We start from the raw sequence: 227,424 nt of genomic DNA, 5'->3' as shown, positions 1-227,424 counted from the left end.
AGCTCGGCCTGATAAGCGTGATAGCTGTACGAGATGATGTTGCCGGCCAGCACCAGGCACACGCCGAGGCTGACGAGCAGCACGGTCTCGCGCGCCTGGCTGAACAGCAGCCCGCATACGACGTTGAGCGCGGCCATCCCGACGATCACGGCCTTGCGCTCGAAGCGGTCGGCGATCAGCAACCCGACGAGCGGCCCGATCGGTGCGGCGATCGCGATGATCGACGCGTACATCAGGCTCGTCGTCACCGTGATGCCTTGCTTGACGAGCAGCGTCGGCACCCAGTTCGCGAAGCCGTAATAGCCGACCGTCTGGAACACGTGGAAGATCACCAGCATCGCGACGCGCTTGCGATACGGCGGCACCAGCAGGTCGCGGAACGCGGCCTTCGCGCGCGCCGGCGCGGGTTCGGCGGGCAGCGGCAACGGCTGCCCCGTTTCGCGTTGCACGCGCGCCTCGAGCCGCGCCATCACCGCCTCGGCCTCGTCGATCCGCCCTTGCTGCGCGAGCCAGCGCGGGCTTTCCGGCAGGCGGCGGCGGATGAACCACACGCCGATCGCGGCGACGACGCCGATCAGCACCACGCAGCGCCAGCCGTCGAGCCCGAGCACCGTGCGCGGCACGAGCCCGTACGACAGGAACGCGACCGCCGGCACCGCGCAGAAGCCGACCGCCTGCGAACACGCGGACGCGCGGCCGCGGATGTGCTTCGGCACGAGTTCGGAGATATAGGTGCCGATCGTGACGATCTCGACGCCGATCCCGATTCCTGCGATGAAACGCCACAGGTTCAGCCCGAACGCGGTGTCCTGGAACGCCATCACGATGTTGGCCGCCGTGTACCACAGCAGCGACCACGTGAAAATCGCGCGCCGTCCGAAGCGGTCGGCGAGAAAGCCGCAGCATGCGGTGCCGATGAACAGCCCCGCAGACAGCGCGGCGATGAAGCTCGCAACGCCGCTCGTGCCGAACAGCCCGTGCGTGGTCGCGGTCAGCAGGCCGCTCCTGATCAGCCCCGGCGCGATGTAGCCGGAAAACATCAGGTCGTACACCTCGAAGAACAGCCCGAGGCTGAGCAGCATCACGAGCTGCCAGATCGTGCGCGTCGCCGGCAGCCGGTCGAGGCGTGCGGAAATGCGCGCGGCCGCGAGCCGCGTGTCGATGGGCTTCGCGTGCGCGCCGGCGGGCGCGAGCGCATCGCCGTGCGTGCCGAGCCCGCCGCTGACGGCTGGCTGTGCGGAAAGGATCACCTTGGACGATTCCATCGTCTGTCTCCGGGGTGGCCGGTCTGTCGCCGGTCCTTGGTTGAGCAGGATACTGCGCGGGCGGCTGCCGCGCGCAGGCGCGGCGTCACATGGCTTCACATGGCGTCAGTGGGCGTCAAGCGGCGGCCGCAGGCGCCGGCGCGGACGCGGTCAGCGCCGCGATCTGCGCGTCGCCATAGCCGAGTTCGCGCAGCACCTCGGCCGTGTGCTCGCCGACGCGCGCGATCGGGCGGCGCGGCGGCAAGCGCTGCCCGTCGAGCGAGAACGGCAGCAGCGGCATTGGCGTCTGCGACCCGTCGTCGAGCGTCAGCGGCGCGAGCCCGCCGCTGGCGAGCAGGTGCGGATCGTCGAACAGTTCCTCGGGCTTCGTGATCGACGCGAACGGCACGTGGTGCCGCTCGAACAGCGGCACGAGCGCCGCGCGCGTGCGGGTGCGCAGCGTGTCGCCGAGCGTCGCGAGCAGCCGCGGCCGCGCGACCACGCGGTCGTTGTTGGTGGCGAGCGCGGGGTCGGCCAGCAGGTCGTCGCGGCCGAGGATCGCGCACAGCGCGCGCCATTGCGCATCGCCCGTCGCCGCGACGAACATCTGCTCGCCTTCCGCCAGCTCGAACACATCGTAGACGGCCCACGCGCTGATCCGCTCCGGCATCGGCGCGGCCGGCACGCCGGTCGCCGCATACTGCTGCATGTGCTGCGCGGACAGCAGCACACAGTTCTCGAACAGCGCGCTCTGCACTTCCTTGCCCAGCCCCGTGGCCTGCCGCTCGAACAGCGCGGCGAGCACGCCGATCGCGCCGAACATCCCGCCCATGATGTCGTTGACGGAACTGCCCGCGCGCAGCGGCCGGCCGACCGGGCCCGTCATGTACGCGAGCCCGGCCATCATCTGCACGACTTCGTCGAGCGCGAGCCGGTGCTGGTACGGGCCGTCGAGAAACCCCTTGTGCGACACGTAAACGATGCGCGGATTGCGTTGCCTGAGCGTCGCGTAGTCGAGCCCGAGCGATGCCATGCGGCCCGGCTTGAAGTTCTCGACGAACACGTCCGCGCGATCGACGAGGCGCTGCAGCGCGGCGAGCCCGTCGGCCGTGTCGACGTCGAGCGCGACGCTTTTCTTGTTGCGGTTGAAGGTGCGGAAGAAACCCGCGCCGGTGCCGAGCAGACGGCGCGTGCTGTCGCCGCGCGGCGGTTCGACCTTGATCACGTCGGCGCCGAGGTCGGCGAGGATCATCCCGCAGGTCGGGCCCATCACCATATGCGACAGTTCGACGACGCGGATGCCGGCCAGCGGCAGCGAAGCGGCGGAAGCGGAAATGGAAGCGGTCATGCGGTCACCTGTGAATCAGGTCTGGAATCGGGACTGAGGTCGGCCATGAAATCGGCCATGAAGCCGGGCACGCCGGCGCGCGCGACGTAGCCGTAAAGCGGTTCGCCGGGCAGCGCGTCGGCGAGCACGTCGCGCGACGCGATCAGCCGCGCGAGATCGATGCCGGTCGCATAGCCCATCGCGTGCAGCATGAACACGAGATCCTCGGTGTTCACGTTGCCGGTCGCGCCCGGCGCGTGCGGGCAGCCACCGAGCCCCGCGAGCGACGCGTCGAACGCGCGGATACCGTGCTGGAGCGCGATCACCGTATTCGCGAGCCCGAGCCCGCGCGTGTCGTGGAAATGCAGCGAACGCAGCCGTGCGCCGGCAACCGCGCGCACGCGGGTTATCACGTCGCCGACCTGGCGCGGCGTCGCGTGGCCCGTCGTGTCGCCGAGCGCAACGGCGTCTGCGCCCGCCGCGAGCGCGTGCTGCGCGATGCGCACGACGTCATCGACCGGCACCGCGCCTTGCAGCGTGCAGCCGAACACGGTCGACAGCCCGGCGACCGTCTCCGCGCGGCCGCGCGCGAGCGTGCAGATCGCCGCGAACGTGTCGAGCATCGCATCGGGCGGCTTGCGCACGTTCGCCATGCTGTGCGCGGCGCTGACCGACAGCGGCACCACGACGCAATGCACGCCGCATGCGAGCGCGCGTTCCGCGCCCTTTTCGTTCGGCACCAGCGCGCTGACGCGCAGGTCGGGACAGGTCAGCGCATGCGCGACGACGGCATCGGCATCGGCCATCTGCGGCAGCAGCTTCGGCGGCACGAACGACGCCACTTCCATGTGCCGCACGCCTGCCGCATAGGCGGCATCGATCCAGCGCCGCTTCGCGTCGGTCGCCATCGTGCGGGCGATGCTCTGCAGCCCGTCGCGCATTCCGACTTCGGTGATCGTGACCGGGATCGTGTCCGGTCCGTCGCGTGAATCCATCGTCTTCATCCTGTCGTGTGAGGAACCCGGACGTGAGCGTGCCGCGCCGCGCGCCCGCTGCACAGTCTGGATTGACGATGGACGCCATCGCGATGAGCGATGGCTGCACAGCCGCGCCGCGCGGGATGCAGCGGCGGATTCGGGAAAAACCTGTCAGGGTTAGTCGGGAGTCGCGAGCAGGTGCTCGAGCAGACGGGCGGCGGGCAGCGACAGCGTCGCGCGGTCGCGCATGCAGATCACGAAGCTGCGTTCGGCCCATGCATCGTCGAGCGGAATGGCGGCGAGCGTGCCGGGGCCGCCGCTGCGCCGCTCGAGCGCCTCGCGCGGCAGCACCGCGATGCCGAGCCCCGCCTCGATGAAGCGGTACGCGGCGTCGATCGTCGATACGCAGGTGCGGTAGGTCAGGTCGCGGCCCTTCTCCGCCGCGATACGCTGCATCAGCGCATTGACGGACGCGTTCGACGCGAGGCCGAGCTGGTCGTAGTCGAGCGTTTCGACGAAGCTGACGGACGCGCGCGCCGCGAGCGGATGCGCGGCCGGCACGATCGCGGCGAGATGGTCGCCGCGATAGGACACGGTCTGCAGCGAACCGGTCGGCACGAAGCCGCGGCAGATGCCGAGGTCGCCCTGCCCTTCCTCGACGCCGCGCACGATGTCGACACTCACGCGTTCGTCGAGATCGACGCGCACTTGCGGATGCGTCTGCAGAAAAGCGGCCAGCGCTTCGGGCAGGAACTCGACCATCGACGACACGTTCGCGAGCACACGCACATGACCGCGCGCGCCCGATGCATATTCGCCGAGCTCGGCCTGCAGGCGCTCGTAGCTGCGCATGATCTGCCGCGCATGCAGCAGCATCGCGTCGCCCGCGGCGGTCGTGCGCACGCCGCGCTGGCCGCGCGACAGCAGCGCGACATCGACGAGCGCTTCAAGATCCGCGAGGCGTTTGCTGACCGCCGAAGGCGCGATGAACTCGCGTTCGGCGGCGCGCGCGATCGAGCCTTCCTCGCAGACGGCGATGAACAGGCGCAAGGTGATCTGATCGATTTGCCAGCTCATAGGAAGACCCAGGAAGACTCGGGATGCGCAAACAAGGTCGCCCAGCATACGACAATTCGCGCTACACGACGCATGTCTGCGTGTCGAGCAACGAAGCGGCTGCCGATTGCGCTTGATCAAAATCGCCGCGCATGCGCTTCGTACAGTGTCCTTATTGCCCGCATGAAAGCGACGCCATGGACGAACAGCCGGTATGTGCCGCAGTGCTCGCCGATCGCTATGCGCGTGCGGGCGAGACAACACGCACGGCGGTGTTCCGGCGCGTCGCGCATGCGCTGTCGCTCGCCGAGCCGATGACGTCGCGCGCCCGCGTCGAGCAGCTGTTCTACCGGAACATGCAGCGCGGCGCGATCGGCGCGGGCCGCATCATGGCGAATGCGGGCGCCGGCGCGGAAGGCACGATGGTGAACTGCTTCGTGCATCCGGTCAGGATGCCCGACGACGCATCGGTCGCGGCCGTGCATGCGGCACTCGCGCGCGCGCTCGACGAGGCGCGCGTCACGCTGCTGATGGGCGGCGGCGTCGGCTACGATTTTTCATCGCTACCGCCCGCGGCCGCATACGAACGGCGCGGCCCCGATACCCCCGACGTATGCACGGCGATCGACCGCTTCGATCTGCTGTGCCGCGCATTGCCCTATACGGGGCCGCGGCATGGCGCGCAGATGGCGGTGCTGCGCTGCGACCATCCGGACATCGTCGCATTCGTCGAAGCGAAGCACGGCCGGCGACGCTGGCCGACCTTCAACCTGTCGGTCGGCGTGACCGATGCGTTCATGGCGGCAGTCGCGGACAACCTGCCGTGGATGCTGCGGCATCGCGTGCCGCCATGCGCGCCGGCGTGCACGCAAACGGCGCTGCCGGACGGCAACTGGATCTACGCAAGCTTGCCCGCGCGCGCGCTGTGGCATGCGATCGTCAACGAAGCGCGCGACAGTTCGGAGCCGGGGCTGCTGTTTCTCGACACGATCGGCGCGGCCGATTCGCTGCGCGCGCACGAGCGCATCGATGCGACGAATCCGTGCGGCGAGCAGCCGCTGCCCGCGTACGGCAGCTGCGTGCTCGGGCCGATCGACCTGTCGCGGCTCGTACGCCATCCGTTCGGCATCGATGGCGAGCCGCGTTTCGATTTCGCGACGCTTGCCGACGAAGTGCGCGTGCTGGTGCGCATGCTCGACAACGCGATCGACCTGACCGTGTGGCCGCTTGCCGAGCACGCGCGCGAAGCGCACGAAAAACGGCGCATCGGCATCGGCGTGACGGGGCTCGCCGACGCGCTCGCGATGCTGCGGCTGAGCTACGACAGTGGCGCCGCGCGGATGGTCGCACGCGAGATCGCGCTGACGATGCGCCAGCATGCGTTCTCCGCGTCGGCGGTGCTCGCGTCCGAGCGCGGCGTGTTTCCCGCTTACGATCCCGCCGATTATCTCGACGGCACCGCGCATCGCGCGCCGCTGCCGCTCGTGGTGCGCCAGGCGATCGCCCGTCACGGGCTGCGCAACAGCCATCTGCTGTCGTTCGCGCCGGCGGGCAGCGTGAGCCTCGCGTTCGGCGACAACTGCTCGCACGGCATCGAGCCCGCGATCGACTGGGTGCAGCGCCGCCACGTGCGCACCGGCGACAACCACGTGCATGCGATTCGTGCGGAGAATCACGCGTATCGGCTGTTCCGGCAGCTGCACGGCGAACAGGCGCCACTGCCCGACTATTTCGTGAAAGCGGCCGACGTCGCCCCGGCCGACCACGTGTCGATGCTCGCCGCATTGCAGCCGTGTGTCGACGCGGCGATCTCGAAGACGGTCAACGTCGACCGTCGCTGCTCGCTCGCGCAGGTCGATGCGCTGTTCTTCGCCGCATGGCGCGAACGCCTGAAAGGCATCACGATCTTCCGTCCGGATCCGGCGTTCGCGTCGGTGATCGTCGGCGGCAGCGCGGGGCGCACGGAGTCGCACGCGTGCTGACGGCCGCCGCGCATCGGCGTAAATGCCGCGTATGTATTGCAGATGCGCATTGCAGGTGCGTAGCAAATGCATCGAGGATGCTTCGCGGGCGTCTCGCGGGCATTGATTGACCACGAACCAATTGCAGGCTTTTAAAACCGACGAATGCCGAGTATCCTAAAAAAAGCACTCCCGGTCGGACGGCGGGTCGCGTGCCTTGACACCCGTCCGATCATTGCGGCCCTGTCGTGCCTGTTGCGTCGATCACGCCGATCGCGTTGACGGTGCCGGCGGCGGCAACTTTCGCGCCTCATGGCCGCACAAGCCCATTCCCCACTATTCGTCAGGAGAGCTGGTGAGCCGTCTCGTCGTCGTATCGAATCGCATCGCAGATCCACGCAAGGCCGCTGCAGGCGGGCTCGCTGTTGCCGTGAAGGACAGCCTGCAGGAAACGGGCGGCGTATGGTTCGGCTGGAGCGGAAGGTTACGCGGCGACGGCGACACGCCGGGCCGCAGCGACGACGTGCAGTTGCAGAACGTCGGCGGAATCCAGCTCGCGACGATCGATCTCGATCCGCAGGACTACGACGCCTACTACCTCGGCTACTCGAACAACGTGCTGTGGCCGGTATTCCACTACCGGCTCGATCTCGCGCAATTCGACCGACGTTTCGCGGACGGCTATCGCCGCGTGAACCAGCTGTTTGCGCGCAAGCTGCGCACGCTGCTGCGCCCCGACGACGTCGTGTGGGTGCACGACTACCAGCTGATTCCGCTCGCGGCCGAATTGCGCGCGATGGGCTGCACGAACCCGATCGGCTTCTTCCTGCACATTCCGATGCCGCCGCCGCTGATCATGGCGGCGATCCCCGAGCACGAATGGCTGATGCGCTCGCTGTTCGCGTACGACCTCGTCGGTTTCCAGACCGAATCGGACCTGCTGCACTTCGAGCATTACGTCGAAGCGGAAGCCGGCGCGGCACGCCTCGCCGACGGGCGGCTGCACGCGTTCGGCCGCACGCTGTCAGCGGGCGCGTTCCCGATCGGCATCAACGTCGACGAATTCGCGGCGCTCGCGGAGAATCGCGACGGCATCGACATGTTCGAGCGGATGCGCGACGAGTATTCGCGCCGCCAGCTGCTCGTCGGCGTCGACCGTCTCGACTATACGAAGGGGCTGCCGCAGCGCGTGCAAGCGTTCCGCCAGCTGCTCGAACAGTATCCGGAGAATCGCAACCGCGCGACGCTGATCCAGATCGCCGCGCCGAGCCGCGAGGATCTCGGCGCGTACGACGATCTGCGACGCGAGATGGACAGCCTGTGCGGCGCGATCAACGGCGACTACGGCGAACTCGAATGGATGCCGATGCGCTACATCCACCGCACCGTCGCGCGCCGGCGGCTGCCGGGCCTGTATCGCGCGAGCCGCGTCGCGCTCGTCACGCCGCTGCGCGACGGGATGAATCTCGTCGCGAAGGAATTCCTCGCCGCGCAGGACGGCAGCGATCCGGGCGTGCTCGTGCTGTCGCGCTTCGCGGGCGCGGCCGAGCAGCTGAAGGATGCGTTGCTCGTCAATCCTTACGATACGCAAGGCACCGCGCAGGCGATCCAGCGCGCGCTCGCGATGTCGCTCGACGAGCGGCGCCAGCGCCATGACGCGTTGATGGCGACCGTGCGCAAATACGACGTGCACTGGTGGCGCACGCGCTTTCTCGACGCGCTCGCCAACGCGTCCGAGGCCGCGGCGGCCACGCCACTCTGACGCGCGCAGTCACAGACTCGTCTGCACGTCCTCGAGCACCGCGCCGTTCACGTCGCACACGTCGACCGAGACCGGGATGCCGGTCCGCACGCTTTCGGTGACGACGCACAGCGCATCGAACTGCTCGAGCGCGCGCGACACCTGCGCGAGATCGGCCCACGGTTTGCCGATCATGAGCCGCACCGCCATCGCGCCGACCCGCACGCGCCCGGTCTCGTTCTGGACCATGTCGACGTCGATCTGCGCAGTGACGGGCCGCGCATCGGTGTGATTTTTCTCGAGCGCGAACAACAGGCTCGCGGCGAGACAGTTTGCGACCGACGCGGCCAGCAGGCGGACCGGATTCGGTCCCTGCCCCCGCCCGAGCGGCATCGGCTCGTCGGTCAGCATGACAGGCAGGTCCGTGCCGGGAAACCGGACCTCGAAACGGTAGCAGTCGAGTTGTGCGACTTCGACCGACACACGCTCTTCGCTCATGGCGACTCCGTCGAAAAAGGGGATGGACGCACTGCGGATCCGATCGATTCTCCGCACAGCGACGCGCGCGGCGCAATCGGCATTTCCATGGCTTGAACCGGTGAGCCGCCGTCAGCGGTCGGGTTTGCGCGGCGCGTCGTAGGTCATCAAATCGTGCACGTCGGCGGTGGCGCCGTCGGGCCCGTTCGTTGTGGCGCCCTGCTGCGCTTGCGGGTCGGCGGCCGCGCGGCGCGGCGCTTCGCCGCGCGACGCGATCAGCGCCTGCAGTTCGTCGCGTTCGAGCATTTCGCATTCGAGCAGCCGGCGCGCGATCCGTTCGAGCGCATCGCGGCGCTCGCCGAGCGTCGCGGCCACGCGCGCATGCGCGTCCTCGAGCAGCGCGCGCACCTCGTCGTCGATCAGTTGCGCGGTGTGCTCGCTGCAGCGGCCGTCGCCGGCCTGCCAGCCGGGCATCCCCGCGCGCGGCGCCGCGTCGTCGAAGGTCGCGAGGCCGATGGTCTCGCTCATCCCGTACTGCGTGACCATGTGCCGGGCCATCGCGGTCGCGCGTTCGAGGTCGTTCTGCGCGCCGGTCGACACGTCGCCGAACACGAGCTCTTCGGCGACCCGCCCGCCGAGCAATGCGTCGAGCCGGTCGAGCAGCTCGCTCTTGCGCAGCACGTAGCGATCCTCGGTCGGCACCTGCTGCGTGAAGCCGAGCGCCGCGACGCCGCGCGGAATGATCGATACCTTCTTCACCGGATCGCAATGCGTGCGGCTTTGCGCGACGAGCGCGTGCCCGGCCTCGTGATACGCGATCGTCACCTTCTCCTGTTCGTTCATCACGCGGCTCTTGCGTTCCATGCCGGTCATCGCGCGGTCGATCGCCTCGTCGAAGTCGGTCATCTCGATCGCGGGCTTGCCCTGCTCGGCCGCGTGCAGCGCGGCTTCGTTGACGACGTTCGCGAGATCCGCGCCGACGAACCCAGGCGTGCGTGACGCCAGCTCGGCGAGATCGACGCCGGGCCCGAGTTTCACGTGCTTCACGTGCACGCCGAGTATCTGCTTGCGGCCGGTCAGGTCGGGCCGGTCGATCGCGATGTGGCGGTCGAAGCGGCCGGGGCGCAACAGCGCGGGATCGAGGATCTCGGGCCGGTTGGTCGCGGCCATGATGATCACGCCGGAATTCGCCTGGAACCCGTCCATCTCGACGAGCAGCTGGTTCAGCGTCTGCTCGCGCTCGTCGTTGCCGGACATCATGCCGACGCCGCGTACCTTGCCGAGCGCGTCGAGCTCGTCGACGAACACGATGCACGGCGCCTTCTGCTGCGCCTGCTCGAACAGGTCGCGCACGCGCGCCGCGCCGACGCCGACGAACATCTCGACGAACGCCGAGCCGCTGATCGAGAAGAACGGCACGGCCGCCTCGCCGGCGACCGCGCGCGCGAGCAGCGTCTTGCCGGTGCCCGGCGCGCCGACGATCAGCACGCCCTTCGGGATCTTGCCGCCGAGCCGGCTGTAGCGCTCCGGATTGCGCAGGAACGTGACGAGCTGCTGCAGTTCGGCCTTCGCCTCGTCGATGCCCGCGATGTCGTCGAACGTGATGCCGGTTGCCTGCTGCACGTACACGCGGGCCTGGCTCTTGCCCATCCCGCTGAAGTCCTGCAGCCCGCCGCGCCGCCGCAGCATCATGTTCCAGATGAAGATGAAGCCGATCAGCGGCAGCACCCACGACGCGAGCGCCGACAGCCAGCCCGTGTCCGGGGTGCCGTGATAGCGGATTCCGGCGGCCGTCAGCGTGTCGATCAGGTGGTCGTCGGTCACCCGGTTCGTCGTGAAGCGCCACGGCGCGCCGGCCTCCTTCACGACCGCCGTCTCGGACGCCGGCAGCAGCGTCGCAGCCTGCGGCATCCGCAGCGTGCCGGAGATCGACGTCGGGCTGATCTCGAGATCGTCGACGAGCTTCGCGGTGACGAGCTGATGGAAATCGCTGTACGCGATCGACGTGGACGACGGATGCAGCATCAGCAACTGCACCGCGAACAGCACGAAGAAGCCGATCGCGATCAGCAGCCCCGGATAGTCGAATTTCCTGTCCATGGCATCGGGCCGGGCTTGCGGGCGCGGCGTCGCGCGCTCAGGCTTCCGCGCGCTTCCATTCGGCGCGCAGCATGCCTTCGCCGTCCGGATAGTGCAGCGTCAGCTTGCCGTGGTGCGCGCGCAGCATCGCCTTGCCGAGCCGCCGCAGCATGTGTACGCCGGTCGTGCGCACGGTCATCGACGCGTTGCCGTCGTCGATTTCCATGATCCGCTCGAGCGGATGCGTGCGGGTTTCGTCGTCCGCCTGGTGGTTGAGCAGCGCGAGGATGTCCGCGCGGCAGCGGTCGACGTACGCGCCGCTCAGGATCAGTTCGCCGGCCGGTGCGCGATCTTCGGTGCGCTTGCAGGCCGGACACTGCAGTGCCTTCGCGTCGTCCGGCGCCGCGTGCCAGGTCCAGCGGCCTTCGTCATAGGATGCGCCGCACGTCGTGCAGCGGGTTGCGGTCTTGAGCCGCTTCGGCGCGTGATAACTGTCGTCGGTATGCGCGGGCGGCCGCTGGTCGCGCCGCATTGCCGACTGCATCGGAGTGGGATTCGAGTGGTTCATCGTCGCCTCGTTTCGTCAAATGAATGGGCGCTTGCGCATTCGCGCGGTCATGCGCGGACCCGCGCGTCGCGCGGCCGTTGACACCTGACGGCCGGTTGCGCCGTCACGCGCGTGCACACGGTCCGTAAGTCCAGTCTAGTTCGCGGCCGCGCGTCTCGCAGCGATGCGCGCGCGGCCGATTCATCCGACCTGATCCTTGGATCCCGACCCTCGCCGCGTTATAGTCGTGTTCGTGACATTTATATGACAATAAGGTGCGCGCCGGGATCGCTGGCACCATCGAAGCCGCCCGCGCGAATCGATGCTGAATTGACGAGCAATCGGCAATCGATCCGCATCGAATCGGCCACGCATCTGACGCTCGCCACCCGCCCATCCGAGGAGCCTCGACGTGAACAAGACCCCTGACCGGCCCGATGACCTTCCCGACGATCCCGATCGCCGCCGCGTGCTCGGCGGCATTGCCGCGCTCGGCGCGAGCGTCGCGCTTCCCGGTTGTGAAACCGCGCCGTCGGCCGGCGCGGCACCGCGCTCGGCCGCCGATCTCCGGCTCGACGATGCGCTGCGCGGTCACGTGCGCAACATCGTCGTGATCTATGCGGAAAACCGCAGCTTCGCGAACCTGTACGGTGATTTCCCCGGCGTGCAATACCCGTTGAGCGCAGTGTCGCGCGAGCATGCGCTGCAGCTCGACCGCGACGGCAAGACGCCGCTGCCGGCGCTGCCGAAGATCTGGGGCGGCCTCGTGCCGCAGGCGCAGGAGGTTGGCGGCCGGCGCTACATGATCGGCGAGCACGACATCGCGAAGCTGCCGAATGCGCCGTTCCAGATCCACGACGCACACGGCAAGCCGCTGCCGAACGACGTGATCACGCGCGACCTGTGGCACCGCTTCTATCAGAACCAGATGCAGATCAACGCGGGCCGCAACGACCAGTTCGCCGCGTGGGCCGATTCGGGCGGCCTCGTGATGGGGCACTACCGCAACTCGGCCGATACGCTGCGGCTGTGGCAGCTCGCGCAGCAGTACACGCTGTGCGACAACTTCTTCATGGCGGCCTTCGGCGGCTCGTGGCTCAACCACATGTATCTGATCGGCGCGCAGCCGCCGCTGTATCCGGATGCGCACAAGCACCCGCAAGCCGCGAAGCTGCTGTCGGCGGTCGAAGGCGACGATCCGGCCGGCACGCGGCTGAAGCTCGCGGCCGATTCGCCGGCGTCCGCGCTCGACGGCCCGCCGAAGTTCGAGCGCGACGGCGCGCTCACGCCCGACGGCTACGGGGTCAACACGATGGCGCCGCCGTACCAGCCGAGCTACGTGCGGCCGCCCGAGAACGGCAACCCCGCGTATGCCGACCCGGACGATCATCGCGTGCTGCCGCCGCAGGCGTACGCGACGATCGGCGACCGGCTGTCGGACAAGGGCATCGACTGGGCGTGGTACAGCGGCGCGTGGCAATACGCGCTCGAGCATCGCGACACGGGCACCGTGCCTGACTTCCAGTATCACCATCAGCCGTTCAACTACTTCGTCCGCTACGCGCCGGGCACCGAAGCGCGCCGCCGCCACCTGCGCGACGCGGGGCTCGGCGACGATCCGTCGACCAACCGCCTGCTCGCCGACATCGACGCGGGCCGCCTGCCCGCGGTCACGTTCTACAAGCCGCAGGGTAACCTGAACATGCATGCGGGCTACGCGGATGTCGCATCGGGCGACCGCCACATCGCGACCGTGATCGAGCACATCCGGCGCGGCCCGCAATGGGCGAACACGGTGATCGTGATGACGCACGACGAGAATGGCGGCTGGTGGGATCCGGTCGCGCCGCCGCCGGGTGATCGCTGGGGCCCCGGCTCGAGAATTCCGGCGCTCGTGATCGCGCCGTTCGCGAAAAAGGGTTACGTTGACCACACGCTGTACGACACGAACTCGATCCTGCGCTTCATCAGCCGCGTGCACGGGCTGGCGCCGCTCGACGGCGTGGCCGCGCGCAACCAGGCGTTCGCCGCGCGCGGGCAGACGCCGCCGGGGGATCTGACGAACGCGCTCGACTTCGGTTGACGCGCGGGCGAAACGGCGGTGAGCGGACATCGCGTCCGCCACCACCGCCGACGCTATGCGGCATTCTTCAGCGCATTGCGGTCCGCGCGCGCCGCATGACGCCCTGCCAGGCGCCCGAAGAACGTCGCGTCCGCGAGCGACAACCCCGAGCTGTATCCGGCGCCCCAGCGCGGCAACCCGCACGTCGTGCGGCCGGCCGCGAAGAGGCCCGGCACCGGCGTGCGCATCGCGTCGACCACCTGCCCGGTCGGCAGCGTGTCGAGCCCGCCGAGCGTGAAGTGCGGATAGAACGCGTAGTCGATCCGGCAGTCGAGTGCGACGAACGGTGGCTCGTCGAGCGGCTTCAGCCATTTCGCGGCCTTGTGGAACAGCGGATCGATGCCCTGGGCCGCGTGGCGGTTGTAGACGTCGACGGTCGCGCTCAGCGTGCCGGCCGGCATCTGCAGGTCGCGCTCGACCTCTTCCCAGGTTTCGCCGGCCGCCGCGATACCGATCCGCGCGATCGCGGGCGGCTCCCGATAGGTCGCCTGATCGACGAGCAGGTAGATCCGGTCGTCCGGCTGCTGGAACGCGTGCTGGCCCGTGCGGCCGTGATAGCCGTCCTCGTTGATGAAGCGCTGCCCGCGCGCGTTCACGAAAATCCCTTTGATCAGCGATTCCGGTGCATAGAACGGCAGGCTGACGAACGCCTGGTCCATGTGGATCGCCGCGCCGCCCGCACTCACGCCCAGCAGGATGCCCGCGCCGTCGTCGCCGGGGCTGCCGATCGGCTCGGCCGAGCGCAGCAGTTGCGGCGCATGGCGGCGCACCATGTCGCGGTTCATCGCGAACCCTCCGGCGCACAGGATCACCGCGCGCCGGGCGCGCACGAATGCGGTCTCGCCGTACGCGCGCAGCACGACCCCGCACACGGCGCCCCGATCGTCAACGATCAGCGCGAGCGCGCGCGTGTCGTAGCGCGTCGCGACGGCGAGTGCCTGCACGCGCTCGGCCAGCACCTTCATCAGCATCTGGCCGCCGCCCCAGCCCGGCCATTGCGGCGTGTGGCCGCGCGGGCAAGGCTTCGCGGCCTCGCTGAACGGCCAGGCTTCCTCGCTGCCCGACCAGATCAGGCAGTCGTCGGTTTCCGGCTCGACGATCCGCTCCGCGATGAACGTGTTCTTGTACGTGAGCCCCTGCGCGACGAGCCAGTCGTGATGCGCGAGGCTCTCGTTCGCGTAGACGCGCACCTTCGCTTCGTCCGCGTCGCGGCCGCCCGCGAGCATCAGGTAGCGGTACAGGTCTTCCGTTTCGTCGTGAAAGCCGGCCTGCCGCTGCGCGGGCGTGCCGCCGCTGCCGCCGAGGTAGATCTCGCCGCCCGACAGCGCGCTCGTGCCGCCGTAGCTCGATGCGCGTTCGAGGATCAGCGTGTCGGCGCCGGCGCTCGCGGCTTCGATGGCCGCGCACGCGCCGGCCGCGCCGAAACCGACGATCACGACGTCGTGATCGGCATCCCAGTGGCGTACGTCGCGGGTGTTCAGCGGGCGAGTCAGGGCGTATTCAGATGACATGAGGAATGGGGCAATGTAAAGGGCATCGACGCGTTACATGCCGTGCAGCGCGGCGAACCCGAAGTGCGCGGGATCGATCGGTACGCAGCCGGTCGGCAGGCCGTTCGCGTCGACGGCGCGGCACTGCAGCGTGCCCGCCGCGTACGGCGGCGACGGCACCTCGTCGGCCGCGTAGCGCGCGATCGCGATGGCCGCCAGCGTGCCTGCGGCAAGTGCGCCCAGCTTGCGATTCGTCAGTCTCATGATCGTCTCCTCCAGATGCGCCGCGGGTGCGGTTCCAGGTCCGGCGCGGTCGATGCCGCAGCGGATGACTGCACGGTAGCGACCGGCGTCGCGCCGGCCATCGTCCGTTTCGACTAAGGGCAAACGCGGAGAGGCCGCTATCACCGATGGCGCGCCGCAGCATCGACCCATTCGCCTCAGGGATCGGAGACGCCGGCACGCAGCGCTGGCGCGGGCAATCGCCCGAACGCAAGCCGGCACGCCCGTTGCTGCGCCGCATGATCGCGATGTGCTGCACCACGAGCCCTCGTGTTTTCCCCGACCCGGCCCCTGCTCCTTATGGGTGATGAGCGCCGTCCGTCCGGATGCGAACCTGCGCGTCGCAATGCCGCTGCAGCCGCTGCAGTGGCGCGGCCATCTACTCCGTCCTTTCACGGGAGCCCCGCATGACCGATACGAATCCCCGTCACGCGCTGTACGAACTCGCGTGCCGCTACGCACAGGCTGTCGACCGTCGCGACTGGCGGCAGCTCGCCGCCCTCTTCACCCCCGACGCGCGCCTCGCCGGGCCCGGCTTCGCGTTCGACGATCTCGACGCGATCGTCGCGGGCATGGGCGCGATCGGCCGCTACGAGACGACCCAGCATCAGGTGCACAACCAGCTCGTCACGCTCGATGGCGGCGAGGCGGCGGTCGAGACCTACGGCGTCGCGTGCCACGTGTACGTGCGCGACGGCGTGAAGCGCAAGCTCGACTGGGGGCTGCGCTACCACGACCGCTGCGTGTTCGACGGCAGCGCATGGCGCTTCGCCGCGCGCACGCTGCTCGTCGACTGGGCGCAGGACTTGCCGCTGCAGGGCTGAATGTTCCTCGCGTCGGACGAATCGCGCTTCATCAACGGCGCGGAACTGCGGATCGACAACGCACAACTGATCTCGTCGCTGTGACGCAGCACGAGCGTTTTTCCCCCGGAGGCTTATCCAGATGATTGAAATGACCGGCAAGACCGTGCTGATCACCGGTGGCGGTGCGGGCATCGGCCGCGCGTGCGCGGAAACGTTCGGCGCGGCGGGCGCGCGCGTCGTCGTCGCGGAAATCGACGCCGCCCGCGCGCAGGACGTGCGGCACGCACTCGAGGCGGCGGGCGTCGAGTCGCTCGTCGACATGGTCGACGTGACGCGCCGCGACGAGGTCGACGCGTTCGCGCAAACGATCGACGCGCGCTTCGGCGGCCTCGACGTGCTCGTGAACAACGTCGGCGATTTCCTGCAGATCGCGAAACCGTTCGACGACTACACGGACGCCGACATCGCGCGGCTGTTCGACGTGAACCTGCGGCAGGTGTTCGTCGTCACGCGCGCGATGTTGCCGCTGCTGCGCCGGCGCGGCGCGGGCGGCAGCATCGTCAGCGTGTCGTCGATCGAAGGTTTCCGCGCGATTCCGAACTGCGCGGTGTACGCGTCGTTCAAGGCCGCGCTGACCGGCTTCACGAAAAGCCTCGCGCTCGAGCTCGGGCCCGCGGGCATTCGCGTGAACCAGATCGCGCCCGAAACGACCGAGACGCCGCAGGTGCCGGTGAGCGCGATGGTCGCCGCCGAGCACCGCGAGCACATCCCGCGCTGGATTCCGCTCGGCCGCTTCGGCGCGGCGGGCGACATCGCGGGTGCGGCGCTGTTCCTCGCGAGCCCGCTCGCCGCGTGGGTCACCGGCACGACGCTGCACGTCGACGGTGGCGCGCTCGCGGCGGCCGGCTGGTATCGCGACCCGAACGGCTTCTGGACCAACCTGCCGGTCGTCACCGGCAACGGCTTCAATTTCTGAGCGGCCACGCGCCCGCTGTTCCCGTTCACGCAACCCGGCGAGCGACGCACGCATCGTCATCGGAGACACCATGAACATTCTCGTCATCGGCGGCACCGGCCTCATCGGCGGCCACGCCGCGCTGTATCTGCAGGCGCAGGGCAACACCGTCACGCTTGCCGCGCGCAAACCGCCCGCGGCAGGCTCCGCGCTCGCGCAATTCGACGTGCTGCAGCGCGATTACGTTGCCGGCAATTTCACGCGCGACGATCTCGCGCGCTTCGACGCGATCGTGTTCGCCGCCGGCAACGACATCCGCCACCTGCCGCCCGGCACCGACGAAGCCGCGCACTGGGAGCGCGCGAACGTCGAGGCCGTGCCGCGCTTCTTCGCGCTTGCGCGCGACGCGGGCGTGAAGAAGGCCGTGCTCGTCGGCAGCTTCTATCCGCAGGTCGCACCCGAACTCGTCGACACGATTCCTTACGTGCGTTCGCGCCATCTGGCCGACCAGCGCGTGCGTGCGCTCGCGACGCCGTCGTTCACGGTATGCAGTGTGAATGCGCCGTTCGTCGTCGGCTCGGTGCCGGGCCTGCGCAACGAGATGTTCGCGGCGTATACGGGCTATGCGGAAGGCAAGCTGGCCGGGCTGCCCGTTTACGGGCCGGCGGGCGGCAGCAACTTCATCTCGACGCAATCGCTGTCGGAAGCGATCTGGGGCGCGCTGCAGCGCGGCGAGTCGGGCAAGGCCTACCTCGTCGGCGACGAGAACCTGAGCTTTGCAGACTATTTCGCTGCCTTCTTCCGCGCGGCCGGCAATCCGCAGGAGGTGCCGTCGCTCGACCAGGCGCATCCGCTGCTGCCGGACATCGCGATCTATACGGGGCGCGGCAACGTCGTGTCGTACGAGCCGGATGCGGCGGATCTCGCGGTGCTGCGCTATCGGCGCGGTGACGTGCAGCGCGCGGTGGATGAAGTCGTCGCGCATTGCCGCGCGCAGTGAGCGATGGCGCGCGCGTCGCCGGGCGCGAGCGGCGCGCATGAAAAAAATCCCGCGCCGGCACACGTGGCCGGCGCGGGACTTCGGTTGCCATGCGCCGGACCAACCGGCGCCATTCATTACTCGCCGAGTCGGCGTTCGATCTTCGTCATCGTATCGAGCAGCTCGGCCGGCAAGCGCAGCTTCAGCGTGTCGAACAACTGCGCATGCAGCGCCAGCTCGTCGCGCCATTCGGCCACGTTCATCGACGTCACCGCATCGAACTGCGCACGCGTGAAGTCGAGCCCGTCCCAGTGCAGGTCGTCGTAGGCGGGCGACACGCCGAACGCGTGCTCGCTGCCGCCGCCGGTCCCTTCGAGGCGATCGAGCATCCACTTCATCACGCGCATGTTCTCGCCGAAGCCCGGCCACACGAACTTGCCGTGCTCGTCCTTGCGGAACCAGTTCACGCAATAGATCTTCGGCAGGCGCGCACCGCTCGCCGCGAGCTTCTCGCCCATCGCGAGCCAGTGACCGAAATAATCGCTCATGTTGTAGCCGCAGAACGGCAGCATCGCGAACGGATCGCGCCGCACGATGCCCTGCTGGCCGGCCGCGGCGGCGGTGGTTTCCGAGCCCATCGTCGCGGCCATGTACACGCCTTCGACCCAGTCGCGCGCTTCGGTCACGAGCGGCACCGTGGTCGAGCGGCGGCCGCCGAAGATGAACGCGTCGATCGGCACGCCGGCGGGGTTTTCCCAGTCGCTGTCGATCGACGGGCATTGCGCGGCCGGCGCGGTGAAGCGCGAGTTCGGATGCGCGGCCTTGCGGCCGGTTTCTTTGGCCGTTTCGGGCGTCCACGGGTTGCCCTGCCAGTCGGTGAGCTTCGCGGGCGGCGTGTCGGTCAGCCCTTCCCACCACACGTCGCCGTCTTCCGTCAGCGCGACGTTCGTGAAGATCACGTTTTCCTTCAGCGTCGAAATCGCATTCGGGTTGGTCTTCACGCCGGTGCCCGGCGCGACGCCGAAGAAGCCTGCCTCGGGGTTGATCGCGTAAAGCCGGCCGTCGCGGCCCGGCTTCAGCCATGCGATGTCGTCGCCGATCGTCGTGACCTGCCAGCCGTCGAAGCCCTTCGGCGGAATCAGCATCGCGAAGTTGGTCTTGCCGCACGCGGACGGGAACGCGGCCGCGACGTGATACTTCTTGCCGGCCGGCGACGTCACGCCGAGGATCAGCATGTGCTCGGCGAGCCAGCCCTGGTCGCGGCCCATCGTCGACGCAATGCGCAGCGCGAAGCACTTCTTGCCGAGCAGCGCGTTGCCGCCGTAGCCGGAACCGAAGCTCCAGATCTCGCGCGTTTCCGGGAAGTGCACGATGTACTTGACCGGGTTGCACGGCCACGGCACGTCCTGCTGGCCCGGCTCGAGCGGATGGCCGACGCTGTGCACGCACGGCACGAACGGGCCGTCTTCGCCGAGCACGTCGTACACGTCGCGGCCCATGCGCGTCATGATCCGCATGTTCACCGCGACATACGGGCTGTCGGACAGCTCGACGCCGACGTGCGCGATCGGCGAGCCGAGCGGGCCCATCGAGAACGGCACGACGTACAGCGTGCGGCCGCGCATCGAGCCGCGAAAGAGACCGTCGAGGGTGGCGCGCATCTCGTCCGGCGCGATCCAGTTGTTGGTCGGCCCGACGTCGTCGCGCGACGCGGCGCAGATGAACGTGCGATCCTCGACGCGCGCGACGTCGGACGGATCGGACTGCGCGAGATACGAATTCGGACGCTTCGCCGGATTGAGGCGCTTCAGCGTCCCCTGTTCGACCATCGCCTGGCACAGCGCGTCGTATTCGGCCTGCGAGCCGTCACACCACACGATGCGGTCGGGTTCGGTGAGTTCGGCGATGCGCTTCACCCAGTCGATCAGCCCGCGGTGCTTGACGAATGCCGGCGGAGCGAATTGCTGGCCGCGTGTCGCTTCGGCCGTGGTAATGGGTTGCATGGTGTCTCCAGATTTATCGGGCGGGGATGGGGGGAGCGGGCGGAGCCCGCAAGATGGATAAGCCGATCGGGAGCCAGGTCGCAGCGCAGACCGCGCGCAGGACGCGACACGCGTGCGGCGCGCGTGTCGGAGCCGTGATGCGTGCGAGAGGATGGTGTGTCTCGTTAGAGTGTGCGAACGCGAGTTTCGCCATGCATGCGACCTGACGTACCACTACATGATGACGTCCAGCATACCATCGCCAATACCCTGCTGGCGTTGCGTTGCAGCAAGACTGGTGCATGCCGGCGCACCGGCATGTGGGTTGCTTGCGCGCAATTTTTACCCGCAAGCGGCGGGCACCGCATGCGCCGGATCGGTGCAGCGCACCGCCCGGCAAGGGTTTCGTGGAAACGGCAAATCCGGCCTGCGCGAGCGGCGCGCAACGAACGTGCCTGCCGCGCGCACATATTCACGTTTTCGCTACTGCTGCAAACCCTGAATTAGGTTGCGTACACAAACATCTGACCAGAGCGCATGAAACGCGGCACCGCTCAAAACGGCGCACCCGGCAATCCGGGGTAATACGCGCCCGCGGCCATCCCGCCGTCGACCGCCAGTTCCGCGCCGTTGCAGTACGACGCGTCGTCGCTCGCGAGGAACAGCGTCGCGCGCGCGATTTCGTCGGGCAGCCCGACGCGCTGCAGCGGCACGTGCGTGTAATGCTGGTTGACTTCGTCGAGTGGCGCGCCGGTCGGGTTCGACATCATGGTGTTCACGCCGCCCGGATGGATCGAGTTCACGCGCACGCCCTGATGGCCGAGCTCGAGCGCCGCGACCTTCGTGAGCCCGCGCACGCCCCACTTGCTCGACACGTACGCGGCGAGCGCATTGACGCCGCGCAACCCGTCCACCGACGAGATGTTGACGATCGAGCCGCTTTTCTGCGCGATCATGCGCGGCGCGATCGTGCGGATGCCGATGAACGTGCCGACCAGGTTGATCGACACCGCGCGTTCGAAATCGCGTGTCGACAGCTCGGTGATGCAGCCGAACTTCAGCACCGCCGCGTTGTTCACGAGCACGTCGATGCGGCCGAACTGATCGGCCGTTGCCGCGGCGACACGCGCCCAGTTCGCTTCGTCGGCAACGTCGAGCCGCATGAAGCGCGCGGCATCGCCGAGCTCGCGCGCGAGCGCCTCGCCTTCCGCTTCGAGCACGTCGGCGATCACGACGCGCGCGCCTTCCGCAACGAACAGCCGGCACGTCGCCGCGCCCATCCCGCGCGCGCCGCCGGTGACGATTGCTACCTTTCCTTCCAGCCGAGCCATGTTTTCCTCTCCTCGATTCGCCGGCGCAACGCGCGCGGCCTTCTCATTCAGGATTCCCATCGATGTGTGCGAATTGCGATTCATGCGACGATTGCCGGATGCGCCTGCACGGGCCCGCCGAGCAGTTCGCGGTAAGACGGCGGCTGCTTGCCGTCGAGATCGGCGATCCCGTACTTGAGTGCCGCTTCCGCGCCGACCAGCACCTGGCCCGACAGCGCCATCCGTTCGGGGTCCCGGTACAGCGCATGAATCACGCGACCCGTGAATTCGGGGCTTTCTGCGACGAGCGAGAATTCCTTGTACAGATCGGGGTGCTCATCCCACACGCGCGTCGTGCGCTCGGTGCGCAGCGGCCCCATCCAGATCGACACGGCCGCGACGTCGAACGGCTTCAGGTCGACGGCCATGTCCTTCGCGAACTTGTCGACGCCGACCTTCTGCGCGCCGTATGCGGCGCCGTGCATGTAGCAGCTCGCGCCGAACGACGACGTGAACGCGATCAACCCGCCGCGGCGCTTCGTCATCAGCGGCGCCGCGTGCCAGCTCGCGACGTACGCGGACCGCAGGCCGACATCGAGGATGTTCACGAGGTCGAGCGACTTCTCCCAGAACGGGCCCGGCAGGATCAGCTGGTCGTGCAGATACGTCGCGTTGTTGACGAGGATGTCGAGGCGTCCGCACTCGCGCTCGACGCGCTCGAACAGCGCGTTGACCTGCGCGTCGTCCGCGTGGTCGCACGGCACCGCGATGCCGCGGCCGCCGAGTGCGTCGATCTCGCGCGCGGTCTCGTGGATCGTGCCGGGCAGTGGCGCATCGCCTTCGTGCTGCGAGCGGCCCGTTACGTAGACGGTCGCGCCGGCCGCGCCGAGTGCGCGCGCGATGCCCCTGCCCGCGCCGCGCGATGCGCCCGTCACGACGGCGATCGGCGCGTCGTTGTTCTTTGCCATGTTCGGTGTCTCCTGTTCGATGCTGATGAAACGCGAGAATCGGAAAATTCAGGCGGCAAATTCAGCCAGCGGATTCAGGCGGCGGTTTCACGCGACCAGCGGCAGCGTGCCGGCAAACAGCACGCCGCGCGCATCGCCTTCGTAGCGGGCGCTCAGCGTCGACGTGACGACGCAGCGCGTCGCGGCGATCTTCCATTCGCCGTCGACCTTCCGGTATTCGTCGTCGTAATACGCGCCGAGCTGCGTGAGCGTGTGCGCGTTCGTGTCGATCATCTGGTAGTGCAGGCCCCACGTGCCGCGCGCATGCGTGTCGTCGAGCACCGTGATGTCCGGGTTCACGCCGTGGTGCATCTCGACGATGTGCGGATGGCAGCCGAGCCGCTCGAACACGTCGACGAGCGCATCGCGGTGCTCGAACACGCCGATCCGCCCATAGTCGATATGCACGGCGCCGGGCGCGAAGCAGTCGCGCATCCGTTGGGGATCCTTCCGGTCGCAGCTCGTGAAGTAGCGTGCCTTCAGGCGGCGGATCGCGTCGGCGTCCTCGAGCCTGCGCAGCCGCGTCTCCAGTTGTTCGGTGGGCGTCATGCCATCTCCTTGGTATCGACGCACGCGGCGGGTGCGGTGCGTCGACATCCACGGTACAGGCGCGATGCCGGGCGGCCATCATCCGTTCGGACGAAACGGCGCGGCGTGCGTAGTGCACATGGGCGGCCCCAATCACCCAATCAGACGATGTGATGCGGCGGCGATCGTTCCTACCATCCGTCGATACCACCACGAGGCGCGGCGATGGACGACACGACCCGGACACTCCACGAATTCGAGCAGATCCGTCAACTGAAATACCGGTACTTCCGCGCGGTCGACACGCACGACTGGGCGTTGCTCGCGCAATGCCTGACAACCGACTGCAGCGCGCGCCTGCACGGCGGCAAATATGCGTACGACGGCCGCGATGCATTCGTGTCGAGCCTGCAGGCGCTGATCGGCAAGCCGACGTTCCTGACGATGCATCACGGCCATCACCCGGAACTCACGCTCGTCGCGGCCGATCGCGCACGCGGCGTGTGGTTTCTCGAGGATCACGCGATCAATCTCGACGACGACTACCTGCTGCACGGCACCGCGTTCTACGACGACGAATACGTGAAGCAGGACGGCGTATGGCGCATCCGCGCGACGCGTCACGAGCGGCTGTTCGAGAGCGTGACGTCGCCGATCCCGCCGTCGTTCACGCTGACCGCGAACCGGTTCGCACCCGCCGCGCAGCCGGACACCGCGCACTGAATCCGGCGGCATGGCAACCGTCCCTGTCCGCCGTCACTGTTATTTCCACCTGGAGCCCGAGCAATGGAGAAAGTCATTTACGTGTTGTGGCGCGACGCGCAGGCCGCGCCCGATCAATGGAGCCGCACGGTGCGCGCGCAGCTCGCGGACAAGCTGCTGTCGCTCGGCGCGCACGGCGTGCAGGTCAATGTCGCCGACGCGGACGTCGTGCCCGCCGCGGCGCTGAAGCAGGTGAACACGCATCCGTCCATCGACGGGATCGCGGCCGTGTGGATCGACAGCGCGAACCCGATGTTCCGGCAGCCGTTCGACGACGCGGTGCGCACGGTCGTCCCGCACATGGCCGCCTATCTCGTCACCGAGTCGCAGCCGATTCCGAACACGCGCTTCCCGGCGCGGCCCGGCGAACGCACCAGCGGGTTTTCGCAGCTCGCGTTCCTGAAGCGGCCGCCGCGCCTTACGCACGACGCGTGGCTCGACGTGTGGCACAGCCATCACACGCGCGTCGCGATCGACACGCAGGACAATTTCCTGTACGTGCAGAACGTCGTCGTGCGCGCGCTCACGCATGCGGCACCCGGTTACGACGCGATCGTCGAGGAATGCTTCCCGGCCGCCGCGATGACGGATCCGCACGCATTCTTCGACGCGGTCGGCGACGACGAGAAGTTCCAGCGCAACGTCGCCGAGATGATGGACAGCTGTGCGCGCTTCATCGATTTCGACAAGATCGACGTGGTGCCGACGAGCCAGTACATCGTGAAGGCGGTTGGCGCCTGACGCGCACGCCGGGCGGTGTGCGGCCCGGCATTTATCGGCATCGTCCGACCGGCCTGAAGATCGCGGCTGTTCACGCGCGATCGCGTGCGTTGACGCCGGCCGACACGATGCGGGGAACCTGATCGTGCGTCACCGGCACGCGCATGCGGTCGTGCCTACGTTCAAAGCATCACCCGTGCCCGTGCACGGTGAAGGATCCTGTCATCCGCGCAAACGCGTATCTTCACGTGGCGTTAAGTTTCGCGACCTAGACTGATTCAGTTGACACTTGTCACGCAGTGTTGTCGCGAAAGGAGTCGCCATGAACAAGCACGCGATCGCCGCCGTCCTTGCGGCCGTTTCCCTCTCGGCGTTCGCTCAACCGGGCGCGCAATCGTCCGGTTCGCCGATCCCTGCCACCCCACGCGCCGACGGCGCGCAAACGGTGCATCGCGCGCCCGGCACCCTGCCTCCGGCTGGCGGCTTCATGCTCGCGAAGATCGATCAGAACAATACGCCGCCCGATCGCGGCGGCGACCCGAGCGGAAGGCAGCATTCTTCGGGCACGAAGATGTAAGCAGGCAAGCCAGCCGGCCGCATCCTTCGAGTGGCCGGCACGCCAGCCAATGCAGATGTGAAGCGACACCGCCGCGGCGTGCAGGAATGCACGCCGCGACGGTGTTTTTGCGCGCGTTCGCGCGCGACGCCGGTCAGAACGACGGCAGCGACGGATCGCGCGCGGCGAGGATGTCGTCCGTGCGCCGCTGCAGCGCGCCGTCGATCGTCTCGGGTTGCGGAATCAGCCAGTAACGCCCTTCGCGGATCCCGTCGAACACGCGCTCGGCGAACTCGTCGGGGGTGAGGCCGTGCGCGTTCAGCATCGCGCGCATCGTATCGACGAATCCGCGCACCGCCGGGCGATCGTGCGCGTCGCCGAACGGGTCGTTGAAGATTCCGCTCAGCACGGGCCCCGGCGCGAGCAGCGACACACCGACAGGCGAGCCGAGCAACTTCAGTTCGCCATAGAGCGATTCGGTCAGCGCGACCACCGCGAACTTCGTCGCCGAGTAAGGCGACATCAGCGGGCTCGGCAGGAACCCGCCGACCGACGCCGTGTTGACGACGCGCGCGGGCACGTTGCGCGCGAGCATCCGTGGCACGAAGCTGCGAATGCCGTTCAGCACGCCGTGCACGTTGATCGCGAAGCTCCGTTCGTAGCGCTCGGGCGTGATCTCCCAGCTGAACCCGGTCGCCATCACGCCCGCATTGTTGAACAGCAGGTCGACGCCGCCGAAGCGCTGCCACGCGGCGTCCGCGAGCGCGTCGACTGCCTCCGGCCGGCTGACGTCGGTCGGCACGCACAGCACGTCGGTGTCGAGTGTCGCGGCGAACGCGTCGAGCCTGGCCGGGTCGAGGTCGGCCAGCACGACACGCATGCCGAGCGCGGCCGCACGGCGCGCGAGCCCGCTGCCGATGCCGCTGGCCGCGCCGGTGATCACGGCGGTGCCGCCGTCGATGCGAAGCGATGCAGTCATGGTCAGAGTCCTTCAGGGTTGATGAGCGGATGCGCATACGCGGGGATCGCCGGCGGCGGCAGCGGCGTGCGGCCGTCGAGCGAACGCACCGCGAGCCCGTGCGCGAGCGGAAAGTGCAGGCTGTGCGCGATCACGCCGGTGCGCTCGCGCGCCGGCAGCCGGCACAGCGCGAGCGCCGTCTCGGCCAGATACGCGACGTCTTCGGTCGGATAGCCTTCCGGGATGTAGCGGGCCGCGCCCGGCGTGCGGATCGCGGTGCTCGGCGCGACGAGGTTCACCGCGATTCCGTCCGGTTCGAGTTCGGCCGCGAGGCCCTGCGTGAAGCGCGACAGCGCGGCCTTGGCAGCCGCATACACGGTCGCGCCGCCCGCGCGCGCGAATGCGTCGAACGGCCGCGGCGGCGACAGCGCGGTGACCGAGCCGACGTTGACGATCCAGCCCGCGCCACGCGCGCGCATCAGCGGGATCGCCGCCTGCGCGAGCGCGAACGGGATCCGCAGATAGTGTTCGATCGTCGTGTCGAACATCGCCATTGGCATCGTCTCGACGCGTTCGTAGTCGGCCACGCCCGCGTTGTTGACGAGGATGTCGAGTCCGCCGGCCGCGTCGGCCGCGCGCGCGACGAGCGTGTCGCGCTCGGCCGCGTTCGACAGGTCGGCCGCGAGCGGAATCGCGCGGCCGCCCGCCTGCTCGACCAGCGCGACCGTTTCGGCGAGCGTGCCGGCGATGCTCGCCGATTGCGTGAGGCTGCGCGCGGTCACCACCACGGTCGCGCCTTCGGACGCGAGGCGCTGCGCGATCGCGCGGCCGATGCCGCGGCTCGCGCCGGTGACGAGCGCGACTTTGCCCGCGAGGGTTCGGGTTCGGGTGTCCGTCATTGTGTGTCCTTTTTGTCGGTGTCTTGTCGCTGTTTTGTCGGTAGCTTGTCAGTCTCGTGTCGGCATCTTGTCGGTCGATTGATCCGGAGCGATGTGCTCATCCGGTGATATCCGCAACTTGCAGCACCAGCTTGGTTTTCGCGTCGCCCGATTGAACGAGGTCCAGCGCCCGCGCAGCCTGTTCGAGCGGCAGGCGTTCGAAGCGCGGCACGCGCACGCGTCCGTCCGCGAGCTGCGCGGCGATCCGTCCGAGCCGCTCGCCGCTCGGCATGCGGCTGAAGGTCATCGCGGTGCGCAGCCCGCGCCGGGCCGCTTCCGATGCAATCGTGGCCAGCCGCTCCGCGTCTTCGGCAACGAGCGTCATGATGTTCGCGAGCGTTCCGCCCGGCGCCAGCAGGTCGAGCGCGCGGGGCAGCGTGCCGCCGCCGACCGCGTCGAGCACGAGATCGACGCCGCCGGGCGCCCATGCACGGACGGCGTCGTGCACGTCCTGCGCGCGGTAGTCGATGCTGTGCGCGCAGCCGAGCGATTCGACGAACGGACGGTTGGCCGCGCTGCAGGTTGCGGCAACCTCGGCGCCCGCACGCGTCGCGAGCTGGATCGCGAACGTCCCCACCGCGCCGGCGCCGCCGTGGACCAGCACCTTCTGGCCGGGCTGCAGGCCGCCGTCGTCGAACAGTCCTGTCCACGCGGCGAGTGCCGGAGTCGGCACCGTCGCCGCTTCCGCGAAGCCGAGCGTGTCGGGCAGCCGCACGACCGAGTCGTGGCGCACGGCCGTGTATTCCGCATAGGCGCCCCACTTGCCGGCGCCGACGTCGGTCTGCGCGAACACGCGCATGCCGGGCGCGAAGCCCTCGACGCCCGCGCCGACCGCTTCGACGACGCCCGCGACGTCGAAGCCGATCACGAACGGAAACGTGTACTGCATGAACGCGCCGAGGTAGCCTTCCCGGCATTTCCAGTCGGCCGGGTTGACGCCCGCGCACGCTACGCGGATCAGCACGTCGCCGGGGCCCGGTTCCGGTTTCGGCACGTCGGCCAGCCGCAGCGCATCCGAGTGGCCGACGCGGTCGATCAGCATGGCTCGCATCGTGGTGTCTCCTTTTGTCATCGGTTGTGGGTTTCGTGGTTTGACGAATGGCCTGATGAATCGTCCGACGATTCGTCTGGCCAAGCGCGCTACGCGTCCGGATCGTCTGGCGCCAGCAAGCTCGACGCGAGCGGGCAAAACGCATGCGAGATCGCGTCGACCGTCCAGTCGGGATGCTCGGTGTCGAACCAGCGGTCAGCCCAGCCCCAGTGAAACGGATGCAGCAGGTATTCGCCAAGCAGGTCGTCGACCCGCGCGAACTCCTGTTGCCAGACGTGCGTCCATCTGCCGGGCGCGGCGACCCGGCTCAGGCGCCAGTTGCGGATGCCCGGCATGCAGGCCGGCATCCGCAGCAGGTCTTGTTCGAGCGCCGCAATCTGTGCGCCGGTGGCCTGTGCGCGGGTGTGCAGCATCAGCGTGCGCCAGATGCCGTTGCGCAGCCCCGGTTCGCGTGCGCCGCCGCCGACCACCGGGCGGCACGTGGCCGCGTCGATGCGCGCGACGCCCGGCAGCGCCGCCAGCGCGGCGGACGCGGATTCGATATCTGGCGCGTCGTCGTCGCGGATCAGGTCGAGCGTGAGGCCGCCCGCGCCCCAGCTCCCTTCGAGGTTGCGGGACAGATGCACGCGACCCACGCCGGGCAGCGCGCTCGCGCGATCGTGCAGCACGCGTTCGAGTGCGCGGACGTCGCTGTTATCGGCGACGAATACCTGGGCCGTGTCATGCCGCATGGCCGGCCTCCGGCACGAACGGCAGCGGCGCGTCGGCGTCGGTCATCACGTGGCGGCGCCGCGTGTCGCAAAGCGCGTCGACGCCGGACCAGAACGCGATCACGTCCGCATTCGTCAGTGCGCGCAGCCGGTAGTAGGCTGGCGCGTCCGCGACCTGCCACGACAGCCACAGCGTGCTGGCCTGCCCGGCTATCGCCACCGGTGGCGACACCCAGCGGCGGTGCGACGTGAGGCCGCGCGCGGCATGGCTCGGCAGGTAGCGCTCGCGCAGCAGCGCGAGCACGTCCGGTATGCGCTCGGGCGCAAGCGTGATTTCGTCGAGGATCTGGATCATTCGCGTGTTTTCCGTGGTCGTTCGTTGCGTTGCGGTTGACTCGTCTGCCGTTCACCGGCGGCGCGGTCATCCGTCGATGCGTTTGAGCGTGCGCAGACAATCCTCCGCCAGCTGCTGATAGAGCCGCGTGCCGTGCGCCTTCGCGTCGATCTCGGCATCGCTCAGGCGGCGTACCACCCGCCCCGGCACGCCGGCGAGCAGCACGCCGGGCGGCACGTCGAACCCGGCCTTCACGAACGCGCACGCGGCGACGATGGTCTTTGCGCCGATCGTCGCGCCGTCCATCACGACGGCGTTCATCCCGATCATCGTGTCGGGCAGCAGCATCGCACCGTGGACGATCGCGCCATGGCCGACGTGGCTGTTCACGCCGAGTCGGCAGGTCTCGCGGATGCCGACGTGCAGCGTGCAGCCGTCCTGCACGTTGCTGCCGTCCTCGATGACGATCGCGCCGAAATCGCCGCGCAGGCTCGCATGCGGACCGATGTAGCAGCGCGCGCCAATCGTCACGTCGCCGATCACGACCGCGCTCGGATGCACGTAGGCGGACGCGTGCACGCGCGGCGTGATCCCGTTGAATTCGAAAAGCGCCATTGGCCGGTTCGCCGTTTGGGGTTGGTGGAGCCGTCTGTGCGACGCGGATCAGAGCACGGCCGCGGCTTCGGGCACGAGCGTGAACAAATCGCCAACGACGCCGTAGTCGGCGACGCTGAAGATCGGTGCTTCGGGATCCTTGTTGATCGCGACGATCACCTTCGAATCCTTCATCCCGGCGAGGTGCTGAATTGCGCCGGAGATGCCGACCGCGATGTACAGCTGCGGCGCGACGATCTTGCCGGTCTGGCCCACCTGGTAGTCGTTCGGCACGTAGCCGGCGTCGACTGCCGCGCGCGATGCGCCGAGGGCCGCTGGCTCACGAATTGCGACATGCCTGCATCGGTTGCTGCTTCGAACTTCTCGACCGATGCACTGCCGCCTTCAGCCGCCACCGGATCGAAGCCCGTCGCGCGCACGGTGATCACCTTGACCGGATCGGCAGACTGCACCGTGGCGATTGCGTTGCCCGCGTAGATCGGGCGCTCGAACGTGTCGTCGCTGACGACCGCCGTGATGTCCGAGATCTGTGCGACATCGAGCTTTGCGGCAATGCGCGGTGCGATGTTCTTGTCGTAGGCGGTCGCCGGGGCGAGGATGTGCGAATCGTCGTCGATCGCCTGCTTGCCGAGGATCACCAGCGAAGGCTGCTCGTTGTCGACCAGTGCCTTCAGCACCTTCGCGACCCCCAACGGTTCGACGCCCGCAGCCGATTCGACCAGAATCGCGCGATCCGCACCGATCGCGAGCGCGGTGCGCAGCGTCTCCTGAGCCTGCGCGACACCGACCGACACCACAACCACTTCGGTTGCGACGCCCGCCTCTTTCAACCGCACCGCCTCTTCCACCGCGATCTCATCGAACGGGTTCATCGACATCTTCACGTTCGCGATGTCGACACCCGACTGATCGCTCTTCACGCCGACCTTCACGTTCGCGTCGACGACCCGTTTCACCGCCACCAGCACTTTCAACTGCGTGTCTCCTGTTCCGTTGCGTGGCCGCGCCGCATCAGCGCGCCGTGTATCCGCCGTCGATCACGAGTTCCGCGCCCGTCACGTAGCGGCCGGCCGGCGACACGAGATACAGGATGCCGGCAGCGATATCGCGCGGGCTGCCGATCTTGCCGAGCGGCACGTGCGTCTGCATGTACCCGAACGCGGCGTCCGGGTCCTGTCCCATCTGCCGGAACGCTTCCTCGAGCATCGGCGTGCGGATGTAGCCGGGGTGCACCGAGTTCGCGCGGATGTTCTTCGCCGCGTACAGCATCGCGTCGACCTTCGCCATCATCCGCACCGCGGCCTTCGACGCGTGGTATGCGGGCACGTCCGGTCCGCCGACGATGCCGTACATCGACGACAGGTTCACCACCGAGCCGCCGCCGGCCGCCTCGAGGTGCGGAATCGCGGCGCGCGTGCACAGGAACACGCCGTTCACGTTCACGTCCTGCACGCGCTGCCATTGCTCGAGCGTCAGCTCGTGCGTCGGCCGGTTCGGGCCGTCGATGCCGGCGTTGTTGACGAGCACGTCGAGCCGGCCGAAGCGCGCGGCGATCTCGCCGAACACGCGCGTGACATCGGCCTCGCGCGTCACGTCGAGCCACCAGTACACGGCCTGGCCGCCCTGCGCGCGGATTTCCTCGACGAGTGCCTCGGCTTCCTGCGACAGCACGTCGAGGATCGCGACCGTCGCGCCCGCGGCGGCCAGCGTGCGCGCCGTTTCGGCGCCGATCCCGCGTGCCGCGCCGGTGATCGCGGCAACCTTGCCGCGCAGGTCGAACAATTCTTCGATGAGTTTCATCACGTCTCCGTTGGTATCGGTTGGGCAACCCGTGTTATCGCGCATCCAGCGTCGCGAGAAAATCGACGCATTCCCGATTGAAATACTCGGCGTGTTCCACCATCACCCAGTGGCCGCAGCGGTTCATCAGCACGAAGCGCGCGTCGCGGCAGCGCTCGACGAACGTCAGCGCGCCGCCGACGGGGTTGAAGCGGTCGTCCGTGCCCCAGAAACCGAGCACCGGGCAGCGCACGTCGGCGAGCGCACCGGTCAGGTTCGGCACGCTCATCGTCGACAGCACCTCGGTCGGTTGCTCGACGCACACCTTCATCCGCTCGTCCACGAGCGCGTCGGTGACGATCGCCGGATCGTGCACGAGCAGCGTCAGCAGCTCGCGCATCGTGTCGCGATTCATCTGCCGATTGGTGAACAGCTGCACCATCCGCTGGATCCCTTCCATCCGGAAATAGGTGTCGCGATCCTCGACGCCGCCGGGCGCCATCATGATCAGCCCCGCGACGCTGTCCGGGTAGTCGAGCGCGTATTTCAGCGCGATCGCACCCCCGAGCGAATTGCCGAGCAGCACGGCCGGGCCGATGTCGAGCGCGTCGAGCTGCGCGCGCAGCGCGCCGACGAAGAAGTCGAGCGTATAGGCGACGTCGGACGGCTTCGACGACTGGCCGTAGCCCGGCAGGTCGACGACGATCGCGCGATGGCCGGCCGCCGCGAACGCCGGGTAGTTGTGCTTGAAGTTGCTGAAGCCGCTCGCGCCGGGGCCGCTGCCGTGGATGAACACCACGGGCCGGCCCGCGCCCGCCTCGAAATGGTGGAGCCGCAAACTGCCGGGCACGTCGGTGAAGGTGCCGCCCGGCACGGTCGTTGGGGTGGTCATGGCTGGTTGTCTCCTTCGTCGGTCGCGGGATGCGTATCCGGATGATTGCGCCCCCCGCGGCGGCCGGCATCATCCTTTCAGACTACGAAGCCGCGCGCGGATCTTCCTATCATCGGCTCCACCTGAGATGGAGACAGACCGATGAACGGATTCGACTACAGCGGCAAGACGGTGCTCGTGACGGGCGGCACCAAGGGCATCGGGCGGCGCATTGCCGAACGTTTCGTCGCGGCGGGCGCGCGGGTATTCGTCTGCTCACGCAGCGCCCCGGATACGCCGCCCGCGGCCGGCGGCCGCGAAGCCGCGTGCATTGCGGCCGACCTGCGCGACATCGAGCAGGTCGACGCGATGCTCGACACGATCCGCCGGACGGCCGGCGGCCTCGACGTGCTCGTCAACAATGCGGGCGGCTCGCCGTTCGCGCTCGCGGCCGACGCGTCGCCGCGCTTCACCGAGTCGATCGTGCGCCTGAACCTGATCGCGCCGTTGCAGCTCGCGCAGCGCGTGAACGCGATCATGCAGCCGCAGCCGGGCGGCGGCGTGATGCTGTTCATCGCGAGCGTCAGCGCGTCGCGGCCGTCGCCGGGCACGGCCGCGTATGGCGCCGCGAAAGCGGGCCTCGTCAACGCGGTGAGCTCGCTCGCGGTCGAATGGGCGCCGCGCGTGCGCGTGTGCGCGATCAGCCCGAGCCTCGTGCACACCGACGCGGCTGCCGACGGCCACTACGGCGACGCCGAGGCGCTCGCGTCGATCTGCGCGACGATTCCGGCCGGCCGCCTCGCGACGCCCGACGACGTCGCGTCCGCATGCCTGTTCCTCGCGTCGCCCGACGCCGCGTATGCGTCCGGCGCGAACCTGCGGCTCGACGGCGGCGGCGAACGGCCCGCGTTCCTGGCCGCTGCACAGGCCGCAGCGCGGTGAACGACCGTCCGGTGCATGGCTTGCCGCGCGCGCGTGCGCCCGCTGGCCACCGTCAGCAGCCCTTAGGGAAGTCATCTAGTTCATTTTGACGATTCCCTGCTACCGCGATCTCCCTACTCTGCCACTCACGACAACACACACGGTCGACCGTCGTCGATACCCCCAGAGGAGACACCATGCATCAACGGATTTCGCGCCGTACCGACAAGCGGGCCACCGCCACGCTGTCGACGCTCGCCGCCGCGCTGCTCGCATGCGCGCCCACTGCGCATGCAGGCACCACGATCGAGCTTGGCGCCGACACGACGCTCGACTACATGTTCCAGCTCAGCTACGGGCTCGGGATGCGCACGCGTGCGCCGAGCGGCAATCTGCTGACGCCCGCGAACATCAACGGCGACGACGGCGACCGCAATTTCGCGAAGAACAAGCTGATCGAGAACCAGGTCAGCCTGCTCGGCGAAGTGAACCTGAAGCACGACGACTGGGGCGTGTTCGTGCGTGCGGATACGTTCTACGACCAGGCATACCACCACCCGAACTACAACGATGCGCCCGGCACGGTGAACCACACGGGCCCTTACAACAACTTCACGAGCGACGCGCGCTACTGGTCGGGCGGCCATACGACGCTGCTCGCCGCGTATGCGTACAACACGTTCAAGATCGGCGCGACGCGCCTGAACGTGAAGGTCGGCGACCAGGTCGTCGCGTGGGGCGAAAGCCTGTTCTTCCCGAACATCGCGGGCGCTCAGGGCCCTGCGGACGCGACCAAGTCGTATGTCGCGGGCGCGGAGGTGAAGGACATCCTGCTGCCGGTGCCGCAGATCTCGACGCAGTGGCAGATCACGCCGAACTTCAGCCTGCTCGCGTACTACCAGTTCGCGTTCAAGGAGAACCGCCTGACCGCGCCGGGCACCTACTGGAGCTATTCGGACGTCGTGGGCCCCGGCGCGCAGTTCATCATCGGCCCGGGCGGGATGCTGATCCCGCGTGGCGCCGACGAGAAGCCGAGCGCACGCAACCAGTGGGGCATCGGCGCGCGCGTCCGCGTGTTCGGCGATACCGAGTTGGGCGTGTATCACCTGCACTACAACGACATGAACCCGAGCGTCGTCACGTCGTTCTACCCGACGCTCCAGTACCAGCAGACCTATTTCAGCAACATCAAGCTGACCGGCGTGAGTTTTTCGACGCAGGTCGGCTCCGTCAACGTCGCGGGCGAAGCGTCGTACCGCCAGGGCGCGGCCGTGCTTGTCAACACGCCGACCGGCGCGCAGGCAACGCGCGCGAACGTCACGCAGGTCAACCTGTCCGGCATCTACTCGATCGGACCGAGCTTCCTCGCGAATTCGCAATCGCTGATCGGCGAAATCACGTACGTGCATGCGGGTGGCATCTCGGCCGTCGACGGCTCGACCACGCTCGCGAATTCGCGCAATGCGCTCGCGCTCGAGGTCGCGTGGACGCTCAGCTACAAGAACGTGTTCAACGGCTGGGATCTCGACGTGCCGCTCACCTACACGCACGACCTGACGGGCACGTCGCCGCTCGCCGGCGCGCTCGGCTCGCTGACGGGCCAGGGCGACCACCGCGTGACCGCGGGCGTCACCTTCACGCGCCTGAGCAACCTGTCGCTGTCGCTCGTCTACGCGAAGTTCCTCGGCTCGCCGAACCCCGTCACGCGTCCGCTCGCCGATCGCGACTACGTGCTGGCGACCGCGACCTACCACTTCTGAGCGGCCCGGCCGCTCGTCACCCAGCAAGATGAGGACTGCCATGAAACGAATTCATCTCCCCCTCCTGCGCGCGTCGGTGATGGCCGCGTGCGCGGTCGTCGCGACGGCATCGTTCCCGAAGGTCACGCCGGACGACCTGAAGGCGCTCGACGGCCCGCTGACGCCGATGGGCGCGATGCGCGCCGCGAGCAAGGACAGCGGCGTGCCCGAGTGGTCGGGCAAATGGCTCGGCACGCCACCGGACGTCCAGTACAAGCGCGGCGGCCGCTATCCCGATCCGTTCGCGAGCGAGAAGCCGGTCGCCACGATCACCGCCGAGAACATGGCGCAGTACGCGGAGCACCTGACCGACGGACAGAAGGCGATGTTCAAGCGCTATCCGGCGACCTTCAAGCTCGTCGTCTATCCGAGCCATCGCGACTTCCGCTACACGGATGCCGTCTACAAGGACATCCGCACGTACGCGCCCGATTCGACGATGACGTCCGACGCGAACGGGCTCACCAACGCGCCGCCGCAGGTGCCGTATCCGATCCCGAAGACCGCCGCCGAACTGCTGTGGAACCAGCGCATGTCGTCGGCGATCGGCACCGAACAGGCGACCTACGACCAGGCGGTCGTCTATTCCGACGGCAACATCGCGTGGGGCAAGGTGCGCTACGACATCTACTCGCCGCGCAACGTCGGCAAGTATGACGTGAAGAGCGACCAGAACAATCGCACTTTTGCGCGCGTCGCCACCGACCTGCCGCTGGCCGACCGTGGCTCGCTGATCCTGTCGTTCACGAACTGGGACAAGGCCGGCGCGGACAACGCGTCGCGCACCTGGATGTACAACCCCGGCACGCGGCGCGTGCGGCAGGCGCCCGAATACGGCTACGACCAGCCGATGGGCCCGGGCGGCTTCCGCACCGTCGACGACGATCGTCTGTTCAACGGCTCGGGCGACCGCTACGACTGGAAGATTCTCGGCAAGCGCGAGATCTACGTGCCGTACGACAACTACAAGGCGATGGACAGCTCGGTCAAGTACGGCGACCTGCTGGGCAAGGGCCACGAAAACCCGTCGCTGATCCGCTACGAGCTGCATCGCGTGTGGGTGCTGCAGGCGACGCTGAAGAACGGCTATCGCCACCAGTACGCGAAGCGCGTGCTGTATCTCGACGAGGATTCGTGGATCACGCTGCTCGCCGACAACTATGACGCGCGCGGCCAGCTCTGGCGCACCAACGTTGCCACGACGCTCTACGCGTTCGATGCGAAGACGTTCTATCCGGGTGTCGTGTTCTACCACGACCTCGTCTCGGGCGCGTACATGGCCGACCGCCTGACCAACGAAGGGCCGATGCCGAAGCTCGACAACAGCCCGCAGTTCACCGAAGCGTATTTCTCGCCGGACGGGATTCGCAGCTCGGGCAACTGACCCGCGACCTTCACGCACGCGCCGGGGCCCTGCTCCGGCGCACGACGCCGCCCGAGGCGGCGTCCTGTTCCATTTCGCCGCCTGCGACGGCCGCCTTATCCATTTCGAGGGCCCTTTCATGTCTTCCCGCTTGCATACGGCGCTCGGCGACGAGCTGTACGCCGCGTGGCGCACCTGCGCGCCCGTCACGCCGCTGTCGGGCCGGCCGCGCCGGCTGTCGCTCGACGACGCGTACCGGATCCAGCAACGCTTCATCGAACGGCGCGTCACGCAAGGCGAATCGGTCGTCGGCAAGAAGATCGGCGTGACGAGCCAGGCCGTGCAGGACATGCTGAACGTGCGTCAGCCCGACTTCGGGATCCTGCTGTCCGGCATGCATTACGCGGCGGGCGAAGCGATTCCGGCCGACACGCTGATCGCGCCGCGCGCCGAAGGCGAGATCGCGTTCCTGCTCGCGCGCGACCTGCGCGGCCCCGGCATCGACCGCACCGACGTGATCGCCGCGACCGCGGCCGTCGCGCCGTGCTTCGAGATCGTCGATTCGCGGATCCGCGACTGGGCGATCCGGATCGAGGACACCGTCGCCGACAACGCATCGTGCGGCGTCTACGTGCTCGGCGATGCGCGCGTCGATCCGCGCACGCTCGACCTCGCCGCATGCGAGATGACGATCGAGAAGAACGGCGAGCCGGTCGCGCACGGCCGCGGCGACGCGGCGCTCGGCCACCCGGCCGATGCGGTTGCGTGGCTCGCGAACACGCTCGCCGAGTTCGACGTGCCGCTGCTCGCCGGCGAGATCGTGCTGTCGGGCTCGCTCGCAAAGCTGATTCCCGTCGCGGCCGGCGACGCGCTGTCGATGCATATCGAAGGCATCGGCGGCTGCGACGTCCGCTTCATCTGAATCCGAACCTGAACCTGAACCTGAAGGACCTGCGTTTTCCAGAGGAAACCCGCATGAAGAAGATCAAATGCGCATTGATCGGGCCCGGCAACATCGGCACCGACCTGCTGTACAAGCTGCGCCGCTCGCCGGTGCTCGAACCCGTGTGGATGGTCGGCGTCGATCCGGCATCGGACGGCCTCGCGCGCGCGCGCGAATTCGGCCTGAAGACCACCGACCAGGGTGTCGACGGGTTGTTGCCGCACGTCGCCGCCGACGACATCCGGATCGCGTTCGACGCGACGTCGGCTTACGTGCACCGCGACAACTCGGACAAGCTCACCGCGCTCGGCGTGCGGATGATCGACCTGACGCCCGCCGCGATCGGCCCGTACTGCGTGCCGCCCGTGAACCTCGCAACGCATCTCGGCACCGCGCAGACGAACGTCAACATGGTGACCTGCGGCGGCCAGGCGACGATTCCGATGGTCTACGCGGTGTCGCGCATGCAGCCGGTCGCGTACGGCGAAATCGTCGCGACCGTGTCGTCGCGCTCGGTCGGCCCCGGCACGCGCCGCAACATCGACGAGTTCACGCGCACGACGGCCGGCGCGATCGAACAGGTTGGCGGCGCGCGCAAGGGCAAGGCGATCATCGTGATCAACCCGGCCGAGCCGCCGCTGATCATGCGGGACACGATCCACTGCCTGACCGACGGCCCGCCCGACGTCGACGCGATCACCGCGTCCGTGCACGCGATGGTGAAGGAAGTGCAGCGCTATGTGCCCGGCTACACGCTGAAGAACGGCCCGGTGTTCGACGGCAATCGCGTGTCGGTGTTCATGGAAGTCGAGGGGCTCGGCGACTACCTGCCGAAATACGCGGGTAACCTCGACATCATGACCGCGGCCGCGGCCGCAACCGCCGAGCGCTTCGCCGAACAGATGCTGGCCGACACGGCCGCCACCGCATGAGGAGTCACGCGATGTCACTTGCAGGCAAGACCATCACCGTCCACGACATGTCGCTGCGCGACGGGATGCACCCGAAGCGCCACCAGATCTCGCTCGACCAGATGCGCGGCATTGCGCGCGGGCTCGACGCGGCCGGCGTGCCGCTGATCGAGGTCACGCACGGCGACGGCCTCGGCGGCGCGTCCGTCAACTACGGCTTTCCCGCGCACACCGACGAGGCGTACCTGAGCGCGGTGATTCCCGAGCTGAAGCACGCGAAGGTATCCGCGCTGCTGCTGCCCGGCATCGGCACCGTCGAGCATCTGCGGATGGCGCACGAACTCGGCGTGAGCACGATCCGCGTCGCGACGCACTGCACCGAGGCCGACGTGTCGGAACAGCACATCGGCCTCGCCCGCACGCTCGGGCTCGATACGGTCGGATTCCTGATGATGGCGCACATGTCGGCGCCCGAGCAGCTCGTCACGCAGGCGCAGCTGATGGAGTCGTATGGCGCGAACTGCATCTACATCACCGACTCGGCCGGCCACATGCTGCCCGACGACGTGACCGCGCGGATCGGCCAGGTGCGCGACGCGCTGCAGCCGGAGACGGAACTCGGGTTCCACGGCCACCACAATCTCGCGATGGGTGTCGCGAACTCGATCGCGGCAATCGCGGCCGGCGCGAACCGGATCGACGCGGCGGCGGCCGGCCTCGGCGCGGGCGCGGGCAACACGCCGATGGAGGTGCTCGTCGCCGTCTGCGACCGGATGGGCATCGAAACCGGCGTCGACGTGTTCAGGATCTCCGACGTCGCCGAGGATCTCGTCGTGCCGATCATGGACGCACCGATCCGCATCGACCGCGACGCACTGACGCTCGGCTATGCGGGCGTGTATTCGTCGTTCCTGCTGTTCGCGAAGCGCGCGGAAGCGAAGTACAAGGTGCCCGCGCGCGACATCCTCGTCGAGCTGGGCCGGCAGCGGCTCGTCGGCGGACAGGAAGACATGATCGAGGATGCCGCGCTGACGATGGCGCGGGCGCGGGGTGTCGCGGCGTGATGATCGCCCTGCTGCTTCCTGCCGCCGGATGAAAGAAACGCGGAGCCTCGGCTCCGCGTTTGCTTGGGTGATGCTGATCCCGTGAGCCTTACTCGGTATCCGGTGCATAGCCCAGCTCTCGCTGGTGGCGCACCGACAACACCAGGACACGCGAATCCGAGTGCGCGTACAGCACATCCTTGGCGCGAATCGACATACACATATCCAGTACAAAATTGATTAACGCAAACCTAAAAAAATTTGTTTAACCAGTCAAGTGGGATCCGGGATGTCCCGGGCGACATGCCAGGTGCCCGAACTGTTCGGGCATGACGTCTGAGGCACCCGGGCTCGGGGCGCGCTGCCGCAAAACGCTTCCGGCATGCGCGCTGCCGCCTGAGCCTTGACGAAACGCGCTGCGTGGCAGACGATGAGCCGCTCGCCCCACCTGCTCGCGTCGCCGGAGCAGTCTCACAGCCTCACCCGGCATCACCGCTGTCCCCACAATCAACTTCGTTCGATTGGCGTGGGCCGATCGAACAATGCGCATGGCTCACGCCTGAATGTTCGCGGTCTGTCGATGCGCGCATCTTGTTCCGGGAGAAAGATCGATGTCACACGAGAAGAAAGTCTGGTTCATTACCGGCGCGTCGTCCGGCTTTGGCCTCGCGCTTGCGCAGGCCGTGCTCGCACGCGGCGATCATGCGGTGGTCACCGCGCGGCGGCTGGAGCGGCTGCAGGCCGTCGTCCAGGGGCATGAAGACCGCGCGCTGGCGGTACAGATGGACGTCACCGATGCGGCCGCGCGCGAGCGTGCGGTCGAGCAGGCAATCGCGCGGTTCGGCCGGATCGACGTGCTCGCGAACATTGCGGGGCGCGGCTCGATCGGCGCGGTGGAGGAATTCTCGCCCGCCGAGTTGCGCGACCAGTTCGAGATCAACTTCTTCTCGGCGGTCGAGATGACGCGCGCGATCCTGCCGCAGATGCGCGCGCAGCGAGCGGGCCGCGTGCTGACGCTGACGAGCGTCGGCGGCCTCGTGACGGTGGCCGGCGCCGGCGCGTACTGCGCGGCGAAGTTCGCGCTCGAATGCTGGACCGAGACGCTCGCGAAGGAAGTGGCGCCGCTCGGCATTCGCGTGACGCTCGTCGAGCCCGGTGCGTTCCGCACCGAGTTCGCAGGCGACGTGCTGCAGCGCGCCGCGCATCGGCTCGACGTCTATCGCACCGTCGTCGGGCCGTTCGAGGATTACCTCATCAGTAACGCAGGCAAGCAGATGGGCGATCCGGTCAAGGGCGTCTCGGTGATGCTCGACGCGATCGACAGCGACTCGCCGCCGCTGCGGCTGATGCTCGGCGCGGATGCGTATGCGCTGTGGGACAAGACCATCGCGGAGCGCATCGACGATATCGACGCTTGGCGGGAGCAAGGCGAAGCAACGGCGTTCGACGACGTGCAGGCGGTGCAGATCGGGCGTTGATGCGGGCGGGGTGCGCCGATTGTCCCGTTGACTTCCGCTTGCCGGTCCGATACGATCGAGCCACTTTCAAGACGCCCTCCCGGTTCGCCGGGAGGGCGTTTCGTTTTGGTTCTCCCACCAAAAGGAAGCGTCTTGAAATGAACCGTCCCGACTCCCCTCTCCAGCATCCGGCCGGCGTCCTCGGCTACGTGCAGCACGGCACCGGCCCCGATGGCGTGATGGTCCTGCACGACTGGCTCGGCGATCATACGAACTACGATCCGCTGCTGCCCTATCTCGACACCGCCGCGTTCACCTATGTGTTTGCCGATCTGCGCGGCTATGGGAAATCCCGCCACCTGACGGGCGCCTGCACCGTCGACGAGATCGCCGCCGATTGCGTCGCGCTCGCCGATCGACTCGGCTGGCAACGCTTCCGTCTGATCGGGCATTCGATGACGGGCATGGTCACGCAGCGCGTCGCTGCCGATGCGCCGTCACGGATCAAGAGTGCGATCGCCGTGTGTCCGGTCTCCGCCGCAGGCAATCGGCTGGGCGACGAAGCGAGGGCGTTCTTTGCCAGCACGATCGGGAACGACGACGCGTTCCGCCGGCTCGACACGCGCTTTCTGGTAGTCGTCGGGGACAAGGATCCGGGGCTCGGCGAGGACGCGATGAAGGACACCTTCCTCGCGTGGCACCCGAACGCGCGATTGCGCGCGATTCCGAACTGCGGGCACTACCCGATGCAGGAGCAACCGCCGTATTTTGCGACGATCATCGAGGAATTCCTGCGCAACGGAACCGCGTGAACGGCGCCGCAGCCAGGAAACCGCGCGGGCTGCGGCGCGTGCGCCCGCACCCGTCGTTCAGCGGCGCGGCGGCCCGCTGCGAGGCGCTCGCGCGGGCGCGCGATCGTCCTTGTGCCGGAAATTGATGCGACCCTTGGTCAGGTCATAGACCGACAGCTCCAGCGTCACACGGTCGCCCGCGAGAATGCGGATATGGTTCTTGCGCATGCGGCCCGATGCGTACGCGCCGACCACTGCGCCATTTTCCAGCGTGACGCGATACTTGCTGTCCGGCAGCACTTCGTCGACGATTCCGTCCAGTTCCAGCAGTTCTTCTTTTGCCAAACCAATTCCTCCAGACTAGGTGATTGACCGCAGTCGCTTCCGGCAACGGCCGGCGGCACGGCAGGATGCCGGGCGCGGATGTTCGTGCAGACGAGCCACGGTCCCGGCTCGCGATCGAGGCCAGGCGGGTCGCCACGTGGGCGGTCAGGGGTGGCGGCGCGATGGGCGCCGCGCTGGTCGGAACCGTACCGGCTTCGGCACGGTGGCGATCTGCGCGGGTTGCTTCGCGCTGAAAAGGCGACGGCGGACGCCGTCAACCGACGGCGCCCGCCATGGCGGCAGATGCCGCGCGCAGGTTCTGCGGCACCGGTCCCGGCTGGGCGACCGGCGCCAACGCGGCTTACAGCGGCGTGATGTTCGATGCTTGCAGACCCTTGGGGCCGCGCTTCACTTCGAAGCTGACCTTCTGGTTCTCGGCCAGGGTCTTGAAGCCCGTGCCGCGAATTTCGGAGAAGTGCGCAAACAGGTCGTCGCCGCCCTTGTCCGGGGTGATGAAACCAAAGCCCTTGGTTTCGTTGAACCACTTGACGGTACCGGTATCCATAAATACTTCCTTAATACAAATAAATTGACACGCGCCCGCGACGGGCACGAAAAAGATTCAAAGAGGGAGAGACCAACGACTGCCGCACGCAGCGGCAAAGGGTGAGCAATCGAGCATCTTGAAGACTTCGGTGACGCACACTACGCGGTACGGGCCGTTGTGTCAAGTTTTACGATGCGGCACAGCCGCGCATCGCGCGGTCGATGGCCGGCGCGGCGCGCCCGCGCGCCCCGCTGCCTGCCCGCTTACCGCTCGAACACGTGATGCAGCGCGGGCGGCGTTTCCCCGTCGCGGATCCGCATCTCGAACACCTTGCGCGTGACGCTCGACGGCCGCACGTCGGCCGCATCGAGATAGAACTGCGAATACCAGTCGCGCATCTGGTAAAGGGGTCCGTCGCCTTCGCACAGCAGCGGGTTGTCGATCCGCGTCTTGCTGTGCCAGATGTCGACGTCCTCGTAGAACGCGCGCTGCGCTTCCTTCACATACGCATTCGCAATTTCCATGTTCTGCGCGTCGCTCAAGCCCGGCAGCTTCTTCACGATCACGCCGTAGCGCAGCTCGAAACTGTTCATGTCGATCGGCACGTGGCAGTTGAGCAGCACCGAATGGATCGGCTGGCCGTTGCTCTGGCCCGTCATCTGCGTGATGTGCACGGCCGGCCCGAAATACGTCGACAGCGCGGTCAGGCTGTCGCCGCCGAGCTTTTCGCTGCGGCCGACCATCAGCTGCGTCGCCTTGTGGTCCTCGAACAGGTTTGCGAAGTAGTCGATCGGCGCGCGATGCACCGTCGCGAAGTGCGCGACGTCGGAGATGTTGTCGACGAGTTCGCGGCAGTTCGCGTGGATCAGCATCTTGTCGACGACCCAGCCCGACCATTCGTCCGAGAAGCACACGTCGAAGCGCGGGATCGCGACTTCGTCCGGCGGCGGGTTGCCTTCCGGGTCGTTCCAGACGAACAGCAGATGGTTTTCCTCGCTGGTCGGCCACGCGCCGATGCGCGCCTTCGGCGGAATGCGTTTGCAGTACGGGATCGACGCGCACTGCCCCTCCCCACTCCAGGCCCAGCCGTGGAACGGACACACGAGCGTGTCGCCTTCGACCGTGCCGAGGCTCAGGTCGGCGCCCATGTGCGGGCAGTACGCGTCGACGATGTTGACCTTGCCGGTCGAGTCGGCGAACGCGGCGAGCTTGCGGCCGAAGATGTTCAGCGTGTGCGGCTTGCCGTCCTGGTAGTCGCGGGCGAGCCCGACGCAGTGCCAGCCGCGCGCATAACGCTCGGCGAGCGGCTGGGCTTCGATCTTGTAAGGGCGTGCGGACATGTGGGTCGTCTCCTTGTGGTTCGGTGGCGCGCGGCGGCCGGCCGTGCCGGCCGCGCGCTCGGGGTGAATCGCGGTGAGTCGGGGCCGCGTCGCTCAGTGACTCAGTGCATCGTGTTGCCGGGCTCGAGCGCACGCGCGGGCTTGAGCGTTGGCGCGGCGGCCGGCGCCGGATGCGGCGCGCGGCGTTCCGCGCGTTCGACGCCGAGCCACGCGGCGAGCGCCGGCAGCAGGAACACCGCGCCGAACAGGTTCACGAGGAACATGAACGCGAGCAGCACGCCCATGTCGACCTGGAACTTCAGCGCGGAAAACGCCCAGGTGCCGACGCCGATGAACATCGTGACGGCGGTGAACAGCGCCGCGGTGCCGCGCTGGCGCATCGCGTCGGCGAACGCATCGGGCAGCGTCGCGCCGTGCCGGATGTCGTGCTGCAGGCGCTCGTACAGGTAGATGCCGTAGTCGACGCCGACGCCGACGCCGAGCGTGATCACCGGCAGCGTCGCGACCTTCAGGCCGATGCCGAGCCGCGCCATCACCGCGTTGCAGAGGATCGACACGAGCGTGAGCGGCACGATGATGCACAGCACCGCACGCCACGAGCGGAACGTCACCGCGCACAACAGCGCGATCGCGCCGAAGATCGACAGCAGCATCGCGACCTCGGCGTCGCCGACCGCCTCGTTGGTGGCCGCCATCACGCCGACGTTGCCGCCCGCGAGCCGGAACGCGACGTTCGGCGTCGGGTTCCCGGCCGCGAAGCGCTTGATCTCGTCGACGATGTGCGCAATGGTCTTGCCCTCGTGGTCGGTCGTGTAGATCAGCACCTGGATCGCCTTGCAGTTCGCGGTGTTCATCCCGTTGTCGGGGTCGAACGCATTCGCGCCCTGCGTGAGCCCGTCGCTCGAACGCGGCAGCGCCGCCCAGCGCGGGTTGCCCTCGTTGAACGCGGCGATGAACACCTTGCCCTGCGACGCGACGCTCGTGACCGACTGCACGCCCGCGACGCCGCGCATCCGCATCTCGAACTTCTCGATCGCGCTCATCACCGGGTAATGGAGGCACGCGTCGTCGAAACCGGTCGTCTCGACGATCACCGACAGCACGTCGACGCCGATGTTGTACTGATGCGTGATTGCCGCGTTGTCGACGTTGTAGCGCGAGTTGGTGCGCAGTTCGGGCGCGCCGGTGCCGATATCGCCGATCTGCAGGTTGCGCGATTCGAGCATGCCGTACGCAAGCAGCGCGAGCGCGACCGCGAATACGCCGAGCGCCGGCAGCGGCCGCGCGAACGTTGCGAAGCCCGACCACATCCGGCTGCCGCCCGCGGCCGCCGTACGCTGCGCGCGCACGAGCGTGCCGCGTTCGAGGCGCGTGTATGACAGCAGGATCGGCAGGAACACCTTGTTGGTGACGATCATCAGCAGCACGCCGACGCACGCGGTGATGCCGAGCTCGCGCACGATGTCGATCTGGATCCGCATGATCACCATGAAGCCGAGCGCGTTGGTCAGCAGCGCGACGGTGCCCGGCACGAACAGCTTGCGGAACGCGTCGCGCGCCGCGTCGACCGACGTCGCGCCGCGCACGAGCGCCTGCTTCCACGCATTGGTCATCTGCACCGCGTGCGACACGCCGATCGAGAAGATCAGGAACGGCACGAGGATCGACATCGGGTCGATGCCGAGCCCGAGCAGCGGCAGCGCGCCGAGCAGCCAGACGACCGGCAGCAGCGCGACCAGCAGCGCGAGCGCGGTGGTCTTCAGCGAGCGCGTATACGCGAACAGCAGCGCGGCCGTCACGAGGAACGCGAGCGCGAAGAACGCCATCACGCCGGCGATGCCCGCTTCGACGTCGCCGACGAGCTTCGCGAAGCCGATGATGTTCACGTCGACGTTCTGTTTCGCGTAGCGCGCGCGGATCTCCTCGAGCTGGCGCGCGACCGCGCTGTAGTCGAGCCGCTTGCCGGTCGCCGGATCGGTCTCGCGCAGCTCCGCGCGGATCAGCGCGGATTTCAGGTCGTTGCCGACGAGCCGGCCGATCTGCCCGGAGCGCGCGACGTTGCGGCGCACCTTCGCGAGATCATCCGGGTTCGCGCTCGAGAACTGGCCAGGCACGACCACATCGCCGCGAAAACCCGCTTCGGTGACCTCGGTGTAGTGGACGTTCGGCGTGAACAGCGAGAACACGCGCGAGCGGTTCACGCCGGGGATGAAGAACACGTCGTCGGTCGCATGGCGCAGCGCGTCCATGAACGGCTGCGTGTAGATGTCGCCGTCGCCCTTCCAGCGCAGGCTCACGAGGATCGTGTTCGCGCCGGGGAACGCGCCCGCGTAGCGGTTGAACACCTGCATGTACGGGTGCTGCATCGGAATCATCTTGTTGAAGCCCGGGTCGAGCTTCAGGCGGGTCGCGGAGAGCCCGAGCGCGAGCGTCACCGCGACGCACAGGAACAGCAGCAGCCGGCGCCGGCGGATGATCGTGTCGGCGCAGCGCTCGACGAAGGCGGCGAGGCGCGACGCGGGAACGGCATCGGTGGGGCGTGACAGGTCGTTCATGGAACTTTCCTCGTATCGGAACGGCTGGCGGAGCGGAAACTCGCGGAAACGGACGACGGCTGGCGGAACCGGCCGCCGCGTGTCAGGACGGCAGCGACGGATGCGTCGCGCTTGATCCGGCGAGTGTCGAGTGCGTCGCGCTTGATCCTGCGAGCGGCAGACGCGTCGCGCCTGATCCGGCGAGTGGCGCGACGCCCGCCTCGCCGCCGAGCAGCAGCGCGCCGTGCCCCATGTCGAGCACCGCCGCGAGGCTCTGCACGCCGCCGAGCTTGCGCACGTCAAAGGTCAACCCGCCGTCGTGCGACGCGACGATCGCCCCGCCCTGGCCGACCAGCACCAGTTCACCGTCGGGAAGCTGGGTCGCGCCGAAGTACGACACGGGCACGTGGCAGTCGACATGGGTCCAGGTGTCGCCGCGATCGGTGCTGCGCAGCACGTTGCCGCGCATCCCGTACGCGACCCAGTCGCCGTTCGCGAGCATTAGCGCGCCGAACAGCGAGCCCGCGTACGGCGACGGCCGCTTGTCCCAGCTCGCGCCGTTGTCGGTCGAGCGCAGCAGCGTGCCGCTCTCGCCCGCAATCAGCAGGTTGCCGTGGCCATCGCCGACGATCGCGTTGAGATGCCGGTCGCCGGCGGGCGTCTTCACCGTCTGCCAGGTCGCGCCGGCGTCGTTCGACTGCAGCAGCTGGCCGAAACTGCCGGCCGCGAACAGCGGCCCGTTCGCGGTGCCCCACACCGACAGCAGCGGATCGGAATGCGCGGGCGCCGCATGCACGTCGCGCCAGTGCGCACCGGCGTCGTCGCTACGGACGATGCGGCCGTCGTGGCCGACCGCGATCCCGAGCGTCGGCGTGACGAAGTGCACCTGCGTGAGCGTCGAGCCCGGGTCGGGCGTGACCGACGCCGGCCGCCAGTGCGCGCCGGAGTCGTCGCTCAGCAGGATCACGCCGCGCTCGCCGACCGCGACGATGCGCGCGCCGGCCCGCGCCAGCCCGTTGATCTGCAGGCGATCCGCATGGATCGCGGTGACCGGGAACGCCGGCAGCGGGCGCGGCGAAAACGCGAACAGCGCGGCGCCGAGCACGAGTGCCGACATCGCGAGTCCGGGCAGGGTTCGTTTCATCGCTTGTCTCCATCATTTTTGTCGACCCGAGTTGGTGCTTTAGCGCTTACTCGGGTCCCATGCGGTCAGTGCCGCGGCCTCGAAGGGTCCTGAATCGCACCCTCGCCCGACGGCGCAGCCACGCCGCCGAGCCGGCCGGCCGCTACGCGCCGACCTCGAACAACGCAGCCGCGCCCATCCCGCCGCCGATGCACATCGTCACGACCGCATGCCGCACGCCGCGGCGCGCGCCTTCGAGCAGTGCATGCATCGTCATCCGCGTGCCGGACATGCCGAACGGATGGCCAAGCGCGATCGCGCCACCGTCGACGTTCAGCCGTTCGTCCGGAATGCCGAGCGTGTCGCGGCAGTACAGCGCCTGGCACGCGAACGCCTCGTTCAGCTCCCACAGCCCGACGTCGGCCACGGTCATCCCGAAGCGCGCCAGCAGCTTCGGGATCGCGAACACGGGGCCGATGCCCATCTCGTCCGGCTCGCAGCCGGCCACCGCGAGCCCGCGGAACGCGCCGAGCGGCGTCAGGCCGCGGCGCTGCGCCTCGCTGCGCGACATCACGACCACGGCCGCCGCGCCGTCCGACAGCTGCGACGCGTTGCCGGCCGTCACGAATTCGCCCTGTCCGACCACCTTGCCGCCGCTCCACGACGGCTTCAGCCCCGCGAGCCGCTCTGCCGTCGTGTCGGCGCGCACGCCTTCGTCGCGCGCGGCCTGCACGTCCTCGTGACCGGCCGGGTTGCCCTCCTTGTCGAACAGCGCGCGCCGCACGTCGAGCGGCGCGATTTCCGCGTCGAAGCGGCCGGCCGCCTGCGCGTCGGCCGTGCGCTGGTGGCTCTGCAACGCGAAGGCGTCCTGCGCCGCGCGCGAGATTCCGTAGCGGCGCGACACGATCTCGGCCGTTTCCATCATCGCGATATAGGCGGCCGGCTGATGTGCGAGCACCGCCTGCGAACGCGCGCGATACGCGTTCTTGTGCTTGTTCTGCGTGAGCGAGATCGACTCGACGCCGCCCGCGACGACGATCCGCGCGTCGCCCGCGCCGATGCTGCGCGCGGCGCTCGCGATCGACATCAGGCCCGACGAGCACATGCGATCGATTGCCATGCCGGGCACCGACGCCGGCAGCCCGGCGGCAGCGGCCGACAGGCGGCCGATGTTGTAGCCCTGCGTGCCCTGCTGCGCGGCGCAGCCGATCACCACGTCGTCGACGTCGGCCGGCGCGACGCCCGCGCGCTCGAGCGCCGCGCGCACCACGTGGCCGCCGAGCGCGGGCGCCTCGGTGTCGTTGAACAGGCCGCGAAACGCCTTTCCGATCGGCGTGCGTGCGACGGAAACGATGACTGCGTCTTCCATGTGTCTGGCTCTCTGAATCTAGAAGTAGTAACGGCTGATCGTGTCGGCCACACAACCGGGCTTGGCTTCGCCTTCGATCTCGACGGTCACGCGGATCCACGCCTGCACGCCGCCGTCGAGCGGCTCGACACGCAGCAGTTCGCCGATGCCGCGCACACGCGCGCCGACCTTCACCGGCGCCGGGAAACGGATCCGGTCGCAGCCGTAGTTGACGCCGAGTCGCGCGCCGTCGATGCGCACGATCTGCGGCAGGAAATGATTCACGAGCGACAGCGTCAGGTAGCCGTGCGCGATGCATGCGCCGAACGGGCCGTCCTTCGCGCGCACGGGATCGACGTGCACCCATTGGTGGTCGCCTGTCGCGTCCGCGAAGCCGTCGATGCGGCGCTGGTCGATCGCGAGCCACGCGCTTGCGCCGAGCGTGTCGCCGACGGCGGCGGCCAGTTCGCCGGGATGCGCGAACACGCGGGGTATCGGGGCCGCCGGGGGCATCGTGCGCACGGGGTCGAGGGTCGCGTCCATCATGCGTGCTGGCTGCTGACCGACAGGACTTCGCCCGTCATGTACGACGCGTAATCGCTTGCGAGAAACACCATCACGTTGGCAACCTCCCAGACTTCGGCGGCGCGCCCGAACGCTTCGCGCGACGCCAGTTGATTCAGCAGGTCGGCCGGGGCCGACTTCTTCAGGAAATCGTGCATCGCGATGCTCGGCGCGACCGCGTTGATGCGCACGCCGTACGGCGCGGCTTCGAGCGCCGCGCAGCGCGTGAGCGCCATCACGCCCGCCTTCGCGGCCGCGTAGTGCGCCTGTTCCGCCTGCGCGCGCCAGCCGAGCACCGATGCGTTGTTGACGATCGCGCCGCGGCCGCGGGCCTGCATGTGCGGCAGCATCGCGCGCGTCATCCGGAACGTCCCGGTGAGGCTAATGTCGATCACCCGCGACCATTCGGCATCGTCCATATCGATGATGCGGCGCGCGCCGCCGAGCCCCGCGTTGTTGATCAGCACGTCGACGCCGTCGAGCCGCGCTTGCGCGTCGGCGACGAGCGCCTGCACGTCGTCCTCGGAAGCAACGTTGCAGAGCCGTCCGTAGATCTGCTGGAGCCCAGTTTCGGCGCGCAGTGTGTCGACCGCCTGTTCGAGACGCTTTTCGTGGATGTCGGAGATGAACAGCGCACGGCAGCCTTCCTCCGCGCAGCGGCGTGCGGCCGCGAAGCCGATGCCGGCGCCGGCGGCGGCCGTGATCAGCACCGATTTGCCGGCGAGCAGCCGGTGGCCCGGCACATAGGCGGGGGCTGGACGGATCTGGGGTTCGGTCATCAGTTTCCTCGGGGTTCCTTGGGCATGCCGAGCCCGCGCTCGGCCATGATGTTGAGCTGGATTTCGTTGGTGCCCGCGTAGATCGTGTCCGCACGGGAAAACAGGAACACGCGCTGCAGGTGGGCGAGCTTGTCGTCGGACGGATCGACGACGTTCGCGCGCGTGCCGAGCACGTCCATCGCGAGCTGGCCGAGGTCGCGGTGCCAGTTCGACCAGTAGTACTTGTAGATCAGCGCGTCGCGCCGCAGCGGCGCGCCGGCGGCATCATCCGCGCCGGACAGCATCCGCAGCGCGTTGTAGCGCATCACGCGCAGGCCGGCCCACGCGCGGCCGATCCGCTGCCGCACCACCGGGTCACGGTCCGCGCCCGATTGGCGCGCGGCGTCGATCACCCATTCGAGCTCGCGCACGAACTGCATCTGCTGGCCGAGCGTCGACATCCCGCGTTCGAAGCCGAGCAGCGTCATCGCGATCCGCCAGCCGTCGCCCGGCGCGCCGACGAGGTCGCGGCCTTCCGCGCGCGCGCCGTCGAAAAACACTTCGTTGAATTCCGCGCCGCCGTTCAGCTGCCTGATCGGCCGGATCTCGATGCCCGGCTGGTCGAGCGGCATCAGCAGGAACGACAGCCCCTTGTTGCCCTTCGACGCGGGATCGGTACGCGCGAGCACGAAGATCCAGTCGGAATCGTGCGCGAGCGAGGTCCAGACCTTCTGGCCGTGCACGCGCCATGCGCCGTCAGCATCCTGCTCGGCGCGCGTGCGCACGTTCGCGAGATCGGAGCCCGCGCCCGGCTCGGAATAGCCCTGGCACCAGAACTGCGTGCCGGCGAGGATGCCGGGCAGGAAGCGCGCGCGCTGGTCGTCGGTGCCGCATGCGAAGAGCGTCGGCCCGAGCAGCCCTTCGCCGATGTGACCCATCCGCCCCGGCCCGCCGGCGCGCGCGTATTCCTCGTGGAAAATCACCTGCTCGGCGACCGTGAAGCCGCGGCCGCCCGCTTCCGTCGGCCAGCCGAGCCCCGTCCAGCCGCCCTTCGCGAGTTCCTGTTCCCACGCCTTGCGCAGCGCGGGCCACGCCTCCTCGTCGCCAGGGCCGCCGCGGTATTTCAGGCAGGCGAATTCGCCGGTCAGGTGCGACTGCACCCAGTCGGCCACTTCGTGCCGCAATTGCTGTTCGCGGGTTTCGCTGTTCATTGGAATGCTCCTGCGCGGGCGGCGGACGGACGCGCCGCGTGCGCCACGGGCGCGGCGACCACATGTGCGGCGACCACATGTGCGGCGCTGTCCGCCCGCGCGCCGTCGATCGCATGGCGCGCAATCCATTCGAGCAGTTGCGGTGTCGTGCCGAACTGCGCGCCCGACGCTTGCGCGCGCTTGAAGTAAAGATGCGGGTCGTATTCCCACGTGAAGCCGACCCCACCGTGCAGCTGGATCGCTTCCTGCGCGCAGAACGCATACGCGTCGTTCGCGGCGGCCTTTGCTGCGGCAATGTCCGCGCAAAGCGCGGCGCCGGGCTTCGTCGCGCCCTGCTCCGCATCCCACGCGTGCGCGGCGCCGAGCACGGCCGAACGCGCCGATTCGATCAGCACCATCATCTGCGCGCAACGATGCTTGACCGCCTGGAACGACGCGATCGCGCGGCCGAACTGCACGCGCTGGCCCGTGTAGTCGAGCGTCAGGTCGAGGCACTGCTGCGCGCCGCCGAGCTGTTCGGCGGCCAGCGCGAGCGCGGCGAACCACGCGGCGCGTTCGAGCACATGCGCGACGTCGCGGCCCGCGAGCAATGCATCGCGGCTCACGCGCAGGTCGTCGAGCGCGACCCGCGCGAGCGGCCGCGTCGCGTCGAGCGTATCGAGCGGCGTCACGGCAAGACCGGACAGGCCGGACCGAGCGGCCGGCACGTCGACGGCAAACAGCCCGACCGACCGCCCCTCGTTCGCGATTCGCGCCGGTATCAGCAGCAGATCCGCACGCGCGCCGTCGAGCACCTGCGCGCAGTTGCCGGACAGCGCAAAGCCACCCGCGGTTTCTTCAGCGATGAACGGGAGCGCGGGCGCCTCGGCCGATTCGCCGAAAGCACCGCACGCGTGCGTGCCGGGCCGATTGCCGAACGGCTCGCCGGCTGGCATCCCCGCCAGCTCGCCAAACGGCCAATCGAGCGGCAACGCGAGCGTCGCGCTGCATGTGCCTTCCGCGATCCTTGCGAGCCACGCGGCCGAAGCCGGCGTTCCGCAGTGCGCGAGCGCGGTCGCGGCCACGCACGCGGTCGGGAAATACGGCACGCACGCGACGCGGCGGCCGAGCTGCTCCATCAGAAGTGTCTGCTCGACCGCGCCGAGCCCCATGCCGCCCGCCGCCTCCGGCAGCGCGAGCGCGTTCCAGCCGAGCTCGCCAGCCAGCGTCGCCCACAGCGCGTCGTCGCGGCCGGCCGCCTGATCGAGCGCACGGCGCACGTCCGCGGACGCGCTGCGCTCGGCGAGCACGTCCGCTGCCGCGTCGCGGATCATCAGCTGTTCGTCGGTGAGCGAGAGATCCATGGCTCAGCTCCCGTACACGGGCTGAGCGGGGCGCGCGTCGGCGATCAGCCGCGCGACGGCCGGGCCGACCTCGGCCGGCGCCCAGCGCGCGCCGCGATCGACGCGCGGGCCCGTGCGCCAGCCTTCCGCCACGGCGATCACCCCGCCGGCAACCTCGAACACCTGCCCTGTCACGTCGGCCGACAACGCGCTGCCGAGCCACACGACGAGCGGCGCGACGTTGGCCGGGTCGAAGTGGTCGAACCCGCCGTCGTCGGGCTTGCGCATCATGTCGGCGAACACGTCCTCGGTCATCGACGTGCGCGCGGCCGGCGCGAGCGCGTTCACGCGCACGCCGTAGCGGTGCAGCTCGACGGCCTGCATCAGCGTCAGCGCCGCGATGCCGGCCTTGGCGGCGCCGTAGTTCGACTGGCCGATCGAGCCTTGCAGCCCGGCGCCGGAGCTCGTGTTGACGATCCGCGCATCGACCGGGTTGCCGGCTTTCGCGGCGTCGCGCCACGCACGCGCGAGCAGGCTCGACAGGCAGAAGTGGCCGCGCAGGTGCACGCGCATCACGTCGTCCCAGTCCGCTTCGGTCATGCTCGTAAACATCTTGTCGCGGCAGATGCCCGCGTTGTTGACGAGCACGTGCACGTCGCCGAACGCGTCGCGTGCCGCGTCGACGATCCGCTGCGCGGTGTCGACGCGCGTGATGTCATCCGAGTTCGCGAGCGCGCGGCCGCCGCTGCGTGCGATCTCGTCGCACACGGCCTGCGCGGCGTCGTGCCGGATGTCGTTGACGACGACCGCCGCGCCTTCGGCCGCGAACGCGCGCGCGTATTCGCGGCCGAGCCCGCCGCCCGCGCCGGTGATGATGACGGTGCGTCCGTTACAGATTCCCATGCTCATGCCTCGTGGATCGTGGAAGATGGCGCTCACATGCGCTCGATGATCGTGACGTTCGCGAGGCCGCCGCCTTCGCACATCGTCTGCAGCCCGTAGCGGCCGCCGGTGCGTTCCAGTTCGTGCAGCAACGTCGTCATCAGCCGCGCGCCGGTCGCGCCGAGCGGATGGCCAAGCGCGATCCCGCCGCCATTCGGGTTGGTTTTCTCGTGCGGGAAGCGCGTATCGGCGAGCCATGCGAGCGCGACCGACGCGAATGCTTCGTTCAGCTCGACGACGTCGATCCGCGACCAGTCGAGGCCGGCCTTGCGCAGCGCTTCCTTCGTCGCCGGGATCGGTGCAGTTAGCATCCACAGCGGATCGTCGCCGAGCACGCTCAGGTGGTGGATTCGCGCGCGCGGCGTCAGGCCGTAGCGCTTCAGCGCATCCTCGGAGACGATCAGCAGCGCGGCAGCTGCATCGCAGGTCTGGCTCGCGACCGCGGCCGTCAGCGAGCCGCCCGGCGCGAGCGGTTCGAGCGTCGCCATCTTTTCCAGCGACGTGTCGGGGCGCGGCGTCTCGTCGTGCAGCACGCCTTCGAGCGGCACGATTTCCCGCTTGAAATGCCCGGCCTCGATCGCCGCGATCGCGCGCCGGTGGCTTTCGAGCGCGTAGCGTTCCATCGTGTCGCGCGACAGGTTCCAGTGATCGGCGATCCGCTGCGCGGCGACGAACTGCGACACCGGCGCGTCGCCGAAGCGCGCGCGCCAGCCCGCGCTGCCGGAGAACGGATCGGTGAAGCCGAGCGGCGCCGCGCAGGTCATCGCGGACGAGATCGGGATCTGCGTCATCGTCTGCACGCCGCCCGCGACAACCACATCCTGCACGCCGCTCATCACCGCCTGCGCGGCGAAGTGCACGGCCTGCTGCGACGAACCGCACTGGCGGTCGACGGTCACGCCGGGCACCTGCAGCGGCAGGCCGGCCGCGAGCCAGCAGGTGCGCGCGATGTTGCCGGCGAGCGGGCCGATCGTGTCGACGCAGCCGAAGATCACGTCGTCGTAGTCGTCGGTGGGAATCGCGTTGCGCGCGACGAGCGTCTTCAGCACGAAGCCGCCGAGGTCCGCTGCATGCACGTGCGCGAGCCCGCCCTTGCGGCGGCCGGTCGGCGTGCGCAGCGCGTCGACGATATAGGCTTGTTTCATCAGGATTGTTCCTCCAGGTCGAAGGTCTGCGCGGGGCCGATCGGCAGCGCGTCGTCGAGGATCGCTGCGGCCACGCGGGCCTTGTGGAAGGCGCCGTCGCCCCAGCTCGTGGCGAGCGCCCAGATGCGTTTCATGAAGATCTGCAGGTCGAGCTCCCACGTGTAGCCGATCGCGCCGTGCACCTGCATCGTGTGGCGCGCGGCAAGCTGCGCGGCGGCACTCGCCGCGAGCTTCGCGTGCGACACGAACACCGCGCGCTGCGGGTGGTCGTTCGCGATCGCCTGCGCGGCGCGCGCGACCACCGGCCGCGCAAACTCGTAGCGGATCGCGACGTCGGCGAGCAGGTGCTTGAGCGCCTGGTACGAGCCGATCGCCTTGCCGAACTGCTTGCGCTGCGCGCTGTAGTCGATCGCGACGTCGAGCACGCGCTGCGTGAGGCCGAGCAGTTGCGCGGCGACCGCGAACGCGCCGTGGTCGAGCGCGCGGGCGAGGAGCGGCGCGGCTTCGTCGGCGTTCGCGATGCGGGTTGCCGACGTCGGCTCCCAGTCGAGCGTGAACAGGCGCCGCGACGGGTCGACGCTGTCGACCGCGCGCCACGCGCAGTGCTGCGGGTCGACGTGGTGCAGCTCGCCGCGGTGCTCGCACAGCAATGCTTGCGCGACGTGCACGTCGGCCGCATACGGGTTCACCGGGTGCACGAGCGCGACGCGCGCGCGGCCCTCGGCGATGTCGCGCAGCAGCGCGTCGCGCCACTCGCTTTGCGGCAGCCGTGCGAGCACGCCGGTCGCGACGAGCGCGGTGTCGAGCAGCGGCTCCGGGCTGCCGAAGTAGCCGTAGGCCTGCGCGAGCAGCGCCCATTCGACCTCGCCCAGGCCGAGCCCGCCGTGCGCGTCGGGCACCGACACGGCGGTCAGCCCCTGCGACGCGAACAGCGACCATAGCGCGTCGGAGCGGCCGGTCGGCGTCGCCCACAGCTCGCGGATCAGCTCCGGCGTCATCTCGGTCATCAGCAGGCGCTTGACGCTGTCCGCCAGCGCTTCCTGGTCCTCATCGAATACGAAATCCATACGATGTCCATTCAGTCGGGTGAGCGTGGTCAGGCACGCGGCATGCCGAGCATCCGTTCGGCGACGATGTTGCGCTGGATCTCGTTGGTGCCCGCGTAGATCGGGCCGGCCTGTGCGAACAGGAAGCCGTCGAGCCAATGGCCGAGCGTCGCGTGCTGCGCGGCCGTCTGCGGCACGACCTCGCCGTGCGCGCCGAGAATGTCGAGCGCAGTCTGGTGCATGCGCAGGTCGAGCTCCGACCAGAACACCTTGTTGGTGCTCGACTCGGCGCCGATGTGGCCGCCCTTCTGCAGCCGGCTCGCGGTCGCGTAGGTCGACAGCGCATAGGCCTGCGCGTCCATCCACGCGGCGACCACGCGTTCGCGCAGCGTCGGGTCGCGGTCCGCGGTGTCGCGATGCGCGAGATACAGGTCGCGCAGCGCCTGCGCGGTGCGCTGGAAGCGCGCCGGCGAACGCAGCATCAGCCCGCGCTCGAAGCCGGCCGTCGCCATCGCGACCTGCCAGCCCGCGCCTTCCGCGGCAAGCCGGTTCTCGACCGGCACCCGCACGTCGTCGAAGAAGATCTCCGCGAAGCCGGTCTGCCCGTTCAGCTGGCGGATCGGCCGCACGGTGATGCCCGGCGCGGACAGCGGCACCATCAGGAACGTGAGGCCGTGATGGCGCGTCGAGTCCGGATCGCTGCGGAACAGCCCGAACAGCCAGTCGGCCCACACCGCGCGGGTCGACCAGATCTTCTGGCCGTTCAGCACGTATTCGTCGCCGAGGCGGATCGCGCTCGTGCGGATCGCGGCCATGTCCGAGCCCGCGTTCGGCTCCGACCAGCCCTGCGCCCACACGTGCTCGCCCGCCGCCATCGCGGGCAGGAAGCGCGCCTTCTGCGCGTCGGTGCCGAAGTCCATCAGCGTCGGCCCGAGCAGGAAGATGCCGTTCTGGTTCACGCGCATCGGCGCATCGGCACGCCAGTATTCCTCCTCGAAAATCAGCCACTCGATCAGGTCGCAGCCGCGTCCGCCGAGCTCGCGCGGCCACGTGACCATGCTCCAGCGGCCCGAGTGCAGCGTGCGCTCCCATTCGCGGTGTGCGGCAAAGCCCGCCTCGGTGTCGAAGCTCGGCAGCCGCTCGCGCGGCACGTGCGCGGCGAGCCAGTCGCGAATCTCCGCGCGGAATGCGTTCTGCTGGGGGGTATAGGTCAGGTTCATGCGCGTGCCTCCTCCGCCGCAGCATTGGCCGTAGCCGTAGCAGTTGCAGTTGTCATCCCGGTCGCCGTTGCGGCCTGCGCCTCGAAACGCGCGTCGCGCTTCTCGACGAACGCGGCGCGCGCCTCGGTCGAGTCCTGCGTCATGTACGCCTGCAGCGTGAAGCCCTGCTCCCAGCGGTACTTGTCCTCGAGATTGCCGTCCTCGACACCGTTCAGCGCCTCCTTCGCGAGCCGCACCATCGCCGGGCTCTTCGCGGCGATCTTGCGGGCGAGCGCGAGCGCCGCGTCGCGCAGGTGTGCGCGCGGCACGACCTGTTCGAGCGCGCCGAGCCGGTACGCTTCGGCCGCGTCGATCATGTCGCCGGTGAAATACATCGCGCGGACCTTCTGCACGCCGAACAGCCGCTGCAAGTGCGCGCCGCCGCCCATCGCGCCACGGTCGATCTCCGGCACGCCGAAGCGCGCGCAGTCGGCCGCGACGACGATGTCCGCCGCGCCGCAGATGCCGATCCCGCCGCCGAGCACGAAGCCGTGCACGGCCGCGATCACCGGCTTCGGATTGCGGTGCACCGCGCGGAACGTCTCATAGTTGCCGGCGTTCACGCCGACGATGCGCTCCGGATGCGCGGCCAGCTCCTTGATGTCGACGCCCGCGCAGAAGCCGCGCCCTTCGCCGCGCACGACGATCACGCGCACATCGTCGTCCTGGCCGAGCGCGTCGAGCGCGTGCGCGAGCGCGTGCCAGCCGTTTGAATCGAGCGCATTGACGGGCGCTTGGTCGATCACCAGTTCGGCGATGCCGTCGGCCCGGTCGATCCGGAACGGCTGCGCGCCGCCCGGTTGATTGGATGCTGTCATGAGTGGGGCTCCTCCCGGTCGTTTCGTTCAGGCGATCTGTGGTGCCTGTCGTGCCTGCAATGCCTGTGATGCCGCCGCGCCTCTCAGCGCGGCCAGCGCGTCGAGCCGCGCGGCGGCGTCGGCGACGATGCGCGCGATCAGCGTGTCGCACGATTCGATCGCGCCGATCATCGCGGCCGCCTGCCCGCTCGGCAGCACGCCTTCGTCGGGCTGTCCGTCGACGATCGCGCGCTGGATCAGAAATGGCGCGTTCGCGGCCATCAGCGTCTGGCTCGCCGTGTAGTCGTGCTCGCGCAGCGCCTTGAACCCGAGCGCGAGCATCTGGCCCGCGCGCAGCCCGTTCTGGCGCCGCCATGCTTCGGCCGTCTTCAGCGCGAACAGCGTGCGACGCAGCGGGCCGAAGCGTTCGAGCTTCAGCAGATACGGGTTGTCGATCATCCGCTGCGGCAGGCCGTCGAGCGCGTCCGACACGCGGATGCGCGCCGGATCGCCAACCGCGACATACCGGTCGAGCGTCGCGCGCGGCACCGGCGATTCGGCGCTCATCAGGAAGCGCGTGCCCATCGCGATGCCGGCCGCGCCGTATGCGAGCGCGGCCGCGAGCCCGCGCCCGTCGAAGAAGCCGCCCGCCGCGACGACGGGCACCTGCACCGCGTCGAGCACCTTCGGCAGCAGCAGCGTGGTCGGCACCGAGCCCGTGTGGCCGCCGCCTTCCGCGCCCTGCACGGTGACGATGTCCGCGCCGAGCTCGACGGCCTTCACCGCATGCTTCGGCGCGCCGACGGTCGGCATGCAGACGATGCCGGCGTCCTTGAAGCGGCGGATCGTCTTCGCGTCGGGGCCGCGGCCGTAGCTGACCGCGCGCAGCCGGTGCCTGATCGCCAGTTCGACGACTTGCTCCGCGTTCTTCTGGAACATGTGGAAGTTGATCCCGAACGGCTGGTCGGTCAGCGACTTCACCTTCAGGATCTCGGCTTCGACGCGATCGGGCTCGAGCGTCGCGCCGGCCAGGAAGCCGAAGCCGCCCGCGTTGCTGGTGGCCGCGACGAGCCGCGCGTCGGCCACCCAGCCCATCGCGGTCTGCACGACCGGATAGCGGCAGCCGAGCAGCTCGGTCAGCGGTGTGGAAAGCGTCGTGGTCATGCGGCGGCTCCGTTGACGGCAACCGGTTTGAGCGCGTCCGGCGCCGGCGCAGCCGACGTAGCGCCGTTAACGGCCGCGGGAGCTGCAGCGGGCTCGGCGGCGCCATTCGTCTTCGCGGCCTCCGACAGCTCGCGCTGCGAGCTCGCCATCCGGCGCGCGTCGTAGCCGCCGAGCTTGTCGCCGCTCACGAGCTCGTTGTGTGCATGCGCGAAGTGATGCCACGCGAATGCCGCGTCCATCGCCGATCGCTTGCCTTGCAGCTCCTCGACGTGGTTCAGCGCCTGCTTGGTCAGCGCGAGACCGAGGCGCGGCATCGTCGCGACCTTCGTGGCGATCGCATAGGTCGCGTCGCGTAGCCGCTCGCGCGGCACCACGCGGTTGACCATCCCCATCTGGTACGCGCGCTCCGCCGGCATCCGCTCGCCGAGGAACAGGAATTCCTTCGCGATGCGCGGGTTCAGCTCGTATGCATGCGCGAAATACTCGACGCCCGGAATTCCCATCCGCACGACCGGATCCGCGAAGAACGCGTCTTCCGACGCGACGATCAGGTCGCACACCCACGCGAGCATCAGCCCGCCCGCGATGCACGCGCCGTGCACCATCGCGATCGACGGTTTCGGCAGGTCGCGCCAGCGGCGGCACATGCCGAGATACACCTCCTGCTCGCGTGCATAGAGGAATTCGCCGCCTTCCTTGTCGACGTGGTCGTACCACAGCGACACGCGGTCGAACGACTCGTGGATGTCGCGGCCCGGCGTGCCGATGTCGTGCCCGGCCGAGAAATGCTTGCCCGCGCCCGCGAGCACGATCACCTTCACCGCGTCGTCGTGTGCCGCGCGCCGGAACGCTGCGTCGAGCGCATACGTCATCTTCGAATTCTGCGCGTTGTGATAGTCGGGGCGGTTCATCGTGATCGTCGCGATGCCGCTCTCGACCGCGTAATCGACGACACCTTCACCGAACGAAATCTGGGTCGCTTCCATCTCGCACCTCATCCCCGGCGCGGCGCCGGATTGTTGCGCACGATCGCCGCGCGCAGGTTGTGCGGGTCGAGCGCGCGCACGACGCGCAAGTCTTCCGCGTTCGGCGCGGGCGTCGTGCCGAGTTCCGGATGCGCAAGCAGCGGGAAACCGGTTGCGTCCTGCGCTTCGTCGAAGCTCACGCCCGGATGCAGCGAGCGCACGCGGATCGCGTGGTCGGGGCCGCCGAAATCCATCACGCACAGGTCGGTGACGATGCTGCGCAGGTCGACGAAGGTCTTCATCCCCGGCAGCCGGCGCGCGGGGTTGTAGCCGACCGTGCACACCATGTCGACTTCGCCCGCCACGAACGTGCGCTTGCCGTGGCCGCTGACGAAGAACGAGTTCGCGTGGTTCGTCGAGTTGCCCGGAAAGCCGCGTGCGCCGAGCAGCTGCGTCTTCGGGTGCGCGTAGTCGTCGCCGAGCCACGAGATGTTCGCCTGGCCGAAGCGGTCGATCTGCGTCGGCATCACGAGCGCATGACGGCGGCCGTGCCACAGGCAGTCGAACACGCGCTCGTAGGTCATCCAGCCGCTCGCCTTCACGCGGTAGCCTTCGGGGCGCGGGCCGAGCGGCACGGGCGCCTCGACGAGGTACGCCTCGCCGTCGGTCAGCATCAGGCCGCTGTTGTACGCGACGCGCGCCAGGCCGGCCGCGAGACGCGGGCCGGTGCCGATGCCGGTCGCCAGCACTTCGCCGTCGTCGCGCCAGAGCCGCGCGGCGGCGACGATCATCAGTTCCGCGAGGGAATGGTCGAGAGATTCGCTCACAGGCGCTCCTTTACAGAATCGGCAACGGCAGCGCCGTCACATGCGACAGGCCGCCGACGCCTTCGAGGTACTGGCGTTCGTCCTGGCCCACCACGTCGCGCAGGTAGGCGGCGGTGTGCGCGTCGTCGTCCGCGCTCGCGCAGTACGCGCGCAGATGCGGCAGGTCCCAGCCGTAGGCCGGCGCGCACGAGGTCGGGTGCGCGCCGGCCGGCGCGTGCACGACGCCCGTGACGAGCGAGCGCTCGAACGGGTTGCGGCGCGCGGCATCGAGGTCGTCGCCCGCGAGCGACACGTCGACGGTTTCCGCCGACACGTAGCAGCGCTGCGCGGCGCGTGCCATCCACGCATCGAAGAACGGATCGGGGCCGTCGATGCGCGTGTTGCCCATCCGGTCGGCTGCGTTCACGTGCAGCAGCGCGACGTCGAGCTCGAGCGCCGGCATCGCGAGCAGCGTCTCGCCGTCGTCGTACGGTGACTGCACGGTGCGCAGCTGCGGCGCGTGATCGAGCAGCGCGGTGCCGAGCCCCGCGCGGGTCGGCAGGAACGGCAGGCGCGCGGCCGCCGCGCGCAGGCCGAGCTGCAGCATCCCTTCGTCGAGTTCGAGCACGTCGATGCGGCCCTGCTCGCGGGCGCGGCGGAAGTGCGGCTCGAGCGGGATCACGTCGAGCGACACGAAGCCGAACACCACCTTGCGCACCTTGCCGGCAGCGCACAGCAGGCCGACGTCGGTGCCGCCGTACGCGACGACCGTCAGGTCCTTCAGGTTCGAGCGCGCGATTTCGCGCACCAGCGCCATCGGCTTGCGCCGCGGGCCCCATCCGCCGATGCCGAGCGTCATGCCGTCGGCGAGCTGCGCGACCACGTCGCGCGCGGACATCGTCTTGTCGAGAGGTTTCATCGTCATCGTGCTGATTACCGGTATCCGATGCTGAAGTCGTGGCCCCACTGGCTCACCTGGGTCGCCTCGAACACCGAGTGCTGCGCCCAATCGACCGTCACGCCGCCGAAGCCGTATTCGAGGTCGAAGCCGCCGGGGGTTTTCATGTAGAACGAGATCATCTGGTCGTTGCAGTGGCGGCCGAGCGTCGCGGACATCTTCACGTCGTGTGCGGCAACGCGATCGAGCGCGCGGCCGACTTCGTCCATCGAGTCCACCTCGGCCATCACGTGCACGCAGCCGGACGGCACGGCCATTTCGAACAGCGCGAGGCTGTGGTGGCGCGCGTTGCGGCAATGCATGAAGTGGATGCGCTTCTCGGGCTCGGCCGGGTCGGGCGTGAACTTCACGCGGTAGATGTCGGACAGCTCGAAGCCGAGCACGCCGCGCACGAACGCGTCGGTCGCGTCGAACTGCGGCGCGGGCAGCACCGCATGGCCGAGGCCCATGTCGCCGGTCACGAAGCGCGGCACGCCGAGCGGCGACACGAAGCGGCGGAAATCGCAGCGCGCGCCCCAGTACAGCTCGTGGCGGTTGCCCGACGGATCCTCGCACCATGCCATCGCCTGCACGCGGCGCAGCGCGACTTCGGCGCACGTCGCGCGGATCGGCTCGACGCCCGCGCACTGCAGCGCCGCGCAGGCCGCGTCGAACGCGGCGGCATCGGGCAGCTCCCAGCCCGACGCGTAATAGCGGTCCGCGCTGCCGGGGACGATCAGATAGCGGAAATCGCGCGCGTCCATCTTCAGGTACAGCGCGCCGTCGGGCGCATCGAGCGCCTGCATGCCCAGCACGTCTTCCGCATAGCGGCGCCACGCATCGACGCGCGTCGCCTCCACGACGACATAGCCGAGCGCACGGACATCGATCATGTCGGCCTCCTCCTGGTTCAGAATCCGTTGTTCGTGAAAGGATTCTGGCCGGTCGGCCGAGCCGTCACATCGTCTGTTGGGACGAGAGGCGGAATGGAAACGGGATACGTGCGGCCCGGCGCGCCGGCAGCGCGCGCCGGTGTGGCGACTGCCGCTGTCAGAAGCGGTACGAGATCCCGATCTGCACGACCGGATACCACCGGTAGCGCGACATCGTGCGCCGCAGTTCGTCGAGGCCGCTCTGGACCAGGATCTGGCTGTTCACGGGGCCGATCCTTGCCGCGAGTTCTGGCGACAGCGTGTACGAGCACCGCGGGATGCCGTATGCGACGCCGAGATCGGCGATGAAGCCGAACCCCTTCGACGCCGGCCGATGTCCGTAGCCGATGCCGAGGTACGGCATCACGGTCGGATAGCGCGCTTCCGCTGTCGCATACATGCCGGGCAGGGCCGGAAAGTGGTGACCGCCGTACACGTAGGTGCCATCGGTCGGCACCGACACGCCACGGATCGAGTCATCGTTGAACCGCAACCCTGTCGTGATCCGGAATCCGTGGCCGCGCCACGGAAAGATATCGGCGTAAAGCCCCCCTTGCCGGAGCTTCAGGTCGTCCTGATAGCGATTGCCGCCGAAGCTGAAATCGTGCGACAAGTTGATCGCATTGAAATCGGCATGCGCGCCGAGCACCGAATTGAAGCTCACTGCCGCTCCAATGCCGGCGCCTTGCGTGCCGCCCTGCAGGAAAATCTCCTGCGCATGCGCACTTGCGACGACCATCACCCCCAACGCTGCCCATTTGTTCAGCATCTTGTTCACGGGCGTCCCCCCGGACGCGTGCCGGTCCTCCCAACGCTCGCGGCGTTTTACCGGCACGCCATCTCTTCAGTCTTCTTTTTCACAATCGGATCGCGACCGTCGTCGAACAACGATGCCGCTACAGCCGACATCGCATCCGCCGCAGATCGCACGGCACGTCGCCGCTCGACCCGAACCCCGTTTGCGTTATTTCCCCGGTTCCCGCCGTGCACGTGTCGACATCACTTCATCGACGTCCGCGCGGGCGGTACCGAATGGACTGCAAGGAGCGCGCCATCGGGCGCAAACCCAGGCGGGGTGGACATCCACCGCCGGCGATCGGGAATCGCGCGGGGCGGGACGGGGGGGAATGTTTCAGGGATGAAGCGCTATGCCGCGTGAGCGGTTGCGGAAATGAACGGCCATCGAAGCGAACCGGAGGCGCCGCGATGCCCGATGGGCGGCCGTTTGGGGGGATTCAAGGGCGTCGCAACGCAACCACGCGTGGCGACGCACGCACGATTCGGGCGTGCGGGATGATTCATTCGTGTGACGTTGCGCGTGCCGGCGCCGGGCGCCGCGTGGGGAAAAGGACTGCGCCTAGTCGAACGGATTGAGCAACCTGACGCCTGTGCTCGCGAAATCGCCGACGTTGCGGGTCACGACCGTCAGATCGTTGATCAGCGCCGTCGCCGCGATCAGCTTGTCCAGTTCATGCTGCGGCTGGGGGACACGCAGATGCCCCCACATCTGGCTGATCTCGATGTCGACCGGCAGAATGTTCGGCGCATAGTCGGACAGGATCGTCGTCAACCATGCTTCGAGCTTCGACGCCTGCCGGGCATCGCCGCGATGGCGGATCAGCTCGACGCCGCGCCGTAGTTCGGACACCGTGACAATCGAAAGATAAAGGGCGCTCGCGTCGGCTTCGGCCTGCCGAAAGAACGCTTGCACCCCGCGGTTGGTTCGTGTGCCCTTCCTGATTTCACTGATGACGTTCGTGTCAATCAAAAACATGCCTGGCCTCGCCGGAATCCTGCACGCGCTCGAAATCCGTGTCTTCGCCAACCAGCGGCATGCTCATCAACACCTCAGCGAACGTCCTCCGCTTCGGCCGGCCGAGCGCACTCGCGAGAATGGCCCGATGTTCGGCTTCCGCACTTCGGCCATGCGCCGCCGCCTGCTCGCGCAGGCTCTGAACGAGACTGTCATCCACGTTACGCACCAGTAGATTTGCCATATGCCCCTCCAGTCAGATTGCTATCAATGATAGCAGCACGCATGCAAATTGCAAGCATTGCTATCAGCGCAGCCCCGGCAGCGAGGGTCCCGGTTAGCGTCGGTGGATCACGGACGTTGCGTGCAGCGGCTAGATGCCGTACCCACCAGACACATTGAATTGCTGTCCGGTAATGTAAGCCGCGTCGCCGAAGGCGAGGAAGACAGCCGTTCGGCCAACGTCCTCGGCCTTGCCCCAGAGCCTGAACGCCAGCACCTTCATCATCTCGTCGATCCAGACCTGATCGAACCGTGGTGCGGGCCGCTCCGACAGACTTTCTCGCCGGTTGCCGTTGAACCCGAACAGCAGCGTGCGGACCGGCTCCGAAATCGAGATCATGACTTTCCCTATGGGGCTTTGAGGACGCCTCGCTTATCCGATATAAATCAGACCACGAAGCAGAAATACCAAAGCGGACGGGGACAGACGATGAGAACGACCAATCTCAGCCTTGAGGGGTTGCGGGGTGCCGCCGCGTTGCTGGTCGTTTTCTATCACGCGCATTTCTGGGTGTCCTGGCTCGGACTCGCCCGAAACGGCTATCTCGCCGTGGACCTGTTTTTCGTGCTGAGCGGGTTTGTGATCAGTTCGGCATACAGCCGCAAGCTCGACAACCCGGCAGACGCGCGATCGTTCATCGTTCGGCGCTTCGGGCGCATCTGGCCGGTCTTCATCGTCGCCACGGCGATCCAATACATGGTCACGGACAGCTTGCTCGCCGCAATGACGCGAGCAGGCCACTACCAGCCGCTCGACGTGCCGACGCCCACCGAACTCCTGTCGCTTGTCACGATGTCACAAGGCCTGAACCTGTTCGATCGCTACATCGGCAACGGATCGGCATGGTCAGCCGGCGACGAGTTCTACGTCTATCTTTTGTTCGGCGCGATGTGCGTGGCGCTACGCGGGAAGGCGCGCGTCGCCGCGTTTGCGGCGATCGCAGTGGCGGGATACGCACTCGCGATCCGGGTGTCTATCGGATCGTCGCACTGCTTGCAGACCGCAACTTGCTTCGACATGACGTACAGCTACGGGTGGGCGCGTTGCCTGGTGGGGTTCTTTGGCGGGACGTTGATCGCGGAATACCGTGGCGCGCACGTGTTCCGTGCGCTGCGAGGGCGCGCCGCCCAGATCGCGACGCTGGCCATGTCGGTTGCCTTCGTCACGTACGCCGACCGGGTGCCGGGCCTCGCGCTCGCGGCGCCGGTCGTGTTCGTCGCGCTGATCGCGTCATTGACGGAGGACTGCGGCCCGGTTGCCGAGCTGTTCAGCAAGCGGCCGTTCCAATATCTCGGCCGCGTCTCCTATCCGCTGTACCTGATCCACGCCGCGTTCCTGGAAGCGTTCGGCAGCGTCGTCAATGTGCAACGTTCGTTTGCCGCGCAAGCAGCCTGGATTGGGGTGTTCCTGCTGATCACCTTCGCGATCACGCACATGGTGCACGTGGCCGTCGAGGTGCCCTTCCGCGCGCGCTTCTACAGCTGGGCCGATCGCTTCCGGGAGCGTGCACCGCAGGTCGTGACCGACTGAAACCCGCGCGCTCGGCGTGCGGCGATCGCCGCCGTACATCGACGCCCATCGCCCCCCATCGCGCCGCACCCCGGCGCATCCACCGCACGCGGCGTCACCCCACCGCATCGGACGTCGCCCGCAACTGATACTTGAGCACCTTCCCGGCCGCGCTCGTCGGCAGCCGGTCGACGAACGAATAATGGCGCGGCACCTTGTAATTGGCCATGTTGTGCCGCGCCCAGTCGTTCAGTTCGTCCGCGTCGAGCCGCATGCCGGGCCGCAGCACCACGTAAGCGTGCCCGACCTCGCCGAGCCGCGGGTCCGGCACGCCGATCAGCGCGACCTGCGCGATCGCCGGATGCGCGCCGAACAGCCGCTCGATCTCCGCCGGATAGCAGTTGAAGCCGCCGACGATGAACATGTCCTTGATCCGGTCGGTGATCTTCAGGTTGCCGTTCGCGTCGACGCAGCCGAGATCGCCGGTATGCAGCCAGCCGTCAGCGTCGACCGCGTCGCGCGTCGCGTCGGGCTGGTTGAAGTAGCCGCGCATCACGTTGTAGCCGCGCACCCAGATCTCGCCCGTCTCGTCCGGCCCGAGCGCGACGCCGCCCGGCCCGGCAATGCGGACCTCGACGTCGCGCATCGGCCGGCCGGACGTCGACGCGACCGTCTGCGCATCGTCGCCGTGCCGGCACAACGTCGCAAAGCCGCACGACTCGGTGAGCCCGTAACCGGTCAGCACGGTCTCGAAACCGAGTTCCGCGCGCATCCGTTCGATCAGGCTCGGCGCGATCGCCGCCGCACCGGTCACCGCGATCCGCAGCGACGACAGGTCGCGCGTGCCGCGTTCCGGTGCATCGAGCAGCGCGTAGTACAGCGTCGGCGGCCCGGGCAGCACCGACACGCGCTCGTCGGCGACGCGGCGCAGCACGTCGTTGGGCTGGAACACGAGATGCGGCAGCACCGTCGCGCCGCTCGACAGCGCGGCGAGCCAGCCGGCCTTGTAGCCGAACGTATGGAAGAACGGGTTCACGATCAGATAGCGGTCGTCCTCGCGCACGCCCGTGATGCGCGCCCAGTCCTGCGCGGCACGCAGGTTCTGGCCGTGCACGGTCATCACGCCTTTCGGACGGCCCGTGGTGCCGGACGTGAACATCAGGTCCATCACGGTGTCGGGCGTCACGCCCGCCTCCCGCGCGCGGACCGCATCGAGCGGAACCTGTGCGGCGCGCGCGGCAAAAGCGTTCCAGGTCTCGTCATGCGGGCCGCTGGGCGGTTCGCCGTCGAACACGACGATGCGTTCGAGCGTCGCCGGCCGGTGCGGCCCGAGCATCGCCGGATACGAATCGCCGAGGAACGTGCCGCAGCAGAACAGCAGGCGCGCGCCGCTGTCGTGCAGGATGCCGCCGACCTCCATCCCCTTCATCCGCGTGTTGACCGGCACGAGCACCGCGCCGGCCGTGTGGATCGCGAGCGCGGCGACGATCCACAGCGGCAGGTTCGGCGCCCAGATCGCGACCCGGTCGCCTGGCTCGATGCCGCTCGCGAGCAGCGCGCGCGCCGCTTCGAGCCGCGCCGCGTCGAGCTCCGCATAGGTGAGCCGGCCCTGCTCCGATTCGATTGCCGGGTGCGCGCCGTGGCGCGCGGCGGCCCGCGCGATCAGCGCGGGGGTGGTCAAGGTTTGGTTGTCCGTCATTGTCGTGGTCGCAAGGAATGCCGCCCGCGCACGTGGCGCTGCGCGGCTCAATCGGGAAATACGACCCGCAGCGCATCGCTCGCGGGTTTCGCGCAGCACGCGAGCGTCCAGCCCGCCGCGAGTTCGTCCTCGTCGAGCACGTGGTTGCCGTCGAGCGCGACCTCGCCGCATTCGATCCGGCACATGCACGCGCCGCATTGCCCCATCCGGCACGAGTTCGGCGCCGATACCCCCGCGCGCAGCATCGCGTCGAGCAGCGTTTCGCCCGGCTGGCTGTCGAACGCGAACGACGCGCCGTCGAGCACGGTCTCGATCGCAGCGGCACACGTGCCGTCACCGATGCGGTCGCCGATACCGATGCCGGCGAAGCTGCCATCGGCCGCCGCGTCGTCCGGCTTCGCGTTCGCCGTGTTCCCTGCGTTCGTCGCGTTCGTCGCGTCCGGCAGCGACGCGAAACGCTCGACGTGCACGCGCGACCTCGGCAGCCCGAGCCCGAGCATCGCGGCGAGCGCGTTCTCCATGAACAGCGCGGGCCCGCAGATGAACGTCTCCTGCTGGCTGAACGGCCGCGCGAGCTCCTCCAGGTGCCGCTGCTGCGGCACGCCCTGCACGCTGTCGAGCCAGTGGACCACGCGCAATCGGCCCGGATGGCGCTGTGCGAGCTGCTGCAGCTCGTCGCGGAAGATCACCGAGCGTTCATCGCGGTTCGCGTAGATCAGCGTCAGCATCCCGCGCCCGTGCACGAGCGCGGATTTCAGGATCGACAGCACGGGCGTGACGCCGCTGCCGCCCGCAAACAGCAGCAGGTCGGCGTCGAGCGTGCGCGGCGTGAAGACGCCGGCGGGCGGTAGCACGTCGAGCGCGTCGCCCGCGCGCACGCGGTCGCACAGCCAGTTCGACGCACGGCCGTCGCGCACGCGCTTGACGGTGATCTTCGGCGCGGCATCGATGCCCGGCGCGCTCGACAGCGAATAGCAGCGCGCGGCCACGGTGTCGCCGCACGGCACGTTCAGCGTCAGGAACTGCCCGGGCCGGTACGCGAATGCGTCGCGCAGCGCGGCCGGCACGTCGAACACGAACGAGCAGGCGTCGTCGCTTTCGGCGATCACGGCGGCAACGGTCAGCCGGTGGAAGCGCGAATCGTCCATGACAAGGCTCCTCAGGCGACGCCCGTGATGAGTTGACCGGGGTGACCGAGTCGACCGTTGGCGATCCGGTATTCGCTGCCGTTGACGAAGCGCGCGGCGGTTGCCGTGCCGACGCCGCTCGCCGCGCCCGTGACGATCGCGATCCTGCCGTTCAATCTGTCTGCCATGTTTCGTGTCTTCCGTGTCGGTGAAACGCGGGGCTCACGCGGCCGCGCGGCTCGCGGGCGCGCCAGGTGTCGTGTACGCGCCGTCGAGGTAAACGAGCGGATCGACATCGCCGCTCATCAGCACCTCCTTGATGCGCCCGATGAATACCGTATGCGTGCCGTATTCGAAGCGGCCGTCCTGCTCGCAGACGAGGCTCGCCTGCGAGTCGTGCAGATACGGCACGCCGAGCGCGGACGTCTTCCAGTCGCCGGTCGTGAAGCGCGCTTCGCCCTTCAGGCGGCCGCTGCAGTCGATCGCGATGCCTTCGTGCCGTGCGGACAGCACGTTCACGCAAAACGCCGCGCCCACGTCGAGCGGCGGGTACAGCGACGCGCTGCGGTTGATGCAGATCAGCAGCGACGGCGGCTCGGTCGACAGCGAATCGACCGCGGTCGCGGACATCGAGTAGCGGCGGCCGCCATGCATGCTGCTGATGACCGTGACCGAGCGCGCGAGGCGGCGCATCGCGAGCAGCATGTCCGTGCGCAGCGGATGGGTGGTGAGATCGGTCATGGTCTGACTCCGTCAAGTTCTGTCGTGGATGGCCGGCCGGTCCGGCCGGTGGCGTCGGCCGCCTGCGCGGCCAGGTGGTCGGCGGCGATGAAGCCGAAGGTCATCGCCGGACCAAGCGTCGAGCCCGCGCCCGGATAGCTCGCGCCCATCACCGATGCGCTCGTGTTGCCGATCGCGTAGAGGCCGTCGATCACGGCGCCGTCGTCGCGCAGCACGCGGGCCAGCGCGTCGGTGACGAGCCCGCCCTTCGTGCCGATGTCGCCCGCGTCGATCCGCACCGCATAGAACGGCGCCTCGTCGATCGGCGCGAGGCACGGGTTCGGCTTGACCTGCGGATCGCCGTAGTAGGTATCGAACAGGTTGTCGCCCTTGCCGAATGCCTCGTCGACGCCGGTCGCCGCGTAGCGCGCGATGTCGCGCAGCGTGTCGCGCAGGCCGGCCGCATCGACGCCGATCCGCGCGGCGAGCGCATCGACCGTGTCGGCCTTCACGAGCACGTCGCGTAGCGCGTCGGGAATCCTCGCATCGGGCATCATCGATGCCGGCATGATCGGCCCGCACGGATACTTGCGGCGAAACCGCGCGTCGAACACGATCCAGGCCGGCACGTTCGCGCCGGTGCGCGCGTGGTCGCGGTACATCGCCGGCACGAATTCCGAATACGGCGCGGCTTCGTTGACGAAACGCCTGCCCAGTCGGTTGACGATCACGCAGCCCGGCAGGTTGCGTTCGACGAACAGCGCGCGCTGCTTCTCCTCGCCCGTCACGCCGACCGTCGGCGCACCCCACACGTGTTCCATCAGCGCGAGCGCGCCGCCGAGCCGATGGCCTTCGGCGATCGCGTCGCCGGTGTTTCCCGGCGGCGTCGCGCTCCACTGCGCGCGGGTCGGCTGCAGCAGGTAACGTTCGCGCATCGGCTGGTTGCGCTCGAAGCCGCCCGCGGCGAGGATCACGCCGCGCCGCGCGGCGATCGTCACCGGCTGGCCCGCGCGCAGCGCGCGCACGCCGGTCACGCGGCCGTCGACGTCGAGCAGGTCGCGCATCGGCGTGTCGAGCCAGACCGGCACGTGGCGATCGAGCAAGGCGCGGCGCAGCCCGCCGACGAGCGCGTTGCCGAGCGTCAGGCGCCGGTCGCGGCGCGTGTGCCGGCGCATCCGCAGATCGAGCCAGTAGCGGCCGAACTGCGCGAGCGCGAGCTTCACGAAGCCCGGGCCGCGCGACAGCAGCGTGTGCGCTTCCTTCGACGTAACCGCGACGCGGCCGCCGATCAGCGTGCCGGGCGACGGCGGGCGCAGCCGCTCGAACTCGTCGCCGAGCAGCGCGCCGTCAAACGCCAGCGGATCGAGCGCACGGTAGCCGGGCATCGCGCCCGGCAGCTTCTGGAAATAGTCCGCGTACTTCGGCAGCGCCTGGTAACGCACCGGCGTCTTCGCTTCGAGGTAGCGCAGCATCTCCGGTGCGCGGTCGAGATACGCGTCGAGCTTGTCGGCGGGCGTGGCTCCTGCCGTGCATGCGTCGAGATAGCTGCGCGCCGCGTCGCGCGTGTCGGTCGCGCCGAGCTCGCCGATGTGGTGATTGCACGGCACCCAGATTCCGCCGCCCGACACGGCCGACGTGCCGCCGTACAACCCGGTCTTCTCGATCACGACGACCGAGAGGCCTCGGTCCGCCGCACGGCAGGCCGCGAGCAGGCCGCCCGCGCCCGAGCCGACGACGACGACGTCGAATACGTATTGCTGCGCTTGCGCGTCGTTCATCGCCGCCTCGTCAGATGAAGAAGTCCGTGTTGTCGCGGCCGAGCATCACCGCGCCGAGGTTCTGGCCGAAGCGGTCGACGTTGTTCGCGTAGTGCGCGCGCGCCGCATGCAGGTCGAGGAAGCGCCGCACCAGCGGATTGCGGTGATAGATGCCGTTGCCGCCCGCGTAGCGCAGCAGCGCGTTGGCCGCCTGCGCGCAGCGCTCGGCGACCTGCGCCGACTGGTAGCGGAAATGCACGCGCCGCTCGATCGACACGGCCGGGCCGCCGTTCGCGGCCGCCATCAGCTCGGCGAAGTTGCGCCGGAGCAGCATGCGCATCTCGTCGATCGCGACCGCCGCGTTCGCGCACGCGCCCTGCGCACCCGGATCGTCGGTGGTCTTCGTGCCGCTGTTCGTGGATACGCGCGTCGCCGCATACGACGTGAAATCGTCGAGCGCGCCCTGCAGCGCGCCGATGCACGACGTGCACACCGCGCGCACGAAGATCTGCGCGAACGGCAGCCTGAACAGCGGCGCGTCGTTGATCGCGAGGCCCGGGCTCGTGCCCATCATCCCGTCGACGGCCTTGTGCGTGCGGTACGCGGGCACGAACACGTCGTCGACGACGATGTCGTGGCTGCCCGTCGCGCGCAGGCCGAGCACGTCCCAGTCACGCTCGATCCGGTAATCGTGCTTCGGCAGCAGGAAGGTCCGGTATTCGGGCGGCTCGCCCGCCTTCGCCGGCGGCACCAGCGCGCCGAGGAACACCCAGTCGCACAGTTCGCTGCCGCTCGAGAACTTCCAGTGGCCGGACAGCCGGAAGCCGCCGTCGACCGGCGTCACGCGGCCGACCGGCATGTAGGTCGATGCGATCAGCGTCGCCGGATCGTCGCCCCACACGTCCTGCTGCGCCTGTTCGTCGAACAGCGCGAGCTGCCAGTTGTGCACGCCGACGACGCCGTACACCCACGCCGTCGACATGCAGCCACGCGCGAGCGCCATCTGGATGTCGAAGAAAGTCTGCGGATCGAGTTCGTAGCCGCCGTAGCGTTTCGGCTGCAGCACCTTGAAGAAGCCGGCGGCCTGCAGTTCGGCGACCGTCTCGGCCGGAATGCGGCCCTGCGCCTCTGCCTGCGCGGCCCGCCCGGCGAGCGCCGGGGCCAGTTCCTCCGCCCGCGCGATCAGCGTGGCGGCCAGGGCGTTGGAATCGTTATCGCGATGCACGGATGTCTCCTGTCGTTGCGATCGATGGTGTTCGCGGGGCGCGTGCGCCGCATCGTCCGAAAGGACGACCGGCGCGACCCCGCGCGTCACGCGCGTCACGCGTACTTGCGCTGCACTTCGCGGTTGAAGAACGGAATCACGTGCTCGCCGATGTTGCGGATCGTCTCCATCTGCGCGTCGTGCGGCACCGTCCCCATCTGGCAAAGGAACAGCACTTCGTCGACGCCGGCTTCCTGCAGGCGGCCAACGTAGCCGATGCAGTCGTCCACCGTGCCGTACGCGTGGTTCGGGTTCATCATCGCGAGCGCCGGATCGGCGAAATCGACCACCACCTCCTCCGACGCGAAGCGCGAGCGGATCACCATTTCGCCGCTATCGGCCTGCACGAGGTCGTCGCCCCACTTCGACGGGTCCGGACGCTCGCCGCCCGTGTACCAGTACGCGAGCGATTCCATGAAGTAGCGCTGGCCGCGGATGCCGATCTTGCGGGCCTGCTGGCCGTCGGCGAGCACGACCGTCGGGCACAGCGCGGCGAGGTGCTGGGTCGGGCGGAAGCCGACCTGGTCTTCCGGCTTGCGGGTCGCCCACGCGTCGCGGTAGATCGCGTTCTTCTTCGCGACTTCGTCCGGGCCGCCGAAGCCGAGCACGAGCGCACCCATCCCGCGCTGCCCCGCGCGCAGCAGCGCGTCGGTGTTCGTGCACGCGAGATACATCGGCGGGTGCGGATCCTGGAACGGCTTCGGATGGATCGGTCGCTTCGGAATCTTGATGTACGTGCCGTCGTGCTCGATTTCGTCCTGCACGAACATCTTCGGCACGAGGTACATCGATTCGTCGATCATCGGCTGCAGCTTGTCGAGCTCGTAGCCGAACGCGCCCGCCTCCTGCTGGCTGCCGCCCTTGCCGACGCCGAAATGCACGCGGCCGCCCGACAGGATGTCGAGCAGCGCGACGCGCTCCGCAACCTTGATCGGATGGTTCATCGCCGGCGGCAGGCAGACGACGCCGTGGCCCAGGCCGATGCGCGTCGTGCGGCCGGCGAGGTACGCGAGGAACGTCTCAGGCGCGCTCATGTGCGCATAGTTGGTCAGCGACGTGTGCTCGACGCACCAGACCGTGTCGAAGCCGACCTGCTCGGCGAGCAGCGCCTGTTCGACCGTCTCCTGGAACACGCGGTGGTCGCCTTCGCGCGACGCGTCGGTGGTCTGGGCTTCGTAGATGAGGGAAAACTTCATTGCGTGCGTCTCCATGGATGTTGGACGGGTCGGGGTCGCGCAGGCCATCTGCGGCACGCAGACGGATAGCGACGGTCCACGGATGGGAGTGTCGGCGCGCGCGCGGACGCGGACATCGTCTGTTTGGAGTAACGGGGCGCGTTCGCGGACAGAGGGGTTTCACCGTCATCCGATCGGACTGCGTGCGACCGCCCGGGGTCGCGCTAGGATCGTCCGGCGGCGGCGTGCACGCCGCGTCACGACAAGGGAGACAACGGATGAAGGTTTCTATGCTGCTGTATCCGGTCGACGACATCGACACGGCATTGCCGCTGTTCGTCGACGGCCTGGGCCTGAACGTGAAGTTCCGCGATGGCGACCGCTATTGCGCGCTAGACGGCGGCCCGCTGACCATCGCGCTGGTTGCGGGCGACGAGCAGATCGTCGAGCGCGCGGCGCTGACGCTGCGGGTTGATGAGGATGACGATCTGTATGCGGCGATGGCGCGCGTCGTCAAGGCGGGCGCGTCGGTGCGGGTGCCCGTGCAGGCGGGGCCGCACGAGTTTCGCGCGGTGCTCGAAGATCGCAACGGCGCGCTGCTCGTGATTTCGCAGAAACGGGCAGCTTGAATGTCGGACCCGAGCGCCGGACCTGCGCTCGCGTGAGCGGTCCGTCGGGCGGGCCGTCGCGCTCCGTCGCTGCCCGCCCGTCCCCGTCAACCGAGCGGCACCACGCTGCCGAGCAGGATTCGCACGAGCGTCGCCTGGCGGGTCACGCCCGTCTTCGAGAAGATCGCGCGCAGGTGCGTGCGCGCCGTGTTCTTGCTGATCCCCGATTCCTCGGCGGCTTCCTCGAGCGTCATCCCGTTCGTCAGCAGCAGCGCGAGCGACGTTTCGGCCGGCGTCAGGTCGAACAGCTTGCGGATGATCTCCTGCGCGCCCTGCGGCTTGCGGTCCGGATCGCGCACCAGCAGCGCGACGGCCGGCCGCCGCTTGTTGTCTTCCGACCAGTCCGACAGCAGGATCGTGCGCACCAGCAGCCCGAGGCGCGGCTTGTCGAAGCTGCGGGTGACCGGCATCGCCTCGACGATCGCGGACGCGGTGCCGTGATGGCCCATCACCGCATGGCGGATCAGCCGCTGCAGCGTGCGGTTCTCCTGCGCATCGGTCGCCTCGATCGTGCCGCGCGCGACGCACAGGCCGTTACCCTGCTTGAGGATCTCGTCGGCGACGCCGTTCATGTCGATGATCGCGCCCTTTTCGTCGAGCGTGATCATCCCGACCTGCATCCGGTTCACGGCGTTCGCGTAGATCGACCGTTCGACTTCGGCCGTGTCAAGCCGCGAATGCAGTTCGACCGCGCGCTTCAGGTGCGGCAGCAGCAGTCCGCAGATCGCCTTGTCGCGCGCTGAAAACGGTTTCGACGCGTGCTTGCGGCACACGCGGAACCGGCACTCGACGCCGGACGGCGTGCGCAGGTCCGCGCCGAGGATGTGGCGCACGTCCGACGGTTTCAGGAACTGCTTGTAGAACTCGCTCGACAGCCAGCCCGTTTCGCCGAACACCTCGTCAGCCGTCACGACGCGATCGGCCGGCAGGCCGATGAACGGGTCGAGCGAATAGTAGTACGAATTGTACGAAGCCTCGCCGTCGCCGGGCACCACCGGGCCGAACTCCGACGCATGCACCGACAGCGGTGCGCGGCGGTCGCTCGCGGCCGCGCGCAGGATCAGCGTCACGTAGTTCGCGTCGAGCCAGCGCCGCACCAGCTCGAGCGCGCCCGCCCACGGCGGCGTCTCGAGCGGCCCCTGGTAAATCCGCGCCATCAGCTCGCTGAACTCCGCGACGCTGAGGCCGGCCTCCTCCTCCATCGTTGACTGGCTCTCTTGCGGAGCCCATCTTGTCTCCATCAGCACGCTCCATCCTCCATGCGATTCGTTCAATCCGATTCAGCCGCGCCGCCAAGATTAAGACGCGTCTTGATCGGCGTCATCGGGAGATTTACTGAAGACGGAGCTTTCGCTATCTGGACGACCGAACCATCGTCCAATCGGATGATGTGACGCGCAGGCCGCTGCGCTGGAATGGCCGTCAGGCCGCGCCGGCAAGCATCCGGCGCGCTCTCAGGGAAACCGCGATGCGGGTATACCTGATTCGATCCGCACCCGATTCAGACAGGAGTTCCGATGCCGCTCGACCCCCAGGCGCAGGCGTTGCTGGCCGCGTTCGCCCAGGCCCCCGCGATCGATTTCGATCAACTGACCGTTCCCGCCTACCGCGCGAGTCTCGCGGCGGGCGGCGCCTTTGCTCCCGGCGACGCGATCGCCGCCGAGGAGGACTGGCGCATTCCCGCATCGGGCCACGTGTTGCCCGCGCGGCTCTATCGTCCGCACGCCGACGGCCCGTTGCCGCTGACCGTGTTTTTCCACGGCGGCGGCTTCGTGTCGTGCGGCCTCGAATCGCACGCGAACCTGTGCCGCAGCCTCGCGCAGCGCGCACGCACGCTCGTGCTGTCGGTCGACTACCGGCTCGCGCCCGAGGCGCGCTTTCCGGCGGCTGCACACGACGCGTGCGACGCGGTGCGCTGGGCGGCCGCGAGCGCACGCGATCTCGGCGCACTCGACGGCGCACTCGCGGTGGCGGGCGACAGCGCGGGCGGCAATCTTGCTGCCGTCGCCGCGCTGCAGCTGCGCGGCTCGGGCATCCGGATCACGCATCAGCTGCTGCTGTATCCCGTCGTCGATTGCGCGACCGAGCATCCGTCATACGAATCGCTCGGCAACGGCTACTTCCTCACCGCGGACATGATGCGCTGGTTCAAGCGCCACTATTTCGGCGACGATGCGGACCGCGCATCGCCGCTCGCGAGCCCGCTTGCCGCGCGCGATCTCGCCGGCGTGCCGCCCGCGACGATCGTCAGCGCCGAATTCGATCCGCTGCGCGACGAAGCCGAAGCGTATGCGGCGCGCGTCGCACAGGCCGGCACGCCGGTCACGCTCGTGCGCTGGCCCGGCCAGCTGCATGGCTTCGCGAGCATGCTCGGCGCGGTCGACGCCGCCGATCGCGCACTGACGTTCGCGGCCGACGCGTTGCGCCGTGCGTTCGCAGCACCGGAGGCGCGATGACGCTCGCGAGCACCCGGGAGATCGTCGACGAACTGCGCGCGGGCCGCATGGTGTTGCTCGTCGACGAAGAGGATCGCGAGAACGAGGGTGACCTCGTGATCGCGGCCGACCACGTGACGCCCGACGCGATCAACTTCATGGCGCGTTTCGGGCGCGGCCTGATCTGCCTGACGCTGACCGCCGAACGCTGCGCGCAGCTCCGGCTGGCACCGATGGCCGATCACAACGGCACGCCGTTCGGCACCGCGTTCACGGTGAGCATCGAGGCGGCCGACGGCGTGACGACCGGCATCTCGGCCGCCGACCGCGCGCATACGATCCGCACCGCCGTGCGCGCCGGCGCGCGGCCCGACGATCTCGTGCAGCCCGGCCACGTGTTCCCGATCGCCGCGCGGCCGGGCGGCGTGCTCGTCCGCGCGGGGCACACCGAGGCCGGCTGCGACCTCGCGGCGCTCGCGGGCCTCACGCCGGCCGCGGTGATCTGCGAAGTGATGAACGACAACGGCACGATGGCTCGGCTGCCCGAGCTGCAGGCGTTCGCCGCGCATCACGGGCTGAAGATCGGCACGATCGCCGACCTGATCCACTACCGGCGCGAACACGAGTCGCTCGTCGAACGTGTCGGCGAGCGACCGCTGCATACGCCGTGGGGACGGTTTCGCGCGATCGAGTATCGCGACACCGTGCACGGCGCGCCGCATCTCGCGCTCGTGCGCGGCGAGCCCGATCCGGCGGCGCCCGTGCTGACGCGCGTGCACGAATGCCATTCGCTGCTCGACCTGCTCGATGCCGAGCCGTCCGCGCATTCGTGGCCGTTGCACGCGGCGTTGCAGCGGATCGACGCGGCCGGCTGCGGGGTCGCGGTGCTGCTCGATTGCGACCTGCGCAGCGACCACGCGCGCGCGCCGGCGGGCGGCGGACGCCGCGACGGGCGCGCGACCGGCATCGGCTCGCAGATCCTGCGCGAACTCGGCGTGCGACGGCTGAACGTGCTGTCGAGCCCGTTCCGGCTGCCCGCGCTGTCGGGGCACGATCTGGAGATCATGGCGTTCATCCCGCTCGGCGACGACGATCCGGAAACGGCGCGGCTCGCGCCGGGGCTCGGGCGGCGGGCCGCGTGAGCCCACGGGAGCCCGGTGACGGGGCAGCCGATTCCCGCAAGCCGGCCCGGCTGGCGGCGCGTCCGCACGTGCGCCGCGCCTCTTCCGGGCCGCCACGCGGCCTGTCCGTTACACGACCGTCTGCTTCCGTCCGAACGGGCTGCAAATACAACCTATCGGTTGTAGTGACGAAATACAGTCGATGAGTTGTATCGCTCCGTCCATATGTCGCAGAGCGTCGTTCAGCTTGCCAACCGGAGTCCGTCGCTGCCGCACGGCTCATGCCCGGGGACGGCAACGTCCTTCTGGCCGGAATTCAGCACAGGCCCTCATCCGCCCGGACGATGCGCGCGCCCGCCAGCGCCGCACAATGCATCGCGTGTCCGATCCTTTCCCTCGCCCCGACATGGCATCCGCCGACCTTTCCACCGCCTTCAGCCCGCTGCGCGTCGGTCCGCTGACGCTGCGCAATCGTATGATCAAATCCGCGACCAACGAAGGGATGACGCCGAACGGCGTACCGTCGCGCGCGCTCGTGCGATTTCACGAACGCACTGCCGAAGGCGGCGCGGCGCTCACGACCGTCGCCTATTGCGCGGTCAGCCCCGACGGCAGGACGTTCGTCGACCAGGCGCAGCTCGACGCGCCATCCATCCGGCATTTCCGCGCGCTGACCGACGCTGTCCATCGCCACAGTGCGGCGGCATCCGCGCAGATCACGCACGGCGGCTGCTTCACGTTCCTGCCTGTGCTGTCGACGCGGCGGCCGCTCAGCGCGTCGGGCGGCTTCAACAAGGTCGGCGTGATGAGCGGCCGGTTCCTGAAGCAGGCGATGACGCGCGACCAGATGACGGCCGTCGCGGCCGAGTTCGCGCAGGCCGCCCGCCACGCGCGCGATGCGGGTTTCGACGCGGTCGAGATCCACATGGGTCACGGCTACCTGCTGAGCCAGTTCCTGTCGCCGCTCTACAACCGCCGCCGCGACGCGTACGGCGGCGATGCGGCGCGGCGCGCGGCATTTCCGGTCGAGGTGCTGCGGCGCGTGCTCGACGCGGTGGGCCGGGATCTCGCGGTGATCTGCAAGATCGGCGTGACCGAAGGCGTGCGCGGCGGCGGCACGGCAGACGATGCGTGCGAGGTCGCGCGCCGGCTCGAAGCCGAGGGCGCGCACCTGCTGGTGCTGAGCGGCGGGATGAACGTCGAATCGGTATGGCAGCTGTTCGGCAGCCCGCTGCCCGGTGACGCGCGCGCGAATGCCGACAACGCGATCGTGCGCACCGCGATGGCGCTGCAGAAGCTCACCGAGCCGAAGCTGGGCGCGTTCCGCGAACTGTACTTTCTCGAGCATTCGCGCAAGGTCCGTGCGGCGGTCCGGATGCCGCTCGCGTATCTCGGCGGCGTGCGCTCGCGCGACAACGTCGCCCGCGCGCTGCACGACGGCTTCGATGCGGTGGCGATGGCGCGCGCGCTCATGTTCGAGCCGGACTTCGTAAACCGGCTGCGCGACGGCCGCAGCGAGCGGTCGGGCTGCACGTCGTGCAATCGCTGTGTCGTGTCGATGTATACGCCCGGTGGCACGTCGTGCGCACTGCAGCAGCCGAACGATCCGGAGCCGAACCGGCTGCCGGCCGCGGACGGCTGAACGCCGGGCGACGCACGTGGCGTCGCGCCAGCCTGCCGACAGCGGACGGCCGATGGACGACGCGCGGCCCGCTCGCGCAGGCGCGAATTCCATCCGCCGGCGTCCCGTCAGCCGGCGTCGCGCGCCCGCGCGAGTGCGGCGAGGTTCCCTTCGCCGAACCCGTGATGCCCGTGCCGCTGGACGATCTCAAAGAAGATCTCGCCGGGCCGCCGCTTGACGAAGGTCTGGAAGAACAGCCGCGGCGGACCGTCGCCGTCCGTCTCGCCGTCGACCAGCACCGCGCGCCGGCGCAGTGCGTCGAGGTCGAGGCCATGGCCCGGCAGCCGCGCGTCGACCTCGTCGTAGTAGCGCTCAGGCGGCTCGATGAACTCGACGCCGTTCTCGCGCAGCGCATCGACGCTTGCCAGGATGTCGTCGGTCGCGAGCGCGACGTGCTGGACGCCCTCGCCCGGATGGTCGGGCAGGTACGCGTGCATCAGCTCGGTGCGCCGCGTGCCCTCCTCGTACACGGGAATCCGCACCGCGCCGCACGGCGACACCATCACGCGCGACTCTTCCGATACGTGCCAGTGCGCGTCGATTTGATGGATTTCGCGGAAATACAGCAGGTCGCGATAGAAATCCAGCCATTCCTGCATGCGCCCGGCGCCGACCGTCTGTGTGAAATGGTCGACCTGCTGCAGCCCGACGCCCTCGAATTCGAGATCGGTATGTGCGGTGGCGACGTCGATCGGCCGGAAGTCGACGTCGAAGATCGAGATGTCGCCGACGCCGCCGCGCTGGCCGCCGCGCCCCCGCCAGCGGTCGACGAAATACAGGTGCGAATCGCCGATGCCCTGGATCGCCGGAATCCGCAGCTCGCCGACGCCGAGCCGTTCGCCCTCGAACGCCCACGCGCCGAGCTCGATCGCGCGTTCGAATGCGCGCCGCGCATTCCCGACCCGCAGGCCGATCGCGCAGACGCCCATCCCGTACTCTTCCGCATAGCGCGCGGCGAACGAATCCGGCTCCGCGTTGATCAGGAAGTTCATCTGGCCTTGCCGGTACAGCGTGACGGCCTTGCTGACATGCCGCGCGATCGCCTTGAAGCCGAGCTGCTCGAAGCGTTGCGCGAGCGCGTCCGGCACCGGCGCCGCGAACTCGACGAATTCGAGGCCGGCCATCCCGAGCGGGTTGGCGGCCGGATCGTCGACAGGCGGCGTGTCGCTGGACAGGGGGGGATGATTGCCGAGCATTCCAGTCTCCGGGGACAAGCAGGTCGATGACAGTGCGCCGGTGCCGCGTCGCGGCCCGGCCGCGCGGCCGGCGAACAACCTGCCCGCGCCGCGCTACGTTTTTCAATGGTGCAGATTTTAACCAAATCGTTCATGCCGGCACACCTCGGCCGAACGGACAGTCCCGGATACGAGCCCGCCGCGCGGACCGCCCGGCTTGGTGCAAACCCGCAAAGCGTTCGATCAGCGCACGGATTTGAACGATAATCGCGCACTTTTGCCAATCAGCCAATTGCCGCGATGCGGCGCACGCCCTATTCTCCGTTCACCCAACGCCTTCAATGCAGCATCGGACGCGGCACTGCCACGATTCCATGATGCGCCGTGCCAGGAGACATCGCCATGCCCCCCACCGCTTTTGACACCCTCGACACCCTCGACACCGCCGGCATCGCTCGCACGAAAAGCCAGGCCCGCAAGGCCGCGATCGGCAGCTTCGTCGGCGCGGTAGTCGACTGGTACGACTTCCTGCTGTACGGAATCGTCGCCGCGCTCGTGTTCAATTCCGCGTTCTTCCCGCAAGTCAGCGCGACGATGGGCACGCTGGCCGCGTTCGCGACGTTCGGCGTCGGCTTCCTGTTCCGGCCGCTCGGCGGCGTCGTGTTCGGCCACTACGGCGACCGGCTCGGCCGCAAGCGGATGCTCGTGCTGACCGTGATGCTGATGGGACTGTCGACCGTCGCGATCGGCCTGCTGCCGACCTACGCGACGATCGGCTGGTGGGCGCCCGTGCTGCTCGTCGCGATGCGCGCGCTGCAGGGCTTTGCGGTCGGCGGCGAATGGGGCGGCGCGGCGCTGATGGCCGTTGAAAGCGCGCCGCAGAAGAAAAAGGCGTTCTACAGCAGCGGCGTGCAGGTCGGCTATGGCGTCGGGCTCGTGTTCGCGACCGGCATCGTGTCGATCCTGAACCACACGCTCGGCGAAGCCGCGTTCAAGTCGTGGGCCTGGCGCCTGCCGTTCGTGTTCAGCATCGTGCTGGTGCTGATCGGCCTGTGGGTGCGCAAGAGCATGGACGAGTCGCAGGAGTTCGTCGAGAAGGTCGAGCACTCGAACCGCAAGCTGCGCCTGCCGGTACTCGAAGCGCTGACGCGCCATCCGAAGGCGTTCCTGCTGATCGTCGCACTGCGCCTCGCCGAGCTGTTCACGATGTACATCGTCACCGCGTTCGCGCTCAGCTACTCGACGACCAACCTCGGCATGTCGCGCGACCTGTTCCTGAACATCGGCCTGCTGGTCGGCGCGGTGAGCTGCGTGACGATCCCGTGCTTCGCGTGGCTCGCCGACCGCTTCGGCCTGCGCCGGATCTACCTGGTCGGCGCGCTGATCGGCCTCGCGTCCGCGGTGCCGTTCTTCCTCGCGCTCGAAGCGCGTTCGATCGCGTGGATCGTGATCTTCTCGATCCTGCTCGCGAATGCCGCGCACGACATGGTCGTGAGCGTCCAGCAGCCGCTCTTCACCGAACTGTTCGGCGCCGAATACCGATACAGCGGCGCGGGTGTCGGCTACCAGTTCGCGAGCGTGGTCGGCGGCGGCTTCACGCCGTTCATCGCGGTCGCGCTCGTCAACTTCGGCGGCGGTTCGTGGCATCTCGTTGCGGGCTACCTCGCGGCCGGCTGCCTGATCTCGCTCGTCGTCGCCGCGCGGATGCGGGCCGCGCACTGATCGCCCGCTGCCCGTGCATGACCAGCGGCCGGTAACGGCGGTCATGGACGAACGAGCCGGCCCGGTCGCCCGTACCGCGGGCATGATCGGCCGGCCATGCCCCTCTCCCGTTTCCGCCGCGCCCGCCTGCAGCCCGCGCCGACGAGCCAACACGCCGCTCGCCGCTCGCCGCTCGCCGCTCGCCGCTCGCCGCTCGCCGCCAAAATAACATCGAAGCGACGTCAAACACTGTCAAACCGCGTCCCGATCTCCCCACATCGCACCATCACTTTCCACCGGCATGCCCGACCGATGGCATCATATGGGCCTACGTCAGTCACCGATACGCCCCCATATCATGTCGAATCTCATCGTCCACGGCGGCAACCCGCTGCGCGGCGACATTACACCGTCCGCCAACAAGAATGCCGTCCTGCCGATCCTGTGCGCCACCCTGCTGACCGACCAGCCGCTGCGGCTCGTCGGCGTGCCGGACATCACCGACGTGCGCAAGATCCTCGACATCTTCCGCACGCTCGGCAGCGACGTGTCGATCGATTTCGCGACCGGCATCCTCGAGCTCCATCACCGCAACACCACGTTCGACCCGGCCGTGCATCGGCTGCCCGAGGCGATGCGCTCGTCGATCATGCTGATCCCGCCGCTGCTTGCGCGCTTCGGCGTCGCCCGTCTCGAGAACGACGTGAAGGGCTGCACGCTCGGCGTGCGCGAGATCGACCCGCACGTCGAGGTGTTCGAGCGTTTCGGCGCGCATATCGAGCGCACGCCCGACTCGCTGATCGTGCGCTCCGATGGTCCGCTGAAGGCGAACGACCACTGGCTCGACTACGCGTCCGTGACGACCACCGAGAATTTCGCGCTGTGCGCGACCGCCGCGGCGGGCACGTCGACGCTGATGAACGCCGCGTCCGAGCCTCACGTGCAGGAGTTTTCGCAGTTCCTCGCGATGCTCGGCGTCGAGATCCATGGCATCGGCACGTCGCGGCTCTGCGTGACCGGCGGCGCCCGGCTCGGCGGCGGCGAATTCCGCTTCGCGGAGGACTTCCACGAAATCGCGACGTTCCTTGCGCTCGGCGCGATCACCGGCGGCGACATCGTCGTGCGCAACTCGTCGCCCGAGCATTTCCCGCTGATCGACCGCACGTTCGCGAAATTCGGCGTGCACGTCACGCACCGCGACGGCTGGTCGCGCGCCGAGCGCGACGGCCCGCTGCGCGTGCGCCGGCCGTTCACGCAAAACATCCTGACCAAGGTCGAAGCCGCGCCGTGGCCGTACCTGCCGGTCGACCTGCTGCCGATCTTCATCGCGCTCGGCGTGCAAGCGGAAGGCAGTGCGATGTTCTGGAACAAGGTTTACGACGGCGCGCTCGGCTGGTCGGGCGAGCTGTCGAAGTTCGGTGCGCACGTGCTGCTGTCCGACCCGCACCGGCTGATCACGTTCGGCGGGCTGAAGCTGACGCCGGCGCGCGTCGAGAGCCCGTACATCATCCGCGTCGCGATCGCGCTGCTGATGGTGGCCGCAAGCATCGAGGGGCGCTCGGAAATCATGAACGCACTGCCGATCCGCCGCGCGCATCCGCATTTCGTCGAGAACCTGCGTTCGGTCGGCGCGAACGTCGAGTGGACGAGCAGCGAGTGATGTCGTGCTGGCAGTGGCGCCGGTCAATCCACCCCCGGCGTCACTCTCCTTCCCCACATTCGACGTCGCCCGCGCCCATGTGGTCGAAACCGTAGAGCATCACTGCGGTCATGCCACGCGCCGGGTTGCTCGGACGCTGCCCCTGACTGCCGTCGAGCGGGCCTGACGGATACTGGACGCTCGTGTCCATCAGGTTCTCGCGCTGCGCCTGCAATTCCGCCTCGGTGAGCTTGCTGCCTTCCGCGCGCGGCAGCCCGAACGCGTTGCGCACCTCGGCTTCGTTCCACGTTCCCTTCAGCGTGACGGTCACCATCTGCAGGTCGCCATGCTCCCAGTCGAGTTCGACTTTCGTGGCGAGCGGATGCACGCTGGCCGCAAGTCGATCGGGGAACGCCGGGCCTTCATAGTAGGAACCGGTGTTCTTGCATGCGTCGCCGGTGTTCTTGTAATGCTTCAACGCGCAATTGAAGCGTTTGTCGCGATAGCCAAGCGTCGTTTCGAGGTAGCAGCCGAATTTCGGCGCGGACATGCGAGGCCAGGCCCGCACGTCGATTGCCGGTCGCGACAATGTCGTGCCGGCCGCCGGGTTCGCCACTGCAAGCAGTGGTGCGGCCGCAACGAGCACGGCCAAAGCAGATTCACGGAATTTCATTTTTATTTCCGGCAATACGGGCGCGCGGCCCCAATGCATCGCTGCAGGAGCCAATCGATGTCGTCGAGCAGGCAGCCAGCGACGCTCGATCTCGTTAGCCGCCCGCCGGAGCGATTCGCATGATGCAAACGGCGCTGCGAAAAAGAAAATCAAACTCGTCCTATTGCTCAAGCGCGCCGCGCCGAGGATTCTAGCGTGTCTTCCTCCCATTCGAAACACGACGCCCGCGTCTGAAAATTCAAATCGGAAAATGCGTCGAATTCCAATTCGGCGAGATCTTCCGATTCGACGGGGTCCATAAGAACGCATGAAAGCAAAATTCGATCTGATGCAAATGCGCGATGTCTGGATTGATGCGTACATCGATGGCGACATCGAACTGATGAACTACGTGGAAAGCCCGCAATTCTTCGTGAAGCACGGCGGCGCGATGACCACGAAACAACAGCGAGTCGCCCGGATGCGAGCGCATGCGGCCGAGCAGGCTTTGCGCATGTCGGGCGTGAGATACGAGGACGAAACCCGGCACGTCTCCGAACAGGGAGAATGGGCGACCGTATCGGGCATCGGCGTGATGCGAAAGAGCGAAATGATCCGTGCGCGCTACACGTTTCTCGAGTTGTGGGTGATCAACGACGGGCGTTGGCAAATTGCCGCGCTGTGCTACGAGCATATGGAAATCGACCGCGAGCACGATTCCTGATCGAGCCTGACACTGGATGCCGAAGTGATCGGGCGACCGAACCTTGCAACCGCCCCGCTCCACGAACCTCCCATCCCGTCCGATTCGCGCGATAATCGCCCACTCCCGCGCGAACACCGCGCCACCCCGACGATCCTGCCCAGATGAAAAAGGCCGAACTCGACAAGCGCGACTGGATAGCCGGCCTCGAAAAAGGCCTGATGATCCTCGAGGCGTTCGACAGCCAGCACGCGCGCATGACGCCGACCCAGGCCGCCGCGCGCACGGGTCTCACGCGCACCGCCGCGCGGCGCTACCTGCTGACGCTCGAATCGCTCGGCTACGTGTACACGGACGGCAAGCTGTACGGCCTCACGCCGCGCGTGCTGCGGGTCGGCTGGTCGTATTTCGACTCGGCGCGCCTGCCGCGCACCGTCCAGCCGTACCTGCAACAACTGAGCGCGACGCTGAACGAATCCGCGTACGTGAGCGTGCTCGACGAATGGGAACTGGTGTTCATCGCGCGCAACGGCGTGTCGCGCGTGATGACGACGGGCTTCGTGCTCGGCGCGCGCGTGCCGGCGCCGCTGACCTCGCCGGGCGTCGTGCTGCTCGCGCACCAGCCGGACCGCAACGCGGTCCGCACATGGCTCGACGGCGCGGAACTGCCGCCGTTCACCCCGCATACGATCACCAACAAGGCCCGCCTGCTCGAACAGATCGACCGGGCCCGCGACGACGGGTTCGCGGCGATCGAGCAGCAATTGCAGGTCGGCGTGCGCGGGATCGCGGTGCCGCTGAAGAACCGCCACGGCGAAGTCGTCGCTGCGCTGAGTACCAACATGCCGATCGGCACCGAAACGACCGACGCCGCCGTGCGACGCGTGCTGCCGCATCTGCAGGAAACGGCGCTCGCGATGCTGAACGTGCTCTGAACGCGGCGCGGCGGGAACGCTTATCGCATTCAGCCGATCCGCCACCAGCGCGGCAGCAGCGCACGCACTTCGCGGCGGCGATAGCGGTCGTCGATCAGGTGCACGACGCCCTCGTCTGCCTCGGTGCGAATCACGCGCCCGGCCGCCTGCACGACCTTCTGCAATCCCGGATACAGGTAGATGTAGTCGTAGCCGTTGCCGAAGCGCGCGTCCATTGCACGCCGCATCTGCTCGTTCACGTCGTTCACCTGTGGCAGCCCGAGCGTCGCGATGAACGCGCCGATCAGCCGCTCGCCGGCCAGGTCGACCCCTTCCGAAAACGCCCCGCCGAGCACCGCAAAACCAACGCCACGCCCGCCCGCATCGAAACGCGCGAGGAACGCGTCGCGCTCGGCCTCGGCCATGCCGGGCGCCTGCGCCCAGACGGGCACGTCCGGGTGACGTGCCTGCATCAGCGCGACGACGCGCTGCAGGTAATCGAAACTGCTCAGGAAGCTCAGGTAATTGCCGGGCCGCTCCGCGTACTGCGCGGCGATCAGGTCGGCGATCGGCGCGAGCGACCGGTCGCGGTCGCGCCAGCGCGTCGATACGTGGCCCGCGACCCGCACGCTGAGCTGCTCCGCGCGGAACGGCCCGTCGACGTCGAGCCAGCCCGTGTCTTCGGGCAGCCCGAGCGTGTCGCGATAGAAACGAAACGGGCTCAGCGTCCCCGAAAACAGCACGGTTGCGCGCGCGGCCGCATAGCGCGGCGCGAGAAACCCGGCCGGGATCACGTTGCGCACGCAGAGCGTCGATTGAGTACGGCGCCTGCGGCCGGCCGGAGCGACGCCGTCGAGCGCCGGCTGCCGAGGCAGCGGCTCGCCGTGCAGCGTCACGTCGAAGATCGACGCGTCGTCGAACGCATCCGCGAGCGCGCCGAACTGGATAGCGTCGAAATGAAACCGCAGCAACGCGTCGCCGTTCGCGCGCGGCGCATCGGCCAGGTGCTCGCCGATCGCGGACACGAGGTTCTGCACGGCCGACACGAGCGAACCGGGAATATCCGGATAGGCGGCATAGCGCGTCTCCTGCGCGCGGCTCAACGCACCCCAGGCGCGACCGAGCCGCTCGAACGCCTTGCGCAGCGCCGCCGGCGCCGCGTCGCGCGCGGCCGCGAAATCGAACGGGTCGAGCGCCGCGCTGTACATCTTGCGCGCCCGGTCGAGCAGGTTGTGCGCCTCGTCGACGAGCACGCCGATCCGCCACTGGTTCTGCTGCGCGAGCGCATGCAGCAGCGCGCTGCCGTCGTAGTAGTAGTTGTAGTCGCCGATCACCATGTCGGACCAGCGCGCGAGTTCCTGCGTGAGGTAGTACGGACAGATGTCGTGCGCGAGCGCCGCCGCGCGCACCGTGTCGCGGTCGAGCCGGCCTTTGTCGATCGCCGCGTCGCGGGCCGCGGGGAGCCGGTCGTAGAAACCGCGCGCAAGCGGGCACGATTCGCCGTGACACGCGTTGTCCGGGTGCTCGCACGCCTTGTCGCGCGCGACGAGTTCGAGCACGCGCAGCGGCAGCGCCGGCGTGCCCGCGCCGAGCGTCGTCGCCGCGTCGAGCGCGAGCGCGCGGCCGGGCGTCTTCGCGGTCAGGAAAAAGATGCGGTCGAGCTCGCCTTCGCCGCATGCCTTCAGCAGCGGGAACACGGTGCCAAGCGTCTTGCCGATGCCGGTCGGCGCCTGGGCGAGCAGGCAGCGTTCGTCGCGCGCGGTCCGATACACGGCAACCGCCAGCTCGCGCTGCCCGCTGCGGAACTGCCCGTGCGGAAACTGCAGCGCGCGCAGCGCCGCGTCGCGCGCATCGCGATGCGCGGTTTCGCGTTCGGCCCAGCCGACGAAGCACGCGCATTGCTCGGCGAAGAATGCCGCGAGCGCGCTCGCCGGCAGCGTTTCCTCGAGCACGGTCTCGCGCTCGGACACGATTTCGAAGTACACGAGCGCGACCGTGATCTCCGCGAGCCCGCGCGTCTCGCACAGCAGATGCGCATACACCTTCGCCTGCGCCCAATGCAGCGCGCGGTGGTTCGCGGGCATCGCGTCGAGGTCGCCACGGTAGGTCTTGATTTCCTCGAGCCGGTTCGACACGGGATCGTAGCCGTCCGCGCGGCCGCGCACGGTGAGCATGCCCCACGTGCCCGCCAGCGCAATCTCGGTTTCATAACGCGAGCCGCGCCGCGACGTCACGGTGCCGTGTCCGGCGATCCCCTCGAGCGCGGTCGGCGCGGGCGTGAAGCGCAGGTCGAGATCGCCGCGCCGCGCGGTGAACTCGCACATCGCCCGCACTGCGACGACATAGCTCATGCGGACAGCCCCGCCGCGTCCGCGTGTGCGGCGGCTTCGCCCGCCCATTCGACGTCGACGACCCGCACGGGCATCCCGTGCGCGATGCAGTAGTCGAGCCAGCGGGTCTGGTTGTCCTGCAGCCGGTCGCCGGGCCCTTTCACCTCGATCAGTTCGTAGCGCCGTTCGCCAGGCCAGAACCGGACGAGATCGGGGAGCCCCGAGCGATTGCTGCGAATGTCCGCGACGAGGCGCGCGAACCAGAGGCGCAGATGCTCGGGCGGCAGGCAGGCGAGCGCTTCGTCGAGCAGTTCCGTGCTCAGCACGCCCCAGAACACGAACGGCGATTGCACGCCCGTCTTCGTCGCGTAATGGCGCCTGATCGTGTCGCGATACGCGCCCGAATCGAGCTGCGCGAAACACGCGGCGAACGCGTCCGCGCGGCGCGCGGCGAAATCGGGCGCATGCAGGTCAGCCGGGCCGCGCTGGAACGGATGGAAGAACGCGCCCGGCACGGCCGCGAACACGGGTTCCCAGCACAGCAGGCCGAACAGCGAGTTGATCAGCGTGTTCTCGACGTAATGGACCGGCGCGCCGGGTTGCGCGAGATGATCGCGCACCGCGAATTCGACGCTCTCGAACGCGTCAGGCCGCACGAGCACGAGCGTTTCACGCGGCACGTCCGGCGCGGCAGCCGCCCGGTCGACCGCGCGGCCGAGGCGGCGCTGCAGCCGCGGCAGCAGCCGTTCGACGCGCTGCCGTTCCTCGTCGCTTTCGAACGCGCCGCGCGCATCGAGTGCCAGCGTGAGCGCATCGTCGTCGCGGCCACAGCGCTCGAGCACGCGGATCCGCCGGTGACGGCTGCCGGGCCACGCGCTGCGCGCATACGCATCGAGAGCGAGCGGCCACGCGTGGCGGCGCTCGCACGCCTGGCCGAGCGTGAACAGCAGCTTCGCTCGGCGCGTCGTGAGCCACGGCTGCGCACATTCGACCGTATCGATCAGATCGAGGAGCGGGTCGAACGGCGCTTCGTCGGGCCACGCATCGAGCGCGGCGCGGCACGCATGCAGCGCGAGATACGTATCGACGTCGTCGCGCTGCTGGAACGCGCGTGAGGACGGCGCAAACGGCACGCTTTCGTACTGGAACACGCCGAGATCGGCGAGCACGAATTCGCTCCAGTCCTGATGGAGGTTGCCGAAGAACATCAGCCGCAGCCGGTCGCACAGCGCGCCGACCGTCACGCGCAGCACGCGGTCGCCGGTTGACGGATGGCCGGACCCGGGATGGCCGCCCCGCGGATCGCCGCCTCCCACCAACCACCGATCGAACGGCTGCGCGGCATCGTGCGCGGGCCGCAGCAGGTCGAGCCATTCGGTCTTGCGCGCCCCCGCATGCGCGCCGAGCGCGGGGAACATCTGCAGCAGCTCGGTCTTGGTGGACAGCGCGAACACTTCGTCGAGCGTCAGCGGCGGCGCCGGATCGACCCAGCCGAGCGCGACGAGCGGCGCGGCCGCGTCGAGCGGACAGCCGATTTCGTCGTAGCGGAGCTTGCTCGCGCGGAAGTCCGGCCCGTTGCGCATCAGCATTCGCACGAGCAGCGCGCGCGACGCCTGCGGCAGCGACGCAAAGGCCTGCAGGAATGCCCGTTCGCTGTCGTCGAGCACGTCGTCGTAGCGCTCGCCGAGCCAGGCGAGCGCACGCTCGAAGTTGGTCAGGTAGTAGAACGCCAGAGGCGGCGGCGAAGCGGGTGTCACGGAGATTGGTCACTGTACGTTTGTACAGGTGCGAATCATAACAAATGTGACGCCGGGAACGATGGCCAGCAGGCGTCGGGCTGCCCGTTCGCGTACGCGCGACGCATCGCGCCGTTGCGATCCGCGGTTGCGGGCCCTGTTCGCCCGCGCGCACAATTGAAGACGTCAGACCGCGCGTCGGGCCCGCCGCCGCACTGTCCGCACCGCCCGCACTGCCTGCGCAGCGCGCGCATCGTCCGCCGGTCGGCGGCGCGCCTGCGCCGAAGGAACCCGTCATGACGTATCGCCAATCGCCCGTCCAACCGCCCGCTCGACGCCCCTCCACGTCACACCGCAAAACCCGCGATACGGCCGCGCGGCAGCCGCCTCCCGAGCAGCGCTGGTCGCAATCGGTCACCGAGCACAGCGACGCGCTCGACCTCGAACCTGGCACGTTCACGCACGACACGCCCGAGGCCGTCGCACAGGCGCTCAAGCGTGCGGCTGAGCGCAGCACGCGCCGCAAGGGCACGCCGTTCCAGTCCGCGATGGCGATGCTCAACTTCTACATCAACCGGGCAGGCGTGCATCTTCCGCAGGCGCAGCGGGACGTGCTCGAACAGGCCAAGCAGAAGCTGCGCGAAGCGTTCGGCCGCGACGCGTGAACGGCGGCACGCCCGCGTTGCCGCGCGTCGTTCAGGGCCGGCGCAGATCGGCCGGTGGAATCTTCATCGCCTGCCGGTACTTCGTCACCGTGCGCCGCGCGATCACGATCCCGTGCCCGGCGAGACGCTGCGCGAGCGCGACGTCGGACAGCGGCGTGCGGGCGTCCTCGGCGGCAATCATGTCGCGCATCAGCGCCTTCGCGGCTGCGGCCGAGCACACGCTGCCGGCGTCGGTGTCGAGCCGGCGCGGAAAGAAATGGCGGAACTCGTACGTGCCGTGCGGCGTCGCCATCGTCTTGTTGCCCGTCGCACGCGATATGGTCGATTCGTGCAGGCCGAGCTCCTCCGCGACGTCGCGCAGCACGAGCGGCTTCAGCCCGATCTCGCCGTACAGGAAGAAGTCGCGCTGGCGCGCGACGATGCATTCGCCGACACGGCGGATCGTGTCGAAGCGCTTCTGCGCATTGCGGATCAGCCAGCGCGCCTCCTGCAGTTGCTGGCCGAGCGGCGACTCGCGACTGCCGGACGCCTGCTCGAACCATTCGGCATAGCGGCGATGCAGGCGTGCACGCGGCAGCAGCGCCGGGTTGTTCTGGACGATCCAGCGGTCGCGCACGCGCCGCACGATCACGTCGGGAACCACATAGTCGCCGCCCGGCCCGCCGTATTGCAGCCCCGGGCGCGGATCGAGCCGCCGCACGAGGGCGCAGGCCGCGTGCAGCGTGTCGGGATCGGCGCCGGTGGCTTTCAGCAGGATCGCCGTTTCGCGGCGCGCAAGCTCGGGCAAGTGATGCGCGGCGATCTCGCGCGCGACCGCGAGACCGGGCAGATCGGGCCGTAGCCCGTCGAGCTGCAGCAGCAGGCATTCGGCAAGCGTACGCGCGCCGAGGCCCGGCTTGTCGAGCGACTGGACCCGGCGGAGCGCGATCAGCAGTTCGGCGTCGGAAAACACCGCGTCGTCGCACACGGCGGCGGCCAGCTCGTCGAGCGGCTGGCGCAGATAGCCGTCGTCGTCGAGCGCGTCGATGATCACGCGCGCGGCCTCCACGTCGCGCGGCGGCAGCGGCGTCAGGCGCAGCGTGTCGTGCAGGTATGCGTGCAGCGTCGGCGGCGCGACCAGCGCGTCGACGGGATCGGCATCGTCCGGCGCGTCGTGCATGCGCGGCGCGCCGATCGACATCCGTTGTGCGTCGAGGCTTTGCGCGTCGTCGAATGCGTCGCGCGCGGCCGCGCCGGCATCGGCATCCTGTGTCGCGGGCACGGGCTCGTCGGGCGGCGCATCGTTGCCGGAATCGCCACCCGCCTGTTGCCCATCCTCGAGAAACGGATTCGTGTCGAGCGCGGCACGCAATTCCTGCTGGAATTCGACGGACGACAGCTGCAGCAGCCGCAGCGCTTGCTGCAGGCGCGGCGTCAGTGTCATGTGCTGACGCAGATCGAGGGAGAGGCTCAGTGACATGCGGCGGTCCGGTTTCGGCTGGAATCGTATGACCTTGCCGCTGCAACATCCGTGCCGGGCGCCGGCGCCCGAAGCGACGCAGCCGCGCCGGCGCCCGACCGCGCGCACGCGGGGAATATTTACAATCGGCACGGACGGATTCTCCCGCCGGGTGCCCGGTCAGAACTGGTAATTAACCGACAGGTCAAGCACGCCGTTCGTCGTCTGCTGCGTGATCGGGCTGCGCGACGCGCGCCCGACGAGCTGCTCGATCGCACCGTCCGCGGTCAGGAACCAGTGCTTGTTCAAGAACCAGACCATCGTCACGCCCGCGCCGACCGACTTGATCCCGGCCCCCGACGAATAGCGCGGCAGCCCCGAGCGCGCGGCCGCGGCGTCGCTGACGCCGAACCAGCCGTTCATGTAGCGGCCGTCGGCGAACGACACGGTCGGCCCCGCGAACCAGAAGAAGTTGTCGTTGCTGCCCGGCATCGGCATGTACGCGGACAGGTCACCGGTCCAGCCGTTCGACCCGCCGACGCTGCGCCGCACGTCCGCGCGCAGCACGAGCGGGAATTCCTTCGAGATCACGTAATCGGCCGACAGCTTGAGGACAGGGGCCGCATTGATGTTGTCGAGCCCGTTCAGGTGGCCGAGATCGTCCGCTGAGCGGCGCCCGAGGTCGTAGCCGACGGACAGGCTGACGCGCCAGTTCGGCCCGCGCAGCACGTTCGCGCCGATGCCCTCGCCGGTCGAAATGAAGAACAGGTCGCGGTAGCGGACGTCGAGGTTCGGCCCGCCCATCACGCGGTAACGGTCGGAGCCCGCGTAGCGTGGCTGCAGCGTCATCCCTGCGCCGACGCTGACCTGCCAGGTCGGCAGAGTCGGTTCGAACATTTTTTCGAGGGGCACGCCGGCCGAGTACTGCCACTCGCCGAGCGGCGACGGCGTTTGCGCCGACGCGTCCTGAGCGCCCGCACCTGCCGCGAGCACCGCGGCGGTCGACAGACCCGATACGAGCCGGCGTGTGCCGGCAGACTGCGACAGGCGAGCGAAAACCATAGGCAGCATCCGTTATTAGCGTGAACAGACCCTACTGAACATCCTACGCGACGCGCGCGCGGCACGCAAAGTGCCCGCCGCGCGCGGGCACCTGGCTGACGATCACGCAGGGTCAGTGGGCGCAGTAGGGCCAGCCGGGTCGACGGAGTCAGAAGCGTTCGACGTGATAATCGCCGGCGAGCGCGGCCGGGCTGCGCTTCGCCATCATTCGCGCGAAGCCGTCCGCGAGCCGCCCGAGCGCGAGCTGTTTCTGGCTCGCGTCCCAGTGCGTGTACGCATCGTACGCGGCATCGTCGAACGACACGGTCATCGCGACCGGCCGGCCGCTCGCGCGAAAGCCGATATGCAGCACGCCGCCCGGCAGTTCCTCGATGTGATATCGCAGCGAGCGCGATTCAAAATAGCGGCCCAGCACCTGCGCGATCGCGCGCTTGTCGGGCGATTGCACATGAATGTCCATGGCAGTCCTCCTTTCAGGTTTCGCACGTGGTCGGAAGCGGCGGGGTCAGCATGGGCGGCGGCCGCGCCGGCGGATCGCCGTGCGGCAGTTGCTCCGGCAGTGGCGGATCGACGGGATCGTCGTGCGCGGGTTGCGGCGGATCGGGATCGACATCGGGCGTCGGCTCGGGACGATGCAGCTTGCGTGGCGTGTTCATGGCACTCCTGCGGCGGCAGTCGCGCGGATCGCGACGACGCGAACCGGTGTGCAATCGGCGTACCTGCGCTGCGCCCGTATGCGCCCGCATGCACCACGGGCGGAGACCGGCGCAAGCGCGGACGATCCGGATTCCGCGCGACAATTCAATCGCCATACGCCGCCATCACGAGCCACATGTCGCGCCCTTCGGTCGTGAGCCGCACCGCGAGCGCGAACGGATCCGCGGGGTCGCAATGTGCGACCAGCGCGCGCTGCGCGCTCTCCGGACCGTCGTAGACGGCGTCGCTCAGCTGTCTGACCTCCTCCTTTCCGTCGAACATCCGACGCTCGGGCTGATACACGAGCGACTCGCCTTTCCAGGCCGCGAAGCGCTCGCGCACGTGTTCGAAATCGCCCCCGCAGACGTTCGCGTCGTAACGTAGACTTTCACTGGATGTCTTCATCACGCTTCCCCCCTCTTCGTCGCCGGCGGGCGCACGCACCGCGTCCTGCGCCGCCGGCCGTACTCGACGGCGCGCATCCGCCGTACCCGCGGCAACCAACGGGCACGCCGTTTGCGCATCGTCATTCACCGATCAAGGAGGTTGATCATGACCGTCCACGCTACCGGCAGCCGCACGCACGATTCGGCAGCCGCGGGCTCGTTTTCGCTGTCCGCGTCGCAGCGCAAACCGTCTGACGACAAGACGGAGGAGCGCATCGACGAAGGGCTCGAAGAGACCTTCCCGGCCAGTGACCCGCCCGCGATCGGCGGCGGCACCCGTATCGAGCCGTCGAAGCCGTCAGGCGAGCGCGCGCCGCGCGCGCCCGACACCCCATCCACGCCCCGCAAGCAGCACTGACGCGGTGGCGGCCGGCCCCGCGCGGCGCACGCCGCCGGAGCCGGCGAAACCAGGATTCAGGAATCAGGAGTCGAACGATGAAACGCATCGAACGCGCATGGCGCGAAGTCCGTGGCGCCGCCGGCGTCACCGCGCTCGTCGCGATCGAGAGCATGCTGGTGTTGACGATCGTCGCGCTAACCGGCGTCGGTCGCTGACCCGGGGCCGCGCGGCGGCCCTGGAAGAAGTACAAACCAGCTGGCAATTTTGTCCGTGGCGGCGTCACGCGTGCGCCACGCACGCACAGCGCTGCACGGCGGCACGCCGCTTGCTGGCTTCTCCGGGCCCCGCTCAACAAGGAGAAGCTCATGTATCGCATCAACGAGATCATGTCGCACGACGTCGTCTGCGTCGCGCCAACCGACACGATCCGCCATGCGGCCGAACTGATGCAGCGTTTCGACGTCGGCGTGCTGCCGGTCTGCGAGGATCATGAACTGGTCGCGATCGTGACCGATCGCGACATCGTGGTGCGCGCACTGCCGGGCGGCCATTCGCCCGACACGCCGGTACGGGCGGTCGCGTCGGCGCCGGTCGAATGGTGCGTCGTCGACGACGGCATCGGCGAAGTCCAGCAACGGATGGCCGATGCGCAACTGCACCGGATGCCGGTGATCGATCACGACGGGCAACTGGTCGGCATGGTGTCGCTCGGCGACATCGCGACCCGTGCGGCCGGCGCCGAGCGCGACGAACTCGCCAACACGCTCGAAGACGTATCGCTGCCGCGGCGCACCTGAGATCCGCGGCAGCGGCGTTGTGCAGGCGGCGGGCCGTGACCCCGTGACCGTCACGCGCCACGCCCGCCTTTCGCGCCGCGTGCCCACCCCGCGGCGGCCGGCCTGGCGCGCCGCCCGTCGCACCGATGAGGAGGATTGCCATGACGATGTCGAAACAGTCGCGCGAAGGCGCGCGCATCCTCGGCGGCAGCGGCCGCCCGGCACGCGGGCCAGGGCCCGACGTGATGGCCGCCGGCACGCTCGCCGGCAACCGGGTGTTCACGATGGAAGGCGACGATGTCGGCAAGCTGAAGGACGTGATGCTCGACGTGCAGTCGGGACAGATCGCGTATGCGGTGGTGTCGTCGGGCGGCCTGCTCGGGATCGGCGACAAGCTGCTCGCGATCCCGTGGGGCGCGCTGACGCTCGACACCGAGCGCAAGTGCTTCGTGCTGCCGGTGCCGACTGAACGCGTGCGCAACGCGCCGGGCTTCGCGAAGGACCACTGGCCCGCGATGGCCGACCCGAGCTGGGCGGCCGCGCTGCACGAGTACTACGAGAGTTCGCCGTACTGGCTTGCCGAGGAATCGGAAACCGACATCGACGCACCGCCGCACGAGGCGTCGCCCGGCGGCCCCGACGACGACACGCGCCGGCATTGAGCGCCGCGACGCTCAATGCGCAGCCGCGACGAGCGCCGACAGCCGGCGTGCCGCGGCCAGGTGTTCCTTCAGTATCGGCAGCGTACGGGCCGCGAACGCACGCAGTTGCGGGTCGCGGCCCGACTCCGCCTCGGTTTCGTACTCGCGGATCGCCTGCTCGTGCGCGGCCGGTCCGACGAGGTCGACATACGCGACGTCGAACGCGTGCCCTTCCTTGCGCCGCAGCGCCTCGAGCGCCGGATCGACGAGCGACTTCGTCTGCACCGGCACGCCCTTGCGTGCGCCAAGCTCGCGCAGCGCACCGGCGATGCCGCCGTGATCGTCGACCATCCTGTGCGCGAATGCCTTCACGTCGCGATTCGCTGAACGTTCGAGCGCGAGCTGGCTCGCCAGCAGTTCGGTCTTGCCGGCCATGCCGGCCCGGTCGACGAACTCCACGTCGATGCCGGTCGGCCGGCGCGTCAGCCCGGCTTCGTCACCAGTCGCGCCGGGCCGGATCACGCCCGGCGCGACCCTGACCGCCGACGCCGATTGTGGCGGCGGTTGTGCGCGCACTGCGGCGACGGGGCAAAGCGCCGCGAGCGCACACGCCAGCTGTGCCAGTTGTTTCTTTGTACGGTTCGGGTTCAATTCCGACCTCCTTGTCACGTCGACACGGGCCGGGTCCGCCACCACGCGACGTCACGCGTGCCGTTCATCCAGTCGGATCGGTTCATCGTCACCGCCTTGCGCTCGCCCTGGCCAAAACGCGTCCCGGCAGGACGGGCGCAACCGCCAGGCCACGCGCACGCGCGTCGCAATATCAGCGGCCGGGCGTGTGGACATCGCCCGTCGCGGCCGGCGCGACGTCGACGATCACGCTCGCGAGCGTCGGCAGGTCGACCGGCTTGCACAGATAGCCGTCGAAGCCGGCCGCCATCACGCGGTTGCGGTCCGCCTTCCCCGCATGCGCGGTCACGGCGACGACCGGCAGCCGCCCGCCACGCGCATGCCGGTGCCTCAGGTGCTCCAGCAGCCAGAAGCCGTCGCCGTCCGGCATCGCGAGATCCGACAGCACGACGGTCGGCGCGCGCCGCTCGACCGCATCGAGCGCATCGCGGCCCGAGACGGCCGTCGCAACCTGCGCGCCGAGCGTCTCGAGCGCCGCCGCGAGGCTCGCGCGCGACGTCGCATCGTCGTCGACGACGAGCACGCGCTGGCCGTCCAGCGCGACCACCGCTGCGCCACCTTCGGGATAAACGGGCCACGTAGAGAGCCCGGCCGGCTCCCAGCCGAGCGGCAGCGTGACCGTCACGGTCGTACCGCGCCCGGTGCCTTCGCTCGCGGCGGACACGTTGCCGCCATGCAGTTGCGCGATGTGCCGCACGATCGACAGACCGAGCCCGAGACCGCGCTTGGGCGACGTGGGCCCGCCTTCGAAGCGCCGGAACGCATCGAACACGTACGGCAGGAATTCCGGCGCGATGCCCTGCCCCGTATCCGCCACCGACAGTTGCACGCGGTCGTCCGAGCGCGTCAGCGACACCACGACACGGCCGCCCGCCGGCGTGAACTTGATCGCATTCGACAGAAGATTCGACAGCACCTGGCGCACGCGCTCGCCATCCGCCGAAATCACGCACGCGGGCAGCGCGCATTCGGTCACGAGCGTGAGGCCTGCGGCCCGCGCGGTCGCGTCGAGCTCGCGGGTCGCCTCGCGCGCAATACGCACGAGATCGATCGGCACGCGCTCGAGGCGCAGCTTGCCGGTCGCGAGCGACGACGCGTCGAGCAGATCGGCGACCATGTGCGACAGCGAACGCGCGCTGCGGTCGATCGCGTCGATCGCCTGCCGTTCGAGCGCCTGGCCGTTCGCGCTGCGCAGCACCTCGACCCAGCCGTAGATCACGTTCAGTGGCGTGCGCAGTTCGTGCGACACGGTCGCGAGCAACTCGTCCTTCAGGCGGTTCGACGTGTCGGCCTGCGCACGCGCGTCGCGGGCGCCGCGCAGCGAGCGCATGCTGCGGCGTTCGTGACGGCGGCGTTCGTGCGCATCGCGCAGCGTCATCGACAGGCCCGCGCAGCCGCCGTGGCCGTCGCCGATCGGCGATGCGGCGAACGTCGCACGAAAACGCGAGCCGTCGCGTCGCATGCACAGCACGTCGAGCGGTCCGACCGCCACGCGCTGATCCGAAAGCGACGCCGGCACCGGATGCCGGCGCAGCCAGCGGTCCGCGATCAGCGTCGTGACGTCGCGGCCGAGCACGGCTGCGGACTCTGCGCCGAAGATCCGCTCGGCGGCCGGATTCCAGCTCGTGATGCGGTGCGCGGCGTCGATGCCGATGATCGCGTCAGGCGACGCGTCGACCACGCGCCTGAGCAACGCGTCGTCGCCACCATCGCCACCCGGCTGTGCGCCGGCGCCCGGCTTGCGGTGCGCGGGGTGCGCGTCGGGGTCGGCTGCCGAAGCGTCGCCGCCGTCGTCCTCGGGGTCACGTCCGGTCGAGAACAACGGCTTCACGGTCGTCACGAGCATGCATTCGACGAGGCCGATCGCCAAGAACCGGCCACCCTGCGCGAGCAGCGCCAGCAGCGTCGCATCGCGCAGCCACACCGCGCAGATCACGGCCGCGCTGACGACCGTCGCTGCGAGGCCGCCGCTGAACGATGTCAGCCATGCGGCGGCGGCGATGCCGGCGTAGAACGGCAGCGACACGAACGGCACATGCACGCCGGTAACGTGGACCGCCCACGCCTGCAGCGCGGACGCCAGCGCGACCGCTAGCACGATCCACGCGCCCTGCGTAAGCAGCTTGCGGACCAGGATTCTCATCGGTTCCTCACGTCGCCCGGGTCGGAACACCGACGCCGCGGCGCCACCGTGGCCATTCCGCATGCGGCAGGGCAGCCCGGACAGGTCCGTTACATCCAGCAAGCGGCGTGCCCGGTGCGCGATCATGATGGCGGCTTGTCGTCGTCCGGCTCCGCGAGCCGGCTGTAGATCGTCTTCAGGCTGACGTCGAGCACTTCCGCCGCATGCGCCTTCACGCCGCCGCATTGCTCGAGCGTGCCGAGGATGACTTTCCGGTCAAGTTCGGACAGCGGCGCGCCGAACGGCACCGTCACCGCGTCGGCCGGCTCCGCGAGGCCCGCCACTTCGTCGAGGATCGGCGGCGGCAGCGTGTCGATCAGGTCTCCGTCGTTGAAGATGCACGCGCGCTGCACGAAGTTGCGCAGCTCGCGCACGTTGCCGGGCCACTCGTAGCCCGACAGCGCGGCAAGCGCGGCCGGTGCGAAGCGCACGCGTCTGCCCGATTCTTCATTAAGTTGCTGTAAAAAAGCGTCGGCGAGCATCGGGATGTCACCGCCGCGCAGGCGCAGCGGCGGCAGCTCGATCGGGAATACGTTGATGCGGTGGTACAGGTCCGCGCGCAGCTTGCCGTTCGTCATCGCGGCTTCCGGATCGACGTTGGTCGCGGCGACGATGCGCACATCGACGTCGATCTCGCGTGTCGAGCCAAGGCGCGTCAGCGTGCCCGTCTCGAGCACGCGCAGCAGCTTGACCTGCGATTCGAACGGCATCTCGCTGATCTCGTCGAGGAACAGCGTGCCGCCGTTCGCGCGCTCGAAGAAGCCGCGATGCTGACGTTCCGCGCCGGTGAAGCTGCCGCGGTCATGGCCGAACATCTCGCTTTCGACGAGGTTCGCGGCGATCGCGCCGCAGTTGATCGCGAGAAACGGCCCCTTGCGCCGCAGGCTCAGGTCGTGGATCGTCTGTGCGGCAAGATCCTTCCCGGTGCCCGATTCGCCGGTCAGCAGCACCGACGCCTCGGTGCTCGCGACGCGTCCGATCGCGTCGTAGACGGCCTGCATTGACGGCGACACGCCGAGCATCCGCCCGAAGCGGCCGAGCCGCTGCAACTCGGAACGCAGCGCGGCGATTTCCTCGTGCAGCACGCTGGTGCGCGGCACCCGCGCGAAGATGCTGTTGAGCCGCTGCATGTTGATCGGCTTGACGAGGTAGTCGGTTGCGCCGCGCCGCAGTGCATCGATTGCGGTTTCGAGGCTTGCGTGGCCGGTGGTCAGCACGACTTCCGCATGCGTGCCCTTCGGCAACGCGTCGAACAGGTCCATCCCGCTGCCGTCCGGCAGCACGAGGTCGCACAGGATCAGATCCGGCGTTTGCGCGGCGAGGCGCGCACGCGCTTCGCCCAGCGTCGCCGCGGCATCGCAGTTCAGTTGCTGGGCCTGCGCGAGCGCGGCAAGCATCGCGCGCGTATCGGCGTCGTCCTCGACGATCAGTACGTAAGGCATCTTCGCTCCCTCTCGCATGCCGCGTTGCCGTTGGGCAATCGTCTGCACTGCGATGGAAATCCGCGCATCGAGCGCATCCAATGCATCGCCGGTCGCATGCAACGCCGGTTGCCCTGAAGAGGATCGCGATCATGAGGCGCTTCGCGAATTCACAGTAATGGAATGGCACACGTATTGAAAGGCGTGATGGAATAATTCTTCCGGTCACGCGTCGTGTATTGGAATTTTCTATTCCGGGCACCTTCGGCGGCGCTACGCTGTCGATGATAAATAACGCCTGCGCATCCGCTGCGCGGTGCCGATTTTCAAAACGGACTGCCCATGATCGTGTCCGAACCTATTGTGCGGTCGAGACCAGGCAACGACGGCCGCGGCCTGTCCGGGCATTCGGCGGGCATTCGCGCGCTGCTCGACCGGATCGGGAAAGTGGCGCCGACCCGCGCCAGCGTGCTGATCGCCGGCGAAAGCGGGGTCGGCAAGGATATCGTCGCACGGTTGCTGCACGATCTCAGTGCACGCCGCGACGGCCCGTTCGTGCCGGTCAATTGCGGCGCGATTCCGCCCGACATCGCCGAATCGCAATTGTTCGGACATGAGCGCGGCAGCTTCACGGGCGCGCTCGCTCAGCATGCGGGTTTCTTCGAAGCCGCGCGCGGCGGCACGATCTTTCTCGATGAAATTGCCGAAATGCCGGCGGCGCTGCAGGTGAAGCTGCTGCGCGCGCTCGAGGCAAATGCGATCGTCAGCGTCGGCGGCAGCGAACCGATTCCGCTCGACGTGCGCATCGTGTCGGCCACCCGCCACAATCCGGCCGACGCTGTGCGCGACGGCCGCTTGCGCGACGATCTGTTCTACCGGCTGGCCGCATTCGCGCTCTATGTGCCGCCGCTGCGGCACCGCGGCGACGACATCGATACGATTGCGCAGGAATTCGTCGCGGCGCTCAATGCGCGGCATGGCACGCACAAGCAATTGACCGCGCATGCGCTTGCCGCGCTGCGCGCTTATCCTTGGCCCGGCAACGTGCGCGAACTGCGCAACACGATCGAGCGCGCGTTCATCCTCGCAGACGAACGGATCGACGTGTCGTTGCCCCGGCATCCGCCGCCGCCGGACCCGGCGCGCGAGAATGCGATGTCGTTGCCGCTCGGCGCGACGCTGCATCATGCGCAGCAGTGCTTCATCGCCGCGACGCTGAGCCACTTCGGCGGCAACAAGCCGCGCGCCGCGCAGGCGCTCGGCATCAGCCTGAAGACGCTGTACAACCGGCTCGCGCTGATGCGCGACGCCGGCGTGCCGTGACGCAGCGCTTCAGGCGACCCTGTTTTGCGACTTCGTTATGCGACCGTGAACTGACCGACCGTCGACGCGAGCGCATGCGCCTGCGTCTGCAGCGCAGTCGCGGCAGCAGCCGACTGTTCGACGAGTGCCGCGTTCTGCTGCACCATTTCGTCGAGCTGCGTGACCGCGCGGTTGACTTCCTGGATGCCGCGGGTCTGCTCGTTCGCCGCGTGTGTGATCTCGGAGATGATCGTCGTCACGTTCGCGACGTTCGTGACGATCTCGCTCATCGTCTCACCCGCCTGACGTACCTGCCCGGATCCGGCCTCGACGCTCGCGACCGTCGATTCGACGAGCACCTTCACTTCGCGCGCGGCCTGTGCGCTGCGTTGCGCGAGGCTGCGCACTTCCTGCGCGACGACCGCGAAGCCGCGGCCCTGCTCGCCCGCACGTGCCGCTTCAACGGCCGCGTTCAGCGCGAGGATGTTGGTCTGGAACGCGATGCCGTCGATCACACCGATGATGTCGCCGATCCGGCCCGACGCCTCCTCGATGCGCGCCATCGTCGCGACCACGTCCGACACGACCGCACCACCGTGCGACGCGATCTTCGACGCGGCCGCCGCGCGCTCGTCGGCCTGGCCGGCCGCTGCAGCCGACTGGCCGACCGTCGCGGTAATCTCTTCCATCGATGCGGCGGTTTCCTCGAGGCTCGCCGCCGCCGATTCGGTGCGCGACGACAGGTCCTGGTTGCCGGCCGCGATCTCGTTGGCGGCCGTGCGCACCGATTCGCTCGCGTCGCGGATCTGGCGCATCACGTCGTGCAGCTTGTCGACGAAGCTGTTGAACGAACGTGCGATGTCCGCCACTTCGTCGCTGCCGTCGGCGGGCAGCCGCTGCGTCAGGTCGCCCGAGCCCGAACCGATCGCCGCCATCGCCTGGCGGACCAGCGACAGGCGGCGGAACGCCGTTGCGGTGATGGCGCCGATGATCAGCGACGCGATGCCGACGATCACGACGAGCGTCACGAGCGACGCGGTCAGCAGCGAGCGCATCCCCGCGGTCGCCTCAGCCTTGTCGAGCGCGACGAGCGCATACCAGTCAGTGCCCGGCACCGGCTGCGCACGGACCAGCTTCGCGTCGCCGCCGACGCGCACCTCGACCGGCACGCTCGCGCTCGCGATCGACGCGGGCGCGATGCCGGCGAGATCCGGCGATACGTCGGCGACCGGCTTCAGCGTCAGCTTGGGATCCGGATGCGCGACGACATGGCCGTTGCTGTCGATCAACATCCCGAAGCTGGCCGGCGTCGGGTGGATCGATTTCACGTTCGCGATCACGCTGTCCATCGCGACGTCCGCGGCGACGACGGCCTTGACCGCCCCGTCGCGCACGATCGGCACCGCGAACGTGACGACCAGGTTGCCGGTGCCCGCGTCCACGTACGGCGGCGTGACGACGGGCTTGCCGGCCTGCGCGGCCTGCCTGTACCACGGGCGGCCGGTCGGATCGTAGTCGGGCGGGATGCCGGTCGGATCGGAGAAGTGGAACACCTTGTCCGCGTAACCCGCGTATACATTCGTGAAGCCGCCGGCCGCGGCCATCTGCTTGAACACCGGAACCGGATCGGGCGACAGCGCCGCGTCCTGCAGCGACGCGATCATCCGGCTCTTCGTCGCGACCCAGTCGCCGATGCCGACCACGTGGCCGCTCGCGACGGACGTGAGGTTCCGGTCGATCGCGTCGTTGTTGTACGACCGGGCGATGAAATAGTTGATCAGCGTCGTGGCGACCAGCGCGAAGACGACGATGGCGATACACGCTGCGAGGATGCGGGCGCGAATGGACGAAAGCATGGCAACGACTCTGTAAGGGAGCGCGAACGCCCGGTGGACGGATTCACCGGGTAAACGGCAAGTCCGGCGCTTACTTGAGGGTCATTGCACTAAAACGGTGAAATTTGGCCGGTCATCCGGCACATGCGTGGCCGCGATCGCGGCGCGAGGGCCGCACGGCGGGAGATTGGAGACCGGTGCAACCGCGCCCGTCAATGCATCGTCAGCACCGCTGCGCCCGACAGGCGCCCTGCCCGCAGGTCGTCGAGCGCCCGGTTCGCGTCGGCGAGCGGATAACAGGTCGCTTCGATGTCGATCGGCACCTGCGCGGCCAGCGCCATGAACGCTTCGCCGTCGGCGCGCGTCAGGTTCGCGACCGACAGCAGCCGGCGCTCCTCCCACAGCAACGCATACGGGAACGACGGGATATCCGACATGTGGATGCCGCCGCAGACGACGCAGCCGCCCTTCGCGACCGCGGCGAGCGCGGCGGGCACGAGCGCGCCGACCGGCGCGAAGATCAGTGCCGCGTCGAGCGGCTCGGGCGCGCGGGTGTCGCTGCCGCCCGCCCAGCATGCGCCGAGCCGCAGCGCGAGCTTCTGTGCGACGGTATCGCCCGGCCGGGTGAACGCGTATACGCTGCGCCCCTGATGCCGCGCGACCTGCGCGACGATGTGCGCGGCCGCGCCGAAACCGTACAGGCCGATGCGCTGCGCGTCGCCCGCGAGCACGAGCGTGCGATGCCCGATCAGCCCCGCGCACAGCAGCGGGGCCGCATGCACGTCGTCATAGCCGGCCGGCAGCCGCAGGCAATAGCGTGCGTCGGCGACGGTTCGTTCCGCATAGCCGCCGTCGATCGTATAGCCGGTGAAGCCGGGCGTATCGCACAGGTTCTCGCGGCCGGCCATGCAGTATGCGCAATAGCCGCACGTATGGCCGAGCCACGGCACACCGACGCGCTCGCCGACCGTGAAGCCGGTCACGCCCCGCCCGAGCGCCGCGACCGTGCCGACGATCTCGTGCCCGGGAATCACCGGGCGCTTCGGCGCCTTCAGGTCGCCGTCGACGACGTGCAGATCCGTGCGGCAGACGCCGCACGCATGGACATCGATCAGGATCTGCCCCGCGCCAGGCGACGGGTCGGGCAGCTCGCGCAGCGTCAGATGCGGCGAACGGCCGTCATAAACGATGGCGCGCATGGACGACGGGCGTGTCGTCCGGGTGACCAGGCGTTTCGCTGGCCGCCTCGTCGTCGAGATGGCGCATCCGTTCGCGAAGATGCCGGATCGCGAACACGTGAATGTAGTCGTGCACGCGCGCCTCCGACGACAGTGCGCGCACCTCGTCATCAATCATCTGGCGCAGCTGGTCTGCGCCGATCGAGCGCTGCGTGGCGATTTCCTTGAGCGACTCGAACAAATTGTCCTTTGACATCGACGGACTCCTTACTGTCGAAGCAAACTAAGGTGGGTGTGTTCGTAGCGTAACGACTCGTGGACGAAGCGGCGTGCAATGCGCCGTTGCGCCCTTGCGCTGCATCAACAACCGCCCGCGGTGCAGGCGGCGCCCGACGAAAACCGGGCGTCGTGATCCGAACGCGGATCGACAGCAATCTGAAACATGCGGCCTCGTGCCGCACGGATTATTCGATGAAGGACACGCTTCCCCTAAAGCGCGGCGCCGACGCGCATGCACGTCATGGACATGCGACTGCGGTCGGCGTAGAGGACACGTTAGACTGGACGAAACGCTCCGTCAAGGGGCTTGCACTGTGCATCCTTCGCTGAAAAACGTCTGATGGTGATCGCCTGCTTTCGACAGCGGAAAGCACGGAACGGAACATTGCGGCGCATGCATCCGACGCGCGCAAACGACGCATGTGCTGCGACTTGCGATGCCTGCGAATTGCAACGCATTTCGTACGCTCGCGTATGCATGACGAACAAGCGGCGTCGCGGCTCGCATTAACGAACCCCGCATCGCGCAATCGACACGCAACGCGGCTTCGCGCATCGACTCGGAAACCCGGATCGGGTAAACATCGATCGCGGCGACAAGACGCTGCGAACCCCCGCTGCGCGGCGCTGCGGCGGCATTGCGGCCGCGCGCGTGTCAGGAAATTCCTATGGGACGTCGGATTTCCTGACGCCGACTTCAGTGTGCGCTGATTGGAAGCGCGCATTCCCCACACGATACTGATGCCATGGACACACCGTTCATGCCGGGCATCGCCCAGCCGGCCACCGAGCCGGCACGCGGGTCGGGCGCAGGAGACCACTCATGTCATATGGCACCTTTCCGAACGACGACGGCAAACGCCGCGCGTCCCGCCAGCAGCACACCGCGGCCGAAGCGGCGCATGCGGCCGACGCGGCAGCCCGCGACGATCTCGACGCGCTGCTTGCACTCGCGCGCCAGGCCGGGCTGCTCGTCACGCTCGACGGGCAGATCGGCCGCGAAAAATATCAGAGCATTGCCGGATCCGTCGCCGCGCTGCAGCGCTTCGCGGCGGCGCTGCGCCAGCAGATGCTGACCGCCGCGCCCGCTCCCGCTCCCGCGGTGCCCCGCCGTGCGGCACGCGGCGGGCGCCCCCGCGTGAATCGCGGACGGCGCTTTTCGCCGTGCCGGAACTGTCCGCTCGAAAACGTTCGCCATCACATCCGTTCGCGCCACGGCGTGCGCCAGCGCCGCCTTGCCCGCCCTGCCTGCGCGACCTGAACGCCAGCAACCGGCGTATGGGGCACGCACGGCCGTCGCGATAGGGAGCACGCGCGGCCGGCGCCAGCGTGTGCGGCCGCCATCGCACGAATCAACGCAGAATCAGAGCCGACAGATACGAGGAAAAGCAACAACGCTGACGAGGACAAGCAACGACACGGGGCCAGGAAAGCGGGCGGGGTGCAACCACCCCGCCCGTCCTCCAAGGCAGCCGGACGACTGCCTACCCTCGTGCCAGAGAGTTCATGATGGTGGCCGGCTATTCGACCACCAGGTTGTCGACGACCATCCGCACGCCGGGCGCCGACCACGCTGCGCCGCGCGCGACCTCGCGCTCCGCGTACGAGTCGACCTTGCCGTTCAGCGTCACCGTGCCGTCGCGCACGACGACTTCGATATGGCTCGCTTCGCGCTCAGCATGGCGCTGCATCGCCTGGCGAATCTTCGCGCCGATGTCGATCGACCTCGACGCCGATCCGCGTCGCGTCGATCGCGGGATCCCATGCGAGTTCGTCTTCGACGTCCAGCTTACCTGCCTGTCGGTTTTCATGGCCCGTGGGTGGCCGCCCATTCGCCGGTCGCGGCAGTCATTCCTCGCTGCGCACGAGCAGCACCGGCACCTCCGCGAGATGCGCGACCCGCCGCGCGACGCTGCCGATCAGCAGCGCCGCCAGACCGCGCCGGCCGTGCGTGCCGACGACCAGCATCTCCGCGCGCCAATGCACGGCCTCGCGCATCAGCGCATGCGCGACGTCGTCGCTCGTCGGATGGGTTTCGACGATGCCGCGCTTGGTCGGATTCGCACACCGGTGGAACAGTGTCGCGACCTTGGCGAGCGCTTCCTCGCCCTCCGCGCGGTATGCATCCTCGAGCGCGCGCACCGGGACGATGTCCGTCAGCCGGATCGCGCGGTCGACGACGTACGCGGCGTACAGCAGCGTCGTCGGCGATGCGAATTCCATGCCGACCTGCACCGCACGCAGCGACGGCTCGCTGCCGTCGACCGCGAACATCATCCGCTGCGGCGGCGCATGGCTGTCGCGCTGATAGCTCGCCGGCACGATCAGCAGCGCGCAGCGCGCGCGCCGCATCAACTGGTCCGATACCGCGCCCTCGACGAGCCGCAGCAGCCCGTGATGCCGGTTCGCACCGACCACGAGCACGTCGGCCTGCCAGGCGGCCGTATCCCACGCCAGCGTATCGGCGACCGTGCCGCCCGCCACCGACGCATCGAGGATGCCCGCTTCGACCTGGGCGCCGGTGTCCGCGAACGACGGCACGATGCGGTCCAGCACGGCCTGGGCATCGCCCATCAGCTCGTCGCGCGCGGACGTGAGCAGCGCATCGATTCTCGGGATATCGGGCAGCATCAGGCGCGGATTATCGATCACGCTGACGATCCGAAGCTGCATGCCGGGCCGCAGCAGCGTGTGCACGTACTGTGCGGCGAGCAGCGATTCGGGTGTCGGATCGACGGCAAGCGCGATCCTGGAGATCGGCTGACTGGATTGTGCGGGCTGCATGGCGACGGCCTCCGTTCTGGCGCGTCGTCCCACCGGGACGACGCCGGGGCTTCGCACGGCAGCGGCGCGGCGGGTCATGCCGCCGCGCGCGGTCGCGGTCGCGGGCATCGGCAGCGGCCGCGCGAAGCGCGGACAAGCGTTGCCGTCAGCATAGATCGTCCGGCCCGGACGCGCATGATCGAGATCAAGCGGCACGACCGCCTGACGTGGGCCGAGCCGTGCGTCGAGGCGCGTGCCGGCCGTGCGCGGCCGCGAACGACGGCCGCGCACGGCAACGGATGCTCAGGACTTCGTCGAAACCGACGCCACCGGACGGTTCGCGTAGAACAGCAGGTACGCGAAGCCGAGCAGCACGACCCACACCGGCCCGATCACGAGCGCGACGCGCGTATCGGGCGTGAACGCCATCAGCACGACGACGAACGCGAGAAACGCGAGCGCGAAGTACGAGCCGAACGGATAGAACGGCACGCGGATCGGCAGGCGTGCGACCTGGTCGGCCGACACCGTGCGGCGGAAGCGCTGCTGTGCGATCAGGATCACGCACCACGTCCAGATCGCGCCGAACGTCGACACCGACGTGAGCCACGTGAACACGTGCTGCGGCGCGAGATAGTTGAGCAGCACGCCGATCAGCAGCAGCGCGACCGACACGAGCACGCCATACACGGGCACGCCGCTGCGATTCACGCGGCCGAGCGTGCGCGGCGCCTGGCCCTGCTGCGCGAGGTTGTAGAGCATCCGCGCGGTGCTGAACAGGCCGCTGTTGCACGACGACAGCGCGGCCGTCAGCACGACGAAGTTGATGATGCCGGCGGCGGCCGGGATGCCGAGCCGCGAGAACGTCATCACGAACGGACTGCCCTGGGTGCCGATCTGGTCCCACGGGTACAGCGACATCACGACGAACAGCGCGCCAATATAGAAGATCAGCACACGCCAGAACACCGAGTTCACGGCCTTCGTCAGCGACTTCTCGGGATTGCGTGCCTCGCCCGCCGTCAGGCCGAGCATCTCGACGCCGAGGTACGCGAACATCACGATCGGCAGCGCACCGATCACGCCGGCGAAGCCGTTCGGCATGAAGCCGCCGTGCGACCACAGGTTCGAGATGCCCGTCGCGACGCCGCCGTTGCCGAGGCCGAACGCGATCATCAGGCCGCCGCCGACGATCATCAGCACGATCGTGACGATCTTGATCAGCGCGAACCAGAACTCGAACTCGCCGTACAGCTTGACCGCGATGAAGTTCACGGCCCCCATCGCGGTGAGTGCGGCCAGCGCCCAGACCCAGTTCGGCACGCCCGGGAACCACATGTGCATGTAGACGCCGACCGCGGTGATCTCCGCCATGCAGGTGACGATCCACACGAACCAGTAGGTCCAGCCGGTGAGGTAACCCGCGAGCGGGCCGAGGTAGTCGCGCGCATAGCGGCTGAACGCGCCCGCGACCGGGTTGGCGATCGCCATCTCGCCGAGCGCGCGCATGATCAGGAAAATCACGATGCCGCCCAGCAGATAGGTCAGCAGGATCGCGGGGCCGGCCGTGCGGATCGCGCTCGCCGAGCCGAGGAACAGGCCCACGCCGATCGTCGCGCCGAGCGCCATCAGGTTGATGTGCCGCTCTTCCAGCCCGCGGTGCAGCTGGTCTTCTTCTTTTTTCACATGCGTCTCCTGGCGACCGAGAAGGCCGCCGTCATTGTGTCGATGTCAGCGCGCGGCTCGCCTGTGCCGATTCCGTCCGCCGAATCCGAAATAATCCCCGCCGCTCATTTCCGGATTGGAAATGAAACGGATTTTGTGTCAGTCCGATGGGAATCGCTGCGAATTATCCGGATTTTCCGGAACAATCCGGAAAACGGATCGGGCCTGCATGAAATATCCCCGTGCGGCAGGCGCGGCGCGGCTGTGCGCCCCGCTGCGTTCGACGGGAATTCAATCGAATTCGGCACGGCTTGCCGCGCCACATATGTGCGCGAACAAGCGCATGCAATTTGCAGGCGCGATTATAAGAACGATTAGATGATTCGCGCCAGTCCGCTGTGGCAAAAAAAGTAAATCCGGAATATCCGGCTGGCGATTCAAATAAGGAAATGGTGCAGCGGCCGCGCGGCCATTTACTTCGACAGCGTCGCGCGCACCGTATATTCGCCTTCTGCAGCGGCGTGCTCGGGCCGCACGAAATAGCGCGACGTGTCCAGGTCGGCCGGAATCGGCTCGACGGGATAGCCGTGCTTCTCCCATGCGTCGAGGCCGCCCTTGAGCGCCTTGATGTTGTGGATCATCTTCTTGCGCTGCAGCTTCGCGACGATGCGCTTCGCGGTTGCCTCGTTCGGGCATACGCAGTAGACGACGATCGGCCGCTTCATCACTTCCGGATCGAGCAGGTCCGGCGAATCGAGATCGACCGGCACCGCGCCGGCGATCCGGTACGGCTCGCGCTCGCGTATCGCGCGCGGCCGTGCGTCGAAGATCAGCGGCGGCTCGTCGGACGTCATCATCTCGACGAGCTGCGGCGGCGAGATGCGCACCTGCGCGAGCCAGCGGCGGAACTGGATGCGGCGCACCCAGCGATACAGCAGGAACGTGATGAAGATCGCGAGGAACGCGTCGAGAATCGTGCCGCCGCTCGCGCGCACCCACAGCACGAGCTGGACGATCTGGTCGTGAATCGCCGCGCCGCCGACGAGCCAGAACGCGGCCCACAGCGACGCGCCGGCCAGGTCCCACAGCAGGAACACGCCGACGCCGATCGCGGTCGTGCCGAGCAGCGGCGCCGACACGAGGCCGAGCCCGGGCAGGAATTTCGCGAGCACGAGGAGCGGTGCGCCATGTCTTTCGAACACATTACGCGCGAAGCGCAGCGTCGTATCGAGCGACAGCGAGAAGCGCACGAGCGCATTGATCAGCCGGCGGCCGCGCGTGCGGCCCATGAAGAACCACAGCGAATCGGCGATCATCGTCGCGCCGACGGCCGCCGCGAACATGCTCGCATAGGATGCCTGCCCCATCGCCGCCATCGTGCCGCCGAGAATCAGCATCGGCACAGCCGGCACGGGCACGCCGAGCTGCGTGATCAGCACGCTCGCGAACACGGCCCACGGGCCGAGCGACGAGGGTATCGCGACGGGAAAATGCCACACGGCGGCGCTCCTGGAGGACAGGCAGACCATGCCGGCGGGGCCACCGTCGACCGGCGCTGCAACGTTTGCCGCGACAGTTGCGCAGCGGGACAGCATGACCGGCATTCTAAACGGGTTTGATAAATGCCGCGCGGCACGGCATGTGCTCTGCGCGCCGCGCGGCGACACGCAAAGGCGTTTTCCCGCAGGCTCGCGGGCTGCGCGAGTGGCGCCGCTCCCGTTCGCCTCGGTTCCCCCCCGTCAAGCGGCCGGCGCCGGCGGCACCGCTGTGTCGGCAGACGTGCCGCACGCCGGGCAGAAGCGGCTGAACGCATTCTTGCGCGTATCGCACCGTGTGCATGCGTTGAACACGCAGATCCCGCAGTGTGGGCAGAAATTCGCGTTCGGGTCGGCGGTATCGAGCGGCCGTTCGCAGCCGGGACACACCTTCTTCGCGATCCGCGCATACGCGGTCACGAAGTCGAGCGCCTCGCGCCGCGACAGGTCCGGCTGCTGTTCCTCGCGGCGCTTCTGCTCGAGATAGCGCGACAGCGCACGGATCGCGTATTGCCCGACCGCGACCGTCAGCACGATGCCGACGATGTAGCGCACGTAGCCGCCGTAGCTCGGCAGATACGGCACGAGCTCGACGAAGAACGCGAACAGCGCGAAGAAGATGAAACCCCACACGAACGGCCAGTAGCGGCCGCCGCGCTTTTTCGCGAACAACCAGCCGGCGATCAGCAGCAGCGGCACCGTGAACAGCAGCCGGATGCCGAACACGCGCAGTTCCTGCTCGCGCTGCGCCGCTTCGAGCCGGCTGTCCGCCTGCGCTTCGAGTTCGCCAAGCGCCTGCCGCATCGCACCCTGCTGACGGTCGAGCGCCTGCGCGGCCTGCTTCAACGTGCCGATGCGCGCCTGTGCGTCGCGCTCGCGCTGCGTCGCCGCCTCGAGTGCATGCGCGTGCGCGATCACGGCCGGATCCTGTTCGGCGCGCTCGGTCGCGTGGCGGCTCGCGATCACCGCGCGGAACGCTTCGCGCGCCTGCTGCGTGTCCTGCTCGGCGGCCGTCAGCAACAGCGTTGCCTGCTCGGTTGCATCGCGGTTCGCGGTCTGCTCGACCGCCAGCTTCGCGAGGGTCGCGCGCAACGGCGCGGCCGCCTGCTGGTCGATGAACGTGTCGCGGTCCGGCGTCTGTTCGACGCGCGGCAGATCGCCGACGATCAGCCCGCCGAGCCCGATCAGGAAACCGGCAAACACCACCGCGATGATCCACAGCGCGCGCTGAAACCAGACCTCGGCCAGTCGCAGTCCCTTTGTCGATATTGTCATCTGCTGCGCTCCATGCACGCCGGCCCCGACGCGCGTCGACCCGTTGCGCGCCCGGCGATGAGGAAAACGGGGCTATCCGGCGGATGCTGCCAGAAGTGCGCGGCGCAGTGCAACCGGATGCGACGAGCGCAACCCGCACCGGCCCGCCGGCGGAGAACCGGCGAACCCGGTGCAGCGATCCCGGCGCCGCGAACCTCGTGCGCGGCGCGTGTACTGCTGCCGGCGCTACGCGCCCGGCGCCGCAGCGGCCGGCGCCACGGCTTTTTCGCTGTGCCGCACCATCAGCACCGGCCGGTCGGCCGCGCGCAGCAGCGATTCCGCGACGCTGCCGACCAGCAGCCGCCGCAAGCCGTGCCGCCCGCTCGTCCCCATCACGATCAGGTCCGCGCCGGCCTCGGCCGCGGTGCGCATCAGCACCGCCGCGATGTCCTCGCCATACGCGTCGAGCGCACGCACCGTCCCTTCGATGCGATGCGCGGCGAGCGCCGCCTTCGCATCGTCGAGCGCGTGCGTCACCGCATCCGCGGACGACGGTTCGATATCCCGCGTATCCGCGAAGCCTGCATCGACATCGACGAGCTGCTGCTTGTGCTCGACGACATGCGCACACGTGATCGTGCCGCCTGACGCCGCCGCGATCCGGATCGCCTCATCTAGCGCCAGACGCGCACTGGAGCTGTCGTCGAGCGCAACGAAAATCCGCTTGTACATGGTCCGCACCTCCCACTGGACATCCGGTCCTTATCCGCCAGCCGGCCCTTCGGCCCATGCGTACCCGTCGCTGGCTCACGCACGTACCCGGCCGGTCTCCCGATCAGTCTGGCCCCACACGCCCGCGCAGCGGTTGACGCGCATCAAGCACGGTCGACGCCGCGGCTCCCCGCCTCCCTTCGCTGCATTTTTAGCCGACCCCATTTACATGAAAGGTGCAACACGCGCACAATTTCGACTTGTAAACAGACACCACCACGCGTCGGGCGCAAGTCGCGCCCGATTTTCCTGAGCCGCCCGCGTGCCAACGGCGGCCTCGAGACAGAGTGGCCTGCAGATGACCGCCAGCGGAACCCCAACGCGCGACGCCTTCGTGCCGTCGCGCTTTCAGACCATGTTACGCCAGCCGCTCGCGGCCGGCGTCGTTGCGCTTGCTGCCGGCGCCGCGCTGTCGCTCGGCGTCGCGCTGCTCGTGCGCGAGCAATGGCAGAACGCCGTCCAGACACGCTTCGAACGTCGCACCGCGCACGTGACGGCGATGCTGCGCCACGAGCTGCAGGCCGGCGTCGTCGTGCTCGAAGGCGCGCGCGGCGCGCTCGGCCTCGCCCCGCAGATGACGTCCGGGCAATGGCGGCAGTACGTCGACACGCTCGACCTCGACAACGGCCATTCGCCCGTCCGCCAGATCGGTTATGCGTCGCTGTCGCCCGCCGTGCGCGCGGCGCTCGCGGGCGCGGCCGCGACGCCGGACGGGCCGCTCGCCGTCGCCGCGCTCAGCGCGCCCGCGTCGTCCTCGCCCGTCGCCCGTTTCGGCGCGCCCGACGCCGCATCGCTGCGGCGCGCGGTGCGCACCGGCGAAGCCGCGCTCGGCGTGCATCCGGCTGACGACGATGCCGTGCGCGCGGTGACGCTGTTTCTGCCGGTCAGCGACGCGCTGCACGCGACGGCGCCGGCCGCCGCGCACGATAGCGGCATCGACGGCGTCGTGTTCGCCGCGCTGGATTCCCGGCGTCTGATCGAACGCGCGCTCGACGCCGAGCGCGGGATCGACCTGCGGGTGAGCGCCAACGACGACGCACGGCCGATCTTCAGCGCGGAGTCGACCAGCGACGAAGCGTCCGTGTCGCCCGACCTGATGCGCCGGACCGACCTGCTGAACTTTGGCGGCAGCACGCTGACGCTCGCGTATTCGGCCGATGGCCGGCCGAGCACGACGGGCGCGCAGCGCGCGGCCGGCACGGTGCTCGCGGCCGGACTTGTCGCGTCGTTCGTGTTCGCGGTGCTTCTTCACGCGCTGCTGCGCGGCCGGCTCGCGGCGATGCCGGACCTCGGCGCGCGCAGCCGCGGCATCCTCAATGAAGCACGGATGATGGGCATCATCCGCTCGTCGATGGAGGCCATCATCACGATCGACGAACAGCAGACGGTCGTGATCTTCAATCCGATGGCCGAGCAGGTATTCGGCGTATCCGCGATGGAAGCGATCGGCGCGCCGCTGTCGCGCTTCATCCCCGAGCGGTTCCGTGCCGCGCATGCGAAGCACGTCGACCAGTTCGGCGTGACCGGCGTGTCGGAGCGGCAGATGGGCCGGCAGCGCGTGCTGTTCGGGCTGCGCGGCAACGGCGAGGAGTTCCCGATCGAGGCGTCGATCTCGCAGATCCGCGATGCATCCGGCAAGCTCTACACGGTGATGCTGCGTGACATCACCGAACGCCTGCGCGCGGAAAACGCGCTCAAGCAGTCGCGCGAGGAACTGCGCGAGCTGTCGGCGAACCTGCAGAACGTGCGCGAGGAGGAAAAGAGCCGCATCGCGCGCGAACTGCACGATGATCTCGGCCAGCAGCTCACCGCGCTGAAGATGGACCTGTCGGTCGTCGAAAACCGCCTGCGCGCGGCCGACGGCACGGCGCCCGACAGCGACATGCTCACGCAACTGCAGGGCATGCGGCGGCTGATCGACGCGACGGTCGCGTCGGTGCGGCGCATCGCGGCCGACCTGCGGCCCGTGATGCTCGACGATCTCGGCCTCGTGCCGGCGATCGAATGGCTCGCGAACGATTTCACGAACCGCTACGGCATCGACGTCGAGCGGCACATCGAAACGGGCGGCCTCACGTTCACGAGCGCCGGCGCGACGACGCTGTTCCGCATCGTCCAGGAAGCGCTGACCAACGTCGCGCGCCATGCGGACGCGACGCGGGTCGCGCTGACGCTCGACGTCGAGAGCGGCTTCTGCGTGCTGCGCCTCGCGGACAACGGCCGCGGCTCGGCGCCCGGCGGCCCGTCGCACGAGGACAAGTCGTTCGGGCTGATCGGCATCCGCGAACGCGCGCACATGCTGGGCGGCACCGTGACGATCGACACCGCGCTCGCGCGCGGCTTCTCGCTCACCGTCGCCCTCCCGCTGAACACGATCCAACAGGAAAACACATACACATGATCAAGGTGCTCATCGCCGACGACCATACGCTCGTGCGCGACGGGTTGCGGCACATTCTGCAGAACGCCAGCGGCTTCGAGGTCGCGGGCGAGGCCTGGGACGGCCCGACGACGATCGCGCTCGTGCGCTCGACCCCCGCGCAGGTGCTGGTGCTCGACCTGTCGATGCCGGGCCGCAACGGCGTCGAGCTGATCAAGCAGATCAAGGACGAGAAGCCCGCGCTGCGCGTGCTGGTGCTGACGATGCATGCGGAACAGCAGTACGCGGTGCGCGCGTTCCGCGCGGGCGCGTCCGGCTACCTGACGAAGGAAAGCGCGAGCGCCGAGCTGGTCGGCGCGGTGACGAAGGTCGCGTCGGGCGGCGTCTACGTGAGCCTCGCGATGGCCGAACAGTTCGCGCAGAGCCTGAACGAACCGGCGGAAACGCTGCCGCACCAGCGGCTGTCGGACCGCGAATTCGACGTGTTCCGGCGCATCGCCGCGGGGCAGACGCTGACGGAGATCGCGCAGGCGCTGTGCGTGAGCGCGAAGACGGTCAGCACGTACAAGACGCGGATCCTCGAGAAGATGCAGATGCCGCACGAGGCCGCGCTCGTGCGCTACGCGATGCGCCACAAGCTGCTCGACGAAACGGACGATGTGTAACGGCGACGTACGACAGGCCGCGCATCGCAGCCGGCGTGACGCTGGCAACCGCTGCCGCGTCACGCAACCCACTCATTTCGCCGGCACCGGACAGGCAAGATCGCCGTCGTCGCACGACAGATAGCCCTGCAGCGTTTCGGTGCGCACTTTCGTCAGATCGTCGAGGCACGTCGAGACCACCATCGGATAGACGCTGCCGCCCGCCGCGCCCGCGCTCGAGAAACCACACTCGGCATCGCGGTACGCGATCCACGCACGCTGCGCGGCGACGAGTTTCTCCGCCAGCGGACCGTTGTCGTGCAGACGCGCGGTCACGGCCTGGTAAGCGCGGTTCAGCTCCGCATCGGACTTCCGGTACGCGCGATCGGCGCACGCCGTCATCGCCGCCTGGTCGGATGCATTCACGCAGTTCACCTGCGCATGGGCGTTCGCCGCCAGTGCCAACGCGCACAGCAGACCGGTCAAGACACGCATGGACGCTCCTTTTTATTCGTTGATGTCGTGGAACACGATGCCGGGCCAACCGCCCTGCCGCGCCTCGGCGCACGGCGCCGCGTCACGGGCCGGCGCGTTTGCACGCGCATCGGCCGCGTCCGCGCGGCAACATCGACCGCGATCCTAGCGCACGCGCGCACGCTTGTCAGCCCGGCATGCGCGCACCCACCCCGCATCGCCTTGCATATCGCCCGCCCGCGCCTACACTGCAAAAATTAATACGCTGATCCGGCTTCACGCTAGCGCATCCACCTCGCTCCCGCACTCGTCGCATTCCTCTGCGCACTCCGCGTTCACACCGTCGATCAGGCCTGACCGAGCGTCGGCCGGTTTCCGATGCGTCGCGCACCGCGCGGTCGCTCTCGCAAGAATGGAGGAAACCATGAGCTATCACCTGGAAGGCCGTCTGCTCGAGGTCTGCAACTGCCGCGTGCTGTGCCCGTGCTGGATCGGCGAAGATCCGGACTTCGGCAGCTGCGACACGATCGTCGCGTGGCACATGGACAAAGGCACCATCGACGGCATCGACGTCGGCGGCTGCACGATCGCCGCCGTCTGCCGCGTACCCGGCAACATCCTGCAGGGCAACTGGACCGCCGCGATCTTCATCAACGACAGCGCGTCCGACGAACAGGAAAAAGCGCTGCTCAAGGTCTATACCGGCGAGGCCGGCGGACCGATCGCCGAGCTCGCGAAGCTGATCGGCACCGTCGTGTCGGTCGAGCGCGCGCCGATCAGGTTCGATGTCGTTGGCGCGAAGGGCACGCTGACGATCGGCACCGACTACCACGCGGAGCTCGAGCCGTACCTCGGCCCGAGCGGCGCGCAGACGACACTGACCGATACCGTGTTCTCGACCGTGCCCGGCGCGCCGGTGTTCGTCGGCAAGGCGCCCGTCTATCGATCGAAGAACGCGGCGATCGGCATCGACGTCAACCTGACGAATCACAACGCGCTGCAGAGCACGTTCCTGTTCGACGCCTGAACGGCATCGCTCGCCGCGCGGCGCACGCGTGTTCGCGCGGCGGCGGGAACGGCCATGGCCGCGCTGCAACATCGCCGCGTGTTTCCGCTCGTGTTCGCGAGCCTCGTCGCGCTCGCGTGGGTCGCGTTGTGGGCATGGGCACGCAGCCCGTACGGACGCTACCTCGAACACGACGGCTGGACGCTGTCCGGGCCGATCGCGACCCTGTGCCATGCGCTGCCCGGCGCGACGCTGTGGCTGCCGGCCGTGCTCTATGCGGCATCGTGGACGCTGATGATCCTCGCGATGATGCTGCCGACCACGCTGTCGCTGTTCAATGCGTTCGCGCGGGTCGTCGCAGACCGGCCCGATCGTGCGCGCCTGCTCGCGCTCGTCGGCCTCGGCTATGTCGCGGTCTGGAGCGCGTTCGGCCTGCTCGCGCACGGCCTGCACGCACTGCTGCTGACCGGCGTCGCCCATGTGCCGGCGCTCGCGTGGCGCGGCTGGCTGATTGGCGCGGCGGGGTTCGCGCTGGCCGGCGCGTTCCAGTTCAGCGCGCTGAAGACGCGCTGCCTCGATCGCTGCCGGACCCCGCTCAGCTTCGTGATCAGCCATTGGCGCGGCAGCGCGCCGCACCGGCACGCGTTCGCGCTCGGCGGACGGCATGGGCTGTTCTGCGTCGGCTGCTGCTGGGCGCTGATGCTGCTGATGTTCGTCGTCGGCGCCGGCAGCCTCGGCTGGATGCTCGCGCTCGCGGCGGCGATGGCCGTCGAGAAGAATGCGGCGTGGGGGCGAAGGCTCACCGCGCCGCTTGGCTTCGCGCTGCTCGGCGGCGCGGCGCTGATCGCCGCCGGACATCTTGCCGGACACCTGTGAGGCGGCCGTGCGCCCGCTCGCGACCTCGTCCGATCCCGCGCCGACAGGCACGCAGCCGACCGCGCGCACCGTGTTGCTGACCTGCGTCGCGATGCTCGCGTTCGCGTCGAACTCGCTGCTGTGCCGCCTCGCGCTGCATGACGCACGGATCGATGCGGCGAGCTTCGGCAGCCTGCGCCTCGTGGCCGGCGCGCTGATGCTCGCGATCGTCGCGCGCGCAGGCGCGCACCGGCCGCCGCCGCGCGCGGACTGGCTCGCCGCGACGATGCTGTTCGCGTACGTCGCGTGCTTCTCGTTCGCCTACCTGACGGTCAGCGCCGCGACCGGCGCATTGATCCTGTTCGGCGCGGTCCAGCTGACGATGTTCGCGGCCGGCCTGCGTGCGGGCGAACGATTCGCGGCCGCCGGCTGGCTCGGCATGGGCGCCGCAGTCGCCGGGCTGCTGTACCTCGTGTCGCCTGGCGTGTCCGCGCCGACGGCGGGCGGCGTCGTGCTGATGTCGGCTGCCGGCATCGCGTGGGGTGTCTATTCGCTGCGCGGGCGCGGCCTCGCCGATCCGCTCGCGTCGACCGCCGCCAATTTCCTGCGCGCCGCGCCGATGGCGCTGATCCTGAGCGTCGTGCTTGCCGGGCGGTTTCATCTGACGACACGCGGCGCGCTGCTCGCGGTCGCGTCCGGCGCGCTGACTTCGGGAATCGGCTATGTGATCTGGTATGCGGCGCTGAAGCACCTCACCGCGATGCGCGCGGCCGCCGTGCAACTGTCGGTGCCGCCGATCGCCGCGTGCGGCGCCGTGCTGTTCCTCGCGGAGCAGCCGACCTGGCGGCTCGCGATCGCGTCGGTCGCGATCCTCGGCGGAATCGCGCTCGTGCTCGCCGGGCGCGCGCGGGGCGGTGGGACGAAAGCGTCGAAGCAGGTGCCGGACGTGCGGAGATGAGAATGCAAAAGGCCCGCACTCGTCGCGAGTGCGGGCCTTGCGTTCCGGGCGAGACGCGTGCCCTACCGGGCGCCGGCGCTCACTGGCCGAAATAGACCGACGAGCGGTCGCGGCCTGCCGGCACGACGACGCGGTCGCCGGCCTGCGATTTTGCCGCCGGGTTCGCGCCATAGCCGGTCGTGTCGGCGGCTGCGCCGGTGTTCTGCGCGGCGGCGATCTTCGCCTGCGCGGCCTGGATGTTTTCCGGATAGTTGATCCAGTCGTTCGGGTTGTAGCCGGCCTTTTCGAGCTGGACCAGTTCGGCGCGCACTTGCGCGCGGGTCAGCGGCTGCTGGTTCGACTGCGCAAACGACACGACCGGGGCTGCCACCAGGGCGGCCAGTGCAACGGCTTTGATCAGCGACTTCATGATGTAGTACCTCCGAGATGTTTTTTTCAGGCGCTGCGGACTGTGTGTCTTTGCGCATGACCTGAAGTCTAGGAGGCCCGGCAATCAGGGTAAATACTTAAATCACGAATTCACTGTTGACGGAATTTATACAATACGTCGCGATCCCGCCGATTTGTCTGATTATTGACAGTGCCAGCATTGCGAATGGCGCGCGGAACACATCGCGCAGGCCATGTGGCTCAGCGCACGCCGCCGACGTCCGCCCACGCCATCAGCCGGTCGAACAGCAGCGCCTTCAGGCGCACCGCATCGGCCGGCTCCATCTCGTCGTATGCGACGTGATGCAGCACGAATCCCGGCGCCGCCGGATCCACGTGCACGTGGCGCACCGTGCCGCCGAGTGGCAGCAGCGCGACATTGCCACCGACTTCATACGGCAGCCGGATCCGCAGCGGCTCTCCGGCCGCCGCGACCGGGTCGCACGTGGCGATCGACAGGCCGTGCAGGCTGATGTCACGCACGATCCCGAAGCTGCCTACGCCGTCCTGCCCGCCACAGCAGCGGGCGGCGATCCGCACGGGCACGCGCGGCTCGGCGCGCGTACGCAGCCGTTCGACGAAGCCGGGCGGCGACAGCACCATGAACGGCGCCGGCTCGCCGTGCACCGCTTCGACGGTCGCCGCGAACCGGACCACGGCCGCGCGGCCGATCGCGATCGCCTCGACGTCGTCGCCGCGCACGAACTCGAGCGCCGCCGCATGCTTCGGCTCGACGAACAGCGACTGTGCGGCGCCTCGGCCGATCAGCCGGCAACGCAGCATCCCGCGCGTCTCGCCCACCCGCCGCCGGATGCCGATCGATGCGCCGGTCGTCAGGCCAATGCTGTTGCCTGACGGCGGCCGCACCGGCGACGCGTGCGCGCCCTTCTTCGCGGGCCGGAAATGATCGAACAGGAAGGCATGCTGCGCCGGGTCGTGCAGCGTTGTGCCGGCCGGCAGCAGCGCGGCGCCGCCGATGTCGTAGAGATCGAATCCCAGCGGCGCGCCGGCCGCGAAATCGTCGCGCTCGAGCGTGACGTAATCGTGTGAACTGCGCATCGGAAAGACGCGGTGCGGCCCGCGCGAGGCTGTCGTGATGACGCTATTACGGCAGCCTCGCGCAAAACCTGAACAGGCGGATCAGTAGACGCTGCTCGCGCCGGCGGGCGTCTGCACGTCGGGGGTGGCGGGAGCCGGAGCCGGCGGAGCGGCCGGCGACGCGGGACCGGCCGGCGGTACGGCGGCAGGCGCTGCGCCGTTGCCCGCATTTCCGCCGTTGCCGCCGTTGCCATTCATCGCGCCGCTTGCCGCACCGTTCGCGGCCGGCTGCGACGCACCGGCCGCGCTGCCGGCCGACAGCGCGGCGGCCGACGCGGCCACCTCTGACGCCGGCACCCATTCCTCGACGATGCCGCCCGAAGCGGCTTCCGGCGCCGACGCCGCGGATGCCTCGCCGGCTTCCGGCGCAACCGGCTGCGGCGCGCGCTGCACCTTCGCCGGTGCGGTTGGTTCCTTCGGCTCGTGCCTGAACCACGTGCCGAACCAGCCCGACAGCCGGTCCTGCATCGAACCGAACCAGCCCGGCGACGGCTCGGTGTCGAACTTCGCCTTCGCGTCGACGAGCCGCGCACGCAGCGCCCGCTGGAAAAAGTCGCCGACGAGCGGCAGCGCACTGTGCGCGCCCTGCCCCCAGTAATCGCTGCGCAGCGTCACGCGGCCGTCGTCGAAGCCGACCCACGCGCCCGCGACGAGGTCCGGCTGCATCAGGATGAACCAGCCGTCCGCGTTGTCCTGCGTGGTACCGGTCTTGCCCGCGACGTCGCTGCGAATGCCGAAGCGCGTGCGGATGCTCGTGCCGGTCCCGCGATTGACGACGTCGCGCATCACGTCGATCAGCGTCTTGTCGGTTTCCGCGTCGAGCGCGCGCTCGGGCGGCGCCGGCGCGAACTCGGCGAGCACGTCGCCATTGCGGTTCTCGATGCGTGTCACCATCTGCGGTTCGAGATACAGCCCGCCGTTCGCGATCGTCGCGTACGACGTCACCATCTCCTTCAGCGTGACGGGGCTCGTGCCGAGCGCGAGCGACGGCACGCGTTCGAGCGTGCTGTCGCGCACGCCCATCGCGTAGGCGAGACGCGCGGGCTTCGCGGGTCCGATCTTCTCCATCACCTGCGCGGTGATCCGGTTGCGCGACAGCGCGATCGCGTCGCGCAGCGTCATCGGCTTGCCCGTCGGCGGCGCGTCGTCGTTCGGCCGCCAGATCTCGCCGCCCTTCAGCGGAATCTCGACCGGCTGGTCGACGAACGTGTCGTCCGGCGTCATCCCGCTCGCGAACGCGGCGCCGTAGACGAACGGCTTGAACGTCGAGCCTGGCTGGCGGCGCGCCTGCGCAACATGGTCGAATGGCTCGTTCGTGAAGTCGCGGCTGCCGACCCACGCGCGGATCTGCCCCGTGCGCGGATCGATCGCGAGGAAGCCGGCCTGCACGTCGGTCTTCGCTTTGCACAGCGCGCGCATGAAGCCGCGGTCGGCCGCAAGCGCCTTCATCGCGGCCGCGTCGTTCTTGCCGGCATCCTGCATCGCCTTGTATTCGGGCGCTTCGCGCATGAACGTGCGGAACACCTCGTTGTCGGTTCCGCAGCCGTCGCGCCCGCTCCACGCGCCGTTCGCGATGCCCTGCAGCTGGTTCGCCTGCTGCTTCAGCGCCTGCGTCGCCATCGCCTGCAGGCGCGAATCGATCGTCGTGCGGACGATCAGCCCATCCGAATAGATGTTGTAGTCGTTACGGTCGGCCCACGCGATCAGCCACTTGCGCAGTTGCTGCGCGAAATGCGGCGCCGGCCCCGGCGGCTCCTTCTGGCGCTCGAAGTCGACGCGCAGCGGGCGGCGCTTCAGTTGCTCGAACGCGGCCGGCGACAGCTTGCCGTACTTCACCATCTGGCCGAGCACCGTATTGCGCCGCGCCAGCGCGCGTTCGGGGTTCAGCACCGGGTTGTAGTAGCTGTTGCCCTTCAGCATCCCGACGAGCGTCGCGCTGTCGAGCACGTCGAGCTCGTCCGCCGACTTGTCGAAATAGGTGCGCGCAGCCATCTCGACGCCGTACGCGTTGTACAGGAACGGCACCGTGTTCAGGTAGGTCTCGAGGATCTGGTCCTTGCTGTAGACCGCTTCGATCTTCAGCGCGGTGATCGCTTCCTTCACCTTGCGCGTGAGCGTCGGCGCGCGGCCGATCTCATCCGGATACAGGTTGCGCGCGAGCTGCTGCGTGATCGTCGAGCCGCCCTGGCGGCTGCCCGAGAACGTGTGCAGCGCGGCCCCCGCGGTGCGCCGCCAGTCGAGCCCGTGGTGTTCGTAGAAGCGGTGATCCTCGGTCGCGATCAGCGCGTCGATCATGTGCGGCGAGATCTGCTTGAGCGCGACCCATTCGCGGTTCGACGGCTTGAATTCGGCGAGCAGCTTGCCGTCGGACGACAGCACCTGTGCGGGCTGGTCGACGCGCGCCTTGCGGATATCGCCGATGCTCGGTGTAAACGGGATCAGCGCAAGCGCGTACAGCACGAACAGCGCCGGTACGGCAGCGGCGGCAAGCAGCACGCCACGGCGCGTCGGATGGCGCAGGTGGAACCAGACGACGGCGAGGAGGCGCTTGACTGGCGCGGCGGCGGCGGCCGCGACGGGTTGGGCGCGCGCGACCCATTTGGCACAGAGGGCACGCACTGACGACACGTTTCGGCGATTCACGCGGGTGTGGGATCTGCTGAAAAGCGTGCATCGTACCAAATGTTGCGCGTCGCACCGGCACGCGGGGGGGGCGACACCCGATCGGCGCCGGTTCGCGCGCCCGAAGCCGGATGGTGCCGCGTGAAGCGATCGACGCAAAAAAGGCGCGCGCCCGGCAACCGGAAACGCGCGCCAACCTGGTACAACAACCGGATGACGGCGAACGCGCGCGTTCAGCGCACGAGAAAGCCGTAGGCCTGCGGATCGCGCTCGTCGATGATCCAGTTCGCGAAACCGCAGATGTATGCGCTGCCCTCCACTTCCGGCACCACGGCCGGGATCTCGCCGACGGTCGTCAAGCGCAGCACGCGCCCCTTGAAGATCGTGCCGACGATCGACTCGTTGACGAGCGTGTCGCCGATCGCGAGCCGGCCGCGCTGGTAGAGCTGTGCAACGCGGCCGCCCGTGCCCGAGCCGGTCGGCGAACGATCGACCTCGCGGTCCGCGAACACGCAGCAGTTGGCCTGCGTCGAGCCCGGATGACGGGGCGCGTTCGCGATGATCGTGCCGTAGATGTGGTTGATCTCGGGGATCTCGGGATGCACGACCGGATACTTCGCGTTCGCGGCGGCCTTCACCTCCGCGCCGAAGCGGATCAGCTGCTCGACCGCCGCTTCGCGAACGGGCAGGCCGAACGGCGCACCGTCGACGTAGAAATAGAACGCGCCGCCATACGCGATGTCGCCCGTCACGGTGCCGAACGACGGCGTGTCGACCGACACGTCGCGCTGCCAGATAAACGACGGCACGTTGACGAAGCGCACGGGCCCCGCGTGCTCGCCGTCCCACTTGACGAACGCCTCGATAAAGCCGCACGGCGCGTCGATGCCGACCCGCGTTTCCGGCACCGTGCGCTGCACCCAGCCGAGCTCGACCGCCGCGGTCGCGAGCGCGATCACGCCATGCCCGCAATGGTCGCTGTAGCCCTCGTTGTGCAGGAAGATCACGCCGAAGTCGGCAGTCGGCGACACGGGTTCGGTCAGGTAGCCGCCGTACATGTCCGCGTGGCCGCGCGGCTCGAACATCAGTGCGCGGCGGATGTCGTCGGCGTGCTCCTTCAGCCATGCGCGGCGCTGGACGATCGTGTCGCCGGGCAAGCGCGGCAGGCCGCTCGTGACGATGCGGAATGCCTCGCCGCCGGTGTGGACTTCGACGGTGGACAGGGATCGGGTCAGTTTCATTGGTGGTTCGGAGGGGGTGAATCGGTTGGTGCGACCGGAAGCGCCGGATCGGCGAAAACAAACGAAAGCGCCCGGCGCGCGCCGCGTCCGGCGGGACGCCCGTCCCGCCGGCCAGGCCGGTCAGTCGCCATAAGGAACGGGCAGGCCATTGCGGATCACGTACACGGCCGTCGGCGCGCCCTTCAGGTCGCCGGACGCGTCGAACGAATAGGTGCCCGCGATGCCCTTGTAGTCCGACTTCGCGAGCTGAGCGATCAGCTTCGCCTTGTCGGTGGTCGTGCCGGCCTTCACCATCGCGTCGGCGAGCAGCTTCGCGCCGTCGTAGTAGTTGACCGCATAGACCTGCGTGTCGGTGTGATACGCGTCGTGGTACTTCTTCAGGAATTCGCGCCCGGCCGCCGTCTTCTCGAGCGCGACGCCGCCTTGCGCGCAATAGACGATCGACGCGGCTTCGCCCGCCACCTTGCCCATGTCGGCCGAGCAGATGCCGTCGCCGCCGAGCAGCTTCGCACGCAGCCCGCGCTGCTTCATCTGTTTCGCCATCGGCGCGCCCTGCGCCGCGTAGCCGCCGAAGAAGATCACGTCGGGGTTCTTCGCCTTGATTGTCGTCAGGATGCTGAGGAAGTCGGTCGCCGACGAACTCGTGAACTCATGGTCGACGATCTGGATGCCGTTCGCCTTCGCGACGTTCAGGAACTGCTCGGCAACGCCCTGCCCGTAAGCGGTGCGGTCGTCGATGATCGCGGCCGTCTTCGCCTTCAGCGTCTTCGCGGCGAATACGGCCATCGTGCCGCCGAGCTGCTCGTCGCTCGCGCCGATCCGGAAAATGTTCTTGAAGCCCTGTTTCGTGAGCGCCGGATTCGACGCAACCGGCAACATCGGCACGCCCGCGTTGTTGTACACGTTCGATGCGGGGATCGCGACGCCCGAGTTGTACGGGCCGAGCACCGCGACGACGCCCTTGTCGACGAGGCTCTGCGCGACCTGCACGCCCACTTTCGGGTCGGCCTGGTCATCCTGGGAAACCAGTTTGAACGTCACGGTCTTGCCGGCGACCTTGATGTTCTGCTTGTTGAGTTCGTCGATCGCGAGGCGGGCGCCGTTTTCGTTGTCCTTGCCGTTCGCGGCCTGCGGCCCCGTGAGCGGCGCCGAATGCCCGATCATGACGACTTCCTGCGCGTGCGCGGAAGTCAGCGCGCCGACGGCCGCAGCCACGGCGAGCGCAGTGACGAGATTACGCATGATGTCTCCTGATTGGTTTTTAGTTAAACCAATGTAGGATACGCGTGGTCACTACGCAAGCAATTTCAAAAAAATTGGTCAGAAATCTGGTCTGATCGCGAACCAGCGTGCTTCCGAACGGCTCACTTCGGCGCGATGTCGCGCCGCACGCGGCGAATGTGCTGCTCGACGTAGAACGCGGCCGCGTCGGCGTCGCCCGACACGATCGCCTCGTAGATCAGCCGGTGCTCGGATACGTAGAGCCGGATCCGGCCCGCGTCGTAGATCCCGTCGTCCTTCAGGCGCTTCCACAGCGGCTGGTCCATCGTCTTCGCGACCTCGTCGGCGATCTTCACGATCAGCGCGTCGCCCGTCATCAGTGCGATCTGCCGATGGAACAGCCGGTCGCTCTCGTTCCACAGCGCGCGCTGGTGCGGGTCGTCGACGTCGGTGATCGTCTCCATCTGCGCGAGATAGCCTTCCGCGACCGGGTCCGGCCGGCCCTGCGCAGCCGCGAGGCGCGCAATCGCGGGCTCGAGAATCAGCCGCACGTCGAGCGTCGAGGTCGGGCTGACGTCCGCCTCGGCCGCGTCGCGCATAAGGCCGGCCCGCTCGAGCACGTCGAGCGGCGCCGGCACGACATAGGTGCCCGAGTTGCGCTTCGTGAACACGAGCCCTTCGTTCTGCAGCGCGCCGAGTGCCTCGCGTACGGCCGGGCGGCCGACCTTGAACAGCGCCGCGAGTTCGCGCTCGGACGGCAGCCGGGAATCGGGCGCGTAGCGCCCCGCGCGGATCTCGTCGCGAATCCGTTCGGCGACCTGCTCGTAGATTTGCAGCGGCCGGAAGCCGCTTTCGAAGAATTCGGGGCGCGCGGACGACATCGTGAAGCTCCTGCCGGGTGTTCTGGTCGTGAATCGGAATGGGTTCGCACTATACCGGAGCCGCGCGCCGCGTCGTCTGCCCGATGCGGCCCGGCGCGCTCCTTTGGACTGATATTAGAACCAAAATTAACGCCTCGCTGCATTTTCTGGCTTGCCATTCCGCCAGCTGCTGGTATAGATTCGATCCAGACCGCCTGTTTTGCGGTATCCGGCAGCCACGCACCGGGCGCACTGGTCGCCCGCCCGTCCACGCTCACCCGACATTCCGACTCGCACGATGACCGCTCTTTCCCAGATTCCCGTTTTCGATGCGGCCGCGACGGCCGCGCTGCTCGACTATCCGGCGCTGCTCGCGACGCTCAGGCAAACCGTCGTCGAATACGCGGCGGGCGAGATCGTCAGCCCGGAGCGCCTCGTCGTGCCGCTGCAGGCAGGCGGCGTGATGCTGTCGATGCCGTCGAGCGCTCACGACCTGGCAATCCACAAGCTCGTCAACGTGTGTCCCGGCAACAGCGCGCGCGGGCTGCCGACGATCCTCGGGCAGGTCATCGCGTGCGACGCGCTCACCGGCGAGATGCGTTTCGTGCTCGACGGCCCGACCGTCACCGGCCGCCGCACCGCCGCGATCACCGCGCTCGGAATCCAGGCGCTGCATGGCGACGCGCCGCGCGAGATCCTGCTGATCGGCACCGGCAAGCAGGCGGCCAATCATGCGGAAGCGCTCGCGGCGATCTTCCCCGCTGCGCGCCTGTACGTGCGCGGCACCCGCGCGGCCAGCGCCGCCGAATTCTGCGCGACCCATCGCGCGCATGCGCCGCAGCTCACGCCGCTCGAGCCGGACAGCCCGATTGCCGACACGATCGACGTCGTCGTCACGCTGACGACGAGCCGCACGCCGGTTTACCGTGAAGCGGCGCGCGAAGGCCGGCTCGTGGTCGGCGTCGGCGCATTCACGGCCGATGCGGCGGAAATCGATGCGGGTACCGTCCGCAACAGCCGGCTCGTCGTCGACGATCCGGCCGGCGCGCGCCACGAAGCGGGCGACCTGATCCTCGCGCAGGTCGACTGGCGCAGCGTCGCGTCGCTCGCCGACGTGCTGCGCGGCACGTTCGAGCGTAGCGGGCCGCTGCTGTTCAAGAGCGTCGGCTGCGCGGCATGGGATCTCGCCGCGTGCCGCACCGCGCGCGACGCCCTCGCCGCACGCGGCGGCGCCTGAGGCCAGCGGCGCGGGCGAGTAACGGCGGCGCACGCCGCGGTTACGCGTCCATGCCGCGCCACGCATTGTAGGAAAAACCCTACAACGCGGCGAACCTGCCTACGCAAACTTCCAATTCGGCCGATTTCCTTTTTGGCGGCGCAACACGATACTGGCTCTCATGAATGCCAGCCTGTCACCCGCCGCGCTCAGGGTGTTCCTCGTCGATCACGCGTTCGCCGTGCGGCGGAGGATCGCACTGCTCGTCGGCGCAATCCGCGGCGTCGACGTCGTCGGCGAAGCGGAAGACGGCCAGGGTGCGTGGGCGCACATCCGCCGGTGCCAGGCGGATGTCGTGATCGTCGACCTGCGGCTCGCGGACGGCAGCGGCCTCGATCTGATCGGGACGCTGTCGAAGTACGCGCCACGCGTCATCACGATCGTGCTGACGAATCACTCGGCGCCGGCATTCAGGGAGGCTTGTGCGACGGCCGGCGCGGATTACTTCTTCGACAAGACCGCCGAATTCGACGCAGCATGCCATGTGATCGAATCCCTGGTGCGCGCGCGTCGCGTGCACCACCCCTGAAAGTGCCGGAGTTGCATATGTCCTCAGCATCCGTTAGCGCAGCCGCCGTGCCCGTCGCACCGCGGCCGCCGATCCCGCTTCACGCGATCGCGCGCGCCGATGCCCCGAAACACCCGACCGCGCGCTGCTCGGTTTGCGCGATGCGCTCGATGTGCCTGCCGCCGCAGCTGACGGCGGCCGACTACGGCCGGCTCGACGCGATCATCTGCACGACCCGCCACGTCCGGCAGGGCGACGCGCTGTTCCGCGCGGACGATCCGTTCCAGAGCATCTACGCGGTGCGCGCGGGCTCGTTCAAGACGGTCATGGTGCATCGCGACGGCCGCGAACAGGTGACGGGCTTCCAGATCGCCGGCGAAACGCTCGGCATGGACGGCATCGGCGGCGGCCACCATTGCTGCGACGCAATCGCGCTCGAGGACAGCGTCGTGTGCATCATCCCGTTCGGGCCGCTCGAGGCCGCGTGCCGCGAGATGAAGCCGATGCAGCACTTCCTGTACCAGATGCTGAGCAGCGAGATCGTCCGGGAATCGAGCCAGATGCTGCTGCTCGGCACGATGTCGGCCGAACAGCGCGTCGCGCAGTTCCTGCTGAACCTGTCGTCGCGCTTCCAGGCGCGCGGCTACTCGGCGTCCGAGTTCAACCTGCGGATGACGCGCGAGGAAATCGGCTGCTATCTCGGGATGAAGCTCGAGACCGTCAGCCGGATGTTCTCCCGGTTCCATCGCGAATCGCTCGTCGAGACGCATGGCAAGCGCGTGCGCATCCTCGACGCGGAAGCGCTCGCGCGCGTGTGACGCAGCGCACGGCGACGCGTCACGCACACACGCGACTCGCACCCGGCACACATCCGCCGCGCTCTGTTCGTCAACGCAGCGCATGCGCGCCTGACGGCCCTTTCGGCACGGCGACCTGCCATGCGAGCAGCTCGCGCTCTGCTTGCGCGAATGCGCAGCGCACCGCTTCGTTCGCGTCGTCGCCGACGCAGTGCGGCACCGGCTTCAGCTCGTTGTTACGGGTGATCAGGTCGAGCCGCACGTCGTACGCGCGCTGGCCGGGGCCGGTCGCCCGCGACTCGATCGCCAGATGGCAACCGCTGATCAGCGCACGGAACCGGTCGAGCCGCACCAGTTGTGCGCCGGCTTCCGCTTCCAGCGCGGCCGAGCCGGCGAACCCGAAATAGGCGATCTGCATCCCCATGCCCATGTTGTTTCTCCTGACGGGGTCGCCCTCGCGCCGACCGCCTTGCATGCGCCGCCCGCTTGTCCGCGGCACGGCGAAGATTCATCTGTGACTGCGTGGTCTGTTCTCGCCGGCCGCAGTCCGACCGGCATCGTGCGCGATCCCGCCGCGCGTTGCACGCACGCCCCCGCGTGCGCGTTCCCGTTATTGCGTCATCCCGTGCCTATACGTTGAATACCTGCGACAGCTTCAGCTCGATCCACGTCATGCCGGCCCGCAACCCTTCGAGCACCGCCTCGCGCTCCGTCGGATACACGTGGCCATGCTCGAACGCGTGCTCGAACCGGGCAGGACCGGCGCCGTGCTCGACCCGCACGCGACAGCGAAACCCGCCCGCATCGTCAGGCCGCGTCTCGACCTCGACCGTCCAGTCGCCTTCCCGGATGTTGCCCGACAGCGTCATCTGCTCCTCCCGCGGCCGCCGCCGCATCCCGCCCGCCTGACGGGCCGGCCGCACGGAACCGGCTGCCACCACATGCGTGCCACCGACCCGTTGCGTCCATGAGGTGAGCATAGAGGCGCGCGCCGCCGCGCGCTTGACCCACGTCAAGCGAGTCGTGCGTCCGGCCCGCACCGCATGACGTTGCTCAACGCCGCTCAACGCAGCGGCCGCCGTGCGGTCAAAGGAAGTAAACCGGCACGCGCGGGCGCGATCGGCCCGATTCGCGCGAACGCCCCGCACGCGGCGCGCGCCGGCATACGGGGCAGTGATTTGCACTGGATCTTCGATGAGCCTGATAGCGAATCTGGACGGCGCCCGCGATCTGTACCGCCTGTGCTTCGTGCGCGCGCCGTGGGCGTACTTCACGTGCCTGCCGCTCGACGAGCAATGCGGCGAAAGCTGGGCGTCGATTCCGTACCAGGCGGTCGCGAAGCCGCCTTACAGCGATTCGCGCACGCAAGTGCTGAAGGTCGCGTTCGACGCGCCGCTGTTGCTGCCACCCGAAGCCGGGCGGCACGGCGGCGCATATAGCGTCGAGCAGATCAATCGCGGCACCGTGCCGTGGCTGCGCAGCGAGAACTTCCTCGACGCCAACGCGCTGCTCGTATGGGGCGGCGCGACACTGCAGGCCTTCGTCGAGACGGTCGAATCGGCGGGTGGCACGGTCTACGGCCCGCTCGGCTGGGCCGATCTGCCGCCGTGGGAAGCGCCGGACGCAGCGGTAGCGTGAGCGCGTTGGACTGACAGCGCCGCCCGGCCGCTCAGGACACGCCCGGCTCGATCACCGCGCCGCGCTCGGCGAGCAGGTCGCGCAGGATGCTGCGGTGGCAGCGGTGCTCGTTCTCGCAATAGCAGCCGATCGAGAACTGCGAGGTCGCCGACAACGTGGCCAGCAGGTCCAGCACCTTCGGCGCATCGCCGTGACTCATCTCCGCGCGGAACTTGCGCACGAACGCACGCCAGTCGGCTTCGGTTTCGGCGTGCAGCGCCTGCGCAACGAGCTCAGGCGTCGGCGACAGCGTCGGCAGCCACACGTCGTAATAGTTGCGCGACGCAAACTCGGCCTTCGGCACGCCGCGCGGCGGACGCCGCACCGTACCGATCCGCACGCCCTCGCCGTCCGCACGCGGCGAGCCCAACTGCACGATTCGAATGCTCATTCGCAGGGTGCTCCTCGACTTGACGATCATCACGATCCATCCGCGCATCGTACCGCCACGCGCACGGCCGCGACAGCCGTGCGGCGCCGCAGCGCGGCCGGCATGAAAAAAACCGGCTGCCCCCGCAACGAGGACAGCCGGTTTCATGCGAAACGCGCGCACTTGGCGCGCATATCGGCCGGACGCCGGATCAGACGCCGCTCTTCAGCACCTTCGCGATCGCGTCGGAAACGATGCCGACGTTCGAGTCGTTCAGGCCCGCGACGCACATCCGGCCCGAGCGCAGGATGTACACGCCGTGCACTTCGCGCAGCGCGTCGACCTGCGATTCGGTCAGGCCCGTGTACGTGAACATGCCGCGCTGCTTCACGTAACGCGTGAGCGCTTCACCGCTCACGTGGTCGCGCAGGCCGTCGTGGATCGACTGGCGCATCCGCGCGATGCGGCGGCACATCGCCGCGAGCTCTTCCTCCCACTGCTTGCGCAGCGCGGGCGTGTTGAGCACGGTCGACACGAGCTTCGCGCCGTGGATCGGCGGATTGCTGTAGTTCGAGCGCACCGCGCCGGCGAGCTGGCCGAGCACGCGGTCCGCCGCGGCGGCGTCCTCGCAGATCACGCTCAGGCCGCCGACCCGCTCGCCGTACAGCGAGAAGTTCTTCGAGAACGAGTTCGCGACGAGTGCCGGCAGCCCGCGGCGGGCCAGCTCGCGCACCGCGAACGCATCCGCGTCGAGGCCCGCACCGAAGCCCTGGTAAGCCATGTCGACGAACGGCAGCAGCTCGCGCGCCTCGATCACGTCGATCAGCTTCTGCCACTGGCCTTCGTCGAGGTCGACGCCGGTCGGGTTGTGGCAGCACGCGTGCAGCAGCACGACACTGCGCGCGGGCAGCGCATTGATCGCCGTGAGCATCGCATCGAACTTCAGCCCGCCCGTCGCCTCGTCATAGTACGGGTACGTGTTCACCGTGAAGCCCGCACGTTCGAAGATGAAGCGGTGGTTTTCCCAGCTCGGGTCGCTCAGCCATACCTGCGCGTCCGGGAAATAGCGCTTCAGGAAATCCGCGCCGACCTTCAGCGCGCCCGAGCCGCCGAGCGTCTGCACGGTCGCGATGCGGCCCGCCGCGCGCGTCGGGTGATCGGCCCCGAACACAAGTGCCTGCACGGCGTCGCGGTACGGCGCCATGCCGACCATCGGCAGGTACGGCTTCGGGCCGATTTCGCGCTGCTGCGCCGTCTCGGCTTCGCGGACGGCGTCCATCACCGGAATCCGGCCTTCGGCGTCGAAATAGATGCCGATGCTGAGGTTGACCTTCTGCTCGCGCGGGTCCTTCTGGAAGTTCTCGTTGAGCGTCAGGATCGGGTCGCCCGGATACGCGTCGATGTGTTCGAACATGGCTTTATCGGTCTCGTTGGATGAAAAGTCTTGCTGCCGGTGTCGTTGCGGCCTGTGTGGACAGGGCCGCCGTTACCGTGCGGATGCGCGATCGCGCAGCGCAAAGGCGGCATTCTTCTGACGGAAGCGATACCCGACCGCGAGCACCGCGAGCCATACCGGGATCAGGTACACCGACAGGCGGAGATCCGGCGTCAGGTACATCACGACGAGAATGCCGGCCATGAACGCCAGGCACAGGTAATTCGTGAAAGGATAGCCCAGACTGCGGAAGAACGTCTGCTGTCCCGCCGCACGCTTGGCCTGGCGGAACTTCAGGTGGATCAGGCTGATCATCGCCCAGTTGATGATGAGCGCCGACACGACGAGGCCCATCAGCACCTCGAACGCCTTGCCCGGCATGAAGTAGTTGACCAGCACGCACAAGCCGGTCGCGAGCGCCGACGCGCCGAGCGCCGCGAGCGGAATGCCGCGCTTGTTCACGGACATCAGCACCTTCGGCGCGTTGCCCTGCTGCGCGAGGCCGAACAGCATCCGGCTGTTGCAGTACACGCCGCTGTTGTAGACGGACAGCGCGGCCGTCAGCACGACGACGTTCAGCACGTTCGCGACCAGGTTGCTGCTGAGCGCGTGGAAGATCAGCACGAACGGGCTGCCGCCGGAGACGACCTTCTCCCACGGATACAGCGACAGCAGCACGGCGAGCGCGCCGATGTAGAAAATCAGGATGCGGTAGATCACCTGGTTGGTCGCGCGCGGAATGCTGCGCTTCGGATCGTCCGCTTCAGCCGCGGTGATGCCGACGAGCTCGAGACCGCCGAACGAGAACATGATCGCCGCCATCGACATCACGAGGCCCGACACGCCGTTCGGGAAAAAGCCGCCGTGCTGCCACAGGTTCGCGACGCTCGCCTCGGGGCCCGCGTGGCCGCTCGCAAGCAGCCAGCCGCCGAAGCCGATCATGCCGACGATCGCGGCGACCTTGATGATCGAAAACCAGAACTCCGTCTCGCCGTACGACTTGACGCTCGTCAGGTTGATCAGGTTGATCACGACGTAGAACACGAGCGCGGACACCCAGGTCGGCACGCCCGGCCACCAGTACTGTACGTAGATCCCGACCGCCGACAGCTCGGCCATGCTGACGAGGATGTACAGCACCCAGTAGTTCCAGCCGGACAGGAAGCCCGTGAAGTGGCCGCAGTACTTGTCGGCGAAGTAGCTGAACGAGCCGGCCACCGGCTCGTCGACGACCATCTCGCCGAGCTGGCGCATGATGAAAAACGCGACGATGCCGGCCACTGCGTAGCCGAGCAGCACGGACGGGCCCGCCATCTTGATCGTCTGCGCGATGCCGAGGAAAAGCCCCGTGCCGAGCGCGCCGCCGAGCGCAATCAGCTGGATGTGCCGATTCTTCAGCCCGCGCTTCAGGCCGTCTTGCTCGTGTCCAGAAACCATGTCTTCTCCACTCTGTCCGCCTCGTTGGGAAGCGGTGCGCCTCGGTGTGCCGGGCACTGTTTTGCTATGCCGGCGACCGTTCGTGGAGCCACCGGGTTGGGGACTGCAATCTTCGTGCGGCGGCACCCGAACGCTGCCGGCGGCCCTGCTGCATCGGCCGCCGATTGCCGCCTGCGGCCGCATTGCTGCGATCGCACACGAAAATCCGGCGTCAGTTTAGCGTTGCGGCGACGAAATCGGGTTTCGTAACCGGTTCATGCAAACCCTACATTATGAGATAAGATTGCATCCGGGAGACATATGAGGAAACAAAAATGCCTGAACCGGTTCTCGACCGCATCGATCGGAGCTTGCTGGCGGTGCTGCAGGAGAATGGCCGCGCCTCGAACCTCGACCTGGCGAAGGCCGTGGGCCTGTCGCCCGCACAGACGCTGCGTCGCCACCGGCGGCTCGAGGAGATCGGTGCGATCCGCCGCTACGAGACGCGGCTCTGCCCCGACACGCTCGGTTTCGGCGTCACCGCGTTCGTGCACGTGACGATGGAACGCGGGCATATCCGCGACCTGTCGAAATTCCAGAAGCTCGTGTCCGATCTCGCGCAGATCCAGGAGTGCTTCTCCGTGACCGGCGACATCGACTATGTGCTGAAGGTCGTCGCGCGCGACCTGAAGGGACTGTCCACGTTCCTGCTCGAGACGCTGATGCGCATTCCCGGCGTGAGCGGCGTGCATTCGAGCGTGTGCCTCGACGAGATCAAGTGCACGAGTGCGATGCCGGTGGAAGCGTGACGGCCTGCGCGTCGTCCGGTCACTCGCAAACGGGTGCCGGCGCGATCGGCAGCGGCGTTGCCGTCACGCGGCCGGCGTCGACATGCAGTTCGCGCAGCGTCAGATGGTCGTACGCGGATCCTGCCGACCCCCAGACTTCATAGTCGTGCCCGGCCGCCGGGACGAAGGTCCCGGACACCGGCGGGTCGGAAACGCGCACGGGCTTTCCGCCTCGCATGTCCTGATAGTTCGCGCGCGACGTGATCGTGATCGGCTTGCCCGCCGGCACCACGTATTCGTGGAAATATTTCGCCGCGTCGTCCGGCACCGGCATGCCGACTGTCTTGTTGACGAGGGCCGACAGGCCCGGTTTGGTCGCAACGATCGTATCCGGGTATCCGGCGAGCAATGATTCGGGCGGCCGGCATCCGCGATTGAAGTGGAAGTACACGACCGGCCCCCAGTAGGCGCGAATCCGCGCATCCTTCGTCGGGTCGTAAGTTGAATTCGTCCCGCCCTGCGTTACGCATCCCGCCAGCGCCAGCATCGCGAGCGCCGATGTCAGGCGCATGGCCATCGTCCTCGGTGTCATCCCTGCCCTGTTCGTCCGGAAATTGTCGCTCTTGGCCGCTGCGATCGGCGTGGCCGCCACGGCGGGCGGATTATGCCATGCAGGTGCGCAACGAAGTCGCTGACGAGACCCAGCGACTTACCCGAATGCCGCCCCCAAGCCGAGACCCGATGGATGCTCCGCTAATTCGCACTGCGTGAGCGGCGTACGCTCTTGCTGTCGATCGACACGACTTCATCTGCCAGCACCGGGCGGAGCTCTCGCATCCAGCGGTGAAACAGGCTTCGAGCTTCAGTGGATCGAGCGCCGCGAATACCCGATCAACGCGGGTTGTCATGGGCTGCATGCGAAATTCAGCTGAAAAATCAGACATGTACGACAGACAATGCAATTCTTAACTGAGATCGTCTTGGATTCCTAAGTGCATAAGTTATGCGAAATCCATGACCGAAATCGAACATGCTGATTGCCCTGTTGCCCGAAGGCGCACTGACGTAATACGTTGCACTCAACAAGGACCGCACCATGCGGCGCCGTTTTCATTCAAGCCCTTACCGCACGACCTCAAACGCGCTGATCAGCAACGCTCCGGCCGCGATCACCACACAACCGCCCGCGCGCCGGACCGACAGGCGCTCGCCCAGATAAAGCCGCGCGATCAGCGCCGCGAACACCACGCTCGTTTCGCGCAGCGACGACACCGGCCCCATCGGGCCGTGCTGCATCGCCCAGATCACGATCCCGTACGCGAGCGCCGCGAACACGCCACCGCATCCCGCCTTCACGAGTTCCGCGCGATTCTCCGACAACCGCAACGAGCCTTTGCGCACGCGATAGTAGGCGGCCATCATGAGCCCGGTCAGCACGAAGGTCCAGGCCGCATAGCCGATCGCATCGCCGTTGTGCCGCACCCCGATGCCGTCGACCACGCTGTAGGCCGCGATCGACACGCCGGTTGCAAGCGCAGCCGGCAGCACCTTCCCCATCCGGCGCGACGATACCGCTTCGCGATCGAGGCCGATCGACACGATCCCTGCCGAAATCAGCACGAGGCCGCACTGTGCGCCCGTGCCCAGCGCCTCGCCGGCAAACACGCCCGCACCGAGCGTGACCAGCAGCGGTGCGGTGCCGCGTGCAATCGGATACGCGACGCTCAGGTCGCCGTGCTCGTACGAATACACGAGCAGCAGGTTGTAGATGACGTGGATCGCAGCTGACGCGACAACGTATGGCCAGCTCGCCAGCACGAGCGGCGGCGACGCAGGCAGAAGCAGCGCGGCGAACACACCCATCGCCACGGTCAGCGTGGTGGCCGAGCGCAGCCGGTCGCCGCTGCTGCGCACGAGCGCGTTCCACGATGCGTGCAGCAGCGCCGCGCACAGGACGGCGAACAGGACGGGTATCGGCATCCAGCAGGCTCCATGACGGGATCGGGGCAGCGCGGCGGTCGCTACCGGTCGAGGCATTCATCATATGAATTCGTCATACGAATGTCAAAGTCGCTGCGAGCCACCTTCGAACCGTCTTCGCGAGCCACCCGGCCAACTGGCGCCGCACGGCGTGTCCGCTCGGCTAAGCACATCGCGCACTCCCGAACGGCACCTTCCCGATTATTTCACTTCGCCTTCGATGCAAATGTCCCCGTAATGAAAACGATATCGCAGAGCAATGCCCGCGAAACCGCTCCGCCCCCATATCTTCATACCAGGCTGTTTCAATGCGCGTGCTCGCCATCGCGCCCGCCGCCGTTCCGGGCCGATCATTTCCATGACCCGCTCGAATGGAGTCCTTCACGATGTTTCGTCAAGCCTTGTTCGTCACCGCCTGCGCCGGCGCCGTCTTCGCGCTGTTCGCATGCGGCGGCAACGACAACTCGACACCGGCCGCGGCCTCGGTGTCGTCGCAGGATGCGCTGCAGACCGCCACGCCAATCAAGCATCTCGTCGTGATCTACGGCGAAAACGTGTCGTTCGACCACTACTTCGGCACCTACCCGAGCGCGACCAACCCGCCGGGCGAACCGGCGTTCAACGCGGCGGCCGGCACGCCCGCCGTCAACGGCCTGACGGGCACGCTGCTGACCGCGAACCCGAACTTCACGAACACCGCGAACGGCACCGACGCCGCGAACCCGTTCCGCCTCGACCGCACGCAGGCCGCGACCGCCGACCAGAACCACGCGTACACGGCCGAGCAGCAGGCCGAGGACAACGGCCTCGCCGACCTGTTCCCGAAATACACGGGCCGCGGCTCGTCCGGCGGCGCCGGCGCGTTCGGCACGAAGGGCCAGGTGATGGGCTACTTCGACGGCAACACCGTGACCGCGCTGTGGAACTATGCGCAGCGCTTCGCGATGAGCGACAACATGTACACGACGTCGTACGGCCCGTCGACGCCGGGCGCGCTGAACGTGATCTCCGGCCAGACCAACGGGATGCAGATCGTCAAGACTTCGAAGCAGCCGTCGACACTCACCGCGAGCTCGTACTACATCAACGACAGCCAGGGCGGCTTCACGATGATCAACGACGTCGACCCGGGCTTTGACGTGTGCTCGAGCACGACCGACCAGGCGATGATGAGCGGCAAGAACATCGGCGACCTGCTGAACACCGCGAAGATCACGTGGGGCGGCTTCATGGGCGGCTTCAACCTGTCGACCGTGAACGGCAACGGCACGACGGGCTGCAGCCGCAGCACGGTCGCGACCGCTGTGAACGCCCCGACGTCCGACTACATCCCGCACCACAACTGGTTCCAGTACTACGCGTCGACAGCGAACCCGCAGCACACGCGCCCGAGCTCGGTCGCCGCGATCGGCTCGAGCCTCCAGACGGACGGCAAGACGGTCGAACCGGCGAACCACCAGTACGACACCGACGACTTCTTTGCCTCGGTCAAGGCCGGCAACTTCCCGTCGGTCAGCTTCCTGAAGGCGCCGGCCGCACAGGACGCGCATGCGGGCTATTCCGATCCGCTCGACGAGCAGGCGTTCGTGACGAAGGTCGTCAACTTCCTGCAGCAGCAGCCCGACTGGCAGAACACCGCCGTGATCGTCACCTATGACGATTCGGACGGCTGGTACGACCACGTCTATGCGAGCCCGACGCACGCGTCGTTCGATGCAGTAGACCAGCTGAACGGCAACGGCAAGTGCGGCACCGGCACGCAGGCTGCGGGCGTGAACGGCCAGCCGGTGAACGGCCGTTGCGGCCCGGGCGTGCGGATTCCGCTCGTCGTGATCTCGCCGTACGCGAAGCAGAACTACGTCGACCACACGATGGTCGACCAGGCTTCGGTCGTACGCTTCATCGAGGACAACTGGCTCGGCAGCCAGCGCATCGGCGGCGGTTCGTTCGACGCGTCGGCGGGCGACCTGCGCGGCCTGTTCGACTTCACGTCGAAGCCGAACACGACGCCGCTGTACCTCGACCCGACGCTCGGCACCGCGCTGGGTTCCGCGCCGGCGATCTGATCGTCGACGTCACCAGGCAGGCCGGCGCGCAAGGCGCCGGCCGTTTCCATTTCAACGCGCCGCATTCGCGGCGCCCGACTTCACCCTTGATCGGATGACCGCCCGTCCTGCATTTCCGCCGCCTGGCACGCCTGACACCGGCACCACCGAATCGCGCCGCCCTCTTCGCTTCGTGCGCCGCGCGGCGCTCGCGCTCGGCGCAGGCGCGCTCGGCTTCGCCGCGTTCGCGATCGCGTTCCCCGCGCACACGCCCGCCGCGATCGGCAACCTCGTCGAGAATGTGACCGGCGCGAACCCGCACCCGATCGTGCTGCAGCGCCCGGCTGCCGCACCGCTGTCCGCGGTCGCGCAGCTCGGACGCGCGCTGTTCTTCGATCCGGCGCTGTCGGCATCCGGCAAGCAGTCGTGCGCGTCGTGCCACAGCCCCGATCACGCGTTCGGGCCGCCGAACGCGCTCGAGGTGCAGCCGGGCGGGATCGCGATGACGCTGCACGGCTACCGGCCGCCGCCGTCGCTGATGTACCTGTACCGGCAGCCGAACTTCAGCATCGGCCCCGATGCCAGCGAAAACGACGACGCGGTGAGCGTCGCGCAGCAGGCCGCGTCGGCGTCTGGCGTCGTGAAGGCGCAGAAGGTGGCCGGCACATCAGCCGCGCCGCAGCTCGTGCCGCAGGGCGGAATGTTCTGGGACGGCCGCGCGGACACGCTGCAGCAGCAGGCGTTCGGCCCGCTGCTGAATCCGGTCGAGATGGCAAACCCGAGCGTCGACGACGTCGCACGCAAGCTCGCGCAATCGCCGCACCGCGCGCGGTTCCTGCAGCTGTTCGGGCCGCGCGTATTCGACAGCGCGCAGCTCGCGGTGTCCGAAGCGATGTTCGCGATCGCGCGCTATCAGGTCGAGGATCCGTCGTTCCACCCGTACAACAGCAAGTACGACCGCTGGCTCGAAGGCCGCGCGCACCTCACTCACGCGGAACTGCGCGGGCTGCGTCTCTTCAACGATCCCGTGAAGGCGAATTGCGCGGGCTGCCACCTGTCGAAGCCGGGCGCCGATGGTCTGCCGCCGATGTTCACCGACTACCAGTACGAAGCGCTCGGCGCGCCACGTAACCGGCTGCTCGCGCAGAACCGCGATCCGGCGTTTCACGACCTCGGGCTGTGCGGCCCGTTCCGTACGGACCTGAAGGACCAGACGCAGTATTGCGGGATGTTCCTCACGCCGACACTGCGCAACGCGGCGACCCGCCACGTGTTCTTCCACAACGGCGTGTTCCACTCGCTCGACCAGGTGATGGCGTTCTACAACGAGCGCAATCTCGCGCCGGAGAAGTTCTATCCGCACAACCCGGACGGCAAGGTCGACGCGTACGACGATCTTCCCGCGCCGTATCGCGCCAACATCGACGTGACCGACGCGCCGTTCGACCGCAAGCCCGGCGACGCACCCGCGATGTCGGCGCAGGATATCAAGGATATCGAAGCGTTCCTGCAAACCCTCACGGACGAACCGGTGCGGTGAGTCCTGCCGGCGGGCCTGGCGTCACCGCCGGGCCCGCACCTTCAGCGCGAGCAGCATCACCGCCGCCGCCAAACCAAACGTCACCCCGCAAAAAATCACGCCGGATAAGCGACCCGCTCCGGTTCGCGCCGCATGATCACCTTGCCGCCGCGGATCGACCACGCCGCCTTCGCCTGACGGCGCAGCGCATCATAGTCGCTGTCCGCATCGAGCACGACGAGGTTCGCGGGCCGGCCGACCGCGATGCCGTAGCGCTCGCCGAGATGCATCGCGGCCGCGCTGTGGTTGGTCACGAAGTCGAGGGCGCGCTGCAGATCCTCGTAGCCCATCATGTGGCAGATGTGCAGCCCCGCGTCGAGCACGCGCAGGATGTTGCCGTTGCCGAGCGGATACCACGGATCCTTGATCGAATCCTGTCCGAAGCACACGTTGATGCCGGCGCGGTCGAGTTCCGCCACGCGCGTGACGCCGCGCCGCTTCGGGAACGTGTCGAAGCGCCCTTGCAAATGGATGCTCTCGGTCGGACACGAGATAAAGCTGAGGCCCGCGCGCTTGAGCAGCCGGAACAGCTTCGAGCAATACGCGTTGTCGTACGAACCCATCGCGGTCGTATGGCTCGCGGTCACCCGCGCGCCCATTCCGCGCACGCGTGTCTCTTCGGCGAGCACCTCGAGAAAGCGCGAATGCGGATCGTCGGTTTCGTCGCAATGCACGTCGACGAGGCAGCCGGTGCGCTCGGCGAGGTCCATCAGGAAACGGATCGAGCTGACGCCCTGCTCGCGCGTGTTCTCGAAGTGCGGAATGCCGCCGACGACGTCCGCGCCGATGTCGATCGCCTGCTCCATCAGCGCGCGGCCGCCGTCGAACGATTCGATCCCTTCCTGCGGGAACGCGACGATCTGCAGATCGATCAGCCCGCGCGCCTCGTCCTTCACCTCGAGCATCGCCTTCAGCGCGGCCAGCGACGGATCGGTCACGTCGACGTGGGTGCGCACGTGCTGGATCCCGTGATCGCGCAGCATGCCGATCGCCGCATGCGCGCGCGCCTTCGTGTCGTCATGCGTGATCGTCGCCTTGCGCTCGGCCCAGCGCTCGATCCCCTCGAACAGCGTGCCACTCATGTTCCAGGCCGGCTCGCCAGCCGTGAGCACCGCATCGAGGTGAATGTGCGGCTCGACGAGCGGCGGGATCGCGAGGTGACCGCCCGCGTCGATGTCGTCGCCGCTCGCGTGCGCAATCGCAGCCGGCTGCGCATCGATGCGCGAGATGGTTCCTGCGTCGATGCCGATCGTGAAGAGGCCGTCGCGGCCGCGCAGGCGTACGTTGAACAGGTTCATGTGGGGGTCCTGGCATGAAGCGGCCGTGCGTCGCCGCGACGGACGCGTGTTTCGAAAGAAAGGGAAAGCTGGCGCAAGGGAAAACCGGGCGCGCGACGTCGCCGCCCGTCACGACCAGCCGTCGATCGTCAGCCCGGTCTCCGCGACGGCCTCTTCCCGCGTCACGACACGCACCTGCTGCCCGAACGTCCACACGTGCTGCTCGGGATCGCGCGCGCGATAGGTCCGGTCGCCGTAGAACTGATCGGCGGGCTCCTGCACGATCACCGCGCCGACCTGCCGTGCGCGTGCGCAATGCGCGTCGATATCGGCGCTCAGTTGCACATGTACGCACTGCGTGTTCTTGCCGCCGACGCCCGTCGGGCTCGACACGAAATCCGCCCATTCGCCGCCGATCATCACCGTGCCGCCGCCGAACGTCAGCTCCGCATGCACGAGCCTCCCGTCCGGCGTGCTGATCACGATGCTGCGCTCGAAGCCGAACGCACGCTCGAGCCAGTCGAGCGCGGGCCACGGGTCGCGATAGAACACGGCGGAACTGATCGACGGACGGCGGCTCGGCGTAGTCATCTTTGATCTCCGGATCGATGGCGTGACGCGCCCATTCTCCGCGCGTGCGCGCCATCGATCAACTGCCGGCACAGTCACGCTCGATGTTGCAACCGCGCCACAACACTGTGCGGCACGGCACGCGTGCGTCGCGCCTGAAGCACACCGTCCCCCCGGCAATTGGCGTATTGCGCGATATGTGACAACGGTGTGAATCACTCTTGCTGGTTCTGCAACGGTGCGCTCGCGCCGCGCCGCCGGAATCCGCGTCGGTGCATCCCTATACTGGCGCCGAATTTCTTGTTCGCAGTCCCACACGCAGGAGCCTTTACGTGAAAAAAACCCTTCTTGCCGGCGCCGCCACCGCCGCATTGTTCGCCCCGCTCGCACACGCGCAAAGCTCGGTCACGCTGTACGGCCTGATCGATGCAGGCATCGCCTACACCAACAATGTGAATGGCGCTTCCCAGTGGCGCATGGCCAGCGGCACGATCAACGGCAGCCGCTTCGGCCTGCGCGGCAGCGAGGATCTCGGCGGCGGCCTGAAGGCGCTGTTCGTGCTCGAGAACGGCTTCAACGTCAACAACGGCGCGCTTGGCCAGGACGGCAAGATGTTCGGCCGCCATGCGTACGTCGGCCTGAGCAAGAGCGGCTACGGCACGCTGACGCTCGGCCGCCAGTACGACACGATGGTCGACTTCGTCGCGCCACTGTCGGCAACCTCGGGCGACTTCGGCGACACGGGCTTCGCGCATCCGTTCGACAACGACAACCTGAACCATTCGCTGCGCATCAACAACGCGGTCAAGTACACGAGCGACACGTACGCGGGCCTCAAGGTCGGCGCACTGTACGGCTTCTCGAACTCGACGAACTTCGCCAGCAACCGTGCGTACAGCGTCGCGGCGAGCTACACGAACGGCCCGCTGAAGCTGGCCGGTGCGTACCTGCAGATGAACGGCACGAAGGGCTCGACGAGCGCGAGCCCGGGCGCGACGGACGTCGCCGAAGGGAAAAGCCTGAGCCAGGGCGGCTGGTCGATCGGCGCGGACCGCATGCGTTCGTACGGCGGCGGCGTCAGCTACGTGTTCGGCCCGGCCACCGTCGGCTTCGTGTATACGCGCTCGCAATACGACAACTCGGGCTCGTTCGGCTCGACCGGCCAGATCGCGTTCAACAATTACGACGTGAACGTCCGCTATGCTGTGACGCCGGCCGTCAGCCTCGGCGCCGCGTATGTGTACACGGATGCCAGCGTGTCGAACCCGGACAGCAAGCACGGCACCGATCCGAAGTGGCATCAGGTCGACCTGCAGGCCGTCTACAAGCTGTCGCGCCGCACCGATCTGTACGCGGAAGCGATGTACCAGCACGCGTCCGGCCGCGGCTACCAGGCGTTCATCAACACGTCGGGCGGCGCGTCGAGCACCGCGAACCAGGTCGTCGGCACGATCGGCATGCGCACGCGCTTCTGAGCCTCTGAGCCTCCTGGCCCGGCTGTCTGCCGAAACACGAAACCCGCCTGCGAAGGCGGGTTTTTCATTTCATGCGCACGTGACGACGGCGCGCGATGCATGTCGATCGTTCGTCCAATGTTGTTCGTTCTGGAAGACAGCCTGTCTGGAATCGGGGTTTTTGCGCGCACCGCCGCTGCGTAGACTTTCCTCAACGGTTCGGATCACTTGTCAATCTCCGGACCGCACCAAATATCCCGGAGGAAAAATCATGAAATCGCTCGTCGTCGCCACCGCCGCAGCCGTCCTGCTCGCCGCACCTGCACTGTCGTTCGCGCAGTCGTCGAAGTCGCCTGTCACGCGCGCGCAAGTGCTGCAGGAACTGTACGACCTCGAATCCGTCGGCTACAACCCGTCGCTCGGCGACGCGGGCAACTACCCGGACGACATCATGGCCGCGCAGGAACGCCTTGCCGCGAAGCGGCTCGCCGAACACAAGGCCGCCGAAGCCGCATACGGTCCGGCCGGTGCGCCCGGTGTGCAAGCCGGTTCGGCCGTGAAGCCGGCCCTGTGAGGCACGCACAACGGATCCCGCCCGCATGCTCGCTCTGACGCATGCGGGCGAGGAGCCCGAACGGAATGAAGCAGGAATCTGACGCAGTAGATTGAAGCAGGAACTCGCGCGCGTGAGCGCGCATCGACGCACCAACGCGCCGCCGGTCACGCAGCCTGTGCCTCCTGCCCAAGCTCGGCCAGCATCTCGACGTCGTGCGCGATCATGCCGGGCACCTCGGCACGCAGGAATTCGACCCAGGTCCGCACTTTCGCGTCGACGAACCGGCGCGACGGATACAACGCATACACGTTCATCTTCTGCAGGATGTGCTCCGGCAACACGCGCACGAGCGTACCGTCGCGCAGCGCGTCGATTGCCGCGTACAGCGGCAGCATCCCGATGCCGATCCCGTCGCGGATCGCGAGTGCGAGCGATTCGGCGGTATTGGTCTGCACCGGGCCCGTGACGTGGATCTGCTCGACGCCGTCCGGCCCTTCGAGCAGCCATTCGTGCGTCGGGAACGCGGGCGTGCGCAGCGTCAGGCACGCGTGCGCGCCGAGGTCCTGCGGGCGGGACGGCGCGCCATGCCGGCGCACGTAGTCGGGCGACGCGCACAGGATGCTGAACGTCGAGCCGAGCAGGTGCGATACGAGCTCCGAATCGGGCAGCGACGACGCGGTCACGACCGCCATGTCGCTCGTGCCGTCGAACAGGTCCGGCATCCGCTGCGACAGCGACAGCTCGATCGATACGTCCGGATACTGTGTGTGGTAGCGCGTCAGCGCGGGCAGCACATAGTGATGGCCGACGCTTGCAAAACTGCGCATGCGCAGCACGCCGGCCGGCCGCTCATGCGCGCAGCTCGCCTCTTCCTCCGCGCGGTCGACGTCGGCAAGGATCTGCCGGCAGCGCCGCAGATAGCTCTCGCCGGCTGACGTCAGCGCGAGGCGGCGCGTCGAGCGGTTCATCAGGCGGGTGCGCAGCCGCGCCTCGAGCTCCGACACCGCACGCGACATCGCGCCGGTCGTCGAATTCAGCGATTGCGCGGCCGCGGTGAAACTGCCCGTCTCGACGACGCGCGTAAACACCCGCATGTTCTGAAGCGTATCCATTCCTGTGAACCACCTGTGTAGGAGCCGCTATTTTCCTCCACGAATCGAGATGGATTGTTACCTTGGCTGCAACTATCGTTTCCCCGCGGCTGCGTTAATGCGCGTGCCCGACGCTCCTACAATCGGCGCCTCACCAGTCGAACGGGCGCGTTCGGACGAGCCGCGGCGAGCCGCCCGGCGCCGCGCGCGCCCTCTCCAGTCATGAAGCCACAACCAGCGATCGAGTCACCGTCCGTCGGACTTCAACGATGGGGGCGCTGGCTCGATCCCCTCGGCAAGGTGGCGCGCGACTGGGCCGCGAGCGACGGGCTGATCTGGCTGCACCTCGCGAAAACCGTGCTCGCGGCGCTGCTCGCGATGGGCATTGCGATGCGGCTCGAGATGTCGCAGCCGCGCACCGCGATGACAACCGTGTTCGTGCTGATGCAGCCGCTGTCGGGGATGGTGTTCGCGAAGAGCTTCTATCGCGTGCTCGGCACCGCGGCCGGCCTCGTCGCTGCGCTCGCGCTCGGCGGCCTGTTCGCGCAGCAGCCCGAGCTCTACATGGCCGGCATCACGCTGTGGATCGGCGGCTGCATCGCGCTCGCGGTGCGCAACCGCCACTTCCGCTGGTACGGGTTCGTGCTCGCCGGCTACACGGCCGCGCTGATCGGGCTGCCCGCGGTGATGACCCCGCAGACGCTGTTCCTGTCCGCGCTGACGCGCGCCGCCGAAGTCGCGCTCGGCATCGTCTGCTCCGGCGTCGTCAGCGCGCTGATCCTGCCGCTCAGTTCGGCGAAGGCGCTGATGCGCTCGCTGAGCGCGCGCCACGCGAAATTCGCCGGGTTCGCGGCCAACGCGCTCGCGGGCGACATCGAGCGCGGCGCATTCGAACGCCAGTTTGCCGATTTCGTCGACGAGATCGTCGGCTTCGAGGCCAACCGTGCATTCGCGTCGTTCGAGGATCCGCACATCCGCGCACGCAGCCGCCGGCTCGCGCGGCTCAACAGCGAGTTCATGAACGCGTGCACGCGGCTGCACGCGCTGCACCAGCTCGTCAAACGGCTGCGCGCCGGCCGCGCCGATGCAGTGCTCGCGGCGCTCGCGCCGCACGTCGATGCGCTCGCGGAACGGCTCGCGGCGCTGCACGACGAACTGCGCCACGGCCCGGCCCGCGCGACCGGCGCGCTGCTCGAATTGCGACACTTTCACACGGCGCTGCCGAAAGGCGCGCGCGCGTCGCGCCGCGAGATCGAGGATCATGCGGCCGGCGGCCTGCTCGATTACGACACCGCGATCGAACTGATGTATCGCTTCGTCGGCGAGTTTCTCGGCTATGCGGATACCTACGCATCGCTCGACCAGGACGATCACGCGTTCGAGCGCACGGTCACGCACTATGCGGTGAAGACGAACCGCTTCTTCATCGGCTTCACGTTCCTGCGCACCGTGGTGGCAGTCGGTGCGATGAGCGCGTTCTGGATCGCGTCGCAATGGCCGAGCGGCTCGCTCGCCGTGATCGGCACCGCGATCGCATGCGCGCTCAGCTCGACTTCGCCGCGCGCGCCGAAGTTCGTCGCGCAGATGAGCGTCGGCGCCGCATTCGCGACGCTCGTCGGCTACCTGTTCCTGTGCTACGTGTACCCGAACATCGACGGGTTTCCGCTGCTGTGCGCGACGCTCGCGCCGGTGCTCGGCTTCGGCGCATTCCTCGCGATGCGGCCCGGGATGTCGGGCTACGGGATCGGCTTCGCGGTGTTCTTCTGCCTGCTCGCGGGCCCCGACAACCTGATCGCGTATACGCCCGAGGTACTGATCAACAACGGGCTCGCGATCGTCGTCGCGATGCTCGTGTGCTCGATCGTCTTTGCGGTGGTGTTCCCCACGCACATGCCGTGGCTGACGGGCCGCATCGCACACGACCTGCGCCGGCAGGTGACGCTCGCGTGCGAAGGCGCGCCGGCCGGCCTCGCGCAGCGGTTTCAGTCGAGCACGCACGACCTGATGGCGCAGCTGCGCACGCTGCTCGTACGGCGCACGCGCCAGCATCGCGACGCACTGCGCTGGATGCTCGCGACGCTCGAGGTCGGACACGCGGTGATCGACCTGCGCGACGAACTGCAGGCGTTCTGCGCGTCGAAACCACCGCAGACGCGGCGCTGGACCGGCGCCATCGACACCGTGCTTCAAGAGCTGCCGCCCTTCTTCGACGATCCGTCGCCGAGCCATCACGCGCGCACGCTGAAATCGGTGAACCTCGCGATCCGCGCAGCTCAGCACACGCTGGTCGCGTGGCATGCGGTCCCCGACGAGCGGCGCCGGATGCAGCGCATCGTCGGCTGCCTGCACTTCATGCGCAGCGCACTGCTCGACAAGGATGCGCCGTTCAACCGGCATCGTCGTTGAGTGCCATTGAATGCCGTTGAATGCCGTTGAATGCCGTTGAATGCCGTTGAACGGGTACGGCACACGATCCTTGTTGCGGATGCAAATAAGCTCTCCAGCGGCGGTGATTAATCCATAAGCAGTACGAGCCTATAGTTTCATCACTGCCAGCGAGACTGGCAAACACCCAGGAGAAACTGAAATGAAGCCGCTGCACCTCGCCCTCGTTGCCCTGTCGCTTACCGCCGCCGTCGCACATGCGCAACCGGCGCCGGCCGACCACGCACCGCAACAGGCGAACCGCGCCGAGGCCGTCCAGGCCGCGGGCCGCGTCGACCGCTCGCAATCGAAGAACGAAGACCCGAACGCCTGCGTCGGTCCGGTGAGCTTCTGCAACGTCTATTTCGGCAGCTGAGCATGACGCCGCGTCGCGACGGCCGAGCCCGCCGCACTCGTTCCGGGTGCACGGGCAGGCACCGGCCCGCCGGCTCGCCTCCCCGCACACCCCGCACACATTGAATGCGCCGCTTCATCTGAAGCGGCGCGTTTCGTTTCAGCCTCTCCACCAAGTCGGTGCCCGCATATGCCCGTTTGACACGCTGAGCATGGTTCCGTGATCATCTCGAAGCGCGCCAGTCCGAGTGGCGATCACGAAAAAGGAGGCATGACATGGAAACCCGCCGCATCAACGCCGTGTTCCTGACCACCCGCAACCGGTCAGTGAGGTCACGTTCATGAGCGACAGTCACGATATCGCGCCGGACAGCACCGCCGCTCGGGTCGCGCTGTGGCGCGCGCTGCATAGGGAAGTCGATGCGCATCCGCATGTGCTGGAGGACGACATCGGCCTGCGCTTGCTCGCTCCCGAACCGGGCTGGCAGCGCCGTGGCGACATGGATCCGCAGTTCACGCGACCATTCCGCGCGTCGATCGTCGCCCGGGCCCGCTTCATCGAGGATCTCGTCGTCGAGCAGGCCGCGCGCGGGCTGACTCAGTACGTGATCCTCGGTGCCGGCCTCGACAGCTTCGCGCAACGCCGGCCCGACGTTGCATCCGGCCTCCACGTGTTCGAGGTCGACCGGCCGGACCCGCAGGCCTGGAAACGCCAGCGTCTCGTCGAACTCGGTTTCGGCGTCCCGGACTGGCTGCGCTTCGTCCCCGTCGATTTCGAAGCAGGCGGATCGTGGCGCGACGCACTTGCGGCTGCCGGCTTCGACAGCGGCAAGCCGGCGATCGTCGTGTCCACCGGCGTCAGCATGTATCTGACCGACGAAGCGAACGCAGCCACGCTGCGTGAGGTGGCGGCGCTCGCGCCGGGATCGATGTTCGCGATGACGTTCCTGCTGCCGCTGGAACTCGCCGATCCCGATGTGCGCCCCGGGCTCGAGCTGGCGGCCAAGGGCGCGCGCGCCAGCGGGACGCCATTCATCAGCTTCTACATGCCGGCCGAGATCGTGGCATTCGCCCGGGACGCCGGCTTTGGCGATGCCCGGCACGTTTCCGCGGCAACGCTGACGCAGCGCTATTTTTCCGGCAGGACGGATGGCCTGCACCCGCCGGACAACGCCGAGGAACTGCTCATCGCAACGGTCTAGGTTCGGCCTGAGATTTCAACGATCGCCGGACCACGACGGCAATCGACACGCGTGCAAGCGCATCGGATTTCACCCCGATGCGCGCCCCTCCTAAGGCCTTCGCGAATCGACCGGATCGACCGCATCAATCGCATCAACCGCATCGATCGCGAGATGCAGCGGCCGGTCCGGCCGCAACGTCACATTCAGCACCGGACGCGGCGCCGCCATGCCGGCCGGTATCGACAGCACATAGCGCTGCAGCACCATCGCGGCGATCACCGTCAGCTCGGTCAGCGCGAGATGCTGCCCGAGGCACACGCGCGGACCTGTGCCGAACGGCATGTACGCGCCGCGCGGAATCGCGGGCGCGTCGTCAGCGAAACGCTCCGGCCGGAACGCGTCCGGATCCGGGAACCATCTCGCGTCACGATGCATGAGCTGCAGCGGCAGCATGAACAGCGTGCGCGGCGGCAGTTGCCATGCACCCAACGCGATCGGCCGCGACGCGCGACGGCTGATCAGGATCGGCGCCGACGGGTACAGGCGCAGCGTCTCCTCGAGCGTCTGCGTCAGGTAGCGCAGCTGCGGCCGCGTCTCCGCGGTCGGCGCGCGGCCGCGCAACACGCGCTCGACTTCAGCTCGCGCGGCGGCCTGGGCCGAAGGGTTCGCTGCCATGCACCACGTCCACCAGGTCAGCGCCGACGCAGTCGTTTCGTGCCCGGCCAGGAACGCGGTCATGCATTCGTCGTGCACCGCCTGCAATGGCCAGGCACGCGCATCCGCCCGGTGCAGACGCAACAGCCGGGACAGCAGATCGTCGGGCCAGCGGCTGTCCGGCAATTCGAGGCGCGCATGCAGTTGCCGATCGATCAGGTCGTTCAGCACCGCCAGCGCCCGCGCCTTGCCCCGCTGCCACGGCATCCAGTCGGGCGCGCTCGCCGGCTGGTAGAACGCCGCGTTGGCCGCCGCGCTCACCGTGCGGACGGCCTCCTCGGCGGCACGCGTGTCGTCGCCGATCGTGTCGGAGAACATCGTTCGCACGATCACATCCATCGCGAGGGACGTCAGCGCGCTTTCGACCGGCCAGTGCGGATCGTGCGCGGGCCATTGCGCCAGCGCATGACCGGCGGTCGCCGCGATCGTCGGGACGAAACCCTGGACGGCCTTCGGCATGAAGCCCGGCTGCAGTGCGTGCCGCTTGTCGCGCCACGCGCTGCCTTCGGCAATCAGCACGCTATGTCCATGGACCTGTGCCAATACGCGGATGCCGCGTTCCCATCGCACCAGCGCATCGTGATGCGAGACCAGCAATTCGCGCACGAGCTGCGGGTCGGTCACGACGACCGCATGCTCGGGCCACATGCGCAGGTGCACGACGTCGCCGAACGTCTGCTGCCAGACGGCGAGCGTGCCGAGCAGGTCGCGCGACATGCTGCGCAGCAGGCCCCAGCCGGTCAGGCCAGCGCGCGGCCCAGGCGGCCATACGCCGGGCGGATGATGCACGGGCGCAGACGACAGCGCGTCTGCGTGGAATGGGCATTCGGAGCGGGATCGTGTATTCATGCGCTGCATTGTCCGCGCTCGTCGCGCGCCGGTCTTGAACGCAAACGTCATCGACACGCGTATCGCGTCTCCCTATACTGCCCGGTCATGTCCTCCGGTCTGCTCCCCACATGGCCGCCGTGCCCCGATCCGCTCGCGCGCGCGCCCCGCGCGCTGAGCGGCGGCCGGCCGCCTCACGCCCGACTGTATCCGGCGCCGCCTGCGCTACACGGCGCAATCGTCGCGATCGTCTGCCGCGATACGCGCGGCTTCGCGCTGAGCGACGCGCAGTGCCTGACCCATTTCCCGGCTTCGCCGCTCGTGTGCCTGTCCTGGTTTCGCAGCTTCGACCCGGGGCTCGTCGAACGGACGGCGGACGGCCCGCGCTGGCGGCCGTTCGGCGCGGCCGTCACGCTTTCCGGCAGCCAGTTGCAGCCCGTGACGAGCTGGGCGCCGACGACCGGACGCGGCGGCGTCGCGTGCTTCACCGCCGATGCCGCACATGCGCTGTTCGGTGTCGCGTTGCCGGCGATCCACGACCGCTTTGTCGACGCGCGCGAAGCGCTCGGCGACGCGTGGCGGCCGCTCGTCGATGCGCTGACCGACGCCGACGACGACGCGGCCGCGCTGGCCGCGCTGGAGCGGTATCTCGCGCCGTGCTGGCGCGCGCTTCAGGGCGGCGGCTCAGGGTTTGCGTCGCTCCGCGACGCGGGCCGGCACTGGGTCGGGCGCCTCGCGTGGCAGGCGCGCGAATGGCGGCGCACGCATGGCCCGCGGCAGATCGAGCGGCGCGTCAAGGCGTATAGCGGGCGGTCGATGCGCGACTGGCAGGCACTCGTCAGGACGGAAAGCCTGTTCTTCACGGCGCGCGATCGCCTCGAGGCCGGGCATTCGCTCGACTGGGCGACGCTGGCACTCGACGAAGGGTTCGCCGATCAGGCGCACCTGAGCCGCGCGGCCAAACGCATCACCGGATTCTCGCCGACCGAATTCGTGCAACGCTTTGCCGACGACGAGTCGTTCTGGCTGTATCGGCTGTGGGTGTGACGATCGGCGTGCGAAGCGGCGCGCCGTCCTGCGCGGACGGGCGCGAGCGCGCCGTCGATGGCCCCCGGCGCACGGCCGCGTCCGCTCACCTTCCGCGGCGCGGGTTCACCGGCATCGGCCGCAACCGGCTCAATCCGGATAGTCCTCGTTCACCTTCAGGTTCGCGAGCCGGAAGATCGTGCGCAGCGTCTGCGGATAGATGTCCCGGCCCGCGGACAACGACGTCAGGATGAAATCGAGTACCTTTGCGTACTTGAGCAGCACGAGATAGTTGTCGAAATCCGCGGTGTGGCTGCGCAGGTGCTCCGCGATGCGCACCATCTCCGTGGATAGCGTGCAGGCCATCTCGAGTTCGATCTGCTGCTTCGCGCTCCAGGCCTGCTGCGGCTGCTCGAGCAGCTTCGCCAGGAAAGCCTGGAAATGCGCGTCTGACTGGTTAGGCCGCGCGTCCATGGTTTGCCCCGTTCTGCGGTTGGGCGAGCGTGTCCGCGGACACGCCCGGCTGTCTGATCTCCTCGCGCCCGCCGCAGCGCGATGTGCATGCCCGACGGCATGCAGAATCCGTACCAGCATCGCTGAAATCATCCGGGCGACCTCGCGCCGGATCCGTGGCTACGGCCGCTCAGGCCCGCCGGCAGGCGGTCCCGGCGAACCCGGGCCAATGGCGTTCGTCATCGGGTAAGCGGGTGTCACGACCCGTCGAACCCGGCCGCAACGGCAAAATCATTCAACGATGTAACGTAACAACGGGGATCCCGGCGGGCACCGCCAGCGACATGTTTCACATTGGTAACCCGATCCGCGTATAGTTTCAGCAACGTAACCATCACCGGTTCAGCTTAAGAGGTTGTCGGCCCGGCCATGCTCGACACCTCTGCCCTTGTCGAAGGCTTGCTGCTTGGCGCAGCGCTCTTCACGTCCGTTGGTCCCAAAGACACTTTCGTCATCAAGCGTTCGCTGTCGAGCGCGTATCCGCTGTTCATTGCCGCCATCTGCGCCGGAAGCGACGCGCTGCTGATCGCGATCGGCTCGCTGGGTCTCGCCGCGGTGCTGTCACACACGCCGCGCATCGTGTCGGCGGCGCTGCTCGCCGGCATCGTCTATCTCGCATGTCTCGGGCTGCTCGCGTTGCGTTCCGCAATACGCAGAACGCATCCCGACGCCATTCACGCGGGGGCCGCCGAACCATTCGCGCGCATGGCGCTCGCAACCGCGGCTGTTTCACTTTTGAATCCTTACGCATGGGTCGACACGGTGCTGGTGCTCGGTTCGATCATCGCCAGCCGGCCCGCCGGCGCGCGACTGTCGATCGCGCTCGGCGCGGTAGCCGCGTCGTTCATCTGGTTCCTGTCGCTGACCTGGGCCGCCCGACGTTGCCGGCCGCTGTTTGCGCACGCGGCCGCGTGGCGGCTGCTCGATGGGTTCGTCGCCGCGCTGATGATCTCCACGGCGATTCATCTGGCGACAACCCGGCTGTGAAGCACGGCTATGAAGCACGGCGATGAAGCGCGGCTGTGAAGCACGACTGCAGCGCCGATCTGATTCCGGCGATCCGCGACGACGCACGCCAACCGTCGCCGGCACCCCGCCGGAAAACCGGACGCCGGCCGGCGGCCTAGCGCTGCGTTGCGCTCATGGCCCGCGCGCCCTCGCCTGCTCACCGCGCCCTCGGCACCCATGCGCCATGAAACCCCGCCGGCACGCGTCTCGGCAGGTGAATCGTCGCGACCGGCCCTTCATCGATACAGCGTGCATCGAGTATCACGAGATCGCTCGTATCGGTCACGCGCCGGTAGACACACGTCAGCACCCAGCCGTCGTCTTCATCCGCCGCGCCCGCACGGGACACGAATACCGGTTCGCTGTTCTGGTCGCCGTACGGAACGTCGTAACGCGTGACCGTGCCGCGCTCGAGGTCATAGCGGACCACGCCGCGAATCTCGGCGTTCGACGGTTGCTCTGCCGCATAGAAGAACCGGTAGGCATCCCCCGTTCGCGCTTCGTTGATGCGCGGCAATTCGATGCCCCCGTCTCCGATCTGCGTTTCCGCGACCGTCCCTTTCGCCAGATCGATCACATATCGCCACAGCACGCCCACTGGGTTGTCCTCGAACGTGCCGGGCTGCTTGCCGAGCCGCAGGAACGACGGATAGCGCACCGCGTCCAGCACGACGGTCGAGCCGTCGCCGTCATACGCGTTCACCACGTGCTGGATGAAGCACGGCGCAATGTCGAACCAGCGCACGTCGCCGCCGTGACGCGCAATGACGCCGATGCGTGCCTGCCGCTCGTCATGCCAGCGCAGCGGCATCCGGTGCCCGCGAGACAGCATCGAAAAATCGTAGGTGACGTTCAGGTCGAGCAGGATGCTGCGAGTGGCCGTGATCGCGATGTCATGCATCATCGACGGCGCCGGCAGGTCGAGTTCGAGATCGACGGTCTGCACGCCCTGTGCGTCATGTACGCCGTACCGCAGCCACGGCGCTTTCCAGTCGGCGCGGAAGGAGATCAATTCGCCGGTGCGCGGATCGACTTTCGGATGCGCGGTCATGCCGCCGGCGAGCCCGTCGTGCCGCGTCGGTGCGCCAACGCATTCCAGCTCCGGCGTGATCGCAAGCGGCATCCCGCCTTCGGCCAGCGCCAGCAGTTCGCCCGCGTGCAGCAGCACGTTCACGTTCGGATTGGTATCGGGCAGCGATGCGGCCCGCGCCGGCGCATGGACATCCGCCCAGCGCCGCGTGCGCGCCCAGCGGTTGCGATAGCCGGTCACGCGACCATCGTCGAACGCGATCGCATGCAGCATCGCCGCTTCGGGCCACCACGCGAGCATGTCGTTGCCCTCAAACCGGCCGCGCAACGGATTGGGACCGTTGCGCAGCAGCACGCCATCGAGATCGCGCGGAATGCATCCGGTCACGCGCAGATCGACGACGTCGGCTTCATCCGCGACCGGCGCGATTGCGCCGCTGTTCAGATCAAAGGTCGTCATTTTTATAACCAGTCATTGGTTGATTGATCGGGCGATGAACTCGTCGGGATATCGCCGGACGCGAGCGCGAGCGCGTGATCGCGTACGTCGTCGGGCCACGCGGCAATCAGTGCGCGCATGCGCGACGGATCGTTCGCATACAGCGCTCGCACGGCCTCTTCGAAGCCCGGCAGATCGCCCGCGATCGCCGACATGAAGTGATACGCGCGATCCTTCGCGCCGCGCCGCCGCTCCTCCACCGCACGCGAGCGCCGCGCCTCTTCGACGAGCTTGCGCAACGCGACGGATGCGCCACCGGGCTGCGCGGCCAGCCAGTCCCAATGGCGCGGCAGCAGCGTGACTTCGCGCGACACCACGCCGAGTTTCGGACGGCCCCGGCCGCGAGGTTCGGCGGCGTCGGTGTCGGCGTCGCTGTCGGCCGCCGCGGGGGATTCGTCAGGCTGCCCGAAGCGGGCGAGGATCTCGTCGTCGGAGCCCCGGAGGTCGATGTCGATCGAGCGTCCGGTGGTGTCGTCAAAGATCAGCACCGGGCCGGCGCTGCCCGCGTCGCTCGCGCGCCTGATGGTGAGTGCCACCGTCGAAAGCGGCCCGGTCGCAAGCCGCCGATGGCCTTCGAAGGCCGTGTAGGAACTGGAGTACATGCTGAGCACCATCTGTCGGAAGTTTGAATGACCGTATTTATACCCGGATAAAAATGAAGTTGCAATATCACCCGGGTATAAATAATCGAAATGGCGCACGCCGTTCGATGCAAACCGGCACGCGCCGCATCGCGACACGCGCCGGCGCGTGTCGCGATGCCGGTTGCCCGATCGATGACGCGCAGGCATGATGTGCGCGAACCGGCCGGCTGCCGCGCCCCGCCTCCGGGATCGGGCGCGCGCCCGCCAGGCGGATTGATCGCAGCCCGATCCGCCCGGCGCGTTTGCCACCCGATCGTCCGGCGCATTGCCCGCCGCGATCGATCCATCCGGCTGCCCACGTCCGCATGCCCATGTCATTGCGCGCATTCAGAACGCTGGTGGCGATCGCCCGCTACCGGACCTTCGCCCGCGCCGGCGAAGCGATCGGCCTCACGCAGTCGGCGGTGAGCCTGCAGATCAAGACGCTCGAGAGCGAGTTCAACGTGCAGTTGTTCGACCGGTCGCGCCGGCAGCCCGTGCTGACCGAGGCCGGCAACATCCTGGTCGCGCAGGCCGAACAGATCCTCGCGATGGTCGACCGGATTCCCGACGCGCTCAGCGACGAGAAGAAACTGGTCGGCCGCTTGCGGATCGGCGCGATCCAGACGGCGCTGTCCGGCCCGCTGCCCGATGCGCTGCTCGCGTTGCGCGACGCGCATCCGTCGTTGCGCGTGCACGTGTCCGCCGGCATGTCGGTGGAGCTCGCGAATCGCGTCGCTGCCGGCGAGCTCGATGCCGCGATCACGACGCGCCCCGTCAGGCCATACCCCGCCGAACTGACCTGGACGACGCTCTACGAGGATCGCTTCTGGCTGCTCGCGCCGCCGCAATACGCGGAGCGCGACGCGGGCACGCTGCTCGAGGCGCTGCCGTTCATCCGTTTCGATGCGCAGGCGTGGGCCGGCCGCATGATCGCTGCGGAACTGCGTCGTCTCGGCGTGCGCGTGCGCGAGGAGATGGTGCTGGACAGCGCCGAGACGATCGTCCGGATGGTCGCGCGTGGTCTCGGCGCGGCGATCGTCGCGCTGTCCGATTCGACGCTCGCGCGCCTGCCGCCCGTGACCCGCTTGCCGTTCGGCCAGCCGCAGATGGGGCGCGCCGTCGTGCTGCTCGAGCACCAGTCGCGTCCTGCGGAGCGCTTCGCGCGCGCGCTCGCCACCGAAGTCACTATGGCCTGTTCACGCTAATAACGGGCTTGCGAACGTGCGTTGCCGGCTGCAGTGCAAGGAGCAAGGAGCGCCGTTTGGCCGAGCCAAACAAGCGACGCGCGACGCCGCAATGCGGCCGGCAACGCACGTTCCCCTGATTAAAAAATCATTTGTGGGGCTGGCCACCAGAAGGGCCGATCGCCGCGTCATGCTCCTCGCGAATACGTCGAGTATTCGCTTCGTCGCAATCCTCGCGCTCGGCCCTTCTGGTGGCCAGCGCAAGCCCGTTATTAGCGTGAACAGGCCATAGGTCGTCACTGCATCATCGATGAGAATTTCTCATTTAACACCCGATAATTAACAATAATTCCTGTTGGTCCGGCGTGTTAACTTGATGGCGTCGTCACTCTTTCGATCGCGCGTCGCCATGCTGCCTGCAGGACAGAATTCCCTCACGCTTCGTCAGCCCGCCCGCCTTTCATCGCGCGCGATTCGAGCACGGGCGCCGCGATGATCGGCGCGGTCCTGGTCGCGTTGATGCCGGTCGCGCTGCTGGTCGCATTCGGCTACGGACTCAGGCGCACCGGCTTCGTTGCCGACACGTTCTGGCCGCAGGCCGAACGGCTCGGCTACTACGTGCTGCTGCCCGCGCTGTTCGCGCACGGGCTCGCGAGCGTCCGGCTGCAAGACCTCGCCGTGGCGCCGCTCGCGCTCGCGCTGGTCGGCTCGACAGTGGCCATCGCGGCCACACTGCTGCTGATCCGCCCGTTCGTGCGGGTCGACGGCGCCGGCTTCACGTCGGTGTTCCAGGGCGCGGTGCGGCGTGCTGGTGCTCGCGCGCTACGGATCGACGCGCGTCGGAGCCGTCGCGCTCGCACGCCAGATCGTGTCGAATCCGCTGGTGGTAGCGTGCGCGCTCGGGATCGCGATGCAGGCCGGCGGCGTCACGTTCCCGGCCGCCATCGAACCGGCCGTGCACGCGCTCGGCGCCGCGTCGATGCCGCTCGGGTTGCTGTGCGTGGGCGCGGCGTTGACGTTCGACGCCGCGCGCGCATGGCTGCAGCCGGTCTGCGTCGCGTCGGCGTTCAAGTTCGTCGCGATGCCGCTGCTCACGCTCGTCGCCGGGCGTGCGCTTGGGCTCGGCGACACGGCCCTCACGGTGGCGCTGCTGTTCCAGGCGCTGCCGACGTCGTCGGCGTCGTACCTGATGGCGCGCCAGCTCGGTGGCGACGCGCCGCTGATGGCCGGCATCACCGCATTCCAGACGCTGTTCGCGACGCTTGCGATGCCGGCCGTGCTGACGACCCTTGTTGCAGCGTCGGCGCTTCGATGATTCCGCTTGCGCCGATCACCCGATTCGCCGGGCATGCACGTCGCGACGCGTCCGCGCGATCCGTTGCCCCCACGATTTTCCGTCCCGTCTTGTCGAAAACATGAATGCTCCCGCCACGCAGGCCGCCGCCGCCAAAGCGCTGTTGCCCACCGGCATCTACGCCAAGCTCACCTTGGTCGCGCTGTTCTGGGGCGGCACCTTCATCGCGGGCCGCGTGCTCGCCGCGTCGCTGCCCGCGACCACGGCCGCGACCGGGCGATTCGCGATCGCGGCGCTGTTGCTGGCCGGTCTGACGTGGAAGGTCGAAGGCCGCCTGCCGAGGCTGAACGGCCGGCAGCTTCTGGCGACCTTCGGGCTCGGTGTGACGGGCATCTTTCTCTACAACCTGTGTTTCTTTGCCGCGCTGGCGCGCATGCCGGCGGGACGCACCGCATTGTTCGTCGCGCTGAATCCGATCGCGACGGCACTCCTGCTGTCGGTCGTGTTCCGGGAGCGGCTCGCGCCGTCCCGCTGGGCGGGCATCGCGCTGGCGCTGTTCGGTGCGCTGATCGTGATCAGCCGGGGGCAGCTCGTGCTGGCCCTCACCGACCTGCACAGCACGTTCGGCGCCGGGGAACGCTACATGCTGTGCGCGGTGGCCAGTTGGGCCGCGTACACCGTCATCGGCCGCTATGCGCTCGACGGGCTTTCACCGCTCGTATCGACCACTTACGCGACGCTCTGGGGACTCGCGCTGCTGCTCGGCGCGAGCCTGCTGGACCCGCATGCGGGCACAACCGCCCCGCTCACGTGGCAGGCCGTCGGCGCGATCGCGTATCTCGGCGCGGTCGGCACCGTCGTCGCGTTCGTCTGGTACTCGCAAGGCATCCGCGCGCTGGGGGCGGCCCGCACCGCGGTGTTCACCAATCTCGTGCCGGTGTTCGGGGTCCTGCTGTCGGTGGTCCTGCTCGGCGAATCGCTGACGCAGTCGATGCTCGTCGGCGGCGTGCTCGTGATCGCCGGCGTCACACTGACGAATCGCGTCAGCCGCTGATGCGCGGCGCGCGAAACGTTGCGCGCGCGCCGAACGCGCCTGTGCCCGGCCGGCGTCATGCGCCGGCCGCGAGCCTCTGCTCCAGCGCGGAAACATGCGGGACGAACAGAATCGTGCGTCCGCGATTGCTCTCGTGGACGAACGCGCGCAGCGCCTGGCTGCGCGCCAGCCAAGCGTCGATATCGCCGACGATCGCGAGGCCGATGCCGTAGTTGGTGAACTTCTGCGCGATGTTGCCCAGCAGGCGGGTTTCGAGCCGAAACAGGTCGTCGTGCATGGCCGCGACCGGCACTGCGACCCAAGCCGCTTCGTGCGACCAGGCGTCCCCGATCAGCGTGATCGCGTCCGCTTCGCCCGCGAGCACCGTGTCGCGATCCGCGCACACCAGCACGCATTGATCGCCGAGCTTGAGCACCTTCGAGGACATCGTCGTTACTCCGTATTCGGTTGACAGGATCGGGCCTCGCGCCCACGTGGTGTCCGACGACCTGCCGCTCATCCGCGAAACGACTGCAGCAAGGTGTCCAGCATCTGGAGCAGCGCGGCGGTATCGCCGAGCGACGCGATCACGACGACCTTGATCCGGCTGCGCTCCGGATCGAAGATCGTTTCGAGATGTACGGCGCTGTCGCGTGCCGTCGGCGTGTTCAGCAAGGCCTGCAGGCTCCTTGCCACATACTGATGAAGCTCGGCGCGGGCATCGGGCACGTCGACGACCGTGGTGACGCGCACGGGTTCGGGTTCGACCGCATCCCCGGTGACCGCAGCAAGATCCGCATGCCGGATCCGATACGCCTTACCGACGCGGCTCGCGTTCAGCTTCCCGTCCCGAATGAAGCGAAGAATGGTCTTCGGATGGAGACGGAGTTTTTGCGCCGCTTCGTCGACTGTGTAAAAAGCGTCCTGCACGCTGATTGGCCCTCAATCAATATTCCTTATTGCTCCGTATTTTAATATTTTTATGGAGCAATGGGTAACATTTATGGGCATACGGGCTCGCACCCCTGCCAAAAACCGCCTATCGTGAAATCTAGCGCCCCCGTGGCCCGCCATCCGATCCGCAGCCGATCGCGCCGCCCGCCGCGGGCTGCTGCGTCGAGGCTTGCCGCATCGCGATCCCGGACCGCGCAGCCGCGCCACGCTCGAGCGATCGCGACCGCCCACCGGACAACCAGGAGGCAATCATGATCTTGAAAGCCGCGCTTCTCGCCAGTTCCGCCCTGCTCGCCGTCGTGTCCTCTTCTGCATTGGCGCAGAGCATCACGAGCGTCGAAAACGGCGCACTCGTCGCCGCGAACGGAATGACCCTCTACTCGTTCGACAAGGACAAGGCCAACGCCAGCGTGTGCACGGGGCAGTGCGAATCCGTCTGGCCGCCGTACAAGGCGAGCGCGACCGACGTGCCCGTCGGCCCGTATTCGATCGTCAAGCGCGACGACGGCAGCCCGCAGTGGGCGTACAAGGGCAAGCCGCTGTACTTCTTCTCGAAGGACCTGAAACAGGGCGACCGCAACGGCAACAACGTCGCCAACATGTGGCACGTCGTCACGCCGTGAGCGCATCCGGCATGCGTGCGTCGGACGCGATCAAGCCCGGCCGGATCACTCCGGCCGGGCTTGGGGGCTGGCGCCTGGCGCTTGCACCGATCGTTCGCGACGCCAGCCACGCAGGCACGGCGTCGCACGCAGCGAATGCGCGTCAGCGGCTCGACGGGAAGCTGAACACCGTCCCTTCGCGCACGCCCGCCGACGGCCAGCGCTGGGTGATCGTCTTGCGCTTCGTGTAGAACCGCACCGCATCCGGGCCGTATGCGTGCAGATCGCCGAACAGCGAGCGCTTCCAGCCGCCGAACGAGTGATACGCGACCGGCACCGGCAGCGGCACGTTGATGCCGACCATGCCGATCTGGATGTTGTCGCTGAAGTAACGCGCCGCTTCGCCGTCGCGCGTGAACAGGCACGTGCCGTTGCCGTACTCGTGCGCGTCGATCAGCGCCATCGCTTCGTCGAGCGACTTCAGCCGCACGACGCCGAGCACCGGCCCGAAGATCTCGTGCTGATAGATCGGCATGCCGGGCTTCACATCGTCGAACAGGCACGGGCCGAGGTAGTAGCCGCCGTCGTGGCCGTCGACCTTCACGCCGCGGCCGTCGACGACCAGCGTCGCGCCGGCGTCGATGCCGGCCTCGACGAAGCCCGTCACCTTCTCGAAGTGCTGCTTCGTGACGAGCGGGCCCATGTCGACGCCGTCGCCGCTGCCCGGGCCGACCTTCATCTTCTCGATCTCGGCCTTCAGGCCCGCGACCACCTTGTCGCCGGTCTCGTCACCGATCGCGACGACGAGCGGAATCGCCATGCAGCGCTCGCCGCACGAGCCGTACGCGGCGCCCATCAGCGCGTTCACCGCGTTGCCGATGTCGGCGTCCGGCATCACGACCGCGAAGTTCTTCGCGCCGCCGAGCGCCTGCACGCGCTTGCCGTGCGCGCAGCCGGTCGAGTAGATGTATTCGGCGATCGGCGTCGAGCCGACGAAGCTCACGGCCTTCACGCGCGGGTCGGTCAGGATCGTGTCGACCGCTTCCTTGTCGCCGTTCACGACGTTCAGCACGCCCGGCGGCAGGCCCGCTTCGAGCGCCAGCTCGGCCATCCGCAGCGTCGACGACGGCGTGCGCTCCGACGGCTTCAGCACGAACGTGTTGCCGCACGCGACGGCCATCGGCCACATCCACAGCGGCACCATCACCGGGAAGTTGAACGGCGTGATACCCGCGACCACGCCGAGCGCCTGGAACTCGCTCCACGAATCGATCGCGGGGCCGACGTTCTTGCTGTGCTCGCCCTTCAGCAGCTCGGGCACGTAGCTCGCGTACTCGACGTTCTCGATGCCGCGCTGCAGCTCGCCCATCGCGTCGGCGAGCACCTTGCCGTGCTCGGCCGTGATCAGCGCGCACAGCTCGTCCGCATGCTGCTCGAGCAGCGTCTTGAAGCGGCTCATCACGCGCGCGCGCTTCAGCGGCGGCGTGTTGCGCCACGCCGGGTACGCCGCCTGTGCGGACGCGATCGCGGCCTCGACGGTCAGCTTGTCCGCGAGCGCGACGCTCTTGTCCGATTCGCCGGTGGCCGGATCGAACACCGGCTGGAGGCGGCTGCCGCCGTCGACGCGCTTGCCGTCGATCAGGTGGCCGAGCGTGGAGGTGACGTTGCTGTCGTGTTTCATCGTTAAGACTCTTTCGTGAATTCGGATATCGGAAGACGTGCCGCGAGCGCGGCTCAGTCCACTTCGTTCAGTGCGTCGGACAGCGCGTTGACGAGGTTGTCGATCTCGCGCGTCTCGGCGATGAACGGCGGCGCGAGCTGGATCGTGTCGCCGCCGTAGCGCACGTAGAAGCCCTTCGCCCAGCAGCGCATCGCGATCTCGTACGGACGGCGCGCCGGTTCGCCGGGCAGTGCCGCGATCGTCAGGCCCGCGGCGAGGCCGTAGTTGCGGATATCGGCGATATGGCGCTGGCCCTTCAGCCCGTGCACGGCCGCCTCGAAATGCGGCGCGAGTTCGCGCACGCGGCCGATCGCGTCTTCCTTCACGAGCAGGTCGAGCGCCGCGACGCCGGCCGCACATGCAACCGGGTGTGCGGAGTACGTGTAGCCGTGCGGGAACTCGAGCATGTACTCGGGGCCGCCCGCGGCCATGAACGTGTCGTAGATCTCCTTCGTCGCAATCACGCCGCCGAGCGGCTGCACGCCGTTCGTCACCTGTTTCGCGAAGTTCATGATGTCCGGCGTCACGCCGAACGCGTCCGCGCCCGTCATCGCGCCGGCACGGCCGAAGCCCGTGATGACTTCGTCGAAGATCAGCAGGATGTCGTGCGCGGTGCAGATGTCGCGCAGGCGCTGCAGATAGCCCTTCGGCGGCACGACGACGCCCGCCGAGCCCGAGAACGGCTCGACGATCACCGCCGCGATGTTCGACGCGTCATGCAGCGCGATCAGGTCGAGCAGGCGGTCGGCCAGATCGGCGCCGTGCTCGGGCATCCCGCGCGAAAATTTGTTCTCGGCGAGCTGCGTGTGCGGCAGGAAGTCGGCGTCGACGCCCTGGCCGAATACCTTGCGGTTCGCGCCAATACCGCCGACCGAGATGCCGCCGTAATTCACGCCGTGGTAGCCCTTCTCGCGGCCGATCAGGCGCGTCTTCGTGCCCTTGCCCTTCGCGCGCCAGTAAGCGCGGGCCATCTTCAGCGACGTGTCGGCCGCTTCCGAGCCCGAGCCGGTGAAGAACACGTAGTCGAGGCCGGCCGGCGTCAGGTCCTTGATCCGGTTGGCCAGCTCGAACGACTTCGGATGACCGAACTGGAACGCCGGCGCGTAGTCGAGCTGCGCGACCTGGCGGCTCACCGCGTCGATGATCTCCGTGCGGCCGTGGCCGAGGCCCGTGCACCAGAGGCCCGACAGGCCGTCGAAAATCTTGCGGCCTTCGCCGTCCGTGTAATAGGCGCCCTGGCCCGACACGATCATGCGCGGATCGGACTTGAACTGGCGATTGGCGGTAAACGGCATCCAGTGCGCGTCGAGCCACGCGGCGTCGGTGCGCACGTCGGGGTTTTCCTGTTGCGGAGCGGTGATGGTGTCGGTCATGTCGGTCGGCGCGTCGCGCCCCTCCTCCTTGTGATGATGTTGCGCATTGTCGGGAGGCCAATTAGTCTTTTGAATATCGCAATATCAATGTTCACTTGCGCATCTATGCAAGCAAAGAAACCGAAGAGCCGGGCGCTGCTCGGGCAGCTCAGCGACATGGACCTGCGCCTGTTGCGGGTTTTCAAGGGCGTCGTGCAGTGCGGCGGGATGGCTGCGGCCGAACTCGAGCTGAATATCGGCATCTCGACGATCAGCCGCCACGTGAAGGATCTGGAAACGCGTCTCGGCCTCGTGCTGTGCCGGCGCGGCCGCGCCGGCTTCACGCTGACGCCCGAGGGGCAGACGGTGTACGAGGAGACGCTGCGGCTGCTCGCGTCGATGGAGGCGTTCCGCAGCGGGATCGACGGGATCCACGACCGGATGGGCGGCGAGCTGCACATCGCGGTGTTCGACAAGACGGCGACCAACCCGAACGCGCGTCTTGGCGACGCGATCCGCCAGTTCGCCGACGAGGCGCCGGACGTCGCGCTGAACCTGCACGTCGCGTCGATCAACGAGGTCGAGCGCGGGATCATCGACGGCAGCTACCAGGTCGGGATCATCCCGGCGCACCGTAGTTCCGGCAGCCTCGTCTATTCCGAGCTGTTCGGCGAGCGGATGCTGCTCTACTGCGGCCGTCAGCACCCGCTGTTCGACGCGCCGCACGGTAAGCTCACGTGGACCACGGTCCGCAATCACGCGTTCGCGGGGCTCGGCTTCCATTCGCCGAACATGGAACTGAGCCACCGCGCGAAGCTCACGCGCAGCGCGACCGCATCCGATCAGGAGTCGATCGCGACGCTGATCCTGTCCGGCCGCTATCTGGGCTTCCTGCCGGATCACTACGCGGAGAGCTTCGAGAGCAAGGGGCTGATGCAGGCGATCGCGCCGCACAAATTTCACTATCAGTGCAAGTTCGTCAGCCTGTTGCGGCGCTCGCCGAGGCCGTCGCGGGCGGCGCTGTTGTTTCAGTCGTGCCTGGACGCGGCGCATGCGAAGGGGCGCGAGACGGCCGGGGGCGCCTGACGCTCCGAACGGGCCGGACCGTCCGCCCCGCTCTGCGATAATGCCGGCTCCGCCGCTCTCCATCGCCCGTTGCCAGCCATGACGACCCCGTCCGCCCCGTTCCCGACCGACCTGCCGCCGATCTCGTGCCTGCCCGGCGACGCGCTGCCGTGGTTGCCGATGAGCCCCGACCTGCCGGGTCTCGCGATCAAGTACCTGCACATCAATGCAGCCGAAGACACGCTGACGGCGTTGCTGAAGATGCCCGCCGGCGGGACGCTGCCGCGCCACCGCCACCACGGGCAGGTATTCGTCTACACGTTGCAGGGCGCGTGGCGCTACCGCGAGTACGACTGGGTCGCGCACGCCGGCTCGACGGTGCTCGAACCGGCCGGCTCGGTCCACACGCCGGAAACGCTCGGCGCGGCCGGCGAAGACGTGATCACGTTCAACGTGATGCGCGGCGACCTCGTGCTGCTCGGCGACGACGGCCGCGAGACGGCGCGGGAGAATTGCCGTGTCGCGCTGCTGCGCCAGCGCAAGCACGCGCGCACGGCGCCGGATGCCGCCGCGCCGTTCGTCACGCGGTGACCGCCGACCGCTTCGGTTTTGCCGCCACAATCCTGTCGATCGCGGCCGTCACGTTCCTGACAGGCGCCGTGGTGGCGGTCATCATGCGCGAGCGGCATTGACCCGCGCGATGGCCTAGGTTGCGCTTTTCCCATCGCTTCGCGCATCGATGCGCGCGTCGCGCCGGATCGCCTGCGGCGGCGTACCGAAGCCGCGCATGAACGCTTCGCGCATATGGCGGCCGTCGCGAAAGCCGGTTTCCCTTGCGATGACGTCGAGCGGATGCCGGCTCTGTTCGATCATCAGCCGCGCGGCCTCCAGGCGCAGTCGTTCGATCGCCTTGGCCGGAGACTGCCCGGTTTCGAGCGTGAACACGCGGCTGAACTGGCGCGGGCTCAGGTGAACGCTGTCGGCCAGATCCTCGACAGTCAGCGCGCGGCTCAGATTCTGGCGCGCATAGTTCAGCGCATTCTGGATGCGATCGGATTTCGGCGCGAGGTCCAGCATTTCGGAATGCTGAGACTGGCCGCCCGCACGACGCTGATTCATCACCAGCTTGTGCGCGACCGAACGCGCCGTTTCCGCCCCCAGATCCTTTTCCACCATCGCGAGCGCGAGGTCGAGGCCGGCCGTCATGCCCGCGGACGTCCAGATCGGTCCGTCGACGATATAGATCCGGTCATCCTCGACGCGAATCTCCGGAAAGCGCTTCTGCATTTCGCGCCCGTAAAACCAGTGCGTCGTCGCGCGCCGGTGCGCGAGCAGGCCCGCTTCCGCGAGCACGAACCCGCCGGTGCAGATCCCGGCGATGCGCCGCGCACGATTGCCGGCCTTGCGCAGGAACGCGAGGATCCTGTCGGGCGCCGGTGAACTGAGCGGATCGTTGACCCCGGCGACCATCCACGTGTCCACGTCGATCTTCCCGCGCAACGAGCGCGTGCCCACGGCGAGGCCGAGCGACGAGCGCACCTCGCCGCCGGCCACCGAGAAATTGTCGAGCGTGTAGAAGGTCTCGCCCGCCACCATGTTCGCGTACTCGAACACGGACTGCGACGCGAGCGCCATGATCTGAAACCCGTCGCTGATCAGAAAGCCGATCCGGTGCATCTCCGTTCTCCCGTCGGTCAGAGCTGGCGCTTCTGCGCGTTGCTCCGGCCCCATGCAAAGCCGTCAAGCCATGACCTGAATCATACCCATCTACGTCATTTCCGTCGCGCCGAAGCGGAGCCAGAATGCACTCACCCATTCATCAACCTCGTTCGAAACGGAGTGACATCATGACTCAAGCACAACAAGGTACGGCCCTTATTACCGGCGCGTCGTCGGGTATCGGCGCAATCTACGCCGAGCGCCTGGCACGCCGGGGTTACGACCTGATCCTCGTCGCGCGGAACCGCGACCGGCTGATCGCGCTCGCCGACCGCATCACGAACGACACGCACCGCAGCGTCGATATCGTCGACGCGGACCTGAACGACCGCACGGCGCTTGCCGGCGTCGAGGCGAAACTGAAACAGGACGCGAGCATCACGCTGCTGGTCAACAACGCGGGCGTCGGCACGCATACACCGCTGCTGGACAGCGACGTCGATGCGATGACGCGCCTGATCGACCTGAACGTCACCGCGCTCACCCGCCTCACGTATGCGGCCGTCCCGGGTTTCGTCGCGCGCGGCAACGGCGCCATCATCAACATCTCGTCGATCGTCGCGATCTCACCGGAGACACTCAACGGCGTCTACGGCGGCAGCAAGGCTTTCGTGCTCGCGTTCAGCCAGTCGCTGCACCACGAGCTCGCCGACAAGGGCGTGAAGGTGCAAGCCGTGCTGCCCGGCGCGACCGCCACCGATTTCTGGCAGACCGGCGGCCTCCCGCTCGAGCATCTGCCGAAGGAAATCGTGATGTCGGCCGGCGACATGGTCGATGCGGCGTTGACCGGCTTCGACCGCGGCGAGCTCGTGACGATCCCGTCATTGCACGCCGGCGAAGAGTGGGACGCGTATGAGGCCGCGCGGCGCACGATGGCCACGCACCTGTCGAGCGATGTGCCTGCGCCGCGCTATGCCGCGGCGCGGTAAGCGCCGGATGTCGAAGCTGATCCGGATCCGGCCTGTCAGGGATTCCTGATCATGTATTCGATGTTCGGCGACAGGTTCATCGGCGAACGTCGACGCTCGCGGTTGTGCGGCGCCAATGCACGGACGTCGCGCGAACGGGCCGGCCGCATCGATTGCGGCCGGCCGCGCGGGTCACTCAGGCATAGCTGCCGGCGACTTCCGCTTTCGGAGCGTCGCCGAAGCGGAACGCTGCCGCAAGTCAGTGCGACGCGCCTGCTCGCGCCTGTTGCGCGGCCCGCGTCCCGACCAGCATCGCGACCGCGCACGCCGCGAGCAGCACGGCGATCATCAGCATCGCCGGATCCATGCTGCCGGTGCGTGTGCGGATCACGCCGACGATCCACGGCGTGATCATCCCGCTCGACACGCCGATGCTGCTGATCAGCGCGATCCCGCCCGCCGCGCCCGCCCCCGAGAAGTACGCGGATGGCACCGCCCAGAACACCGGATGCGCGGCGAAGATCAGCATCGCGGCCAGCGACAGCAGCGCCATCATCGCGATGAGGCTCGGCAGATGCAGCGTCAGCAGCGCGAGCGCGACCGCGCCGCCGAACGCGCACGCGGCGAAATGCCGGCGGCGTTCGCGCATCCGGTCCGAGTGCCGCGCGATCGCGATCAGAGCAGAAATGAGTTGTCTCCTTGGTGGCTTGCATCCGATGGCGCCGGGTTCACCCGGCGCGCAGATTGTTCGTGCGTAACCGTCCGTACGTAACCCGCCGCTCAGGCCTGCCGCACCCGCTCGCCCTTCACGCCGACCATCAGCGCGACGCCGCTCACGACCAGCAGCGCGGCCAGCAGATAGACGGCGAGATCCATGCTGCCCGTGCGCGTGCGGATCAATCCGATCACCCACGGGCTGACGATGCCGCTCGTGATGCCGATGCTGCTGATCAGCGCGATCCCTGCCGCCGCGGCCTTGCCCGAAAGATAGCCGGTCGGCACCGCCCAGAAGATCGGCAGCGCGGCAAAGATCAGCGTCGCCGCGATCGACAGGCATGCGAGCATCGCCGCGAAGCTGTGCAAATGCAGCGTCAGCGCGGCAAGCGCGAGCCCGCCGCCGATCGTGCAGCACGCGAAGTGCCTGCGGCGCTCGCCGGTGCGGTCCGAGCGGCGCGCGATCAGGATCAGGCCGACCGCGCCGACCGCATTCGGCACCACCGTGTAGAGGCTCACGGCCACGACATCGGTCACGCCGAAATCGCGGATCATCAGCGGCATCCAGAAGTTGAGCGTCAGCGACGCGCAGGTCAGCGAGAAATAGATGAACGCGAACAGGTAGACGCGCGGGTTCAGCAGCGCGGCGGCGAGGCTGCGCGAATCGTGCGAATTGTGCGAGTCGTGCGAATCGTGCGCACGACGATCTCCATCACGCCCCTGCCCTTGCGCACAGAGCGACGTCACGCGCGCCTTTTCGGCCGGCGTGAGCCACGCGGCGTCCTGCGGCCGGTCGACGAGATACGCGAGCGCGACGAACGCGAGCACGATCGCCGGTGCGCCTTCGATCGCGAACATCCATTGCCAGCCGAACAGGCCGAGCACGCCAGCCATGTCACGCATGATCCAGCCCGACATCAGGCCGCCGAGCACGCCCGCGACCGCGACGCCCGCGAAGAACACCGAGATCACGGCCGCGCGCCGGTTCGCGGGGAACCAGTAGGTCAGGTACAGCACGATGCCGGGAAAGAAGCCCGCTTCGAACACGCCGAGCATGAAGCGCAACACGTAGAAATGCGTCGGCTTCGACACGAACATCATCCCGACCGACGCGATCCCCCACAGCAGCATGATCCGCGTGAACGTGCGACGCGCGCCGAAGCGCGCGAGCAGCATGTTGCTCGGCACTTCGCAGAACACGTAGCCGACGTAGAACACGGCCGCGCCGAGGCCGTACATCGCGTCGCTGAAGCCGAGGTCGTGCTTCATCTGCAGCTGCGCGAAGCCGATGTTGATGCGGTCGAGGAACGACACGACGTAGCAGAGGAACAGGAACGGAATGATCCGCCACGCGATCTTGCGGAACAGCAACTGGTCGTCGGAAGCCGGGACGGACGCGGACGCGACCGCCGCTTCGGCAGGAACGGATTGGGGCATGTCTCTCTCCAAACGCGCTGCGCGATTCGAGCGCGCAGCAGTCTCCGCGGGCGTGCATGCGCCCTGCTTTCTTGTGAGATCGGGAACCGCTGCGGGTACCAGTGCGCGAACCGGCTACCAGCCACCGCCGCGGAAAAAAAGCGGGACGTCCGCCCGGACGCCCCGCTGTCGTATGCCGCTCACTCCTGCAGCGCGGCCCACATTTCCTTGTCGCGCTGCGCAGTCCAGATGCGCGGATGCGTGATGCCGCTCGCTTCGTCGAACGCGCGCGACACGTCGAACGGCAGGCAGTGTTCGTAGATGAACACCTCGCCGAACTTCGGATCCATCGCTTCGCGCGCGAGCGCCATCGCGGCCTTCAGGTCGAGCTTCTGCTCGACGGCCTTGCGCCCCTGCGCGAGCAGCGTCGTGACGAAGTCCTTCGTGTAATCAAGGCCCTTGTTCACTTCGGCCGGGTTCAGCAGCGCCGGGCCGCGGCCCGGCACGAGCTTGTCGGCGCCGAGCGCGCGCAGCGCCTCGAGCGTCGCCGGCCACTGTTCGAGCTGCGCGTCGCCGCAATAGCACGCGGCGTCGTATTCGACGAGGTCGCCCGAGAACAGCACCTTCTGCGACGGCAGCCACACGATCGTGTCGCCCTTCGTGTGGCCCGAGCCGACATGCATGATCTTCACTTCGAGCTTGCCGAGGAACAGCGTGATCTCGCGCTCGAACACGAGCGTCGGCCAGGTCAGGCCCGGCACCGTCTCGACGCCCGCGAACAGGCGCGGGAAGCGCTCGATCTCCGACTTCATGTCGGCCTCGCCGCGCTCGACGATCATCTCGTAGGTGCCGCGGCTCGCGATCACCTGCTGCGCGCCTTCGGCGAAATAGGCGGACGCGCCGAGCACGCGCACCGCGTGGTAGTGCGACAGCACGACATGCTTGATCGGCTTGTCGGTAACGCTGCGGATCTTCGCGATCAGGTCCTGCGCCATCGCGGGCGTCGCGGTCGTGTCGACGATCAGCACGCTGTCGTCGCCGACGATCACGCCCGAGTTCGGGTCGCCTTCGGCGGTGTACGCGTAGGCGTTCTCGGACAGCTGGGTCCAGGTGATCTTCTTCTCTTCCAGATCGGCTTGAGAGGCGAATGCTTTGGCCATGTTGCGTTCCGTGGCTGCGAGCCATGTGTTGAGGGGAGTGTCCGGATCATCGTCCCGCCCACTAAGTTTGTCAATGACAAATACACTTGCTATTGTCTAATACGGGTAAACGTGCGGACCGGCGCGATAAATGGCGTCGGATACCATTCGGGGTATTCCGATTTCAGGTGAACGCAGTGCAGAACGACGAAGATCGCGCGGACGGCGCGCCGCAGAAGGCGCAGCGGGGCATCCAGAGTGTCGAGGTGGGCGGCCGGCTGCTCGATGCGCTCGCCCGGCGGCGCAAGCCGCTCGGCCTTTCCGAGCTGGCGGCGGCCGCGGAGCTGTCGACCGCGCAGGCGCATACCTATCTGGTGAGCCTGACGCGCCTCGCGCTCGTGAAGCGCGACGCGATCACCGGCAATTACGAGCCGGGGCCGCTGTCGCTGCGGCTCGGCCTGATGTCGATCGAGCAGCAGCCGGCGTATCGGGCCGCGTTGCCGCATGCGGCGCGGCTCGCGGAAGGCGTCGGGCTCAGCGTCGCGCTGTCGGTGGCGGGCGCGCTCGGTCCGACGATCGTGCGCATCGAGCACGGCGGCTATCCGCTGCACGTCAACCTGCACGTCGGTTCGGTCATGTCGCTCGACACGACGGCGACCGGCCGCGTGTTCCGCGCGTTCGGCGACCCCGCGCAGCTCGACGCGATGGCGGCCAGCCAGGCCGGCGCGGGCCGCACGCTCGCGGGCGCCGACGCCACGCAGCCGCTGCCGGACGCCGACGCGCGGCAGGCCGAACTCGACGCGATCCGCCAGCGCGGCATCGAGCGCAGCGTCGACCTGCCCAGCCCCGGCGTCAGCGCGATGTGCGTGCCCGTGTTCGACGCGGACGGCCGCCTGCAGCTCGCGATGACGGTGATCGGTTCTACGGGGTCGATCGATGTCGGATGGGACGGCCCGATCGCGACCGCGTTGCGCGATGCGGCGCGGCTGGCAACCGCATCGCTCGGCGCGGAACACGCCGCGCCGCCCGCGCCGGTCGCGACGGTCACGGCAGCGGCGCGCGTGCCGCCCGCGCTGGCCGACGACGCGAAGGCGCAGCGCGGGATCAATGCGCTCGACAGCACGGGCGAGCTGCTGCTCGCGCTCGTGTCGGCGGGCCGCGCACTGTCGCTGCGCGATCTCGCGGCCGTGGCCGGAATGCCGGCCGCGAAGGCGTTCCCGCACCTCGTGAGCCTGCTGAAGATCGGCCTGCTGAGCCGCGACGATGCGGGCTGCTTCGACGCGGGGCCGCTCAGCCAGGCGCTCGGCCTGATCGCGATGCAGCGCGTGTCGCCGACCCGCGACGCGGAAGCCGAGATCGTTGCGCTGGCCGAGGCAACCGACATGAGCGTTGCGGCCGCGACGCTCGGCCCGCTCGGGCCGACGGTGATCCGTCTCGAGGAATCCGCGCGACCGCAGCACGTGAGCCTGCAGGTCGGCACCGTGATGTCGCTGGTCAACACGGCGATCGGCCGGAGCTTCGCGGCCGGCATGTCGGACGACGTGCTGGCCGGCCTGCTCGCCGACGAGCCCGTGCGCCTCGCGGGCCATGCCGCGCAGATCGACGACGCGTTCCGCGCGCGGCTCGCGGCGATCCACGTGGACGGGCTCGACTTCGCGTTCGACGCGCCGGTGCCCGGCATCGCGACGGTCGCCGCGCCCGTGTTCGATCACACCGGCAGCATCCGGCTCGTGATCGCCATCATCGGATCGTCACGCGGCTTTCCGCACGGGCCCGACAGCGACCTCGCGCAGACGCTGCTGGCTGCCACGCGGCGGCTGTCGTGGCGGTTCGGGTGGATCGGCGGCCTATGACCGACGACGAAGGTTTATGTTGCGTCGCGGCAACAGATTCCGAAAGGAATTCCCATATTACAAAATCTAATTTCACGAAGCGGTGGGATCGGTCTATTATTAGGGTATTCCCTCACGGGTAATCCCTAGTTCCACCCTGATACGGCTTCGTCATGCAAACGTCTAATGTCTCCGACCGTTCCAACCAATCCGCTGGCTGGCTCGAGCGTTTTGGCTCGCTGCTTGCGGAAGCGTGGGCACTCCACCTCGAAAACTGCGAGATCATTGCTCAAGCACACGCGCGCCTGCCGCGCTGAACGGGAAACGGAACGCGAGACAAGAGCCGGCCGCATGATGGCCGGCTTTTTTTCGTCCATTCGCTCACACCTGTATCGACGGCACGTCTTTCATGCAGCGCAGTGCGAACATCGAGCGGCTGTGGCGGATGCTCGAAATCCTGTACAGCTTCTCGCGAAGAAACCGCTCGTATCCGGCGGTGCCGTCGACGGCAACCTTGATCCAGTAGTCGTAGTCGCCCGACACGAGATAGGCCTCGAGCACCTCCGGCAGCGCCGCGAGTTCCGCGCCGAAGCGCGCGAGCGCGTCGTCCTCGTGGCGATCCAGCGTGACCTCGAGAATCACGATATCCGCGTAGCCCAGCTTGCCCTGGTTGACGAGCGCAACGTAGCCGTCGATGTAGCCGTCGGCTTCGAGCTGTCGCGTGCGGTTCCAGCATGAGGTCGTCGACATGCCGATCTGTTCGGCCAGTTCGGCATTCGACAGGCGGGCGTTCTTCTGCAGTGCGCGGAGGATCTTGCGGTCCTGATTGTCGAGGGTTTTCGGCGAGCGTTCGCGTGCGGCCATGGCGTCAAGAATTTTCTACAGTAAATCGACATTCTAGCTGGACAGCATTCCAACTTACACGCCATTTCACTGGAAAACAGGAAGCATTTTTAGCGTCAGGCTTGATACATTTTCTCCATGCCTGTTGCCCGGCACGCTCCCCGCGACAACCCCTTCGCATCGGGACGCACGGCCGCGATCACGAGTTGCGGTGCCGGGCTGGCGGGCATTCGATATCCGCCGCCCGTGCGCAACACCGACTGCGCACGGGCGGTGCCTGCTTCCCTGTCCTTGCACTTCGTCATGTCGTTCCGGCTCTACCTCTCGTTCCTCGCCGCTTCCATCGTTCTCGTCTACGCCCCCGGCCCCGTCAACCTGCTCACGATGAATCAAGCGCTGCGCGCCGGCTGGCGGCGTGCGCTGCCTTGCGTCTGGGGCGGCACGCTCGCCGTGCTGCTGCAACTCGCGCTGACCGCGCTCTGCCTGAATTCGCTTCTGCATATCGACGATCGCGCACTGACCGTGCTGCGCTGGGCGGGCGCCGCGTATCTCGTCTGGCTGGGATGCAAGCAATGGATCAACCGCGCACCGCTGGCCGAGGCCGGTGCATCGACCTCGATCGGCCAACCGGCATCCGACACGGGACGCGCATTGTTCTGGCGTGGCCTCGCGACGTCCGGCCTGAATCCGAAAACGCTGCTGTTCTTTCCGTCGTTCTTTCCGCAATTCCTCAGTGCCAACGCGGAATGGAGCGTGAATCTTCAGTATCTGCTGCTGGCGGCGACGTTCGCGCTGCTGTTCGCGGGCGGCATCGCGTCGATGGCGTTGTTCTCGCACCGGCTGAGCCGGACCTTGCAGCGGCCGGCGCGGATGCGCGCGATGAACCGGGTGACGGGCGGCCTGCTCGTCGGGATGGGCGCGCTGATGGCCGGGTGGAACTGATCGGGCGCGCTCTGGCGATTGTGTGGCGGATTGCGTGGCGGATTCCGCGTTGAAACGGGACGGAATGCGCCACGCCGCGCCAACTCACTTCTTCGCGTCCCCGGCCAGGTCGATCGCCTTGTCCGAACCGACCGCATTGCGCAGCTGGAATTTCTGGATCTTGCCGGTCGACGTCTTCGGCAGCTCGCCGAAGCGCACGACCTTCGGCACCTTGAAGCCCGCGAGCAACTGCTTGCAATGCGCGATGATCTCCTGCTCGGTCACGCTCGCGCCTTCGCGCAACTCGACGAATGCGCACGGCACCTCGCCCCACTTCGGGTCCGGCATCGCGACCACCGCCGCGACCGCGACCGCCGGATGCCGGTACAGCGCGTCCTCAACCTCGATGCTCGAGATGTTTTCGCCGCCCGAAATGATGATGTCCTTCTTGCGATCCTTGATCCGGATATAGCCGTCCGGCGACAGCACCGCGAGATCGCCGGTATGGAACCAGCCGCCGTGGAATGCTTCGTCCGTTGCGTGCGGGTTCTTCAGGTAGCCCTTCATGCAGATGTTGCCGCGAAACATGATCTCGCCGAGCGTCTCGCCGTCGGCCGGCACCGGCGTCATCGTGTCCGGATCGAGCACCGTCGCGCCCGCCTCCAGGTGGTAGCGCACGCCCTGCCGCGCATTGAGCCGCGCGCACTCGTCGTCGGACAGGTCCGCCCAGCCCTCCTGCTTCGCGCAGACCGTCGCCGGCCCGTAGACCTCGGTCAGCCCGTACACGTGCAGCAGGTCGAAACCGATCTCCTTCATTTTCGCGATCACGGCCGGCGCCGGCGCGGCGCCCGCGACCATCGCGTGGACGGTGTGGTCGATCCCCGCGCGCAACTCGGCCGGCGCGTTCGCGATCGCGCTCTGCACGATCGGCGCGCCGCAGTAATGCGTGACGCGCTCGCGACGGATCAGGTCGAACACGGTCTTCGCGTCGAACTTGCGCAGGCAGACGTTCACGCCCGCACGCGCCGCGACCGCCCACGGGAAGCACCAGCCGTTGCAGTGGAACAGCGGCAGCGTCCACAGGTAGACCGCGTGCTTCGGCATGTCCCATTCGAGGATGTTGCTGAGCGCGGCGAGATACGCGCCGCGGTGGTGGTAGACGACGCCCTTCGGGTCGCCGGTCGTGCCGGACGTGTAGTTCAGCGCGATCGCGTCCCACTCATCGGCGGGCGGCGTCCACGCGTAGCCGGCGTCGCCGCCGGCGACGAACGCCTCGTAATCGGTCGCGCCCGCGAAGCGCGCGGGGTCGGCCGGCATCGCGTCGGCGACGCTGACGATCTTCAATCCCGGAATTTCCAGTGCCGCGCGGTGCGCGAGCTCCGCGTATTCGGTGTCGACGATCAGCACCTTCGCTTCGCCGTGGCGCAGCGTGAACAGCACAGTCGGGATGTCGAGCCGCGTGTTGATCGTGTTCAGCACGGCGCCCGCCATCGGCACGCCAAAGTGCGCCTCGACCATCGCCGGAATGTTCGGCAGCAGCGCCGCGACGGTGTCGCCGCGGCCAACGCCGGCCTGCGCGAGCGCACTCGCGAGCTGCTTCGCGCGCGTGTAGGTTTCGCCCCACGTGCGGCGCACGTCGCCGTGCACGATCGCCAGGCGATCGCCGTAGACCTCGGCCGACCGCACCAGGAAGTCGAGCGGCGTAAGCGGCACGTAGTTGGCATCGCGGCGGTCGAGGCCGGCTTCGAACATCTGCGTCATGATCGTGTCTCCAGTTTGCCGAAGTGGCGTTCATGTCGACCGGGGCCGTGCTTCCGCACCGTCTCCGGTTCGACACATCGCACTCCGGTCTCATGCAAAGTCAAGGCGCACGCGCCCCGGGTCGGTTTGATGTGGTTCAATTCGAGATAGCCTAACGGGCGCTATTGTGGGCCGTCTGTCATCGAAGCGACAGAGTGCCCGATGCGCGCCGCGCGTTATCCCTATCCTCGCAAACCCGGACCCATGCACGACGACGTTTTTGCCCCCCTCGACGCGCCCGCCACCGACGCGCCGGCCGAGCCCGGCCCGCTGCCCGCGCTGTTCGGCCAGTGCGCGTGGTTCCGCGCGCTCGCGCCCGAGCACCAGGCGCTCGTGCTCGCCCACTCGCATGCCGAATGCCGCGACGCGGGCGACGTGATCGCGCGGCGGCTCGCGCCGTCCGAATACTGGATCGGCGTGCACCGCGGGCTGCTGAAGCTCGCGATCTTCAACGCGTCGGGGCGCGGCTGCACGTTTTCCGGCGTGCCGTCGGGCGGCTGGTTCGGCGAAGGCAGCGTGATCAAGCGCGAGCCGCGCAAGTACGAGGTGGTCGCGGTCCAGCGCTCGAACGTGCTGTTCGTGCCGGCCGACACCTTCCATGCGCTGCTCGACAGCAGCCTGCCGTTCACGCGCTTCGTGATTCACCAGCTGAACAACCGGATGGGCGAATTCATCGCATCGATCCAGAACAGCCGGCTGCTCGACGTCGACGCGCGGGTCGCGCAGTCGCTCGCGCAGCTGTTCAACCCGGACCTGTACCCGGATACGGGCCGGGCGCTCGCGATCTCGCAGGAGGAGCTCGGGATGCTGGTCGGCGTGTCACGCCAGCGGATCAACCAGGCGCTGCAGCAGCTGGAAAAGCTTGGCGCGCTGCGGCTCGCGTACAACCAGATCGAGGTGGTCGACCTGGCGGCGCTCGCGCGGGTCGGGATGGAGCAGATCTGAGCCGCGCGCGAATCTGACAATTCCGCCAGTTTCGCGCCAGTAACCCGTTCCGCGCACAGGCCTATCATTCGAGTGCCCTTCACCACCGTCTGAATGCCGCCTCCCCACCGCCTCCATGTGGATCGTCAATCTCGCGCTCAGGCGCCCCTACACGTTCATCGTGATGGCCATCATGATCGTGCTGGCCACCCCGCTCGCCCTGATGCGCACGCCTGTCGACGTGCTGCCGTCGATCAACATCCCGGTGATCAGCGTGATCTGGAATTACAGCGGGCTGTCGGCGAAGGAGATGACGAACCGCATCACGGCGGTGCATGAACGGATCCTGACGACGACCGTCAACAACATCCAGCACATCGAGTCGACCACGCTGCCCGGCACCGCGGTCGTCAAGGTGTTCCTGCAGCCGGGCGCGAACGTGCAGACCGCGATCGCGCAGACGGTATCGTCCGCGCAGGCGATCGTCCGGCAGATGCCGCAGGGCGCGACGCCCCCGCTCGTGATCACGTATTCCGCATCGAGCATCCCGGTGATCCAGCTCGGGCTGTCGAGCAAGACACTGGGCGAGGAGTCGCTCGCCGACATCGCGCTGAACTTCCTGCGCCCGCAGCTGATCACGATTCCCGGCGCGCAGGTGCCGTTCCCGTACGGCGGCCGCACGCGCGTCGTCGCGGTCGACATCGATGCGAAGGCGCTGATGTCGAAGGGCCTCACGCCGGCCGACGTCGTCAACGCGGTGAACACGCAGAACCTCGTGCTGCCGACCGGCACCGCGAAGATGGGTCAGACCGAGTACCGGGTCGACACCAACGCGTCGGCCGACACGATCGCCGACATCAGCCACATCCCGCTGCAGACCGTGAACGGCGCGACCACCTATCTCGGCGAAGTCGCGGCCGTGCGCGACGGTTTCTCGCCGCAGACCAACATCGTGCGGCAGAACGGCCAGCGCGGCGTGCTGGTGTCGATCCTGAAGAGCGGCGACGCGTCGACGCTGAAGGTCGTGTCGGACCTGAAGGCGCTGCTGCCGAAGGTAATCCCGACGCTGCCCGAGGGGCTGACGGTCACGCCGCTGTTCGACCAGTCGGTGTTCGTCAACGCCGCCGTGCAGGGCGTGATCCACGAGGCGCTGATCGCCGCCGTGCTGACCGCGATGATGATCCTGCTGTTCCTCGGCAACTGGCGCAGCACGCTGATCATCGCGATCTCGATCCCGCTGTCGATCTTCACGTCGCTGATCGCGCTGTCGGCGCTCGGCGAAACCATCAACATCATGACGCTCGGCGGGCTCGCGCTCGCGGTCGGCATCCTGGTGGACGACGCGACCGTCACGATCGAAAACATCGAGCGGCACCTGCATCTCGGCACCGGGCTGCATGACGCGATCCTCGAAGGCGCGGGCGAGATCGCGGTGCCGGCGTTCGTGTCGACGCTGTGCATCTGCATCGTGTTCGTGCCGATGTTCTTCCTGACCGGCGTCGCGCGTTTCCTGTTCGTGCCGCTCGCCGAGGCCGTGGTGTTCGCGATGCTCGCGTCGTACGTGCTGTCGCGCACGCTCGTGCCGACGCTCGCGATGCTGCTGTTCCGCCCGCGGCAGGCGAGCGTCGGGCCCGATCATTCGACGTCGCGTTTCGCGCGCGTGCACCACCGTTTCAATCATGCGTTCGAGCGGCTGCGCGCGTCGTACATCGTGCTGCTCAGCGTGCTGCTGGTGCGCCGCCGCTTCTACGCGATGTGCTTCCTCGGCTTCTGTGTGCTGTCGACGGCGCTCGTGTTCGCGCTCGGCCGCGACTTCTTCCCGAACGCGGATTCCGGCAACCTCCGGCTGCACATGCGCGCGCCGACCGGCTACCGGATCGAGGAGACCGCGCGCCTCGCCGACGAGGTCGAACGCGTCGTGCGCGAGGTCGTGCCGCCCGACGAGCTCGGCGCGATCGTCGACAACCTCGGGCAGCCGATCAGCGGCATCAACCTGTCGTACAGCAACGCGGGCACGATCGGCTCGCTCGACGGCGAGATCCTGATCGCGCTGACGCCCGGCCACGCGCCAACCCAGCATTACGTCGAGACGCTGCGCGCGCTGCTGCCCGAGCGCTTCCCGGGCGCCGAGTTCTTCTTCCAGCCGTCGGACATCATCACGCAGATCCTGAACTTCGGCCAGCCGGCCGCGATCGACGTGCAGGTGCTCGGCAACGATCTCGCGAGTAACATGGAAATCGCGAGCCGCCTGATGAAAAAAGTCAGGCAAATCCCCGGCGCGGTCGACGCGCACGTGCTGCAGCGCAACGACCAGCCGACCCTCGTAGCCGACATGGACCGTACGCGCATGCAGCAGCTCAACCTCTCCGCGCAGAACGTCGCGCAGAACATGCTGATCTCGCTGTCGGGCAGCGCTCAGACGACGCCGTCGTTCTGGGTCAACCCGAAAACCGGCGTGCAGTACCCGCTCGCGATCCAGACCCCGCAATACGACATCGGCTCGGTCGGCGACCTGCTCGGCACGCCCGTGTCGGCAGGACGCACCGGCGCGCCGCTGCAACTGCTCGGCAACCTCGTGCAGATGCGCACCGCGAGCGAACCGGCCGTGTTCACGCACTACAACATCCGCCCGGCGATCGACCTGTACGTGAGTGTCGAGGGCCGCGACCTCGGTTCGGTCGCGGGCGAGGTCGGCAAGATCGTGTCGGACGCGCGCGCGACGCTGCCGCGCGGCACCGAGCTCACGATCCGCGGCCAGGTCGAGACGATGCGCACGTCGTATCTCGGCCTCGGCGCGGGTGTCGCGATGGCGATCGTACTCGTCTACCTGCTGATCGTCGTGAATTTCCAGTCGTGGCTCGACCCGCTGATCATCATCAGCGCGATGCCCGCTGCGCTCGCCGGCATCGCGTGGATGCTGTTCATCACCGGCACGCACCTGTCGGTGCCGGCGCTGACGGGCGCGATCATGACGGTCGGCGTCGCGACCGCGAACAGCATTCTCGTCGTGTCGTTCGCGCGCCAGCGCCTCGCGGCCGGCGCACCGTCGCTCACCGCCGCGCTCGAGGCCGGCGCGACGCGGCTCCGCCCGGTGCTGATGACCGCGCTCGCGATGATCATCGGCATGGTGCCGATGGCGCTCGGGCTCGGCGAAGGCGCCGAGCAGAACGCGCCGCTCGGCCGCGCGGTGATCGGCGGGTTGCTGTTCGCGACGGTTTCGACGCTGCTGTTCGTTCCGCTCGTATTCGCCGGCGTCCACGCGCGGCTCGCGCGGCGGCGCGCGCGCAAGGCCGCCGGACATTGATCATCGCTTCGCCTATTGACCGGTTGAACTCATGGAAGAGAAACATCACCGCGCCGTCGGCATCCAGGTAGACGAACACGGGCTCGACCTGCCCGCGCGGGCGGGCGTGTGGCGCCGCTCGCGGATCGTGCTGATCGTCGTCGGCGTGCTGCTGGCGGCCGGCGCGGCGCGCACCGTCGTCACGAACGTCGTGAGCCGCAACCGGCTCGACGGAATCACCGCGCAGAACGCGCGCCAGTACGTGAGCGTCGTGCACCCGGCCGATGCCGCGCACGGCGGCCACCTGACGCTGCCCGGCACGCTGCGCGGCTTCGTCGAGGCGCCGATCTTCGCGCGCGCGAACGGCTATGTGCTGCGCTGGCAGGCAGACATCGGCGCGCACGTGAAGCAGGGGCAACTGCTCGCCGAGCTCGACACGCCGGAGCTGAACCAGGAACTCGCGCAGGCGAGCGCGCAGCGCCAGCAGGCACTGGCCGCGCTCGCGCTCGCGAAGACGTCGTTCGACCGCGCGCAGCAGCTGCGCCAGCGCGATGCCGTATCGCAGCAGGAACTCGACGACCGCCAGGGCGCTTACAACCAGGGCGCGGCGAACCTCGCGGCGGCGGACGCGAACGTGCGGCGGCTGACCGAGCTGAAAGGCTTCCAGCGCATCGTCGCGCCGATCGACGGGATCGTCACGCAGCGCAACGTCGACGTCGGCGATCTCGTCAGCTCCGGCAACGCGGGCCGGTCGCTGTTCACCGTCGTGCAGGCCGACCGGCTGCGCCTCTACGTGCAGGTGCCGCAGGCCTATGCGCAGCAGGTGAAGACCGGCCAGCATGTGAGCGTCGCGCAGGCCGAGCTGCCGGGCCAGACGTTCGACGGCACGATCACGCGCACGTCGGAAGCGATCGACGTGGCGACCCGTTCGCTGCAGATCGAGATCACGCTGCCCAACCCGGACGGACGGCTGCTGCCGGGCGCCTACGTGCAGGCGACGCTGCCGATGACGCCGGCCGGCCGCCTGTCGGTGCCGGCGAACACGCTGCTGTTCCGCGCGGAAGGCCCGACGGTCGCGACCGTCGACGCGAACGGGCAGATCCGGCTGAAGCCCGTGACGGTCGTGCGCACGGTCGGGCAGACGCTCGAGATCGACGGCCCCGTCACGCCCGACGATCGCCTCGTCGTGAACCCGAGCGATTCGGTCGCGAACGGCGATTCGGTCGTCGTCGCGAACCCGGCGCCGCGGCCGGCATCCGGCGCGGCCGGAGCGAAGACATGATGCGCGTGACGCGGTTGGTCCGAGTGACACCCGCCCGCCTCGCGTTGCTGCCCGCTGCGCTCGCCGGTACGCTCGCCACACTCACCGCACTAGCGACGCTGGCCGGCTGCACGGTCGGCCCCGACTACCGGCGGCCCGAGGTCGACGCGCCGGCCGCATGGCACGTCGACCCCGCCGACGCGTACTGGCATCCGGCCGCACCCGCGCATGCGCCGCTCGATCCGGCATGGTGGACCGCGTTCGGCGATCCGCAGCTCGACGCGCTCGAAGCCGACGCGCTGCGCAACAACCAGAGCCTGAAGGTCGTCGCGGCGCGCTACGACCAGGCGAAGGCGACGCTCTCATCGGTCGCATCCGCGCAGTATCCGGCCGTCAACCTGAACGCGAGCGGCCAGCGCTTCAAGATCTCCGCGGACCGGCCGCGGACGAATTACGCGGTGAACAGCATGTCGACCGTGCAGAACGACATTCAGGTCGGCGCGAGCGTCAGCTACGAACTCGACCTGTTCGGCCGCGTGCGGCGCAACGTCGAATCGGCGCAGGCGAGCACCGACGAGGCGCGCGACGATTTTGCGAACGCGCGCCTCGTGCTGACCGCCGATCTTGCGTCGAGCTACCTGTCGCTGCGCGAACTCGACGCCGAGATCGACGTCGTCAAGCGCTCGATCGACCTGCAGCAGAAGGCGCTCGACTACGTGTCCGCGCGCCACGACCTCGGCGCGGTGTCGGGGCTCGACCTGCTGCAGCAGCGCGCGCAGCTCGACGCGACGCGCACGCAGGCGCAGTTGCTGATCCAGCAGCGCGCGCAGGTCGAGACCGCGCTCGCGACGCTCGTCGGCACGCCCGCGCCGTCGTTCTCGCTGCCGCCGCGCGTCGTGCCGATCAACGCGCCGCCGCTGCCGACCGGCGTGCCGAGCGACGTGCTGCAGCGCCGCCCCGACGTCGCGTCCGCCGAGCGCGCGATGGCCGCCGCGAACGCGCAGATCGGCGTCGCGCGCGCCGCGTATTTCCCGCGCATCATGCTGTCGCCCGACATCGGCTGGGATGCGACGCGCTTCTCCGGGCTGTTCACGGTGCCGGCGCTGCTGTGGTCGGTCGGCGCATCGTTGAGCCAGCCGCTGTTCGAGGGCGGCCGGCTGAAGGCCGGCGTCGATTTCGCGCAGGCCGGCTACGTCGCCGCGCAGGCGAACTACCGGCAGACCGTGCTGACCGCGTTCCAGGAGGTGCAGAATGCGGTCACGGGCCTGTCGGTGCTCGACGAGGCCGCCAGGCAGTCGGCGGCCGCGGTCGACGACGCGCGCAAGCTCGTCGCGCTCGCGCAGGATCGCTATGCGGGCGGCCTGACGCCGTTCATCGACGTGCTGACGGCCGAGCAGCAGCAGCTCACGAGCGAACGCCAGGCGGTGCAGATTCAGGGCCAGCGCGCGGCGCTCGTCGTGTTCCTCGCGAAGGCGCTCGGCGGCGGCTGGGACGCCGGCGCTACGTCGTCCGCGATTGCAGCGGTTGCCGCGGCCCCGGCACCGGTTCACGCTGATAACGGGCGCTAACCCGATTACGGAATCGAACATGAAAGTCCTGATCGTCGAAGACGAACCGAAGGTAGTCGAATACCTGAAAAGCGGCCTCGCCGAGGAAGGCTGGGTCGTCGATACCGCGCTCGACGGCGAGGACGGCGCGTGGAAGGCCGTCGAATTCGACTACGACGTGGTCGTGCTCGACGTGATGCTGCCGAAGCTCGACGGCTTCGGCGTGCTGCGCGCGTTGCGCGCGCAGAAACAGACGCCCGTGATCATGCTGACCGCGCGCGACCGCGTCGACGACCGCGTGCGCGGGCTGCGCGGCGGCGCCGACGACTACCTGACCAAGCCGTTCTCGTTCCTCGAACTGATCGAGCGGCTGCGCGCGCTGACGCGCCGCGCACGCGTGCAGGAATCGACGCTGATCTCGATCGGCGACCTGCGCGTCGATCTGATCGGCCGCCGCGCGACGCGCGACGGCACGCGCCTCGACCTGACCGCGCAGGAGTTCCAGTTGCTCGGCGTGCTCGCGCGCCGCAGCGGCGAAGTGCTGTCGAAGACGACGATCGCCGAACTCGTGTGGGACGTGAACTTCGACAGCAACGCGAACGTCGTCGAGACCGCGATCAAGCGCCTGCGCGCGAAGCTCGACGGCCCGTTCGCCGACAAGCTGCTGCACACGATCCGCGGGATGGGCTACGTGCTCGAGGTACGCGACGACGGCGACGCAGAGAGACGGCCATGAAACGCTCGATCGTGCTGCGGCTGTCCGCGATGTTCGGCATCGTATCGCTGCTCGTGTTCACGCTGGTCGGCGTCGGCCTGTTCGTGATGATGGAGCGGCAACTGTTCGCCGAACTGCGCGCGACGCTCGACACGCGCACGAAAGTGGTCGAGATGATCGTCTCGCATGCAACCACGCAGGCGCGCTGGCACATCACGCAGGAAAAGCTCGCCGATCTGCAGCCGCCGGACGGCTCCACCCACTACCAGGTCGACGGCCCCGATCCGGCGTTCCGTTTCGGGCATCCGGTGAACGGCACGCCGCACGGCGCACCGTTCGGCACGTACCAGCGCTACCGGCTCAACGACAGCAGCTACGACGTGATGACGAAGACCGTGACGGTGGCCGGCAGCGGCGCGCGTCCCGACCTGAAGCTGATCGTCGCGACGTCGTGCGAGCGCACTCAGCGGATGCTGCGCCGCTTCGGCTGGACGCTCGCCGCGCTGATCGCGATCGCCACCGGCATCACGCTGCTGCTCGGCCGCGCGGTCGCGCGCTTCGGCCTCGCGCCGCTCGACCGGCTGTCGCAGGAAGCGGCGGCCGTCAATCACGTGAACCGGCATCAGCGGCTCAAGACCGACGCGCTGCCCGCCGAGCTGCGCGACCTCGCCGCATCGTTCAACGGCGCGCTCGAACGCATCCAGCAGGCGTACGAACGGCTCGAGGCGTTCAACGCGGACGTCGCGCACGAGCTGCGCACGCCGGTCAGCATCCTGATCGGCCAGACGCAGGTCGCGCTGACGAGCCGCGACCGCTCGATCGACCGGATGCGCCAGACGCTGCAGTCGAACCTCGAGGAATTCGAGCGGCTGCGCGTGATCGTCAACGACATGCTGTTTTTGTCGCGCAGCGATCGCGGCGAACGCGCGAGCGACCTGAAGGACGTGTCGCTCGCCGACGAGGTGCGGCGCATGCTCGATTTCCTCGAGATTCCGCTCGACGAGGCGCAGCTGCGCGCCGAGCTGCACGGCGATGCACGCGCGAGCGTGGACCCGTCGCTGTTCCGCCGCGCGATGACGAACCTGCTGATCAATGCGATCCAGCATTCGGCGCCGGGCGGGACGCTGCACGTGACGATCACGCGGCGCGACGCGCTCGTCGAAGTGTCGGTCGCGAACCCCGGCGCGCCGATCGACGTCGCGCACCGCGCGCACATGTTCGAACGCTTCTACCGGCTCGAGGAAGCGCGCGCGAACAGCAAGGAAAATCACGGGCTCGGGCTGTCGATCGTCAAGGCTGTCGCGGACATGCATGGCGGCAGCGTGTTCGTCGCGTGCGCGGGCGGCGTCAACACGTTCGGTTTCTCGGTTTCGACGCAGCCGTGCGCCGCTGCCGCGCCGCCCGCCGCCGAGCCGGCGCGGGCGGCCGAAGCGGGCCCGGTACGCGCGCCGCGCGCGCTGCACTGACGCGCGCCGGGCGGCCCGCGCCGCCGAGGGCAGTTTTCTTCAATACGCACCCGCCCTGCTCCTTTAGCCTCGATGCGACTCACGTTACGCATGGAGGCATCCGATGAGCATTCTGGTTTCGATGGCGGCGTTCGCGCTCGCATCGTCGATCACCCCTGGTCCCGTCAATATCGTCGCGCTCAGTTCGGGCGCGCGCTACGGTCTCGGCGCGAGCCTGCGCTACGCGGCCGGCGCGACGCTCGGCTTCGTCGCGCTGTTCCTGTTGATCGGCCTCGGCCTGCACGCGGCGCTCGTACGCTGGCCTGTGCTGACGACGGCGACGCAATGGTCGGGGATCGCGTTCCTGCTTTACATGGCGCTGCGCCTCGCGCTCGACGACGGCCGGCTGTCGCCCAACGCGCAGGTCGCCGGGCCGTCCGCGGCCGCGGGCGCCGCGATGCAATGGCTGAATCCGAAGGCGTGGCTCGCCTGCGTCGCCGCGATGGGCGCTTACGCAGCCGACGGCGACCGCGTGCTGATCGGGCAATTCGCGGCGCTGTATCTGGTGATCTGTTTCGCGTCGATCGCGTGCTGGTCGTATGCGGGCGCATCGCTGCGGCACCGTCTCGCGAACGCGCGCCGGATGCGCGTGTTCAACCGGCTGATGGCGCTGCTGCTCGCGGGCAGCGCGCTTTACCTGCTCGATGCGTGAATCCGGCTGCCGCTGAGGCGCGCTCGACGATCGCCGTGCCGCCCGCGCTCAGCACTCGGCGGCGCGGTATTGCCCGGGCGTCGCGGCGGCAATCCGCCGGAACGCGCGCTGAAAGTGCGCCTGATCGGCGAACCCGGCATCGAGCGCGACATCCGCAATCGGCCGTCCACGGCGCAGCTCGGTGCGCCCGTACTGCACGCGGCGGTCGATCAGGAACGCATGCGGCGTCATCCCGTAGCGGGCATTGAACGCGCGGATCAGATACGACGGCGACAGATCGGCCGCCGCGCAGATCGCGTCGAGCGTCACGGCCTGGCGGCAGTGCGCGGCGATGTAGTCGGCCGCGCGCGCGAGCTTCGCGTTGTTGGCGGCCCGCGGCGTGCCCGGCATCGCGGGATCGAGCGCCTCGTGCAGCCGCGTGAAGAATTCGACCGCGGCGCTCTCCTTGCCGAGCGGCTCGATGCCGGGCGCGACGAGCGTGCGATAGAAGCCCGCAAATTCCGCGAACAGGTCGCGACGGTCGGTCAGCTTCTGCGAGAAGCCGTGAAAATCGGTGTTCGGATCGCGGCCGAGCGCATGCTGCAGCCGCGCGAGCCACGGGACATCGACGTAGACCATCCGGTACGCCCACGCGTGCGGCCCATACGGATTGCACGCGTGCACCTGCTCGGGGTCGATGATCACGAGCGCGCCGCGCCCGATCCGCTCGTTCGTCGCGCCGTTCAGGTAGGTGCTGGTGCCGCCAACGATCGCGCCGAGCGAAAACGTGTCGTGCGTGTGCTTCACGTAGCAGATCGCGCGCCCGTCGTCGACGGTGCGCGCCTCGATGAACGGCAGCGCGGCATCGCGCCAGAACGGCGACGGCACGGAGGGCTTGACGGTACGGCTCACGCGGTGACTCCCGGATCGGACGGCAAGCGCCTACCCTACAAGACCGGCCTGCGCGAAGCAACCGTCTCGAAACAATCCCCGCGCTGGCGAATCGCGCGGTTTCGCCTAAGCTTTGAATTCCGGCCGCCGCGGCAGGTCCGGCGGCCCTCCTTCCCACTCACCGCCTTTTCATGACCATGCATATCGATCTGAACGGCAAGACGGCAGTCGTCACCGCTTCCACCGCCGGCATCGGCCTCGCGATCGCCGAAGGCCTCGCGCGCGCCGGCGCGCGGGTCGTCGTCAACGGACGCAGCGAAGCGTCCGTGCAGTCCGCGCTCGCGCACCTGCGCAGCACGGCGCCGGGCGCAACCGTCGAAGGCATCGCGGCGGACCTGTCGGACGGCGACGGCGCCGGCCGCGTCACGCGCGCCGCGCCGCAGGCCGACATCCTCGTGAACAATGCCGGCGTCTACGGGCTGAAGCCGTTCTTCGACATCGACGACGCCGAATGGATGCATTACTTCCAGACCAACGTGATGTCCGGCGTGCGGCTCGCGCGGCACTACCTCAAGGGGATGCTCGAACGGAACTGGGGGCGCGTCGTATTCATCTCGTCGGAATCGGCACTGAACATTCCGGTCGACATGATCCACTACGGCTTCACGAAAACCGCGCAGTTGTCGATCGCGCGCGGGCTCGCGAAGCTCGCGGCCGGCAGCCGGGTGACCGTCAATTCGGTGCTGCCGGGGCCGACGCTTTCCGAAGGCGTGCGCTCGCTGCTGAAGAAAACCGCCGACGAAACCGGCCGCAGCATCGACGAAGTCGCGGTGGACTTCGTGCGCACGCAGCGCTCGAGCTCGATCATCCAGCGCCCGGCGACGCCCGCGGAAGTCGCGAATCTGGTGGTGTACGTGTGTTCGCAGCAAGCGTCGGCGACGACGGGCGCCGCGTTGCGAGTCGACGGCGGCGTGGTCGATACGATCGCTTAGCAGATGTGTCGGGCTGTGTCGGGCTGGTCCGGGCTCGCGTCGCCGAACCGCGGCGCTACGTTGTGCTGCCTTTCTGCGCCTGGAGCAGCCCTTTGCGATCGGCGTCCATGCAGGTATCGAAGCCATACCGTTTGACGGCGCCCGCCTTGTCGAACACGACGAAGTACGGCCGATGCTGGTCGCCGTGATCGAGCTGGTAGTTATAGCAGACACCGCTGCCGTTGCGGACCATCCATACGCTGCGCGGGTTGCCGCCCGCGCGGACGATCTCGGTGCGCGTCGCGCCACGTGCGGATGCCGCCTTCGGCACCGGCAGGCGCGAATACGAAAACGGCAGGAACGTGTCGAACCACGAGCAGCCGCTCATCATCAGACAGCTCGCTGCCAGGGACAGCGTCGCCGCAGGCCGGGACATCGGGATCAATCGCATGCTGGGAAGTCTGCTGCGCCGTGCCGGCGCGGTCGAAACCGCTATGCTACTCGACCTTTGGGTCCAGATCGAAAAGAAATGTAAAGTCCCGCGCGCGGATCCCCCGTACCGCGGCGCTCCGGATCGCCGATCTTCAACAATCGTTGCGGCCACGCGTGGCAGGCGCCCCCGCATCACGCGACCCATTCGGCCCACAGCATCGTCAACACGGTCATCAGCGCAGGACCGATGAACAGCCCGAGCAGGCCGAACGTCTCGGCGCCGCCGAGAATGCCGAACAGCACGAGCAGGAACGGCAGCCGCGCGGAGCTGCCGATCAGCACGGGCCGCACGAAGTGCTCGGCGATGAACACGACGACGAAGCCGGTCGCGGCCACCGCGATCGCCCACCCGGTCGCGCCCTGCACGAACAGCCACAACGCCGCACCGCAGAACACGAGTGGCGCGCAGAACGGCAGCATCGCGGCGACCGCCGTGACGAGGCCGAGCAGCGTCGCGTGCGGCACGCCCGCGAGCGCATACGCGATGCCGAGCAGCGCGCCCTCGCCGAGCCCGACGACGACGAGGCCCGTCACCGTGCCCTGCACGGCCGCGGCCATCCGCTCGATCAGTTGCGCGCCGTTCTTGCCGAACGCGCGCTGCGCGCCTTGCAGCAGCGCGCCCGACAGGCTGTGGCCCGCGCGCAGGATCACGAACAGCGTGACGAGCATGAAGCCGAACTCGAGCACCGCATGCGCGAGCCGCGTGCCGAACTGCCGGCCGACCGCGATGAACGTCTCGCTGTTGACCCCCTTCATCGCGGTCGCCGCAGGCAGCGGATGGCCGAGATGCGCCTGCCACCACGCGGTGACCTGGGCGGCGCCGAACGGCAGCCGGTTGACGAGGTCCGGCACCGGGATGCCGTTGTCCTGGACCGTGCGGAACCACTCGCGCAGTTCGTGCACCTGACCGAGCGCCTGGATCAGCGCGATCGCCACCGGCAGCACGACGAGCAGCGAAATCGACGCGGTGACGACAGTCGCGACGATGGTCGGCCGGTCGCGGAACAGCCGGTGCGATTCGAAGCGCTTCAACATCGGCCACATCGCGATTGCGATCACACAAGCCCACGCGATCGCCGGAATGAACGCGCGAATCACCCACAGCGCAAGCGCCAGCAATGCCGCATACAGCACGGCGCGGGCGACCTGTTGCGCACTCGGGCGCGCGGCGGGTTCGGAAGACGGCGGTACGTGAGCGCCCATGGCCCCTCAGCTCGGAAGTAAAAAGAATGGCGGTCCGGCAGGCCCCGGGGCCTGCACGAACCGCCATTCTATCGGGGTCGGGGTGCGATCCGGCGCGCTGGCCACATTGCACGAATGCGCACGGATGCGCACGCATGCGGCGGGCCGGCCGGCGCCGCGTCAGGCCGCCTTCGCGGCGACCTTGTAGCGCTCGAGCCAGTGCGCGTACGGTGCGGGCAGCGTCCACGACGGCCGCTCGACACCGAGCTGCTTCGCCGCGTAATACGGCCAGTGCGGATCGGCGAGGTGTGCGCGGCCGACCATCACGAGATCGAGCTGCCCGTCGGCGACGACGCGCTCCGCGAGCTGCGGCGTATCGATGCCCCACGCGGACGCGACCGGCAGCCCGGCCTCGCGGCGCACGCGCTCAGCCACCGGCGCGAGGAACGCGGGCCCCCACGGAATCTGCGCATTCGGCGTCGAGAAACCGACCGACACGCTCAGCAAGTCGAGCCCTTCGGCCTTCAGGCGCTGCGTGAGCGCGATCGATTCGGCGAGCGTCTCATCGTCGCGGCCGTCGTATTCGATCACGCCGAACCGCACGGTCAGCGGCAGATGCTCCGGCCATACCTTGCGGACCGCCGCGAGCGTCTCGACGAGGAAGCGGCCGCGATTCTCGGCCGAGCCGCCGTACGCGTCGTCGCGCTGGTTCGAATGCACGGAGAAGAAGCTCTGGCCGAGGTAGCCGTGCGCGAAATGCAGTTCGAGCCATTCGAAACCGATGTCGCGCGCACGCTTTGCCGCCGCGACGAAATCCGCCTGCACGCGCGCGATGTCGTCGCGCGTCATTTCATGCGGCACCTTCGGCAGGTGCGCGCCAAACGGCACGGCCGACGGTGCGATCGTCTGCCAGCCGCGCGGATCGCCGCCGGCGATGTGATCGTCGCCTTCCCACGGCCGGTTCGCGCTCGCCTTGCGGCCCGCGTGCGCGAGCTGGATGCCCGGCACCGCGCCCGCGGCCTTGATCGCCGCAACCGACGGCGCGAACGCTGCGGCTTGCGCATCGGTCCACAAACCCGCGCAGCCGGGCGTGATGCGGCCTTCCGGCGACACCGCGGTCGCCTCGGCGATCACGAGGCCCGCGCCGCCGCGCGCGATGCCGGCCAGGTGCACGTGATGCCAGTCGTTGACGACGCCGTCTTCGGCGACGTACTGGCACATCGGCGGCACCGCGATCCGGTTGCGCAGCGTCACATCCTTCAGTTTGAACGGTTCGAACAGGGCAGACATCCATCACTCCTTTGCTTGGTTCTGCGTGAAACGAGGGGGCGCCCGCCGCGCGGCGCGCGACGGGACAAAACGGCACGAAGCGGTATGCCCGGCAGGGGCGCCGGGACGAATCGGCATGCCCGGCAACGTCGCTGCCGGGCGGTGGGGCGCCGGGCGCCCCGTCAGGCCTGCTTCAGCTGCGCGAGCAGCGCGGCGGCGGCCGGCTCCGACGACGCCGGGTTCTGCCCGGTGATCAGCAGGCCGTCGACCACCACATGCGGCGCCCAGTCGGGGCCGCGCTCGAAGCGCGCGCCGTTGGTCTCGAGCATGTCCTGCACGAGGAACGGCACGACTTCGGTCAGTTCGACGGCGGCTTCCTCGCTGTTCGTGAAGCCCGTCACGCGCTTGCCGCGCACCAGCGATTCGGCGGTCCGCGGATCCTTCGCGTGACGCAGCACGCCCGGTGCGTGGCACACGAGCGCGACCGGCTTGCCGGCGCCGATCGCGCGCTCGATCAGCGAGACGGAATGCAGGTCTTCGGCCAGATCCCACAGCGGACCGTGGCCGCCCGGGTAGAACACCGCGTCATAGTCGTCGATCGACACATCGGTCAGCTTGCGCGTGCTCGCGAGCTCGGCCTTGGCGGCCGCGTCCGCTTCGAAGCGGCGCGTGGCGTCGGTCTGCGCGGACGGATCGCTGCTCTTCGGATCGAGCGGCGGCTGGCCGCCGTTCGGCGATACGAGCGTCAGTTCGGCACCCGCATCCTTGAACGCGTAGTACGGTGCAGCCAGTTCCTCGAGCCAGAAGCCGGTTTTCTTGCCGGTATCGCCGAGGGTGTCGTGCGACGTCAGGACAACGAGAATCTTCATGATCGGGCACTCCTATCGAAAGGGTGGAAACAGGGCCGCGACTTGCGCGCGGCGGCGTGCTGCGCCGGGCCCGGCTGGGCTCGCCGCCGGATAAATCAAGTATTGGTTCACAACCGCTGGTTCGCGTAGTCAAAGTTCTGCATTGCATCTCCAATCTATTAGACCAGTCGTCTAGAACTGGCTGGATCATACTCGTCGAATAGACCAGTCGTCTAGCAACCAGGCGCTCAACCCTGCGGCCTTCAGGGATTTCACGCCGGCGCCGGCCGGCGCGTCACGTATGGACGCGCCTGCCCCCTTACCCGCGCACCGGCCCGTCGGTATCGCCCGCGTCGATCACCGGCATCTCGAGCCGCTCCCCGCGCACGCCGTCGACGATCATGCCGAGCATCAGCTCCGCGAGCGAACGCCCGGTCGCATGCCCGGTCGGCTGCACGACGGCCGTCACGCGATGCGGATAGGCGACGTCGTCGGGCACGCCGTCGTAGACGATCAGCGAGATGTCGTCGCCGAAGCGCCGCCCGCTGCCGGCGATCGCGCGAAACGCGCCGCTGCCCGCGATGTTGTTGTCGACGAGGATCGCGGTCGGCGGCTCGGCGAGCGCGAGCAGCGCCTGCGCCGCGTGCAGGCCGCCGTCGCGCGTGAACGGGCACTCGACCAGCAAGGCCGGATCCGGCTCGATGCCGGCCGCGCGCATCGCGGCTTCGAAGCCCGCCCGCCGCTGCGCGGCGAAATTGAGCGCGAGCGGCGCGCCGATCATCGCAATGCGCCGGTGCCCGAAGCCGATCAGCCGCTGCACGGCCGCGTTCGCGCCGGCTGCGTTGTCGAAGTCGAACCATGCGTACGGCTCGGCGCTTTGCGTGCGGCCGTACGCGACATACGGAAACCCGCGCGATTGCAGGAACGCGATGCGCGGATCGTCGACCAGCGTCCGCGCGACGATCAGCCCGTCGACCAGCTTGCCGTCGACGAGCCGCCGGTACGTGTCGAGTTCAGCGTTCGGCCGCGCCGACACGATGATGAAATCGAGGTTGCGCTCGGCGAGCCGCTCGGTAATTCCCGCGACGACCTCGCCGAAACGCGGATCGCCGAGATCACCGGCGGCGAACGGATAGACGATCCCGATCGCATCCGCCCGCCCCGTCGCGAGACGGCGCGCGGTCGGATCCGCGACATAGCCCATTTCCTGCGCCGCTTTCATCACGCGTTCGCGCGTCGCCTCGCTCACGTCGTCGTAGCCGTTCAGCGCACGACTGACCGTCGTGCGCGACAGCCCGAGCGCGTCCGATAGCGCCTTCAGATTCACCTTCACGGTTGTCCCTTGCGATGTGTGACCGGCAGTCCACGCGGTCTGCCGGCCAATTCTTTCGATTCTGTAATAAATGCTGTCAAATAAATATCTTTTGACGTCCAAACCGGTTTGAAATAGCATCCAAACCGGTTTGGACATCGATGCCACCCTCAGACGTTCCCTTTCCCACTTTTTCGAAACAACGCCGAGATGACACACTTTCGCTTTTTCCGCTCGCCCTCGAGCAAACGTTTGCCGCTCGCTGGCGGCGCACTGGCCGCCTTCGCGGCCTTCGCTTCCTTCGCTCCCGTTACGCACGCGCAAACGGCCGGTGCCCCCGCACCCACGCCGCACACGCAGCAGGCCTATGACCCGGAAGGCAACTTCACGATGCGCTGGACGCGCGCCGACATCCGCCAGATCGTCGCGCAGTCGCACACCTCAAACGCCGTCGACAAGAACTCGTTGCCGCAAGCGCTGACGATGCCGTCCATCCCGCAGGATTTCCCGCTGATCAACCCGAACGTGTGGGTCTGGGACACGTGGCCGCTCGCCGACCTGCGCGCGAACCAGCTCAGCTACAAGGGCTGGGAGGTGATCTTCTCGCTCACCGCCGATCCGCATGCCGGCTATACGTTCGACGACCGCCACGTGCACGCGCGGATCGGCTTCTTCTACCGCCGCGCAGGCATCCCCGCGTCGCAGCGCCCGGCGAACGGCGGCTGGACCTGGGGCGGCCACCTGTTCCCGGACGGCGCGAGCGTGAAGGTGTTCGGCACCGCGCCGATGACCAACAACGCCGAATGGTCGGGCTCCGCGCGCCTCATGCAAGGCGACAACGTCAGCCTCTACTACACCGCGACGTCGTTCAACCGCTCGGCGCCGGGCGGCGCCGACATCACGCCGCCCCAGGCGATCATCACGCGCGCCGACGGCCACATCCACGCCGACGACAAGCACGTGTGGTTCACGGGCTTCGACGATCACAAGGCGCTGCTGCAGCCGGACGGCAACTACTACCAGACGGGCCAGCAAAACACCTACTTCTCGTTCCGCGATCCGTTCGTGTTTACCGACCCCGCGCACCCGGGCAAGACCTACATGGTGTTCGAGGGCAACACCGGCGGCCCGCGCGGCGCGCGCACCTGCACCGAAGCCGACCTCGGCTACGCGCCGAACGATCCATACCGGGAAGACCTGAACGCGGTGATGAATTCGGGCGCAGTGTATCAAAAGGCCAACGTCGGCCTCGCGGTCGCGACGAACCCGCAACTGACCGAGTGGAAGTTCCTGCCGCCGCTGCTGTCCGCGAACTGTGTGGACGACCAGACCGAGCGTCCGCAGATCTACATGAAGGACGGCAAGTACTATCTGTTCACGATCAGCCACCGCACGACGATGGCGGCCGGCGTCGACGGCCCGGACGGCGTGTACGGCTTCGTCGGCAACGGCATCCGCAGCGACTTCCTGCCACTGAACGGCGGCAGCGGCCTCGTGCTCGGCAACCCGACCGACTTCTCGGCGCCGGCCGGCGCGCCGTACGCGCAGGACCCGAACCAGAACCCGCGCGAATTCCAGTCGTATTCGCACTACGTGATGCCGGGCGGCCTCGTCGAGTCGTTCATCGACGCGATCGGCCCGCGCCGCGGCGGCACGCTCGCGCCGACGGTGAAGATCAACATCAACGGCGCATCGACGGCGGTCGACCGCTTCTACGGGCGCGGCGGGCTCGGCGGCTACGGCGACATTCCGGCGAACCTGCCCGCGACGGGAGCCGGCAACGACGGCGGCAACCAGGGCAACGGTAACGGCAATCGCCAGTAACCAGTCAGCCGAGGGGGCGCCCATCGCGCGTGTCGCGTGGGCGCCGCGTTTCCCCTGTGGCCCGCTGCCCAGGTTTGCCCTGATCGCCCTTTTTGCCCATCGCGCATGCCGCCGCCACGAGCGGCATGCGCGCTCCTTTCCCGCTTCGCGCGACGAAGCACGGAACGACGCATGAAATTTCCGCCTTACCGAATTACTTTTCGGGTCGCCCCGTTGCTGCTCTCCGGCCTGCTCGCCGGCCTGTTCTGCGCGCACGTCGCGGCCGCCACCTGTGACGCGCCGCCCGAACACGGCACGCCGCAATGGCGCCCCGCGCTCCATTACACGCCGCAGCGCAACTGGATGAACGACCCGAACGGCCTCGTCTACGACAACGGCCTCTATCACCTGTTCTATCAGTACAACCCGGTCGGCCACGACTGGGGCAACATGTCGTGGGGCCACGCGACCAGCACGGACCTCGTCCACTGGCGCGAGCAGCCGGTCGCGCTGCGCGCGAACGCGACCGAGCAGATCTTCTCCGGCTCGATCGTCGCCGATACCCGCAACACGTCCGGCCTCGGCGCACCCGGCGACGCACCGCTCGTCGCGCTGTACACGAGCGTCTACAACGCCGGTTCCGGGCACGCGCCCGGCACGCAGGCGCAATCGCTCGCGTACAGCGTCGATCACGGCGCGACCTGGCAGCCGTATGCGCACAATCCGGTGCTTACGCTCGAACCGGAATCGAAGCAATTCCGCGACCCGAAGGTGTCGTGGTATGCGCGCGGCGGTTACTGGCTGATGACGACTGTCGTCGCCGACGCGCACGTCGTGAAGCTATACCGCTCCGACGACCTGATTCACTGGGCATTCCTCAGCGATTTCACGCTGCCGGGCGTCCCGCACGACGGCACGCTATGGGAAATGCCCGACCTCGTGCCGCTGCCGCTCGACGACGATCCGAAGCGGATCCGCTGGGTGATGATCGTCAACGTGAATCCGTGGTCGATCGCAGGCGGCTCGGGGGCGATGTATTTCGTCGGCGACTTCGACGGCCGCACGTTCACGCCCGAACGCGTCGCGCCCGCGGGCTCCGATCCCGCGCAATTCCGCTGGGTCGACCACGGCGCGGACTTCTACGCGGCCGGCACGTTCTCGGGCGCACCGGGCGCGCGGCCGGTCGCGATCGCGTGGATGAGCAACTGGGACTACGCGGCGAAGGTGCCGACGACGCCATGGCGCGGCGCGATGACGCTGCCGCGCGCACTCGCGCTGAAGACGATCGACGGCGAGCCGCGGCTCGTCGCCACGCCGGCGCCGGCGTTCGACGCATGGGCCGACGGACGGCCCGCCACGCATCTCGGCGACTTGAGCGTCGCGTCGGCGCTGCGCGAACTGCCGGCCGCGACACGCGGCACCGTACAGCGGATCACGCTGACGCTCGCGCCGCACGGCGCCGCGCGCGCGGGGCTCGTCGTGCGACGCTCGGCGGACGGTGCGACCGGCACGCGGATCGTCTACGACACCGCGCAGCAGACGCTGACGCTCGACCGTTCGCAATCGGGCGAGTCGAATTTCTCGACCGCGTTCAGCCAGCAGCACATCGTGAACTTGCCGCTGCAGGACGGGCGGCTGCCGCTCGAGATCGTCGTCGATCGCGGCTCGGTCGAGGTGTTCGCGGGCGGTGCACGCACCGCGATCACCGACCTGATCTTCCCGCCCGGCGACGCCGACCGCATCGCGTTGTTCGCGGAGCATGGCAGCGCGACGTTCGGCGGGCTGACGGTGACGCAACTCGCGGGGCCGGACGATGCCGGCCTTGCCTGCGGCGCGCCGCGCTAGCGGCGCGAACGCGCCGGCTGACGGCGCTCATCCGCCGTCAGTCGCTCAAAGCAGCCCCATCCCGCCCGACGCGATGATTTCCGCGCCGACGATGAACGCCGACTCCGGCGCGCTCAGGTGCAGCACGGTCGACGCGATCTCGTCCGGCGTGCCGAACCGGCCGATCGGCACGAGGCCCTTGATCTTCCCGGCGGTCGCCTCGAGTGTCGCGGCGTCGAAGCCGAGCTTGCCGTACAGCGGCGTCTCGACGGGCCCCGGGCTCACGACGTTCACGCGCACGCCGTTCGGCAGCAGTTCCGTCGACAGCGTCTTCGCGAGCGAATTCACCGCGGCCTTGCTCGCCGCGTAGACCGACGACCCCGGCATCCCGATGTGCGCGTTGATCGACCCGTTGATGACGATCGACGCGCCGCGGTTCAGCAGCGGCACGAGCGCCTGGATCTGGAAGTACGCGCCCTTCACGTTGGTGTTGAACACGAGATCCCACAGGGCCTCGTCGACGTCCGAGAACGGCGCGAGCTTCGCGACGCCCGCGTTCACGAACACCGCGTCGAGCCGCGCGCCCGCCGCGCCGATCGCGCTCGCGAGCTCGCGCGCACCCGCCACGCTGCCCGCGTCGTTGCGAATCGCGAGCGCGTCGCCGCCGAGGGTGCGTTGCGCGGCGGCGAGCGCCTCCACATCGCGCCCGGTGACGATCACCCGCGCGCCTTCCGCCGCGAATGCCCGCGCGGCCGCGAGGCCGATCCCGCTGGTGCCGCCCGTGACGAGCACCGTCTTGCCTTTGAAGCGTTCCATGATTTTCTCCAGTGATTCCGGTGAATGACCGTAACTTCATGGTGCTCGCATAGCCGCCCGCTGCCGTACGATGCACGCGACGAAAACGTTCGAAGGCTTCGAACGTGTTTGTTCCAGCCAGGGCGACCCGCCTGCCGTGCCTGCCCCTTCGCGCGCCGTCACGGCACGACGTCGATCCCGTCGAGCAGGCGCTGCGCCAGACGCGGCTCGCGCAGCTGCTCGAGCCACCACTGCAACGCGCGCCCTTCGCGATCGCCGCGCCACGCCACGTACAGCACGTTCGGCGCGCGCGGCTCGGCGGTCGGCATCTCGACCAGCTCGCCGCGCGCGAGCAGTGTCGCGGCACGCCGCCGCGGCACCCAGCCGACGCCGAGCCCGTCGCGCTGCGCCAGGATCTTCGTGCGCATCGACGGCACCGCCAGCATCGTCTGCCCGCCCAGCAAACCGTACGCGCGGCCGGCAGCGAGCCGCGACGAATCCGCGACCACGACCGCGCGATGCGCGCCGATCGCGTCGCGTGTCAGCGGGTCGCGCGACGCCGCGAGCGGATGGCGCGGCGACACCGCGAATACCCAGTCGAGCGCGCCCAGCTCGAACCACTTCAGCCCCGGAATCGCCGGCGGCTCGTTGGTCGCGCCGACGATCAGGTCGGCCCGGCCGTCGCGCAGCGCTTCCCAGGTGCCGCCGAGCACCTCGTGCGTGAAGCGCAGCGACACGCCCGAATCCAGCGCATCGAACGCGCGGACCACCGGCATCATCGATTCGAATTCGAGCAGCTCGTCGCTGACGATCCACAGGCGGTCCTCCCAGCCGCTCGCGATCTGCCGCACCCGTTGCGTGAGCCGCGCGACGTCGAGCATCAGGCGCGCCGCCTCGTCGGCCAGCAACTGGCCGGCGGGCGTGAGCTGGAGCCGGTAGCGGCGCCGGTCGAACAGCAGCGCGTCGAAGCGCGCCTCGAGCTGGCGCGCCGCATGCGACACCGTCGACGGCGCCTTGCCAAGACGCGCCGCCGCGCGCGACAGGCTGCCGGTCGCACGGATCGCGTCGAGCAGCGCGAATTCTTCTTCAGACAACATGGCCACGCTCCGGTCCGGGGACGTCGTGATCGGAATCGTGATCCTAAGGCAGGCGCTCACGCCGGTCCAATCCGCAAAGCAGCCACGCTTGCCGGTCCATTCCCCCAAAGCACCCACGCATGCCGGTTCAATCCACGTCCGTTCGAGCGCGACGCGCGGCCATTCAGCCTGCATACTGGCGGCATGCCGATTCCGGCAAAACCACCCCGAACGAGGTAACCACTGCGATGGACATCGCGATCCGCATCGACGGCCGTCACGACCTGACGGGCCAGATCTTCCGGCAACTGCGCGTCGCGATCGTCGACGGCCGGCTCGCCGGTGGCGCGCGGCTGCCGTCCACACGCGACCTCGCCGCCCAGCTCGGCGTGTCGCGCAAGACGACGCTCGACGCGTTCGAGCGGCTCGTCGCCGAAGGCTATCTGCACACGCGGCGCGGCAACGGCACGTTCGTCGCCGACGGCCTCGCGCGTGTGCCGCACGGGCCGGCCACCGCGCTGCCGGAAATCGCCGCGGAGCTCCCGCCGGCCGACGCGCCGACCGCGCGCGCGGTGTGGGACGACGTACCCGATGCGCTCGCGATGCCCGAGCCGCTGCCCGTGCTCGCCTTCGATTTCCGCGGCGGCGTGACCGACAAGACGCTGTTTCCGTTCGACGCGTGGCGGCGCTGCCTGCACCACGCGCTGCGCCAGCAGGCGCGCGGCCCGGGCCAGTATCACGACCCGGCCGGCGACCAGCAACTGCGGCTCGCGATCGCGCGCTATGTCGCGTTCAGCCGTGCGGTCGCCTGCAACTGGCACGACGTGATCGTCACGCAAGGCGCGCAGCAGGCGCTCGACCTGCTCGCGCGCGTCGTCGTGCGGCCCGGCGACGTCGTCGCGGTCGAGGACCCCGGCTACCCGCCGGCCCGCGCCGCGTTCGCGTCGCTCGGCGCGACGGTGGCGGGCGTGCCGGTCGACGCGCACGGCCTCGTCGTCGACCGGCTGCCCGACGATGCGCGCCTCGTCTACGTGACGCCATCGCACCAGTTCCCGCTCGGCATGCCGATGAGCCTGGAGCGGCGCGTCGCGCTGCTCGAATGGGCGCAGCGGCGCCGGGCCGTCATCATCGAGGACGACTACGACGGCGAGTTCCGCTTCGAAGGACGTCCGATGGAATCGCTGAAGAGCCTCGACCGCGCGGGCCTCGTCGCGTACGTCGGCACGTTCTCGAAGACGATCTTCCCGGAACTGCGGATCGGCTACGCGATTCCGCCGGCCGCACTGCACCCGGCGCTGCGCAAGGCGAAGCAGATCGCCGACTGGCACAGCTGCACGCTTACGCAGACGGCGCTCGCCCGCTTCATGCTCGACGGCGATTTCGCACGCCACCTGCGCCGCGTGCAGAAGCATTACGACACGCGGCGCAAGGTGCTGATCGCGCACCTGCGCGACAGTCTCGCGGCGTGGTTCGACGTGGTCGTACCGGCCGCCGGCATCCACCTCGCCGCGCGCGTCAGGGCCGGCGTCGATGAGGCCGCGCTGATCGCGACAGCGCGCGCGCACGACATCGGGCTGTACGGGATCGCCGCGTTCCACGTCGACGCGCCGCGCCACGGCGGCCTGCTGTTCGGCTATGGCGGTATCGACGCGACGCGCATCGACACGGCGCTCGCGCAGCTCGCCGTGCTGCTGCGGGCCGGCATCTGACCCATTACCACTGGCTACCTCGATTTACCGGAAATTGGTCATTTCAGCAGGCCAGCCCGATCGCTAATCTGGGTCCTGTCGCGCCGCCGTGCGCATCAACCGAACCAGGACCCGCCATGCAACCCCGCCTGAACTTCTATGCCGCCAGCCCGAACGCCATCAAGGTGATGCGCAACGCCGAGGAATTCCTGGCCAAAAGCTCGATCGAGAAGCCGCTCGCCGAACTCGTGCGGCTGCGCGCGTCGCAGATCAACGGCTGCGCGTTCTGCGTCGACATGCACACCACCGACGCACGCAAGGGCGGCGAAACCGACCGCCGGCTCGCGACGGTCGTCGTGTGGCGCGAAACGCCGTTCTTCACCGACCGCGAGCGCGCGGCGCTGGAATGGACCGAGGCGATGACGCTGGTCGCGGACAATCATGTGCCCGACGCCGTCTGGGAAGCCGTGAAGCCGCACTTCAGCGACGAGGAGCTGATGGACCTGTCGCTGCTCGTATCGACGATCAATTCGTGGAATCGTCTCGCGATTGCCTTCCGCAAGATGCCCGAGTAAGGAAAAGCGGCGCTGACTCGCAGCGTTTTCGTGCGCGCCGCAACCGCGTGCGGCGACGCGCTCAGGCGGATCGGTGCAATGCCGATTCGCCCGATCCCGCTCCCGTTTCTGTAGCCGCTCCTTTCATTCCCCCACCTCCGCTTTCCGCGCTGCTCCGCCCCCAACGGCCCATCCCCGCGCCCCGCTTCACGCTCCGCCTGACGCCCGTCAATTCCGACGAAAACCCTTCCTTGAAATTAACTAACTCATCAATTAGCGTGGTCTGCATGAACGCGAAATCCACGATCGCCAGGCCGCGCGGGCGCCGCCCATCGGTCGACGATTTCGACCTGCGCAACCACATGCTCGACATCGCGACCGCGCTGTTCGCCGAGCGCGGCATCGCTGCGACGACCGTCGCGCAGATCGCCGACGCCGCGGGCGTCACGTCGGCGATGGTCCATTACTACTTCACGAACCGCGAGCAGTTGCTCGACGCGATCGTCGAAGAACGGCTGATGCAGGTGATTGCGTTCGTCTGGCGGCCGACCGAACCGGTGGCCGAGCACGATCCGTTCGCGCTCGTCGCGGAACTCGTCGACCGCTTCTTCGACGTCACCGCGCGGATGCCGTGGCTGCCGTCGCTGTGGCTGCGCGAGATCGTCAACGAAGGCGGCCTGCTGCGCGAACGGATGGTCGAGCGCATCCCGCTCGAACACGTCGGACGCTTCGCCGAACGCATCCGGCACGCGCAGCAGGCCGGCATCGTGAACCCCGCGCTCGAACCCGCGTTCCTGTTCCATTCGATCATCGCGCTCGTGATGCTGCCGCTCGCAACCGCGAAGCTGTGGCAAAGCGCGCGCGGAATGCCGCCGATCGATCGCGACGTGCTGCAGAAGCACGTCCGCGCGCTGCTCGGCTTCGGCATGCAGCCGCCCGCCGCTGCGCCGACCCGCCGCGCGCGTGTGCCCCGGAGCCGATCGTGAAACCGGCCCGCGCCGCGGCGTTCGCGCTCGCCGCCTGTGCCGCGATTGCCACGCTGGCCGCCGGCTGCGGGCAGCGCACCAGCGACCAGGCGACTTACCAGGGCTATGTCGAAGGCGAGTTCGTCTATCTGTCGTCGTCGCAAGCGGGCACGCTGACGCAACTCGCCGTGCAGCGCGGCCAGACGGTCGCCGCGAACGCGCCCGTGTTCGCGCTCGAAGCCGTCAACGAGACCGCCGCACTGCAGCAGGCGCAGCATCAGCTCGCGGCCGCGCAGGCGCAGCTCGGCGACCTGCGGACCGGCAAGCGTCCGCCCGAAGTGAACGTCGCGCAGGCGCAGCTCGCGCAGGCGGTCGCGCAAGCCGGCAAGGCCGCCGACCAGCTCGCGCGCGACCAGCAGCAATACGCGGCCGGCGGCATCTCGAAGCAGCAGCTCGACGACTCGCGCGCATCCGCGCAGACGACCGCCGCGCAGGTGCGCGAACTGCGAAGCCAGGTCGATGTCGCGCGCCTGCCCGGCCGTTCGCAGCAGATCGCCGCGCAAGCCGCGCAGGTCGACGCCGCGCAGGCGGCTGTTGCCGAAGCGCAGTGGAAGCTCGACCAGACGCGCGTCGCGACGCCCGCGGCCGGGCTCGTCTACGACACGCTGTACCGGATCGGCGAATGGGTGCAGGCCGGCAACCCGGTCGTGCAGATGCTGCCGCCGCAGAACGTGAAGGTGCGCTTCTTCGTGCCGGAGACCGTCGTCGCGACGCTCGCGCCGGGCCGCGCGGTCGCGATCCATTGCGACGGCTGCGCGGCCGACGTGACCGCGCGCATCGCCTACGTGTCGAGCGAGGCCGAATACACGCCGCCCGTGATCTACAGCAACGAGAGCCGCACGAAGCTCGTGTTCATGATCGAGGCGCGGCCGGCTGTCGCCGACGCGCCGAAGCTGCATCCGGGCCAGCCCGTCGCCGTGAGGCTGCAATGAACACGCCGCCCGCCCCGTATGCGATCGACGTCGACCGGCTGAACAAGCGCTTCGGCGACAAGCATGTCGTCAAGGACGTGTCGCTGCGCGTCGCGCGCGGCGAGATCTTCGGCTTCCTCGGGCCGAACGGCAGCGGCAAGACGACGTCGATCCGGATGATGTGCGGGCTGCTCACGCCCGATTCCGGCAGCGGCACCTGCCTCGGCTACGACATCCTGCGCGACAGCGCGCAGATCAAGCGCCACGTCGGCTACATGACGCAGCGCTTCTCGTACTGGGAGGATCTGTCGATACGCGAGAATCTCGACTTCGTCGCGCGCGTGTACGGGATGGCCGACCGCAAGGCCGCCGTCACGCGCGCGCTTGACACGCTCGGCCTCGCGAGCCGCGCGGACCAGCTGACGGGCGCGCTATCGGGCGGCTGGAAACAGCGCCTCGCGCTCGCCGCGTGCATGCTGCACGGCCCGGAACTGCTGCTGCTCGACGAGCCGACCGCCGGCGTCGATCCGGCCGCGCGCCGCGATTTCTGGGAGGAATTGCACCGGCTCGCCGCGCAAGGCATCTCGGTGCTCGTCAGCACGCACTACATGGACGAGGCCGAGCGCTGCCACAAGCTCGCGTATATCGCGTACGGCGAACTGCTCGCGCAAGGCACGTCGGCGGAGATCGTCGCGTCGCAGAAGCTCGCGACCTGGGCGATCACCGGCGATCGCCTGACCGAGCTGTCCGTGCGGCTGCGCACGATGCCGGGCGTCGACCAGACGGTCGTGTTCGGTTCCGCGCTGCACGTGAGCGGCCGCGACCACCGCGCGCTCGAGGCGACGGTCGCGCAGGCCGCCGCCGATGCGTCGCTGCAGGTCGAGCCGATCGCCACCGGGCTCGAGGACGTGTTCATCTTCATGATGAGCGATGCGGACAAGCGCAACGGAGGCGCGCCATCATGAGCACGCCGTCCTGGTTCCGCTCGTCGTTCTCGTTCGCGCGCTGGTGGAGCATCGTGCTGAAGGAATTCCTGCAGCTGCGCCGCGACCGCGTGACGTTCGCGATGATCGTCGGCGTGCCGATCATCCAGCTCACGCTGTTCGGCTTCGCGATCAACACGGACCCGAAGCATCTGCCGACCGCGGTGATCGTCGCGGACGCGAGCCCGTTCACGCGCAGCTTCATCGCCGCGATGCGCAACTCCGCGTACTTCGACATCGTCGAAACGCTGCCCGACGAGGCGGCCGGCCGGCACGCGCTCGCGCGCGGCGACGTGCAGTTCGTGCTGACCGTGCCCGCCGACTTCTCGCGGCGCCTCTTGCGCGGCGAGCGGCCCGCGCTGCTCGTCGAGGCCGATGCGACCGACCCGGTCGCGACCGCATCGGCGATCGGCGCGCTGCCGGGCCTCGTGCAGCCGGTCGCGGACAAGGACCTGACCGGCCCGCTCGCGTACCTGATCGGCCGCCCCGCCGCGTTCGACGTGCGCCTGCACCGGCTCTACAACCCCGAGGGCATCACGCAGTACAACGTCGTGCCGGGCCTGATGGGCGTGATCCTGACGATGACGATGGTGATGATGACGGGCCTCGCGATCACGCGCGAGCGCGAGCGCGGGACGATGGAGAACCTGCTCGCGACGCCCGTGCTGCCGATCGAGGTGATGACCGGCAAGATCGTGCCGTACGTGTTCATCGGGCTGATCCAGGTGTCGATCATCCTCGTGGCCGCGCGCGTCGTGTTCGACGTGCCGTTCGTCGGCGGTGTGTTCGCGATCTACCTGTCGGCGCTGCTGTTCATCGCGGCGAACCTGACGGTCGGCATCACGCTGTCGTCGCTCGCGCAGAACCAGCTGCAGGCGATGCAGCTCGCGGTGTTCTATTTCCTGCCGAACATCCTGCTGTCCGGCTTCATGTTTCCGTTCGCCGGCATGCCGAAATGGGCGCAGTTCATCGGCAACCTGCTGCCGCTCACCTACTTCAACCGGCTCGTACGCGGGATCCTGCTCAAGGGTAACGGGTGGGTTGACCTGTGGCCGTCGGTGTGGCCGGTCGCCGTGTTCACCGTGGTCGTGATGGCCATCGCGCTGCGCTTCTACCGGCGCACGCTCGACTAGGAGCCACGCGATGCCAGCCGTTCCGTCGTTCCGCCATCGTATCGCTGCCTGCGCTGCGGCAGGTGCCGTTGCATGTGCCTCTGCCCGCGCCGCTGCCCGCGCCGCCACCGTCGTCATCGTGACGCTCGCGGCCGGTTGCGCGGTCGGCCCGGATTTCCGCACGCCGGCCGCGCCGGCGACGCAGCGCTACACGCGCGGCGAGCCCCCCGTGACGACCGTGTCCGCAAACGGTGCGGGCGGCGCCGCACAGACGTTCGCCACCGCCGCGCATGCGCCGCAGCGCTGGTGGACGTTGTTCGGCTCCGAGCCGTTGAACCGGCTCGTCGACACCGCATGGCAGCACAGTCCAACGCTCGACGAAGCGCGGGCGCGGCTGGCCGAAGCACGGCAGAACTACGTCGCCGAGGCCGGCGCGACGATGCTGCCGAGCGTCGACGCGAAGCTGTCCGCGACGCGCGAGAAAGTCGACATCGCCGCGTTCGGCCTGCCGGCCAACGTGCCGGCTCCGGGGCCGTTCGCGCTGTACGACGCGTCGGTCAGCGTGTCGTACGTGCTCGACGTATTCGGCGGCAACCGGCGCGCGCTCGAGGCATTGCTCGCGCAGGTCGACTATCAGTCGTACGAACTTGACGCGGCGCGCCTGATGCTCGCCGGCAACGTCGTCTCGACGGTGATCCGGCGCGCGTCGCTCGTGCAGCAGATCACGCTGACCCGGCGCCTCGTCGACGCGCAGACGCGCCAGTTGCGCATCGTCGAAGCGCGCCACGCGGCCGGCGGCGTCGCGCGCGCCGATGTGCATGCGCAGCGCACGCTGCTTGCGCAGACCCAGGCCGCGCTGCCGCCGCTCGCCGCGCAGCTCGCGCAGTCGGAGCACCGGCTCGCGATCCTGCTCGGCGTGCCACCCGCGGACGCGGACCTGCCCGACGTGCCGCTCGATGCGCTGAACCTGCCCGGCACGCTGCCGGTCACGCTGCCGTCGACGCTCGCGCGCGAACGGCCCGACATCCGCGCGGCCGAGGCGCTGCTGCACCAGGCGAGCGCGGACGTCGGCGTGGCGACCGCGAACCTGTATCCGCGATTCGCGTTGTCGGCGGGCATCGGCTCCGAACGCACGCGCGTCGCGGACATCATCAACGGCCTGAACGTCTGGAACCTTGGACTGAACCTCACGCAGCCGCTCTTTCACGGCGGCGAACTGCACGCGAAGAAACGCGCGGCCGAGGCGGCGTACGATGCCGCGTTCGCGAGCTATCGGCAGACCGTGCTGCAGGCGTTGCAGCAGGTGGCCGACGCGATGCGCGCGGTCGAACAGGATGCGGCCGCGCTCCAGTCGCGCGACGACGCGGCACGCGAGGCCGACGCGAGCAACACGATATCCGCCGCGCGCTATGCGGCGGGCGGGCTCAGTGAATTCGGGCTGATCGACGCGCAGCGGCAGGCGCTGCAGACCGCGCTCGACCGGACGCGCGCGCAGGCGGACCGGCTCGCCGATACGGCGGCGCTGTTCCAGGCATTGGGCGGGAGCTGGACGACGGACGCGTCTGCGCAGTGACGTTGCAATCAGCACAAAACGACAAGCGCAAAAAAACCGGCCCGAAGGCCGGTTTCGTGTACTGCGTTCCGATGCGGCGCTCACGCGCCGCGCGGAATCAGAAGCGGTGGATCAGGCCGACGCCTGCGGCGATCTGGTTCTGCTTCGAACCTGCGCCGACGCCATCACCGATCGACGTGGTCGCCGAGATGACCGACGCGCCGTTGAGCGTGTTGCCGCTCGCGTGCTGGTACGCCTCAACTGCGTACAGGCCCGTGCGCTTCGACAGGCTGTAGTACTGCGACAGCGTGACCTGATGGTACTTGGCCGAGCTCGAGATGCCGTTCGACTCGGTCGCACGCGTGTACGAGTAGCCTGCCGCGAAGTCCCACTGAGCCGATGCCTTCCAGTGCAGCACTGCGCCAGCCGTGTTGAAGATCGCCGTGTTGCGGAACGACGAGCCCACGCCCGGGATGTACTGGACGTTCGAGTACGACGCCGAAATGTCCCACGACGGCGTGAACTGGTAACCGGCCGTCACCGCGACGCGCTGCTGCGACTGCGCCGTCTTGTAGCCGTTGTTGATCGACGACACGGCCTGTTCCGCACCGTTGCCGCTCGTGTCCAGACCGTTCTGCGCGGTCGAGTTCGCGCCCCACACACCGCCGCCGAGCGTCGCGTTGTTGATGCGCTGGTAGCCCACCGCGATGCCTGCCGGGCCGTTCAGGTACTGGATCGCCGCGCTCCACGTCGAGCCGCGGTTCGTCGCGCCTGCGACGCCGCCGAACGAGTACGAACCGCCGACCGTGAAGCCGTAGAACTTCGGCGACATGTAGACCAGCGAGTTGTTCGCGCGGTAGCTCGTATCCAGCGAATCGATATCGCCCGGGTGCGCGCCGTAGTAACCGGTCAGCCAGGTCGTCGGGCTGTACGGCGACAGCAGCGTGTAGTACGCGGTGTACTGGCGGCCGGCCGTCAGCGTACCGTACGTCTGGTTGGTCAGGCCGACCCATGCCTGGCGCGTGAAGATGCCGTTGGTCCACTGCGACGAGCCGTTATTCGCGTTGAAGCCGGCTTCCAGCTGGAAAATCGCCTTCGTGCCGCCGCCGAGATCTTCGCTGCCCTTCAGGCCGAAGCGGCTGCCTGCCCAAATGCCGGTGGCCATCTGCACCTTCGAGTGGCCGCCGGTAGTCGCGCCGGTTGCCGACGAGTTGTTCTGCCACGCGATGGCGTTGTCGACGATACCGTACAGGGTCACGCTGCTCTGGGCGTGGGCGGCGGTAGCGGCTGCGAGGCCGACTGCCGTCATGGCGAAAGCGACGCGCTTTTTCATTGATTCTCCGTCCTCAAAGAATGATTTCTTTTCTGGTGTGGTTTTATGACTGACACATGTGCGAGTACATGCCGGTGCGATTCTGACGGATTACCAACCGTTTCCCAATATGCGCAGTCGGTCATCGTATGATCGACGCAACGCACGGGTTCACCAAACGGTTACAAGACACCTGAAAACGCTTACGCGGCGGGCGTCTCCGGCATTTCCCGGTGAAAACCCTAGCTTTACATTTTTACTGGTGCATCGCGACCGCCTGATGTCGTCAGACGCCTTCGGCACGAACCCTCTTACAAATGGGTGACTGCGACCGGTGCCGCGGTTCGCGCCGCCGCGCAGGATCGCCGACATTCATGACACCCACGTTTCGGGAAACGAAATCGTGAAAACGTTTCAGTGCCTGTGGCGGGAATCGGACGGAAATGGCCCGCGAACGCGGGCCGAAGGGCAAGCGGCGAAGCCGGGCCTGCCGCACCGGCATCGTTCGGCACGACTCAGCGCACGGCCGGTTGCGCGATCCGCACATTCACTGCGTCGACCAGTGCGTCCAGCCGCGCGCGGATCGCCGCGTTCGAGCCGACGAGCGCGAGCGACGACGCCATGATCCGGTAGACCCGCTTGCGCGGCACCTTCGCCGGCCGGGCCGGATCGAGCCATGTGTCGTGGCCCGCCAGCAGCTCGAGCGTCTCCAGGCCGATGATGATCGGCCACAGGCACGCGAGCCGCAGCCGCACGAAACGGCGCGGAATCGCGAGCGTGTACCGGCACGCGTCGCGATATTGATCGAGCGCCACGCGCAGCAGGTCGACCAGCACGCCGCGCGCGCGCGCCGACGCGTCCGCCGACATCAGCTCGGCGACGCTGACCCGGTGCGCAGCCAGTACGTCGTCCGGCAGGTAGCAGCGGCCGATCCGCAGATCCTTCGCGCAGTCGCGCAGGATGTTGGTCATCTGCAGCGCCTTGCCGAAGCGGATCCCCTTGTCGCGCATGTCGGCGAGGTCCCAGCCGCGCGCGGCCCGCGTATGCGCACCGGTCATGTCGGTCCAGAACTCGCCGACGCAGCCGGCAACCAGATACGTGTAGCGATCGAGCATGTCGCGGGTCGGCAGCGACGCGACCTGCCCCGACTGTTCGTCCGGGAACGTGCGCAGGTCGAATTCCATCCCCGACGTCAGCGTCGCGACGACCTTGCGGATCGACGCGCGGTCCGCTTCCGGCTGCGCGCGCAGCAGCGCGAGCATCGGTTCCATCGACGCGAGCAGCACGTGCTCGTGTGAGTCGGTCTGCATCCGCGTGACGTCCTCCAGCGCGCGCGACAGCGCCGCACCGTCGCCGAGCCGCTCGATCTCGTCGCGCAGGTCGGTCAGCAGCGCCGCGCGGCGATCGGGCGCGACGAGCGCCGTGTCGGCGATCGTGTCGGCCGCGCGCGCGAGCAGGTAGGCCAGGCCGACCGGATCGCGCATGCCGTCGGGCAGCACGCGCAGCGTCAGGTAGAAGGAGCGGGAAACGTTCTTCAGCAGGTCGCCGAGCAGGTACGCGGAATCGATATGAGTCGTCATGGGTCGGTAAAAATCGGCCGGCGCGGGGCCCGGGCGCTCATGGGCGCCGGGCGCCCGCGCCGGCCCGCGAGTCGCCGCATCGCCGCGCGCGGGCGGACGTCGGCCCGGCGCGGCGATGCAAAAGTCCCGCAAGTTTAGTGCATCCGCCGCACCGGCTCCCGGAGACGGGCCCGATCGTGCCCGTGCACCGCCGAGCCTGGCGGCCCGACCCGTACGCTTGTGCGTCGAAACGAAACGGAAAGACACACGTAATACATATGTAATGCTCGAGTGCGACGATCGCGTCCCGTTCGATCGCGTGCAGCTGGCATCCCCGAGCGCGCCGCCGGGTCGACCGCCCTTTCACCGACTTTCCGTTCGAAGGTTCACCGACATGCTCATCACGCGTCCGCGCGCCCTGCGCTGCATCCCGTTCGCCTGTGCCGCCGCCCTCCTGCTTGCCGCCTGCGGCGGCGACGACGTCACGGCGACCGATCCCACGCGGCCGATCGCGGCGAAGGTCCAGGTGGTCGGCCATCGCGGCGCGAGCGCGCTGCGGCCCGAGCACACGCTCGCGTCGTACCGCAAGGCGATCGAGGACGGCGCCGACGTGATCGAACCCGACCTCGTCGCGACCCGCGACGGCGTGCTGGTCGCGCGCCACGAGAACGAGATCTCCGGCACGACCAACGTGGCGACGCTGCCGCAGTTCGCGAGCCGCAAGGCGACCAAGACGATCGACGGCACGCAGCTGACCGGCTGGTTCACCGAAGACTTCACGCTCGCCGAACTCAAGACACTGCGCGCACGCGAGCGCATTCCGCAGATCCGGCCGTCGTACACGTTCCGGCCGGAGAACAACTTCCTGCCCGCGTCGCTGAAGGACGGCGGCACGCCGGCCACGCGCAATACCGCCGGCTCGGTGCGCGAGATCCACGCGTACCTGCGCGCGGGGATCGACGGCTTCTTCACCGATGATCCGGCCGTGGGCCGCACGGCCGTCGATACGTTCAAGCACTGACGCGCCGAACGTGCGGCAAGCGCGCCGCGCACGTCGCGGCGCGCTCGGCTTCTCGTCAGATCACGCGGAAGTGGTGCGTGCCGTCGCGCTTCAACTGGTCGACCAGCCCGTATTCCCAGTCGAGATACGCCTGCATCGCGGCGGCCGCATTGTCGGTGCCTTCGTACGGCCGGCGGTAGCGGTCGATACGCGGCGACGCCAGATGCGTGTCGCCGTGCTCGAGCGGCGACCCGGCGTCGATCCACGCGGCCGTGCCGCCCGTCAGCACCGAGATCGCGGCCGAATCCGGCAGCAGCGCACGCGCGTCGTCCGCGGCGAAGCGCGCGAGCAGGCTCGAGCCGCACGTGAACACGTAGCGCTGCGCCGGCGGGATCGCCGCGAGCGCGTCGCGCAGCTGCGCACGCACGGCGAACCACGCGCCCGGGATATGGCGCTTCACGTAGTTCGCGCTGGCCGTCACGTCGACGATCGCGATCTCGCCCGCCGCGGCTTCCCGCAACCAGCCCGCGAGCGTCGCGGGCGACACCTCGGCCACCTGCGGCGTCGGCGGCACGTCGCGCGGCGGCTGGCCGCGCTCGGTGAATGCGGCCGCGCCGGCCGGCTCGACCACGCGCACGTCCCAGCCCATCTGCGCGAGCCACGACGCGGTCATGTCCGCACGCACGCCGTCGTCGTCCGCGAGCACGATCCGCGCGCCGCGCACGGCCGCGTGATGGTCGGTCTCCTGCACGAGCTGGCCGCCCGGCGTGCTCAGGAAACCCGGCAGATGGCCGGCCTCGTATTCCTCCGGCGTGCGCACGTCGAAGCGGTACAGCGTGCGGCCCGGCTCGTCGAGCGTGGCGACGTCCGCCAGCGCGATGCGCGGCACGCCCGCGCGCTCGGCCACCGCGCGTGCGGCGCGGCGCGCCTCGTCGCGCTGCGCGGGTTCGATATCGACCGGAAAACGTCTTGCGGCACCGCGCTCGAGCGTCTGGCCGGCAAGCGTCCAGCCGATCGTGCCGTTGCGCAGCGCGGCGACCGGGTTCGGCAGCCCCGCGTTGATCAGCGACTGCGTGCCGATGATGCTGCGCGTGCGGCCCGCGCAATTCACCACGACCTGCGTGGCCGGATCCGGCGCGAGCGCGCGCACACGCAGCACGAGTTCCGCGCCCGGAACGCTCGTCGACGTCGGGATGTTCATCGTCTGATATTCGTCGAAACGGCGTGCGTCGACGATCACCACGTCGGCCTTCGTGTCGATCAGCGCCTGCACTTCCTGCGCGGACAGCGACGGCGTATGGCGCTCGGCCTCGACCCATTCGCCGAACGACTTGCTCGGCACGTTCACGTCGATGAACAGCTCGCCGCCCGCGGCGCGCCAGCCCGCGAGCCCGCCGTCGAGCACCCGCACGTCGGTATAGCCGAGCTGCGCGAGCTTGTCGGCGGCGCGCGGCGCGAGATCCTCGCCGCCGGCTTCGCCGAACACGACGATCGGCGTGTCGCGGCGCGGGATGCGCGTCCACGCGTCGAGTTCGAGCTTCGACAACGGGAAGTTGGCGGCCCACAGCGGATGACCCTGCGCGTACGGATCTTCCTCGCGCACGTCGATCAGCGCGATTTCGTCGCGGGCCAGCAGGCGCGCGCGCACGTCCTGGTACGACGCGACGGGGAAACGGGAAATGGAATCAGCGGGTTGCGTCACGATGTCTCTGTCGGATTCTGTTGAAGTCGTTGAAGGAAGCAAACGGGTCGATCTCGAGGCCTGCGGGCCGGCACCGGCAACGACGCGCGAGCGCCGCGCGCGATACGCGGTCGGGTCGCGCGGTCGATCATGCGTTCGAATAGCCTGACACGAACGGTTTCACGGTGCCGTCGTCGAGGAATACCGCCCGCTCGACCTTGCCGATGTTCGCGCCGTACACGTGAATGCTGATCGACACCTGGTCGGCGAACGCATTGGTCACACGATGGACGTCGCCGATGCGCGGCGACACGGCCTCGACCTCGCCCGGGTGCAGCCGCACCGCGTCGCCGGCCGGCACCGGCTTGCCGGCCGCGTCGAACCGGTACGGCTGCGAAAACTCGCCGCCGCGCAACATGCCGATCAGCCCCCACACCGTGTGGTTGTGGATCGGCGTCGTCTGGCCCGGCCCCCACACGAAGCTGACGACGGAAAACCGCTCGTCGGGATCGAGATGCAGCAGGTACTGCCGGTAGCGCTCGGGATCGGGCTGCGCGAACGCGTCGGGCAGCCAGTCGTCGCGCGCGACGAGCGCCGCGAGCAGCGCCCCGCCCTCGTCGAGGATGCGCGCCTCGTTGGCGCCGGACGAAAGCAACGCGCCGAGGCCGTCGACGAACGGACGCAGCGGCGTCTGCTGCAACGAAAGCGTACTCATCGGCTGTCTCCTCGAATATGATGCCGAATATGATGGATCGTCATGATGCACCCGAAATACCATGCAGAACAAACATGAAAATTAGCGATATCGATGCTTTTGCAGCGGTCGTCCGCTGCCAGAGCCTGAGCCAGGCCGCGGCCGAGCTCGGGATGACGCAGCCCGCGATCACGCGCCGCGTGCAGAATCTCGAGGAAGCGCTCGGCGTGACGCTGCTCGACCGCAACACGAAGCCGCCGCGGCCGACCGACATCGGCCGGCAGGTGTTCGAACAGTGCCGCGCGATCCTGCGCGAAGTCGATGCGCTGCGCGAGCTGACGGCCGGCCAGCGGCCGCCCGAAGGCGAATTCCGCATCGGCCTCACGCAAGGGCTCGGAGAACCGATGCTGCCCGGCCTGATCGCACAGCTCGCCGCGCAGTGGCCGGCGCTCGCGACGCAGGTCACGACCGCGTGGGGCGGCGTGCTCGTCGAACGCGTCGCGCGCCGCGATCTCGACGCGGCCCTCGTGTTCCTCGCCCGCGAGATGGTGCTGCCGCCGCAGGTCGAAGGCGTGCGACTGCTGGCCACACGGCTCGTCGCGGTCGGCCGCAAGGGCGACTGGCCGCGCCGCAGCTACCGGCTGGCCGACTGCCACGCGCGCGGCTGGGTGCTCAATCCGGACGGCTGCGGCTTTCGCGCGGGCCTGCGCCGCGCGCTCGACGCGCAGGGGCTGCCGATGCCCGTCACGCTCGATACCCATGGCCGCGACCTGCAATTGCAGAGCGTCGCGAACGGGTTCGGCATCGGACTGATGCCGCTGCCGCTGCTCGAAGGCAGCCCGCTGCGCGACGCGCTCGACATCGTGCCGCTCGCCGACTTCAAGCCGCAAATCGATCTGTGGCTGCTGCATCGGCAGGATGCCGCGCGCTTCGCGGCGCCGCTCGCGGCCGTCGCCGCGCATGCGCGTACCGCGTTCGCGCTGCCGGCGGATGCCGGCGTGCACGACGAGGCTGCCTGATCCGGACGGGCGCCGCGTGAACGGCGTCGCGCCGTTGGCATCGACACCCACGCCGCGCCGCTCACGCATCGTCTCGACCGGATCCACGTGCAGCGTGCGACGTCCGGCTCGTGTCCGCGTCCGCGTTGTTCGTGGTCGCGGTTTGCGCCGGCGCGGTGCGTGACGTCGCATCCGCTTGCGCTTGTTCGGCGGCGTTCGCGGGGGTGCTTCGTGCCGCCGCTGCCGCGTCGAGTGCCGCGCGTCCGGCGGCGACCGCGATCGCGTCGTCCTGCGGCGTATGCACGCGGCTGCACAGCACGTCGCGGTAGTGACGTTCCAGCGGATTGTGGCGGCTCAGCCCGTGATTGCCCGACAGCTTCAACGCATGCTCGACGGCGCGGATCGCCTGCTCCGTCACGGTTCGCTTGACGAGGCCGCTCGTCGTCACCGCCGGCGCGTCGCCCGCATCGGTGCGCGCGACGTGATCGTCGAGCAGCACGCGGTTCGCATGCAGCCACCCTTCGATCTCGCCGACCGCTTCCTGCACGCGCGGCAGCGTCGCGAGCGGCGCACCGAGCCCGCTCGGCGCACGCGTCGTCGCGAACTCGAGCAGCCAGTCGCGCGACGCACGCGCCACCGCATCGTAAAGACTGCCGAGCAGCGCGACCATCCACGCGTGCTGGTCGGCCTGCGCGTCGGCATCCGCATGGCTCGCGGCCGACACGGCCCACGCATCGGGCGCGCGCACGTCCACCGCGTGGTCGGCAGGCAACCACACGTCGTCGAACACGACCTCGTGGCTGCCCGATGCGCGCAGGCCAAGATGATTCCAGCTTTCGATCACGCGGATGCGCGCGTCGTCCGCCGTATTTCCGTCCGCATCGCGCTCGCGCCGCACGACGAACACGCCGACGCGCGGCTCCGGCTCGTCGGTGCGCGCCCACACGGCCAGCCAGCGCAGCGCCGGAATGCCGGTGCTGTACAGCTTGTGGCCGGACAGCCGCCAGCCGTCGCCGTCGCGGCGTGCAATCGTGTCCGGCAGGCCGCCGCGCGACGGCGAGCCGAGCGCCGGCTCGACGCGCAGCGCATTGATCAGCGCGCCCTCCTCGACCGCACTGCGGAACACCGCGCGTCGCACCGGCTCCGGCCAGCGGTTGTCCGCGCGGCCAAGCGCGCGATGCTGCAGATACGTCATCGTCAGCACCAGCGCGGTCACGGGATCGGCGCGCGCGACGGCGGCCACGATCCGGCTCGCCTGGGCGAGCGTCGCGCCCGCGCCGCCATGCTCGCGCGGCACGACCTGCGCGATCAGCCCGGCGCGATGCAGCCGCGCGAAGTTCTCGTGCGGGAAGCGGCCGTCGACGTCGTTGCGGGCCGCGTCGGCCGCGAGTTCGGGCGCGAGACGCTCGAGCAGCGCGGCGACGCGCGCGTCGTCGGCAGGCAGGTGGCGCAGCGACGACTGTGGGGGCTGCGGCGAGGAAGCAGCAAGGCTGGCGGACATCGGTACGGGTTCCCTCGGTGACTGGATGACTGGGTAGAACGTCGGCGCGGCGCTCGATCGGCGGATAAGGCGGCTCGTCGAGCCGGCGGCGATGGCCATGGATGCGCGTGCGTGGATTGGAAACGCGCTCCAACACATCCATATATGGAACGGGACACGAACCTCGAATCGCGTACCGATCCGTTTCCTCCATTTCGGCGCAGGGGCGCAAAGCACGCCCTGCACGCAGCCGCATCCTTCCGATTCATTCGGTCGCGAGCCCACAGCGTATGCGCACCGCCGGCGCGCCCAAACCATGCAAATCTGATATTCAATTCGGGATTGATTATTTCCGTTCCGCATGATCCCGGCGGTAATCTGCGCTGCATCCCCGCCCCGGCCGGCCGTCGCTGGCCGCGCCGGGCCGTCCTTGCATCGGAGACCCAGATGAGCGTCGAATTCATCGGCATGATCCAGTGCCAGAAGCAGTCGGAAATCCATCCGCCCGCCGGCCCCGTCGTCGACCCCGACTATGTGCGCGACTTCGCCCGCGCACACGAAACGGCCGGCTTCGACCGGATCCTCGTCCCGCACCACTCGACGGGCCCGTCCGCGACGCTGACGATCGCGTTCGCGGCCGCCGCGACCGAGCGCATCCACTTCATGCTCGCGCATCGGCCGGGTTTCACCGCGCCGACGCTCGCCGCGCGGCAGATCGCGACGCTCGACCAGTTCAGCCGCGGCCGGCTCGCCGTGCATTTCATCTCCGGCGGCTCGGACAGCGAACAGCAGCGCGACGGCGACTTCCTCGACCACGATGCGCGCTACGCACGCACCGACGAATACCTCGGCATCCTGCGGCGCATCTGGACCGAAGCGCAGCCGTTCGATCACGACGGCGCGCATTACCGCTTCAAGCAGGGCTTCTCGGAAGTGAAGCCGTTCCAGCAGCCGCACGTGCCGATCTACTTCGGCGGCGCATCGAAAGCGGCGCTCCAGGTGGCCGGCAAGCACGCGGACGTCTACGCGCTATGGGGCGAATCGCTCGACCAGGTGCGCGACCTGACCACGCGCGTGCGCGCCGAAGCCGCGAAGCACGGCCGGCAGGTGCGCTTCTCCGTGTCGTTCCGGCCGATCCTCGCGGCGACCGAAGACGAAGCGTGGGCACGCGCGTACCGGATCCTCGACGAAACGCGCCGGCTGCGCGAAGCGGCCGGCCTCGGCGCCGGCGGCCCGCAGCAGAGCGAAGGCGCGCGGCGCCTGCTCGCCGCTGCCGAACGCGGCGCGCGCGTCGACAAGCGGCTGTGGACCGAGATCGCGAAGCTCACCGGCGCGCGGTCGAATTCGACCGCGCTGGTCGGCACGCCCGAGCAAGTGGCCGACGCGCTGCTCGACTACTACGACCTCGGCGTGACGACGTTCCTGATCCGCGGCTTCGATCCGCTCGAAGACGCGATCGACTACGGCCGCGAACTGATTCCGCGCGTGCGCAGCGGCGTCGCGGCACGCGACGCCGCGCGCCGCGCAGCCTGACGCAAACGGAGCCACGCCCCATGTCCGCCGTCCTGTCCTCTTCGTCGCCCGCGCGCACCGCGTCGGGCCTCGTGCTCGCCGATACGCCGCGCCAGCACTTCTGGTTCGATCCGCCCGCACCGCGCATCGACGTCGCCGCCGAACGCCGCCACCGGCAGGAGCGGCTCGCGGCCGCGTTCCGGCTGTTCGCGCGCTACGGCTTCGCGTCGGGCCTTGCCGGCCACATCACCGCGCGCGATCCCGAACTGCCCGATCACTTCTGGGTGAATCCGCTCGGCGTGCATTTCTCGCAGATCAAGGTGTCGGACCTGCTGCTCGTCAACGCGCGCGGCGAGACCGCGATCGGCAACCGGCCGCTGAACAAGGCCGCGTTCGCAATCCATGCGGCGATTCACGATGCGCATCCGCACATCGTCGCGGCCGCGCACACGCATTCGACCTACGGCAAGGCGTGGTCGACGCTCGGCCGCCCGCTCGATCCGCTGACGCAGGACGCATGCGTGTTCTACGAGGACCACGCGCTGTTCGACGACTTCACGGGCATGGTCGTCGATACGAGCGAAGGCGCACGGATCGCCGACGCGCTCGCGAAGCCCGACGGCAGCACGCACAAGGGCGTGATCCTGAAGAACCACGGGATCCTGACGGCCGGCCCGACCGTCGAGGCGGCCGCGTGGTGGTACATCGCACTCGACAACGCCGCGCACACGCAGCTGCTGGCCGAAGCGGCCGGCACGCCGCAACCGATCGATCACGCGACCGCGCAACGCACGCACGGCCAGATCGGCGGCCCGGAAGGCGCGCTGCATGCGTTCGACAGCCTGTTCGCGCGCGTCGTCGCCGACGAACCCGACCTGCTCGACTGAGCGCCCCGCCGCACGACCGGAACACCGGAGACCACACGATGACCGAAACCACCGCACCCGCGCCGACCGGCGCCCATGACGACACACGCCGCCGGCTGCTGCGCGCGGCCGGCGCCGCCGCGCTCGCCGTGCCGGCGATCACGCTCGGCCGCAACGCGTGGTCCGCGCCGCCGCTGAAGAAGCTCACGTTCGCGTGGAACCAGAACGCGTTCTGCCTGACACCGATCGTCGTCGCGCAGGAAAACGGCTTCTTCGAGAAGAACGGGCTGAAGGTCGACCTGATCAACTACAGCGGATCGACCGACCAGCTGCTCGAATCGATCGCGACCGGCAAGGCCGATGCGGCGGTCGGGATGATCCACCGCTGGCTGAAGCCGCTCGAAGCCGGCTTCGACGTGAAGATCATCGGCAGCTCGCACGGCGGCTGCGTGCGGCTGCTCGGCTCGAAGACGGCCGGCGTCACGACGCTGCAGGCGCTGAAGGGCAAGACGGTCGGCGTCAGCGATCTCGCCGCGCCGGGCAAGCACTTCTTCTCGATCCTGCTCGCGAAGAACGGCATCGATCCCGAGCGCGACATCACGTGGCGGCAATATCCGGCCGACCTGCTCGGCGTCGCGGTCGACAAGGGCGAGATCCAGGCGATCGCCGACGGCGACCCGAATCTGTACCTGCTCGAAAAGCGCAGCAACGGCGCGTACACGGAACTCGCGACGAACCTGTCCGGCGAATACGCGCGCAAGGTGTGCTGCGTGATCGGCGCGCGCGGCGACCTGGTGCGCAACGACCGGCCGGCGGCCGCCGCGCTCGCGCGCTCGATCGTGCAGGCCACCGAGTACACGCACGACAACCCGAACGAAGCCGCGAAGGCGTTCGCGAAGTATTCGCCGAAGATCAATCCGGAAGACCTGCGCAAGCTGTACGCGACGCTGACCTACACGCACCATCCGACCAGCGTCGACCTGCAGCAGGAAATCGCGTTCTACGCGGACGACTTCCGCCGGATCGGCGTGATCAAGAAGAGCACCGACCCGCAGCGCTTCGCGCAGCAGGTCTATGCGAACGTGCTGGGGTGACGCGATGTCGACGCTCGAACACGTTTCCACGGTGCGCGCCGCACCGGCGCCGGCCGGCGCGCCGGGCACCTTGCCGGAACCGTCCGGCGCTGGCGCCGGCATCGCCACGACGGCACCACGCATCGCCTGCACCACGTGCGAAGCCACCCGGGCGGCCGACGCCCGCCGCGCGCGGATCTGGCCGACCGGCATCGCCGCGGCGCTCGCGTGGGGCGCGCTCGGCGCGGTGACGCGGCTGTGGCCGAACCGCATCGTCGGCTTCAGCGACTGGGCGTACACCGACACCTTCGGCACGGCCGCGTGGGCGATCGCCGCGCTCCTGCTCGCGCTCGCGACGCTGGCCCCGCGCGTGGCCGCGCTGCGCGCGCCGCTCGCGCGGGTGCGTCCGGCCGGCCCATGGCTCGTCGCCGCGCCGCTCGCGCTCGCCGCGTGGGAAATCGCCACCGCGAAGACCGGCTGGCTCCCGACGCCGTTCTTCGCGCCGCCGCAGGCGCTGATCGAGGTCTATGCCGACGACTGGCCGCGCCTCGCCGGCAGCGCCGGCAACACGCTGAAGCTGCTCGGCGTCGGGTTCGCATACGGCGTCGCGGCCGGGTTCGCGCTCGGCGTGTCGATCGGCTGGTCGCGCCGGGTCGGCTACTGGGTGCATCCGCTGCTGCGCGTGCTCGGGCCGGTGCCGGCCACCGCGCTGCTGCCGCTCACGTTCTACTTCTTTCCGTCGAGCTACTCGGCCGCAACGTTCCTGATCGCGCTGTCGACCGGCTTCCCGGTCGCGGTGCTCACCTGGTCCGGCGTCGCGAGCGTCGACAAGCAGTACTACGACGTAGCCCGCACGCTCGGCGCGAACGCGCGCTTCCTCGTGCTGCGCGTCGCGATTCCCGCCGCGTTGCCGCACGTGTTCGTCGGCATCTTCATGGGCCTGAGCGCGTCGTTCACGGTGCTCGTCGTCGCCGAGATGATGGGCGTCAAGTCCGGGCTCGGCTGGTACCTGAGCTGGGCGCAGGGCTGGGCGTCGTACGTGAACATGTATGCGGCGCTGCTCGTGATGGCGCTGCTGTTCTCCGGCCTGATCGCGCTGCTGTTCGCGGTGCGCGACCGCACGCTCGCATGGCAGAAAGGAACCGTCAAATGGTAAGCGTCGCGCTCGACTCCCCCGTCTCCGCTTCGTCGGCGCCAGCCGCCGAAGCGCCGCGCGGCGCGCGCATCGACGTGCGCCGCGTGAGCCATGCGTTCGACACTGCGGGCGGCGCGCTGCCGGTGCTCGACGACGTCACGCTGTCGGTCGCCGCCGGCGAATTCGTCGCGCTGCTCGGCCCGAGCGGCTGCGGGAAATCGACGCTGCTGCGGCTCGTCGCGGGCCTCGACGCCGCGCGGCACGGCACCATCGCGCAGGATGGCGTGCCGATCAAGCGGCCCGACCCGTCGCGCATCGTCGTGTTCCAGGACCCGACGCTCTATCCGTGGCGACGCGTGCGCGCGAACGTTGCGCTCGGCCTCGAGGCGCGCGGCGTGCAGCGCACCGCGCAGCATCGCGTCGACGATGCGCTCGCGCGCGTCGGGCTGCAGGACTTCGCGAACGTGTTCCCGCATCAGTTGTCGGGCGGGATGGCGCAGCGCGTCGCGCTTGCCCGCGCGCTCGTCAACGATCCGCGCCTGCTGATCCTCGACGAGCCGCTCGGCAAGCTCGATTCGCTGACGCGGCTGACGATGCAGGCCGAGCTGACCGCGCTGTGGCGGCGCGAGCGCTTCTCCGCGCTGCTCGTCACGCACGACGTCGAGGAAGCGCTGTTCCTCGCGCAGCGCGTGATCGTGTTCGGCCCGCGGCCCGCGCGGATCGTCGCGGAACTGCGCGTCGACCTGCCGTATCCGCGCCATCGCGGCGACCCGCGCCTCGCCGCGCTGCGGCACGACGCGCTGCGCCATCTCGGCCTCGATGCGAGCTGGTAGATGCGCGGCGTCGCGTTGCCCGGAGCGCGCCGCCGATGAGCGCGCCGCCGTTCCCCGAGTGGTCGCTCGCGTTCCTGCAGGCGCTGTATCGGCTGCAATGGACGCTCGCGCGACTGCTGCACGCCATCGGCCTGACCGCCGATGCGGACGGCCAGGCCGCGTGGCCATGGACGCGGCGGATCGCGATCGAGACGCTGCGCATCGATGCGGGCCTGACGCGGCAGCTCGCGATCGCGTTCGGGTTGATGACGCTCGCGGCAGTGCTCGCGCTCATCGCGCTCGCTTCGCGCAGGCATCGCATCGTTGCATTCGGCGCGGCGCTGCTCGCCGCATGGTGCGCGCCGTGGCCGAGCGCCGCGCTGTGGCTCGCGCCGGCCGCGCCGACCAGTTTCCAGCGCAATCCCGCGCCGTTCTCGGTGGCGAGCGTGGTGCACGGCGCGCGGCTGTACGACCGTCATTGCGCGGCGTGCCACGGCGCCGACGGACGCGGCGAAGGGCCGCTCGCCGCGTCGCTCGCGCACTGGCCGCCGACGTTCGCCGGCACGCTGCTGGCGCGCCGCCTCGACGGCGAGCTGGCCTGGCGCGTGCGGCACGGGATGCGCGATGCGCACGGCGCCGAATCGATGCCCGGCTTCGGCGCGGCGCTCGGCCCGCGCGACACGTGGGCTGTGCTCGACTACCTGAAGGCGCTCGCCGCGGGCAGCGGCGCGCAGGCGGACGGCGCATGGCCGGTGCCCGTCGCGCTGCCCGCGCTCGACGTGCGCTGCGGCGGGCAGCCCGCGACGCTGCCGCTCGAACGCTGGCGCGAAGGCCAGCGCGTGCGGGTCGTCGCGCTCACGCGCGGCGCGCCGCCGCCGGCCGAGGACGCGCGCTGGCAGACGCTCTTGGTCGCGCAAGAGCCGGCCGCCGTCCCGGCCGTCGCCGGGCGGGCGGATTGCGTCGCCGCGACGCCCGGAGCGTGGCTGGCTTTCGCGACGATCGCGGGAACGCCGCCCGATGCGCTCGGCGGCACGCAATTCCTCGCCGACCGCCACGGCTGGCTGCGCGCGCGGGCAAAGCCCGGCAGCGCCGGCTGGTCGGATGCCGACCTGCTGTGCGGCGCGTCCGATCCCGCGCGTTCCGCCGCCGCACCGGGTGCGGACCGCGATCCGCTGACCGCGCTGCTGCTGCGGCTCGACGCCGATCCGGTGCGCGACGTGCAGGCCGGCCTGCCGCATTGACGAGCGCTCCGCCGCTGCGACCGAACGCTTTCCTGACTGACCGAGCCCCACGATGAACCCGACCCGACGCCATTTCCTGACCCAAGCCGCCGCCTGCGCGACGCTCGCTGCCGCCCCGCTCACCCTGCGCGCGCAATCCGGCGCACGCCCGCTGCTGCGTGCCGGCGACCAGAAAGGCGGGCTGCGCGCGCTGCTCGAAGCGGCGGGCGAACTGAGCGAACTCACCTACGACGTCGCGTGGACCGAGTTCCCGGCCGCCGCGCCGCTCGCCGAAGCGTTGAACGCGGGCGCGGTGGATTGCGGGCCGATCGGCGACGCGCCGGTGATCTTTGCGCTTGCATCGGGCGCGCGGATCAAGGTGATCGGCGCGAACCGCTCCGATCCATACGGCACCGCCGTCGTCGTGCGGCCGGACGCACCGCTGAAGACCGCCGCCGACCTGAAAGGCAAGCGCGTCGGCACGACGCGCGGCTCGATCGGCCATTTCGTCACGCTGAAGGCGCTCGACGCGGCGGGGCTCGCGCCGGACGACGTGTCGTTCCGCTTCCTGCCGCCCGCCGACACGATGCTCGCGCTCGCGAGCGGCTCGATCGACGCGTGGGCGACGTGGGAACCGTACACGGCGCTCGCGGAAACGAGCGGCCGTGCGCGCGTGCTCGTCGACGGGCGCGGCCTGTGGTCGGGGCTCAGCTACGTCGCGGCGACCGATACCGCGCTCGCCGCGAAACGCGACGTGCTGCGCGATTTCCTGCAGCGCGTCGTGCGCGCGCAGGCCTGGTCGTACCGGCATGCCGATACGTTCTCGGCGACGCTCGCGCGCATCATCGGCATCCCTCAGCCGGCCGCGAAGCTGCAGTTCGAACGACGCCGCACGCACTGGCAGCCGATCGACGCGGCCGTGATCGCCGAGCAGCAGCGCACGGCCGACTTCTACCTGAAGGCCGGTTTGCTGCGCCAGCCGCTCGACGTGCGTCCGACGTTCGATCGCGGCTTTCCGCTGCCGGCCTGACGAAGAGGCACCAACGTGCAATAGAGCGATCTGGCACAATCGCGCTTTGACTTTCCGCGTCGGTCGAAGCCAGCACCATGCCAACCATCAGCGAACTTTTCGTCTACCCGATCAAATCCTGCGGCGGCATCGCGCTACGCCGCGCGCTGCTGCTCGACACCGGGCTCGCCTACGACCGTCACTGGATGGTGACCGACGCGGCCGGCGAGATGATCACGCAGCGCACGCATCCGCGCCTCGCGCTCGTGCAACCCGCATTCGACGGCGACGCGCTGGTGCTGAATGCGCCCGGCATGCCCGAGCTGCGCACGCCGCTCGACGGCGAAGCGTCGGCGCAGACGCCGAAGATGGCGGCGACCGTCTGGCGCGACACCGTCGACGCGATCGACACCGGTGCGGCCACCGCCGCCTGGTTCAGCGAATTCCTCGGCATGCCGGCGAAGCTCGCGCGCTTCGCGCCCGATGCGCGGCGCGCGTGCAGCCGTAAATGGACCGGCGAGCTCGACGCATCGACCCGCTTCGCCGACGGCTACCCGCTGCTCGTGATCGGCCAGGCGTCGCTCGACGACCTGAACGCGCGCCTTGTCGCGAAGGGCGCGCCGGCGATTCCGATGGACCGCTTCCGTCCGAACCTCGTCGTGTCGGGCATCGACGCGTTTGAAGAGGATTTCATCGAGCACCTCGACACCGACGGCGACACGCCGGTGCGGCTGCGCCTCGTGAAGCTGTGCACGCGCTGCCCGGTGCCGACGATCGACCAGCGCACCGGCGCGCCCGATCCCGCCTGGCCGCACGAGCCGACCGACACGCTGCAGACCTATCGCGCGAACCCGAATTTCGACGGCGCGCTGACGTTCGGCAACAACGCGATCGTCGTGCGCGGCGCGGGGCGTTTTCTCGAAGTCGGGCAGGCGCTCGAGGCGGAAATCGGGTTCGGCGACTGAAGGCGGATGCTGCCCGGCGAGCCCCCGCTACGCCGCCTCACGCAGCACGGGCAGCGTCACGGTGACGATCAACCCGCCGCCCGCCGCATCACTCAGCGCGACCCTCCCCTGATGCACCCGCGCGATCTCTCTCACGATCGACAGCCCGAGCCCCGTACCTTCGACCGTCTGCGTGTTGCTGCCGCGATGGAACCGCTCGAACACCGCGTCGCGCTCGCTCTCGTGAATCCCCGGTCCGTTGTCGATCACGTCGAGCCGCGCGTGCCCGCCGTCGTGCGACACGCGCACGGTAATCACCGCGCGGTCGCCCGCATAGCGGATCGCGTTGTCGATCAGGTTGCCGATCAACTCGCCGAGCAGATCGGGCTGGCCAAGCACGTCGACATCCGCCTCGTGCTCGAAGCCGAGATCGATGTCGCGCGCGCGGGCCACCGGCGACCAGTCGAGCGTCACGCTGCGCGCGAGCCGGTGCAGCGCGACCGGCTGGTGTGCGACGGCCTGCCCGCTGTCCGAATCGAGCCGCGACAGCGACAGCAGCTGCTGGACGATCTTCGCCGCCTGCCGCACCGCACCGTTCACGCGCCGCAGATGCACGTTCACGCGCGGCTGCTCGTGGGGCCGCAGCGCGAGCTCGACGCCCGCCTGCACGGCTGCGAGCGGCGTCTTCAGCTGGTGCGCGGCATCCGCGAAGAAGCGCCGCCGCGCGACCTGCATCCGCTGCGTGCGGCCGATGTACTGGTTGATCGAATCGACGAGCGGCGCGAGCTCGCTCGGCATCCCGCCGGTATCGAGCGGCGTCGGATCGTCCTCGGCGCGCGCGGCAACCGTCGCCGACAGCCTGCTCAGCGGCCGCAGCCCGCGCCCGACGCCGAGCCACACGATGCCGAGCGCAAGCACCACGAGCAGCCCCTCCTGCAGCAGCGAACCCATCAGGATCTCGCGCGCGAGCGCCTGGCGCGCCTCGATCGTCTCGCCGACCATCACCCACACGATGCGCGACTGTGCGCTCGGCACGTCGTGGATCGGCAGGCGCAGCGCGGCCATCCGCAGGCGTTCGCCGCGATAGACGGCGTCGTAGTAGCGCGTCGCGAACAGCGCGCCGTCGCCCGCATCGCGCCCCTGAGGCAGCGGCAGGTCGGGGTAGCCCGTCACCGCGCGGCCGTTGTCCTCGCGGATCAGGTAGTAGATCTTGCCGCCGTCGCTCGACTCGAACATCTCGAGCGCCAGATACGGCAGGTCGACCTCGATCTCTCCCTGGTTCAGCCGCACACCCTCGCGGATCGACTTCAGCGACGACGACAGCGTGCGGTCGAACGCGACATGCGCAGCGCTCATCGCGCGCTGGTAGGTGAGCCACGAGTCGAGCGCGAGCAGGCCGAGCAGCGGCAGCAGCAGCCACAGCGCGACCTGCATCCGCAGGTTTGGCCGCGTCAGCAAACGAACATGAGCCTGGGGGGCGTTCATACGGCCTTCGCTTCGAGCAGGTAGCCGAGCCCGCGCAGCGTGACGATCGCAACGCCGCTGTTCTCCAGCTTCTTGCGCAGCCGATACACGTAGATCTCGATCGCGTCGGCGTTGACCGATTCGTCGAGCCCGAAGATCTTCTCCGACAGCGTGTCCTTGTTGATCGCGCGGCCATTGCGCAGGATCAGCACCTCGAGTACCGAACGCTCGCGCGGCGTCAGCGACAGCGGCTCGCCCGCGAGCCGGAAGCTGCGGTCGACGCTGTCGAACGCAAGCGGCCCGCATTCGACGCGCGAATGCTCGTGCCCGAGGCTGCGCCGGATCAGCGCGCGAGCGCGCGCCTCCAGCTCGGTCAGCTCGAAAGGTTTCGCGAGATAATCGTCGGCCCCGAGATCGAGCCCCTTTACGCGGTCCTCGACCGAGCCGTGCGCGGTCAGGATCAGCACCGGCACCGGGTTGCGCCGTGAGCGCAGCCGCCGCAGCACCTCGAGCCCGTCGAGCTTCGGCAGGCCCAGATCGAGGATCACGAGCGCGTAATCCTGCGTGCGCAGCACGTGATCCGCCGCCTCCCCGTCCGCCATGTGATCGACCGCGAAACGCGCGGCAGCCAGCGCATCGGACAGCGATTGCGCGAGGATCGGGTTGTCTTCGACGAGCAGCACACGCATGGGGACCTCGGGAAATCCATGACACAAAGGACGCTATTGTGAACCGAAATGAAAGCAGGCTGAAAGTGCGTCGCAATTAACATCCGCGTCACTCGAACAACACAGACGCGTAATTGGAGGAAGACATGCCGTTCGCACCGAAGCACCTCGCCGCCATCCTGTCGATCGTCGCCGGCGCCGCCAGCGCGCAGGTTCCGGCCGGATATCCGGGTAACTACCAGGGCGTCGTCGATGCCGCGAAGAAGGAAGGCAAGCTGATCGTCTATTCGACGACCGACACGGGCCTCGTACGGCCGCTGATCAAGGATTTCGAAAGCCTGTACGGAATCAAGGTGGAGTACAACGACATGAACAGCACCGAACTGTACAACCGCTACATCAGCGAGAACGCGGCGAACAGCACCAGCGCCGACGTGCTGTGGAGCTCGGCGATGGACCTGCAGGTCAAGCTCGTCAACGACGGTCTGATGGCGCCGTACGATTCGCCCGAAAGCGCGAACGTGCCGCAGTGGGCGCAATACCAGAAGCAGGCGTACGGCACGACGTTCGAACCGCTCGCGATCGTCTACAACAAGCGCCTGATCCCCGAGAACGAGGTGCCGAAGACGCGCACCGAGCTGATCAAGCTGCTCGCGTCGCAACCGGACAAGTTCAAGGGCAAGCTCACGACGTACGACGTCGAGAAGTCCGGCGTCGGCTTCAACGCGCTGACGCAGGACGCGCACCTGAACGAGAAGGTCACGTGGGAACTCGTGAAGGCGATCGGCGCAACCGGCCCGAAGCTGCAGTCGAGCACCGGCGCGATGATGGAGCGGATCTCGTCCGGCGAGAACCTGATCGGCTACAACATCATCGGCTCGTATGCGTACGCGAAGGCGAAGAAGGACAAGTCGATCGGCTATGTGTTTCCGCGGGACTACACACAGGTCGTGAGCCGCCTCGCGACGATCTCGAAGAAGGCTAAGAGCCCGAATGCCGCGAAGCTGTGGGTCGACTACCTGCTGTCGCAGCGCGGCCAGACGCTGATCGCGAACCAGGCGAACCTGTATGCGATCCGCACCGACGTGAACGGCGAGA

At 68.5% G+C, this 227,424-nt stretch carries 206 protein-coding genes and 5 pseudogenes (2 of these 211 cut by a window edge); 90 read left to right on the top strand and 121 right to left on the bottom strand.

Features of this window, described 5'->3' with window-relative positions; translation table 11 throughout:
* The 4 genes from DID96_RS01310 to DID96_RS01295 form a co-directional block, all read right to left on the bottom strand.
* On the bottom strand, window positions 1–1,265 hold the 5' portion of the coding sequence (locus DID96_RS01310) for an MFS transporter (protein WP_124597465.1). It extends 220 nt beyond the left edge of the window; 1,265 of the gene's 1,485 nt are visible here — the first part of the coding sequence; its start codon is at window positions 1,263–1,265; the stop codon falls past the left edge of the window.
* Between the two features lie 115 nt (window positions 1,266–1,380).
* The gene (locus DID96_RS01305; protein ID WP_124597464.1) at window positions 1,381–2,592 is read right to left on the bottom strand and encodes a CaiB/BaiF CoA-transferase family protein; all 1,212 of its coding nucleotides are present in this window, start codon (window positions 2,590–2,592) and stop codon (window positions 1,381–1,383) included.
* On the bottom strand, window positions 2,589–3,566 hold the full coding sequence (locus DID96_RS01300) for a hydroxymethylglutaryl-CoA lyase (RefSeq protein ID WP_124597463.1): 978 nt from the start codon (window positions 3,564–3,566) through the stop codon (window positions 2,589–2,591). The genes DID96_RS01305 and DID96_RS01300 overlap by 4 nt, the downstream gene beginning before the upstream one ends.
* A gap of 159 nt (window positions 3,567–3,725) precedes the next feature.
* On the bottom strand, window positions 3,726–4,625 hold the full coding sequence (locus DID96_RS01295) for a LysR family transcriptional regulator (RefSeq protein WP_124597462.1): 900 nt from the start codon (window positions 4,623–4,625) through the stop codon (window positions 3,726–3,728).
* A gap of 176 nt (window positions 4,626–4,801) precedes the next feature.
* Between DID96_RS01295 and DID96_RS01290 the strand changes: the two genes are divergently transcribed.
* Both DID96_RS01290 and otsA read left to right on the top strand, forming a co-directional pair.
* Window positions 4,802–6,586: an adenosylcobalamin-dependent ribonucleoside-diphosphate reductase gene (locus DID96_RS01290; protein ID WP_124597461.1), complete on the top strand. Its 1,785-nt coding sequence runs from the start codon at window positions 4,802–4,804 to the stop codon at window positions 6,584–6,586.
* Window positions 6,587–6,920: 334 nt separating this feature from the next.
* The gene (gene otsA, locus DID96_RS01285) at window positions 6,921–8,327 is read left to right on the top strand and encodes an alpha,alpha-trehalose-phosphate synthase (UDP-forming) (protein ID WP_124597460.1); all 1,407 of its coding nucleotides are present in this window, start codon (window positions 6,921–6,923) and stop codon (window positions 8,325–8,327) included.
* 9 nt (window positions 8,328–8,336) lie between these two features.
* Here the strand turns inward: otsA and DID96_RS01280 are convergent, their stop codons facing one another.
* The 3 genes from DID96_RS01280 to DID96_RS01270 all read right to left on the bottom strand — a co-directional run bounded on the left by DID96_RS01280 (window position 8,337) and on the right by DID96_RS01270 (window position 11,430).
* Entirely contained in the window at window positions 8,337–8,804 is a 468-nt protein-coding gene (locus DID96_RS01280) for an OsmC family protein (protein ID WP_124597459.1), read from the bottom strand.
* A gap of 111 nt (window positions 8,805–8,915) precedes the next feature.
* Window positions 8,916–10,883 carry an ATP-dependent zinc metalloprotease FtsH gene (ftsH, locus tag DID96_RS01275; RefSeq protein WP_124597458.1) on the bottom strand — a complete coding sequence of 656 codons (1,968 nt, stop codon included), beginning with the start codon at window positions 10,881–10,883 and terminating at the stop codon, window positions 8,916–8,918.
* A 37-nt stretch (window positions 10,884–10,920) separates the two neighbouring features.
* The gene (locus DID96_RS01270; protein ID WP_124597457.1) at window positions 10,921–11,430 is read right to left on the bottom strand and encodes a BCAM0308 family protein; all 510 of its coding nucleotides are present in this window, start codon (window positions 11,428–11,430) and stop codon (window positions 10,921–10,923) included.
* A 391-nt stretch (window positions 11,431–11,821) separates the two neighbouring features.
* On the opposite strand from DID96_RS01270, the gene DID96_RS01265 reads away from it, so the two are divergent.
* A complete protein-coding gene (locus DID96_RS01265) occupies window positions 11,822–13,492 on the top strand; it encodes an acid phosphatase (RefSeq protein WP_124597456.1) in 1,671 nt (556 codons plus the stop codon).
* Between the two features lie 53 nt (window positions 13,493–13,545).
* Here DID96_RS01265 and DID96_RS01260 read toward each other — a convergent pair whose 3' ends face one another.
* On the bottom strand, window positions 13,546–15,042 hold the full coding sequence (locus tag DID96_RS01260) for an FAD-dependent oxidoreductase (RefSeq protein WP_124597455.1): 1,497 nt from the start codon (window positions 15,040–15,042) through the stop codon (window positions 13,546–13,548).
* 33 nt (window positions 15,043–15,075) lie between these two features.
* Window positions 15,076–15,285: a hypothetical protein gene (locus tag DID96_RS01255; protein WP_124597454.1), complete on the bottom strand. Its 210-nt coding sequence runs from the start codon at window positions 15,283–15,285 to the stop codon at window positions 15,076–15,078.
* Between the two features lie 425 nt (window positions 15,286–15,710).
* Between DID96_RS01255 and DID96_RS01250 the strand changes: the two genes are divergently transcribed.
* The 4 genes and pseudogenes from DID96_RS01250 (at window position 15,711) to DID96_RS01235 (ending at window position 18,064) form a co-directional block, all read left to right on the top strand.
* The gene (locus DID96_RS01250) at window positions 15,711–16,127 is read left to right on the top strand and encodes a nuclear transport factor 2 family protein (protein WP_124597453.1); all 417 of its coding nucleotides are present in this window, start codon (window positions 15,711–15,713) and stop codon (window positions 16,125–16,127) included.
* Window positions 16,128–16,211, top strand: a pseudogene (locus DID96_RS38755) (short-chain dehydrogenase); the annotation flags it as partial.
* A 37-nt stretch (window positions 16,212–16,248) separates the two neighbouring features.
* Window positions 16,249–17,085, top strand: coding sequence for an SDR family NAD(P)-dependent oxidoreductase (locus DID96_RS01240; protein ID WP_124597452.1), 837 nt, complete (start codon window positions 16,249–16,251; stop codon window positions 17,083–17,085).
* Window positions 17,086–17,155: 70 nt separating this feature from the next.
* Window positions 17,156–18,064, top strand: coding sequence for an NAD(P)-dependent oxidoreductase (locus tag DID96_RS01235; RefSeq protein ID WP_124597451.1), 909 nt, complete (start codon window positions 17,156–17,158; stop codon window positions 18,062–18,064).
* 116 nt (window positions 18,065–18,180) lie between these two features.
* On the opposite strand, the gene DID96_RS01230 is transcribed toward DID96_RS01235, so the two are convergent.
* From DID96_RS01230 to DID96_RS01210, 4 genes are all read right to left on the bottom strand, one after another.
* Window positions 18,181–20,046, bottom strand: coding sequence for a phosphoenolpyruvate carboxykinase (GTP) (locus DID96_RS01230; protein WP_124597450.1), 1,866 nt, complete (start codon window positions 20,044–20,046; stop codon window positions 18,181–18,183).
* 533 nt (window positions 20,047–20,579) lie between these two features.
* Window positions 20,580–21,356, bottom strand: coding sequence for a glucose 1-dehydrogenase (locus tag DID96_RS01220; RefSeq protein WP_124597449.1), 777 nt, complete (start codon window positions 21,354–21,356; stop codon window positions 20,580–20,582).
* Window positions 21,357–21,436: 80 nt separating this feature from the next.
* Window positions 21,437–22,303, bottom strand: a complete 867-nt coding sequence (locus tag DID96_RS01215; protein ID WP_124597448.1) for an SDR family NAD(P)-dependent oxidoreductase — start codon at window positions 22,301–22,303, stop codon at window positions 21,437–21,439.
* A gap of 87 nt (window positions 22,304–22,390) precedes the next feature.
* On the bottom strand, window positions 22,391–22,891 hold the full coding sequence (locus DID96_RS01210) for a nuclear transport factor 2 family protein (protein WP_124597447.1): 501 nt from the start codon (window positions 22,889–22,891) through the stop codon (window positions 22,391–22,393).
* A 204-nt stretch (window positions 22,892–23,095) separates the two neighbouring features.
* On the opposite strand from DID96_RS01210, the gene DID96_RS01205 reads away from it, so the two are divergent.
* From DID96_RS01205 to DID96_RS01195, 3 genes are all read left to right on the top strand, one after another.
* Window positions 23,096–23,593, top strand: coding sequence for a nuclear transport factor 2 family protein (locus tag DID96_RS01205; protein WP_124597446.1), 498 nt, complete (start codon window positions 23,096–23,098; stop codon window positions 23,591–23,593).
* Between the two features lie 63 nt (window positions 23,594–23,656).
* Entirely contained in the window at window positions 23,657–24,373 is a 717-nt protein-coding gene (locus DID96_RS01200; RefSeq protein ID WP_124597445.1) for an EthD domain-containing protein, read from the top strand.
* 301 nt (window positions 24,374–24,674) lie between these two features.
* Entirely contained in the window at window positions 24,675–24,929 is a 255-nt protein-coding gene (locus tag DID96_RS01195; protein ID WP_124597444.1) for a hypothetical protein, read from the top strand.
* Window positions 24,930–25,062: 133 nt separating this feature from the next.
* On the opposite strand, the gene DID96_RS01190 is transcribed toward DID96_RS01195, so the two are convergent.
* From DID96_RS01190 to DID96_RS01150, 9 genes and pseudogenes are all read right to left on the bottom strand, one after another.
* On the bottom strand, window positions 25,063–25,887 hold the full coding sequence (locus DID96_RS01190; protein WP_124597443.1) for an SDR family NAD(P)-dependent oxidoreductase: 825 nt from the start codon (window positions 25,885–25,887) through the stop codon (window positions 25,063–25,065).
* Window positions 25,888–25,889: 2 nt separating this feature from the next.
* Window positions 25,890–26,765 carry an SDR family NAD(P)-dependent oxidoreductase gene (locus DID96_RS01185; protein WP_124597442.1) on the bottom strand — a complete coding sequence of 292 codons (876 nt, stop codon included), beginning with the start codon at window positions 26,763–26,765 and terminating at the stop codon, window positions 25,890–25,892.
* A 97-nt stretch (window positions 26,766–26,862) separates the two neighbouring features.
* Window positions 26,863–27,855 (bottom strand): NADP-dependent oxidoreductase, encoded by a 993-nt coding sequence (locus DID96_RS01180; RefSeq protein ID WP_124597441.1) that lies wholly within the window; start codon window positions 27,853–27,855, stop codon window positions 26,863–26,865.
* Between the two features lie 89 nt (window positions 27,856–27,944).
* Window positions 27,945–28,586, bottom strand: a complete 642-nt coding sequence (locus tag DID96_RS01175; protein ID WP_124597440.1) for a Dabb family protein — start codon at window positions 28,584–28,586, stop codon at window positions 27,945–27,947.
* Window positions 28,576–28,920: a hypothetical protein gene (locus DID96_RS01170; RefSeq protein WP_124597439.1), complete on the bottom strand. Its 345-nt coding sequence runs from the start codon at window positions 28,918–28,920 to the stop codon at window positions 28,576–28,578. The genes DID96_RS01175 and DID96_RS01170 overlap by 11 nt, the downstream gene beginning before the upstream one ends.
* Before the next feature lie 66 nt (window positions 28,921–28,986).
* Window positions 28,987–29,514 carry a transferase hexapeptide repeat family protein gene (locus tag DID96_RS01165; protein WP_124597438.1) on the bottom strand — a complete coding sequence of 176 codons (528 nt, stop codon included), beginning with the start codon at window positions 29,512–29,514 and terminating at the stop codon, window positions 28,987–28,989.
* Window positions 29,515–29,562: 48 nt separating this feature from the next.
* Window positions 29,563–30,488 (bottom strand): annotated as a pseudogene (locus tag DID96_RS38750) (electron transfer flavoprotein subunit alpha/FixB family protein).
* Window positions 30,489–30,525: 37 nt separating this feature from the next.
* Window positions 30,526–31,314, bottom strand: coding sequence for an SDR family NAD(P)-dependent oxidoreductase (locus tag DID96_RS01155; protein WP_124597437.1), 789 nt, complete (start codon window positions 31,312–31,314; stop codon window positions 30,526–30,528).
* Between the two features lie 34 nt (window positions 31,315–31,348).
* On the bottom strand, window positions 31,349–32,185 hold the full coding sequence (locus DID96_RS01150) for an alpha/beta fold hydrolase (RefSeq protein ID WP_124597436.1): 837 nt from the start codon (window positions 32,183–32,185) through the stop codon (window positions 31,349–31,351).
* Between the two features lie 141 nt (window positions 32,186–32,326).
* Here DID96_RS01150 and DID96_RS01145 point away from each other — a divergent pair, with 141 nt between their 5' ends.
* The 8 genes from DID96_RS01145 to DID96_RS01110 all read left to right on the top strand — a co-directional run bounded on the left by DID96_RS01145 (window position 32,327) and on the right by DID96_RS01110 (window position 41,413).
* Window positions 32,327–33,106, top strand: a complete 780-nt coding sequence (locus DID96_RS01145) for an SDR family oxidoreductase (protein ID WP_124597435.1) — start codon at window positions 32,327–32,329, stop codon at window positions 33,104–33,106.
* 176 nt (window positions 33,107–33,282) lie between these two features.
* Complete coding sequence (locus DID96_RS01140) at window positions 33,283–34,845, top strand: DUF1302 domain-containing protein (RefSeq protein ID WP_124597434.1); 1,563 nt, start codon at window positions 33,283–33,285, stop codon at window positions 34,843–34,845.
* Between the two features lie 40 nt (window positions 34,846–34,885).
* On the top strand, window positions 34,886–36,268 hold the full coding sequence (locus DID96_RS01135) for a DUF1329 domain-containing protein (protein WP_124597433.1): 1,383 nt from the start codon (window positions 34,886–34,888) through the stop codon (window positions 36,266–36,268).
* Window positions 36,269–36,386: 118 nt separating this feature from the next.
* Complete coding sequence (dmpE, locus tag DID96_RS01130) at window positions 36,387–37,169, top strand: 2-oxopent-4-enoate hydratase (protein ID WP_124597432.1); 783 nt, start codon at window positions 36,387–36,389, stop codon at window positions 37,167–37,169.
* A gap of 53 nt (window positions 37,170–37,222) precedes the next feature.
* Window positions 37,223–38,122: an acetaldehyde dehydrogenase (acetylating) gene (locus DID96_RS01125; protein WP_124597431.1), complete on the top strand. Its 900-nt coding sequence runs from the start codon at window positions 37,223–37,225 to the stop codon at window positions 38,120–38,122.
* An 11-nt stretch (window positions 38,123–38,133) separates the two neighbouring features.
* Window positions 38,134–39,165: a 4-hydroxy-2-oxovalerate aldolase gene (gene dmpG, locus DID96_RS01120; RefSeq protein ID WP_124597430.1), complete on the top strand. Its 1,032-nt coding sequence runs from the start codon at window positions 38,134–38,136 to the stop codon at window positions 39,163–39,165.
* A gap of 590 nt (window positions 39,166–39,755) precedes the next feature.
* On the top strand, window positions 39,756–40,622 hold the full coding sequence (locus DID96_RS01115; RefSeq protein WP_124597429.1) for an oxidoreductase: 867 nt from the start codon (window positions 39,756–39,758) through the stop codon (window positions 40,620–40,622).
* 137 nt (window positions 40,623–40,759) lie between these two features.
* Complete coding sequence (locus tag DID96_RS01110) at window positions 40,760–41,413, top strand: alpha/beta fold hydrolase (protein WP_124597428.1); 654 nt, start codon at window positions 40,760–40,762, stop codon at window positions 41,411–41,413.
* Between the two features lie 57 nt (window positions 41,414–41,470).
* On the opposite strand, the gene infA is transcribed toward DID96_RS01110, so the two are convergent.
* The 24 genes from infA to DID96_RS38745 all read right to left on the bottom strand — a co-directional run bounded on the left by infA (window position 41,471) and on the right by DID96_RS38745 (window position 64,714).
* A complete protein-coding gene (infA, locus tag DID96_RS01105) occupies window positions 41,471–41,737 on the bottom strand; it encodes a translation initiation factor IF-1 (RefSeq protein ID WP_124597427.1) in 267 nt (88 codons plus the stop codon).
* Window positions 41,738–42,077: 340 nt separating this feature from the next.
* Entirely contained in the window at window positions 42,078–42,281 is a 204-nt protein-coding gene (locus DID96_RS01100) for a cold-shock protein (protein ID WP_124597426.1), read from the bottom strand.
* A 245-nt stretch (window positions 42,282–42,526) separates the two neighbouring features.
* Window positions 42,527–43,603, bottom strand: a complete 1,077-nt coding sequence (locus DID96_RS01095) for a Rieske 2Fe-2S domain-containing protein (RefSeq protein ID WP_124597425.1) — start codon at window positions 43,601–43,603, stop codon at window positions 42,527–42,529.
* 101 nt (window positions 43,604–43,704) lie between these two features.
* Window positions 43,705–46,158 carry an RND family transporter gene (locus tag DID96_RS01090; RefSeq protein WP_124597424.1) on the bottom strand — a complete coding sequence of 818 codons (2,454 nt, stop codon included), beginning with the start codon at window positions 46,156–46,158 and terminating at the stop codon, window positions 43,705–43,707.
* Between the two features lie 82 nt (window positions 46,159–46,240).
* Window positions 46,241–47,281 carry a sialidase gene (locus DID96_RS01085; RefSeq protein WP_260463764.1) on the bottom strand — a complete coding sequence of 347 codons (1,041 nt, stop codon included), beginning with the start codon at window positions 47,279–47,281 and terminating at the stop codon, window positions 46,241–46,243.
* Window positions 47,282–47,423: 142 nt separating this feature from the next.
* Complete coding sequence (locus DID96_RS01080) at window positions 47,424–48,629, bottom strand: acetyl-CoA C-acyltransferase (RefSeq protein WP_124597423.1); 1,206 nt, start codon at window positions 48,627–48,629, stop codon at window positions 47,424–47,426.
* 18 nt (window positions 48,630–48,647) lie between these two features.
* Window positions 48,648–49,151: a MaoC family dehydratase gene (locus tag DID96_RS01075; RefSeq protein WP_124597570.1), complete on the bottom strand. Its 504-nt coding sequence runs from the start codon at window positions 49,149–49,151 to the stop codon at window positions 48,648–48,650.
* Window positions 49,151–49,951, bottom strand: a complete 801-nt coding sequence (locus DID96_RS01070) for an SDR family oxidoreductase (protein ID WP_124597422.1) — start codon at window positions 49,949–49,951, stop codon at window positions 49,151–49,153. Before DID96_RS01070 ends, DID96_RS01075 begins: the two co-directional genes overlap by 1 nt.
* A complete protein-coding gene (locus tag DID96_RS01065; protein ID WP_124597421.1) occupies window positions 49,951–51,141 on the bottom strand; it encodes an acyl-CoA dehydrogenase family protein in 1,191 nt (396 codons plus the stop codon). The genes DID96_RS01070 and DID96_RS01065 overlap by 1 nt, the downstream gene beginning before the upstream one ends.
* Window positions 51,138–52,484 (bottom strand): acyl-CoA dehydrogenase family protein, encoded by a 1,347-nt coding sequence (locus tag DID96_RS01060; protein WP_124597420.1) that lies wholly within the window; start codon window positions 52,482–52,484, stop codon window positions 51,138–51,140. The genes DID96_RS01065 and DID96_RS01060 overlap by 4 nt, the downstream gene beginning before the upstream one ends.
* A gap of 3 nt (window positions 52,485–52,487) precedes the next feature.
* On the bottom strand, window positions 52,488–53,366 hold the full coding sequence (locus DID96_RS01055; protein ID WP_124597419.1) for an SDR family oxidoreductase: 879 nt from the start codon (window positions 53,364–53,366) through the stop codon (window positions 52,488–52,490).
* 32 nt (window positions 53,367–53,398) lie between these two features.
* A complete protein-coding gene (locus tag DID96_RS01050) occupies window positions 53,399–54,550 on the bottom strand; it encodes an acetyl-CoA C-acetyltransferase (protein WP_124597418.1) in 1,152 nt (383 codons plus the stop codon).
* Window positions 54,550–55,617, bottom strand: a complete 1,068-nt coding sequence (locus tag DID96_RS01045; RefSeq protein ID WP_124597417.1) for an acyl-CoA dehydrogenase family protein — start codon at window positions 55,615–55,617, stop codon at window positions 54,550–54,552. The genes DID96_RS01050 and DID96_RS01045 overlap by 1 nt, the downstream gene beginning before the upstream one ends.
* Before the next feature lie 29 nt (window positions 55,618–55,646).
* Window positions 55,647–56,816 (bottom strand): acyl-CoA dehydrogenase family protein, encoded by a 1,170-nt coding sequence (locus DID96_RS01040; RefSeq protein WP_124597416.1) that lies wholly within the window; start codon window positions 56,814–56,816, stop codon window positions 55,647–55,649.
* Window positions 56,813–57,673, bottom strand: coding sequence for an enoyl-CoA hydratase family protein (locus DID96_RS01035; RefSeq protein WP_260463763.1), 861 nt, complete (start codon window positions 57,671–57,673; stop codon window positions 56,813–56,815). Before DID96_RS01035 ends, DID96_RS01040 begins: the two co-directional genes overlap by 4 nt.
* A 27-nt stretch (window positions 57,674–57,700) precedes the next feature.
* Window positions 57,701–58,816: a nitronate monooxygenase family protein gene (locus DID96_RS01030; RefSeq protein WP_124597415.1), complete on the bottom strand. Its 1,116-nt coding sequence runs from the start codon at window positions 58,814–58,816 to the stop codon at window positions 57,701–57,703.
* The gene (locus DID96_RS01025; RefSeq protein ID WP_124597414.1) at window positions 58,813–59,802 is read right to left on the bottom strand and encodes an enoyl-CoA hydratase; all 990 of its coding nucleotides are present in this window, start codon (window positions 59,800–59,802) and stop codon (window positions 58,813–58,815) included. The genes DID96_RS01030 and DID96_RS01025 overlap by 4 nt, the downstream gene beginning before the upstream one ends.
* A gap of 8 nt (window positions 59,803–59,810) precedes the next feature.
* The gene (locus tag DID96_RS01020; protein WP_124597413.1) at window positions 59,811–60,608 is read right to left on the bottom strand and encodes a CoA-transferase subunit beta; all 798 of its coding nucleotides are present in this window, start codon (window positions 60,606–60,608) and stop codon (window positions 59,811–59,813) included.
* Window positions 60,609–60,618: 10 nt separating this feature from the next.
* Window positions 60,619–61,512, bottom strand: coding sequence for a CoA transferase subunit A (locus tag DID96_RS01015; protein WP_124597412.1), 894 nt, complete (start codon window positions 61,510–61,512; stop codon window positions 60,619–60,621).
* Between the two features lie 8 nt (window positions 61,513–61,520).
* Window positions 61,521–62,417, bottom strand: a complete 897-nt coding sequence (locus tag DID96_RS01010; protein ID WP_124597411.1) for a VOC family protein — start codon at window positions 62,415–62,417, stop codon at window positions 61,521–61,523.
* Window positions 62,418–62,574: 157 nt separating this feature from the next.
* Entirely contained in the window at window positions 62,575–63,225 is a 651-nt protein-coding gene (locus tag DID96_RS01005; RefSeq protein WP_124597410.1) for a hypothetical protein, read from the bottom strand.
* Between the two features lie 588 nt (window positions 63,226–63,813).
* Entirely contained in the window at window positions 63,814–64,230 is a 417-nt protein-coding gene (locus DID96_RS01000; protein ID WP_124597409.1) for a type II toxin-antitoxin system VapC family toxin, read from the bottom strand.
* The gene (locus DID96_RS00995) at window positions 64,217–64,453 is read right to left on the bottom strand and encodes a FitA-like ribbon-helix-helix domain-containing protein (RefSeq protein WP_124597408.1); all 237 of its coding nucleotides are present in this window, start codon (window positions 64,451–64,453) and stop codon (window positions 64,217–64,219) included. The genes DID96_RS01000 and DID96_RS00995 overlap by 14 nt, the downstream gene beginning before the upstream one ends.
* Before the next feature lie 129 nt (window positions 64,454–64,582).
* Complete coding sequence (locus tag DID96_RS38745; RefSeq protein ID WP_260463774.1) at window positions 64,583–64,714, bottom strand: SDR family oxidoreductase; 132 nt, start codon at window positions 64,712–64,714, stop codon at window positions 64,583–64,585.
* 207 nt (window positions 64,715–64,921) lie between these two features.
* Here DID96_RS38745 and DID96_RS00985 point away from each other — a divergent pair, with 207 nt between their 5' ends.
* Window positions 64,922–66,022 carry an acyltransferase gene (locus DID96_RS00985; protein ID WP_124597406.1) on the top strand — a complete coding sequence of 367 codons (1,101 nt, stop codon included), beginning with the start codon at window positions 64,922–64,924 and terminating at the stop codon, window positions 66,020–66,022.
* Between the two features lie 94 nt (window positions 66,023–66,116).
* Here the strand turns inward: DID96_RS00985 and DID96_RS00980 are convergent, their stop codons facing one another.
* The 7 genes from DID96_RS00980 to DID96_RS00955 all read right to left on the bottom strand — a co-directional run bounded on the left by DID96_RS00980 (window position 66,117) and on the right by DID96_RS00955 (window position 73,764).
* Window positions 66,117–67,700, bottom strand: coding sequence for a FadD3 family acyl-CoA ligase (locus DID96_RS00980; RefSeq protein ID WP_124597405.1), 1,584 nt, complete (start codon window positions 67,698–67,700; stop codon window positions 66,117–66,119).
* Window positions 67,701–67,747: 47 nt separating this feature from the next.
* Window positions 67,748–68,848: a ferredoxin--NADP reductase gene (locus DID96_RS00975; protein ID WP_124597404.1), complete on the bottom strand. Its 1,101-nt coding sequence runs from the start codon at window positions 68,846–68,848 to the stop codon at window positions 67,748–67,750.
* A gap of 11 nt (window positions 68,849–68,859) precedes the next feature.
* Complete coding sequence (locus DID96_RS38155; RefSeq protein ID WP_185732143.1) at window positions 68,860–69,015, bottom strand: hypothetical protein; 156 nt, start codon at window positions 69,013–69,015, stop codon at window positions 68,860–68,862.
* A 34-nt stretch (window positions 69,016–69,049) separates the two neighbouring features.
* The gene (locus DID96_RS00970; protein WP_124597403.1) at window positions 69,050–69,568 is read right to left on the bottom strand and encodes a flavin reductase family protein; all 519 of its coding nucleotides are present in this window, start codon (window positions 69,566–69,568) and stop codon (window positions 69,050–69,052) included.
* Window positions 69,565–71,325 (bottom strand): FAD-dependent oxidoreductase, encoded by a 1,761-nt coding sequence (locus tag DID96_RS00965; protein ID WP_124597402.1) that lies wholly within the window; start codon window positions 71,323–71,325, stop codon window positions 69,565–69,567. The genes DID96_RS00970 and DID96_RS00965 overlap by 4 nt, the downstream gene beginning before the upstream one ends.
* A 10-nt stretch (window positions 71,326–71,335) precedes the next feature.
* Window positions 71,336–72,529 (bottom strand): flavin-dependent monooxygenase, encoded by a 1,194-nt coding sequence (locus tag DID96_RS00960; RefSeq protein ID WP_124597401.1) that lies wholly within the window; start codon window positions 72,527–72,529, stop codon window positions 71,336–71,338.
* Between the two features lie 95 nt (window positions 72,530–72,624).
* Window positions 72,625–73,764, bottom strand: a complete 1,140-nt coding sequence (locus DID96_RS00955; protein WP_124597400.1) for an LLM class flavin-dependent oxidoreductase — start codon at window positions 73,762–73,764, stop codon at window positions 72,625–72,627.
* Between the two features lie 257 nt (window positions 73,765–74,021).
* On the opposite strand from DID96_RS00955, the gene DID96_RS00950 reads away from it, so the two are divergent.
* Window positions 74,022–74,372, top strand: coding sequence for a VOC family protein (locus DID96_RS00950; RefSeq protein WP_124597399.1), 351 nt, complete (start codon window positions 74,022–74,024; stop codon window positions 74,370–74,372).
* 86 nt (window positions 74,373–74,458) lie between these two features.
* Here the strand turns inward: DID96_RS00950 and DID96_RS00945 are convergent, their stop codons facing one another.
* Window positions 74,459–75,652 (bottom strand): helix-turn-helix transcriptional regulator, encoded by a 1,194-nt coding sequence (locus DID96_RS00945; RefSeq protein WP_124597398.1) that lies wholly within the window; start codon window positions 75,650–75,652, stop codon window positions 74,459–74,461.
* 276 nt (window positions 75,653–75,928) lie between these two features.
* Here DID96_RS00945 and DID96_RS00940 point away from each other — a divergent pair, with 276 nt between their 5' ends.
* From DID96_RS00940 to DID96_RS00930, 3 genes are all read left to right on the top strand, one after another.
* Window positions 75,929–76,867, top strand: coding sequence for an alpha/beta hydrolase (locus DID96_RS00940; protein ID WP_124597397.1), 939 nt, complete (start codon window positions 75,929–75,931; stop codon window positions 76,865–76,867).
* Window positions 76,864–77,988 carry a bifunctional 3,4-dihydroxy-2-butanone-4-phosphate synthase/GTP cyclohydrolase II gene (gene ribBA / locus DID96_RS00935; protein WP_124597396.1) on the top strand — a complete coding sequence of 375 codons (1,125 nt, stop codon included), beginning with the start codon at window positions 76,864–76,866 and terminating at the stop codon, window positions 77,986–77,988. The genes DID96_RS00940 and ribBA overlap by 4 nt, the downstream gene beginning before the upstream one ends.
* Window positions 77,989–78,373: 385 nt before the next feature.
* On the top strand, window positions 78,374–79,609 hold the full coding sequence (locus DID96_RS00930) for an NADH:flavin oxidoreductase (protein WP_124597395.1): 1,236 nt from the start codon (window positions 78,374–78,376) through the stop codon (window positions 79,607–79,609).
* Between the two features lie 107 nt (window positions 79,610–79,716).
* On the opposite strand, the gene DID96_RS00925 is transcribed toward DID96_RS00930, so the two are convergent.
* A complete protein-coding gene (locus tag DID96_RS00925) occupies window positions 79,717–80,844 on the bottom strand; it encodes a 4-hydroxyphenylpyruvate dioxygenase family protein (protein ID WP_124597394.1) in 1,128 nt (375 codons plus the stop codon).
* 381 nt (window positions 80,845–81,225) lie between these two features.
* Here DID96_RS00925 and shiA point away from each other — a divergent pair, with 381 nt between their 5' ends.
* Entirely contained in the window at window positions 81,226–82,545 is a 1,320-nt protein-coding gene (gene shiA / locus DID96_RS00920) for a shikimate transporter (protein ID WP_124597393.1), read from the top strand.
* Window positions 82,546–82,882: 337 nt separating this feature from the next.
* Entirely contained in the window at window positions 82,883–84,184 is a 1,302-nt protein-coding gene (locus DID96_RS00915) for a UDP-N-acetylglucosamine 1-carboxyvinyltransferase (RefSeq protein WP_124597392.1), read from the top strand.
* A 40-nt stretch (window positions 84,185–84,224) separates the two neighbouring features.
* On the opposite strand, the gene DID96_RS00910 is transcribed toward DID96_RS00915, so the two are convergent.
* On the bottom strand, window positions 84,225–84,989 hold the full coding sequence (locus DID96_RS00910) for a hypothetical protein (RefSeq protein ID WP_260463762.1): 765 nt from the start codon (window positions 84,987–84,989) through the stop codon (window positions 84,225–84,227).
* A gap of 154 nt (window positions 84,990–85,143) precedes the next feature.
* On the opposite strand from DID96_RS00910, the gene DID96_RS00905 reads away from it, so the two are divergent.
* Together DID96_RS00905 and DID96_RS00900 are read left to right on the top strand one after the other, a co-directional pair.
* Window positions 85,144–85,539 carry a DUF4440 domain-containing protein gene (locus DID96_RS00905; RefSeq protein WP_124597391.1) on the top strand — a complete coding sequence of 132 codons (396 nt, stop codon included), beginning with the start codon at window positions 85,144–85,146 and terminating at the stop codon, window positions 85,537–85,539.
* A 143-nt stretch (window positions 85,540–85,682) separates the two neighbouring features.
* Entirely contained in the window at window positions 85,683–86,453 is a 771-nt protein-coding gene (locus DID96_RS00900; protein ID WP_124597390.1) for an IclR family transcriptional regulator C-terminal domain-containing protein, read from the top strand.
* A 29-nt stretch (window positions 86,454–86,482) separates the two neighbouring features.
* On the opposite strand, the gene DID96_RS00895 is transcribed toward DID96_RS00900, so the two are convergent.
* Window positions 86,483–88,783, bottom strand: coding sequence for a helicase C-terminal domain-containing protein (locus DID96_RS00895; protein WP_124597389.1), 2,301 nt, complete (start codon window positions 88,781–88,783; stop codon window positions 86,483–86,485).
* Window positions 88,780–90,519, bottom strand: coding sequence for a VRR-NUC domain-containing protein (locus DID96_RS00890; RefSeq protein ID WP_124597388.1), 1,740 nt, complete (start codon window positions 90,517–90,519; stop codon window positions 88,780–88,782). The genes DID96_RS00895 and DID96_RS00890 overlap by 4 nt, the downstream gene beginning before the upstream one ends.
* 275 nt (window positions 90,520–90,794) lie before the next feature.
* On the opposite strand from DID96_RS00890, the gene DID96_RS00885 reads away from it, so the two are divergent.
* On the top strand, window positions 90,795–91,163 hold the full coding sequence (locus tag DID96_RS00885; RefSeq protein WP_124597387.1) for a DUF3175 domain-containing protein: 369 nt from the start codon (window positions 90,795–90,797) through the stop codon (window positions 91,161–91,163).
* Window positions 91,164–91,194: 31 nt separating this feature from the next.
* On the opposite strand, the gene rpoN is transcribed toward DID96_RS00885, so the two are convergent.
* From rpoN to DID96_RS00860, 5 genes are all read right to left on the bottom strand, one after another.
* Window positions 91,195–92,622, bottom strand: a complete 1,428-nt coding sequence (gene rpoN / locus DID96_RS00880; RefSeq protein WP_124597386.1) for an RNA polymerase factor sigma-54 — start codon at window positions 92,620–92,622, stop codon at window positions 91,195–91,197.
* Window positions 92,623–92,781: 159 nt separating this feature from the next.
* Window positions 92,782–93,663, bottom strand: coding sequence for a MipA/OmpV family protein (locus DID96_RS00875; protein ID WP_409333745.1), 882 nt, complete (start codon window positions 93,661–93,663; stop codon window positions 92,782–92,784).
* Between the two features lie 148 nt (window positions 93,664–93,811).
* Window positions 93,812–94,123, bottom strand: a complete 312-nt coding sequence (locus tag DID96_RS00870; protein WP_124597384.1) for a hypothetical protein — start codon at window positions 94,121–94,123, stop codon at window positions 93,812–93,814.
* Between the two features lie 13 nt (window positions 94,124–94,136).
* Window positions 94,137–94,319: a hypothetical protein gene (locus DID96_RS00865; protein WP_124597383.1), complete on the bottom strand. Its 183-nt coding sequence runs from the start codon at window positions 94,317–94,319 to the stop codon at window positions 94,137–94,139.
* A gap of 145 nt (window positions 94,320–94,464) precedes the next feature.
* On the bottom strand, window positions 94,465–94,764 hold the full coding sequence (locus tag DID96_RS00860) for a hypothetical protein (RefSeq protein ID WP_124597382.1): 300 nt from the start codon (window positions 94,762–94,764) through the stop codon (window positions 94,465–94,467).
* A gap of 147 nt (window positions 94,765–94,911) precedes the next feature.
* On the opposite strand from DID96_RS00860, the gene DID96_RS00855 reads away from it, so the two are divergent.
* From DID96_RS00855 to DID96_RS00845, 3 genes are all read left to right on the top strand, one after another.
* The gene (locus DID96_RS00855; protein WP_124597381.1) at window positions 94,912–95,163 is read left to right on the top strand and encodes a hypothetical protein; all 252 of its coding nucleotides are present in this window, start codon (window positions 94,912–94,914) and stop codon (window positions 95,161–95,163) included.
* A 347-nt stretch (window positions 95,164–95,510) separates the two neighbouring features.
* Complete coding sequence (locus DID96_RS00850) at window positions 95,511–95,942, top strand: CBS domain-containing protein (RefSeq protein ID WP_124597380.1); 432 nt, start codon at window positions 95,511–95,513, stop codon at window positions 95,940–95,942.
* A 140-nt stretch (window positions 95,943–96,082) separates the two neighbouring features.
* Entirely contained in the window at window positions 96,083–96,583 is a 501-nt protein-coding gene (locus tag DID96_RS00845) for a PRC-barrel domain-containing protein (protein ID WP_124597379.1), read from the top strand.
* A 12-nt stretch (window positions 96,584–96,595) separates the two neighbouring features.
* Here DID96_RS00845 and DID96_RS00840 read toward each other — a convergent pair whose 3' ends face one another.
* The 3 genes from DID96_RS00840 to DID96_RS00830 form a co-directional block, all read right to left on the bottom strand.
* A complete protein-coding gene (locus DID96_RS00840) occupies window positions 96,596–97,186 on the bottom strand; it encodes a DUF4142 domain-containing protein (protein ID WP_260463773.1) in 591 nt (196 codons plus the stop codon).
* Window positions 97,187–97,385: 199 nt separating this feature from the next.
* A complete protein-coding gene (locus DID96_RS00835; RefSeq protein ID WP_124597377.1) occupies window positions 97,386–99,395 on the bottom strand; it encodes a PAS domain-containing hybrid sensor histidine kinase/response regulator in 2,010 nt (669 codons plus the stop codon).
* Between the two features lie 122 nt (window positions 99,396–99,517).
* Complete coding sequence (locus tag DID96_RS00830; RefSeq protein WP_124597376.1) at window positions 99,518–100,876, bottom strand: sigma-54 dependent transcriptional regulator; 1,359 nt, start codon at window positions 100,874–100,876, stop codon at window positions 99,518–99,520.
* 321 nt (window positions 100,877–101,197) lie between these two features.
* On the opposite strand from DID96_RS00830, the gene DID96_RS00825 reads away from it, so the two are divergent.
* Complete coding sequence (locus DID96_RS00825) at window positions 101,198–102,178, top strand: sigma-54-dependent Fis family transcriptional regulator (RefSeq protein ID WP_124597375.1); 981 nt, start codon at window positions 101,198–101,200, stop codon at window positions 102,176–102,178.
* 35 nt (window positions 102,179–102,213) lie between these two features.
* Here DID96_RS00825 and DID96_RS00820 read toward each other — a convergent pair whose 3' ends face one another.
* The 3 genes from DID96_RS00820 to DID96_RS00810 all read right to left on the bottom strand — a co-directional run bounded on the left by DID96_RS00820 (window position 102,214) and on the right by DID96_RS00810 (window position 105,426).
* Complete coding sequence (locus DID96_RS00820; protein ID WP_124597374.1) at window positions 102,214–104,013, bottom strand: methyl-accepting chemotaxis protein; 1,800 nt, start codon at window positions 104,011–104,013, stop codon at window positions 102,214–102,216.
* Window positions 104,014–104,204: 191 nt separating this feature from the next.
* A complete protein-coding gene (locus DID96_RS00815; RefSeq protein ID WP_124597373.1) occupies window positions 104,205–105,191 on the bottom strand; it encodes a zinc-dependent alcohol dehydrogenase family protein in 987 nt (328 codons plus the stop codon).
* Complete coding sequence (locus DID96_RS00810) at window positions 105,172–105,426, bottom strand: DUF3562 domain-containing protein (protein ID WP_124597372.1); 255 nt, start codon at window positions 105,424–105,426, stop codon at window positions 105,172–105,174. The genes DID96_RS00815 and DID96_RS00810 overlap by 20 nt, the downstream gene beginning before the upstream one ends.
* An 846-nt stretch (window positions 105,427–106,272) precedes the next feature.
* On the opposite strand from DID96_RS00810, the gene DID96_RS00805 reads away from it, so the two are divergent.
* On the top strand, window positions 106,273–106,710 hold the full coding sequence (locus tag DID96_RS00805) for a hypothetical protein (protein WP_124597371.1): 438 nt from the start codon (window positions 106,273–106,275) through the stop codon (window positions 106,708–106,710).
* Window positions 106,711–106,969: 259 nt separating this feature from the next.
* Here DID96_RS00805 and DID96_RS00800 read toward each other — a convergent pair.
* The 3 genes and pseudogenes from DID96_RS00800 to DID96_RS00790 form a co-directional block, all read right to left on the bottom strand.
* Window positions 106,970–107,167: pseudogene (locus DID96_RS00800) on the bottom strand (BON domain-containing protein); the annotation flags it as partial.
* A gap of 130 nt (window positions 107,168–107,297) precedes the next feature.
* Window positions 107,298–108,233 (bottom strand): universal stress protein, encoded by a 936-nt coding sequence (locus DID96_RS00795; RefSeq protein ID WP_124597370.1) that lies wholly within the window; start codon window positions 108,231–108,233, stop codon window positions 107,298–107,300.
* Window positions 108,234–108,515: 282 nt separating this feature from the next.
* Window positions 108,516–109,898 carry an amino acid permease gene (locus tag DID96_RS00790; protein WP_124597369.1) on the bottom strand — a complete coding sequence of 461 codons (1,383 nt, stop codon included), beginning with the start codon at window positions 109,896–109,898 and terminating at the stop codon, window positions 108,516–108,518.
* On the opposite strand from DID96_RS00790, the gene DID96_RS00785 reads away from it, so the two are divergent.
* Window positions 109,872–110,255, top strand: coding sequence for a hypothetical protein (locus tag DID96_RS00785; protein WP_124597368.1), 384 nt, complete (start codon window positions 109,872–109,874; stop codon window positions 110,253–110,255). The two genes, DID96_RS00790 and DID96_RS00785, sit on opposite strands and share 27 nt — an antisense overlap.
* 95 nt (window positions 110,256–110,350) lie before the next feature.
* Here the strand turns inward: DID96_RS00785 and DID96_RS00780 are convergent, their stop codons facing one another.
* The 3 genes from DID96_RS00780 to DID96_RS00770 all read right to left on the bottom strand — a co-directional run bounded on the left by DID96_RS00780 (window position 110,351) and on the right by DID96_RS00770 (window position 113,398).
* Window positions 110,351–111,376 (bottom strand): DedA family protein/thiosulfate sulfurtransferase GlpE, encoded by a 1,026-nt coding sequence (locus tag DID96_RS00780; RefSeq protein WP_124597367.1) that lies wholly within the window; start codon window positions 111,374–111,376, stop codon window positions 110,351–110,353.
* Between the two features lie 240 nt (window positions 111,377–111,616).
* A complete protein-coding gene (locus DID96_RS00775) occupies window positions 111,617–112,687 on the bottom strand; it encodes a zinc ribbon domain-containing protein (RefSeq protein WP_124597366.1) in 1,071 nt (356 codons plus the stop codon).
* A 225-nt stretch (window positions 112,688–112,912) separates the two neighbouring features.
* The gene (locus DID96_RS00770) at window positions 112,913–113,398 is read right to left on the bottom strand and encodes a universal stress protein (RefSeq protein WP_124597365.1); all 486 of its coding nucleotides are present in this window, start codon (window positions 113,396–113,398) and stop codon (window positions 112,913–112,915) included.
* A 337-nt stretch (window positions 113,399–113,735) separates the two neighbouring features.
* Here DID96_RS00770 and DID96_RS00765 point away from each other — a divergent pair, with 337 nt between their 5' ends.
* Entirely contained in the window at window positions 113,736–115,838 is a 2,103-nt protein-coding gene (locus tag DID96_RS00765) for a PAS domain-containing sensor histidine kinase (RefSeq protein ID WP_124597364.1), read from the top strand.
* Window positions 115,835–116,482: a response regulator transcription factor gene (locus tag DID96_RS00760; protein ID WP_124597363.1), complete on the top strand. Its 648-nt coding sequence runs from the start codon at window positions 115,835–115,837 to the stop codon at window positions 116,480–116,482. The genes DID96_RS00765 and DID96_RS00760 overlap by 4 nt, the downstream gene beginning before the upstream one ends.
* A 72-nt stretch (window positions 116,483–116,554) precedes the next feature.
* Here DID96_RS00760 and DID96_RS00755 read toward each other — a convergent pair whose 3' ends face one another.
* Window positions 116,555–116,956 (bottom strand): lysozyme inhibitor LprI family protein, encoded by a 402-nt coding sequence (locus DID96_RS00755; protein ID WP_124597362.1) that lies wholly within the window; start codon window positions 116,954–116,956, stop codon window positions 116,555–116,557.
* 403 nt (window positions 116,957–117,359) lie between these two features.
* On the opposite strand from DID96_RS00755, the gene DID96_RS00750 reads away from it, so the two are divergent.
* Genes DID96_RS00750 through DID96_RS00740 form a run of 3 tightly spaced genes read left to right on the top strand, consistent with a single transcriptional unit; the run spans window position 117,360 to window position 119,754 of the window.
* Window positions 117,360–117,962 (top strand): DUF1326 domain-containing protein, encoded by a 603-nt coding sequence (locus DID96_RS00750; protein WP_124597361.1) that lies wholly within the window; start codon window positions 117,360–117,362, stop codon window positions 117,960–117,962.
* Between the two features lie 54 nt (window positions 117,963–118,016).
* Window positions 118,017–118,817, top strand: coding sequence for a DUF2182 domain-containing protein (locus DID96_RS00745; protein WP_124597360.1), 801 nt, complete (start codon window positions 118,017–118,019; stop codon window positions 118,815–118,817).
* A gap of 7 nt (window positions 118,818–118,824) precedes the next feature.
* Window positions 118,825–119,754: a DMT family transporter gene (locus tag DID96_RS00740; protein ID WP_124597568.1), complete on the top strand. Its 930-nt coding sequence runs from the start codon at window positions 118,825–118,827 to the stop codon at window positions 119,752–119,754.
* 79 nt (window positions 119,755–119,833) lie between these two features.
* On the opposite strand, the gene DID96_RS00735 is transcribed toward DID96_RS00740, so the two are convergent.
* The 6 genes from DID96_RS00735 to DID96_RS00710 all read right to left on the bottom strand — a co-directional run bounded on the left by DID96_RS00735 (window position 119,834) and on the right by DID96_RS00710 (window position 127,246).
* Window positions 119,834–120,163, bottom strand: coding sequence for a DUF4148 domain-containing protein (locus tag DID96_RS00735; RefSeq protein ID WP_124597359.1), 330 nt, complete (start codon window positions 120,161–120,163; stop codon window positions 119,834–119,836).
* 221 nt (window positions 120,164–120,384) lie between these two features.
* Window positions 120,385–121,242 carry a PilZ domain-containing protein gene (locus DID96_RS00730; protein ID WP_124597358.1) on the bottom strand — a complete coding sequence of 286 codons (858 nt, stop codon included), beginning with the start codon at window positions 121,240–121,242 and terminating at the stop codon, window positions 120,385–120,387.
* Between the two features lie 81 nt (window positions 121,243–121,323).
* A complete protein-coding gene (locus DID96_RS00725; protein WP_409333744.1) occupies window positions 121,324–123,900 on the bottom strand; it encodes a penicillin-binding protein 1A in 2,577 nt (858 codons plus the stop codon).
* 236 nt (window positions 123,901–124,136) lie between these two features.
* Entirely contained in the window at window positions 124,137–125,144 is a 1,008-nt protein-coding gene (gene lhpH, locus DID96_RS00720) for a trans-3-hydroxy-L-proline dehydratase (RefSeq protein WP_124597357.1), read from the bottom strand.
* Window positions 125,145–125,264: 120 nt separating this feature from the next.
* The gene (locus tag DID96_RS00715; protein ID WP_124597356.1) at window positions 125,265–126,386 is read right to left on the bottom strand and encodes a branched-chain amino acid ABC transporter substrate-binding protein; all 1,122 of its coding nucleotides are present in this window, start codon (window positions 126,384–126,386) and stop codon (window positions 125,265–125,267) included.
* Window positions 126,387–126,508: 122 nt separating this feature from the next.
* A complete protein-coding gene (locus DID96_RS00710) occupies window positions 126,509–127,246 on the bottom strand; it encodes a FadR/GntR family transcriptional regulator (protein ID WP_124597355.1) in 738 nt (245 codons plus the stop codon).
* Window positions 127,247–127,523: 277 nt separating this feature from the next.
* Between DID96_RS00710 and lhpI the strand changes: the two genes are divergently transcribed.
* The 3 genes from lhpI (at window position 127,524) to DID96_RS00695 (ending at window position 129,827) form a co-directional block, all read left to right on the top strand.
* Window positions 127,524–128,462: a bifunctional Delta(1)-pyrroline-2-carboxylate/Delta(1)-piperideine-2-carboxylate reductase gene (gene lhpI, locus DID96_RS00705; protein WP_124597354.1), complete on the top strand. Its 939-nt coding sequence runs from the start codon at window positions 127,524–127,526 to the stop codon at window positions 128,460–128,462.
* A gap of 160 nt (window positions 128,463–128,622) precedes the next feature.
* Window positions 128,623–129,030, top strand: a complete 408-nt coding sequence (locus DID96_RS00700) for a response regulator transcription factor (protein ID WP_124597353.1) — start codon at window positions 128,623–128,625, stop codon at window positions 129,028–129,030.
* A gap of 17 nt (window positions 129,031–129,047) precedes the next feature.
* Window positions 129,048–129,827, top strand: a complete 780-nt coding sequence (locus DID96_RS00695; protein ID WP_124597352.1) for a helix-turn-helix domain-containing protein — start codon at window positions 129,048–129,050, stop codon at window positions 129,825–129,827.
* Window positions 129,828–129,897: 70 nt separating this feature from the next.
* Here DID96_RS00695 and DID96_RS00690 read toward each other — a convergent pair whose 3' ends face one another.
* On the bottom strand, window positions 129,898–130,236 hold the full coding sequence (locus DID96_RS00690; protein ID WP_124597351.1) for a metal ABC transporter ATPase: 339 nt from the start codon (window positions 130,234–130,236) through the stop codon (window positions 129,898–129,900).
* A 199-nt stretch (window positions 130,237–130,435) separates the two neighbouring features.
* Window positions 130,436–130,675: a UDP-glucose 4-epimerase gene (locus DID96_RS00685; RefSeq protein WP_124597566.1), complete on the bottom strand. Its 240-nt coding sequence runs from the start codon at window positions 130,673–130,675 to the stop codon at window positions 130,436–130,438.
* A gap of 325 nt (window positions 130,676–131,000) precedes the next feature.
* Here DID96_RS00685 and DID96_RS00680 point away from each other — a divergent pair, with 325 nt between their 5' ends.
* A complete protein-coding gene (locus DID96_RS00680) occupies window positions 131,001–131,444 on the top strand; it encodes a hypothetical protein (RefSeq protein ID WP_124597350.1) in 444 nt (147 codons plus the stop codon).
* Between the two features lie 31 nt (window positions 131,445–131,475).
* Here the strand turns inward: DID96_RS00680 and DID96_RS00675 are convergent, their stop codons facing one another.
* From DID96_RS00675 to DID96_RS00665, 3 genes are all read right to left on the bottom strand, one after another.
* Entirely contained in the window at window positions 131,476–131,874 is a 399-nt protein-coding gene (locus DID96_RS00675) for a DUF488 domain-containing protein (protein WP_124597349.1), read from the bottom strand.
* A gap of 190 nt (window positions 131,875–132,064) precedes the next feature.
* A complete protein-coding gene (locus DID96_RS00670; protein WP_124597348.1) occupies window positions 132,065–133,267 on the bottom strand; it encodes an amino acid aminotransferase in 1,203 nt (400 codons plus the stop codon).
* Between the two features lie 72 nt (window positions 133,268–133,339).
* On the bottom strand, window positions 133,340–134,725 hold the full coding sequence (locus tag DID96_RS00665) for an amino acid permease (protein ID WP_124597347.1): 1,386 nt from the start codon (window positions 134,723–134,725) through the stop codon (window positions 133,340–133,342).
* A 314-nt stretch (window positions 134,726–135,039) separates the two neighbouring features.
* Between DID96_RS00665 and DID96_RS00655 the strand changes: the two genes are divergently transcribed.
* Window positions 135,040–135,513 (top strand): Lrp/AsnC family transcriptional regulator, encoded by a 474-nt coding sequence (locus tag DID96_RS00655; RefSeq protein ID WP_124597345.1) that lies wholly within the window; start codon window positions 135,040–135,042, stop codon window positions 135,511–135,513.
* 19 nt (window positions 135,514–135,532) lie between these two features.
* On the opposite strand, the gene DID96_RS00650 is transcribed toward DID96_RS00655, so the two are convergent.
* Together DID96_RS00650 and DID96_RS00645 are read right to left on the bottom strand one after the other, a co-directional pair.
* The gene (locus tag DID96_RS00650) at window positions 135,533–136,063 is read right to left on the bottom strand and encodes a hypothetical protein (protein ID WP_124597344.1); all 531 of its coding nucleotides are present in this window, start codon (window positions 136,061–136,063) and stop codon (window positions 135,533–135,535) included.
* Between the two features lie 551 nt (window positions 136,064–136,614).
* The gene (locus DID96_RS00645; RefSeq protein WP_124597343.1) at window positions 136,615–137,472 is read right to left on the bottom strand and encodes an EamA family transporter; all 858 of its coding nucleotides are present in this window, start codon (window positions 137,470–137,472) and stop codon (window positions 136,615–136,617) included.
* A 386-nt stretch (window positions 137,473–137,858) separates the two neighbouring features.
* Here DID96_RS00645 and DID96_RS00640 point away from each other — a divergent pair, with 386 nt between their 5' ends.
* On the top strand, window positions 137,859–139,538 hold the full coding sequence (locus DID96_RS00640; protein ID WP_124597342.1) for a phospholipase C: 1,680 nt from the start codon (window positions 137,859–137,861) through the stop codon (window positions 139,536–139,538).
* A gap of 94 nt (window positions 139,539–139,632) precedes the next feature.
* Window positions 139,633–141,057, top strand: coding sequence for a cytochrome-c peroxidase (locus DID96_RS00635; protein WP_124597341.1), 1,425 nt, complete (start codon window positions 139,633–139,635; stop codon window positions 141,055–141,057).
* Window positions 141,058–141,152: 95 nt separating this feature from the next.
* Here DID96_RS00635 and codA read toward each other — a convergent pair whose 3' ends face one another.
* Window positions 141,153–142,394 (bottom strand): cytosine deaminase, encoded by a 1,242-nt coding sequence (gene codA, locus DID96_RS00630; protein WP_124597340.1) that lies wholly within the window; start codon window positions 142,392–142,394, stop codon window positions 141,153–141,155.
* Window positions 142,395–142,502: 108 nt separating this feature from the next.
* The gene (locus tag DID96_RS00625; RefSeq protein ID WP_124597339.1) at window positions 142,503–142,964 is read right to left on the bottom strand and encodes a VOC family protein; all 462 of its coding nucleotides are present in this window, start codon (window positions 142,962–142,964) and stop codon (window positions 142,503–142,505) included.
* A gap of 311 nt (window positions 142,965–143,275) precedes the next feature.
* Between DID96_RS00625 and DID96_RS00620 the strand changes: the two genes are divergently transcribed.
* Both DID96_RS00620 and DID96_RS00615 read left to right on the top strand, forming a co-directional pair.
* Window positions 143,276–144,418 carry a porin gene (locus tag DID96_RS00620; protein WP_124597338.1) on the top strand — a complete coding sequence of 381 codons (1,143 nt, stop codon included), beginning with the start codon at window positions 143,276–143,278 and terminating at the stop codon, window positions 144,416–144,418.
* A gap of 250 nt (window positions 144,419–144,668) precedes the next feature.
* Window positions 144,669–144,971, top strand: coding sequence for a DUF4148 domain-containing protein (locus tag DID96_RS00615; protein ID WP_124597337.1), 303 nt, complete (start codon window positions 144,669–144,671; stop codon window positions 144,969–144,971).
* Window positions 144,972–145,117: 146 nt separating this feature from the next.
* On the opposite strand, the gene DID96_RS00610 is transcribed toward DID96_RS00615, so the two are convergent.
* Complete coding sequence (locus DID96_RS00610; protein ID WP_124597336.1) at window positions 145,118–146,065, bottom strand: LysR family transcriptional regulator; 948 nt, start codon at window positions 146,063–146,065, stop codon at window positions 145,118–145,120.
* Window positions 146,066–146,266: 201 nt separating this feature from the next.
* On the opposite strand from DID96_RS00610, the gene DID96_RS00605 reads away from it, so the two are divergent.
* The 3 genes from DID96_RS00605 to DID96_RS00595 all read left to right on the top strand — a co-directional run bounded on the left by DID96_RS00605 (window position 146,267) and on the right by DID96_RS00595 (window position 150,024).
* Window positions 146,267–148,450 carry an FUSC family protein gene (locus tag DID96_RS00605; RefSeq protein ID WP_124597335.1) on the top strand — a complete coding sequence of 728 codons (2,184 nt, stop codon included), beginning with the start codon at window positions 146,267–146,269 and terminating at the stop codon, window positions 148,448–148,450.
* Between the two features lie 181 nt (window positions 148,451–148,631).
* A complete protein-coding gene (locus DID96_RS00600; protein WP_124597334.1) occupies window positions 148,632–148,844 on the top strand; it encodes a hypothetical protein in 213 nt (70 codons plus the stop codon).
* A gap of 319 nt (window positions 148,845–149,163) precedes the next feature.
* Window positions 149,164–150,024 carry a class I SAM-dependent methyltransferase gene (locus tag DID96_RS00595; RefSeq protein ID WP_124597333.1) on the top strand — a complete coding sequence of 287 codons (861 nt, stop codon included), beginning with the start codon at window positions 149,164–149,166 and terminating at the stop codon, window positions 150,022–150,024.
* A 90-nt stretch (window positions 150,025–150,114) separates the two neighbouring features.
* Here the strand turns inward: DID96_RS00595 and DID96_RS00590 are convergent, their stop codons facing one another.
* Window positions 150,115–151,569 carry a cytochrome P450 gene (locus DID96_RS00590; protein WP_124597332.1) on the bottom strand — a complete coding sequence of 485 codons (1,455 nt, stop codon included), beginning with the start codon at window positions 151,567–151,569 and terminating at the stop codon, window positions 150,115–150,117.
* Between the two features lie 87 nt (window positions 151,570–151,656).
* On the opposite strand from DID96_RS00590, the gene DID96_RS00585 reads away from it, so the two are divergent.
* Window positions 151,657–152,595 (top strand): helix-turn-helix domain-containing protein, encoded by a 939-nt coding sequence (locus DID96_RS00585; RefSeq protein WP_124597331.1) that lies wholly within the window; start codon window positions 151,657–151,659, stop codon window positions 152,593–152,595.
* Between the two features lie 129 nt (window positions 152,596–152,724).
* Here DID96_RS00585 and DID96_RS00580 read toward each other — a convergent pair whose 3' ends face one another.
* Window positions 152,725–153,048 (bottom strand): DNA-binding protein, encoded by a 324-nt coding sequence (locus DID96_RS00580; protein WP_124597330.1) that lies wholly within the window; start codon window positions 153,046–153,048, stop codon window positions 152,725–152,727.
* 408 nt (window positions 153,049–153,456) lie between these two features.
* On the opposite strand from DID96_RS00580, the gene DID96_RS00575 reads away from it, so the two are divergent.
* The gene (locus tag DID96_RS00575) at window positions 153,457–154,074 is read left to right on the top strand and encodes a LysE/ArgO family amino acid transporter (protein WP_124597329.1); all 618 of its coding nucleotides are present in this window, start codon (window positions 153,457–153,459) and stop codon (window positions 154,072–154,074) included.
* A gap of 178 nt (window positions 154,075–154,252) precedes the next feature.
* Here the strand turns inward: DID96_RS00575 and DID96_RS00570 are convergent, their stop codons facing one another.
* Window positions 154,253–155,584 carry a carotenoid oxygenase family protein gene (locus tag DID96_RS00570; protein WP_124597328.1) on the bottom strand — a complete coding sequence of 444 codons (1,332 nt, stop codon included), beginning with the start codon at window positions 155,582–155,584 and terminating at the stop codon, window positions 154,253–154,255.
* A 2-nt stretch (window positions 155,585–155,586) separates the two neighbouring features.
* The gene (locus tag DID96_RS00565; protein ID WP_124597327.1) at window positions 155,587–156,237 is read right to left on the bottom strand and encodes a DUF2239 family protein; all 651 of its coding nucleotides are present in this window, start codon (window positions 156,235–156,237) and stop codon (window positions 155,587–155,589) included.
* A gap of 341 nt (window positions 156,238–156,578) precedes the next feature.
* On the opposite strand from DID96_RS00565, the gene DID96_RS00560 reads away from it, so the two are divergent.
* The 3 genes and pseudogenes from DID96_RS00560 (at window position 156,579) to DID96_RS00550 (ending at window position 159,781) form a co-directional block, all read left to right on the top strand.
* A complete protein-coding gene (locus tag DID96_RS00560) occupies window positions 156,579–157,454 on the top strand; it encodes a LysR substrate-binding domain-containing protein (protein ID WP_124597326.1) in 876 nt (291 codons plus the stop codon).
* A gap of 471 nt (window positions 157,455–157,925) precedes the next feature.
* Window positions 157,926–158,748, top strand: a pseudogene (locus tag DID96_RS00555) (AEC family transporter).
* 100 nt (window positions 158,749–158,848) lie between these two features.
* Window positions 158,849–159,781, top strand: a complete 933-nt coding sequence (locus tag DID96_RS00550; protein ID WP_124597325.1) for a DMT family transporter — start codon at window positions 158,849–158,851, stop codon at window positions 159,779–159,781.
* 55 nt (window positions 159,782–159,836) lie between these two features.
* On the opposite strand, the gene DID96_RS00545 is transcribed toward DID96_RS00550, so the two are convergent.
* Both DID96_RS00545 and DID96_RS00540 read right to left on the bottom strand, forming a co-directional pair.
* Window positions 159,837–160,208, bottom strand: coding sequence for a DUF4180 domain-containing protein (locus tag DID96_RS00545; protein WP_124597324.1), 372 nt, complete (start codon window positions 160,206–160,208; stop codon window positions 159,837–159,839).
* A 68-nt stretch (window positions 160,209–160,276) separates the two neighbouring features.
* A complete protein-coding gene (locus tag DID96_RS00540) occupies window positions 160,277–160,690 on the bottom strand; it encodes a helix-turn-helix domain-containing protein (protein ID WP_124597323.1) in 414 nt (137 codons plus the stop codon).
* Between the two features lie 281 nt (window positions 160,691–160,971).
* Between DID96_RS00540 and DID96_RS00535 the strand changes: the two genes are divergently transcribed.
* Window positions 160,972–161,337 (top strand): hypothetical protein, encoded by a 366-nt coding sequence (locus tag DID96_RS00535; RefSeq protein WP_124597565.1) that lies wholly within the window; start codon window positions 160,972–160,974, stop codon window positions 161,335–161,337.
* A 142-nt stretch (window positions 161,338–161,479) separates the two neighbouring features.
* Here DID96_RS00535 and DID96_RS00530 read toward each other — a convergent pair whose 3' ends face one another.
* Together DID96_RS00530 and DID96_RS00525 are read right to left on the bottom strand one after the other, a co-directional pair.
* Window positions 161,480–162,997, bottom strand: a complete 1,518-nt coding sequence (locus DID96_RS00530; RefSeq protein WP_124597322.1) for a CoA-acylating methylmalonate-semialdehyde dehydrogenase — start codon at window positions 162,995–162,997, stop codon at window positions 161,480–161,482.
* A gap of 53 nt (window positions 162,998–163,050) precedes the next feature.
* Entirely contained in the window at window positions 163,051–164,409 is a 1,359-nt protein-coding gene (locus DID96_RS00525; protein WP_124597321.1) for an aspartate aminotransferase family protein, read from the bottom strand.
* 105 nt (window positions 164,410–164,514) lie between these two features.
* Between DID96_RS00525 and DID96_RS00520 the strand changes: the two genes are divergently transcribed.
* Both DID96_RS00520 and DID96_RS00515 read left to right on the top strand, forming a co-directional pair.
* Entirely contained in the window at window positions 164,515–165,474 is a 960-nt protein-coding gene (locus DID96_RS00520) for a LysR family transcriptional regulator (protein WP_124597320.1), read from the top strand.
* A 78-nt stretch (window positions 165,475–165,552) separates the two neighbouring features.
* Window positions 165,553–166,044, top strand: coding sequence for a 2,4'-dihydroxyacetophenone dioxygenase family protein (locus DID96_RS00515; protein WP_124597319.1), 492 nt, complete (start codon window positions 165,553–165,555; stop codon window positions 166,042–166,044).
* A gap of 114 nt (window positions 166,045–166,158) precedes the next feature.
* On the opposite strand, the gene DID96_RS00510 is transcribed toward DID96_RS00515, so the two are convergent.
* Window positions 166,159–167,130: a GlxA family transcriptional regulator gene (locus DID96_RS00510; protein ID WP_124597318.1), complete on the bottom strand. Its 972-nt coding sequence runs from the start codon at window positions 167,128–167,130 to the stop codon at window positions 166,159–166,161.
* A 170-nt stretch (window positions 167,131–167,300) separates the two neighbouring features.
* Between DID96_RS00510 and DID96_RS00505 the strand changes: the two genes are divergently transcribed.
* Window positions 167,301–168,101, top strand: coding sequence for an SDR family oxidoreductase (locus tag DID96_RS00505; protein WP_124597317.1), 801 nt, complete (start codon window positions 167,301–167,303; stop codon window positions 168,099–168,101).
* Window positions 168,102–168,339: 238 nt separating this feature from the next.
* Here the strand turns inward: DID96_RS00505 and DID96_RS00500 are convergent.
* The 3 genes and pseudogenes from DID96_RS00500 to DID96_RS00490 all read right to left on the bottom strand — a co-directional run.
* Window positions 168,340–168,762 (bottom strand): annotated as a pseudogene (locus tag DID96_RS00500) (MFS transporter); the annotation flags it as partial.
* 98 nt (window positions 168,763–168,860) lie between these two features.
* Window positions 168,861–170,231: an MFS transporter gene (locus tag DID96_RS00495; RefSeq protein ID WP_124597316.1), complete on the bottom strand. Its 1,371-nt coding sequence runs from the start codon at window positions 170,229–170,231 to the stop codon at window positions 168,861–168,863.
* A 179-nt stretch (window positions 170,232–170,410) separates the two neighbouring features.
* Entirely contained in the window at window positions 170,411–171,370 is a 960-nt protein-coding gene (locus DID96_RS00490; protein ID WP_124597315.1) for an MBL fold metallo-hydrolase, read from the bottom strand.
* A gap of 176 nt (window positions 171,371–171,546) precedes the next feature.
* Between DID96_RS00490 and DID96_RS00485 the strand changes: the two genes are divergently transcribed.
* On the top strand, window positions 171,547–173,202 hold the full coding sequence (locus DID96_RS00485) for an IclR family transcriptional regulator (protein WP_124597314.1): 1,656 nt from the start codon (window positions 171,547–171,549) through the stop codon (window positions 173,200–173,202).
* Between the two features lie 360 nt (window positions 173,203–173,562).
* Here DID96_RS00485 and DID96_RS00480 read toward each other — a convergent pair whose 3' ends face one another.
* Entirely contained in the window at window positions 173,563–174,045 is a 483-nt protein-coding gene (locus DID96_RS00480) for an Lrp/AsnC family transcriptional regulator (RefSeq protein WP_124597313.1), read from the bottom strand.
* 282 nt (window positions 174,046–174,327) lie between these two features.
* On the opposite strand from DID96_RS00480, the gene DID96_RS00475 reads away from it, so the two are divergent.
* Window positions 174,328–174,966: a LysE family translocator gene (locus tag DID96_RS00475; RefSeq protein WP_124597312.1), complete on the top strand. Its 639-nt coding sequence runs from the start codon at window positions 174,328–174,330 to the stop codon at window positions 174,964–174,966.
* A gap of 84 nt (window positions 174,967–175,050) precedes the next feature.
* On the opposite strand, the gene DID96_RS00470 is transcribed toward DID96_RS00475, so the two are convergent.
* Window positions 175,051–176,706: an acyl-CoA synthetase gene (locus tag DID96_RS00470; RefSeq protein WP_124597311.1), complete on the bottom strand. Its 1,656-nt coding sequence runs from the start codon at window positions 176,704–176,706 to the stop codon at window positions 175,051–175,053.
* 243 nt (window positions 176,707–176,949) lie between these two features.
* Here DID96_RS00470 and DID96_RS00465 point away from each other — a divergent pair, with 243 nt between their 5' ends.
* From DID96_RS00465 to DID96_RS00435, 7 genes are all read left to right on the top strand, one after another.
* On the top strand, window positions 176,950–177,690 hold the full coding sequence (locus DID96_RS00465; protein WP_185732142.1) for a Crp/Fnr family transcriptional regulator: 741 nt from the start codon (window positions 176,950–176,952) through the stop codon (window positions 177,688–177,690).
* 115 nt (window positions 177,691–177,805) lie between these two features.
* The gene (locus DID96_RS00460) at window positions 177,806–180,973 is read left to right on the top strand and encodes an efflux RND transporter permease subunit (RefSeq protein ID WP_124597309.1); all 3,168 of its coding nucleotides are present in this window, start codon (window positions 177,806–177,808) and stop codon (window positions 180,971–180,973) included.
* 31 nt (window positions 180,974–181,004) lie between these two features.
* Entirely contained in the window at window positions 181,005–182,234 is a 1,230-nt protein-coding gene (locus DID96_RS00455) for an efflux RND transporter periplasmic adaptor subunit (RefSeq protein ID WP_124597308.1), read from the top strand.
* Window positions 182,234–183,781, top strand: a complete 1,548-nt coding sequence (locus DID96_RS00450; protein ID WP_409333750.1) for an efflux transporter outer membrane subunit — start codon at window positions 182,234–182,236, stop codon at window positions 183,779–183,781. Before DID96_RS00455 ends, DID96_RS00450 begins: the two co-directional genes overlap by 1 nt.
* Window positions 183,782–183,800: 19 nt before the next feature.
* On the top strand, window positions 183,801–184,496 hold the full coding sequence (locus DID96_RS00445; RefSeq protein ID WP_124597307.1) for a heavy metal response regulator transcription factor: 696 nt from the start codon (window positions 183,801–183,803) through the stop codon (window positions 184,494–184,496).
* Window positions 184,493–185,941: a heavy metal sensor histidine kinase gene (locus tag DID96_RS00440; protein WP_124597306.1), complete on the top strand. Its 1,449-nt coding sequence runs from the start codon at window positions 184,493–184,495 to the stop codon at window positions 185,939–185,941. Before DID96_RS00445 ends, DID96_RS00440 begins: the two co-directional genes overlap by 4 nt.
* Window positions 185,942–186,044: 103 nt before the next feature.
* The gene (locus tag DID96_RS00435) at window positions 186,045–186,632 is read left to right on the top strand and encodes a LysE family translocator (protein WP_124597305.1); all 588 of its coding nucleotides are present in this window, start codon (window positions 186,045–186,047) and stop codon (window positions 186,630–186,632) included.
* A 48-nt stretch (window positions 186,633–186,680) separates the two neighbouring features.
* Here DID96_RS00435 and DID96_RS00430 read toward each other — a convergent pair whose 3' ends face one another.
* Complete coding sequence (locus DID96_RS00430; protein WP_124597304.1) at window positions 186,681–187,523, bottom strand: AraC family transcriptional regulator; 843 nt, start codon at window positions 187,521–187,523, stop codon at window positions 186,681–186,683.
* Between the two features lie 176 nt (window positions 187,524–187,699).
* On the opposite strand from DID96_RS00430, the gene DID96_RS00425 reads away from it, so the two are divergent.
* On the top strand, window positions 187,700–188,494 hold the full coding sequence (locus tag DID96_RS00425) for an SDR family NAD(P)-dependent oxidoreductase (RefSeq protein WP_124597563.1): 795 nt from the start codon (window positions 187,700–187,702) through the stop codon (window positions 188,492–188,494).
* Window positions 188,495–188,549: 55 nt separating this feature from the next.
* Here DID96_RS00425 and DID96_RS00420 read toward each other — a convergent pair whose 3' ends face one another.
* The 5 genes from DID96_RS00420 to DID96_RS00400 form a co-directional block, all read right to left on the bottom strand.
* Window positions 188,550–188,924: a hypothetical protein gene (locus tag DID96_RS00420; RefSeq protein WP_124597303.1), complete on the bottom strand. Its 375-nt coding sequence runs from the start codon at window positions 188,922–188,924 to the stop codon at window positions 188,550–188,552.
* Between the two features lie 173 nt (window positions 188,925–189,097).
* Window positions 189,098–190,168, bottom strand: coding sequence for an AI-2E family transporter (locus tag DID96_RS00415; protein ID WP_124597302.1), 1,071 nt, complete (start codon window positions 190,166–190,168; stop codon window positions 189,098–189,100).
* A 159-nt stretch (window positions 190,169–190,327) separates the two neighbouring features.
* Window positions 190,328–191,437: an NADH:flavin oxidoreductase/NADH oxidase gene (locus DID96_RS00410; RefSeq protein WP_124597301.1), complete on the bottom strand. Its 1,110-nt coding sequence runs from the start codon at window positions 191,435–191,437 to the stop codon at window positions 190,328–190,330.
* A 161-nt stretch (window positions 191,438–191,598) separates the two neighbouring features.
* Window positions 191,599–192,285, bottom strand: coding sequence for a type 1 glutamine amidotransferase domain-containing protein (locus DID96_RS00405; protein WP_124597300.1), 687 nt, complete (start codon window positions 192,283–192,285; stop codon window positions 191,599–191,601).
* 298 nt (window positions 192,286–192,583) lie between these two features.
* Window positions 192,584–193,597 (bottom strand): substrate-binding domain-containing protein, encoded by a 1,014-nt coding sequence (locus DID96_RS00400; RefSeq protein WP_260463761.1) that lies wholly within the window; start codon window positions 193,595–193,597, stop codon window positions 192,584–192,586.
* Window positions 193,598–193,786: 189 nt separating this feature from the next.
* Here DID96_RS00400 and DID96_RS00395 point away from each other — a divergent pair, with 189 nt between their 5' ends.
* Together DID96_RS00395 and DID96_RS00390 are read left to right on the top strand one after the other, a co-directional pair.
* Window positions 193,787–195,400: a glycoside hydrolase family 68 protein gene (locus DID96_RS00395; protein WP_124597298.1), complete on the top strand. Its 1,614-nt coding sequence runs from the start codon at window positions 193,787–193,789 to the stop codon at window positions 195,398–195,400.
* Window positions 195,401–195,571: 171 nt separating this feature from the next.
* Window positions 195,572–197,224, top strand: a complete 1,653-nt coding sequence (locus tag DID96_RS00390) for a glycoside hydrolase family 32 protein (RefSeq protein WP_124597297.1) — start codon at window positions 195,572–195,574, stop codon at window positions 197,222–197,224.
* Between the two features lie 45 nt (window positions 197,225–197,269).
* Here DID96_RS00390 and DID96_RS00385 read toward each other — a convergent pair whose 3' ends face one another.
* Together DID96_RS00385 and DID96_RS00380 are read right to left on the bottom strand one after the other, a co-directional pair.
* Window positions 197,270–198,019, bottom strand: coding sequence for an SDR family oxidoreductase (locus tag DID96_RS00385; RefSeq protein WP_124597296.1), 750 nt, complete (start codon window positions 198,017–198,019; stop codon window positions 197,270–197,272).
* A 158-nt stretch (window positions 198,020–198,177) separates the two neighbouring features.
* Entirely contained in the window at window positions 198,178–199,095 is a 918-nt protein-coding gene (locus DID96_RS00380) for a LysR family transcriptional regulator (protein WP_124597295.1), read from the bottom strand.
* A gap of 227 nt (window positions 199,096–199,322) precedes the next feature.
* Here DID96_RS00380 and DID96_RS00375 point away from each other — a divergent pair, with 227 nt between their 5' ends.
* From DID96_RS00375 to DID96_RS00345, 7 genes are all read left to right on the top strand, one after another.
* On the top strand, window positions 199,323–200,783 hold the full coding sequence (locus DID96_RS00375; RefSeq protein ID WP_124597294.1) for a PLP-dependent aminotransferase family protein: 1,461 nt from the start codon (window positions 199,323–199,325) through the stop codon (window positions 200,781–200,783).
* 116 nt (window positions 200,784–200,899) lie between these two features.
* Complete coding sequence (locus DID96_RS00370) at window positions 200,900–201,337, top strand: carboxymuconolactone decarboxylase family protein (RefSeq protein WP_124597293.1); 438 nt, start codon at window positions 200,900–200,902, stop codon at window positions 201,335–201,337.
* A 266-nt stretch (window positions 201,338–201,603) separates the two neighbouring features.
* A complete protein-coding gene (locus DID96_RS00365) occupies window positions 201,604–202,302 on the top strand; it encodes a TetR/AcrR family transcriptional regulator (RefSeq protein WP_124597292.1) in 699 nt (232 codons plus the stop codon).
* Window positions 202,299–203,273, top strand: coding sequence for an HlyD family secretion protein (locus DID96_RS00360; RefSeq protein WP_124597291.1), 975 nt, complete (start codon window positions 202,299–202,301; stop codon window positions 203,271–203,273). The genes DID96_RS00365 and DID96_RS00360 overlap by 4 nt, the downstream gene beginning before the upstream one ends.
* Window positions 203,270–204,217 carry an ABC transporter ATP-binding protein gene (locus DID96_RS00355; RefSeq protein ID WP_124597290.1) on the top strand — a complete coding sequence of 316 codons (948 nt, stop codon included), beginning with the start codon at window positions 203,270–203,272 and terminating at the stop codon, window positions 204,215–204,217. Before DID96_RS00360 ends, DID96_RS00355 begins: the two co-directional genes overlap by 4 nt.
* Window positions 204,214–205,368, top strand: a complete 1,155-nt coding sequence (locus DID96_RS00350) for an ABC transporter permease (RefSeq protein ID WP_124597289.1) — start codon at window positions 204,214–204,216, stop codon at window positions 205,366–205,368. The genes DID96_RS00355 and DID96_RS00350 overlap by 4 nt, the downstream gene beginning before the upstream one ends.
* A 10-nt stretch (window positions 205,369–205,378) precedes the next feature.
* Window positions 205,379–206,920, top strand: a complete 1,542-nt coding sequence (locus tag DID96_RS00345) for an efflux transporter outer membrane subunit (protein ID WP_124597288.1) — start codon at window positions 205,379–205,381, stop codon at window positions 206,918–206,920.
* Window positions 206,921–207,017: 97 nt separating this feature from the next.
* Here the strand turns inward: DID96_RS00345 and DID96_RS00340 are convergent, their stop codons facing one another.
* Window positions 207,018–208,232: a porin gene (locus DID96_RS00340; RefSeq protein WP_124597287.1), complete on the bottom strand. Its 1,215-nt coding sequence runs from the start codon at window positions 208,230–208,232 to the stop codon at window positions 207,018–207,020.
* A gap of 494 nt (window positions 208,233–208,726) precedes the next feature.
* A complete protein-coding gene (locus tag DID96_RS00330) occupies window positions 208,727–209,791 on the bottom strand; it encodes a phytoene/squalene synthase family protein (protein WP_124597285.1) in 1,065 nt (354 codons plus the stop codon).
* A 373-nt stretch (window positions 209,792–210,164) separates the two neighbouring features.
* Here DID96_RS00330 and DID96_RS00325 point away from each other — a divergent pair, with 373 nt between their 5' ends.
* Window positions 210,165–210,791 carry a glycerophosphodiester phosphodiesterase family protein gene (locus DID96_RS00325; protein ID WP_124597284.1) on the top strand — a complete coding sequence of 209 codons (627 nt, stop codon included), beginning with the start codon at window positions 210,165–210,167 and terminating at the stop codon, window positions 210,789–210,791.
* 55 nt (window positions 210,792–210,846) lie between these two features.
* Here the strand turns inward: DID96_RS00325 and DID96_RS00320 are convergent, their stop codons facing one another.
* Together DID96_RS00320 and DID96_RS00315 are read right to left on the bottom strand one after the other, a co-directional pair.
* The gene (locus DID96_RS00320; protein ID WP_124597283.1) at window positions 210,847–212,472 is read right to left on the bottom strand and encodes a rhodanese-related sulfurtransferase; all 1,626 of its coding nucleotides are present in this window, start codon (window positions 212,470–212,472) and stop codon (window positions 210,847–210,849) included.
* A 127-nt stretch (window positions 212,473–212,599) separates the two neighbouring features.
* Window positions 212,600–213,166 (bottom strand): cysteine dioxygenase, encoded by a 567-nt coding sequence (locus DID96_RS00315; protein WP_124597282.1) that lies wholly within the window; start codon window positions 213,164–213,166, stop codon window positions 212,600–212,602.
* A gap of 74 nt (window positions 213,167–213,240) precedes the next feature.
* On the opposite strand from DID96_RS00315, the gene DID96_RS00310 reads away from it, so the two are divergent.
* Entirely contained in the window at window positions 213,241–214,164 is a 924-nt protein-coding gene (locus DID96_RS00310) for a LysR family transcriptional regulator (protein ID WP_124597281.1), read from the top strand.
* 61 nt (window positions 214,165–214,225) lie between these two features.
* Here DID96_RS00310 and DID96_RS00305 read toward each other — a convergent pair whose 3' ends face one another.
* Entirely contained in the window at window positions 214,226–215,644 is a 1,419-nt protein-coding gene (locus DID96_RS00305; RefSeq protein ID WP_124597280.1) for an acyl-CoA dehydrogenase family protein, read from the bottom strand.
* Between the two features lie 426 nt (window positions 215,645–216,070).
* Here DID96_RS00305 and DID96_RS00300 point away from each other — a divergent pair, with 426 nt between their 5' ends.
* The 8 genes from DID96_RS00300 (at window position 216,071) to DID96_RS00265 (ending at window position 224,215) form a co-directional block, all read left to right on the top strand.
* On the top strand, window positions 216,071–217,156 hold the full coding sequence (locus DID96_RS00300) for an LLM class flavin-dependent oxidoreductase (protein ID WP_124597279.1): 1,086 nt from the start codon (window positions 216,071–216,073) through the stop codon (window positions 217,154–217,156).
* A gap of 20 nt (window positions 217,157–217,176) precedes the next feature.
* The gene (locus DID96_RS00295; protein ID WP_124597278.1) at window positions 217,177–218,022 is read left to right on the top strand and encodes a class II aldolase/adducin family protein; all 846 of its coding nucleotides are present in this window, start codon (window positions 217,177–217,179) and stop codon (window positions 218,020–218,022) included.
* Between the two features lie 38 nt (window positions 218,023–218,060).
* Complete coding sequence (locus tag DID96_RS00290) at window positions 218,061–219,095, top strand: ABC transporter substrate-binding protein (RefSeq protein ID WP_124597277.1); 1,035 nt, start codon at window positions 218,061–218,063, stop codon at window positions 219,093–219,095.
* A 4-nt stretch (window positions 219,096–219,099) separates the two neighbouring features.
* Window positions 219,100–220,230 (top strand): ABC transporter permease, encoded by a 1,131-nt coding sequence (locus tag DID96_RS00285; protein ID WP_124597276.1) that lies wholly within the window; start codon window positions 219,100–219,102, stop codon window positions 220,228–220,230.
* Window positions 220,224–221,042 carry an ABC transporter ATP-binding protein gene (locus tag DID96_RS00280; RefSeq protein WP_124597275.1) on the top strand — a complete coding sequence of 273 codons (819 nt, stop codon included), beginning with the start codon at window positions 220,224–220,226 and terminating at the stop codon, window positions 221,040–221,042. The genes DID96_RS00285 and DID96_RS00280 overlap by 7 nt, the downstream gene beginning before the upstream one ends.
* A gap of 35 nt (window positions 221,043–221,077) precedes the next feature.
* On the top strand, window positions 221,078–222,262 hold the full coding sequence (locus DID96_RS00275; protein WP_124597274.1) for a c-type cytochrome: 1,185 nt from the start codon (window positions 221,078–221,080) through the stop codon (window positions 222,260–222,262).
* Window positions 222,263–222,314: 52 nt separating this feature from the next.
* Complete coding sequence (locus DID96_RS00270; RefSeq protein WP_124597273.1) at window positions 222,315–223,271, top strand: ABC transporter substrate-binding protein; 957 nt, start codon at window positions 222,315–222,317, stop codon at window positions 223,269–223,271.
* Window positions 223,272–223,348: 77 nt separating this feature from the next.
* A complete protein-coding gene (locus DID96_RS00265; protein WP_124597272.1) occupies window positions 223,349–224,215 on the top strand; it encodes an MOSC domain-containing protein in 867 nt (288 codons plus the stop codon).
* A gap of 27 nt (window positions 224,216–224,242) precedes the next feature.
* Here DID96_RS00265 and DID96_RS00260 read toward each other — a convergent pair whose 3' ends face one another.
* Window positions 224,243–225,649 (bottom strand): sensor histidine kinase, encoded by a 1,407-nt coding sequence (locus tag DID96_RS00260; protein WP_124597562.1) that lies wholly within the window; start codon window positions 225,647–225,649, stop codon window positions 224,243–224,245.
* Window positions 225,650–225,675: 26 nt separating this feature from the next.
* Entirely contained in the window at window positions 225,676–226,347 is a 672-nt protein-coding gene (locus DID96_RS00255) for a response regulator (RefSeq protein ID WP_124597271.1), read from the bottom strand.
* A 125-nt stretch (window positions 226,348–226,472) separates the two neighbouring features.
* On the opposite strand from DID96_RS00255, the gene DID96_RS00250 reads away from it, so the two are divergent.
* Window positions 226,473–227,424, top strand: the 5' portion of a protein-coding gene (locus tag DID96_RS00250; RefSeq protein WP_124597270.1) for an ABC transporter substrate-binding protein. The gene runs 137 nt beyond the window's last position; 952 of the gene's 1,089 nt are visible here — the first part of the coding sequence; its start codon is at window positions 226,473–226,475; its stop codon lies off the right edge, out of view.

The organism is Burkholderia sp. Bp8963 (assembly GCF_003854275.1).
GTDB lineage: Bacteria > Pseudomonadota > Gammaproteobacteria > Burkholderiales > Burkholderiaceae > Burkholderia.
This window is presented reverse-complemented; position numbering and strand designations above follow the sequence as displayed.

Bases quoted from the DNA above. Each gene is read 5' to 3' on its own strand.
- DID96_RS01305 (WP_124597464.1), bottom strand. From the start codon at position 2,592: ATGACCGCTTCCATTTCCGCTTCCGCCGCTTCGCTGCCGCTGGCCGGC.
- DID96_RS01300 (WP_124597463.1), bottom strand. From the start codon at position 3,566: ATGGATTCACGCGACGGACCGGACACGATCCCGGTCACGATCACCGAA.
- DID96_RS01295 (WP_124597462.1), bottom strand. From the start codon at position 4,625: ATGAGCTGGCAAATCGATCAGATCACCTTGCGCCTGTTCATCGCCGTC.
- DID96_RS01290 (WP_124597461.1), top strand. From the start codon at position 4,802: ATGGACGAACAGCCGGTATGTGCCGCAGTGCTCGCCGATCGCTATGCG.
- DID96_RS01280 (WP_124597459.1), bottom strand. From the start codon at position 8,804: ATGAGCGAAGAGCGTGTGTCGGTCGAAGTCGCACAACTCGACTGCTAC.
- ftsH (WP_124597458.1), bottom strand. From the start codon at position 10,883: ATGGACAGGAAATTCGACTATCCGGGGCTGCTGATCGCGATCGGCTTC.
- DID96_RS01270 (WP_124597457.1), bottom strand. From the start codon at position 11,430: ATGAACCACTCGAATCCCACTCCGATGCAGTCGGCAATGCGGCGCGAC.
- DID96_RS01260 (WP_124597455.1), bottom strand. From the start codon at position 15,042: ATGTCATCTGAATACGCCCTGACTCGCCCGCTGAACACCCGCGACGTA.
- DID96_RS01255 (WP_124597454.1), bottom strand. From the start codon at position 15,285: ATGAGACTGACGAATCGCAAGCTGGGCGCACTTGCCGCAGGCACGCTG.
- DID96_RS01250 (WP_124597453.1), top strand. From the start codon at position 15,711: ATGACCGATACGAATCCCCGTCACGCGCTGTACGAACTCGCGTGCCGC.
- DID96_RS01240 (WP_124597452.1), top strand. From the start codon at position 16,249: ATGATTGAAATGACCGGCAAGACCGTGCTGATCACCGGTGGCGGTGCG.
- DID96_RS01235 (WP_124597451.1), top strand. From the start codon at position 17,156: ATGAACATTCTCGTCATCGGCGGCACCGGCCTCATCGGCGGCCACGCC.
- DID96_RS01230 (WP_124597450.1), bottom strand. From the start codon at position 20,046: ATGCAACCCATTACCACGGCCGAAGCGACACGCGGCCAGCAATTCGCT.
- DID96_RS01220 (WP_124597449.1), bottom strand. From the start codon at position 21,356: ATGGCTCGGCTGGAAGGAAAGGTAGCAATCGTCACCGGCGGCGCGCGC.
- DID96_RS01215 (WP_124597448.1), bottom strand. From the start codon at position 22,303: ATGGCAAAGAACAACGACGCGCCGATCGCCGTCGTGACGGGCGCATCG.
- DID96_RS01210 (WP_124597447.1), bottom strand. From the start codon at position 22,891: ATGACGCCCACCGAACAACTGGAGACGCGGCTGCGCAGGCTCGAGGAC.
- DID96_RS01205 (WP_124597446.1), top strand. From the start codon at position 23,096: ATGGACGACACGACCCGGACACTCCACGAATTCGAGCAGATCCGTCAA.
- DID96_RS01200 (WP_124597445.1), top strand. From the start codon at position 23,657: ATGGAGAAAGTCATTTACGTGTTGTGGCGCGACGCGCAGGCCGCGCCC.
- DID96_RS01195 (WP_124597444.1), top strand. From the start codon at position 24,675: ATGAACAAGCACGCGATCGCCGCCGTCCTTGCGGCCGTTTCCCTCTCG.
- DID96_RS01190 (WP_124597443.1), bottom strand. From the start codon at position 25,887: ATGACTGCATCGCTTCGCATCGACGGCGGCACCGCCGTGATCACCGGC.
- DID96_RS01185 (WP_124597442.1), bottom strand. From the start codon at position 26,765: ATGACGGACACCCGAACCCGAACCCTCGCGGGCAAAGTCGCGCTCGTC.
- DID96_RS01180 (WP_124597441.1), bottom strand. From the start codon at position 27,855: ATGCGAGCCATGCTGATCGACCGCGTCGGCCACTCGGATGCGCTGCGG.
- DID96_RS01175 (WP_124597440.1), bottom strand. From the start codon at position 28,586: ATGCGGCATGACACGGCCCAGGTATTCGTCGCCGATAACAGCGACGTC.
- DID96_RS01170 (WP_124597439.1), bottom strand. From the start codon at position 28,920: ATGATCCAGATCCTCGACGAAATCACGCTTGCGCCCGAGCGCATACCG.
- DID96_RS01165 (WP_124597438.1), bottom strand. From the start codon at position 29,514: ATGGCGCTTTTCGAATTCAACGGGATCACGCCGCGCGTGCACGCGTCC.
- DID96_RS01155 (WP_124597437.1), bottom strand. From the start codon at position 31,314: ATGAAACTCATCGAAGAATTGTTCGACCTGCGCGGCAAGGTTGCCGCG.
- DID96_RS01150 (WP_124597436.1), bottom strand. From the start codon at position 32,185: ATGACCACCCCAACGACCGTGCCGGGCGGCACCTTCACCGACGTGCCC.
- DID96_RS01145 (WP_124597435.1), top strand. From the start codon at position 32,327: ATGAACGGATTCGACTACAGCGGCAAGACGGTGCTCGTGACGGGCGGC.
- DID96_RS01140 (WP_124597434.1), top strand. From the start codon at position 33,283: ATGCATCAACGGATTTCGCGCCGTACCGACAAGCGGGCCACCGCCACG.
- DID96_RS01135 (WP_124597433.1), top strand. From the start codon at position 34,886: ATGAAACGAATTCATCTCCCCCTCCTGCGCGCGTCGGTGATGGCCGCG.
- dmpE (WP_124597432.1), top strand. From the start codon at position 36,387: ATGTCTTCCCGCTTGCATACGGCGCTCGGCGACGAGCTGTACGCCGCG.
- DID96_RS01125 (WP_124597431.1), top strand. From the start codon at position 37,223: ATGAAGAAGATCAAATGCGCATTGATCGGGCCCGGCAACATCGGCACC.
- dmpG (WP_124597430.1), top strand. From the start codon at position 38,134: ATGTCACTTGCAGGCAAGACCATCACCGTCCACGACATGTCGCTGCGC.
- DID96_RS01115 (WP_124597429.1), top strand. From the start codon at position 39,756: ATGTCACACGAGAAGAAAGTCTGGTTCATTACCGGCGCGTCGTCCGGC.
- DID96_RS01110 (WP_124597428.1), top strand. From the start codon at position 40,760: ATGAACCGTCCCGACTCCCCTCTCCAGCATCCGGCCGGCGTCCTCGGC.
- DID96_RS01100 (WP_124597426.1), bottom strand. From the start codon at position 42,281: ATGGATACCGGTACCGTCAAGTGGTTCAACGAAACCAAGGGCTTTGGT.
- DID96_RS01095 (WP_124597425.1), bottom strand. From the start codon at position 43,603: ATGTCCGCACGCCCTTACAAGATCGAAGCCCAGCCGCTCGCCGAGCGT.
- DID96_RS01090 (WP_124597424.1), bottom strand. From the start codon at position 46,158: ATGAACGACCTGTCACGCCCCACCGATGCCGTTCCCGCGTCGCGCCTC.
- DID96_RS01085 (WP_260463764.1), bottom strand. From the start codon at position 47,281: ATGAAACGAACCCTGCCCGGACTCGCGATGTCGGCACTCGTGCTCGGC.
- DID96_RS01080 (WP_124597423.1), bottom strand. From the start codon at position 48,629: ATGGAAGACGCAGTCATCGTTTCCGTCGCACGCACGCCGATCGGAAAG.
- DID96_RS01075 (WP_124597570.1), bottom strand. From the start codon at position 49,151: ATGGACGCGACCCTCGACCCCGTGCGCACGATGCCCCCGGCGGCCCCG.
- DID96_RS01070 (WP_124597422.1), bottom strand. From the start codon at position 49,951: ATGACCGAACCCCAGATCCGTCCAGCCCCCGCCTATGTGCCGGGCCAC.
- DID96_RS01065 (WP_124597421.1), bottom strand. From the start codon at position 51,141: ATGAACAGCGAAACCCGCGAACAGCAATTGCGGCACGAAGTGGCCGAC.
- DID96_RS01060 (WP_124597420.1), bottom strand. From the start codon at position 52,484: ATGGATCTCTCGCTCACCGACGAACAGCTGATGATCCGCGACGCGGCA.
- DID96_RS01055 (WP_124597419.1), bottom strand. From the start codon at position 53,366: ATGGGAATCTGTAACGGACGCACCGTCATCATCACCGGCGCGGGCGGC.
- DID96_RS01050 (WP_124597418.1), bottom strand. From the start codon at position 54,550: ATGAAACAAGCCTATATCGTCGACGCGCTGCGCACGCCGACCGGCCGC.
- DID96_RS01045 (WP_124597417.1), bottom strand. From the start codon at position 55,617: ATGGATTTCGTATTCGATGAGGACCAGGAAGCGCTGGCGGACAGCGTC.
- DID96_RS01040 (WP_124597416.1), bottom strand. From the start codon at position 56,816: ATGAACCTGACCTATACCCCCCAGCAGAACGCATTCCGCGCGGAGATT.
- DID96_RS01035 (WP_260463763.1), bottom strand. From the start codon at position 57,673: ATGACAGCATCCAATCAACCGGGCGGCGCGCAGCCGTTCCGGATCGAC.
- DID96_RS01030 (WP_124597415.1), bottom strand. From the start codon at position 58,816: ATGACCACGACGCTTTCCACACCGCTGACCGAGCTGCTCGGCTGCCGC.
- DID96_RS01025 (WP_124597414.1), bottom strand. From the start codon at position 59,802: ATGGAAGCGACCCAGATTTCGTTCGGTGAAGGTGTCGTCGATTACGCG.
- DID96_RS01015 (WP_124597412.1), bottom strand. From the start codon at position 61,512: ATGACGATGAAACCTCTCGACAAGACGATGTCCGCGCGCGACGTGGTC.
- DID96_RS01010 (WP_124597411.1), bottom strand. From the start codon at position 62,417: ATGATCGATGTCCGTGCGCTCGGCTATGTCGTCGTGGAGGCGACGCGC.
- DID96_RS01005 (WP_124597410.1), bottom strand. From the start codon at position 63,225: ATGCTGAACAAATGGGCAGCGTTGGGGGTGATGGTCGTCGCAAGTGCG.
- DID96_RS01000 (WP_124597409.1), bottom strand. From the start codon at position 64,230: ATGTTTTTGATTGACACGAACGTCATCAGTGAAATCAGGAAGGGCACA.
- DID96_RS00995 (WP_124597408.1), bottom strand. From the start codon at position 64,453: ATGGCAAATCTACTGGTGCGTAACGTGGATGACAGTCTCGTTCAGAGC.
- DID96_RS38745 (WP_260463774.1), bottom strand. From the start codon at position 64,714: ATGAAGGTGCTGGCGTTCAGGCTCTGGGGCAAGGCCGAGGACGTTGGC.
- DID96_RS00985 (WP_124597406.1), top strand. From the start codon at position 64,922: ATGAGAACGACCAATCTCAGCCTTGAGGGGTTGCGGGGTGCCGCCGCG.
- DID96_RS00980 (WP_124597405.1), bottom strand. From the start codon at position 67,700: ATGACGGACAACCAAACCTTGACCACCCCCGCGCTGATCGCGCGGGCC.
- DID96_RS00975 (WP_124597404.1), bottom strand. From the start codon at position 68,848: ATGGACGATTCGCGCTTCCACCGGCTGACCGTTGCCGCCGTGATCGCC.
- DID96_RS38155 (WP_185732143.1), bottom strand. From the start codon at position 69,015: ATGGCAGACAGATTGAACGGCAGGATCGCGATCGTCACGGGCGCGGCG.
- DID96_RS00970 (WP_124597403.1), bottom strand. From the start codon at position 69,568: ATGACCGATCTCACCACCCATCCGCTGCGCACGGACATGCTGCTCGCG.
- DID96_RS00965 (WP_124597402.1), bottom strand. From the start codon at position 71,325: ATGAACGACGCGCAAGCGCAGCAATACGTATTCGACGTCGTCGTCGTC.
- DID96_RS00955 (WP_124597400.1), bottom strand. From the start codon at position 73,764: ATGAAGTTTTCCCTCATCTACGAAGCCCAGACCACCGACGCGTCGCGC.
- DID96_RS00950 (WP_124597399.1), top strand. From the start codon at position 74,022: ATGAAGGTTTCTATGCTGCTGTATCCGGTCGACGACATCGACACGGCA.
- DID96_RS00945 (WP_124597398.1), bottom strand. From the start codon at position 75,652: ATGGAGACAAGATGGGCTCCGCAAGAGAGCCAGTCAACGATGGAGGAG.
- DID96_RS00940 (WP_124597397.1), top strand. From the start codon at position 75,929: ATGCCGCTCGACCCCCAGGCGCAGGCGTTGCTGGCCGCGTTCGCCCAG.
- ribBA (WP_124597396.1), top strand. From the start codon at position 76,864: ATGACGCTCGCGAGCACCCGGGAGATCGTCGACGAACTGCGCGCGGGC.
- DID96_RS00930 (WP_124597395.1), top strand. From the start codon at position 78,374: ATGGCATCCGCCGACCTTTCCACCGCCTTCAGCCCGCTGCGCGTCGGT.
- DID96_RS00925 (WP_124597394.1), bottom strand. From the start codon at position 80,844: ATGCTCGGCAATCATCCCCCCCTGTCCAGCGACACGCCGCCTGTCGAC.
- shiA (WP_124597393.1), top strand. From the start codon at position 81,226: ATGCCCCCCACCGCTTTTGACACCCTCGACACCCTCGACACCGCCGGC.
- DID96_RS00915 (WP_124597392.1), top strand. From the start codon at position 82,883: ATGTCGAATCTCATCGTCCACGGCGGCAACCCGCTGCGCGGCGACATT.
- DID96_RS00905 (WP_124597391.1), top strand. From the start codon at position 85,144: ATGAAAGCAAAATTCGATCTGATGCAAATGCGCGATGTCTGGATTGAT.
- DID96_RS00900 (WP_124597390.1), top strand. From the start codon at position 85,683: ATGAAAAAGGCCGAACTCGACAAGCGCGACTGGATAGCCGGCCTCGAA.
- DID96_RS00895 (WP_124597389.1), bottom strand. From the start codon at position 88,783: ATGAGCTATGTCGTCGCAGTGCGGGCGATGTGCGAGTTCACCGCGCGG.
- DID96_RS00885 (WP_124597387.1), top strand. From the start codon at position 90,795: ATGACGTATCGCCAATCGCCCGTCCAACCGCCCGCTCGACGCCCCTCC.
- rpoN (WP_124597386.1), bottom strand. From the start codon at position 92,622: ATGTCACTGAGCCTCTCCCTCGATCTGCGTCAGCACATGACACTGACG.
- DID96_RS00875 (WP_409333745.1), bottom strand. From the start codon at position 93,663: ATGGTTTTCGCTCGCCTGTCGCAGTCTGCCGGCACACGCCGGCTCGTA.
- DID96_RS00870 (WP_124597384.1), bottom strand. From the start codon at position 94,123: ATGGACATTCATGTGCAATCGCCCGACAAGCGCGCGATCGCGCAGGTG.
- DID96_RS00865 (WP_124597383.1), bottom strand. From the start codon at position 94,319: ATGAACACGCCACGCAAGCTGCATCGTCCCGAGCCGACGCCCGATGTC.
- DID96_RS00860 (WP_124597382.1), bottom strand. From the start codon at position 94,764: ATGAAGACATCCAGTGAAAGTCTACGTTACGACGCGAACGTCTGCGGG.
- DID96_RS00855 (WP_124597381.1), top strand. From the start codon at position 94,912: ATGACCGTCCACGCTACCGGCAGCCGCACGCACGATTCGGCAGCCGCG.
- DID96_RS00850 (WP_124597380.1), top strand. From the start codon at position 95,511: ATGTATCGCATCAACGAGATCATGTCGCACGACGTCGTCTGCGTCGCG.
- DID96_RS00845 (WP_124597379.1), top strand. From the start codon at position 96,083: ATGACGATGTCGAAACAGTCGCGCGAAGGCGCGCGCATCCTCGGCGGC.
- DID96_RS00835 (WP_124597377.1), bottom strand. From the start codon at position 99,395: ATGAGAATCCTGGTCCGCAAGCTGCTTACGCAGGGCGCGTGGATCGTG.
- DID96_RS00830 (WP_124597376.1), bottom strand. From the start codon at position 100,876: ATGCCTTACGTACTGATCGTCGAGGACGACGCCGATACGCGCGCGATG.
- DID96_RS00825 (WP_124597375.1), top strand. From the start codon at position 101,198: ATGATCGTGTCCGAACCTATTGTGCGGTCGAGACCAGGCAACGACGGC.
- DID96_RS00820 (WP_124597374.1), bottom strand. From the start codon at position 104,013: ATGCTTTCGTCCATTCGCGCCCGCATCCTCGCAGCGTGTATCGCCATC.
- DID96_RS00815 (WP_124597373.1), bottom strand. From the start codon at position 105,191: ATGCGCGCCATCGTTTATGACGGCCGTTCGCCGCATCTGACGCTGCGC.
- DID96_RS00810 (WP_124597372.1), bottom strand. From the start codon at position 105,426: ATGTCAAAGGACAATTTGTTCGAGTCGCTCAAGGAAATCGCCACGCAG.
- DID96_RS00805 (WP_124597371.1), top strand. From the start codon at position 106,273: ATGTCATATGGCACCTTTCCGAACGACGACGGCAAACGCCGCGCGTCC.
- DID96_RS00795 (WP_124597370.1), bottom strand. From the start codon at position 108,233: ATGCAGCCCGCACAATCCAGTCAGCCGATCTCCAGGATCGCGCTTGCC.
- DID96_RS00775 (WP_124597366.1), bottom strand. From the start codon at position 112,687: ATGACAATATCGACAAAGGGACTGCGACTGGCCGAGGTCTGGTTTCAG.
- DID96_RS00770 (WP_124597365.1), bottom strand. From the start codon at position 113,398: ATGTACAAGCGGATTTTCGTTGCGCTCGACGACAGCTCCAGTGCGCGT.
- DID96_RS00765 (WP_124597364.1), top strand. From the start codon at position 113,736: ATGACCGCCAGCGGAACCCCAACGCGCGACGCCTTCGTGCCGTCGCGC.
- DID96_RS00760 (WP_124597363.1), top strand. From the start codon at position 115,835: ATGATCAAGGTGCTCATCGCCGACGACCATACGCTCGTGCGCGACGGG.
- DID96_RS00755 (WP_124597362.1), bottom strand. From the start codon at position 116,956: ATGCGTGTCTTGACCGGTCTGCTGTGCGCGTTGGCACTGGCGGCGAAC.
- DID96_RS00750 (WP_124597361.1), top strand. From the start codon at position 117,360: ATGAGCTATCACCTGGAAGGCCGTCTGCTCGAGGTCTGCAACTGCCGC.
- DID96_RS00745 (WP_124597360.1), top strand. From the start codon at position 118,017: ATGGCCGCGCTGCAACATCGCCGCGTGTTTCCGCTCGTGTTCGCGAGC.
- DID96_RS00735 (WP_124597359.1), bottom strand. From the start codon at position 120,163: ATGAAGTCGCTGATCAAAGCCGTTGCACTGGCCGCCCTGGTGGCAGCC.
- DID96_RS00730 (WP_124597358.1), bottom strand. From the start codon at position 121,242: ATGCGCAGTTCACACGATTACGTCACGCTCGAGCGCGACGATTTCGCG.
- lhpH (WP_124597357.1), bottom strand. From the start codon at position 125,144: ATGAAACTGACCCGATCCCTGTCCACCGTCGAAGTCCACACCGGCGGC.
- DID96_RS00715 (WP_124597356.1), bottom strand. From the start codon at position 126,386: ATGCGTAATCTCGTCACTGCGCTCGCCGTGGCTGCGGCCGTCGGCGCG.
- DID96_RS00710 (WP_124597355.1), bottom strand. From the start codon at position 127,246: ATGTCGTCCGCGCGCCCCGAATTCTTCGAAAGCGGCTTCCGGCCGCTG.
- lhpI (WP_124597354.1), top strand. From the start codon at position 127,524: ATGACCGCTCTTTCCCAGATTCCCGTTTTCGATGCGGCCGCGACGGCC.
- DID96_RS00700 (WP_124597353.1), top strand. From the start codon at position 128,623: ATGAATGCCAGCCTGTCACCCGCCGCGCTCAGGGTGTTCCTCGTCGAT.
- DID96_RS00695 (WP_124597352.1), top strand. From the start codon at position 129,048: ATGTCCTCAGCATCCGTTAGCGCAGCCGCCGTGCCCGTCGCACCGCGG.
- DID96_RS00690 (WP_124597351.1), bottom strand. From the start codon at position 130,236: ATGGGCATGGGGATGCAGATCGCCTATTTCGGGTTCGCCGGCTCGGCC.
- DID96_RS00685 (WP_124597566.1), bottom strand. From the start codon at position 130,675: ATGACGCTGTCGGGCAACATCCGGGAAGGCGACTGGACGGTCGAGGTC.
- DID96_RS00680 (WP_124597350.1), top strand. From the start codon at position 131,001: ATGAGCCTGATAGCGAATCTGGACGGCGCCCGCGATCTGTACCGCCTG.
- DID96_RS00675 (WP_124597349.1), bottom strand. From the start codon at position 131,874: ATGAGCATTCGAATCGTGCAGTTGGGCTCGCCGCGTGCGGACGGCGAG.
- DID96_RS00670 (WP_124597348.1), bottom strand. From the start codon at position 133,267: ATGTTCGAACACATCGACGCGTATCCGGGCGACCCGATCCTGACGCTC.
- DID96_RS00665 (WP_124597347.1), bottom strand. From the start codon at position 134,725: ATGGTTTCTGGACACGAGCAAGACGGCCTGAAGCGCGGGCTGAAGAAT.
- DID96_RS00655 (WP_124597345.1), top strand. From the start codon at position 135,040: ATGCCTGAACCGGTTCTCGACCGCATCGATCGGAGCTTGCTGGCGGTG.
- DID96_RS00650 (WP_124597344.1), bottom strand. From the start codon at position 136,063: ATGCGCCTGACATCGGCGCTCGCGATGCTGGCGCTGGCGGGATGCGTA.
- DID96_RS00645 (WP_124597343.1), bottom strand. From the start codon at position 137,472: ATGCCGATACCCGTCCTGTTCGCCGTCCTGTGCGCGGCGCTGCTGCAC.
- DID96_RS00640 (WP_124597342.1), top strand. From the start codon at position 137,859: ATGTTTCGTCAAGCCTTGTTCGTCACCGCCTGCGCCGGCGCCGTCTTC.
- DID96_RS00635 (WP_124597341.1), top strand. From the start codon at position 139,633: ATGACCGCCCGTCCTGCATTTCCGCCGCCTGGCACGCCTGACACCGGC.
- codA (WP_124597340.1), bottom strand. From the start codon at position 142,394: ATGAACCTGTTCAACGTACGCCTGCGCGGCCGCGACGGCCTCTTCACG.
- DID96_RS00625 (WP_124597339.1), bottom strand. From the start codon at position 142,964: ATGACTACGCCGAGCCGCCGTCCGTCGATCAGTTCCGCCGTGTTCTAT.
- DID96_RS00615 (WP_124597337.1), top strand. From the start codon at position 144,669: ATGAAATCGCTCGTCGTCGCCACCGCCGCAGCCGTCCTGCTCGCCGCA.
- DID96_RS00610 (WP_124597336.1), bottom strand. From the start codon at position 146,065: ATGGATACGCTTCAGAACATGCGGGTGTTTACGCGCGTCGTCGAGACG.
- DID96_RS00605 (WP_124597335.1), top strand. From the start codon at position 146,267: ATGAAGCCACAACCAGCGATCGAGTCACCGTCCGTCGGACTTCAACGA.
- DID96_RS00600 (WP_124597334.1), top strand. From the start codon at position 148,632: ATGAAGCCGCTGCACCTCGCCCTCGTTGCCCTGTCGCTTACCGCCGCC.
- DID96_RS00595 (WP_124597333.1), top strand. From the start codon at position 149,164: ATGAGCGACAGTCACGATATCGCGCCGGACAGCACCGCCGCTCGGGTC.
- DID96_RS00590 (WP_124597332.1), bottom strand. From the start codon at position 151,569: ATGAATACACGATCCCGCTCCGAATGCCCATTCCACGCAGACGCGCTG.
- DID96_RS00585 (WP_124597331.1), top strand. From the start codon at position 151,657: ATGTCCTCCGGTCTGCTCCCCACATGGCCGCCGTGCCCCGATCCGCTC.
- DID96_RS00580 (WP_124597330.1), bottom strand. From the start codon at position 153,048: ATGGACGCGCGGCCTAACCAGTCAGACGCGCATTTCCAGGCTTTCCTG.
- DID96_RS00575 (WP_124597329.1), top strand. From the start codon at position 153,457: ATGCTCGACACCTCTGCCCTTGTCGAAGGCTTGCTGCTTGGCGCAGCG.
- DID96_RS00570 (WP_124597328.1), bottom strand. From the start codon at position 155,584: ATGACGACCTTTGATCTGAACAGCGGCGCAATCGCGCCGGTCGCGGAT.
- DID96_RS00565 (WP_124597327.1), bottom strand. From the start codon at position 156,237: ATGGTGCTCAGCATGTACTCCAGTTCCTACACGGCCTTCGAAGGCCAT.
- DID96_RS00560 (WP_124597326.1), top strand. From the start codon at position 156,579: ATGTCATTGCGCGCATTCAGAACGCTGGTGGCGATCGCCCGCTACCGG.
- DID96_RS00550 (WP_124597325.1), top strand. From the start codon at position 158,849: ATGAATGCTCCCGCCACGCAGGCCGCCGCCGCCAAAGCGCTGTTGCCC.
- DID96_RS00545 (WP_124597324.1), bottom strand. From the start codon at position 160,208: ATGTCCTCGAAGGTGCTCAAGCTCGGCGATCAATGCGTGCTGGTGTGC.
- DID96_RS00530 (WP_124597322.1), bottom strand. From the start codon at position 162,997: ATGAAACACGACAGCAACGTCACCTCCACGCTCGGCCACCTGATCGAC.
- DID96_RS00525 (WP_124597321.1), bottom strand. From the start codon at position 164,409: ATGACCGACACCATCACCGCTCCGCAACAGGAAAACCCCGACGTGCGC.
- DID96_RS00520 (WP_124597320.1), top strand. From the start codon at position 164,515: ATGCAAGCAAAGAAACCGAAGAGCCGGGCGCTGCTCGGGCAGCTCAGC.
- DID96_RS00515 (WP_124597319.1), top strand. From the start codon at position 165,553: ATGACGACCCCGTCCGCCCCGTTCCCGACCGACCTGCCGCCGATCTCG.
- DID96_RS00510 (WP_124597318.1), bottom strand. From the start codon at position 167,130: ATGCACCGGATCGGCTTTCTGATCAGCGACGGGTTTCAGATCATGGCG.
- DID96_RS00505 (WP_124597317.1), top strand. From the start codon at position 167,301: ATGACTCAAGCACAACAAGGTACGGCCCTTATTACCGGCGCGTCGTCG.
- DID96_RS00495 (WP_124597316.1), bottom strand. From the start codon at position 170,231: ATGCCCCAATCCGTTCCTGCCGAAGCGGCGGTCGCGTCCGCGTCCGTC.
- DID96_RS00490 (WP_124597315.1), bottom strand. From the start codon at position 171,370: ATGGCCAAAGCATTCGCCTCTCAAGCCGATCTGGAAGAGAAGAAGATC.
- DID96_RS00480 (WP_124597313.1), bottom strand. From the start codon at position 174,045: ATGGCCGCACGCGAACGCTCGCCGAAAACCCTCGACAATCAGGACCGC.
- DID96_RS00475 (WP_124597312.1), top strand. From the start codon at position 174,328: ATGTCGTTCCGGCTCTACCTCTCGTTCCTCGCCGCTTCCATCGTTCTC.
- DID96_RS00470 (WP_124597311.1), bottom strand. From the start codon at position 176,706: ATGACGCAGATGTTCGAAGCCGGCCTCGACCGCCGCGATGCCAACTAC.
- DID96_RS00465 (WP_185732142.1), top strand. From the start codon at position 176,950: ATGCACGACGACGTTTTTGCCCCCCTCGACGCGCCCGCCACCGACGCG.
- DID96_RS00460 (WP_124597309.1), top strand. From the start codon at position 177,806: ATGTGGATCGTCAATCTCGCGCTCAGGCGCCCCTACACGTTCATCGTG.
- DID96_RS00455 (WP_124597308.1), top strand. From the start codon at position 181,005: ATGGAAGAGAAACATCACCGCGCCGTCGGCATCCAGGTAGACGAACAC.
- DID96_RS00450 (WP_409333750.1), top strand. From the start codon at position 182,234: ATGCGCGTGACGCGGTTGGTCCGAGTGACACCCGCCCGCCTCGCGTTG.
- DID96_RS00445 (WP_124597307.1), top strand. From the start codon at position 183,801: ATGAAAGTCCTGATCGTCGAAGACGAACCGAAGGTAGTCGAATACCTG.
- DID96_RS00440 (WP_124597306.1), top strand. From the start codon at position 184,493: ATGAAACGCTCGATCGTGCTGCGGCTGTCCGCGATGTTCGGCATCGTA.
- DID96_RS00435 (WP_124597305.1), top strand. From the start codon at position 186,045: ATGAGCATTCTGGTTTCGATGGCGGCGTTCGCGCTCGCATCGTCGATC.
- DID96_RS00425 (WP_124597563.1), top strand. From the start codon at position 187,700: ATGCATATCGATCTGAACGGCAAGACGGCAGTCGTCACCGCTTCCACC.
- DID96_RS00420 (WP_124597303.1), bottom strand. From the start codon at position 188,924: ATGCGATTGATCCCGATGTCCCGGCCTGCGGCGACGCTGTCCCTGGCA.
- DID96_RS00415 (WP_124597302.1), bottom strand. From the start codon at position 190,168: ATGGGCGCTCACGTACCGCCGTCTTCCGAACCCGCCGCGCGCCCGAGT.
- DID96_RS00410 (WP_124597301.1), bottom strand. From the start codon at position 191,437: ATGTCTGCCCTGTTCGAACCGTTCAAACTGAAGGATGTGACGCTGCGC.
- DID96_RS00405 (WP_124597300.1), bottom strand. From the start codon at position 192,285: ATGAAGATTCTCGTTGTCCTGACGTCGCACGACACCCTCGGCGATACC.
- DID96_RS00395 (WP_124597298.1), top strand. From the start codon at position 193,787: ATGACACACTTTCGCTTTTTCCGCTCGCCCTCGAGCAAACGTTTGCCG.
- DID96_RS00390 (WP_124597297.1), top strand. From the start codon at position 195,572: ATGAAATTTCCGCCTTACCGAATTACTTTTCGGGTCGCCCCGTTGCTG.
- DID96_RS00385 (WP_124597296.1), bottom strand. From the start codon at position 198,019: ATGGAACGCTTCAAAGGCAAGACGGTGCTCGTCACGGGCGGCACCAGC.
- DID96_RS00380 (WP_124597295.1), bottom strand. From the start codon at position 199,095: ATGTTGTCTGAAGAAGAATTCGCGCTGCTCGACGCGATCCGTGCGACC.
- DID96_RS00375 (WP_124597294.1), top strand. From the start codon at position 199,323: ATGGACATCGCGATCCGCATCGACGGCCGTCACGACCTGACGGGCCAG.
- DID96_RS00370 (WP_124597293.1), top strand. From the start codon at position 200,900: ATGCAACCCCGCCTGAACTTCTATGCCGCCAGCCCGAACGCCATCAAG.
- DID96_RS00365 (WP_124597292.1), top strand. From the start codon at position 201,604: ATGAACGCGAAATCCACGATCGCCAGGCCGCGCGGGCGCCGCCCATCG.
- DID96_RS00355 (WP_124597290.1), top strand. From the start codon at position 203,270: ATGAACACGCCGCCCGCCCCGTATGCGATCGACGTCGACCGGCTGAAC.
- DID96_RS00350 (WP_124597289.1), top strand. From the start codon at position 204,214: ATGAGCACGCCGTCCTGGTTCCGCTCGTCGTTCTCGTTCGCGCGCTGG.
- DID96_RS00345 (WP_124597288.1), top strand. From the start codon at position 205,379: ATGCCAGCCGTTCCGTCGTTCCGCCATCGTATCGCTGCCTGCGCTGCG.
- DID96_RS00340 (WP_124597287.1), bottom strand. From the start codon at position 208,232: ATGAAAAAGCGCGTCGCTTTCGCCATGACGGCAGTCGGCCTCGCAGCC.
- DID96_RS00330 (WP_124597285.1), bottom strand. From the start codon at position 209,791: ATGACGACTCATATCGATTCCGCGTACCTGCTCGGCGACCTGCTGAAG.
- DID96_RS00325 (WP_124597284.1), top strand. From the start codon at position 210,165: ATGCTCATCACGCGTCCGCGCGCCCTGCGCTGCATCCCGTTCGCCTGT.
- DID96_RS00315 (WP_124597282.1), bottom strand. From the start codon at position 213,166: ATGAGTACGCTTTCGTTGCAGCAGACGCCGCTGCGTCCGTTCGTCGAC.
- DID96_RS00310 (WP_124597281.1), top strand. From the start codon at position 213,241: ATGAAAATTAGCGATATCGATGCTTTTGCAGCGGTCGTCCGCTGCCAG.
- DID96_RS00305 (WP_124597280.1), bottom strand. From the start codon at position 215,644: ATGTCCGCCAGCCTTGCTGCTTCCTCGCCGCAGCCCCCACAGTCGTCG.
- DID96_RS00300 (WP_124597279.1), top strand. From the start codon at position 216,071: ATGAGCGTCGAATTCATCGGCATGATCCAGTGCCAGAAGCAGTCGGAA.
- DID96_RS00295 (WP_124597278.1), top strand. From the start codon at position 217,177: ATGTCCGCCGTCCTGTCCTCTTCGTCGCCCGCGCGCACCGCGTCGGGC.
- DID96_RS00290 (WP_124597277.1), top strand. From the start codon at position 218,061: ATGACCGAAACCACCGCACCCGCGCCGACCGGCGCCCATGACGACACA.
- DID96_RS00285 (WP_124597276.1), top strand. From the start codon at position 219,100: ATGTCGACGCTCGAACACGTTTCCACGGTGCGCGCCGCACCGGCGCCG.
- DID96_RS00280 (WP_124597275.1), top strand. From the start codon at position 220,224: ATGGTAAGCGTCGCGCTCGACTCCCCCGTCTCCGCTTCGTCGGCGCCA.
- DID96_RS00275 (WP_124597274.1), top strand. From the start codon at position 221,078: ATGAGCGCGCCGCCGTTCCCCGAGTGGTCGCTCGCGTTCCTGCAGGCG.
- DID96_RS00270 (WP_124597273.1), top strand. From the start codon at position 222,315: ATGAACCCGACCCGACGCCATTTCCTGACCCAAGCCGCCGCCTGCGCG.
- DID96_RS00265 (WP_124597272.1), top strand. From the start codon at position 223,349: ATGCCAACCATCAGCGAACTTTTCGTCTACCCGATCAAATCCTGCGGC.
- DID96_RS00255 (WP_124597271.1), bottom strand. From the start codon at position 226,347: ATGCGTGTGCTGCTCGTCGAAGACAACCCGATCCTCGCGCAATCGCTG.